This is a genomic window from Sphingobacteriales bacterium, assembly GCA_016700115.1.
GTDB lineage: Bacteria > Bacteroidota > Bacteroidia > Chitinophagales > UBA2359 > UBA2359.
The window spans coordinates 2,076,168-2,306,853 of the sequence record CP064999.1 but is presented as its reverse complement, the minus strand read 5'-3'; the positions used below and the strand labels follow the sequence as shown (position 1 = coordinate 2,306,853).

The following is a 230,686-nucleotide window of genomic DNA, read 5'->3' as shown; positions in this document are numbered from 1 at the left end:
CACCGTTAGGCCCTTGTTCAAAATGAACACCTACTGTTTCACCCGTATCATAGTGCGTGCCGCCAAAATAGTTGCGAACGGTTTCTTCAGAGATATTCAAGGCTTCAGCAATTTCATGAGTGCTGCCATGAGGAAGGCTGTCTTTGATGTGACGCAAATCATTAAACGTGATTGTAGTGTGCATAGCGCAAAAATTTTAATTGGGTTATCTAATCTAAATCTGAACGTTAAGGTAGTGTAAATAATTCCAAAATTGAAACCCCTTCACTTACTTTTTTTTTAAAAAAATTTTTCAGAGGCAGATTTAAAGTTCTAACAACAGTTTTTACAGCCTCATTCATAGAATAAACCGTGTTTTCAAAAAATTGTTGCCTTCAACCATGTTAAACAATGTGAAAAAGCCTTTGTTTTTTTGTAAACAAAAGCTATGCCTGTTTTGGAGATAAACTGTAAAGGATTTCCGGACTAACGGTTATTCAGCAAATGCTGCTTTGGAAATGCAGTTTTTACAAAAAACAGACTTCCCGGTCTGTCGTTTTTCTTTCAACAAGTGTTCGTAAAGTTTTACTTTATCTACCTGTTTGGAAATTCCGGGCATTGTGTAAAAAGCAGTTCCTGACAAAGCTAAACTGACGATGAAGGAAAAAGCAACTACAACAACGGTTTGCAAAATAAAGGATTTGCGTTGAGGATGTAAAAGATACTGCACCCGTCTTTTGAGCTGTGATGTTTTTTTGTTGGCAAAAGCATGAGTCAAGGGTAATTCTTTCTTCGTTTTAAGTTTTAACAACAGCGAAGCATACTGTTGAACACTTTCTACGCGGGTAACTGCAAGCTCATCTGCGATAAATTCATTGATGCGTTCAAATTCCCGCATTATAAAATAATAGGCAGGGTTTAACAGCCATATTCCCTGAAGCAGTTGTAAAAACATCTTAACCCAGGTGTCTTTTTGTTCCAAATGCGAAACTTCGTGCCATAAAACCGCTTGTCGTTCTGAAGCAGGCAAAAAGTCAAGATAACGTTGCCAAACTATAAAAGACTTGTGTAACCTGAACGAGCAAACTATCTGGTTTTTACCTTTTGGATACAACAGTATGTAAGGTTTCCCCTTAACATATATCGTCTCCTTTGATGAGGTTCTAACGAGATTGAGTAAAAACAAAATGCGGACGAAGAGCATTACAAAAACGACAAATACCACAAAATATAAAACCGTTTTACCTGCAGATTTATATTTTAGTAAAAAATCGTAAGTCGGGTTGGCTTTATACAACAGAAGGTTTTCTCTCGAAACCTTCGGGCAACTGCAAAAATGTTCAGATTCCTGAGCAATTTCAATACACATCTGCATTTCAGTACCGGAATCAGGACAATACTGGGTAAATAAAACTTCCGGAATGGGATGGTCGTGATAACAGGCCTGATAAGTAGTGCCCTGAATATTGCCCGAAATTTTGTCAATCAAAAAAGGGAGGGACAGGCTCAAAGCAAGTATGCCCAACAAAAACCTTTTTTGAAGTTGTGCATTAAAATTCCCCCGGTTAAACAAGCGGTATAGTCCTGCTCCTATGAAGGAAAGCAGATAAGTAATCAATATGTATTGAAAAACGGCATCAAACATCATCCTGCTTTTCTGTTTTTTTTACTGCCTGCTTTTATTGATGAGGTCCTGAATTTCGGCAATTTCTTCGTCGCTCAAATGCTCGTTATCTACTATTGCAGATACCAAAGAAGATAGCGAACCGGAAAAAGCATTTTGGATAATATTAGTCATCAGGTTTTTTTGATAATCTGATTGGCTGATTAAAGGCGAATAGCGATGTGTTCGTCCAAATGCTTTGTGATGAATAAAACCCTTTTCCTCCAAAATACGGATGGTTGTTGAAATGGTATTGTAAGCAGGCTTCGGGTCTTCGTTCCACTCATCCAAAATATGATTTACAAAAGCTTTTTCGAGCTTCCATAAAATATTCATGACTTTTAGCTCTAACGGGGTTAATAACTTACTCATTTGTCTGATAGTTGAATAAAACAGAAATGATTATCTCAGGCAATTGCTCAGTTTACTTAAGTTTGATTTTTGGAGTTTCGGCAAAGGTAAAACTATTTCCTTAGTTTCACAACTATTGATTTAGTTAAAAAATCGGCATCTAATGTTAAATTCTAACGTTCTCTCTTTCAAAATATCTGAGTTCCTCCTGTTTGATTGCCATAATTGTGAAATAATCAACCCAAGTCTGTTTTGTTACGGCACAGGTTAGTTACATTCTAATTTGTTGGGAGATTTTGACATTAAAAAAGGGGAGGTAACTGTATTAAACCGGCTAAATTCTTAAAAACAAACTCAGAAAGTATCTTTAAACAGGCAAATAAAACTTTAAATTTTTATCCGGCTATATTATATGCTGCTACAAAGTCTTTTTCCACCAGAAAATTCGATAATATTCAAATTTTCAACTTGATAAAGGCTGTTTTAATCCATATAAAACCCACAAAAATCACAATTTTCAGAAAAAAAGAAACAGGAAATGAGCCATTTCTTACTTCAAAACTTAATAATGAAACAAGAAACGGGCGGTTTCTTATTTCAATGATAAACAACAAAACAGGAAATGAGCCATTTCTTACTTCAAAACTTAATAATGAAACAGGAAACGGGCGATTTCTTATTTCAATGATAAACATCAAAACTGGAAATGAGCTGTTTCTTACTTCAAAACTTAATAATGAAACAGGAAATGAGCCGTTTCTTACTTCTTTGTTTCTAAATAATTCAATTAAAATTTGGGCTTTATAAATGTCGAACTGCTTTTTGCAGGTTTAGATGCCTCGACTTTTTAATTGAAAAGGTAAAATAAAGTTCCGGAATTTTTTTATCGGGTAAAAATCCGGCCTACTCTCGATTTTACCTTAATAATTACAAAAACCATAGAAAATCAGGGAGTTGAGTTTTGCAAAAAGGTAAGTTTAGTACCCTAAAACAAGCACTTTCCTGAAAAGGGATTTTTTTTGTTTGCCCGAAAATTCAATGTATTGAGGTAAATTTGTTTATAAACACAATTCAAAAAACCTTTGGTTTGCAAATGTTTACATAAATTTTTCCCTCTTCCGTTCTTCCACAGAGCAGATCTCAAATATTTGTAGATTTTTGAAAGTCCGGGTTTAATCCTCCCCCCCTTGTTTGCCATATACCATCATGGCTTTGATAAACATGTTGAGGTCTCCGTCTAAAACAGGCTGAACATTGCCGGTTTCTACATTTGTTCTCAAGTCTTTGATGAGTTTATAGGGGTGCAATACATAATTGCGCACCTGACTGCCCCATTCAATCTTGCGTTTCCCGCTTTCGACTTTTGCTTTTTCTTCGTTTTGCCTTTGCAATTCCTGTTCATACAAGCGGGATTTCAACATTTGAATGGCAGTTTCGCGGTTTTGAGGTTGAGAACGGTGAACCTGACATTCTACTACAATGCCGGAGGGTAAATGTCTGAGGCGGACGGCGGTTTCTACCTTATTTACATTTTGGCCGCCGGCTCCGCTTGACCTGAAGGTATCCCATTCCAAATCTGCCGGATTTACTTCAATATCTATGGTTTCATCGGCAAGCGGATAAACAAATACGGAAGCAAACGAGGTATGCCGGCGACTGTTGGAATCAAAGGGTGAAATCCTTACCAACCGATGGACCCCACTTTCGCCTTTTAAATAGCCATAGGCAAACTCTCCGTCAAATTCTAAAGAAACCGACTTAATACCGGCTGTATCGCCTTCCTGCAAATCCAACTCGAGCACCTTATAGCCTTGTTTTTCTCCCCACATCACATACATACGCATTAACATAGAAGCCCAATCGCAACTTTCAGTGCCCCCTGCACCGGAATTTATGGTTAAAATAGCCCCTAACTGGTCTTCAGGTTCGTTCAGGGTTGCCTGTAACTCCAAATCATCTACCAGTTCCAACACTTTTTGGTATTGAATATTGATTTCCTGCTCATCTGTTTCGCCCATCATTGAAAACTCCTGCAATACACCTAAGTCTTCGTACTCAGAATAGGCGGTTTCAAACAGTTCGACCCAATGTTTATTGGTTTTAATAGATTTCAGAATGGTCTGAGCGCGTTTGGAATTGTTCCAGAAATCAGGTTCAACGGTAAGTGCTTCTTCATGAATGATCAGTTCTTTGCGGTTTTCGACGTCAAAGATACCTCCTTAGCGAAGCGAGTCGCCCTTCAACTGTTTTTAGTTGTTCTGTGGTCATTAAATGTTATGTCTAAAGTTGTAAAAATATGGTTTAGGTCGCTTTTTTCAGGTTAAAAAAAGGGTTATCTTTTTCGTTCAATGGTAAACCAAATCAGTTGCTCTAACCCTTTGCGTCCTTCGTTTTGCGGAAAACCGGAGAGCAGGTTCAGCGCCTCCTTTTTAAACCGGTGCATCGCCTCCTGTGCATATTCAATACCTCCGCTCTTCCAAACAAAATCTATTACCTCAGCCACTTTCTTTTTGTTGGCATATTGATTTTTAATGGTATAAATCAAGCGGCGGCGGTCTGCATCACTGGCATTGTTAATGGCAAAAATAACCGGAAGGGTGAGTTTTTTTTCTTTAATATCAATGCCTTTTGGTTTTCCGGTATCTTCGGCTCCAAAATCGAACAAGTCGTCCCGGATCTGGAAGGCAATGCCGATTTTTTCACCGATATTCCAGACAAGATGATGAGCATGAATGTCATTGACCGCCGAGGCAAAACCAACCGCACAAGCTGACGCTATCAGCGAAGCGGTTTTTTTGGTGATGATCTCAAAATAGGTGGTTTCGTCAAGATTTAGTCTTCGGCTTCGTTCCATTTGCAGCAATTCTCCCTCACTCATATCTCTGACTGCCTTTGAAACAATCTGAAGCAGGTTAAAATCCTGATTGTCAATTGCAAGCAACAGTCCTTTGGAAAGCAGGTAATCACCGACAAGCACCGCTACTTTGTTTTTCCAGAGCGCATTGACCGAAAAAAAACCTCGCCGTTCATTAGCATCATCCACCACATCGTCATGGATTAGGGTTGCGGTGTGCAACAATTCAACCAAAGCAGCACCGCGATAAGTGGCTTCTGTGATCTGCCCCTGCAACATAGCCGAAAAAAAGACAAACATGGGTCTGATTTGTTTGCCTTTTCTTTGAACGATATAATACATAACCCTATCTAAAAGGGGTACTTTACTTCGTACAGAGTCTTTGAATTTACCCTCAAACAATTCGAGTTGAGGTGCGATTACTTTTTGAATATCGTAGAGCGATATGCTTTCGGTCATGGAAATGGGTTAACACGATGCTGCCTGCAGGCTCAAAGGTACAAATTCTTTAACAATATGAAGCGAACAAGGAGATATCAATCAATCAAGTTAACCGATTCATCATTGGCCTGATAATTGGAACATAAATATTTGTTTAAACAAAGGTTGACCGCAAAATATGACAAGCTTTTTTTAAAAAACATGCTATTTTTAACAATAGCTTAACATTGGCTTTCTATTTTTACCAAAATTTTGATTTTATATGCCGGAATACTATTTTTTGATAGTCCTGTTTCTGCTGATTTTTGCATTTAGTGATTTGATAGTAGGGGTAGGTAATGATGCGGTCAATTTCTTAAATTCTGCAATAGGTTCGAGAGTAGCCCCGCGATATGTGATTATGATTGTTGCGAGTTTAGGGGTTTTTATAGGCGCATCATTTTCCGGCGGTATGATGGAGGTCGCCCGAAAAGGTATTTTTAACCCTGATTTCTTTGTTTTTGCCGAGGTAATGGTCATTTTTCTAGCGGTGATGATTACCGATGTAGTATTGCTCGACTTCTTTAATACTTTAGGGTTACCTACCTCCACCACCGTATCTTTGATTTTTGAACTATTAGGCGCTTCTGTAGCAGTTGGGCTCTTGAAAACTATTGAAAATGGCGAGTCTATTGCCATGCTTGCCAATTATATCAATGCTTCTAATGTCATCACCATAGTTACAAGTATTTTATTGTCAGTGGTGCTTGCATTTACTTTTGGCACATTAATTCAATTCCTTTCCCGTCTGCTGTTTACTTACAACTTCAAAAACCGTATTAAATATATAGGTGGAATTTGGGCAGGTTTGGCATTGTCAGTCATGACGTTTTTTCTGCTGATAAAAGGGGTAAAAGGTGCTGTGTTTTTGCCTGCCGATTTTGTCAAACAAGTGCAGGCCAATACACTCTTGTTGTTAGGTGCTTCTTTTGTTTTTTGGTGGATTTTAATGCAAATACTGATTTCTGTTTTTAAGGTAAATGTTTTGCGAATTGTAGTTTTGTTTGGAACTTTTGGATTGGCAATGGCTTTTGCCGGAAACGATTTAGTCAATTTTATCGGCGTTCCGATGGCAGGTTATGAAGCCTATAAAGCATGGTCGGTTTCGGGTGTTGAAGCCAATCAATTTGGGATGCAGTCGCTAAGTCTTGCCGCAAAACCCAACGTCTTGTTTTTAGTGTTTTCGGGACTCATTATGGTCGCAACTTTGATGTTTTCGCGAAAAGCAAGAACAGTAACTGAAACAGAAGTAGGATTGGGACGGCAGGGGGAAGGACTTGAAAAATTTGAACCAACCACCCTTTCCAGAATGATGGTTCGGTTTAGCCGCTTTATCGGAGACCAAACACAACGGATAATTCCCAATTCGTGGTTATCAAAAGTAGATGAAAGTTTCTCCAATGAAACTTCACCTTCGATAACGAATCAAAACAAGCTGGAAGAACCTGAACCGGCTTTCGATTTGATCCGGGCATCGGTCAATTTAACCGTAGCAAGTGCATTGATTGCTTTGGGTACTTCCTACAAACTTCCGCTTTCAACAACTTATGTAACGTTTATTGTTGCAATGGGCTCTTCTTTTGCCGACAGGGCTTGGGGCAGAGATACTGCTGTCTATCGGGTTTCGGGTGTGCTTCATGTTATTGGCGGTTGGTTTGCTACAGCGATCATAGCTTTTTTGGTTTCAGGGTTAATTGCCACGCTGATCCATCAATTAGGAGGTTGGGCTGTAGGAGCACTCGTTTTGTTGGCTGCCGGGCTTATCATCAATAATTTCTTTTACCACCGCGAAAAGGAAATCGAAAAAGACCGGATTGATGAAATTTTAAGCAACACCAATCCAATAGAAGGAATGGTGATTGCCCGTGAAACTGCCCAAAGTGTGGCCAATACTCTGGTAACTGTTCAAAAAGCTTATTCTCTCGCCCTTCAGGGGTTGAAAAACGAATCGGAAGAACAACTAAAATCTACCAAAGCAATCATTAAAGCACTTAAACAACAGAACAAAGATTTCAAAATAAAACTGCTTCATTCGATTCAAAGAATTGACGAAGAACATACCGAAGCCAGTAGGGTGTTTTTATTGGTCTATGACCTGGAACAGGATATAGCTCAGGCAGCTCAGCTTGTCATTAAAGTTTGCCGCGAGCACGTTGAAAACCTCCACACTCCTTTAACTGATGAACAAACCGCTCAATTACAACAACTTCAAAAACAGTTGGATGATTATATGCTCGTGATTATAGAAGGATTTGAAAACTATAATTTCGATAAACTGCCTTATGTGTTGGAGCAAAAAAAATATCTATTTGAAAATATTGAAAATCAGTTGGCTCAACAAATCAAAGGTGTTCAGGAAAAACAGTATGGCACGAAAAACAGCCACTTGTTTTTTACCTTACTCCTCGAAACCAAAGATTTGATTGCAGTTGCCGCAAGATTTATGAAATTGTACAACCGGCTTCTCAGATCATATTCTACTCACAGCAAAGCCGTGCTTTTAACCGAAAAGGAATTGGATAGTAAAAACCAACTTGACAAAGATGAACCCGTTTAAAGTTTACCGTCTATATTCCGGAAAATAAAAACTAAAAACATTTTTTTTAGATTTCAATGTTGCCCGGTTCATTCTTTTATCATACTTCTTGATAGCGTTCTATATAAACAAAAAGCCCGCTCACCATTAGGTAGCGGGCTTTTTACAAATTATCATACCATTAAAAATACAAGCGCTATTTTTTCTGATTTATAGTGTTAAAAACAAGAAATTCGGTAAACATCCTGAAATTAAAGTCAGGTTATAGTCCGTATTTACAAAAAATGCGGTTTAGCTTTTCTTTTCATCCTGATCTTCAAAATAATCCTCGGGTTGCTCTCTGTTAAAATGGATGTTTTTGTAATACGCCATTCTCTGCTTTCTCTCTTTGTCAAACATGTTTCTCATATCCGCTTCGTTCGCCATAAAAGCCATTTTGCTGTTTATTGAAAGCGAATCAGCTACTGCATCCACGTCCTGATTTGCTCCGATATAGGTAAAAACCCAGCCTTTAGTTTTCAACTCATTGATAATTTCATTGATCTGCCGTCTGTTAAATTCTCTTGACGCATTCTCTTCACCGTCGGTCAAAATGGTAACTAATACATTGTAGTCGGTTTTATCCTGCAAATAATTTTTCAACCCGATTGCTCCAAAACCTATGGCATCCAATAAAGGGGTGCTGGCGTTGGGTTGATAGCGATTCTGGTCAATTTCAAAAAGCTGATTAACCCTCTGTTTGTCCAACAAAGTTTTAATGCCTCCTCCGTTAAAGGTGATTAAAGTAACATAATGTTCCTGTTCTGGAAACTGCTTCTCTACTTCTCTGATGGTTTGAACAACTTCATTAAACCCTCTGATAGTAGGAGTTTTAATAGACTCCATAGAACCGCTTTCATCTAAAATAATCAGGTTGTACGCTTTGTGATTGGTCATAATCGGGGTAATTTAAAAGTGATTAGTTTTTGAAATTTCATATCAGATGTATTTACAAACAATCTTATCAAAAATAAAGTTCCATTGTATAAAGGCTATTGATGAAAAACATATTTGGACATTAATCAAGACTTGGTTTTGGTTTTTATTAAAAAAAGGTAGCCGCCAACTAAAAAAACCCCTGAGCAAATTAAGCGCAGGGGTATTGTTAAACTTAATAACGACGGATTAACTTTTTTCTGACCAATAAGGGAGATTGTTAATGGCAGGAATTGAGGTGCTGTTTTCCGCCCAACAAAAAGCAAGCACGCCTGTTATCACCTTTCCGGAAAGGTCGGTAAATTCAACTGTGTAAAATTGTGTTAAATCAGGGTTAGTATATCCTTCGGGGGGAGTTAAAAGTGAGAAAGTTACCGGTATTTTTGCGTTGACAATCATTAATTCGACCAAGGTGAAACTTTCATTGACTGTAGCAGAAAATTTCAGTGACGAGCCCGGAAAGTTGAAATTGTTCTTACCGGTATGCCAGGTAACAGTACCAACTGCTTGATTATCTGCTTGAACCAACCCAAAAGCTGTTTTATCTTTTCGGTTAATACTCATCGGAAAAAGTTGGTCTTGAGCAAAGGTTTCAAGGAAAAGACCTGAACAAAGTGTAATTGTCAAAATCAAATGGAATAAAATCGTTTTCATGTTTTTTGTTTTTTTATTGTTTATTGTTATTTGTTAATTAAGGTTTGATGCGTTAAGCTCTTAGTACCGGGTTGCCCAGTTGCCATAAGTACCGTCTCCATATTTGTACAAAGCACCGCTTCCGTTAGGCCAGTTGTTCATAATTTTCATAGTCAGGTCGTGCCCAAAAGAATTGGTGATGGAATTGGTACTTGCCAAATTGCCAACGGTTTCGACAGCCATTTTTTGAGCAGCAACCTTGCTGATGCCATTTGCCAAAGCCTGTTGGTAAACAGCTTGTCCATGAGCAATGAGTTGTGCTTGTAGTACTTTTGCATTGGCATTTGCTTCCGCAATGATTTCTTCATACCTGCCCATCCAATAGGTATAGGTTTCTTCATAACTGCGGGTAACCATTTCCATCACTTCCTGATAGTAGCGGGCTTCGTCTTCTTTTTGTTTGTCCATAATTTTTTGAGCATCTGCCATGCTATTGTTATAAGTCGTGTTGTAAGTGTTTTCAACGTTTTGCATCAAATCGTTGTACATTTTTTGATACTCAGGGGTTTGTGTCCAATCGTAATCCTGCGCCTGTACATTCACATTAAAAGCAAACAGGCAAAAAGCAACAAAGGCTAAAAGAGATGCGGGAGAGAAAAAACTTGTTTTCATAATTCAATTTTTGTTTGAAAGGTGATTTTAAAAAAGGTTGATTTATTTTGTTTAAGTTGTTTTATCCGACTGATGATGCAAAGATAGCCTCGCCAAATAGCCATAAACTAACCAAAATTTATCCGATTTTCAAGATTTACCATGGCATATATCCTTCTCTGTCCCTTTGTTTTAAAGCGATTAGAAGAATTTTGCGGTTAAATTTCAACCCTGTTTCTGATGATTTATTTATCAGAATTTAACCCCCTTTTTTATTAAAACAGGACGGTTTAGGCTGCATTAGTTGGGAGTATTCAAAGGCAGTATTTAAGTTAACTTTAAAATATAGTAGAAACATGCCTTAAATATGGTTAAGGTCTTTAACTTTGTACAAGCAACATGGCTATTCAATTTTTTAAAGAAATTTTCTGACAATTGGCAAATAAACGCTCTTCAAAAAATAGTTCAGGTAAACGACCGCCATCGTTAGACCAGTTAATTCTGCGAATTTTTACCAATAACCCTTCTACGCTTTATGGCTATAAAGCAATTCACAGCAAAATCGGAAGACGCAGTTATGATGCCGATGAAATTGTAGCTGCCGTAAACCGCTTGTGTGATAAAAATCTGATTGCAAAAACCAAAGGCAACCGTTTTCATCTGATTGGAGCCGAAGCCTCCCCTAAAAAAACTGAACGAAAAAGCCGAAGCAATCAAAATACTTCGCGCAAACTGATAGTAGGCGTGGTTGACATGACGGCAAGCGGCTCCGCCTATATTGTTTCAGAACAATCAGACAGAGATATTTTTGTGCCTGCCGGAAGGCTAAAAGGTGCTTTTGACGGAGACCGTGTCAAGGTTAGGGCAGGTATAAAAAGTGGCGGCCGGCGTTTGGAAGGAGAAGTAGTGGAAATTGTTGAGCGAAGTAAAACGGTTTTTACCGGAATCATTAAAGTCGCACCCAAATTTGCTTTATTTATTCCGGATACAAATATTCCGCTCAACTTGTTTTTGCCTTTGTCAAAAATCAACGGTGCAAAAGATGGAGATAAAGTGTTGGTGCGGGTAATAGAGTGGAGTGAGGATGGCAAAAAACCGGTAGCCGAAGTGTCCAAAATACTCGGAAAACCAGGAGAAAACAATGCTGAAATGATATCTATTCTGGCTAACAAAGGTTTTCCTCTTAAATTCAGCGCAGAAGCATTGGCCGAATCTGAAAAACTTTCGGTTACCATAACCGAAAAAGATATAGTCCAAAGAAAAATATTTAAAGGAGTTACGACCTTTACCATTGACCCTGTAGATGCCAAAGACTTTGATGATGCGCTTTCTGTACAGAAATTGCCCAACGGTAACTGGGAAATCGGGGTACATATAGCCGATGTTTCTTATTATGTTTCTCCGGATTCTGCGCTTGAACGGGATGGGTTTAAACGAGCTACTTCCGTTTATCTTGTTGACCGGGTATTGCCTATGTTTCCCGAAAAACTGTCTAACCTGATTTGCTCTCTTCGCCCAAACGAAGACAAATTGTGTTTCTCGGCTGTTTTTGAAATGACCGATGAGGCTAAAGTAGTTCGTAAATGGTTCGGACGAACACTCATTCATTCAACACGCAGATTTCATTATGCCGAAGCTCAGGAAATTTTAGATTCCGGTCAAGGCGATATGGCAGACGAGTTGAAACTGTTAGACCGTTTGGCAAAAATACTGCGAGCCAAAAGAATGGAAGCCGGCTCTATAGATTTTGGAAGCGATGAAGTAAAATTTATCCTCGATGAATCAGGCAAACCTATACAAGTAATGGCTAAAGAAATGCTGGATACCAATCGCCTGATTGAAGACTTTATGTTGCTCGCCAACCGGTCTGTTGCCGAATTTATAAATACCCGTCCTGAACAAATCCCCTTTGTCAACCGTACCCACAGTGCTCCGGATATTGAAAAATTAGCAGAATTTAAAAGGCTTGCTGCCGACTTTGGTTACGAACTAAAGTTAGATACTCCTGAGCAAATATCGGCTTCGCTCAACAATTTGCTTACACAAATAAAAGGCAAACCCGAACAACATCTGTTGGAGTCTTTAGCCATCCGTTCTATGGCAAAAGCAGCTTATACTGTTCAGAACATTGGACATTATGGACTTGGATTTCAACATTATACCCACTTCACCTCCCCCATACGGCGCTATCCTGATGTGATGGTTCACCGGATTTTATGGCAATGCCTTCAAGACCCAACCCGTGTTAATCGGGATGTGGACACTCTTAAACACAAATGCGAACATAGTTCCCTCATGGAACGCAAAGCTATGGAGGCTGAACGCGAATCGGTGAAATATAAGCAGGTAGAATACCTGAGCGAAAGAATTGGGCAGGAATTTGAAGGAGTTATTTCGGGTGTTGCCCATTTCGGTTTTTGGGTCGAATTGGTCGAAAACAAATGCGAAGGATTGGTCAGAATCAGCACCGTTATTGACGATACCTATGTATTTCAGGAAACTCAACATGCTTTTATCGGTTTTAATAAGGGAAAACGCTATCAATTAGGCGGACGCGTACATGTTCGAGTAGTCAGTACTGACCTGTTAGCCCGCACCATTGATTTTGAACTTGCCTGAGCAGTTTCGTTAAAACCATCATTTTTATTCCTAAATTCAACATGATACTTACTAAATCTAAAGCTCTTTATGAGGAAGCGCTTCAATATTTTCCCGGTGGAGTCAATTCTCCGGTAAGGGCGTTTAAGTCAGTTGGGGGAACACCCGTGTTTATGAATCGCGGAGAGGGTTGCCATGTATGGGATGCTGACGGCAACGAATACATTGATTTCTGTTGTTCGTGGGGGCCGCTTATTTTAGGACATAATCACCCAAAGGTTCGTGAAAAAATTATCGAAGCTGCCGGTAAAGGAACTTCATTTGGAACCCCGGTTGCTTATGAGTTGGAATTAGCAAGAATCATTTTACAACATCACCGTTTTATCGAAAAACTGCGTTTTGTAAGTTCAGGAACTGAGGCGGTGATGTCGGCCTTGCGTTTAGCAAGAGGCTATACCGGACGAAGCAAAATTATCAAATTTGAGGGCTGTTATCATGGTCATGTAGATCAGTTGCTGGTTAAAGCCGGTTCCGGGTTGGTTACTTTTGGCGAATCTTCTTCGGCAGGTGTTCCCGAATCTATTGCCAAAGAAACCATTGTTGTTCCGTTAAACGACCGTGAATCTTTAAAACAAGCTTTTGAACTTTATTCCAATCAGATAGCAGCAGTCATCATTGAACCAATTCCGGCAAACAACGGACTCTTGATTCAGGATGATTCGTTTTTAAACTATCTACGGCAAATTTGTACACAAAATAACACCCTGCTCATTTTTGACGAAGTAATATCCGGTTTCAGAGTTGGATTTGAAGGCGCAGCAGGTCATTATCAAATACAACCCGATCTGATTACCTTTGGAAAAATCATTGGAGGCGGAATGCCCGTTGGTGCTTATGGGGCAAGCAAAGATATTATGAAGTTTGTTTCTCCTGACGGACCCGTTTACCAAGCCGGAACCTTGTCCGGCAATCCAATTGCTATGGCAGCAGGAGCAGCTCAACTGACTGAATGTCTTCTGCCCGGATTTTATGAAAATTTAGCACAAAACACCCAAAACTTCGTAGCTGCAATCAACCGGCACTGCCTCCAAAAAGCGTATGAGGTTAAATTTTTTTCCATCGCCTCCATTTTCTGGATTGCTTTTACCCGTAATTCTTCGGTCCATAGCGCTGCTGAAATTGATGCGTCAAAAATGCCTCTGTTCAGCCAATTGTTTCACCTGCTTTTAGCACATGGAATCTATTTAGGTCCTTCCGGCTATGAAGTCGGATTTATCTCGGCTGCACATACACAAGCCGATTTGAAAACAGCACAGGAAATTTTTTGTCGCTGTCTGGATATTGTGTTTGAACAGACATAATCTCCTAAAGTCAGAGAAAAGTCAACTTTAAAAAAAGTGCCGCTGTAAACATCAAACTTAAAATATGACATATTCATCTCTGAAAGCACCTATGTCTCTATCTAAAAAGATAACAACTATTGCAAATTAAAAAATTACTCCTACCTTTGATTATTCGTATTTAAGTTAAGCCGACCTCACCCCTTATATATATTCTGCAACATGCCTAACCTCAAGCAAATTTTCAGGCCGTTAGTGATTTTCTATATGCTTGTCATTTATGTGGTTGCCTGCTTTTCGTGGTGGACCTGGTTTCATGTTAACAACCTTGAAACAATTTTAAAGATCACTGTTGAAAAGGAAGAAATTATCTATAAGCAAGCCAATCTTAACCCGGACGAGGTCATCAATGCCCCAACCTACAAGGATGCTTACCGCGATTATCTGTCAAAAAAATACATGATCCTGATTGAGGGGTTAGTATTTCTGATTATCATTTTATTGGCAACCTACCAACTACATACAGGAATCCGTTCCGAAATTTTGCTCAACAGGCAACAAAGAAATTTTTTGCTGTCCATTACCCATGAATTGAAATCTCCGGTTGCGAGCATCCGGCTCGGATTGGAAACTTTGTTGAAAAGAGGGACTTTAGACCGCGATATTCAAAAAAAATTGCTGAACAATTCTCTGAAAGATGCCGACCGGCTTCAGGGGTTGGTCGAAAATATCCTGATGGCCGCCAAGATTGACAATCAGTCTATCAGTTTATCAAATGACGATGTGGACTTTTCACAACTGGTAGCCGAAACAGTCAATAAAATGAAAGATGCCATTGCTATTGGCAGAGTTATTGAAGCCTATATCAGTCCCGACATTTTTATTATGGGCGACCGGATGACTTTGTCTTCTATTGTAATCAACCTGATTGAAAATGCCCTGAAATATTCTCCTGCCAACCTTCCGATTGTTGTATCGCTTAAGGCCCAAAATAACAAAGCGGTTCTGAAAGTGGCAGATCAGGGTATTGGTATTGATGACAAGGAAAAAGGTAAAATTTTCCGCAAATTTTACCGGGTAGGCAATGAAGATACCCGAAAAACAAAAGGCACCGGCTTAGGTTTGTACCTGGTAAAACAACTGACGGAACTACACAAAGGCGCTATCAGGATTTCGGATAACCAACCTCAAGGTTCTGTTTTTACCGTAACCCTGCCTTGTGAGGTCGTACCCGAAGACGATGAATTGTTATTACTCACCGATAAAACGAAAGAGGACCCCCCTATTGTTAGCAAAAATTCAAATGTGCTGTTTAACAACAACATGAACTAACCGGCAAACACCGCATTTGACCTCTCTCTTTCCTTTACATTTTATTTCAAACCATGGCTAAGACAACTTGGAAAAACTGGAGTGGTATTGTTAAATACAAGCCATTAAAGGTTCGTATGCCCGCATCTGAACAAGAAATTATTCAAAGAGTACAACATTGCGCCATCAAAAAACGCAAAATGAGGATGATAGGCTCCGGACATTCATGGACCCCTCTTTGTGAAACCGAACAGGAGTTGCTCTCTCTCGATAATTATCAGGGAATAGAAAGCATAGATCATGCTAAAATGCAGGCCACTGTTTATGCGGGCACTAAAATACACCAACTGACTCAATTGCTCTTTAACGAAGGCTTGGCCATGGAAAACCTTGGAGATATTGATCGCCAATCTATTGCCGGAGCAATCAGTACCGGAACTCATGGCACAGGAATTGATTTTGGCATTATTCCAACGCAGGTCATAGGGTTATCAATAGTCAGTGCTTCGGGAGAAGTGATCGAATGTTCGGAGCAAAAAAACCGCGATATTTTCAAAGCTGCACAGGTATCCTTAGGCGCTTTGGGAGTTATTTCAAAAATTACCCTGCAATGTGTGCCTGCCTATAAACTTAATTACTCAGCCGATAAAGAAGACCTTAATTCCTGTTTGGCCAATCTCGATAATTACAACCACCACAACCGGAACTTTGAATTTTATTGGTTTCCATACTCTTCGGTTTGTCAAACCAAATTCAGCAATATTACTGACGAGCCTGTTCGGGACAACCCTGTCAGCGATTTCCTGAATGGGGTGGTTCTCGAAAACGGCATTTTTGGTGCGGTTAGCAATGTTACCCGCATTGCCCCGAAAATATCATCGTCTGTGGCAAAATTTAGTTCAATGATGGTTTCGCCTTTCAGCAAAACAAACTGGAGCCATAAAGTTTACGCTACTCCAAGGCATGTTAAGTTTAATGAAATGGAATACAATGTTCCGCTTGAGGAGTTTAAAGATACCTTGCAGGAAGTAGTGGATGCTTTTGAACATTACCGGTTTCAGGTTCATTTCCCCTTAGAAAACAGGTTTCTTAAAGCCGATGATATTTACTTAAGCCCCGCCTTTGGCCGAAACTCGGCACATATTTCTTTTCATACTTTTAAAGGGATGCCCTATCAACATTATTTTGATGTCATGGAAAGCATTTGTCGAAACCATCAGGGGCGACCTCATTGGGGCAAACTCCATTCGCTCACCGCAAAGGACCTTCGACCCTTGTTTCCAAAATGGGACGATTTCTTAACAGTCCGTAGCCGCTTAGACCCAATGGGAATGTTCCTGAACGGTTATTTAAGGCAGTTATTCGGGTTGGAATCATTATAGGATTGAATGTTCTGAAACTTCGGTTTTTCGGTTACTCAGTACATCAACTCCCAGGCGCTTCGATATGCACCAATTTTATCTACATAATCTAACAGTTTTTGGTAAAAGGGATGGATTGCCAGGGTAGCACTATCGGCGCTAATGACGAGTTTTTTTCTTGCTCTTGTCATTGCCACATTGGTACGTCTGACATCGGCTAAAAAACCAATTTCTGCGCGGTCATTGCTTCGCACCAAACTCATGGCAATGATGTCGCGCTCTTGTCCCTGAAAACCATCAACCGTGTCAATCGAAATATTAGGCAAGTATTTTACCAGTGTTTCGTAATGCATAATTTCGGTTTCTATCAACCGAACCTGTTCCTTGTAAGGGGCTATGATGCCAATATTGACCTGACCTGCATAATCCGGTTGTTCAAACTCAATTGATTCCAAAATCTGTGAAAGGTATTTAAGTAACAGAGTTGCTTCCTGTGGATTGCTGAAACTCATGGTTTGAGGGTTTTGAACCTCTTCAAAACCGCAACCTGCTGTGTCTATAAACTCAAATGGCTTGCTCAGTTCGGGGTAAATGCTGTCTGAAAGTGAAGTCAATGTATGCTCTGAAACCGAAGGATGTGCCGACAGATTGGTTTGGTAAAACTCTTCGCTCGAAAAACGCATGATTTTTTCATTCATACGGTATTGGGTTTGGAGCATGGTATGCGCTTTGGTTCGTTTGATGCTTTTTTCAAACAAAGACAAATTCAGTCCTTTTTTTATGGCTTCAGCCGATTTGACTGTCGGCGGCAATTGGCAATGGTCGCCGGCAAAAATCACCCGTTTGGCTTTTAAGATGGGAATCCAGGTAGCGGGTTCCAAAGCTTGTGCGGCTTCGTCAATAAAAACAGTTGAGAACATCCGATCGCGCAAGACCGGTTGTGCTGCCCCTACTAAAGTAACCGTTATGGCTTCTGCCTGATCCAACACACTGTTTAATATGTAAATTTCCAATTGTCTTGCATAATCCAGCAACAAACGGGACTGACTTTCCAAATGCTTTCGCTCTTCTCGCTCATCTTTGCCAAAATTTCGTTTAAACTTCCGGGCTTCCAGTTTTAATTGCAACGCTTCTTTTCGGGTTTGAACCATACGCTTGTAATCGGGGTGCTTTGTTATCTGAGCATCCAGTGTGAGGTGTTGCAGTTCCTCCTCAACTCTTGCAGGATGACCAATGCGGGTAACTCTGACTCCTTTCTGAAACAGCTTCAGACTAAGCAAATCTACTGCGGTATTGCTTGGCGCTGCAACCAATACTTGCTTTTCCGTATGGATAACATGTTGAATAGCTCTTACTAACGTTGTTGTTTTTCCGGTTCCCGGCGGGCCGTGAACAATGGCTATATCATCTGCAATAGCAATTTGACGGAGGGCAAGGTTTTGAGAATCGTTTAAATCCGGATAACTGATATAAGGATACTTTTCGTAAAAAGAAGGTTCGCGATAGCCGAGCAACACTTCGCGAAGATGTCCTAATCGTTCGCTATCTCTGGCTTTCAGCAATTTTTGGAGGGTAAGCTCCATTTCACGGTAAGTCGTTTCGTTATACAACAGGTCAACGCCTAATTTACCATCGCCCAACCAATCGGGCAAGTCTGAATTGCGCACCACCAACCAAATGCTGTTATCCCTCACTTTTTTTATCACCCCCTGTAGCATCGGGTGCTCCCCTTCGTAGGCATTGCTGAATATCGCTGCAGTTTGACCGGATTGAAACTGATGGATTTCGTTTGACAAAGAAGTGCGTTGAATCTCCAGCACATATTGTTCTCCAAGGCCAATCTCCTCGCTTACAATCTGTACAGGATACCAGGTAATCCCCCTTTTTCTGCGTTCGCCAATTGAAGTTTCTTTAATTAGTTGTTCATACTGTTTGATTTCCTCATCCCGCTCGGCTTTAATGAGTTGTAACAAATGTTGTATTTCTTCGGTGCTGGTTTTCATCTAAGTCGGTTAAAAAATCAGGGTTAAAATTAATGTTTTATATAGCAGTATCTCTATGGTGACTAAAAAGCAAAAACCCGTTGTAAATCAACGACTTACAACGGGTTTTTTGCGGACCGGACGGGACTCGAACCCGCGACCTCCGCCGTGACAGGGCGGCATTCTAACCAACTGAACTACCGATCCAAACTTGTGCTTACCCTCTTTCTGCGTAAGCGAGCGCAAATTTACTGTTGTTTTCGGTATCTACAAATTTTTTTAAAAAAAAGTTTCTTATCTGTGATTTTAAATCCCTGCTTGTCAATCAAAAGAGATTTCGGCAAAACTATCGGAAACTTTTAAAGTAACGGGCATCCCCATCACCAAAGCCCGGTTATCAGAAATATGTCCGGCAGGAAACCCGAATGTTACCGGAAACGAATAGGCCCCGCTGTAACGGGCAATGATATCTTCGGCGGTTTCACCAAACGGAATGGCATTATCTCTCATTTCTGTGAACCCTCCAACTATCAACCCGGCGAGGTGTTGTAGTTTGCCGCTGCGTTTCAAGGCATTCATCATGCGGTCTATATGATACAGGTATTCGTCCAAGTCTTCCAGAAACAGAATTTTACTGTTTGTCAGTATGTCAGAAGGCGTTCCAATCAGCGCATAGAGCAGAGACAGGTTTCCCCCAATCAGATTACCCGATGCAACACCCGTCCGGTTTAACGGGTTGGCCGGTATCCGGTAATCAGGAAGATTTCCGAATAATGCCTGACGAAGGGTTTCGAGAGCCTCAGAGGTGTTTTGAGCAAAGTTTACCGGCATTGTTGCATGTATTGTCGCAATGTTCAACTGCGTATGGATATGGTTATGTAACACGGTAATATCGCTATAGCCTACTATCCATTTGGGAAACTGGCTAAACCTGCTAAAATCGAGCCGGTCAATAATCTGAGTAGTGCCATAGCCTCCCCTTGCACAAAAAATGGCTTTTATTGTTGTGTCATCCAACATTGATTGAAAATCTTCCAAACGTTCTGATTCTGTGCCGGCAAACTGATGATGCGATTTGCCAATAGTTTTTCCGATAACCACATCAAGCCCCCATCCTGATAACAAATCAATGGCAAAACCAAGTTCACCGGTTGTTATTTTTCTGGCAGTTGAAAGAAGGGCAACCTTATCTCCTTGTTTCAGACCCGGAGGCAACATGGTTTTCATAAGAGCTGTTGTATCGTTTTGTCGGACAAAGATGCTCAAAAACTGTCATAAATATCCGAAATTCGGGAATTGGGATTTTGCTCAAAAATATGCCGGTCTAAATGAAACAAAATAACCTGCATCGTATCCATTACCGGAAGATAGGACGTTAACATTTGTGCTGCTTTTTTGCACTGATTAACCCCTGCTTCTTCAATCCGTATCATATCCCCTTTGCCGACGCTGCTGCCGTTGATCATGGTTGACTTCAAGGCTAAATAATGATTGTTACCCCGTGCTTCCAGAATTTGCTTCATAGTGTCGGCTTCTGCACTGTTTAAATTGGCAATGAGATTAGAATACCGGCCGTTTCTGAACACTACCCCCCAGGAAAACAGCGGTAAAGCCACATCCACCGGAAGGGGGTATTCGCTCAGTTTTCCCAAATATTTTTGGGCAGTTTGCAGGTCGAGTATTGAATTTTCGGTATCAGGATGTTTAAAGTCCCCCATATTGTAAAACATCAGCGTTACCCGATCAACCGGAGGAATCCCGGTCTGATGGCTAAATTTTACCTGATGCAGGCGAAGGGTCGAAGAAAGAAGGGTCTGCTTTGGTGTCAGCTTTTGTTTTAGGGCGGTCAGGAGTTGGAAATATTTGTCTTTTGTGCTGCCGGTCCAATCACAATCTATCTGAATTTCAGGCGGAACTTTTGATTTAACGGGCATAAGTGCCAAAATTTTTTGAAAAATACTGTCGGCCAAAAACTGAATTTCATCCGCAGATATTTGTACAAGGGTGTTGTTGGTCAGGTAAACAACCGGTATCATTTTAATTTGCTCAGGCGGTAAAGTAGTAAATGTAACAGGAGCTACAGGTACCGGTCGCTGTAATTTTTCTTCCCAATCCACATCAAAAAATTTGACGTACAAGCGGGTAATACCGTTTTGGTTCAATGATTCAATTTGGTTGGGTGTAAGGGCGAAGTCCGATTTCCAGTAATAGAAACACCGGTTGTTAGGAATATGCCTGTCTGATTTTACCGAATGGCAATGACAGAACAGACAAATCTGTGCAATAAAATAAAGGCAGGAGAATGCCGACAAAACCGGTAATTTCATAACAAAGTTAAGGCCGGTGGGAAATAATGTGCGCCAAAAGCGGGGGTAGTTCGACTGTGCCTGAAGGTACATATCCAGACAAAATAATGCTGTAGCTTCCGCCGGCTTCAAATTGAAGGTCGTTGATTTGATAGATCTCATCACCACTTATGCTATTGGTAAAAAAAATCTCATACCCCCCTTCGGGCAAACCGGGTAAAAATGCGGACATTTCTGATGGAGCAGCGGGGTTAAATTCGAGATTTGTAAGGGTTGTATCGGTCGCTAACCCTATAATCCGGGCATTGATTTCGCCTGAGTTTGGCGAGGCATTGATTACTCTGAGGGTTACTTTTCCGGTATCGGCACGGGCTATGGTATCGGCAAAGATAACAGCTTCGATGGTAAAGTCTGGTTCGGGCACCATCAACATCGAATAGTATTTACCGGCGGTTAGCGTTTTTACCCTCAACACCAACAGATTTGAATCTGTGTCCGGCTCCTGAATACTAAAAAGTACTTCTTTGCCTCCCGGTACAGATACATAGTCGCTATGTGCAGGATATGAGAGATCTTGAGAGAGTTGGTCATTGTTGTAAACCACCGAAAAATTGTCTAATTCCGGTTCAGCATGTATCAACATGACCTGCGAAGAAGGAGATTCATCGTCAGATTTGCCGCAACCGGGTTGAAACATCAGGCAGGTTACCGCAAAAACCGCAATCAATACAATGCGGGAATACAAAGTCATATTTATTCGGTTTCTGTGCGAATAGCTGCAAATTGTTCATGCGGCATTTGGATAATGGGTTTGGAAAACATTGTTGGCATGTTTTCTCCAAACATCTGTTTTAGCTCATTTTCGATACTGGCATATAAAATTGACTTCGATTTAGCCCGCAGAATAATTTCAAGGGTTTCTTTGATTCCCTTGTCCGGATCTAAGGTTTGATTTTCTGCTTTAAAAAAACCTACGTCATAAATCAGTTTTTTGTTGAGTAATGTTTCTGCTATTTTTACTGCCTGTTCAAACCCTGTTGTTTCAATATGTACAACCATCATATTCTAAAGGAAATGTTTTAAATCTAATTATAACAAACCGAAGTAAAACCGGAAGAATCCGGTATGGAAATTTTAAACTAAATATTTATTGCAGTATTTCAGAAAACGACTTTTTCTGCCACACAGAATCTCAATCTACTGTAGTATAAATAACCGGCATAGGCTGACCGGCGCAAATATCGCGTAACCGCTTTTCGATAGAGGTGTAAAGTGTATGGTTTGTGGTAGCTATTAAAATCGTTTCATTGACCATAGCAATATTGCCTCCTACCAATCGCATGGAAGGCACATCTTTATAGAAATTATAACCGTCAATTAATTGCTCTTCCATTAATATTTTAGCAATGTTTTGCGCCTGATTCGGTTGATGCGTTTCGATATGTAATGCCGCCATACTTTACTGTTTTGATTTGGAGTGGTCAATAAATTTTATTATTGGATATTTTTAAAACGAAAAACTTGCACCATAAGTTGTAACTGCCGGAATTAAAACTGAAATAAAACCCGATATTTTGTTAACCATGCGGTAGAAACTGCAAACAGCAAGACTGAAACAGCTAAAATAACCCACATCACCGAAAGCATGTTAAACAACACCGCAAACAGGACAGGAAGGCTTGCCAGACGTATCATTTCAGCATACCAAACCCACCGTTTTTTTTCAAAAATGGCTCCCATATTGATGACAGAGACAATAATTAGCACTGCTATTGCAATTTGCACATAAACAGGCATGTTTTCGGCACTAAACAAAAACAGGGTGGTTCCGGTCAACACCAAAAAATATTGCATCAGCACATAGTAACTGAGACTTACAGGAATCTGGGTTTCGTATTTATGAAAGGTTTTTGGAGTTACTGTTTTGGGGTGTTGGGCTCCACCCAAATAGTCGGGCTGCCATCCCGGCTCTTTGGTCAACACCTTCCAGCGGTCTTTCCATGTTCTTGATTTAAGCATTGTTTTCCACATCCATGCCCAATATTCAACATTTAACCAAAGCGGATTCCAGCTATTGGGTTGCTGGGTTACCCCATAGACCACTTCTTCTTGTTCTTCCTGAAAAGTGCCAAACATCCGGTCGAAGATAATAAGTGTGCCGCCGTGATTGCGGTCAATGTAAATCGGATTTACCCCATGATGTACCCGATGGTGAGAAGGGGTATTGAAAATAAACTCAAACCATTTGGGCAGTTTCCCGATGGTTCGGGTATGTATCCAAAACTGATACAATGTCTGAAAGGCATTGATGGTCAAAAACAAAACCGGATTGAAGCCAATAAAAGCCAAAGGGAGGTAAAAAACAGTCGAAAATATGCTTTGCACCCAACCCTGACGCAAAGCAACGGTCAGGTTGTACTCTTCGCTTTGATGATGTACGACATGGCTTCCCCACATCACACTGATTTCGTGTGTCAACCTGTGGAACCAGTAATAAAAAAAGTCTATACCTATAAACAATAGTATCCAGGTCAGCACGCCGTTGGGCATAGTGGTAAGGCGAAAATGGTCGTAAATAAAAACATAAAACAACACCAGCACTGTTTTCAAAAATATGCCCAAAACTTGTTGGCCAATTCCGCAGCTAAGGTTGGTTATGGCATCATTAAACCGGTAGAGTTTGGTGTGTTTCAGTTTACTGACCAATAACTCCATCCCTATCAACAGAAAAAAAACCGGAATAGATAAGGCGATATAATCTACAGCTTCCCCCATAAAATATTCTAATAATTCAGTTAGAAATGTTCGGTCTAAATCCTGTTGTTAATCAAACCAGGTAATATCAGGATGTGTTTCTTTGCCTGTATGGTTGCAAATCAAAATGGACAATGAACGACTATGAAACCATGAAATTCTCTTTTAAAACCCCAAACTATATCTGTTTATTTTTTTGACAGCAGGTGATTTCAAAACTTTGTTCAAAATTAACCATGCCTGTGCAAAGACCAAAGCCATTCGGAACAATTTTATACCTTTATGAAAAAATACTCCTCCTTCCATGAAAAATAGTTTTATTTTTCTTCTGCTGTTCGTTTTGGTGATATCAGTATCTGCACAGCCATCTATTGTCAGGCAATCGGTTTTTGGTGAACCTGCTTTGGATGATCAGGCAGAATCTATCATCGAAATGCCGGCAGGAGGATATGCCATTGCCGGTTATAGCGGAAATCCGTTAAACTACAATTATTTGATTACCCGTTTAACTGACGACTTTAGTATCGTGTGGCAAACCAACTTAGGTGGAATTGATGTGGATAAAGCATACGGCCTTGCAGCAACGGAGGATGGCGGAGTGGTAGTTACCGGCATTTCTCTTTCACCGGATGGCGATGTCGGACAAAACAATGGAGGTGTAGATACCTGGGTAGTCCGTTTGTCAAACGAAGGAGATACCGTCTGGACTAAGGTTTTGGGTGGAACAGGTGAAGATTTCTTCCGCTCCATCATAACGTTAGCAGATGGTTCATTTATAATGACCGGTCATTCTAATTCTGCCAATGGCGATTTTCCGGAAAATTACGGAAATTTAGACCTTTGGGTGGTCAAACTATCTTCAGATGGCGAGTTGGTCTGGAAATACAACTATGGCGGTTCCGGAAACGACAGCGGCTCTGACGTTGTCTATGACGAAGTACGTCAACAGTTATTAGTCATCGGCTCCAGTTCGTCTTCTGACGGAAATGTCAGTCTGAACAAAGGCGGCCGCGATGTTTGGCTATTGCATCTGGATATGGAGGGCAATTTGTTGTGGGAAAAAACTTATGGCGGAACATTAGGAGATTTTGGCATTGCCCTGACTTTGACTACCAACGGCGGAGTGGCTTTTATCAGCGATATTATCTCCAATGACGGCGATATCACTCAATCTTTCGGGCAAGGCGATATCTGGATGGCAAGAGTCGACTCTGCCGGCAATTTGTTATGGCAACGAACTATCGGACTTTCAGCACTTGATAATGGGAGAGACATTATTTATGATGCCGTTTCTGATTATGTATATGGCGTAGGTATTAACTACGATCCTACTGTTTCTCCTCCCAATTACATCTGGGATGTCAACTTCATCAAACTCAACGGCTTAAACGGAGGAGTAGTCTGGACTCAGAATTTCGGAGGTTCGCTCTATGATTTTGGAAATGGAATGACCCGAAACAGCCTTGGAAATTATGTGATCGCGGGTTATACCGATTCAACAGACGGCGACCTGGGCGGAGGTTATAAAAAGCAGGAAGTTCTTCACGGCAACCACGATATCTGGGTGTTTGAGTTAGATGAATATGTTGCAAACACCGACTTAGATTTGGAGATAGCTTCCGGTAACGATGCGCTTGCTTTTATCCCGGCTTTGCAATCTGTTCAGGTCAAAACGCTTTTGCTTCATCCTGCCAAACTTGTTTTTACTGACCTGACAGGACGAATTGTTTATGCTGAATACCTCCATCCGACAACCGACAAACTTTTGATTGGCCTTCCAAACCATCTGCCTTCGGGTATTTACTTTGCCACACTATCTGACGAAATCAGCCAAATCTCTACGGTTAAAATTGTTTTACCTTAACCCCGCCGGATGTTAAACATCCTACTTGTTTTGAGTTAACACCAGATAGTCCCAGGCTGCTAACTCAAACACATCTTCCCCTTTCAATTCATAAGTTTTGTTTGAAAAAAGCTCCGTATAATTGCCGGTATGATATTTTGCTTCCAGTTTAACAGTTACAGCCTTATCGCTGAAATTAATAATTGGCATAACTTTATCGCCGTTTTTTTCGCGTGAAAAAGATACCACTTTTTCAGGTTGGTCATTGTAAACCTTCACCATCTCCCCTCCCCAGTTGCCATTCCACAAGGCCTCGTTGCTGTGTTTTAAGTCAAACAGCGTTTTATACATTTTTTGAAACGGGTGTTCTTTCCAAACAATCAGGTCTTTTTCAAAAAAAGCTAACGATTTGTCTAACCCCGCTTCCTGACCGCCGTAAACCAAAGGCATCCCATTCACCGTACAGGCAAAAACCATGGCGGCTTTCAGACCATTTCCAAAATTGGAAAACTGATTGCCCTCCCACGAATTTTTATCGTGGTTGTCGGTAAAGGTCATCCGGTAACTTCCTTTGGGAAAAGAACTGACATCATTTGCCATATAATTAACCAGCCCTCCTAACCCTTTTTTTCCGGTTGTAACCTGATGAAGATGATCCCATAAACTCCAGGCATACGTCATGTCGAAGGCTTTTTTGTGCAAATCGCGGGATTCCCATTCAGCCAACATAAAAACCGGTTTTATGGCATCTAACTCTTCCCGCACATTATCCCAGAAGTCAACCGGAATAAATCCTGCCACATCGCAACGATAACCATCAATATTGGTTTCTTTAACCCAATATTTCAATGCTTCGGTCATATATTTCCTTAGTCCGGGCTGATCATAGTCAAAGTCAATGATATCATCCCAATCATACCAGGGGGTAGGTTGAAAATTGCCCTCGCGGGATTTGGTGTACCATTCGGGATGTTCTGCCGTAAGAGGATTATCCCAGGCAGAATGGTTGGCCACCCAATCAATGATTACATACATTCCAAGGCTGTGAATGGTATCTACCAACGACTTAAACTCATCGAGGCTTCCAAACTCGGGATTGACCCCGTAATAGTCTTTCACCGAATAATAACTGCCCATTTTCCCCTTGCGGTTTTTCTCGCCAATGGGATGAATGGGCATCAGCCAAATGATGTCAATGCCCATCTCTTTCAACCGCGCTAAGTGCGGCACAAATGCCTGAAATGTGCCTTCGGGTGTAAACTGACGAATATTTACCTCATATATGGTCGCATTCTTGCTCCACTCAGGGTGACTCAATTCGACATAAGGCTTGGGGATATAACGACTTTCCGAACCGGAATTTTTTGATTCAGGTTCTTCCTGCCTCGTATTAACCTGCCCCTTATCGGCACAACTTGCTGACACCAAAACCCATGCCGTTAAAACAACAAACCAATAATACCGCATATCTGTATGTTTAAAAGGTCTAAAAAACAGGACTGTACCGGCCAAACAATTTTGCCGGAAGCAAATGTAAAAATTAATTTGTTAGATTTCATTTTAACCCGAGAACCCTCTCTTACTATAATCTCAAAACATATATTTTAAAGATGCCTTCCATTTTTGGAGTACACTATAAAGTAACTACCCTGTGAAAGCCATTACCAGGCTTCCTACAACCCGAATTAACACCAAAACCAACAATTTAGCACCTGCGCAAAGACATAATTCACCCCTGCAAAGACTCAATGCATACCTGCATTGACTTATTGCATCCCTGCAAAAGGTCATTGCACCCCTGCAAAGGCTTATTGTGCCGCTGCAATAATTCAATTCACCTCTGCAAAGACTTAATGCACCCATGCAACAGATTCTTGCACCTTTGTTTTGGCTTAAAGTGCCCCTGCAACGGGTTAATGCACCCCTGCAATGACTCAAAGTGCCCCTGCAAAGACTTAAAGCACCCCTGAATTAAGTCAAAGCACCCCAGCAATAAGTCATTGCACCTTTAAAATTCTGCGAAAATCTGCGTTATCTGCGGGAAAAATATTGCTCCTTGACCCGCTCCTAAAAATTGAAGGATATTTTATTTTTTTTACTAACAACTCACACCACTATTTTGTATATTGCTCCGTCATTCATCTGCATCACCTATATTTAGCAATTGGGGAACACAAACTAACTAACAAAACATTCTTTAAACCGCATTAAAACTCCAATTTTATGCGTAATGAAAAAAATTCTTTCCCTGTTTCCGGCTTTAGGTCGTTGGTTGTCTTCGTATCGTTTTCCCTATTATATATGGGGGGGGGGGTAATGTGTTAATGGGGCAACCGCTTGATTTTTGCGGAGTAATTGAGAAGCCGCCGCTTCAACAAGGACAAACTCCTCATTTTTACGACCGGTTTGGTAATGCTTACACCGATGACGATTTCCCTTATCCGGGCGATGGTTCCGGTGCTTTTAAAGGTGCCTGCAACAGCGGCTTTTTTCAGTTGTTGTTTACCGGCTCTTGGACACCCCAAGAGGAAGAAACCATTTGCAGGGTTTTTTCCGATTTGTCCGAAATGATGGATTACTCCACAACTTTGCTGCCCGACATACATTTAATAATTAAAAAAGATACCCTTCCTGAAGACATTTTGGGTACCGGAAGCCCCTATTGGATGTCTGATTGCGGCATTGCCGACAGCCCTATCCTTGAAAAATTATATGGCACAAGTACCTCAACGGAATATATGGGAATACTGACTATTGATTTGGATGCCCTTTGGCATACCATAGCAGACGACGACTCGCTGCAAACAGGTTTCGGTATAGACACGCTACATTACGACCTCTATTCTGTTGCCCTGCACGAAGCATTGCATATTTTAGGTATTGGTTCGCGTATATCTCTGAACGGCACACCTGTTGATGGCTCTTTTTACAGCCGTTGGGATAAATTTTTGTTTTCGGTTCCCGATTCAGCCTTTTTAATCAGCTCCGGTCCGACCACAGAATGTTGCAGCAATTATGCCTTTAACACAGATGTTTTTAACGAAATGCCCGACGACTTTGCCTTTGGATGCTCGCTGCAATTAGGATTTAAAAACTATACCGGCTATATATTAGCACCGGTAAATGTAGCCGGCAATATAGATTTTACCGATACCGATGGACTCTCCGTTTTTCTTAACAAATTATCTCATTTAGATACAACCTGTACAGCCTTATTAGGGCTTAGTTCGGCAAATTATGTGATGCATCCCGGTATCAGTGCCGGCGAAATGAGACGCGTTTTAACGGGTGCCGAACTTGAAATTCTTTGCGCCCTTGGCTATCATATAACAGATATGACGGAAGAAGAAGTCTGTGAACAGCCCTGCGAAATATTTGCCACACCCGATACCTACCATATTTATCTGAATGGCTTATCTGCCAACAACCCCCTCACCATCCCTATTTATGGCGAAAACGGCATATTAAGCAATGACACCCTGTCCGAAGGTGTTACAATTAGTTTTGACTTGGATTGTTTTAATATTGGCGACCTTGATATAGATATTAACTCCGACACAATAACCATTACAGCAACCTCATTAGGAATTTTTCAGTTTTGTTATACCCTTGTAAGTTGTAACGACATTTGCAAAACAGAAAGAATAACCATAATAGTTAATCACGAACCCATAGAAATTCAATGTAGCGACCCAAACTGCAATTTGATATGTTACGGTGATTTTGAAGATTTTTTAACTTATGGAAGCAATAATTATTTTTTCCAGTTTGATCCTGAAGACCAGATTAACGATTATCGGTTTACAGAGAGACCAAACTCGCCGGATATAATACAATATAACGATAACAATGTGCTCCACCTGTTTCGTTGTGAAGCCGGTTGCGATTGGGAAACGGTCAGCCTGCCCTTGTCTAACCCTATCCCGCCCGGTTGTGAGGTTACGGTCGGCTTTAGTGCACTTTCTGTTGCAACTGACTCATCCTCCGTTTCAGGCTTAGTACCAACCTTGCTTTTTACGGCATTGGACGAGTACCCATGCTCTTCTTTCCCTTTTATGGGTTGCACAACGGGTACTTTTAATATATGCGGTTCTATATCTGCAACAAATATGACTCCGGACGATTGCGGGGTAGATTTGGACCCTGCCATCATATTGCCGTCAGGTGTTACCATGCAAGACACACTAAACAATATAGATTTTAATCTTGTACCTTACTACACTTTTTCATGGGTTAACACAACAGATGAAGAAATCAGTACACTTTTAATGAGTGCCTACACTAATTTAGGAGATTCTGTTTTTCAATATCATATCTATATAGACAGCGTCTCTGTTGTGTTGGAATGTGATTCAATTGCAATCATTAATGCCGATAACTTAACCATCTGCGCCGGACAAACGACTACACTAACTGCATTGGGCGGAAGTAGCTATTTATGGAGCAACGGTTCAAATGCCCCCGCCATCATCGTCAGCCCCGACACTACCACTACTTATACCGTAACGGTTACTTTAACCGGCTCCGGCAACTGTACCGCAACCGGTGAAGCTACCGTAACCGTGAACCCCTTGCCCGATATGCCTATTATAGAAAACCTAATGTCCCAGTATTGTATTGCCGATACTGTACAACTATCCCCAATGCCTTCCGGCGGTGTGCTTACTGTAATAGACCCCAACGGTAATGATACAGACATTAATGAACCACCCTACAACTTTATTGTTGGAATAGAAGGAGTTTATTTGATTTTTTATGAGGTTACCAATGAATGGGGTTGTACAACCATTTTAGCTGAAGTTACTGCGGTTGAATATTGTTGCCCGCCACCACCAGATGAAACACCTGAAGTTATAGATACTTATCACGAACTCCTATGTTGTTTGCAGGAAACCGAGTTTCTGATAGATCAAAACTCAAATGGGTTAACGATGGTTTATGACAATTTGGCTTACGTGGTACAAAGTTCAAGTACTTGGTCAACAGCTTCTAACGAACTGATAACAGTTTTCGGCACTCCGACAGGAGGCATAATAAACATCAATGCCGATATTATTATTCCAAGAGGAATAGTACTCGATCTTTCTGGATTTACCGCTTTTTTTGGACCTCTTGGTAGAATTATTGTAGAAGACGGAGCAGTTTTGCGGATTTTAAGCGGTGTAACTTTAGATGGGCTTCTTCCTTGTAATGTTGTTTGGCAAGGCATCAGAATAGTCGGACCTGGTTATGGGGTTTCTCGTGCAATAATGATAGATGCATTGCCTAATTACGGAGTATTAAACTTGAACAGTGCGGTAAATTCGCATATAAACAATGCTATTATTGGAGCTGCCGGTATGTTTACACCTATTATTGATGTAAATGATATGGCTACTCAAATCGAAGCTCATCAAAATGAGTTATGTAGCGATCCCGGCAGTACTCTATGCCAAACATTAACCCCTTTAGTATTACAACCTTCTACCAACAGTACGGAAGCAATCAATTCTGCGGGGGGGGTCATTATTACCCAAACCGGAGTATTTTATAATTGTTTTCAAGGGTTGAACCTGAGTTGGTACACCAATACTGCACCAATTGGAACAATAGCCTCAAGAATTGAAGGCACAATATTCAGATGCAGTAATGCCGGATTAATCTTCCCGTTCAATGTGCTTGCCGGTACCGCCACCTTTACCACCGAAGCCTGTATTTACGGCGAAAAATATTCCCGCTTGTTTATAGGAAACAGCAATGCTTTTGGAACAGGCAACACATTTGGAACACCTAAGTATGGCATTAGAGGAATGGACATAAACAGTTGGATTATTGATGAAAACATTTTTGAAGACTGTACAGTAGGAACGTCATTAACAGCAACTTCATTTTCAAGTTCATACGCCAACAATGTAAGATTCAATAAGTTCAATGATTGTGTTTTTGCAATCCAGGCATTAGGCGGCAAAATTAACACAATTTCTAATGAAATAACAGGTTTAGCGAATGTTCCAAATGTATCGTTTGGTATGGTTATATCTCGCGCACAACTCAATATCTACAACGACTATATCAATGAAACTTCAGCCGGCATTGTTTTGCTCAATAATTCTTGGGTAACTAATATTGTTCACGAATGTGTATTTTCTGAAAACAGTATAGGTGTTTGGCTGATTGGTGATAACGAAGGCACTCAATTGTATTGCAACCAATTTTTAGATCAGGAATATCCCATTTTACTGATAGACGATACCGTCAATAGTATTCTTGGGATGTTGGATGACCAAGGTAACTGCAACCCATCTTTCCCCCGTCCGGCAGATAATGTATTCATCAATTCTACATATTTTGATATTACTTCTGTTATTGCGGATGGGTTTACCTATTATCATCGCCCGGTAGTTGAACTTACTCCTACTATTGTTGATTATGGCGGAGCTACAACAATTAATTCACCGTGCTCTTTTGGCGGGAATACAGTTAGCTGCTCAACCTGGCGGGAAATACCGGATTATATGGTCAGAGAAATGGGTGAGGAAAGAGAGGTAGATTATGTAATGCTCAATAAATATTGGAACTACCTTTTAGAAGAACAAGATACAATTTCGGCTATGTCTTTGCTCAATTCAGTAGAAACCGATATGGCAACAAGGTTAAAAATTGCCGGCGCTTTAGAAGAAAGTGATTATACGCTAACATCGGCACTTACTGAAACCTTATCCGAAACGGAAGAAGAATCTTTCTGGTTTAAACAACTTGTTCAGATAGAAAAAGATTTGGGTCAGAGCAACCGCACCTATATGGAACTATCTTCTGAAGAAGAAACTTTAGTGCGCCAAATAGCTGCTACAAATACCCTTGCTTCGATGGATGCGAGAGTAATGCTATATACAGCATTCGGTGAAGAAATAATACTTGCCTTGCCTCAACTTCCTTCCATAATAGCCGAAAATATAGGAAACTGGAATGTACATTTTAAAAATAAAAATATTGTAAAAGACCCGAAGGTTATTGTATATCCCAATCCTACAACTGATATACTTTCTATTCAGTATTTTCCTGAAAAAAATACAAACTATAAGTTACAGATTTTTAACTCTCAGGGTAATCTACAAATGGAAAGTTCATTAGACAACAAAAAGTCTGTATTTACCTTAGATATTGGTAACTGGTCAAGCGGGCTATATTATTACCACATCAAAGACAATAGCAATATGCCTATTGTTGGTAAATTTACGGTTATCAGTAAATAGCGATTTTTTTAAAGACCTTGCATATATATAAAGCAAGGTCTTTTTTTAATTCCCTAAAGTTTAAATTTCATATCATGTGGAGACTTATAATTATATTGGCATGCACTTTTTTAATACAACCAATTTGGGCACAGAATAAGTACTATGAAAAAAACATAAAAACATTGTTTACCCAAGCTGTAGGTGAGATTGAGTATTACGATGGGAATAAAGTTTTGTTAGGTACAGGTCATTTTCAGGATATTAACAGTTTTGAAAAAGTAAAATTGATTTTTACCAATGATCAAATAGAAGACACAATATCGTTCAATTTTGGAGAAGATTTCGGCGATTTTGTTCTTAGAGACTTAATCCAAACTCCAACAGGTTTCGCAATAAGTGGTCGGATGAATAATGGTGTAGTTAATCCGATTACTAACGAAACTCATGACACTCAATACTTGATGGAGGTGGATTTCGACGGAAATTTGCTCAATTTTTACAATCTTCAACAGTTCCCATATCAAGGTGATGCAGCATGTATGCATTATTATCCTGAAACCAATACTTATTATGTTGGCGGAGAGACATTTTTAAGCACTGTTCCTACTCAAATGTGGTTGCTGAAAATGACCGATGGCGAGGTGGTTTGGCGGAATAATTATGGCACTTATAACCATCGTAATATAATTTATAAGTTATTACCTTCTTCTGAAGGGGGGGTTTATGCAATTGGCAGAGTAGAGGTTAATCCTGGCTTTTTTTTCGGAAATTTTTTTCTGTCGAAAATAAATGAATCCGGTATTATGGAATGGAGCGAAACTTATAGTATTGGTTATGAAGATCAACTTGTAGATGGCATACAGACAAATGATAATGGTTTTGCTTTGGCAGGAGGGAGTAATCTGCCCGGTACAGTTAGTAACAATAAACTGTATCCTTCTATGCTCCGTTTAGATTCCTTAAATGAAGTACTTTGGAGTCGGGTGTATTTTTCAGAGGGTGTTAGTGGAGGTTATATAGGAAGGGTTTATCAAGTAGGGAGTAATTTTGTATGTATAGGCGGAACGCGTAAAACAGGTATTTATACAGAAGCATTTATTATGAAAGTGCGTGGTAGCGATGGTGAGCCATTATGGACACGGATATTCGATTATGGGATATCGTACGATTACTTTTATAATTTCACTCCTGTTCCGCAACCTTTAGGAGGCTATATTTGTGTGGGTCGCGCAGATACTATTGAAACAATTAATTCTGAACTGTGGTCTCTTGGTGGGGCTTACATCGTCAAAACCAACTGCATGGGTTTGCTCACCCTGCCGCAGGCAGCATTTACCATATCGCAAGACCCCAACCTGCCCGCCCGCTTCCTGTTTACCAACCAAAGCCAGTACGCCTACCCCGACAGTATAGACGGTGGATACTACCACTTAGATTGGGGCGATGGCAGCCCGCCCTACCTCTGCGGGCAAGGCTACGCCGCTTGTAGTGCTAACACTATTCCACACACCTACCAAACCGAGGGTATTTATGGCGTTACCTTGCAAGCAATAGTTTGCAACGATACTTCCACCCTTACCCAATCTGTTTGCCTCGGCTTTGCTCCCAATCCGCAGGCAGGATTTAGCTATGAAGATACCGGAGGCACAATCATCTTTACCAACCTAAGCCAAAACGACTATTTAGAACAAGGCGGTCAGCTAAGTTGGGATTTTGGCGACGGCAGCCCGCCGGTTTCCGAAGAACACCCCACCCACAGCTACGAAGAAAACGGCACATATACCGTTACCCTCACGTTGGTAGTCTGTGCCGATACTTCGGTTTATTCGCAGGAGGTGGTTGTTCAGACGGTGGGCGTTTCTGAAATCCCCTCTTCGGAGGGGTTGGGTTCTTTAATAGTTTACCCCAACCCAGCCCAAAACACACTCCAGTTCATCATCACTAACCCGCCCCGCTCGTTGAGCGAAGTCGAAACGAGCCTTACCCTCTACAACCTAACCGGTCAAACCCTCCTGCAAACCTCCCTTGCCGCGGGCGAAACCGTCAAAACCGTTTCGGTGGCGCATTTGCCGGTGGGGTTGTATGTTTATGTAGCAGAGCAGGCTGGCGGTGTGGTGGCGCGGGGGAAGGTGGCGGTGGTGCGGTAGGTTGTTCCAAACCTTATAGGTTTGAGGCTGTCTAAAAAGCCCCTCAAAAAGCAGTTCTCATAAATCAAAAAAAGTGATTTAAATATTTTTTTATGAGGGAAAGAAACTGTAACTTTAGGAATAAAAACAAGCGAAATGAAACCACAATTTAAAGCCATACCCGCCAATAAGTTAAGCCTGTTTCCTGAAAACATTTTTGACAAGATACCGGCAAACCATCCCGTTATGTTAGTAAATGAATTGGTGGATGGTTTGGATATAGACCACATAATCAAGCAATATAAAGGCGGAGGTACGACGAGTTATCATCCCCGCATGATGTTAAAAGTATTGTTCTACGCCTATTTAAACAATATTTATTCGTGTCGTAAAATCGAAAAAGCGTTACATGAAAACATTCATTTTATGTGGCTTTCGGGGGAATAGCCTTCCCGATTACAGAACCATCAATTATTTTCGGGGCAAAAGGCTGAAGGGGAGTATTCAGCAGTTGTTCGGGGATGTGGTTCGCATGTTACAGAAGTTGAAATATGTCAGCCTTGAAGTCCAATACATAGACGGTACGAAGATAGAATCGGCATCCAATCGTTATCGTTTTGTGTGGAAAGGGAGTGTAGAGAAAAACAAAGCGAAATTGGAAAAGAAAATACAGGCAATCTTGTCGGTAATAGAATCACAGATTAAAGAAGACCAATCGGAACCGGATGGGGAGGATACCTCCAAAGCCATTGACAGCAAAGAGCTAAAAGAAATGCTGTCAAAGTTGAACAGCGAAATAAAAGACAAAGACAAAACCATCCAAAAGCAGTTAAAAAAGTTGGCAGAAGAACACCTGCCCAAATTGGAGCAATATGAGCAACAGTTGGAAACGCTTGGCGGGAGGAACAGCTACAGCAAGACAGATGAGGATGCTACCTTTATGCGCTTGAAAGATGACCACATGCAAAACGGTCAGCTGAAACCGGCTTACAATGCACAAATCAGTACCGAAGATCAGTTCATTACCCATTACAGCATCCACCAAACGCCTGGCGACACCACGACTTTAGAAAAGCACCTCGACGGTTTTGAACAACAATACGAAACCCAAAGCAAAGAAATATCAGCCGATGCAGGTTATGGAAGCGAAGAGAATTACGAAATGCTGGAAAACAAACAAATAGCCGCTTATGTCAACATGGCTGCCACACATTAAAAAAAAGAAGGGAGGCGATATCTTTGTAATTTTGCGAATTGCAAACCCAAAATCAAAGTATATGCCTCCCAACATTCTGCCTTTAGAGTTATATAAAGACATCCTGTCAGTAGCAAAGATATTACAATTAAGGGATTTTCTGTACTGTTTTATGTGTATTCGATATGGAGTAAGTGTACGGAGTTTATGCCGCTATAGTAACTACTCTGTTCGCACTTGGTTTCGTTTTATGTCAGAGGACTACCTGTGGGAGCGCATTCGTATGAAGTTGTTTTTGAAGTGGGTGTATCAACCGGAGGAGAATTATATTATAGCCATAGACGAAGTGGTAGAAGGGAAAAGTCGGGACAAGACCTATGGTTTGTCGAAGTTTTGGAGCAGCATTCAGAAATGCCCCATATTCGGGATTTGTTTTTTTGTGCTTCTCTGATAGCTGTGGGGAAACGGAAATCATATCCGATGGTGGTAGAGCAAGTCGTACAGACAGAGGGGGACAGGAAGCGGATAGCGGAACAGAAAAAGAAGGCATTAGCTGGCAAGCGCGCAGTGCCGAAGGCAGATGTTTGGTTCGTGGCAGGAAGCAAGGCAGCAAAAACCGACCCAAGCAGCCCAATCCTACGGCATCCTTTCGGGCATTCACCGCCTTGTTAAACAAGTTGCTTTCGTGCTTACCGGGCATCAACCTGACCTATATGGTAGCAGACTGTGCTTATGCCTCGGCAGATTATTTCTCTGCGGTAACAAAGACCGGACTTCACCTGATTACCCGTTTGCCTGTAAATGCCGCCCTCGTCTATGCCTACTCAGACCCAGTAGCCCCAAAACATCGGGGAAGACCCAAAAAATACGGAGAAAAAGTAGATTTGAACAACCTTGATAACCAAGAACTGAAAGACACCAAAACCGAAAATGGTCTCCTTACTCAGATATGGCAACTGCCCTGTTACAACAAATCCTTAAGCAAAAACCTGTTAAATGTGGGGATAGTAAAAATAACCAATTTGAAAACCCAAAAAGTAGCCTTCTCTAAATTTTGCACCACCGACCCTAACCTCGACTGGCAAACTATGATAGATTATTATAGTTTGCGTTTTCAGATTGAGTTTGACTTTCGGGATGCCAAACAATTTTTCGGACTATCCGATTTCAAAAACTACACCTCGAAAAATCTGACCAATTTTGTTAATCTATGCTTTACCGCTACCTTGACGGCTAAAATTTTGCAGGCACAATATCAGGTTAAATACAATAACCCTAACTTTAGCATTTTAGACCTCAAAATACTCTGTAATACGCGTTTTACGGTCAAAACAGTTATTAAATTGGTACGAAAATCGCCCGATTCAATTTTTAATACTCAATTCGCAGACGGGTTTATGCCAACAGATTTGGTCAATGTCGCTTAAATATCTATAATATAGAAGAAAAAACACGACCGTCTTATCTTATATTTGTGGCAGCCTTGTTGTTATGTGAAATACAATTATTTCCACCATGAGCAAAAAAAGGCTCAAAAGAATAATCCATTTCTGGTTCAGAACTTATACTACAACAAACAGGAAGATTATTATGTATGTCCGATGGATAAAAGGATGGAGTTCGCCGGAAAAGGCAAACGGATAAGTTCCAATGGTTATGAATCAGAATTGCATTATTATGAAGCCAAACATTGTGAAGGGTGTCCGATGCGGGAAATGTGCCACAACTCACCCGGAAACAGAAGGATGGAAGTCAGCCATAATCTGAACCGGCACAGAGACAGAGCAAGAGAACTGCTTACTTCCCCAAAAGGGTTATACTACCGGAGCAAACGACCGGTAGAAGTAGAAGCGGCATTCGGACAAATGAAAAGCAACAACAAGTTCACAAGGTTCACATTAAGGGGGCTTGATAAGGTTGCTATTGAATTTGGGTTAATGGCAATAGGGCATAACTTGAGAAAATTGGCAAAGAAGAAGGGAAATGCACAAAAAAACGGTCAAAATCCCTCATATACCGACCAAAATCAAGCAATAGTACTCCACTTTATCATTTTTGATAGTGCATGGGACATAGCCGCTTAATTATCAGCTTAAATTAACCCACAATGTGGATGCTTTTTAGACAGCCTCATATACCGGCAATTATCAAAACAACTATATTTGTTCAAACTAAATTGCAGAAAATTATGGATTCTCAAAGCAACCGCACCAATTTCGACATCACTACCACCGAAGAAGACCAACTATTAGATATAGCCGAAAGCGGAACGAAAACAAGCTACAAGGCGCAGGCATTGCTATATTTAGCAAAGACGATAGAATTTCCTGTCGAATTGCCTGTTTTGGCAAATGGTGGCGATACATGGTACACTTCGTTTAAAAACTTGCAGGATAAAGTATCTGCAATCTATCCTAATCCTTCCAATCATACTGCAACCCTCAGTTATGATTTGGATAGTAGGGAGACTGCACTTTTTATTCTGTACAGCCCAATTGGGCAAGTATTAAACACAGCAACATTTATTGATAGTGGCGAATATTTAATTGATGTCCATAATTATACTGCCAGTTTGTACTTTTATTCGGTCAGCATTAATGGCAGCCCAGTTACCGTCAATAAATTTTTAATTGTTAAATAATTTTAAAACTTTAATGGCGCGCAACAAAAGTTGCGTGCCATTTTTTAGTTGATAAAACTATGAAGAACATAATATTATTTGTAGCATTATCTGCTTTACCCTTTTTAACGGCAAAGCCACAGCCCTATTTTATGCAAAATTATTCGTGGGCAAATGTGCAACAGGCAGATAAAATTTTGCAAAGAGACTCTCTATATATAGTGGCGGGCACATATAAAAACCTTTCTACTCAGCAATGGAATTCTTATACAGCCTCTGTTAGTGTTGAAGGCCTTAATTGGAATAAAACTGACCTGACAGGAAGCTATTTTGCAACTATTGCGGAAGACCTTATTGAATACAACAACAGTAATTATTATTTGATTAACAGTGCATTGAATTTAAATACAGAGAGACTATTCAGCTATTATACTGTTTTAAATGAATATTTAGAAATGACAGATGGCATATCTAATGAAGATTGGCAGCTACAGCAAAACCAAACATTCTGCGCAGCATTAACGAGCGATAACCTGTTATTTACCGGAGGTTGGATACTAAAGCCCGATTTAGATGGAAGGAATTTATATTTAACAAAACTACATCCCAATGCGGGTGAGTTATTATTAGACACCATATACAACTATTACTTCAATACCCCGTTCAAATACAACTGGATACAAGACATAGCCGCCACGCCCGACGGCGGGGCATACCTGCTGGCTACAGTTAACCAAGATGGGGTTACAGGTGATATAGCCCTGATCAAAATAGACTCCCTTGGTAACTGGCTTTGGCATCAGGTATTCGACCTTAATCCTTCCACTTGGATATCGTTGGATGTAGCAACAAGTTTATTTGTTGGCAATAGTGGAAATATCTTTTTTTCCGGAAGGCGATACCATCCCAATGTAAATACTTATGCTTATGTTTACAAGATTAACCCGGATCATAGTGTTGCATGGATAAACAACGAACATTTTTTGGAAAGTCCCGCATCCAGCATAAAAGAATTAACAACGGGAGAAGTTGTCGTTGCCGGTACGACCTACCCATATTCCATGGCTCCATTGGTACTAAAAGATGCCGAAATTGTAAAACTTGACAGTTCGGGGAACACGCTTTGGAAACGGAGATACGGAGGCAACAGACCGGACTATTTCTACGACCTCATCGTTCAAAACCATGACTTTAGCGGCAAAAGCGGGTATGTGCTGTGCGGCAGAACGGAGAGCAACACCGCTTCAGGTGAGGGGGCAGACGCCTGGTTGGTCCGGCTGAACTGCATGGGTTTGCTTACCGAACCTAAGGCTGATTTTTTGGTGCTGCCATACCCATCCATGCCCCAAACCATAGCCTTTGCCAACCAAACCCAGTATGTTTACCCCGACAGCATAGACGGCGGGCATTATATCTTAGACTGGGGCGATGGCAGCCCGCTTTTGCTTTGTGGTCAGGGCTACGAGCCTTGTAGCGGCAGCCTGCCCACCCACACCTACCAATCATCAGGGCTGTTTCCCGTTACCCTGCAAGCCATTGTTTGCAACGATACTTCCACCCTTACCCGTGCGGTTTGCATCGGCTTCGACCCCGAACCAGAAGCCGCTTTCAATCACGAAATATTAGATTACACCGTATTGTTTACCAACCTCAGCCAAAACGCCTACTTAGAACAAGGCGGTCTGCTAAGTTGGGATTTCGGCGACGGCAGCCCGCCCGTTTCTCAAGAACACCCCGTACACATATATCCCGACAACGGCAGCTTTACCGTTACCCTGACGCTCATAGTTTGTCAGGATACTTCGGTTTATACCGAAACCATAGCCATAGCAAAACCGGTGGGCATCCCTGAAAATTCCCCTCCTTCGGAGGGGCAAGGGGTGGGTTCTTCAATCCATGACTCGTCCTAAAAAAAGTTTACAGGTTAATGATTAAATCCTGATACAAATTTACAATTAAAAATTAGTCCTGCAATTGGTTTACAGGAGTTACCTTTTTTTGATAATAATTCTTCCATAATCTTTGTGTTTTTATTGGGTTTGATGAATGATGTACCTGACTGGGAGTAAGTTTACTGATGCTTAGGTGTGGTCTGTCGTCATTGTAAAGCTGTATAACGCTGTTCAATAACTCCGTTGCTTCCTTGATATTACTGACTTGGTAAGCCTCTAAATACTCTTCTTTGATGATACCGTTTACTCTTTCGGCAACAGCATTTTCAAGAGGGTCTCCGTTCTCGGTCATTGAGATTTGTATATTGTAATCCTGTAATAACTTTACATACTCCTTGCTGCAATATTGTATGCCTCTGTCGCTGTGGTGTGTGAGCGGCAAAAGGCTCTCTGCCCCTTCAAAGGCAGAGAGAGCCTTTTGCAGGGCGGCAATACTTTCGATAGCTTCCAATGTTTCTGCTACGTGCCAGCCTACTATTTTGTGTGAGTAAGCATCGGTGATAAAACTGATGTACAGATGTTTATTGTCAGCTATTTTCCAATAGGTAATATCACTTACCCATAATTGATTCGGGGCGGTTGGTACAAAATCCCTTATCAAATTAGGGTATTTTCTGAGCCAGTGATAAGAGTTGGTGGTTTGTATTCTCCGCTTTCTTTTTCTTATCAGTAAATGATTAGATGAAAGTAAGTTAAACAAAGCATCTCTACCCATTTTAATGCTGTTTTCAAGCAGAAAGGGTTGCAATTTTTCATAGAGTTTTCGAGTGCCTAATCTCGGATGATTTTGCCGGATTTGCTTTACCTGTTGCAGCACTAATTCTTCTTCGATAGTGGTATCAATGGCTTTCCACGAGTTTTGATAATATCCCTGTCTGGTGATACCAAGCCAAGAACATAGCTTGGCAAGTCCTATGTTCTGAAAAGTGTTTTTCATTTCTTCGATGGCTTGGTATTGTACTTTTTTCTTATCGGAATATTAAACTCCCGTTCGGCAATGTCCACCATCGTAGAAAAGGCAATGGCTTTCATCTCGGCTTCTTTGAGTTGAGCTTCCAGTTCTGCTATCCTTTTTTTCAATTGAAGCGTTTCAAAGTCTTCGATTATCTTTTCTGATGTTGTTGTCTTTTGTGCCATAACTGTATCATTATTGGCTGTAAAATTAGGTCTTCTGGTTTTAACAGAAGTATCGTAGCCTAATTGTCGCATCCACCGAAGCAGTTGTCCGTGTTCTTCCTGTTGCCCGGTGTATTTTTCCCAAATCTCCTGTTTAGTACTACCCGAACTCAACAGTTCCTGAAGAATGTGATGTTTTTCCGAATCTGTAAAATACTTATTCGGCTTCTGAATGATGATTTTTCCGGATTTTAATCCTGTAATTAATTTACTTTTTTTGTCCATTTTTACACTTTTTAGTGTAAACCTATTTCAGGACGAGACAATATCGGTGGCACATCTGCCGGAGGGGATGTATTTGTATTCCGTCGAGCAATTGGGCATGGTGTTGGCGAGGGGGAAGGTGGCGGTGGTTAGGTAAGTGAAAAACCTGAAAGGTGGCGTGTTTAAATCCTTATAGGTTTGACAAACCTATAAGGTTTGACATATACCGGCAATTATCAAAACAACTATATTTGTTCAAACTAAATTGCAGAAAACTATGAGCTTTCAAAGCAACCGCACCATTTTTGAGATCACAAATACCGAAGAAGCATAACTCTGCGATATTGCCCATCAGAACATTATATCAATCTCCGAAGCAGATACCCAAATCTTTTGCTGTTAAAATGGTATCGCTGCTCACATCTACTTTTTTCATTCTGTCGGCAACAAGTTCGAGTTTTACATACTCAATTTTTGGAGGGTCAATAGATACCATCACCTGATTGCGTCCTTCGGCAAGCCCACGGGTGGCGGCAGCACCAAAGCGCAATGAAATAAGCCGGTCAAAAGCGGTAGGGCTGCCTCCTCGCAGGAGGTGTCCGAGAACTACATCTCGCACCTCAATTTTGGTTAACCCGGAAAGATCTTTTGCCACATTTTCCCCGACTCCACCCAATCGTTTGGTTTTTCCGCCGTCTTTTTCCTGGTAAATCTGTTGCCCGCCAATTGGCAATGCACCTTCTGCCACTACGATAATGGCATATTGTTTTGAAGGGTAAACCTTGTTCAAAAGGTAGTCTGCCACTTTGTTAATATCGTAAGGTATTTCGGGAATAAGGATGGCATCTGCGGATGCAGATATGCCTGAATGAAGGGCAATCCATCCTGCATAACGTCCCATAACCTCTACTACCATCATTCGCCCATGCGAGCGGGCAGTGGTATGCAGCCGGTCAATACATTCAGTAGCAAAAGCTACCGCAGTATCAAATCCAAAGGTTACGACCGTATGGTCCAAATCGTTGTCAATCGTTTTTGGAACCCCTATAATCCGTACCCCGCGTTTGCCCAATTCATTGGCAATTTTCAATGACCCGTCTCCTCCTACTGCAATCATCGCATCAATTTTATGGTCTTTTAAAGACTGAATCAATTGGTCGGTCATATCAATTGTAATGTCATTTCCGTCTGCATCTTTTCCGGGGTATTTAAACGGATTTCCCCGGTTGGTTGACCCTAAGATTGTGCCTCCAAGCGGGGTTATATATTGCACATCAGCAGGTGTCAGCAACTGAATTCCACCTCTCTTGTACTTTCCGGGAAACAACAACCCGTCGTATCCATCCCGAATACCTATACATTCCCATCCGCGATTGGCTGCTGAAAGCACTACCGATTTAATCACGGCATTCAAACCGGGCGCATCTCCACCTCCGGTAGATATGGCAATCTTTTTAATCAGGGGTATGTTACTCTTCACAAACTTTAAGTTTTATTGTTTAAAAAAATTATCAGCATATAGCCGATTATAAAGCAGCAAAAACTCGCTAAAAGAAGAAGGCTAAAATAAAATTAAAAAGTACTTCCTTGTTCATCATACATTCATAAAACCAACGTGATTATGAAGCAAAACAGAAATCACAACTCTAACAACTTAAATCCATGCTTACTCAACCTAAATACCAAAATGTCGGGAAGTTTGAATTTTAATAAAAATCAACGCAATATTTAACTATTCAAACAACCTTAAAGGCCGTCGTTGTCGTCTGATTTTCGACATTGTTTTCGGGTTCAAACCCAAAAATTTTTGCAAGTTACGAAATGTTCATAAATTGCGTGAACTTGTTATTGAACGAAAAATCTCAACCATCTTTAGCCTCTTATCTATGAAAAAAATTATTTTAACCGGTCTGATGATAGCCATCTATTTGTGGGGGTTGGTTAGTTTGCAGACCATCTCAGCCTTTGGTTGTCTGTACATCTGTTTTGAACAAAGCCAAACAGAAACAATTTGGTGTGGCAATGATTTGCCGGAAGAACAATGTGAATTGATATCAATTCCCCCTGAACAAAACAGTTCCATTCAGTACATATCAGGGCAGGTTTACGTAAAATTCAGAACCCCTGCACATCCTTTGGTAGATTTTAAATCAGGACAAAATCCACAAACTACCCGATGGGCAGCCTTGCTCGAACCATTTGGAATAACCGCTATTCAAAAGGCCTTTCCCCGATTGCCTGAAATGGAATTGTATTATCGCATAAAATTTGATAAATCTGAATTGACTGCGGAATTGATTTCCAGGTTAGAGCGCTTTCCTTATGTTGAGTTTGCCGAAAAGGTGCCCCAGCATAAAACCTTTCTCACCCCCAACGATATTCATCCAAACCAATACAATGTTTTGATAACGCAGGCAGAACAAGCCTGGGACATCACAACCGGAAACAGCAATATTGTAATCGGAATGGTGGACGACGCAGTTCGGCTCGACCACGAAGATTTAGCTGCCAATATATGGACCAATCCGGGAGAAATTGCCGGAAACGGGATTGACGACGACGGCAACGGATATATTGACGACATCAATGGTTGGGATGCTGCCGACAACGACAACAACCCCAACCCTCCCGCTTCTGCCGATAATTTTAATTTTTCTCATGGCACACATTGTGCCGGAATAGCCGCCGCAGTAACCGACAATGGCACGGGCATCGCCTCGGTTAGCTTTAACGTCAGTTTGATGGCGGTAAAAATCGCAGATGATGCAACCGATCAGTTGACCGGCGCAATTGAAGGAGTAGAATATGCCATTGCATCGGGGGCAGATGTGATTAGTATGTCCTGGGGTGGTGGTGCTCCATCCGCCACCGAGCAGGCCGTATTTACAACTGCCCACAATCAAGGCATTGTTTTAATTGCTGCTGCAGGAAACGACAACACATCCGAATTAATGTATCCTGCTTCCTATCAATATGTGATTAGCGTTGGCGCATCTGATGACAATGATCTCCGGGCCGATTTTTCAAATTTTGGAGATAGTATTGATGTGATGGCTCCCGGAGTTCAGATTTGGAGTACCGTAGCTACAAGCACTTCTGCTTACGAATTTTATGATGGCACTTCAATGGCCTGCCCTTATGTAGCAGGCTTGGCGGCCTTGATGCTGTCGTTCGACCCCACCGCAACACCTGACAGGATAGAACAGTGTCTTGAAGAAACCGCCGATAATATTGACGGTCTGAACCCGGGATTTGAAGGCCAGTTAGGAGCCGGAAGGGTCAATGCTTTTCTTGCTGTTCAATGTACCCCTTCCGAACCAATTGCCAACTTTACCTGGTCGGCACAACCTCCCTGTGCGGGTGAAGTCTTTACATTTCTTGATCTAAGTGCCGGAACAGAATTAGATAGCTGGCAATGGTCATTTCCGGGAGGAACTCCTTTCAGCAGTACTGCTCAGTTCCCCACGGTTTCCTACCCAACTTCAGGCAGCTATGAGGTAACTCTTACCGTGTCAAACTATTTGGGCACCAGTACAATTACCAAAACTGTGATTATAGCCCCTCCGAGTGCTTATATTACCGGAGCTGCGGTCATCCTGTTGGGGTATGTCGTTCCGGTAGAAGTGAGCTTTACCGGCTCACCGCCCTGGACATTTACTTACTCAAACGGTGCTTCGACCCAAACCGTGTCGGGTGTTACCGAAAACCCGTATATTCTAAATCTCGCTCCCCAGTTTACCACTACCTATACCCTGACCTCCATGAGCAACCCGTCTTGCACCGGTACTGTTGGCGGAACGGCAACAATTGTGGTCATAGTGCCAAGCGAGATTAACGATATTTGCGACAATGCTCTCCCATTTCCGGCACTCAGCATTGGCACTCAAAGTTGTATTATCGGCAATAACGAAAACGCATTTGCCGAATTGCCCTATATCAACCAAAACAACTGCGCCGGAATACCGATGCCCGGCCCTGCAGCCGACTTATGGTATAGTTTTGTGGCCGTTTCAAATATATTGGATGTTTCCCTGACTTTCGATATGGATACCGCAGTGGTTGCCCTCTACGAGGGTGCTTGCAATGCCCTTATCGGACGAGATTGTGCGGTGTCAACCACCGGAAATATCAATGCTACATTCGCTCCTGTTACGCCCGGATTGACCTACCATATACAAATTAGCGGCGGATCTGCCGGCGATACCGGCGATTTTCAGCTTTGTCTGGAAAACTATGGTGAAACAATAGATGAAATCTGTATGTTGGGACAAAGTTTAGTCGCCACTCCTCCACCGGTTTTAGGCACTTATCTGCCCGGCCAAAATGTGTTGTTTTGCTTTACAGTCGAAGGGTATAATCAAAATGCAGCCGACTGGTTTCATGGCTTAGTGCCTGTTTTGGGCAATGGTTGGGATGCTTCCACATTAACCCCGACTTCTATTCCTCCTCCATGTTCGGGAGGTGGTGCATGGGATTGGTACACTACCCCTGTTGTTAGTGATGGCGGTGGTTCCGGAGCAATTACCGGACCCCAAGGTCCCGGATTTTTCTTTGAGTCAGATGCAGGTTGTCCGGGAGTTTGTGACCCTTTAGATCCGGGAGACAATTTTGGCGATCCTACCGATACCGGTTGCGGGTGGGAGTTTTGTTTCACAGTAAGCACCCTTGCCGCATGTCCTCCTGCTTTTGACGGACAAAACCTAAGCATCACTTTCCGCAATTTTTCAGATTCAGAAACAGGTAGTTGGGGGGTAGTTAGTATTTGTCCTGATGATCCTGAATATACGTTTAAAGCTGTGCTTTCGTGTTGTGCTATTCCCGAAATGACCGGAACATTTCCTACCTGTGCTGAACCAAATATCGGGGTAATCACCGCCACGGCAACTGCGGGCATCCCACCTTTTGAGTTTGCTTGGAGTACCGGTTTTGTTGAATCCAATAACAATTCTTCCACCATCAGCAACCTTCCCGCAGGGTTTTATATAGTAACTGTTACAGACAGCGAGGGTTGCGCAAAAGAAGCCTCTTTCACCCTGATTGCACAAAACAATTTTACTATAGAAGTTTCAGAAGATCCTACAATATGCGGTGGTGATGGTGCTCAGTTAAATGTCATCGGCGGAGTATCTTATGTTTGGGCACCAAGTACAGGGCTATCTGCTAACAATATTGCCAATCCTGTTGCCAGCCCGGAAAGTACCACTCAGTATGTGGTAGTAGCTACTGATGCCAGCGGTTGTACAGCTTATGGAATCATAACGGTAAATGTCAATCCTGATCCGGATGTAGATGCCGGACAAGGAGGGGTAATTTGTCCGGGAGAAAGTATTAACCTGTCTGCTTCAGGTGGATTTGCTTATAGTTGGTCGCCTCCGGACGGATTATCCGTTACCAATTTCTCAAATCCTGTTGCTACACCTGCTCAAACCACTACCTATACGGTTACGGTAACCGGTAATTACGGATGTTCGGCAACAGACAATGTTACCGTCATAGTCGCTCCTCCCCCATTTTTTCCGGTAAATAATATTGATACAGTAGCCTGTAGTACAGATGTGTTGGAATTACAACTGACCGATATTAACTTTATCTCCAACTACAATTACGAATGGTCGCCTACAACCGGTTTGAGCAATCCCAATATCCCAAATCCAGTTGCAACTGTAACAAGCGATATTACCTATACCATCACAGTTACCAATCCACAAGGCTGCCAAACTGTAAGAACCGTTGACATAATATTGAACAATGCTGACTTTTCTGTCAATTTGGGTGCCGATACAGTTCTTTGCAATGGTGGAACGCTTAACCTCAATGCAGGAGCAGGCTTTGAATCTTACTTATGGAGCAATGGCAGCACTACCGAAAGCATCACCGCATCTGAAAGCGGTGTTTATTCCGTAACGATTACCAATGATATCGGGTGTTCGGCAACCGATGAAATTGACATCAGTATAGATAGCGTACAGCCTGAAATAACCGGCAACCTGACTATTACAGAAGAAGAATCAACCACCTTGAGTACACAACAGGGATTTTCTCAGTATTTATGGTCAAACAGCGCAGTGACTCCCTCTATTACCGTATCAGATGGAGGAGAATATGCGGTTTCAGTGACTAATTCCAACGGATGTACCGGAATGGATGCGGTTACCGTTCAGGTATTAAACCGCAATGAATTATTGATTCCTTCTGCATTTTCGCCCAATGGCGATGGGATGAATGATTTGTTCAGAGTGGTGAACAGCAATCCAGTTGAATCTTTTAATCTGATAGTCTATAACCGTTGGGGAAACCAACTTTATGAAACTGATAATATATTGTCCGGTTGGAACGGGGCATTTAAAAACACCGATTCTGAATTAGGGGTGTATGTTTATTTCATTGAGGTAACTTTTGTAGGTGATGTAACTAAAACCTATCATGGAAATGTAACCCTAATACGGTAGGGTACTGGAATAAAATTTTGATGCTTAACCAAGGATGTTAAGTCCGTAATAAACGTAATGCCATAAATTAGTGGTAATTTGCAGCGTTTATATCCAAGACTAAATATCCGGTACATGGGCGAAGTTACCCTGAACAATCGTTATCAGTTTGACCCTATTCATGATGAAATAGGCAGAGGCGGACTTGCAACGGTTTATAAGGCTTATGATTTGCAGTTAAAACGTAATGTAGCCCTGAAAAGGTTTAAAATTGAAGATGCTGACGATAAATACTCGTTAGAAAATGAAATTCAACGTGCTATAGATTTTCAGCATCCCAATTTGCTGCGGTACTACGATTTTTTTAACCATACCTATCATGACGAGCATCAGCATCCCTATCAAGTGCAATATGGGGTCATGGAGTTAATTGATGAAGGAGACCTCAGTCATTGGCTGAAGCAAAATCCGGACGAATCTCAACTTTTGCAAGTTTTTACAGGCATTCTAAAGGGTTTGGACTACCTGCACCGCCCGGATGTGTCAACCGGTAAACCAGCAATAGTTCACCGCGATATAAAACCTTCCAATATCCTGCTTAAAAGGGCAAGCAATGGTGATTTGATTCCTAAAATTTGCGATTTCAATATCAGTAAGGCCACAAATGCCGAACAAACCGATGCCTCTAAAAGCTTTGTCGGAACATTTGAATACATGTCTCCCGAACAAATCAACCCGGCCAAGTTCGGTATAAATGGTAAAACCTCTGCTAATACCGATTTGTGGGCATTGGGTGTCATGTTATTCGACCATCTGAACCCAAACAACGAATCGTTACTTGGAAAAAGAAGTGAAGGCACTACTCAAGGACAAATTTTAGATAATATTCTGAATAAAAATATCCCGGTTGAACAGATTGACAAACTACCGGCTCCTTTTAATGAAATTGTAAAACTTTGTCTTGTCAGAGATGCTCATAAAAGAGTGCAAACGGCCGAAGAACTGCTTAAGATTATAGAAAAAGTGCCGTTACAGGCAAAAAAAGAAAAAAGAAATACTCATCGAGAAAATACAACCACCGGAAAGAAGAATGTTACCGATTTGCCTCCGACCATTCAAAATGCAAAAACTGCTACCCCTAAAACTAGTTCTTCTCCGTTTTCATGGAAAATTTGGTTTTCAGTTGCGCTTTTTGTGTTAATTGGTTTAAGCGCATTAATTGGGTATTTTATCGAAGAAGAAAATAAAACAGAATACCCGGATACTTTGATAAATAGTCCTGATACCACCCGACCAAAAATAGGTATCAGGATAAACGAGACTAAAAGTGAAGAAAATACAACATCAAATCCAAAATTGCTTCCGCTAAACCGGACAAAAGTAGGACTTAAAAGTATCAGTCAACTACAAAAAGACAATGACCTAATCAAGCAATACATTGCCGACAACAGACTGATTGCCCAACCTACCGGTTCAGGGCTTTATTTTGCCATGTCAAGATTGGGACTGGGCAAAAAACCTACTCTGGAAAATACAGTTGTGGTTAACCAAAAAGGATATTTGTTAAACGGCACAGTTTTCGATTCTTCGTATGATCGGGGCAAACCTGATGAACTACCTTTAAATGCGCTCATACCGGGATGGCAAGAGGGTTTGCAAATCTTTAGAGAAGGTAGTAAGGGAATACTCCTTATTCCTTCGGCATTGGCTTATGGAGAAGCAGGAGCTACCAATATACCTCCAAACTCTGTTCTTATTTTTGATATTGAGTTGTTAGAGGTGAAATAACAATTCAACTACTGATTGAGAGCTAACACAACTTGTGATTTATTTCATCAGATCAAAATGTTGCTAAATCAGATTTATCAAACAGAGTAATTAACTATAACTCAATAGTCCAAATATGGCTATTTGGCTTTTTTGTAGTGCCATACTTCTAAAGTATCAGGGCATTGTTCCAACAATTGAGAGATAGTCAATTGAAAGGCGGGGTGAATATAACCTGGAGCCAATTGCACAAGTGGGGCAAGTGCAAATCTTCGCAAGTGGAGATATGGATGTGGAATTTGTAAATCAGTAGTATTGATAACCTCATTGCTAAAAAGCAAGATATCTATATCCATACGTCGCTCACCCCATTTTTCTGTTCTTAAACGACCTAACTTTTTTTCAATTATAATAATTTGATGTAGTACTTCTAAAGGAAATAAAGAAGTCTGAATTTCCAATGCCTGGTTCAAAAATAAAGGCTGATCAGTTTTACCCCATGCCTCTGTTTCAAAAATATCAGATTTTCGAACGACTTTACCGATACTGCTTTCACATAAGCGGGAAGCTTTGTCTATTTGATAAACCCGCTTCCCTAAATTACATCCCGTGAGCAGGTAAATTGTTTTCATTGCTTAATTACTAAGGTGTAATATTAAGTGTTGACAAACTACTAACAAAGAAATATCCAAAAAAATTAACCAATTTAAATAGCAATTAATATGCGTCAGTTTTTTAAGTTCACCTTGGCAAGTTTGTTGGGGTTGTTTCTGTTTTTCTTTTTATTTTTTATAATTTTTGCCGGAATAGTAGGAGTAGCTTCAAGGAGCAAAACTGAAAAAATTAAACCTAATTCAGTGTTGGAATTAACGTTGAACTATGAAATACCGGATAGAACCAAGTCTGAAAATTTCTTCTTCACACCCGGTTCGTTTGAAGTGAATTCAAATTTAGGACTAAATGATATATTGGACGCATTAGAAAATGCCAAGACTGATGACAACATCAAAGGTATATTTCTAAATCTAAGCGCAACCCAAACCGGTTTTGGTATTTTAGAAGAAATCAGGAACAAATTAACTGAATTTAAAGAAACTGATAAATTTATCATCGCTTATGGCGAAACAATGACCCAAAAGGCATACTATCTGGCATCAGTAGCGGATGTAATTTATCTAAATCCCCAAGGCATTGTAGCACTACAAGGTTTCAGCATTGAACTGACTTTTTTCAAAAACGCTTTGGATCGCCTTGGAATTGAGCCTGAAGTTTTTTATGCCGGTAATTTTAAAAGTGCTACTGAGCCTTTCCGTTACAATAAAATGAGTGAATACAACCGAACCCAGTTAAGAGAAGTAATAAACGGTTTTTATTCATCCTATTTAAAACAAGTTGCTCCGTCAAGAAAAATGAGTGAATCTCAGTTACACGATATTATCAATAATTTGAAAGTTCAGAATGCTGAAGACGCAAAACTTAATGGCATAGTGGATGAACTGAGTTATATAGATCAAGTTCAAAACCAACTTCGAGATAAATTGGGGCTTAAAACTGATGAAAAAATCAGTTTTGTAGGATTAGACAAATACACTAAAACCGTCGAAGCTTCAAAAAAGGATTATAAAAAAAATAAAGTCGCAATCATTTATGCTGAAGGAGGAATTCAGGATGGCAAAGGTGATGAAAACAATATAGCCTCTGAAGATTACGTAAAAATCATTCAGAAAGTACGGACGGACGAAAACGTAAAAGCCATAGTTTTGCGAGTCAATTCAGGAGGTGGAAGTGCTTTAGCTTCAGATATTATCTGGCGCGAACTCAAGTTGGCAAAAGAAAAAGGCATACCGATTGTAGCCTCTATGGCAGATGTTGCAGCATCAGGTGGTTACTATATTTCCTGTATGGCAGATACAATCATGGCAGGTCAAAACACTATCACAGGCAGCATTGGAGTTTTTGGCCTGCTTGCCGAAGGCGATAAGTTTTATGACAGCAAATTGGGAATTACATTTGACACCGTAAAAACTACTAAATTCTCTAATTTCCCAAACTCTGCAATTTTGAGCAGATCAATTACTGACGAAGAAAAATCAATTATTCAAAAGGGAGTAGATAGAATATACGATGATTTTTTAACCCGTGTTTCTGATGGGCGAGGTATGAACAAAGAAGCGGTTCATGAAGTAGCACAAGGTCGGATCTGGACCGGAACACAGGCAAAAGAAAAAGGCCTTGTAGATGTAATAGGTGGCATCGAAGATGCAGTTGAATTGGCAGCCAATATGGCAAATTTAAACGAAGATGATTACCGTACAACTGCCTATCCTGCAAAAGAGAATGCTTTTGATAAAATCATGAAAAGCTTTACAAATCAGTCAAGCCAAAATATACTTAAAAAAGAACTTGGCGAGAATTATCGCTATATTCAAATGCTGAAAGAAGTGCAAAACATGCAAGGAGTACAATGCCGTATTCCCTTTGATATAGAAATATATTAACCTGTTAACTTCAGACAAAAAAAAGGCTGTCCCAAAGACAGCTTTTTTTTTGTATTTCAAACTTGAATCCTGTAACTCTAAAGCAGCTTTTTAACTTTTTCCCATGCCGCAGTTAATTGTTTCAACATTCCGATTTGTCTCATCATAGTACGGGATTCAATTGCCGGAGAACCAAAATAGGTTTTTCCGCCTTCCAGTGAGTGAGCCACTCCCGATTGTGCCAATACTGAAGCACCTGCTCCGATAGTTAACGTTTTTGATACCCCAACCTGCCCCCAAAGGGATACATTATTTTCAATATGAGTTTTCCCTCCAATACCAACTTGAGCTGCAAATAAACAGTTCTCACCGATAACAGCTCCATGTCCGACATGAATATGATTGTCAAATTTGGTGCCTTTACCGATTATAGTATCCCCGGAAACTCCTATATCAATAGTACAACATGCCCCAATTTCCACATTGTCTTCAATTATTACACGACCACATGAATACATTTTATCGTATCCATTTGCCCGCCGTTTGAAGTAAAAAGCATCAGAACCTATAACCGTATTGGCATGTATAATGACATTATTGCCAATATGTGAATTTGGATAAATGACAACATTAGGGTAAATCAGACAGTTGCTACCAATTGTTACATTGTTTCCAACAATTGCCCCGTGCATTATAATAGTATTTTCTCCAATAAGCGCATTCCCATTTAATTTTAACATCGGCTCAAAGGGGCTGAAATACCTGACAAGGGTATTGTAAGCATTAAAAGGGTCGTCGGTATATAATATAGTTTTTTTATTGGGGTTTGGTGCGTCAGTTTGATTAATCAATACTACCCATGCATCTGATTCTAACGCCTTCGAATAGTATTTTGGATGATCAACAAAGGTGATATCTCCGGGTGTAACTTTGTGAATTTCATTAATTCCATCAATATGAGTATGATTGGTTTCAATCAACCGGGCAGAAGTCAAGTCTATTAGTGATTCAACTGATACTAATTCTTTGAATTTCATCTATTACTTGTTTAAAACACAAAGATAGTAATAATTTCATAGCTATTAGCCGTACTACCCGACAGACATAAAAAACCCCGAAACAACAAATAGTTTGTTTCGGGGGAAAAAGTGTTCTAAACTATATTGAATGTATGAAAAAGCTTTTTACTCTAAAAATCATTTAATTATTTGTACCCTGCAAAGGATAAGTTCCTATCATGTCCGGAGTTGCCATGCTTATCAAGCATATAGGCAGTTGGGAATATTCGTTTCATCCTCGAATCAATATCTTTTACAGTTACAATTCCGTCTTCATTTTCGTCTAATCCTGAGTTTTGTTTGTATGCCGTTGATGGAGTAGCATATAAAGCATAGCAAAAATCTCCTTCCAAAGCCCGCGGATAAAGAATGGCTAAATACAAATCCGTAAGCGTTTCAAAATCGCGATATTTAGTCCTGACTCTGTTTAAATACTTGTAAACATAATTGAGTTGCTGAACATGGTTCATTTTTCTGATTTCTGCTGTGGTTGTACCAAAATCTTTAGCTGTAGCCGGCATCCATTGAATCAAACCTACAGCACCACTGCCTCGATGATTGGCAATGCCGGCATCAAATTTTGATTCAGAATACATGACCGACATTAGCCATTCAGGTGGGACATCTAATTTTCCGGAAACTTTTTTTACGGCACTTTCAAATGCAACTACATCTTGCAGATAAGGAGTTGCTAACTCTAATAAATACAAGCCGTTTACCGGAAGCCCTTTATCTACATATTCAAACTCTACATTGTTGGGTTTTCCAGTTAAAGCGTAATTCACCAGATTAGTTAGCAAAACGGCCAAAGCAATCAAAATAATTGTGTGTAAATTTAGGGTGATTGTTCTTTCGCCAAAAGATGATGGATTGTTTGCTGATTTCATGTCAATGATTTTTTATAATGAGTTAAACAATAGAAGCTATATTTTTTGAAAAAAAATTAATAATATTAGTTAAAAAGTTGCCGAATAACATTTTATTAGTAATTTTACATCCGAAAATCTTTGATGAACTAATATTTTTGGCAAATATACTACTCAAATTTGTTTCTGCAAATTTTTTTATCTTTTTTTGCAAAAATAATTAGCGATTTTGATTTTCAACTGTTTATGTTTATAACTGCCCCTGCTTCAAAAACCTAAAACTTTTTATTTGAGTACTTTAAAAAACCTGTACCATGAAAAAAACAAGAGGATTAAAAAAATCTAAAGAACGCGACATCATTCATCTTAACATCAAGTTTTTAAGAGTTCAGCGAAAACTCACCCAAGAAGAGTTTGCAGAACTGCTCGGGATTAAACGTTCCTCAGTTGGAGCTTATGAAGAAGGCAGAGCTAAACCCACGAATAAGACCCTGCTAAAAATTTCAGAGCATTTTAATATTTCTACCGACCGTTTATTGCGCGAGAATTTGTCTGACACTGCTGATAACTCAATTTTCGGAACGGATATCCAAGCCCCCAAAACTGTTACTTTGCCACCATCATCGGGCATAGATAAAATTAAAATATTAGCTTTAACCGTTGGGATGGATGGGGATGAAAATATTGAACTGGTACCGGAGAAGGCTTCTGCCGGATATCTTCAGGGTTATACAGATCCGAAATATATGGAAACTCTTCCCAAATTCAGATTGCCTTTTTTACCAAGCGGGACTTACAGGGCTTTTGAAATTAAAGGCGATTCTATGTTGCCTTTGACCCCTGGAACTATTGTAATTGGAGAATATGTAGAAAATATTCAGGAAATTAAAAACGGACAACCTTATATTATTCTATCCGCTTCTGAAGGCATTATTTTCAAAAGAGTATTTAACCACATTTCTACCAACGGAAGTTTGCTGATGAGTTCTGACAACAAGGCATATAAATCTTATTTTTTGAATGCCTCTGATATCAAAGAAGTCTGGCACGCTAAATCCTATATTAGTAAAGAAATGCCGGATGTTGAGACCAATTTTCACAATCTTGCAACGTTGGTAAATGATTTGCAGAATCAAATCAATGATCTTAAAAACAAAATTGGCGAGTCTTAAAAAGACTCGCCAATTTCAAATAAGAATGACTAAAAAAATCTGTTAGTATCTGATTTGCTGTATTCCTATTATACTGGCATTCGGCTGATATAAATTAAAGTCTGCTACTGTAATTTGTTTGTCTAAATTGGCATCCCCGTCATTATAAACATTTGTGCCACTTTGTGCGACTAAAAAATTAAAATCAGCTACAGATATAACCCCATCTGAATTGAACTCACCACCGTATAATCCAAAAACTCCTCCTTGCAAGGGTTTTTGTTGATTGGGTCCAAATGCCTGATTCGAAGCAATCGTAAAATCATACTCACTAAAATTGGGTAAACTTATCTGCGAAGCACTCATTACAGCCAAATGATTTCGATGCCGGACTATGAGATAATAATTTCCCGGAACAGTTCCGATAAAGGTGGCTCCTGGTGTTCCATCTGAATCCCTTAAACTACCATCAGAAAGCAGCAAGACCGCTCTTTTGCCTCCAGAAACAGGATTAAACAAGTTATCGCGCAACTCAATATACAACCAATCAACTGCATTTGCAGGAATAGTTGCTATATTCTCCAGTCCATTATAATTCCATGGACTACCACTATATGGTTGATTAAGCGGAAATACTGATGGAGGGGTTTGTAAAGTTGTATTCATATTGCTTCCGTTGTAAGCACCTTGTAAATACACTTTTGCAAGTAATTTTACAATTGTTTGCAAATCCGGTTGATGAAAACCCTGAGTTAAGATATTGCTGCCACCGCTTAGTGTAGCAATAACCGGCTCTCCAACGGTATATGATAAAGTATAACCCCCTCCTGTTCCATATCCCCCTCCGGATGCCACCACTTGTGGTGAAAGGGATTGTGCAAAAGTACTGTTAATAGATATGCTTAAACAAGCAATGACCAGAAGTTTAACTACTGATTTCATAGGTATGTTTTTATACTTAAGATTTAATTTGAAATCTTTCACGGGTGATTTTTCGAAGCAATAAATTCAATTTAAGAGTCCAAGATACAGGATATTATTTTACAAAGCTAAGAATAAATCATGCTTTGTATCCTAATCAAATGATTTTTCACCAAAATAAAAATAATAGCATCCTATTCCTCCATCTCGTAACCGGTATATCGGTTTTCAGCTTCATCCGGATCCATATCCATAGCTTCCAGGTCTTCTTCAGTATATGACATTAGAATTTCCAGGTATTCCGGATCTATTTCATTGGTATTTGTGTCTTCTTCTTTGTTTTGAGAATCCGGATTCTTTTCTTCAGCTTTTGGCGTTTCCAGCTCAGGGGCTGTTTTTTTTGTTTTTTTGCGTTTCATAAGTTACGATTTAATGGGTCATTAAACATAATTTTTAGTCTGCATTTTTCCAAATCTGGAAATTTTGCTTTGCAATTTCAGCAATGAATCTGCTTGGCATCGTATAGTATTGATCCCAACTGTTGAAAAAACCGGGCATAGTGAGATAAAGTTGTTCTTTAGCACGGCTTGCTGCCACATAAAACAACCGGCGTTCTTCTTCCAATTGATCAATATTTTTAAGTGCTCTAACTGATGGGAATAATCCATCAAGCAAATTAGGAATGAAAACACTATGCCATTCCAATCCTTTAGCAGAATGTACAGTCGTTAATGTAAGGGGTTTGTCTTCTGATTCGTCAATTAATGGCCTGTTTTGGTCTTGAAATTTTGTTGAAGGGGGGTCAAGAGCAAAATCAGACAAAAATCGTTCAATGGTTTCATATCGGCAGGCAAGTGTGTAAAGTACATCAATATCCTGAAGCCGGATATCAAAATCATCTTCAATAGATTTTAGAATAGGCGCGTAATAGTTTTTCAGAACCTCAATTTTTGTAGCAACTGTAATTTCAGGGCTTTGTGCCTGATTGAGAGCATGTTGCAAGTGTAACAGGTCGTTTCCAAATTTTCTATTCTCCATAGACTCAAAGTCTATTTTTCCATTTTGTTGCTGAATGTGTTGTAAAATTTTGGAGGCTGTAACTAAACCAATTCCAGGTACTAATTTTAGTATGCGGTTCCATGCAACAGCATCAAAAGGATTGAGTACAATTCGAAGATATGCTATCATGTCTTTAATATGTCGTCGCTCAGTAAACTTAATACCACCGACAACTACATAAGCAATGCTTCGTTTCAGGAGTTCAGTTTGAACAAAGTTTCCATGAAATGAGGCGCGATAAATAACTGCTATATCATTTAAGGGAATTCCTTTTTCCCGAATTTCCAGTATTTTATCTACTATAAATTCAGCTTCAGCCTGCTGGTCATAAAATTTGGCAACTATTGGTTTTAAAGGGGTTTCGTTGTTTGAATACAATGATTTTTTATACCCAAGTTTCGCATTATTTGCAATTGCATTGGTAAAATTGAGCAGTTCCTGTGTGCTTCGATAGTTTTGTTCAATTTTTACCACTTTACAATCGGGATAAGTTGCAGGAAATGTTAGAATGTTTTCAAAATTGGCACCTCTAAAAGCATAGATACTTTGCGCATCATCACCTACTACCATGATGTTGCGGCTGCCCTGTGCTATAAAATCGAGGATTTCTTTTTGAACTACATTTGTGTCCTGAAATTCATCCACCATCAGATAACGGTAATTTTTCTGCATAATTCGTCTAAAAGGAATATTGTCTCTCAAGGAATCCCGCAACACATCCATCAGATCGTCATAATCAAACAGTTTATTTGCCAGTTTATACTGCTGGTAGGCCAAATTAAGCAGGTTAAGTTCTGAATTAAACTCAAGCAATGCAGTATATTCCTGCCTGAGTATGTCTTCAATAGGCAGATTGCAATTCCTGGCTTTGGAAATGATGGTTTGTATCCGGCTTTTCTTAGGAAACGCCTGATGTTTTTTTACAAAATTCATTTCCTGACGAATAAGGTCAATTACATCTTCCGAATCTGCGGTATCAATGATGGTAAAGTTTGGAGGCAAACTCAACATTTTGGAATAATACCTTAGTGTATGGTTGGCAAATGCGTGATAAGTGCCTCTTGTGATTTTATCGGCACTGTTGTTTTTTAACAATTGGGCTGTCCGTGCCACGATTTCATTTGCAGCTTTTCGGGTAAAGGTTAGCAACAGGATTTGTTCAGGGGGGATTCCACTTTCAAGAAGGAAGGCAGTTCTGTAAACAACCGTCCGGGTTTTACCACTACCGGCTCCAGCTATGACCAACAAAGGTCCTTTAATTGTTGTTGCCGCCAGATATTGGTTGGAATTAAGGCTGTTGCGGTAGTCAATTTTGTAGGTTATACCTACTTTTTCTGTTTGTTCATCAGGTTTAGGATGAATGACTCTGCTTTCTATGCTTTCGGCTATTTTTTGAAGCCTTTCCATTCTAAGATTTACGTCATTGTCAAAAGGAACAACAGAATAATCGTCAATTTTTAGATTATCCAAATCAGCTTTATGACCAACACCATAAGGGTTGTCTGTACTAAATTCAGTCAGTATTGTTGAGTCTGCAGTCGAATCGGATTGGTAATTAAAATTGATTGACTGCAAAAACTGAAGTATCTTTTCTTTATCTGACGGGTTTTCGTTCATGAAATCAGGCTTTAACAATACTGTTACCTCAAATTTACAGGAGATAGTACATAAAGGTACAAATATTGGAAAGAATGTAGCATTTTATTGCTGTTTTTACCCCCCAATTTTGAAAACTTTATTAAATAAAAAAGCCGTTGCACGAGCAACGGCTTAAGTTTATATTCAAATAATTTTTAAAAATTCAAATCAAATGTAATGCGGAGGTAATGTTATCCGGATTTTTTTAAGGTTTTGCAAAAAGATTGATGCTGATGTTGACTTCCGGTCGAATAAATCGGTCGCCAAGAGATTGGTCGTTTCGATAAGTGATTCCCCAATTACTTCTGTCAATATTAAAATTTGCTTTTGCCATCAAGCCGGCTTCGCTTAGCGAAACAGTAGCAGGAAAACTGATACTTTTTGTAATGCCTTTAAGAGTTAGATTTCCGGTAATATTGTGAGTCGGGGCCGGTTCATTGTTTTGAGTAGTGGCCTGACCTTCAGCGATGGGTTGAACAGTAGTGATATCAAATTGAGATGTAGGAAACTGGCTGATTTCAAAAAAGTCAGCATCTTTGAGGTGATTTGTCAGTTTCGCCCGGCTATCTTCATTCATACCTTCGTCTAAAACAGTAATTGTGCTGAGGTCAATGATAAAATTCCCACCGGTTAACTGTCCGTTTGCCACAATTGCTTTTCCTTCTTTGATGTTAAAACTTCCGTTATGACGACCAGTAGGTTTGGTTCCTACCCATAACACATTGCTTTGCTGTACATCTACCGACCATACGGCCTGTCCACTTGTAGTCTGAGAATTGGTTTGCTGAGGCTCCGTGGCTGTAGCTTTGGGTGCATCAGGTGCTTGGGCACAGGATATTGTTATCAAAACAATGCTTAGAAGAACTAAGTGAGCTAATGGATATTTCATTTGTGTATTTATTTGGTTTATAAAAAATTAGATGTTAGAACAATAAAACCGAGTTTAAGTTTAACCTGTGTTGCTCTGCCACTACATTAAAGATAAAAATTGTTGCAACTTTCTCAGAGGTAAGAAACGAGGAAGCCTTTTTCAGTTTTACCTAAAAGATTATATAAAATTAAGAAGAGATGGGTTAACCCTGTTAAATTTATAAGCAAATTCAAATCTGTCCAATTCTACTCCGGCATAATTGATTCAGGCAAAAATTCAGAAAATTCTCAGATGCCAAGGACAAACACTGCAGGAATTTTATGTAGGTCCGGTAATGGAGCTTTTTTCCAGTTGCCGATGGTTTGTGTTTTTATACACTGATCAGGTAAAGTCAGGTTGGCAGCAATACATAAACGAAGATGGGATTTACAAGTGTTGATTAAATCGGTAAAAAGACTTTGGTTCCGATAAGGGGTTTCAATAAACACCTGTGTTTGATTTTCTGATAAAATACGATGTTCCAAACTTCTAATTTTTTGAATACGCTGAGCTTGCTGAATTGGCAAGTAACCTGTAAAGGCGAAATTCTGTCCGTTCATACCGGATGCCATTAAAGCCAACAACATGGAAGAAGGCCCTACTAAAGGAATTACTTCAATACCTTTTTCGTGCGCCCACTGAACAATGATGCCGCCCGGATCGGCAACGGCAGGGCATCCGGCATCCGAAATTAGCCCAATATTGATTCCCTTTTCTGTGGCTTTCAGATAACTTGAAAATTCTTTTTCTCCGGCATGTTTATTCAACTCTAAAAAAGTAAGATCTTCTATCTGCCTGCCGGTTTCTTTGATACCCAGATAAACCAAAAATCTTTTTGCTTCCTTGGTATTTTCAACAATAAACACGTTTAATTGTAAGGCAATCTTCTGAACATAATCCGGTATAGTCTCCATATTCCTGCTGCCCAATGTGTTGGGTATCAGATAAAGCTTTCCTTTTTCAAAAAGTTGTTCTGTCAGCTTGGGCATCTTTGGATTTGATTTTTTTGATAAAATTGGCAAATCAATAAAATAATTGATAGTTCAGACACATCCTCCAAAGAAAATCGCATCATAGAAGATATATCACATAGATACAGGCAAATATCGGATAAAACATTCCTTTATTTCTTAGTGCTGAAAAATTTAAGGACCTCTATTTCTATATATCACTATTTAAAACCAATACCATGCAATCAAAACCAATTTTTGCAGTACTGCTTATTATTTTTACTTTGCTGTTTACAGCCGGATGTACCAACAAACGCACACAACAGGAAAATTACCGCTCTGATTATCTGATAAATCAACAACAGACAAATTATAAACCACAGCCTGTTGAATTGTACGATAAAAACAATGCCAAGTTAACTGTACCGGCTCAATCTGAAAGAAAGCTGTATAAAGGAATAAGTATAAACGAACATGATAACTCTGTATTGAGAGATGCTGTTCCATCTTCAGGAAAAGAAAATGAAGACGAAGAATTTAATACAGAGGATTACAATTATTTGCCCGAAAATGATTTTAATAATGTTGTTGAATCACCCCTCTCAACTTTTAGTATAGATGTGGACAGGGCATCCTACAGCAATATCCGGAGGTATCTCAATGAGGGAATAATGCCTCCTGCGGATGCTGTGCGGATTGAGGAAATGATTAACTATTTCACTTACAGCTATCCTCAACCAAATGGGAACGACCCTTTTTCGATGAAAATTGAGATTGGTGAATGTCCCTGGAATAGCGGCAACTATTTAGCACTTGTCGGAATACAAGGAAAAAAGATTGATATGACCGATTTACCCCCAAACCGGCTGACATTTTTAATAGATGTTTCCGGTTCAATGGAACAAGTCAATAAAATAGTGCTGCTCAAACAGGCTTTCAGTTTATTGGTCGAACAATTGCGTCCTCAGGATATGGTGGCGATGGTTGTTTATGCAGGGGCAGCCGGCGTGGTGCTCGAACCAACACCGGGCAATCAAAAAGAAGTAATATTATCAGCACTTGACCAACTAAAGGCAGGCGGATCCACAGCCGGTGGTGAGGGTATTCAGTTAGCTTATAAGATTGCTAAGCAACAATTTAAAACCGGATCAAACAACCGCGTTATTTTGGCTACAGACGGCGACTTTAATGTTGGTGCCTCCTCTGACGGTGAACTGACCCGAATAATAGAGGAAAATCGCAAATCGGGTGTTTACCTGACGACCTTAGGATTTGGAATGGGCAACTACAAAGACTCTAAACTTGAGTTGCTTGCCGACAAGGGAAATGGCAATTACGCTTATATTGACAATATTGCCGAAGCTCGCAAGGTTTTGGTAACCGAACTTGGCGCTACTTTGCTGACTATTGCCAAAGATGTTAAAATTCAGGTAGAATTTAACCCCGCACGTATTGCAAAATACCGCCTGATAGGATATGAAAACCGGATTTTAGCAGCCCGGGATTTTAACGATGACACGAAAGATGCCGGAGAATTAGGAGCGGGACATACTGTAACCGCTTTGTACGAACTTACCCCGACCAAAAGCAATGAACCTGTAACTGCAGAAGTTGATCCACTTAAATATCAGCAAGCTGAAATTAAACCTTCAGCACTGAACAGTAATGAACTGATGACTGTAAAACTAAGGTATAAACCACCACAGCAAGACCAAAGCCTGTTGATTGAAAGATCCGTTAACACGACCGGAGTGGGGCAATATTCAGACAATTTTACCTTTGCTGCTTCAGTAGCCTCATTTGGAATGCTCCTTCGGCAGTCTAAATACGCCGGTACTGCTTCTTATGATTCTGTTTTAGAAATGGCCAAACAAGGCCAAGGCTCAGACTCAGAAGGGTATCGCAAAGAGTTTATCGAACTTGTGTTAAAAGCAAAAGCACTCCAAAAATAGGGTGGTATTCCTACCTGTTAAATTGAATAAAAAAGCGCAACATGAGAGCATACAAAGCCTGAACGTTGCGCTTTTTTAGTATAACTATTAAAAAGTAGCTAAATTGTCCTCGAAAAGTGAGAAAACCGGTTACATCTGCCCTTTTCATTACACTAACCAACGAACAGACAATTATGATACTTTCAACCAAAAAAACGTATTCAGATGAAGAGCTCATCAGAGGAATTTTAGAAGGCGGAAAAGCCGAAGACAGTTGTTTAAAATACCTGTACAAACTGCATTTCCCGTCCATTGTCAAGTATGTAACTACAAACAATGGCAGCCGCGAAGAAGCCAAAGACGTATTTCACGATGCGTTGACCGCTTTTTACGAGCAGATAAAATCAGGGAAATTCAAGGGAGAAAGCAATACAGGTACTTATTTGAATGCCATTGCCCGGAATATGTGGCTCAACAGGTTAAAGCGAGATTCGTATCGCATGGCTTATGAAAAGAGCATAGCAGATGAAGGGGAACAAGTTGAAGAACATGCACACGAAGCAATGGTTACACACGAAAAATCAAACATAATACTCAGTGTTTTGTCCCTGATTGGTGAAGAGTGTAAGAGAATTCTGCTGCTGTCTATCTATGAAAGCCTGCCAATGGAGGAAATTGCTGAACTAATGGGTTTTAAAAATGCGCAAAACGCAAGAAACAAAAAACTAAAATGCAGCAATCATTTGAAAGAGTTGTTGACAGAGCGGCCGCAAATACGGCAATTGTTGTCTGAATTCAGATTTGCTTAACCCAGAAAAATTAAAAGTCATGCGTTTAAATGAACAACTACAAGAACAAATCCAACTTTACCTGAAAGGGTTATTGCCGCCCGAAGAGGCTGCAAAATTTGAAGTGGAAATTGAACAGAACGAAGAACTAAAAGATGAAGTGCAGTTACAACGAGAGGTAAACGCTCTGATTCAGATTTATGCTCATCGCGAAACTCTGAAAAAGAAACTCGATCGGATTGCAGAAGAACTGGAAGTTGAAAGTAATGAAACAGTGGAAGAGAACACTGCACCTCCCAAAACTATTTCATTTACTCAACGAATGCGGCCGTTTTTGGCTGTAGCTGCCATCTTGTTGCTTGTTGTCGGTGCTTATTTTGTGTTGTTTAACCAACCAACCCCTGAGCAACTGTTTGCTAAACATTTTACCCCTTATGACAATACCCTAACCGTCAGAGGTGTGGATGACACCACCGCCATTGCCCATGCCGAAACGGATGCCATGAAGTATTATGAAAATCAGGATTTTGGCCGCGCGGCTGCTACATTCGACCAACTGATTCAACTGAACCCAGCAGATCAATCTACCTACCGTTTTTATGCCGGTATTGCCCGTTTGGCCAATCAACAGCCCAAAGAGTCGATTCAGTATTTACAACCTGTCGCAGATTCAGACAACCCCTATCAGGAACAGGCACAATGGTATATTGCCTTAGCTTATTTGAAAGATAACGACCACCAAAGTGCCAAAAAACTTTTAGGAAAAATTGCCAATCAGTCGGTACATGACCGCAAAAAAGAAGCGCAGCAAATTTTGAAATCCCTGTGATTTAAAATATTTACGTTCTAAACACTCCAATCAAGTGTAGGGCAGCCTCATCTATTTTATTCGGGTGCAGGCTGCTTTTTTATGCCACTTCACTATCTAATAAAACCCACCCCTAACTCCTCCGAGGAGGAAAGTTTAAAGATGCATGTCAGTAATTGATGGTTCAAAATTAAATCATAGTTGGTATTATTCAGGACTTATCTTGCCCGGCTTTTTAAATACCGGAATGGCCAAGGGAGGGTATTCCGGTAGATTTGAGGATATGTAACAGGCTTTGCACCAAAACTGCGGTAAAACTGAGAAACACTTTTGCTTGTCGAGCCTTCAAAATCTAATGTTAACCCGGTTTGAGCGTTTTGTTCAATCAGGTAATTGATCAGGTAAAACATCGCTCCTTTTTCTCTTCCTTGTGGATGTGTGGCGGGAAACAGGTTGATGATTCGGTTGGGTGTCCGGAGAAAAAACCCGGCAGCGTGGAGTTGGTTTGCATTATTGAAAACTCCTATCAGCTCCCCGGCACGGTGATGGATGCTTTGAAACATCAAACGCTCCATTTGCCGGTAATGGGAATCCCTAATTTCGGTGAGGCGTAAACCTGCAGTTGACTGATAGAGGTCAATAATTGACCGGGGTGCAATATTAGATTGTATAAAATAGCCCTGAGAAAGGGCAGTTTTCAGGTTACGCCGCACATTTTGGTTAAATGACCGGTAAAGTAGCTCGTAGGGTGAGTTGAGGGGTAACAGATGATTGGTTCTTGAACTTACCGAAATACCGGAAATCAACTGATCTGCTTGATTGGCTTCGTTCAATGTATAAATAACGTATTTGAACTTTGCGGGGATGGACTGTATAAATTGTTTAACCAGATCCAAACCGGGAATTTCTGCACTAAACACTCCCAATTGCTGCGCCCAGATTGGTTTGTACAAATAAGAAATGCCATATTTTCGTTTTTGGGTCAAGGGCATAACTGCTTCGTAATTTCTCAGAACCAAAGCTCCCCAACCGGGTGAGATGATGTCAAGATACCACGAATAAGCATAGGGTAAACTGTTGCCGGCATTGGCAATACATTGATCCCAACGAACATAATCAATTTGATGGCTGGTGAGGTATTGAACAGGCTGCATACTTTTGTTTAAAATTAGCGGGATTACCTTGTTCTCAACAGGTGCCAAAAAATGATGGCATCGAAAACTGCATGTGCAATCATGGCAGAAATAATGCCCAACCAGTTGGTAAAATATCCAAACCCTGCGGTCATAAAGACCATAAGCAATCCGTACAGAAAAATGCCCATGTCTTTCAGGGAAAGATACCCATGTATGGCAACAAATATGATGGCAGTCAACCATATCCCTAAAAAAGGTTGCAAGGCTCCCCTGAAAAACATCTCCTCACCTATTCCTGCACAAACTGAAGCAAAAAAGGCATCCAGATATTTGATGTCAGAGTTTTGAATAAACCCTTTGAAAAAACGTGTGCTTTCTTCCAAAGCCTTTGACTCTGCCACGGAGATGGCAATGAGTGCCAGCGAAACCCCATAGCCTGTGCCGTATATCAATTGCCATTTAAGTGCTGTTTTAAACAACAAGTCGTTCAGAGAGGGCAATGAAAATATCCAGATCACCGCCATTCCTAAAGCAGAAAACCCGACCAAAGTGGCGAGTGATAAAAAGAAAAAAGTCCGCCTGTTTAGTGTCATGACTTGTTGGGATAGGGGCAGTTTGTTTGTGGTAACAAAATCCGGTTTAATATTGATGAATGGATAGCAGGACTAAAGTACAGGCTTCTTCCGTTTCTATTCCGTTTTTTTGTGCAAGTTGAACCAATTCCGGATTTTCTGCACCCGGATTGAAAATAATGCGTTTCGGTTTCAGGGAAATCAGGTATTGGTAATATTCTTTTTGTTTGACAGGGTTCAGGTAAATGGTTACCGTGTCCACTTTTTCTAACGGAGGTTGCCCAATGATGATTTCAAGCCCCTCTATACTTCCATGTTCAATGCCAATCGGTATCACTTCGTGCCCATGTTGTAAAAGACGGCGAATGGCGATATTGGCATACCGGTATTCATGCGTAGAGGCCCCAAGTACCAAGGTTCTTTTCATAAGCAATAGCGTTTTACAAGAATACAAAGCGCAATTTGAAGTGATTCCATTCGCATGGTTTATATCTGTTCTTTATGATATTAATCCCGAAAATGTCAAACTGAATACTAAGTTCATACGGATTAAAGAATACCCGCCACAATTACCTTGAACTTTCGGTACATCCCGGTCATATTCAGCAAATGATATACAGCCATATAAACAGTTGGAAATCGTTGAGGTTCTACCTTGTCTGAATGGGTGATGCAGCTTTGTATGATTTGTCAGGAATTGGTTAAAGCCCGTTAATGCGTAGTTGAATACTTACCAACCTCAAAGCAGGTAAACCGTTCATTGTACAAATACAATACGCCAAAACAAGGTATTTTAAAATTCTGAACTAACTTTGTCCGAACTCAATGCAACCAACGACATTTTCTTTTTCATTTCAAAACCACCAAAAAAAGCCATGATTCTTAAACTTGCTTGTGAACAATGCGGCGCTCCGGTTGCAGCAGTCAATATCAATATTGAAAAAGCGATAGCCAAATGTACTCAATGTGGCTGTGTGTTTAGTTTTGAAAAACATTTACCATCGGCAGAACCGGTCAAAGAGCGGACAGAAATTGACATGCCTGACGGCATTGATGTCTTGCATCTTGCCAGCGAACTGACTCTTTATATTAAATGGAGCAGTGCATTTAACAAATTCCTGCTGTTGTTTACCGCTATCTGGAACAGCGTAGTGATGTTGTTTGTAGTGGTTGCCATCTTAACTGGACAATGGATTATCCTGTTGTTTATCAGCATCCATCTGAGCGTTGCAATTGGCCTTACCTACTACTTAATCGCTTTGCGATTTAACACCACCGAAATCAGTGTAACCAAACAGCGCGTGACCATCCGCCATAAGCCAATCTGGGTGCCTTTTTTCAAAAACAGAGAGGTAAATGCCCTTGACATCAAACAACTCTACACGGCACAGTATGTTGCAGGCAGAGTAAACCAGCAGCCTCAATATGCTTATGAGGTCAAACTGATTACTAAGTCGGATCAGTCTATACGCATTTTGCACGGATTAAAAAGACCGGTGCAGGCACAATATATTGAGCAGGAAATTGAAAAATACCTTCAGATTAAAAACGTCCGGGTAGAAGGTGAATTGAGCTAATCCACAAATTCCGGTGCCAATGGTATCGCCGGATTCGCAACTTTTTGAGGGGTTTACTTCCGGTTAAATACAAAATATTGCCATCAATCTTTATTATCTTTACTGCCATAAACTATCGGTCAGATGGTTGTTGGCTGCAACCCTACAAAGACTGTACAAAGCAATTTTAAACAGACCTAAAAATGACCCGAAAAGTCAACCAAACAAAACGGCACATTTGGTTTTACCCCTCATATCATCCGACCCATGACCCAAGTTTGCAAATGAGCCGCTTTTTTACCAACGAACTGATCTAGTTCCAATTGAAAAACATATCTTAACCGACTGAAAAGGAAATTAAATTTTAAATGGATTTAAAAGAATTGAAGCCAAGAAAGGCGCTGAACAAAGCCTTTTTAAAAGTAAAACCGAACAGGACTGAAATTGAAGGGTTCAAGACCAATCTCATTACTTTACTCGACAGGACAAATGACACGGAGAGCGAAGAGTTTCATAAAAACTTGGTTTCTGACTTTTTAAAGAAGACCTATTACGACCCAAACCTTTTTATAAATACCAAAGGACGAAACGACCTTGTTATTCATAATGGACAAAATGCAAACTCGACAGTTGGCGTAATTCTCGAAGCTAAAAAGCCGACCAACAAAGCCGAGATGATTTCCACTAAAAAACTGAATGTAAAAGCATTTCAGGAATTGGTGTTGTATTACTTACGTGAAAGAATTACCCACAAAAATCTTGAAGTAAAACATTTGGTGGCGACCAATATCAATGAGTGGTTTATTTTTAATGCCACCCTGTTTGACCGGCTTTTTGCCCAAAACAAAGACTTTGTAAAGCAATTCAACGATTTTGAAGGTGGGCGTTTGGCAGACACCAAAACGGATTTTTTTTACAAACAAATTGCCGAGCCGTTTATTGAAAACATTACTTCTGAAATTGAATTTACCTATTTCAATATTCAGGACTTTCAAAAACCATTGCGCAATGCCGACAAAGCAGATGATAATTCACTGATTGCTTTATTCAAAGTGCTTTCGCCGGAACATCTCTTAAAACTTCCGTTTACCAACGACAGCAACAGCCTTGACAAACGATTTTACAGCGAGTTGTTGCACATAATCGGACTGACCGAAACCAAAGAAGGAAGCAAAAAACTGATTGAACGAAACAAAGCAGGTGAACGGCACACAGGAACTATCCTTGAAGATACCATTATTCAATTGGACAGCTTAGATAAATTGAGCCGATTGGAGAAACCCAACCAATTTGGCAACTCACAACAGGAACGGCTTTTTAATGTTGCCCTTGAACTGAGTATTACCTGGATGAACCGAATTTTGTTTTTGAAATTGTTGGAAGCCCAACTCATTACCTACCACAAATCCCACCTACTGAGAGGGGCTGTGGGAGTGTCTGAATACAAATTTCTTCATATTGACAAAATTAAAGAATACGACGACCTGAACACCTTGTTTTTTCAGGTACTGGCACGCAAACATGAAGAGCGAAACGAAGATGTAAAAAAGACTTTTGAGAATGTACCTTATCTCAATTCATCACTTTTCGAGCCGACCGAGCTTGAGCAGGTTACTTTGTTTATCAGCAACCTCAAAGACGATAAAACCATTCCGATTTTTTCGCAAACCGTGCTCAAAGACCGGCAAGGCAAAAAACGGTCAGGCCATATTTCTACGCTTCAATACCTGTTTGAGTTTTTAGATGCTTACGACTTTGGAGCCGAAGGGGGCGAAGATATTCAGGAAGACAACAAAACACTCATCAACGCTTCGGTTCTCGGTTTGATTTTCGAGAAAATCAACGGCTACAAAGACGGCTCGTTTTTCACTCCCGGTTTCATCACAATGTATATGTGCCGTGAAACCATCCGAAAAGCCGTTGTGCAGAAATTCAATGAAGCCGCTTCTCCCCTCTTGAAAGGGTCCAAGGATGAGCCTCCCCTCTTGAGAGGGGCCGGGGGTGTGTCAAAAAGACAAATCATCCCTTACAATCCCGCATTAAAAGAACTTGCCCGCGAAATTAGAAACAATAGCACTAAATCAGAAATCATTCTATGGAAAGAACTCAAAGGAAAATTTGAGGGTAAATATGATTTTCAGAGGCAAAAACCTTTAGACAATTACATTGCAGACTTTTTTTGCCATGAACTGAAATTAGTCATTGAAATTGATGGAGCAACACACAATTGGGAAGAAACACAACAAAAAGACTTTGTAAAAGAATGCAGGCTGAATGAATTAGGATTAAATGTGTTGAGATTTTCAGATACTGACATCTATAAACATTTAGAGCAAACACTAAACACAATAAAAAGCTACATTGAAGGATTTGAAAAAAACGATTTGTCCTCATTTAAATATGATGATACGCCACTAAATCCTTTATCGGGGAACAAACACATATATAACACACCCCTAAATCCCCTCTCGAGAGGGGACTTGCCGGAGGTGTTCAAAACACTCGATGATGTATATGAGCAAATTGGAGAAGGGCGACTTTTTACCCGTCAACAAGCAAATGATATAATAAACAGCATCAAAATTTGCGATCCTGCCGTGGGTTCGGGACACTTTTTGGTTTCGGCACTCAATGAAATGATTGCCGTTAAAAATGACTTGAAAATTCTTCAAGACCGCGACGGCAAACGCCTGAAAGAATATCAGGTGGAAGTGGTCAATGATGAACTGATTGTAACAGACGAAGAAGGCGAACTTTTTGAATACAACCCAAGCAACAAAGAAAGCCAACGCATACAGGAAACGCTTTTCCACGAAAAGCAAACCATTATTGAAAACTGCCTTTTCGGTGTGGACATCAATTCCAACTCCGTAAAAATTTGCCGTTTGCGTTTATGGATTGAACTTTTGAAAAACGCCTATTACAAGAACGCAACAGAATTAGAAACACTTCCAAACATTGACATCAACATCAAATGCGGAAACTCTTTGGTGAGCCGTTTTGCCATTGATGCCGACCTGAAGCAAGCCCTGAAAAAAAGCAAATGGACAATTGAAAGCTACCGGTTAGCCGTTGACACGTACCGAAACGCCGAAAACAAAGAACAGAAAAGAGAAATGGAACGGTTGATTGCCGACATAAAATCGGATTTCAGAAGTGAAATATCACAGAACGACCCAAAGGTAAAGAAGCTACGCAAACTACAAGGCGAGTTGTTTCAACTAACCCATCAGGGGCAATTGTTTGAAATGAGCAAAAACGAAAAAGCCGATTGGAACAAAAAAGTAACACAACTAACAGAAGAAACTAAAAAACTTGAAACCGAAATTTCAGCAATAAAAGCCAACAAGATTTTTGAAAATGCTTTTGAATGGCGTTTTGAATTTCCCGAAGTGCTGAATGATGATGGCGATTTTGTGGGCTTTGATGTAGTAATTGGAAATCCGCCTTATGTTGATTTAAAGGAATTAGATAATAACCTTGTTAAGTTCATTTTTGCACATTATCCAACATCGTCAAACCGTGTAAACTTATACTCAACATTTGTAGAAAAGGCATTTTCGCTCCTAAAATCAGAAGGTTATTTCTCATTCATCATTCCAAATTCTATATTGATGGGTTCATCATATCAAAATCTAAGAAACCTAATAAAGAATGAGATTTACGGAATAGTAAAACTTCCAGAGAAAGTTTTTGAAGATGCAGCAGTTGAAACAGTAATTATTGAATTTAAGAAAAAGGGCGAATTTGAAATTTGCCAAACTTTGGCTTACAAGAAAGACGATAAAGTAACCGAACTTGATGAAACATTAAAATACTTAGTTCCTAAAAAATCTTGGGAAATCTATGATGAGCCAAAATTCAATATTTACATTTCTGATGAAATACTAAAACCATTAACGAAAATTCACGGCAAGGGGAAGCGATTAGAAGAAATAGCTGATTTTACGCTTGGAATTACACCATACGACAAATACAAAGGACATTCAAAAGAACTAATTGAAAACAAAGAGTTTCATTCAGATGTGAAATTATCTGATGAATACAAACCGCTTATCAAGGGTGAAAATATTGTTCCCTATTACGTTGACGAAAAGGAAAACGGTTACATCAAATACGGCACTTGGCTTGGTGCACCAAGAGAAGAAAGGTTTTTTACCGAACCAAGGGTAATTGTTCGCCAAATCGTTTCAGGTAAACCACCGAAAATTTATGCAGGTTATACAGATAAGCCACTTTATTTTACTCAAATTGGTTTTTCTATAATTCCCAAATCTGATATTACTGTTTTTGAACTAACAGCTTTGCTAAATAGCAAGTTGATGAATTTCTATCACAAGTATTTATTCTTGGATATTGAAAAAGAACTGTTTCAAAAAATCCTAATTGAAAACTGTAAACTTTTTCCTTGCAGAGCATTTAAGGACGGTAATTCAGTAAAAGAAATAATCGAGAAAATCATAAAAACAAAATCAAGTGATGCCGAAGCAGACACAACTGAATTTGAAACCAATTTGGACAAAATGATTTATGAGCTTTATGAATTGACGGAAGAAGAAATTAAAATCATTGAAGGAAATTAGGTTATGGCACTATCAAACACAGAAAACTTACGAGATGAAATAGATAAACAATTTAGACTGTATGTTGATGGAATAAAGATTAGAACCAAATGTAATCTTAATGATTGTGCTGTAAATGGAGAAGGTTTCTTTCGCAATTTTTTTAATTTACTTTTTGGGTTTAATCTTTCAAAAGATAAAATTGAAAGTGCATACAATGAAACAATTGACCTACACGATGTAGAAGGGAAAAGATGTGTTCAAGTAACAGCAAGAAATGATAAGCCGAAAGTAGAAACCACTATAAATCACTTTGTTAACAAAAAAAGATATGAACACTATAAAGAACTGCATTTTATCATCATTGACAGAGAAATTTCGTTTAAATATGATGCAAATGCTTTATTAAAATATGGCGTTACAATTGTATTTCACGACTACACCACAATTTTTCAATCTTTAAAAGACAAATTTGATTCTTACGATAAAATTAAACCAATCTATGATTTTATTATTTCCGAGCTAGACCAAAACAAATTAAAATTCGACACAAGTGATAATTCTGCAAACTCAAAAACAATTAACAATTCTTTTAAGCCAAACAAAGAACTTCACCTTGTTGACCAAATTTTAGAATATTTTAAGCTATTTGAAGGGTTCAATTTTATCCACCCAAGAACAATTTCAAGACTTCCGATTTTCAACAGTAAAGAAAGTTATCACGATTCGTATTCGCACTTCTGCCTTAAAACAAGCAATAAATCAATTCACGAACTTTTGCAAAAAGTAAAAGTTGAAAACACGGTTATAACAATTAGCGATGAATCGTTAAAACCGTATGAAGAAAAATTAAAAGAAATTTTCCTTGTTCTCAACAACTGTTTAATTCAATGTATATGTTACAGAGAAAAATACACGGAAATAGAGCATCATAAAATAAAAGTCAAACATTACGATAGTAATTGTAATTGCTTGTCTTGTCAATTCCGCAATTTTAAAATACAAACGCTTTTCACAGACCTAAAAAGCAAAGCCATTGAACATTCGGAAAATCTTGACGAAGCATTAGCTGAAGGCTATTATTTATGTAAACTTGGCGAACACATAAAGGGTTGGCAAATTTTAAAAAGTGTTGCTGAAAAAAGTAAAAATCAAAATAATTCTGCCATTCATTTTTTGTCGCTTTACAACATAAAACAAATTCGCAATTACATTGATTCTCCTTGGTGGAAAAGCGAAAACAAACAAATACTTCCGAAAATAGATGAAATTGACTTGCATATTACAATCAATGATTTTTCAATTCCTGTTGAATTAAGAGACGAATTAATAAAGGTAAAAGAAAAACATTATTTGCATTGGAGTCGTGAAATTATTGATGAACAATTTGAAAGTATTTTAAGCACAAATAAACTCTATGCAAATGGTGGGACAAGTTTGGGGACAAATGCAATTAACTTGTTGTTGGAAGAACTTAGTATTCTATATGCTTTTTACTCCGCTAATCATATTATTACTGATGATTTTTACACGTTTAGACAAGCAATAACTAAAGGGATTGAAGGTGTTTTAATAAGTTTTACCACTGATAAAAGTTATGAATACAGATTTAAAGAATTTAATAGCTCACTTTTATCATTTATGTTTTTCTTTCTAGAAGAAAAGAAGTTGGAAGAACTTTTCAATGAGTATAAAATTCAAAGTATCCCCATTATTGAAAGTGAAAAGCAAAGTTTCATTAGCACAATTACAAATTTCTTTACATTTCAATATGCCACAGGTATTTGGAACAGCATTAAATTTAATGATGATATTTCAAAACAAGATTACTTTTCATCTTATCGTCAGTCGCTTCGTTTTATTTTCAATAATATAATGTTGTTGCTTTCAAAAGCGGAATTAACAGATGAAGAATTAAAACCGATAGCAAAGCCATTTGTAAATTATTTACGAGTTGCAGAAGACTTTGATCACAACAATTGGGCTTATGCTATTAAATTTTTTAAAGCAAAAATTCAGATATTTTCATCGAAGCAAATCAAAACAATTATTGAACTGAAATTTGACGATAAACACCACAATTCGGGTGATGATATCCTTGAATCAATTTGTGATTTAGCATTTGAAAAGGCAAATTTTATTTTGACTGAAAATGACAAAGCATTTTTTGAAAAATTGTTCAACAGAGTTACAACAGCTTGTAAAAAGTGTAACAGGGTTCACAACACGAAGCAAATATTTGCTTCGTGGAATATTGCTAATAAAACAGGAAAACAAGTAATCAAACAAAAAGCCGTTGAATATTTAGAAGGCAAATTTGATGCAAACTTTTATATGAACGCAGCATTTAAAGGCGTTTTCACTAAAGACGAAAACCCAAACCTTTTAAAAAGGTTCATTGAAAGTGTGGTTGAAAGTTGTTCACCTTACGACATTAAACAAGATAACGGAAAATGGAAGTTTCAGAATTTTACAGGTTTCAATTTTATTAATTGCCTTGCTTACTTAAATGTGGACTTTAATCAAGAAAACATTCAAGAAATTTCAAAAATATCTGACTACTATAATTGGTTAATCAATTACGAGACTTACGACTACACAAACTTTGACTTAAAATGGCTAAATGAATTGTTTGTTCCGTATTACATCAAAGAGAAGCTACAACAAATTGAGCCCTTAAAAGAAAAAATAATTAAAGAACTCAAAGACAACTATGATTATAAACTTGCAGAATTTTACACTAAAAACTTAATCAAGTAATGCAAACGCTTAACAGTCACACATTGCAAAGTCGCTCCGACCGACCCTCAAGAAAAAAATTAGGCAGCAGCATGTGGCTGTCACACCGCAGTTCCGACAGACAATCAACACGAAAGACACAGGGGCAGTCCATAACATTGGTAACCAATGCACAAGTACACAAATACCACTAAAATCCTAAATGTAGTACCACAACTTTTTGCTATTAACCCTTTTAACCCAATAGGGAAATCCACTTGCAAAATGTAGGGAAGTGAAACAAAAAGTGGCAGACGGGCTATGTCTAAAAAATAGCCTAAGCGGGTAAAAGTTGGTTAGTGAACCATGGATTGATAGGGTAATTTATTGGAACTTATGTTTATTAGGTTGCATGTTTGGTTTCAATGCTTACCGAAAAAAAATCATGATATTAGTGGTAACGGTACAGCACCGGTTGGATACAAAAATATTTTTAGTGTTATTGGTAAACATAAGCAATTAAAAAGTAACTTTACATTCGTTACGCCTACTTATATCACCTTTAAGCATGAACCCGCAACCGACCTATACATTAAACCAAAACTTTTAGAACACAACGATAGCAGAACAACCATACGATACACACACGTAAGTAAACGAGTTATTCAAAGGGTGCAAAGCTCATTAGTTACATTAGTAAAATTAAAAAATGCGCAAGATTTTGCGGGTAGGTAAATGTTGTGTGTAAGTTTAGAAAGACACTGTTTACTTTCAAAATGACCGATATAAGTGTATTTTTCGTAAAATTGCAACTATAAAAACAGACTAATAAAGAATGGCATTTGAGAGTTTAACAGACGACAAAATTGCAGATCTTCTAAACTGCCCTAAACGCCTGACAAATCCACAAGCGAGATGCAAAAATAAGGAAGGTCACGAGCAAGTTAATTTTAAAGCCGTTGCGTCAGACAACTCAGGACACGAATTTTTGATATACAAACGACAGAATCTTCGGGACGGTATGGAAGACGACTTTTCTTGCGGGATAAGTTGGCTTGCCCCAAATGGAGAAACACTAACACTAAAAAGATATAACGGACCAAATCACGACCACACAAACCATTTAGAAAATGTTAGATTAGGTTATACTTGCCACATTCATATAGCTACAGAAAAGTATATAAAGGCTAATAGAAAAGCTGAAGGCTTTGCAATAGCAACTGATAGATATAATACTGTTTAAGGAGCTTTACATTGCCTTGTAACTGATTGTAAAATTTCAGGAATTAGCACTACACCTGACAACACTAGTCAAACTAAATTATTCGACTAATGAACCTTGATTTAAATAAACTACAAGAGACTCTTTGCTCACTAATGTGTGCAGAAGTAAAGATAAAGCCGAAGAATGGAAAATTGCTTTCCATTGAAACGCCTTTTTACTTTGCTGATGGTGACCCTTATCAAATTTATATTAAGGAAATGCCCGGTGGCATTATCAGATTAACTGATATGGGACATACAATGATGCATTTAAGTTATGACAATGACATTGATAAATTTAGAGAAGGAACAAGAGGTAAAATTTTTGACCAGATTAAGGCTGAAACATTCATTGACGAAGACAATGGAGAGTTTTTCATAGACACACCTATGGAAAATTTAGGATTTAATATTTTTAGACTTGGACAGGCTTTGACGAAAATAAATGACCTTACTTTTCTAAATAGAGCAAGAGCAGAATCAACTTTTTATGAAGACTTGCAAGAACAATTACTCAAAATTGTAGGGGAAGAAAAAGTAAATAAAGACTACTACTTTGATGAAATGGAAAATGCGAGAGATTATCCTATTGATTATCGAATTGAAGGAAAATATGCACCTCTTTTTCTTTTTGGTATTCCAAATAGAGACAAAGCACGTTTGACTACCATAATTTTGGAAAGACTTCTAAGAACTAAGGCAGACTTTGACAGCATATTAATTTTTTCAGACCAAGTTTCTATTCCCAAACAAGACTTGGCGAGACTTTCAAACGCAGGAGGAGAAATGATAGCTTCATTAGACGCTGAAGCTGACTTTTCAAGAAAACTTTTAAGAAAAATAAACCCCAACTGATAGACAGAAAAAAACATAAGCACAATAGAGGTTTGCCGCAATAGGGGCTGACGTGGTTAAAACAAATGCAGTGCTTCTGTCAAAGTTTTTGCTTGATTGACATCGAAGTACTTAGAAATACCTGCCTTCGGGTAGCTGCAAAACGTTTTTCTCATCCTTATTCTTCGTCATTTTCAGAACAATACAGGTCTTGTTTCTGTATGAACAACCACATGTACAACGACAGGAATCCCCTTACTTGCCTCTGAATTTACAAGAACAAAACGTCCTTGCTGTAGCCAATTTTTGACCGCTAACAATCCGGGGTTATGACGAAACCCTCATTTTTGCACTTCTGCAAAACTACAAATCACCACTGCAATGACTCAATGCACCCCTGCAATGACTTATTGCGCCTTTGCATTGACTCAATGTGCCCCTGCAATGAACCATTGTACCCCTGCAAAACTTTATTTCACCTTCGCAAAAAGGTAATGCAGCCCTGTAATAACTCCATGCGCCTTTGCATTGCCTCAAAGTCCCCCTGCAACAGGTTCGTGCACCTATGCATTGGCTCAATGTGCCCCTGCAATGACTTATTGCACCTCTGCATTGACTTTATGCACCCCTGCATTGACTTCATGTACCCCCTGTTTTGACCCTTCCCAAACAAACCTTACACTTTTGGGGCTATGCTTCCATGCTTGTTAAATTTTCGGAAATCCGATTTTAATTTTTACCTTGCGTGCCATTTCTAAATCAAAAAACTATATTGAATGAGTCAGAAAATCACCATTGCTTACGGCGATGGCATAGGAGCTGAAATCATGAACGCCACGCTTCAGATTATGGAGGCTGCGGGAGCAAAACTCGAATACGAGGTTATCGAAGTTGGAGAAAAAGTTTATAACAGCGGCATTAAAACCGGAATAGCACCCGGTGCCTGGGATAGTTTGCGCCGCAACAAAGTGTTTTTAAAAGCCCCAATCACTACTCCACAGGGAGGAGGGTATGTGAGTCTCAACGTAACCATTCGCAAAACGCTTGGGCTGTTTGCCAATATCCGCCCTTGTCAGGCTTTTTCGCCGTATATAAAAACTCATTTCCCCAAAATGGATTTGGTAGTAGTTCGCGAAAATGAGGAAGATCTGTATGCCGGAATAGAGCATCAGCAAACGGCAGAAGTCATACAATGCCTAAAACTCGTTTCCCGTCCGGGTTCGGAAAAAGTGATCCGCTACGCTTTTGAATATGCCCGGGCTTATGGTCGAAAGCGCGTTACCTGTATGACCAAAGACAATATCATGAAGCTCACAGACGGGTTGTTTCATAATATTTTCGACGAAGTTGGCAAAGAATATCCCGATATAGAAAAGAACCACTACATTATTGACATAGGGGCTGCCATGCTTGCCGATAAGCCCGAAAGGTTTGATGTGGTCGTTACGCTAAACCTTTATGGCGATATCATTTCAGACATCACCGCCGAAGTGGCCGGCTCGGTGGGCATGGGCGGCTCGGCAAATGTGGGAGACGATTTTGCCATGTTTGAAGCCATTCACGGCTCGGCTCCCGACATTGCCGGAAAAGGAATTGCCAACCCGTCGGGTTTGCTCAACGGTGCCTGTATGATGCTGGTACATATCGGTCAATCGGATGTAGCCGAAAAAATACAGAATGCCCTGATGAAAACATTGGAAGACGGTATTCATACCGGAGATATTTTTACCGAAGGAGTGAGCGCTGAACGCGTAGGCACCGAAAAGTTTGCCCATGCAATCATAGAGCGGTTGGGCAAAAAACCCGAACATCTGAAAGAGGTCGTTTACAACAAAGAACATCCCCCCATTCACATAAAAATAGCCCCTACTGCCCCTGTCAAAAAAGTACTGGTAGGTGTTGATGTATTCGTGGATTATACCGCCGACAACCGAAATGCCAATAAATTAGGCGATGAATTAGCCAAGCTGGCCGGCGATTATATGAACCTGAAAATGATAACCAACCGTGGAGTAAAAGTTTATCCCGAAGGGCTTCCGGAAACCTTCTGCTCCGACCATTGGCGATGCCGGTTTACCTCGCTCGATTCCGAACTCTCTCCCGTTTACCGGGGCACCGGAAATGTTCCTCCAATTGGGGCAGGTGATGTTCTGGATTTGTTGAAACGAATTTCAGATGCCGGTTTTGATTTCATTAAAGTCGAACATCTCTATGAAATCAACGGTAAAATTGCCTATTCAATGGGGCAGGGGGAATAAACACCCCTACTTACTCCTAAAAAGTGAAAAACTAAAAGTGAAAAACTAAAAGTGATGACCTTGATAGAGGGGGTGTTTAAAACCTCATAGTTTTAGCAAAGATTTTATCTACGGTGGCGGATATGGTGTCTTTGCCTATGTTGAAATCTAAGATTGTTTTGGACATGGTGTTTGATTATTAGAGACGCACGGCCGTGCGTCTGTACTTTTGAAAAAAAAAGTTTTGGTGGTTTGAGGCAAGTGGTTTATCTTTGCGTTAGAAAGACCGACATTTTAATGTATCCGTTTGCAGCGCAATTCTCTTAGTGTCGTTCGTTCTAAATAATAGCGGACTGTAATTCAATTGCAATCCGCTTTATTTTTTTATCAAAATCCCTTTTCTGTGTTTGGAAACATTGTCGCTTTTGTTTGGCTCAGATTCAAAATATGTAATTACTACCAAAATGCCATTTTGCATTTCTGCTTTTACTACAACAATGGTGTTTTGGTAGTATGCTAAAAAAGCTGTTTGAAGTTTTCTGCTCTGTTTTCTTTGGGGTTTGTAGAATTGCTGCCACGCCTCATTTGGGTTAGCAATGGTTTCAATTACTTGTTTCATAATTTCGTACCTTTTTTCTGCTATTTGTTTAGCTTGCCCCATGTGTGATAATAGGGTTTTATTGAGTGCCACCTTTAAGCCTACTGAAGATTGAATTTCAATTGAACCGCTTTCATTTTCGTTATTAGTCCACCAGCTTACCAATTCATCATAAGAAGTTATATTGCTTTTTGGCAGAGCGGGCAGGTTCTGTTTGCTTTGATAAATCTGCTCTATGGTTTTCATGCCATAGTTTTTGGTGGCAGACAGCTCGGCGGGGTTTTTGCGTATGGTTTGAAAGTATGGGTGGTTATCGGTAAAGACTACTTTAGACTTGCCCACATTGACTTCAAACAGTTTTTGGGTAGTGGCGGATTTGGCGGCATTAGATGCGGTTTTTTCATTGGATATTCCCTTTTTTTCGGCTTGGTCTTTGGTGAGTTGGAGGGTGTCGCACCGGCAGTTCCATCCGTTTGGGGGGTAGTTGATATTCCAGAAGGGGCTGTTTACGGGCAGGACGATATTGTTAAGGGCATCGTGTTCTGCCCTTACGCGGTCGCCGCCGGCGGTGGTGTTTTGGAGGTAAATTATATTCTCTATACGTTACTGACAAATGCTTTCGGTAATGGCCAAGTGTCTTCGACTTTTAATACTTTTAGTTTTTCACTTTTCACTTTTAGTTTTTCACTTTTAGTTTTTCACTTTTCACTTTTCTTTTATCAGTTTACTCAAAGTCATGCTTTCCCCGTTATTGAGTGAAAGTAAATACACTCCTGCGGGCTGTTGGTTCAGGTCAAAATGTAGGGTGGTATCACCTGTAAACGAGAAGGGGTCGAGGCAAAGCACGACACGACCGGTTAAATCATAAATACAAAAGGTAACGGGTTGAAGACTGTCGGAAGTAATGATTATCTGTACCGAGTTTTGAGCAGGGTTTGGATAAATCTGTTTTATCTTCAAATTGGTTGAAGCGCTTAGACGCAGCAGGGATATTACACTTCCAACTTGTTGGAAAATGCCGTCAAAATCGGTTTGCAGCAGGCGGTAATAGGTCAGGGTATTGGGTTGGTGGTGGGTGTATTGGTAATGTCGCGCTGTGCTGCTGTTTCCTGAAGCCGGAATTTGGGCGAGATTGAAAAAATCCTGCCCGTTGGAAGAGGATTGCAGGGTAAAAAATGCGGCATTGGTTTCTGATGCTGTTGTCCATTCAAGCAAATTAGATTCGGGCAAAACTTTACCATTAAATTCTGTAAGTGAAACCGGCAGGGGCGGAAAACAATCGGTCAGGAAATTTAACTGCAAGGTGCCGGTGTTTTCAGCACAATTACCGGCATTGATCATCTCTACCCAATAATCACCAACCGCCTGCGGCATATATTCGTTACCGGTTGCACCAAAAATAGGATTACCGTTGTAATACCACTGATAAGACTGCGCAACGCCGGCCGGAACACCGATAATTTCTCCATGACAAATAGCATAGCATCCGGCAGGAAATTCACTGAAATCCGGATACTGGCTGACACTTAGCGAAACAATATCAGAAGTATCGGAAGTACATCCGAATTGGTCAACAGCTACTGCCCCATAATTTCCGGGTGCTGCCAAGGTAATTTCTGTTCCGGTCATGCCATTTGTCCATACATACTGATGGTTTGGGTTGGTAAATGAGGCGATGAACGCCAAAGTTGTTTCACCTTCGCAAATGGTTGCCTCCTGAAACACGACTACCGGACTGGCAATCTGATTTTGCAATTGTGTTTCTGCAAGACCCGCAGTAAAGCAGCCGGTTAGGGTATCAGTAACAGTAACTTCCCAAACGCCCGAAGTGGTAACTTCGAGTTGATGGGTATTGCTAAATCCGGGCATCCATTGGTAAGTATAAGTCGGTTGCTCTGTTACCTGTAAGGTCATTGTATCACCGCTACAAATCGGAATGATGGATATTTCAGGGCTTAGGTTGAGTTCCGGGGATGGTATAACTTGTATCTCAACCGGCGGGGTTGAATAATGACATCCATTTGGAAGCGTTACATTCACCCAATAACTGCCCGAATTGCCGATGTTTATTTGTTGCGTGTTTTGTCCTGACGACCATTGATAAGCTATTCCTCCTTCGGGAGCGTTGAGGATGGCGGTATTTCCACTGCAAAACAATGTACCGGAGGCCACAATACTTTCAGGTTCAGGCGGATTTTGAATCACTACATCCTGACTGACAACGGGCGAGATGCAACCCTGTTCGTCCGTAACTTGTAATTCTACGGTATATATGCCGGCTTCCGGAAAAGAAAAAACCGGTGATTTTACCTCTGTTGTTGTTTCTCCAAAGTTCCAAAAATAGCCATAATAGTTTGTATTGTCGGGAACAAACTGCGTGAAGCTGCCGGCACAGGTACCGCCTGCTACGGTAAATCCTGCATTGGGCGAATCGCTGATGGTAAAAGTTTGTTGAGCAGAAACGGCGCAGTTTCCGTTGGAAACGGTGAGGGAAGGGCTATAGGTTCCGGCTTGCGTATAGACATGAGTTTCGGTTTGGCTTCCCGAAAAAGGGGTAGTTCCATCGCCGAAATCCCAAATCCACGAACTGATAAAAGTAGTAGGCAGGTAGTAGGAATGGTCCTGAAATCCCCACTCCTGGCCGAGACAGGCTGCTGTAAAGTCAAACCTCGCTACCAATGGAACATTGTGGGTGGTAAAAGACGAGGTTAAACAAGTGTTTCCTGTTTCGGGATGGATAAAATATCCTACCAAAGTGATGTTGTAAACATTGGTGATATAAGTTGAATAAGTATGGGAGGCAGTTGTTCCCGCAAGCGTATCTATTGTACCATCGCCCCAATAGATGGTAAAATAGATAAAATCTCCTTCGGAAAGTTGGTCGAGATAGACTGTATTGCAATTGTTGCCATCAATGTTCAGGTCAAAATCAACGGTATAGCCCTCGACCGGTGGGCAGAGGAAAGGAGGTGGCGGAAGCGGGGGGTCGGTCGGATCGGTAGGACCGGGAGGCCCTGAGGGGCAGGAAATCTGCAAAATGTTTAACTGTCCCGATAAAATTTCACAAGTATTGGTAGTATCCGTTACCAATACCTGATAGTTAAATTCCTGCAAAGTGGTATCCGAAACATGAGTCAAAAAAGGAGTATCAGCCCCTTCAATCAAGGCATCATTCACCATCCATTCAAAAATATAGTTGGTGCCATCAACCGCAAACATTGGAATATCGAGCGGATTTTCGATGCAAACCGTTGCTCCGGGTGTTAAAATTTCGGCAACAGGAGCAGTATGCCCGTTTACTCTGATTTCGGTTTGTGCCATACAGCCCGCAGTATTGCTTACCTGAACATGGTACACTCCTTCGCTAAATACTTCTAAAATGGGCAACTCGCTCAAAGGTTCATTGTTTTCATTTTGCCAAAACCATGACAGGTAGTCAACTCCGGCATTGGCATCTGCCACCATCAACTGGGCAGCACTTCCCAAACAAAGCGTATCTGCTTGTGAGATAAAAGGCTGCGGGATAATATCTATTGTTACCGGAAACGAGGCAGTTTCGCCACAAAAAAAAGCATGAATTACTGCGGCAGATGCCGGAGTTTGCCATAGCACCTGAGTTTCGGAAGACCCCTGCCCCTGAACAATTTGTCCGGCTTCGTTGGGCACAATGCTCCAAACATAATCGGCATTGGTTGTAGGCGTGGTGATGTTATAGGTGTATGCGCTTTCTGGACAAACGACAGCGTTTCCGTTGATAGAAAACGGCGCGCTTGATAATGGTTGCGGGTTAAACTCAGCAGATCCGGAAACGCAAAATGGAGATGTTGTACTTTGAGCATAAACCGATAGTTCATATACTCCCGAATTATCCCATTGAACGGTAACTACGGGACTTGTTTGCCCCTCGACGATGCTGCCGCCGGTAATGTTCCAAAAATACTGGGTATTGTTCTGAGCAGATGGCACTGAATAGAGGTATGTCTCAAGTGGGCAAACTACGTCATTGCCAAAAATGGTGGGGATGGGTAAAGCCGGCATTACTTCGGTAAAGGTATAGGCAACTTCATTGCAAAAAATGTCTGCCTCCAACGGAACAGCCGTAATCATTGCAGTTCCGGGGACATTCCAGCTCACAAGGATAGATTCGGTATTTTGCCCCGAAATGATACTTCCTCCTGTTACAGCCCAGTTCATTTGAAACGGAACATTGACACTAAAAATAGTTTGTCCCTCCATACAAGCAGTATTTACCGGAACAACTTCAAACGCAGGCTTTGGACTGACAGATAAAGCGGCCTCTCCGTTGCAGTCGAGCAGATAATGTTGATAGGATACCTGCAATATTGCCGCATCCGTATTCCATTGTATCACCACCGAAGCACTACCTTGTCCACTCAATATTATTCCGGCAGTGGGTGGGGTGATGCTCCATTGGTAATTAGTGCCGCCAAAAACAGGGGCAGAATAGGCCAAAGTTTCATAGATGCAAAACAAAGGTTGACCGGAAATTGCAGCTTCCGTGTCTATTATTGGAACTGAAGCCACAGAAGGAAGTTGGCAAAAGCTGTCTCCGCAGTCGGTCGTCAATGAAATAGTACCCAAAGGAGGGTTGTTCCAGATAACTGAGATTGTTGGTGTTCCTTGTCCGCCGGTAATTGTTCCGCCGGAAATTTCCCAAAGGTACGCAGCGCAACCGGCCTCGGTCGTATATTCCGTATTTGTTCCAAAACATACCGTTGAAGGGCACGAGATGCCGGGTATCGGAGAGTTTTCAACCACAATCACAAGGTTTGCAGTATCGTTCAGAGAAGCAACAGGATGAATTGCTGTTAAAAATACAGAGTAAATACCGGGTTGAGGATATGTGTAAACGGGGTTGGCAGTGTTTGAAAAATGACCATTGCCAAAATCCCATAAAAAAGTACTGGTATTTTGAGATTGGTTGAAGAATTGAATGTTTTGACCGGAACAGAGATACAATGTATCGGGATGATTAGCAGGGGGTAGGGTGGTGAAGGCGGCAACAGGCGGAACAGGATTAGTTTCGGTAAATGGAATGTTTTCGTACCAAACGATTTTGTTATCAAAAGTGGAGGTGGATAAAACATCCAAATCGCCATCAGCATCGAGGTCGGCGACAAAGATGCTGTTAGGTCCGATAGCTTGGTTGCCAATAATTTGCTGAGGTCCGAAGTTGGCCGCTCCTTCGTTTTCATACCAGGCAATTTTGTTTTCAATATGCGATGCGGTGAGCACATCCATATCTCCGTCGTTATCCAGGTCGGCGGCAAAAACTGCGCGTCCGAGTTCAGCTTCGGTAGTGAAGATTTGCAGAGGTCCGAAGATTCCATTTCCGAAGTTTTCGAACCATGCTATTAAATTACCCCCTCCGGATGCACCCAAAACCTCAGGGTCTCCATCTCCGTCCAAATCTGCCGCATAAACTGACCATGCTCCGTTAATGTCAGTTGAAAGAATTAACTGACCGCCGAAATTTCCGGAACCATCATTTTCATACCAGGCAATTTTATTGTCGTAAAACGATGCCGACAACACATCTGCATCTCCGTCATTGTCCAAATCCAACGAATATATGGCATGGGTCCCGAATGCACTGTTGGTAATTACCTGCTGCGGGCCGAAGTTGCCTGCTCCATCGTTTTCATACCACGCAACTTTATTGTCATTATGTGAAGCCGACAACACATCTTTATCGCCATCTCCGTCCAAATCTTCGGCAATCACTGCCCGCGCTCCATTGGCATTGACAGAAATGGTTTGTATCGTTCCAAAATTTCCGGTTCCGTCGTTTTCAAACCAGGCGATGGTGTTGTCGGTATAGGATGCGGACAGCACATCTGCATCCCCGTCTCCATCCAAATCGGCGGCATATACCGCATTAGTTCCTATCGTAAGGGTCGAAATCACCTGTTGTTCACCAAAATTTCCAAACCCATCATTGCGATACCATGAAATTTCATTGTCTGCCGAAGAGGCAACGAGCACATCCGTAAACCCATCTCCGTCCAAATCGGCGGCAAAAACTTTCATGGGGTTTAAGGCTTCGGCAACAGAAATCGTTTGACCCGGAGCAAAAAATATTTGTGCAAAAACTGTCGGGCTGCCGAAGCTGAAAAAGATACAAAAAATATAGAAATGCCTGATCATGCAACACATTTTTTAAGATTGGCGGACAGACTTAAAGAATGTGTAAATAAAGGCAATTTAGTTTTGTGCTTAAGAAGAACCACATCAAAGCATCAACTACCCGACAATAAATTTGGCTTACCTCAATTTTTATGTTTTGACGAAAAAGGGGGGTTGAAATTCAGCATTGGAATAACGACTGCGAATTATCTGGCTTTTTGCAGTTAACTTATATGCTTATAATGGTTGATGATTTGGTTTTCCCCGATGTTTTTAGTTCAATAAAACCAAGCATTGGATTCAATACTTATTCAGGGTTAATCATGGCATTAGCCAAATCAATAAACCCGTTAAGGCTGATTTGCTCTGCCCGTTTTTGAGGAAGCTCGGGCGGGAGCCGGTCAAAATGAAATTGAAAAGGAAGTAACGCATTGCGCAGCATTTTGCGCCTTTGGTTGAAGGCCTGCTTAACCGTTTGTTTAAACTGCTTGTGGTTGTTGATAAGATGGGAATATTCTTCGGTCGGAGTCAAACGGACAACAGCAGACTGAACTTTGGGAGGAGGGTCAAAACTGCCCGGACTTACCTCAAACAAATACTCGGTTTTAAAATATGCCTGCAACAGTACGCTGAGAATACCGTAGTGCTTGTTGCCTTCTTTTGCCACGATGCGTTGAGCTACTTCCTTTTGAAACATGCCGACCACCTGTTTCAACCGGTGACGGTAGTCGAGGGCTTTGAACAAAATCTGAGAAGAAATATTGTATGGAAAGTTTCCAATCATCCAAAAAGGCTCCTGTCCGATATAGTCCTCAAAATGTACTTTTAACACATCCTGTTCTATGATATGCCCCTCCAATAAAGGGTATTTTTGAATCAATATTTCGGGTAAACGATTGTCAATTTCGACTACAAACAACTTAACACCGGAGCGATTGTAAAGGAACCGGGTGAGGATGCCTTGTCCGGGGCCGATTTCTACCACTATATCCGATCCCGTTCCTTCCAGTTGAAGGCTATCTGCTATGCGTTCGGCAATTTGAGGATGTTTTAAAAAATGTTGCCCAAATTGTTTTAGCTTTCTCATCTAATGTCGGTTTTGTTATTTTTTTGAATAGCAGGGTATTAATAGTCGGGAATTGAATATTGGCTTATCGTCCGTAAAAGTAAACCAATGTCCGGTAGCAGCTTTTTGAATGTCGGTTCAAATGAAATCCTGATTTTTGATTTATCACTTTTATCAGATAAAATATAAATATTAACCTTTTTGAAGTAAGGGGGTAAATTGCCTAATTAGGGTTAAATAGTAAGAGAGATATATTTTTTTGCTTAATTTTGTGCCTTCAGTGATAGGTTTACCTATCCTTTTAAGATTTTATTGTTTTTTATGCTTAATCAAAAAAAGAAAAGTAGCGATGTTATGGAGTTAAAATCAGTTGCAAAGATACAAGACAATGTTTCGGTAGTATATATAGCCGATGATCATACGCTTTGGGAGCAGTTAGGATTTAACGAAGAGCAGTTGGGATTTATCAAAAAACAAGTAGCCGCCGAAGCCTTTCCGATAGTTGTGAATGATTATCACAAATTGCGCATCATCAGTTATTTTAAAAAAGAAAACGATGTTCATATTGCACATGAAAACTGCCGGATTGCTGCTGCCGATGCCACTCAGTTGTTGAACAAATACAAAACTACGGAAGCAGTTATCAGCAACGAAAGCAGCATACCAAACGCAGCATGGCATTTTGCAGAAGGGATGGTATTAGCCAACTATCAATTTTTGAAATACCGGAAAGATGCGGAGAAGATTAAAAATTCACTCAAAAGGATTTATTTGCCCGAAGACAGCGCTACCAAACAGGAAGTAGAAGAGCTGCAAAACTTGTTGGATGCAGTTTGCTCTGCACGCGATCTGATAAACGAACCCCCTGTTTACCAAACGGCAGAACAACTTGCCGAAAGTTTTAAAGAAATGGGTAAGAAATCGGGATTTAAAACCACCATTTTTGATAAAAAGAAAATTGAAAGTTTGAAAATGGGCGGTTTGCTTGCGGTAAACCGCGGCAGTCAGGAACCTCCTACGTTTACTATTATGGAATGGAAGCCAAAACGTGCGGTCAACAAACAACCTGTCATATTAGTTGGCAAAGGAGTGGTATTTGATACTGGAGGGCTTAGTCTGAAACCCACAACCAATTCAATGGATTATATGAAATGCGACATGGCAGGCGCTGTGGCTGTAGGCTGTACGATGTATGCCATTGCCGCCAACAAGCTTCCGCTATATGTGATTGGTTTGGTTCCTGCAACCGACAACCGCCCCGGCGAAAACGCTTATGTTCCGGGTGATGTAGTTACGATGTATGACGGCACTACTGTTGAGGTGCTAAACACTGATGCCGAAGGACGAATGATTTTAGGAGATGCGTTGAGTTATGCCAAAAAATATAAACCGGAATTGGTGATAGATGTCGCAACTTTGACAGGTGCTGCCGCTATTGCTGTTGGCTCACAGGCCTCCCTTTTAATGAGTAATGCATCCAGAAAAGATACCAAAGCTTTAAAAAATAGTGGCTTAGAGGTTTATGAACGATTGGTGGAAATGCCCCTTTGGCGAGAATATTTAGACCTCATGAAATCGGATATTGCCGATTTAAAAAACATCGGCGGCTCGGAAGGTGGGGCTATCACCGCAGCCAAATTTCTCGAACATTTTACCGACTATCCCTGGATGCATATTGATATGCCTGATGCATGGTATATGCAAGGCAGAAACTACCGCATGAAGAACGGTTCGGGTAAAGGTGTGCGATTGTTTTATCAATTCCTCAAAAAACGCTGTAATCTGTCATAAACAAAAACGGAAACAAATTCTCAGGACATTGTTACCCTATCTTATTCAATTTTAACAAGTAACTGCGGAGGCAATCTTCGACAAATAACCCCAAATAAGCCTCTCCCAATCACAAACTTACATCCTAATCATGCAAGACGAAGAAAATAAAAAACAACATAAGCAGGTTCCAAAAATAATCAAGACCAAAGATAAATCCGATAATCCTAAACAAGAAAACCGGAATAAAGACGGACGGGAAAAAGAACAACCTGCCGATAAGGAAAACGAAAACAGTTTTTTACCCGATTATAATATTACTTCCGCCACGCTGGAACAGGCCATTCATGCCGGCAAACAAGAAGATGACAAATCAACTAATGACGATGCCGGCGAAGAAAAAAGTGACAAAATTAAAATCGGCATAACCATCGGAGATATCAATGGCATTGGCGTTGAGGTGATACTAAAAACGCTGAGCGATAACCGTATTCTTGATTATTGTACACCAATCATCTACGGCTCTTCCAGAGTGCTATCCTATCACCGAAAAGTTTTGAAAATTGATGATTTTACCTATAATATAGCCGGTGCAGCAGACCGTATCAAGCCTCATGTCTGCAATGTCATCAATTGTTGGTTCGAGGAAATTCCGATTACTATTGGCCGCCCCAATCCTGATGTAGGTATCTATGCCTTTAAAGCACTCGAAATGGCGGTAAAAGATTTACAGGCCGGGCATTTGGAAGCCATTGTTACAGCGCCTGTCAATAAGCATATATTGAGTACTGCCAACAATAAGTTTATTGGGCATACCGAATTTATCACCCAAAAATTTGATGTTCAGGAAAGCCTGATGTTTTTGGTGAGTGAAGAAATAAAAGTAGGTTTAGTTACCAATCATTTGCCCGTAAAGGATATTGCCCGAAACATTAGCCCCGGACTTATCTGGAAAAAGTTGCAAATTATGCATACTTCGTTGATAGAGGATTTTGGAATACAACGGCCTAAAATTGCAATTTTGGGACTAAATCCCCATGCGGGCGATGGCGGACTAATTGGCAACGAAGAAGAAAAAGACATTATGCCGGTTATCAATAACGCCAAACAAAACAACATGCTTGTTTTTGGCCCGTTTGCCGCAGACGGCTTCTTTGGCTCACAAATTTACCGTCAGTTTGATGCCATTCTCGCCATGTATCACGATCAAGGATTGATTCCCTTTAAAACGCTGAGCTTTGGTCATGGAGTCAATTTTACGGCAGGGCTTCCCATAGTCCGAACCTCTCCCGATCACGGAACTGCTTATGATATTGCCGGTAAAAACATTGCTTCGGAAGATTCGTTCCGAAAAGCCATGTTTTTAGCACTCGATATTGTGCAAAGCCGCCGAACCCATGCAGATATGTATGCCAACCCTCTGAGAGGGGCAGACCTGAAACGAATGGCAGGGATAGACTTCACCAAAGATGAGGTGATACAGGAAGAGAACTAATCTGTTGCACTTTGTATTGATTTTCAGCAGGGAATAGTATATTTGTTCATTCAAATCAATTTTGACTCTGTATGAAAGTCCTGAAATCTTTTGTCGTTTGCCAGTTATTAATTTGCAGCATCATTGCCAATGCAGCTACCGACAAATATCGTTTGGTCTGGAGTACAGACAATACAGCAACCACGATGACGGTAGGCTGGTGTCAACCTTCCGGAAACAGTCCGGTGGTTTGTTACGGAACTTCAGACTTAGGCACCAACTGGTCGTTATATCCCAATCAACATGCTCCCGACAGAAGCGTTGACAGTTATTTGGGCATGAATCACCGCTTTGCCCGGCTCGCCAATTTGCTGCCAAATACCAACTATTATTTTGTCATTAAAGACAGCGATGGCGTTAGTAACCGTTATTGGTTTCGTACTCTGCCGGCTGACCCTACCATGCCACTCTCTGTCATTGCCGGCGGAGACAGCCGGAACAATCAGGTGCCTCGTCAAAATGCCAATCTGTTAGTCAGCAAAATTCGCCCCCATTTCGTTGCTTTTGGCGGGGATATGGTGGAATTAGGCACTTCGGGAGAATGGCAGGGATGGATGGATGACTGGCAACTGACCATCAGCCCTGACGGAAGGATGTATCCGGTTGTGGTAGCAAGGGGCAATCACGAGTTAGACAATGGCATCCTTCACTCAATGTTCGACACTCCGAGCTCTGATATGTATTTTGCCCTGACATTTGGCGGAAACCTATTGAGGTTATATACTCTCAATACCGAAATTGTCGTGAGCGGCACTCAGGGATTGTGGTTGGTCAATGACCTTGAAACTCATCCTGATTTACAATGGAAAATAGCGCAGTATCACCGCAGTACACGCCCGCATACCACTTCCAAATCAAATATTGAAGCGCAATATGAAGCATGGTCGGTTCCTTTTTACCAACATGGTGTTCAGTTAGTGGTTGAGTGTGATGCGCATGTTGTGAAAAACACCTACCCAATTCGCCCCACCTATACAGACGGGCATGAAGAGGGGTTTATCAGAGACGATTGTCGTGGAACTGTATATATTGGGGAAGGTTGTTGGGGCGCTCCCTTGCGAAGCAACAATTATATACGCAACTGGACACGGGCACACGGTAGTTTTAATGAATTTAAGTGGCTGCATGTCTATCCAAACCGTATCGAGGTGAGAACTGTAATGGTGGACAATGCTACAACTGTGGGCAGTGTGAGCGATGCGCAGCCTTTCACCCCTCCTGCTAATCTTCAGCTTTGGACCATGCCCGATGGAGAACAGGTGTTAGTGGTAGATAAATATGAAAACCAACGCCCTCAGCTTCAAATCATCAGCCCTCAACCAGAGGTTTGCTATACCAATTCCGGCACCATTTTTTTTAATGTCAATGCCACCGACCCCAACGGAAATGGCATCCAACACGTTGCTTTTTACGGAAACGGGCAGTTATTACATACCGACTATTCGCCTCCCTTTACCTATTCATGGTCTCCTGCCCAAGTCGGGACTCATACTGTCAGTATTGAGGCGGTCAACAATGATAATATCTGTTCTGACATGCCGCCGTTTAAAGTTTATACATATTCCAAGACTGTTTCGACCAGAATAAAAACAGCAGAAGATGATGCTGAACAAAATGGCAGCACGATGGACCTTTACGATTCAGATCTCGATTTAGGAGAAAGCGGTTATATCGGGCTTCGTTTCACCAATCTCGCCATTCCTCGCGGAGCAAGGATCACCAATGCTACTTTAAGTTTTATGATTCAAGAGCTGAGTATCGCTTTTGGAGCTTTGACCATCAATGCCCAAAATGCCGATAATGCTCTGCCCTTTACGACTGCCTCCAACAACATTTCTTCAAGGAGCGTTACCGAGCATCCTGTTTCCTGGACACCGCCAACGTGGTTGACAGTTGGCAGTTTTCAAACTACAACCAATCTTAATAGTATGGTTCAACAAATCGTCAACCGCCCGGGATGGTCGGAGAATAATGCCCTTGTATTTATTGTTTCCGGAACTACCTTTGGCGGGCGCGATGCGATGTCTTTTGATGCCGGAGGAACTACTCTGTTGAACATAGAATTTGATTTTAACAACGAAAATTATACTCCCCCTAATTTAGGACCTGATTATACGTTTTGCCATGATTATGTTTATACGCTACAGGCAGGCACAGGCTATGCCTCTTATTTGTGGAACTATAATCCTGCATGGAACACGCCATCCCTACAAGCTACTGCATCTGGTATATATACCGTTCAGGTAACTTATCCTCAAAGCCAGCTTGCTGTGGCAGTTGATCAGGTGAGTCTTGATTTTTTACCTCCGCTTCCTTTAAACCTCGGCAACCCAATGATTGAAGCCTGTTTTAACAACGGATATATGATGTTGGATGCCGGTCCTTATTTTATTGACTATTTCTGGAGCACGGGCTCGATTGAACAATCAATATTGGTTACTCAACCCGGGACCTATTCGGTAGAAGTTGTTGATGCTAATGGTTGTACTGCGTCAGATGTTATTACCGTTGAACCTATTATTCATACGACTCTGCAACCGCTGATTACTTCGGGATCTTTTTTTAATCTGTACCAGATACATACCACCGGCGGCACTGCGCCTTATACTTACCAATGGAACAACTCCGGTTATGTGTCTTCACAACTTTTGCCCAACGGCAACCTGCAATTGCTGGCTTCTGCCAATACGGCAATTAATGTTACCATCACCGATGCCGTGGGTTGCAGCAATCAACTGACTTACCTGCCCCCAACAACCGCAAATCAACCGGTTATTTCGCTGTTTTCAGTAACACCTACTGCTACGGAAACTGCCACTACAGGCAGTATCAATATTACGGTTACAGGGGGAACACCTCCTTATACCTATCTATGGAGCAATGGTGCAACTACCCAAAATATTTCTGCATTAGCCAAAGGCTGGTATATTGTTACAGTTACAGACAATGCAGGACAATCAGTTACGGGCTATTATTGGGTGCCTAATGTTCAGACGCGGGGAAGTAAAACCACCGAACCCGATGCCTACCTGACTATCTTTCCCAATCCGGTTTTGGAAACTGCCATTATTGAGTATGCCACTTTTCTTCATCAGTCAACCGCAAACCTTACTTTATATAATACTTATGGGCAGCCGGTCAGAAACTATCGCCAACTGCCTGCCACCGGCAGAGTGCCTTTAGAAACGTCTGACCTTCCGGCCGGTTTATATTACCTCCACCTTAGCGATGATTTTACTTCCGGAATTGAACAGTTTAAAATTGTCGTTCTGCGCTAACTCTATCCTGCTTAGTTAACATGGCAGACCTAAGTGCCATCTGCCTGAATTATTGAACTTCCTAAGTTTAACAGTGCCTTAAACCACTTTTGTAGCTCCCTCGTAATTGAAGAAGAATCCAGTTTATGAATGCCTTTTGCAAATTTATTACCTCTATTTACCGAATATCAGGCAGATTGCCGGTTTTGTTGTTGGTTCCATGCTCGATTTTAGCACAAATGCCCGAATTTCACCGCAATACTTCGGTACAGGTAATCCATGCCGATACTGAAATGGACTACCCCTGGGCAGGCGGATTTCACAATCCACAGTTTTCATCCATTGATTTGAACGGAGATGAGGTGGAAGACCTTTTTGTTTTCGACAAAATCAACAATCAGATATTGACCTTTATCAACAACGGCACCCCCAACTCAATAGATTATACTTTTGCACCGGAATATGTTGCCGCTTTTCCTGACCTTCACGATTGGGCTTTGTTGCTTGATTATACCCAGGACGGTCTGCCCGATATTTTTACTTATGGACTGGCAGGCATTCGTGTTTTTAAGACTACCCGTTTACCGGACAATAACCTGACTTTTGAACTGACAAGCGAGCAGTTGCGGTTTGACAGTTTTTCCGGTTCTCTCAATATATTATCTAACGGCTCAGAACTTCCTGCATTTATTGATGTCAACAACGATGGTGATATTGATGTGCTGACTTTTGATTTTATCGGGCGATATATTGAGTATTACGAAAACCAGTCGCAGGAACTGACCGGCACCGCAGACGACACCCTTTGGTTTGAAAGGGTAACTGCCTGTTGGGGGAAGTTTTCGGAATCTGCCAATGACAACAGCGTCAATCTGATGGACGATTGCGGCGACTGGTTAGCACCTTTCCCCACTGAAATTGCGAAACAGCAACTGCACAGCGGCTCGACCATTCTGGCATTAGACTTCAACAATGATGGGGTTAAAGAACTGATTTTGGGCGATGTTTCTCACGGAAATCTGGTGAAGCTGACCAACGGCGGCACCCCCGAAGAAGCGGAAATGATTGCCGTTGACAACAGTTTTCCGGTTGACGATATACCGGTAAATCTACCCATTTTCCCTGCATCATTTTACCTCGATGTGGACAATGACGGGAAAAAAGACCTGATTGCTGCCATTAACGAGCGCAACAATGGCATCAGCGAAAACCATGTATGGCTCTATAAAAATACAGGCACCGAGGAATTCCCCGTTTTTACCCGACAAACCGAAAGTTTTTTATTCGATAATATGATTGATGCCGGACTGCGAAGCTATCCGGTTTGGGCAGATGTCAATCAGGACGGGCTGGCCGATATTGTGGTTGGCAACCTTGGCAATTACGATTTAGAAGACGCTACTTACTATGCTTCCCTAACCTTGCTGCTCAACACCGGAACACAAGTGAACCCCCGGTTTGAACTTATCAGCAACGACTTTGGCAATCTTCTTCAATACAATTTCAGAGGGTTGTTTCCTGCTTTGGGGGATTTGGACGGCGATTTCGACTTAGATTTGTTAGTTGCCGATGAGACAGGGATGTTGCACTATTTTGAAAATACCGCTTTGACGGGTGAACTTGCCCAACTCACCTTAACCCATCCCGATTTTTTGGAAGTGCCGGAAGCAGATGCGGTTACCCCCTATTTGTTTGACGTTGACAACGACGGGGCATTAGACCTGATTTGCGGTGAGCGGGCAGGAAAACTCAATTACTTCCGCAATACAACTGCCGAAACAGGTGCATTGTCGTTTACCCTTGTTTCAGATTTCTGGGGTCAGGTTGATGTGCGTCAGTCAGGAACGCCTTTCGGATATAGCGCTCCTTCCATCGCAGTTGCAGACAGCAGCGGGCTGCCCTACTTGTTTGTCAATTCCGAAAGCGGTCATATTCATGTATATTCCGGTCTGACGGAACCCGTTTTTACCCATCTCAGCGACAATTTATCGGCTATCCGGGAAGGGGGAAGAGGAGGCATTGCTCTGACCGACCTGCAAAACAATGCCGGATTTGATATGTTAGTGGGAAATGCACGAGGAGGTTTGGGTTTATTTTCTCAAACAGGCAACCCTGTTGATACTACCACCATATCCGTGCCTCCATCTTTTTCGCCCAAACAAGCGTTTTCCATATTCCCCTCCCCTGCTAAAAACGGAGCTTTTAACCTGCTCTTGCCCAATGCCGGTTTTTCTCAAAATCTAAACATCCGGTTTTTTAACCTTCAGGGCTTGGAAATCAAAGGCGTAGCCTGCCATATCCTGCCAAACCGGCAAAGCATTGAAGTTCAAATGCCGGCCGGTTTACCTTCCGGCCTTTACCTTATCGGGCTTACAACCCCAAATGATAGGGCTACATTGAAAATAATGATTGAATAACAAGCGCTCTTTTCTTCTGTTATTTTGCTTTTTTTTACCACTGATTTTCTCTGATTTTTTTACGCTTGCTTTTTTCTTCCACTGATTTTCGCTGATTTTTCTTGCGCTTGCTGTTATTTCCCGCAGATTTTTGCTGATTTTTCTTGTGCTTGCTTTTTTCTTCCGCAGATTTTCGCTGATTTTTTTTGCGCTTGCTGTTATTTCCCGCAGATTTTCGCTGATTTTTCTTGTGCTTGTTTTTTTCTTCCGCAGATTTTCGCTGATTTTTTTTGCGCTTGCTGTTATTTCCCGCAGATTTTCGCTGATTTTTCTTGCGCTTGCTTTTTTCTGCCGCAGATTTTCTCTGATTTTTCTTGCGCTTGCTGTTATTTCCCGCTGATTTTCGCAGAGCTTTTGGGAATTTGCTTTTTTTTGCCGCTGATAATGAAGAGTTAACCGCAGATTTTCGCTGATTTTTGTTGCGCTTGCTATTATTTCCCGCAGATTTTCGCAGAGCTTTTGGGAATTTGCTTTTTTTTGCCGCTGATAATGAAGAGTTAACCGCAGATTTTCGCAGAGCTTTTTTGCGCTTGCTGTTATTTCCCGCAGATTTTCGCAGAGCTTTTGTGAGTTTGCTTTTTTTTCCCGCAGATAATGAAGAGTTAACCGCAGATTTTCGCTGATTTTTCTTGTGCTTGTTTTTTTCTTCCGCAGATTTTCGCTGATTTTTTTTGTGGTTGCTTCTTGATTTTAGCTAATTTTTTTTCTGCCTCTTTTTTTGTTTTTATTGTTCAAAACATTTACTAAGTCGTCGAAATGACTTGCTAAGTCGTCGAAATTACTTGCTAAGTCGTCGAAATTACTTGCTAAGTCGTCGAAATCATTTGCTATGTCGTCGAAATCATTTGCTATGTCGTCGAAATCATTTGCTATGTCGTCGAAATCATTTGCTATGTCGTCGAAATCATTTGCTATGTCGTCGAAATCATTTACTATGTCGTCGAAATCATTTACTATGTCGTCGAAATCATTTACTATGTCGTCGAAATCATTTACTATGTCGTCGAAATCATTTACTATGTCGTCGAAATCATTTGCTATGTCGTCGAAATCATTTGCTATGTCGTCGAAATCATTTGCTAAGTCGTCGAAAAGACTTGCTAAGTCGTCGAAAAGACTTGCTAAGTCGTCGAAAAGACTTGCTAAGTCGTCGAAAAGACTTGCTAAGTCGTCGAAAAGACTTGCTAAGTCGTCGAAAAGACTTGCTAAGTCGTCGAAAAGACTTGCTAAGTCGTCGAAATCTTTAACTACGTCGTTTTGACAAAAAAATAAGCTATAGGCGGGGGTTATTTTATGCCAAAATGACAGTTTTCAATTTTCAAACCTCATGGTCAGGGGAATACTACAAGGACTTGTCCCGGAAATAGCCTGTTAGAATGAAATTATTTGCAAATTTGTGTTTCATACGGGTACAAAAAGTTTATATGGAATTGAGTATAAGAGAAACGGGTTATAAAATAATGAGATGGGTTTTAAAGCTTATTGCCGGCTTTATGATTCTTTCATTTGTATGGGCTTTGTTATATAAATGGATGAACCCGCCGGTAACAGCAACGATGATATCGCGAAAGATTTCGGTTGGCAGAGCAGGGAAGGACAATACCCTGACGCGAAAATGGGTAAAATACGAAAACATTTCACCCTATATGGTTTTGGCGGTGATAGCTACCGAAGATCAGAATTTTCTGGAACATCATGGTTTTGATTTTGAGGCCATCGGAAAGGCGATGGAACATAATCAGCGACAAGCTAAAATTAAAAGAAAAAAAATCAAAGGGGCAAGCACGATCAGTCAGCAGGTTGCGAAAAATGTTTTTTTGTGGGAGCGGCGCAGTTGGTTGCGCAAAGGGCTGGAAGCCTATTTCACGGTGCTGATAGAGTTGTTATGGAGCAAAAAACGCATCATGGAAGTCTATCTGAATATTGCCGAAACGGGGAACCTTTGCTTTGGAGTTGAAGGGGCGGCGAACAAGTTTTTTGGCAAAAAGGCTTCGGCGCTTACGAAAGAGCAGGCTGCTCTGATTGCTTCGGTATTGCCCGCACCGTCAAGAAACAACCTTGCAAAACCCAACAGGAGCATGTTGGAGCGAAAGGAATGGGCGATGCGGCAAATGAATTATCTGGGAGATATTGAATTAGTAAAACAGTTGGATTAAACGTGTCAGATTATTGGGTTGCAGCTTTTTCGAATTGCAGTTTAAGGAGGTACTGGTAAAGCCCGTTGTTTTTGGCTGCCAACTCTTCGTGCGTTCCTTTTTCGGCAATTTCGCCATTTTCCAACACGTAAATGGTGTTTACTTTTCTAATGGTAGATAAGCGGTGGGCAATGATGATGGTGGTGCGGTTTTCCATGAGGCGGTCTAAGGCTTCCTGCACCAATCTTTCTGATTCGGCATCGAGGGAGCTTGTGGCTTCATCCAAAATCAGCACAGAGGGGTCTTTTAAAATGGCGCGGGCAATGGCGATTCGCTGTCTTTGTCCGCCCGAAAGTTTAACGCCGCGCTCGCCCACCAAGGTTTCCAACCCTTCGGGAAAGCTGCTGATAAATTCCCAGGCATTGGCTTTTTTTGCGGCATTGGCAACTTCTGTTTCTGTTGCATCAGGTTTTCCGTATAAGATGTTTTCGCGGATAGTTCCTCCGAACAAAATGACTTCCTGGGGCACGATGCCGATATGTTGCCTGAGATGGGTCAGGTCGAGGGTGTTGATGTTGATATTTTGAAGATAAATTGCTCCGCTGTCTAAGGGATACAGGCGCATCAGCAATTGAACAATGGTTGATTTTCCGGCACCGCTTGCGCCCACAAAGGCTACTTTTTCGCCCTGATGAATGTATAAGGAGAGGTCTTTGAGGACGGTAATGTCTTTACGGGTCGGATACGCAAAACTAACCTGACGGAATTCGATATCTCCGGTGAGTGTGGGTAAATCAGTTTTCCCCCCGCGCCCGTTTGTTTGTATGGTCAGGTCAACTTCGGGATGTTCGTTTAGAATTTCAACCACTCTTTCAGAAGCGCCGAGGGCTTTTTGCAAATTGCCGTACAAATCGCCCATTCCTCCGATGGCTCCGCCGATAAAAACGGTGTAGAGAATAAACCGGATGAGTTCGCCGATGGTCAGGCTGCCCGAATGTACTAAAGTTGCGCCATACCAAAGCACAATAACGATGCCGCCAAACACTGCCGAAATGAGAAAGGTAACAAATGCGCCGCGGTATTTGGCTGTTTTCATCGCAATAGTGACCACATTTGCGATGGCTTTGTTGTATCTGAGGGTTTCATACTTTTCGTTGGTAAAAGCTTTTACGGCCTGCACAGACTGGAGCGTTTCCTCCACCACGACTCCGGCATTGGCCAGCGCATCCTGCGCTTTTTTGGACATGGTGCGAATAAATTTACCAAAGTAAATTGCGGTAACGATTGCCACCGGAAAAGTGGAGACCATGAGTAGAGTCAGTTTCCAGGAAGTCAGTCCGATGATGGTCAATCCGACAACAAGGGTGGCAAACTGTCTGAGCAGTTCCGCAAGATTGATGGAAATGGCATCCTGCAACTGAGCGACATCGGCACTAAGGCGGCTTGTCAGTTCTCCCACGCGGCGTTGTTCAAAAAAAGCTACCGGAAGGGTGATTAACCGGGCATACAGGTCTTTCCGGATATCGGCCATGGTGTATTCGCTGACGTAGGCAAACATGACGATACGGAGGTAAGAAAAAATACTTTGTACAATTAAAATAGCCAAAAGCACCCAGCCCAACTGTTTGATGTTCCAACTGACCGTTCCCTGAGCGGCATCGGCCAATAAGCTGGCCATGTAGGGAAATGCGAGTGAGGTTATGGTTGAAAGCCCCAGAAAGAACAAACCGGTAAAAAAATAGCCTTTGTAACGCATGACATACCTGAAGATTTCCAAAAACTTTCGGAATTGGATTTTATTCAACGTTCGGCTTTCTTTTTGGCGAATGTTCTCTGTGTTGTTATTTTGTAAAGTTTCAGATTCCATTTGTTTAAATCGGGGCTATATCTGCAAAAATGCTCATGGTAACAAGCAAAACGAAGCAAAGGTTTATGGGAAAAGGTAGCGTCAAGGAGAACATCAGCTTGTCCAGCTATTGTGAATAACCGCCACGAGGAGCCATTCCGATTGATATTTTTCAAAGACTAAGGCAAGACTGCCCCAATCCATTCCTCCGTAGTCGGGATGTTTTCCGGCTTGGTAAAATTCGACAATCAAGGCGTTTGGGTAAATTTCGGTGCGGTTGTTGAGCGAGTTACCGGTGCCAATGATGCGGTTAAAACCGATGCTGTCGGATTGGGAGAGGTAATCTTTGCCGGTAACAAATTTTTTGCGATAGTCATTATAGGTCAGTTCTATCGGGTCGCCCGATCCGTCATAGCTTCCCCAGTGATACATGGTTTTGTCCTGGGCAAGTTGTGCAATTTGCCGGGGGTTAAACTTCAGGTCGGTATCGGGCTGAACATAGGAATAGGGTGAAAAACGCAGTCCTTTATCGGGATGAACAAACCTGACCAAACCTGCCATATTGTTTTGACTGAGCAAGGCTAAGGTTTCGATAGCACGAAGTTCGATGAGTTGTTTAGCCTGTTTTTCGCTTAAAATGCCGCCTTTGGTAATGGTATCGGCCGGGTTGACAGGCTGTGAAGTATTGCCGGTGTTAGTTGCATCATCGTTTTGAGCAGGATTGGAATTACAGCCCGACAAAATCAAAAGTACAATGTTGAACAGAAAACAGGTTATTTTGGAAGCAGAGGGCATAAGATTATGGATTTTTTCAGGTAAAGGCAGGTAAAAATCAAAGCGCGCAGTTTAAATCAAATGCTTCAAAATCTGGTAAAGTTTGGCATAGAGCTTTGGGTTTGAGGCAATTATCTGATTGCCAAAAAGGAAATTGTTATTTCCGCTAAAATCGGTTACTATTCCGCCGGCTTCCTGCACAATCAAACTTCCGGCAGCAACATCCCAGGCATGGAGACTATGTTCAAAAAAAGCATCGAAGCGTCCGCAGGCCGTATAACACAAATCAACGGCAGCAGCACCAAATCGCCGGATACCTTTGGTTTGGAGCATCAGGGTTTTGAGGGCTTGGATGTAGTTGTCCAAGATAGAAAAGTCATAATAGGGAAAGCCGGTACTCATCAGGGCATCTGACAGTTCGGAAGTTTTGCTGACCTGTATCTGCGAATTGTTCAGGAAAGCCCCTCCGCCTTTTACGGCCCAAAAACACTCTTTGCGGTTGGCCTCAAAAACAACGCCCAGGATGGGTTGATTGTCGGAACAAAGGGCAATACTCACGGCATAAGAAGGAAGCCGGTAAAGGAAATTTGTAGTGCCATCCAAAGGGTCAATGACCCATTGCAGGGATTTGGAAGAAGGGGCGACTGTGTTTTCTTCGGTAAGAAAACCGGCTTCGGGAAGCAGCCGGCTAAGGGCATCCACGATCATTTTTTCGGAGGTAGTGTCCACATAGCTCACCAGATTGTTGTGGTGTTTCAGGTGAATATCAGAAGGATTTACCTTACCTGCTTCATTTAGAATAAATGCCCCTGCCGTAGCTGCTATTTGTTGCACCTCGCGGCATAGGTTGACAAGTTCTGCAGTGGTCATTGTTTAAATTTAACAGAGACAGATGAAACCTCTATATCTTGCTGCTGATCTTCTCTAATTGTTCAGAGATTTCAGTTTGTTCGCAAAATGAGGGGTAAAACGCGTTACAAAGGTAAGCAAAATAAAAAGTCCGGCCAGCAGGGAGGCAGTTCGCCCGATGTAATCGCCATATTGTACATAGAACGTGGTTTGGGAATTGGCTTCCAGGCGGCTAACAATAGCTCCTTTAACCTGCCATTCCAACCGCTCTTCAATTAAACCCTTTTGGTTGATAAAACAAGATATGCCTGTATTGGCCGCACGGGCTATGCTGCGGCGGGTTTCTATAGCCCTAAGTCTGGCGTATTCCAAATGTTGCCGGAAGCCTGCAGTATTCCCCCACCAACCATCATTGGTCATAATAAAAATAAGCTGCGCCCCTTTTTGGATATATTCAGTCAGGTATTGTCCAAAAATAGATTCATAGCAAATCACCGGAGCAATGCCCAAAGAGTCGGCACCCCAATAAACAACCCGCTCATCCTGCCAACCAAACCCTCCGGTTCCACCTCCAAGCGATTCGATGACCGGTGACATAAAACTAAAGAAGCTGCGATAAGGAATTTTCTCAACGCCGGGCACTAATTTCGATTTATGATACCATTGCTCATTGAGGGAAGAGTCGAGTTGTACTGACGAATTGAAAATATCATAACTGCCGCTTTTTTGAAGATATGGCTGAGCACTTGGAGTGGCATCAGGTTGGGGGTAATGTTCAAAAGCAGTCATTCCACTGACTAATTTAAGGTCAGGATACTGTTTGAGCCACTCGCGAAGCCGCAGAATTTGAGGTTGTTCGTCAAAATCATTCAGCCAAACAGCATCTGGCAAAGCCGATTCGGGCAGCAACAAATACCTTGTATCAGGAGTAATTGCAGTTTCGGCAAGGCGGAGCATATCGCTTACCTGTTGATTGGCGGTTTCCGCATCGGGAATCAAATAGGGGTCTTCATTAGGTTGAACGATGACAATTTCAATATTTGTCCCTTTGTCGGAATAACCGTTAAAAATCAGCACGGATACCAATAAAGGAGTAAACAACAAGGCGAAAGGAAGCAGGCTTTTTTTCAGCCAAAAAAGACTAATACCTTTGTTTTTATTGGCAGCAATCTCAGGCTGCACATTCTTCACTGTTAAAAAAACGGCGAGATTCACTCCGAGTATCCAAAGTGTTCCGCCTCCTGTTCCTGTATATTCATACCATTGAATAAAATGGGGATATTGAGAAAGAGCATTGCCTAAGTTAAGCCAGGTCCATGCCAATTCCCAGCGTTGGTGCAGATGTTCAAAAGTCAGCCAATAGGCGATAAAGGAAATATACCCAATCCGGGAGCCTAATTTTTGTTTTGTCCAATGAAACAACATAAAAGGCAGGCACATCAACAAAGCATTGGCGAGACAGGCAAACAGCATCCCGATAATTGTAGCCTTGTAAATCCATCCGGTAGTGAGCAGGTTAAACAGCAAAAAAAAGACAAAAGCAGCCCATAAAAGCTGAAGGCGCATTTGTGGATGCCGGCTCTCGCTTACCTGTTGCTCCAAATAAAGCATCGGAACAAAAGCGACGAACAACAAAGGGGTAAAAGGTTGGGGTATCCAAGCCAGCCAACAAAGCAACGCCGCACAAACAGGCAACAACCAAAGTGAAACCGGAGGCATAAAGTACAGGGTTATGCAAATGGGATAAAGAAATCAGATAAGGGGCGTTTGGGCTGCATTTTTCCAGTTAAAAGCTTCTTTTCCGCCAAAAAACTTTTCGGCAAAAACAATTGCCACCATCAGCAGCAAAGTCAAAATAGCTGAACCTTCAAAACCAAACTGCCCGCCCGTTAACCATTCACTGCCACTTACTTCTTGCGAAATAATGCCCGACAAATTCACCCCGCTTACCTCAAATCCGAACACCGGACCCTGAAAAAAATTCCAGGCAAAATGCAATGCGACAGGAAACCAAAGGTTTTGAATATGGATATAATAAACTCCCAATAAAAGTCCGGCTAAAACGATATTGATAAAACTCAATAAACTCACATTCGGATTGAGCAGATGCAGCACCGCAAATACAAAAGAAGACAAAGCCAACGCAATATATTTATTAAACGATTGCATCAGATTGTTGAGCATATAGCCTCTGACAGAAATTTCTTCGTTCAGGGCAACCATAATCAATAAAACAATATAAAGCAGGATGCTCAGGGGCTTGAACCCGATACTGGTGATGTGCAACATACCGGACATCCATAAAACGACAAAGCCGGCAGCAATGAGTAGAAAACCGGCAGCTAATCCAAACAAAGAGTCTTTCATGCGTCCGGTAAAATCAAATCCAAGGGTTAGCATGGGTTGTTTGTCAATATATCGTCTGAATAAGTAGGTAATCAACAAAGTTCCTGCAAGCGAAAATGCCTGAATATAGGTAAAAAAATGCGCTCCCTCCGAAGTATCCATTGCTTCAGTCAGGGCAGTTACACCTTCACCTGTCAAAGCCGAAAGCAAAAGCAACGACAACCCCTGAAAGAGCATCGCAACCAAAACAAAGGAAATAAAATACGCCAAGGCTCGCAACCATCCCTTTTGAATCAGCGGACGGGGCAAATCGGGCAGAATGTTGGAAGCAGCGTTTTCTTCTGCAAGCATAGTTTGTAAGTAGTTAAAGGTGAAAAAAGGAAATTTAGCGGCCTGTTTTTATTAAAAAGGCAAATATAACTGAAATACCCAAATCCGGTTTACCACATCCCTCCTACTTTGTAGCTTTGAAAATTTGACTGCTGTTGAAAAACTGTTCTTCTTTTACCCTATTTAGTTGCTACTCAGGCAGTGTTCTTTGTTCACATAGCCCGTAAAAAGACAGGTTGGCTTTTTATTGTTTACATTTGCAAACTCAAAATTGTACCAATATTCTGTTATCTCAAAAACCTGGTTTTGGACGTAAAAGATGCCTTGTTATTGCCTGTTTCAGTCCTGGTAATATTGACCACCGGTTTTATTGCCCGGCATCTGATTTACCGCAACAATGAACCTTATGCACGTTATTTTATGGGGGGTTTGTTGCTGAAGGTAACCGGTACAATTTTGTTTTGTGCCATTTACCGGTTTTACTACGAAGGAGGTGATACCACGACATACTTTGAACAGTCATCCTTTTTATACCATCAATTTTTTGAAAAACCCGGTTTGATTTGGGAAATCTGGAAGGCAAAAACCGGAACTGTTACCTTGCAGACTGCCGACATCATCGAAAGAATGCCATACTATAGAAATGAATCGACCTATATGGTCATCCGTATTGCTACTTTAATCGGACTGTTGACCGGAAACAGTTTTTGGGTTACCTCCGTTTTTTTTGCAGCTATTTCATTTACCGGTGCCTGGGCCATGTACCGCGTTTTTGTAGATTGGTATCCTTCATTATACCGCCCTTTTGCAATTGCTGTCTTAGCATTGCCTTCGGTGATATTCTGGGGTTCCGGACTGATGAAAGATACCATCGCTTTGGGCAGTTTAGGATGGTTACTCTATGCCTTACATCAGATATTTATCCGCAAAAGCAATTTTGTGATGTCTGCCCTGCTGATAATTGTGAGTATGTATTTAATAGTTACTCTAAAGGCCTATATACTTTTTGGCTTTGCGCCTGCTGTCATAATTTGGGTAATAAGCAAGAACTATGGCTTAGTCAAAGAAGCCAAATTAAGGGGGTTTATCGTGATTATGACATTGGTTTTTATAGGCAATTATATTTACTGGAAAGGCGACAGCCTTCAATCAATATTCAATGTGCTTTTTGCAAAATTTGTAAAAATGTCAATGGGGTTTCAATCCTGGCATGGCTTTTTGACCGAACAACGCGGGCAGTCGGGCTACAGTTTAGGAGAAATGGAGTTTACGCCCTGGGGAATTCTGAAAAAATTTCCTGCCTCAATCAATGTTACCTTGTTTCGCCCCTATTTGTCTGAGGCTAAAAATCCGGTAGCTATGATAACCGCATTAGAAAGCACTATACTGATGCTGTTTACCCTCTTTGTTTTTATAAAAACGGGCTTTCTCCGAACCTTTCGCATTATTTTCAGCAACCCCGAAATTGCGATGTGTTTTGTATTTGTGATGTTGTTCGGGTTTGCGGTCGGATTTAGCAGTTACAATTTCGGTGCTTTGGCGCGATATAAAATTCCTTGTTTACCGTTTTATGTGGCAATGCTCTTTATGATATTATATCAGGGAAAAGAGAAAAGCCTTTCTAAACTCCGTTTGAGTTGAAGTTAGAAAGGCCGGGCAAAAAAAACGGGGGTATTATTTTTTCAAACCAATTTCCCGCAGGCGTTCATCCAAATATTCTCCTGCAGTAATCGGCTCATAGTGAAGGGGATTATCTTCTGTAACGCAGGACGATAGACATGTTAAATCCATTTCAGTGCGTGGGTGGAGGAAAAAAGGTATGGAATATCGGGGAGTATGCCATTTTTCACGGGGAGGGTTCACAACGCGGTGCGTGGTGGATCGAAGGCGGTTGTTGGTCAACCGTTGCAACATATCCCCAACGTTGACGACTATTTCACCCGGTCCTGCGTTGATGGCTCTCCATTCATTTTGTTTGTTTAATAATTCCAACCCTTCGGCAGAAGCACCCACTAACAAAGTGATGAGGTTAATGTCTTCATGTTGTTCAGCCCGGATTGCGTTTTTAGGCTCTTGCGTGATCGGGGGATAATGAATAGCCCGCAAAATGCTGTTGCCGTTGTGGATTTTGCTGTCAAAATAATTTTCAGGCAGGTTGAGGTAAATAGCAATGGCACGAAGCAGATACCCTCCGGCACGTTCGAAAGCACGATAGGCATCGGTAATAGTTGAATTAAAAACCGGAAGTTCCCGCACCGCAACATTGTCGGGATATTGGCTTTTGATCGAGTCGTTGTCTGTAACAGTTTGGCCCCATTGGTAAAACTCTTTTAAATCGGGTGCATCGCTTCCTTTGGCATGTTCGCGCCCAAAACTTGTATAACCCCGCTGACCTGCAAGTCCGGTAATTTCATAAGAACGTTTGATTTCGGAAGGTAAATCAAAAAACGCTTTTACCTGTTGATAAAGTTGGTCAATATCGGCATCAGAAATGCCATGGTTTATCACCGAAACGAATCCGACTTCTTCATAAGCTTTTCCTAATTTTTCGACAAACGCAGCTTTTTGCTGTTCGTTGCCATCAATAAAGTGGGAAAGATCTACTTGCGGAATACTTTGGTTCGACATGGGTAAGTATATTTAGAAGTTATGTTTTACTGTTGAAATAATGATGCAAATATAAAAAACGATGCCTCAAATTTAAGTAAAAATCTCTATTCTGTTTACTCGTTGTTTTTCCCGAAAATGAAAAATTCAGGGTAAACGGTAAAAACACGAGTTATTAAGTCTGTTGTATTATCCTGTTGTCCGTCAATTCAAAATCAAAAATCAGAAATCCACTTTGCCTGAAGCACAAATCAAAGTGGGTGCCTCTGAACCTGCCGGCAACTCAATAGAAACGGCAAAACCATCCGGTTTTTCGACATTTGCAACTCTGTATAAGGTTTCTTTGTCAGGCTGACGGTTAAATACCCCCAAACTTTTGTAAACCCCTTTTGAAAAAGCCCAAAGTTGATACTGTTTATCGCCCGGCTGTTGAGGAAGTTGAGCGGCATCCACATAAACCGCTTTGGTTAGGCTGTTCCAGAAAACAACAGCAGCGGCATTTGAAAATTCGGGCGAGTTACCGGACAGTTGAATCGCTTTGTTTTGAGGATGTTTCAAGGCTTTGACATTGGCGATGGAACGATCTAAATCTCTTTTCAACAGCTCACACTCTTCTTTCACCATCTCTTTATCCGCTTCGAGATTGTTTTTATGGAGTTCAATACTATGCTGTTGCCTGTAAAAATACAAGTTTGCCGTCAAACTCAAAGTAAGCATGATGAGCAGGAGGGGATACAGAATTTTGCGAAAATTCATTGACTAAAAATTACAAAAGGAAAATAGCCGGATTGGACTTGACAATATATTTTCAGGCTCAATAGGTAATGACTTGTTGTTCAAATTCCTGTGGCTCTTCTCTGAATTCGTATTGCTGATTGCGAAGCCGAGGTTCAAATCCTGCCTCTATAATAGCTTGTTTAATGCCTTTAGAGGTAAACCGGTGAGGTGCGCCGGCAGCAGAAACTACATTCTCTTCAATCATAATAGAGCCAAAGTCGTTTGCTCCGGCATGAAGGCAAATTTGCGCAATTTCTTTGCCAATAGTCAGCCACGATGCCTGAATATTGGGAATATTGTTGAGCATAATACGGCTAATGGCAATCATTCGCACATATTCTTCCCCTGTAACTTCGTTGCGGATGTTTTTGATTCGGCGAAGGGTAGTGCCTTCATCCTGATAAGGCCAGGGTATAAATGCGGAAAATCCTTTGGCATTTTTTGGCTTTTCGGTTTGCACTTCCCGCAGCCAGACTAAATGCTGCATCCGCTCCTCGATGGTTTCGACATGACCGAACATCATTGTACAGGAAGTTGTCAAACCTAACTGATGTGCCACACGCATCACATTCAACCATTCCTGTCCGCCACACTTGCCCTGTGCAATCAACCTGCGAACACGGTCAACTAATATTTCTGCACCGGCACCCGGCAAAGAGTCCAACCCTGCATCTATCAATGTGCGGAGTGTTTGTTCGTAAGTAGTGCCACTGACTTCTGAAATATGCACAATTTCAGGAGGTCCGAGCGCATGAAGTTTGATGTTGGGATAATTCGCTTTGAGCTCTTTGAAAAGAGTGGCATAAAAATCAAGGCCTAAATCGGGATGATGCCCTCCTTGTAACAACAACTGATCGCCCCCAAAACGAAGCGTTTCTTCAATTTTGAGTTTATAGGTTTCTAAGTCGGTGATATAGGCCTTGTCTGTATGTTTGCTGCCGGGGGGCACAAAGAAATTGCAAAACTTGCAGTTGGCAACACAAACATTGGTCGTGTTTACGTTCCGGTCTATTTGCCAGGTAACGATGCCTAAAGTATCCTTTTTGTGTATTTTGCGAAGCTCATTCCCCACATACATCAATTGAGCAGTCGGTGCATGGGTAAACAAATAAGCACCTTCCTCAATGCTTAGTGCATCTAAGGCTAAGGCTCTTTCTAACAGGGTGGTGGTTTGCATAGTGATGTTAAACAACTTTAAATAAGTCAGCAATAATATCTTCCCATTCGGTTTTATAGAAGTTACTTATCTCAGCTTTAAGATTATTCACATCAACGTTTTTATAGGTCTTATATGCCAACTTCTTATACCCTGAAACAGTTTTAGATGTTGAGAAAGTAATTTTTCTATCTTTATACTTTTCTTTCAAGTTGTCAAACACTTTTCCAGCAATTCTTTTAGTCCAAACTTGAATTCCTCCCTCCCGTTCTTCTACATAAAGTTTGAACTCAACTTCTGAATTAGCAATTATTTTAGGTATTACACCTAAATTGAAGTATACATTTCTCTTTGACTTGTGTACCGATAGTACAATGTTGCTATTTATTGCTTGTGTCTTAGCAAGATCAGGTGTTCCCCAAGGCTTCCATCCAAATTCTTCAGATACACTATTTAAGATGCTTGCAACTGTTGATTCGTTCATGTTGATTGATTTTAATTTATATGAATTAGTCAGCATTGTTACTTTTTTAGGTAACTTATTTCACTACAATCTAATTGACATCACAATTCTCTTATCTCTTTCACCCTCTCCACCTCCACATTCAAAGCCTGAGCGATTTGCTCATCGGTCAAAATACCTTGAGAAATAAGTGCTTTGATGGCGATAGAAATACCTGCTTCCACACCTTTCAAAATTCCTTTTTCCAAGCCTTTTTCCATCCCTTTTTCCAAGCCTTCTTCCAAGCCTTCTTCATAAGTAATTTGTAAAACCTTGGCTCTGCCGGTGGCTATTTTCAGCTCTGCAAGTTCTTCGGGACTGATATTGTCGTATTGTACCAAGCCGGCTGCGCGTTGTACCGCTTGGTTGTTTGGATTGAGTTTGGGATTTTTAGGATGGTGCATACTCTCGTAAATGAGGTCTAACCAATCGCGGTAATTTTCCGGGGTTTCCGGTCCCTTATAATTCGGATTTAGAAATATCAGCTTATGGCCATACAGGTTTCTTTCTTCTTTTTGAAGGTTACAGGGGTTAAGGTTGGTAATAAGAACTTCATCTCTGATGATTTCTCCCGTTTCTTTGTTTACCTTATATGGTGCAGTAATGACAACAATGGTATAAACTTTCCGCTGAATATTATAATCGGAAGAATTTATTTGTTGTTCGGTAATACCTTGGATATGGTAGTGTAAAAAGCGATTGAAATTGTAGTCGTAATCTACTTTTTGAATTTCGACAATAATCCGCCGCTTCGAGTCTTCAGCAAATATATCGTATTTGAAGGCTATACTACCCGGACGGGGTTCAAAAGATTTTTCAGTTTCGATTTTATCGGGTTCGATTTCAATTCCTACAATATCTCGTACAAAAGCCTTAAATACAATCAGGTCTGTAAATGCTTTCTTAAAAACAACTTCATTATCTAAACCTGCAAGAACCATTTACTATCGTATTTGTGAGATTCTAATTGTTAAATGACATTACTTATAACCCTTTTTTTTTCTCAAAGTTTTACAAAAAAGCACAAATGACATATTTTATGCGATCTGGCTTTAAAAAAATGTTGGAAGCAAATCGCTTGTTTGTCCTTTTTCCCCAATTTAACGACTTATTAATTATTGGGAAGGTTTCGCACTAAAAAGGTATATTCAATTTAGAACTTCATGATTTGTCGTCATTGATAAAAGCGTTAACCCAACAAAAACCAAAACAGATTAAAATCAATATGCTATTCCGTAAACTTTGAAAGATTTAACCCTTACTATTAGCGACTCATTATGAATACCATAAGCAGGTTTTAAAAAATTTTACCAAAAAGACGAATACCTGCAACATGTTTTGTTTATATTTGGCTGTGAATGTAGCGGTAAATAAAGGGGTTCATTTACCCTGCTCGAAAAAACAGTTTTGCCAAATAAGTTTTGTAATTTTTTTAAAAAAAACAACATGAAATACACCGTAGAAATAGAAATCAACAAACCGATAGACAAAGTCATTGAATTGTTCGACAATGTTGACAATATGGGCAAATGGATGGAAGGTTTACAAAGTTTTGAACCACTCAGCGGAACACCGGGGCAAGTTGGCGCTAAGTCGAAACTAAGGTTTAAAATGGGTAAACGGGAAATCGAAATGATTGAAACTATTACAGTGCGCAATTTGCCGGAAGAATTTTCAGGAACTTATGAGGTGGATAATGTTTTCAACATTGTAAAAAATAAGTTTGTGAAAATTTCGGAGGAACGAACAAAATATATTACTGAAAACGAATTTCAATTTAAGGGTATTTTTATGAAAATTATCGCCTTTCTTATGCCCGGAGCATTTAAAAAGCAATCTTTACAATACTTAAATGCCTTCAAGAAATTCGCCGAAAACGCTTAATATGCTTTGTCTTTATGATACTTCACAATGAAGGCGTTTTATCGGTTACCCTTCTATTTATCCCAAAAAAAATCAGACTACAAACGGTAAATTGATTTGGATTTTCCCAATATGCCCGACAAGGTTGCCCCTTAACAATAGCATCCGCAATAGCCCAAAAGTTTTTGTCCAAAAGAGTGATTCCACACTTTAAACTATAACCTGCCTGTATTTACAGGTAATTTTAAATGGCAACATGGTAATGAGAACAGACACAGAAATTAAACATCTGATTCTTGAAATTGCCAACCAAGACATAAGAATAAGAGCAGTTTTACTAAACGGCTCAAAAGCAAACCCCAGTGTTAAATCAGACAGACTACAGGATTATGATTTGGTTTTTTTAGTTGATGAGCTCGAAAGCTTTACCGCTGACCATTCCTGGATTCATATTTTCGGAGAAAAGATTATTGTTCAATTACCTGACAATATGAACTTTGTCTGTGAAAATTGTAAAAAAGAAAGAATTGGGTTCTCTTATTTGATGTTGTTTGAAGATAAAAACCGCATTGACTTAACTTTATTTCCAGTACAAAAATTTAAATCAGATTTTAAACCTGACAGTCTGACCATCATTTGGCTTGACAAAGACCTCCTTTTTCCTGAAACTATCACTCCAAGTGATGCCGACTACCATATAAGGAAACCTGCTTATAGCGAGTTTTTAGAGATTTGCAATGAGTTTTGGTGGGTAAGCACTTACGTTGCTAAAGGGCTTTTGCGAAAAGAGATTTTCTATGCAAAAGAAATGTTGGAAACGATAGTAAGACCTATGTTTATGAGAATGATACATTGGAAAGTTGGGGTAGAAAACAATTTTGGCATCTCAACAGGCACCGCCTCTAAGCATTTAAAAAAGTATCTGACGTATGAACTTTATAACAAAATATTATTAACCTATTCCAACCATGAAATTGAAGAAAACTGGAAAGCATTTTTTTTAATGACCGAACTCTTTATAGAAACCACAGAATTTGTTGCCGGTAATCTTGGTTTTGAGGTTAACAAAGAAGAAGAACAAAACACAAGCGGATATTTAAAAGAGCTGTTTTTAGAGCAGCATAACTATTGATAAGAAAGGCAAAAAAACTGTTTTTCTTGTAAAAAAAATTGATTTTTTATGAAAGAATATTGCCTCTTTTACTGAAGAAAATTGTCTTTAAAAAGATTAAGGAAACAAGATTAGGTTCATTTCTTATTTCAAAAATTTAGAAAAAAGCAATGTGAAAGTTTTTAATTGAAATTTTAAGAAAGGAAATTGCTTTTATTGCCTTAATAAAAGATTTAGAAACTAAGAAAATTTTAATTTAATTGAAGAAGCAAATAAGAAATGAACCATTTCTTACTTCGTTTTTGATTTTATTTGATTTAATTTTAGCTTAGGATTGTAAGAATTAGTTCATTTTATTTTTAGAGGCTCATAATATATCAAATAAAACTTAGTCACTTATGAGTTTCAAAATTCTAAAAACAACAGCCACCTCCCTTTTAAATTGATGATAGAATTGTTGTTGCTTCTTACACAACCCGTTAAGAATGTATGGGGTTAAAAAGCATCAAATAGTTTGTTGTCATAAGTTTTAAATTTTTTGGAATTTAATTCCCCTGCCTTATGGCGTAATTGTTTTCCCTTTGGATACCTGCGTAATGTTTCAGAAAACTAATCGGTAATTTTGATTTTGCTCCAAAATAATAGCCGCTTAAACAAAATTTCAAAGAATCTTGTTTTAACACTTTTTATAGAAACTGGTTCGTAAATCAATTCGCCTACAAACAGCGCTGCTTTGAAAGTTACCGAGCACTTAGCAAATCGCCAAAAAACGCTCTTGTCGTTTGAGATATTACCACCTTTAAAGGGTAAAAGTATTCAGTCCATATACCGCATTTTGGATGAATTGCTGGAGTTTCACCCTCCTTTTATCAATGTTACTTACCATCGGGCAGAATATAAATTCAAACAACTTGAAAACGGGCTTTTTGAAAAAATTGATGTGCGCAAGCGTCCAGGAACAGTCGGAATTTGTGCGGCATTGGCTTATAAGTATGGAATAGATGCCGTTCCGCACTTAGTTTGTGGTGGATTTGCCCGGTCCGAAACAGAAGATGCCCTCGTGGATTTAAATTACCTTGGCATTAACAATGTGCTTTTGCTGAGAGGAGATGCGGTTAAACCTGAAACCCATTTTGTGCCTGAACCCAAGGGCAATAAAAATGCATTGGAACTTGTTCAGCAAGTGGTCAACCTGAACAAAGGGGTTTACCTTGAAGAAGAACTATCGAACGGATTCAGAACCGATTTTTGTATTGGAGTGGCCGGTTATCCTGAAAAACATATTGAAGCCCCTAATCTAAAAGCAGACTTGTTGTATCTGAAACAAAAAGTTGATGCCGGAGCGCATTATATTGTTACCCAAATGTTTTACGACAACAAAAAGTTTACAGATTTTGTCATTGCTTGCCGCAACATAGGAATAGAAGTTCCCATCATTCCGGGGCTGAAACCGATAACCCGTAAAAAGCAGGTTCATTCACTACCAAGCACTTTCAATATCTCAATTCCGGAAGACTTAACCGATGCACTTCATTCCTGTAAAACAGACGAAGCTGCAGAACAATTAGGAATTGAATGGGCATCGCAGCAATGCCGAGAACTGATTGAATTCGGGGTGCCTTGTCTTCACTTCTATACGATGAGCAACACAGCTTCAGTTAAACAAATTATGAAGCAGATTTTTTAAAGCTGCCAATCCATTTTCAGTATTGCTCTCAAACTTCAACACCTAAATCTTATGGTATCAACTCCCTTGAGCTTTGAAAATTTTTTAATGGTAGATATGCGGGTTGGGAAAATAACCGATGCCCGGGTTTTTGAAAAAGCCCGGAAACCGGCTTTTAAATTGCTGATTGATTTCGGCACTGAATTGGGTATCAAAAAAAGTTCAGCACAAATCACCCGTTACTATACACCGGAACAACTCATCGGACGATTGGTTATTGCAGTAGTCAATTTTTCACCCCGGCAAATTGCAGACTTTATGTCGGAAGTTCTTGTGCTTGGTTTGCCCGATTCGGAAGGACATATCGTGCTATTGCAACCCGATTTGGAGGTTCCATTAGGCGGACGTGTGCATTAATCATATATGTCTTTAAACAAGAATTACCATTGATGGTGAAAAACTTCTGTCTATAACCCGTTCAATAGCATGAGCAGAAATCAAATAAAGCGAGTTTCGAACAATCCTATCGGTTGATGACCAATCTTTGAACAGCATGGTGTTCACCGGCTTTCAGCACCACAATATAAACCCCGTTAGGTATTGAATCGGTTCGAAGCAAGTAAGTGGTTGAACTTGACGCTTGAGCAAATGCCTGGGTCAGCACTGTTTTACCCGAAATGTCAATTATCTTCAACTCAATTTTTTCTGAAAAAGGTTGAAAAGGCAAGACAATAGATGTACTGTTTGCCGCCGGATTGGGTTGAATTGCAAAGTTCAATTTTGTGTTTTTTATTCCATCGTCAATGCCTGTTGTCAGACTGACTGCTGTAACGGCAGTGGTACAATGCCTTACCTCTGCCAAATGTGCGGCGGTTGCAACCGTAGCTTTCACGTTATTAGCCATAAAATCAAAATCAAGTGTGCTGACTACATCGTTTGGGGTGTGGTAATTCAGGTTTCTGAAATTTGCCCCATCCGTCAACATTAAGGCGCGATGTCCTCCATCCCAAAATTTGGCATGATCACTCCGGCGAAGGTCGGGAGCAATACTTCCTGTTCCGGGAACAGCTAAAGAAATGACTTTCAACTCAGGTACATAAAGGGCTGCGCAGCTATCAAAAGCAATGCGGAGAGGATTTGACAGGGTATTGGCTACGTTGATTAAAAAATCACCTTTAAACTCGTTAGCTGCCAACTGGGCATAGGCATCGGCAAACAAAATATTGAAACCCGTAGGTACAGATTGTGAGTTTGGTACTTCTGAGTAATAACCAATCATTTCATAATTAAGAACCCCTTTAATATACTCAAATGGCTCAACACCCCCATTGTTCACATAATAACTGCTTCCTATAAGCCCGCCCTCTTCCTGATCAAAGCCAATAAATTTTATATTATTCCGAAACTCATAAAAGCTAAGCACACGCATAGCCTCTAAAACACCAACAACTCCTGAACCATTATCGTCAGCACCCGGTGAATTTGAAACTGTGTCAAAATGAGCGTCAATAATAACCGTTTTCGTTTCATCTCCCTGTCCCTGCTTCCGTCCAATGATATTTTGTCCCGAAATAGCACCTATAGTAAAATCTTGCCTTGAAGTTTGAAGTCCGGCATCCGTAAATCGGGTTTCCATCAGTGTTTTTACCGCTTCAATATTTGCTAACCCTGCGGTATAATGTCTTACTCCTTCTATATCGGTTAAATCGGTCAAAAGGTTAAAAATATTTACCTGATTTACTATGTTTTGAATATCCACCGGCTGACGGTCATCTGCAATCAGCTTAATCAAATAAATGCCTGAATTTAATTCTGCTGGGTTGTATTGCCAGGTAATAGACTTGCCTGTGCCCGGTGAAATTGGGTAACCTACATCTCCAAAAACCCCGGCAATATCGTTGACTAAATAAGTCGCTCCTGAATTGTCCGACACCCGTAACTCCAATTCAAGCGCATCACCTTCAGCATCTGCTACGTCAAAGGTAATGGTAACATTGTTATTCACTTCGTCCGGAAATGCTTGCACATTGCTGATTACAGGTGCCTGATTTTGCGCAAAAACTGATATTGTCATGCTAATTAGCACGGATAAAATAATTAATCGTTCCTTCATAATTGAGCAATGTTTATTTGTGGATAAAGTACGCAAGATACAAAAGTTTGCGAGAAATCACCTGTTCGGTTATGTTGTTTGTAAGATTCTGAAAAGTTTGTTTCATCAGTATTATAGTTATTATTCAATAATCCGAAAATTGATTTGAGCTATAATTATTATTTCAGAACTCTGCCTGAAAAGGGAAAAAAATATCATTTTATGCGCTTACCATTCATGTTGTTAAAAGACATTCGGTGTTTATGTATAGAAACAAAACTGTTCATTTGACTTTAAACCACTTAACTTTACTTACCTTTACCTCCGGTTTGCTGAATGTTCTGATTGTTCAGATTTCAATTCCAAAATTATGCGTAAGATATTTATCAATGGTACACCGGTCATTTTATCTGCCCAAACACACCATTTACTTCCACAGCAAAGAAAAGATATTTTGCAGTTGACCTATAAAAATGCGAATGAACTCTCTGACATTATCAACTACATAGAAAAGAATGGCAATTCGCTGTCTGAAGTCTATATTACCCATGAAAATATGAGGCAGTTGGACTCTGATTTCAACGCCAATTATCAGCAGGTTACAGCAGCAGGCGGAGTTGTGTTTAATGCAGCCGGACAACTGTTACTCATGTGCCGGAGAGAAAAATGGGATTTGCCAAAAGGTAAGGTAGAGCTTAACGAGCAATTGACAGATGCCGCTCTAAGGGAAATAGCCGAAGAAACAGGGATTAGCGATGCCGAAATTACAGGTGAGTTATTGATTGAAATCAACCATAAAAACACGACTTACCATACTTATTTAGACAATAACCGGCGAAACAGGATTTTAAAAACTACTTATTGGTATAAGATGTTTTGTCAGGCTTGTGAAAATTTACAACCTCAAACGGAAGAAGGCATTACAGCTTTAAAATGGGTTTTACCCGATGAATTAAACGGAAATTATTTGAACAATACCTATGGTTCGATAAGAGATGTCTTATCTGCAGCAATTGGTGAGGTTTTATGACGTATTGTTTTTTGTTGAGGCAGTTTTTTTATTGTTTATTTTTGATTTGTTTCTGAGTTCAGCAATTATTTATTAACTTTCTGAAATAACCTTTCAACATGAGTTATCAGCGAATTTCAGCAATGCTTGCGCTATGTTTGGTAGTTGCAGCATTTAGTTATATTTTTATCCAGCGTTTTGCTCTGTCGGAAAATAAGAATATTGTTAGCAGGGATATATTGCGTCCCGATGAGGCACATTTCCTTGCCCGGACCTATCCTGATTTCACGCTTGACCTCGAAGCTTATGTAAAAACGGTCAACAAAGCAAAACAACACGAAACCCTGAACCTTAAAAACAGTGCCACTGATACTCCCTGGAATCTTGAAGGTCCGACAAATATTGGGGGTCGAATTAATACGATTGCTGTTCATCCTACCAACAGCGACATTATTTATGTGGGTTGTGCAAAAGGAGGAGTGTTTAAAACGACTGATGGCGGAGATAACTGGATTCCGATTTTTGACGATCAGCCTTTTTTAGCCATCGGACATATAGCATTGGATCCTGTAAATCCCGAAATTGTTTACGTGGGGACCGGTGATGTCAATATTTCTATCACTTTTGCCGTTGGAAACGGATTGTATAAAAGCACAGATGGGGGGAACACCTGGACAAATATCGGATTGGCAGAAGGTCGGATTATTTCAAAAATAAGAATTAACCCGCAAAATCCAAGTGAAATCTATGTCGGAACTATGGGAAACCCTTATGAGCGGGACGAAAATCGCGGGCTATACAAAACCACAAATGGAGGCAACTCCTGGAATAAAGTATTGTTTGTAGATGATGATGCCGGCGTAGTGGATGTGGTGATGAACCCCGAAAACCCAAGTATTGTCTATGCAACTTCGTGGAACAGGATACGCAATAACCAGGAAACAATTGTTGCCGGAGAGGACTGCAAAATCTGGAAAACCGTGAACGGTGGTGCCAACTGGACGAACCTGACAAACGGGCTTCCCGAAGGAGATTTAAACCGGATTGGTCTCGACATGTTTGCTACTAATCCCGATATCCTCGTAGCGGTCATTGTGGATGTAAGCAGTCAGTTAAACGGAGTTTACCGAACCGATGACGGCGGAGACAGTTGGTACCAAATTGCATCTTCCGATTCCTTTGGGGGAGATGATCCGCTGGGCAACTTTGGTTGGTATTTCGGAAAAATAAACATCAACCCTTTGAATGATCAGGAAATCTATCTGCTTGGTGTGGACTTACACAAAACTACGAATAATGGAACAGATTGGCAACTGGCCACTCCTGAATGGTGGATTTATGATGTTCATGCAGATAAACATGCCCTGGTGTTTACACAGGAAAATTCAATTTTATTAGCTACAGACGGGGGGTTATATCGCTCAGATGATAGCGCAGCTTCCTGGGTGGATGTGGAAGACATTCCAAACACTCAGTTTTACCGGATTGCCTACAACCCCCATCAACCGGGCATTTATACCGGAGGAGCACAAGACAACGGTACAACTTCCGGCAGCATTGCTGCGATTGATGATTGGATCAGAATTTACGGAGCCGATGGATTTCAGCCTGTATATCACCCTACAGACCCCAACATTTTTTATTGTGAAATGCAGAATGGCAGCATAGTGGTTACTTCCAACGGTGGTGATAGTTTTTCGGGTTGTAACTCAGGTATTGATAATGAAGACCGCACCAATTGGGATACCCCTTATATCATGAGCGCTCACAATCCGGATGTGTTGTACAGAGGCACCTATCGCATATATATCAACACAACTGGACCCGATGAAAGCTGGGAAGCCATTAGTCCTGACCTCACAGATGGCGTTATATTTGGTAATAATTTTCACAATATTACCTCGATTGCCGAATCTCCCCTAAGCCCCGATATCTTATATGCCGGAACTTCGGATGGAAATGTCTGGCGCAGCCTGAATATGGGTGGAGACTGGGAAAATATCAATGGTACTTTGCCTGACCGTTATGTTACCTCTGTTCATTGTTCTCCGGGATCAGCCGATGTAGTCTATACTACTATATCCGGCTATAAAGGCAATGGATTTTTACCCCATGTTTTTAAATCCTATAACTATGGGAGTACCTGGGAAGACATTAGCTCCGATTTGCCACCTATGGGAGTAAATGATATCTGGATTATGCCCGATATACCGCAAGATACTGTCTTAGCAGTAGCGACCGATATAGGGGTCTATGGCTCAGTGAATGGTGGTTTTTCCTGGATGCGCCTTGGCAGCAATATGCCTTATGTCAGTGTGTTCGACATAACCTATGACCCTGTAAACCGCCGGTTGGTTGCCGGAACCTTTGCCCGTTCCATGATGAGTTTTCCTATTGATTCATTGCTTCAGGTAAATGACGAAGACCCAGTGGGAATCTTTACCCAGATTTCAGCATCTGCCCCACTTGTTATTTTCCCCAATCCGGCAAGTCAGAAAATTACTTTACAACTTTTGGAACCTGTTACAGACGAGTGGGTAAAAATGAATATGTTTAATATTCAAGGTCAATTGAAGCTTACCCGGTTTTTACCGGTAAATGGACTACAAAGTTCTGTTGAAGTTGATGACCTGGTTTCGGGAATCTATGTCGTTGAATTAGTTTCCGGTTCAAAAACTTACAGAGGGAAAGTCATTGTGGAATAAACAATTGTCCGTTGTCTGTTTTGCAAAGTTTACGACTTCTAAAAATTATCTGCATTCTACAACGAGAACGGTCAAATTGATACTGCTTTAAAATGAGTAATCATCTGTTTTAGTTTGTCTAAAAAAAACAAAATATGCTATTACGTTTTTGGTTGTTATGTATTGCAATACTATCGGTTTATTCATGTGGAAGTCAGTCTGATTCATCATCTGGTTCAGAAACCCCTCAGAACATAAATTCGACAGGCTCAAAAAAACAATTGACCATCATTGAAGAGGGAGAAGAAACCTTTTATGTAACCTCAAACGGTACCAAAATACCCAAAGCCGAAAAGGGCATTACCATAGTATCTGAAACAGGTTGGTCGCAACAGGAAATGAAATTTCAACTCAGCTATTGCGGGCAGATGATGCAGAGCCAAACAGATATTTACGGAGATGTTTTTTGTCAATGCTTTTTGGAAAAAATTCAATACTACTACGAACCGATTTATGTACGTGAAGCCTATACCGACCAAACTAAATGGAACAGTCAATGTATTGAAAAAGCTACTCGTTAGCTGATTCTTTGTTTGAAAAGAAAGGAAAGCGGTAGAATCAACCTTTTAACTTTCCAACCATTTCAATCAAAGCTGCCGTATTAAAAGAAACAAAAGGGTCAGGAAACTTAGGCTAATTATTTCCAAAACTGCCACCATTTTTTAGGGACGATTTTTTCCATTTTGGTAATTTTCAAAGGATGTCCTTTCATTTTCACATTAGGAGGGGGGCTGCCTGACATGCCGTTAAAAATTACTTTTTGCTTTTCGACTTTAAACTCCGGGGACAAGTTCATGGGGTAATAGCGCATCCCTTTGTCGGTTTCAATCAAAAAGGTGCTGCCAATCAGGATAATCGTGCCTTTTATATTGGATAGTTTGGTGGTATAACCGACCTCGACGTAGTCTGTCCTGTTAGTAACTGAAACATCAGCAGGCTGGTTTTCATTGTTGAAATTTGGTTTGTCGCCGCCTTCTTTATTATTTACAAGAGGGACTGTTTCGTTTTGGGTGTTTTGCAATGTGATTTTAGTGATTTCAAAAGGCGTTCCTATCATTCTTACGTTTGGTGGAATGGCAAACACTTTTCCGCTAATGATCACCTTCAATCCGTCTTCTTTAAACTGTTCCTCCAGATTACGGGGCATATAACGCTGACTGTTATCATCATCCGGCACAATCGTATATTGATTCGCAATAAATGTAACTGTAGCATTCACATCTGATATAATAGCAACGGGGGCTTCTTGTTGTGCAAAAACAGAATTGGGCAAGAACATGAAATGCATCCAAACGATGAAGATAATACAAGATTTATGTTTCATTTTACAGTTGTGGGAGTTTGGTAAACTGAGAAAGTGTTTAGATATAAATTTTGGGATAAAGTTACAAATAAACACGACTAACCTACCGGATTAAGAAAAAGCCAGAAGACTCAAATACAAATTTCACCAAAAAACATTTCAAACTTAATCATCTAAATCAATTCCCATATTTATTGGGTTTATCTTGCTATAACTACTTTTTGAATGTATAAACTCCCTCTCGAATCGCTGATTTTACAAAGATAAATGCCTTCGGGCAGATGTGAAATTTTTATTCCTGAATTATTATTAACCTGATTTTGAAACAAAATTCGTCCGGTCAATTCATAAAGCGTGGCTGTATAAATTTGTTCATTCGAAAGGTTTCCAAAGTATAGTGTTTCAGATACCGGCATAGGATAAAATAAAACGGGATTCATTAAATCCGGAGAGTCTGTACCTGTCGTAAAACTATAAATGTCAGAAAACGCATTACATCCATAAGAATCAATAGTTGCTACATAAAAGTCGCCAAATTGCAAACTATCAAATAAGTATGATGAATTTGTTGCGTTTATAATCGGCATACCATTGTAATACCATTGGAAAGAGACGAAGTCCTCGGCATTATTCACCAAAATCCCTATTTCTTCGGTTAAGGATAAGGGTTCTAATTGCGGTTTTGGAGGTGCAATTACTCCTATTTCAAGCCCAAGGCTCACCGGATTCAGCGTACAGATAGGATCATTGCCTGTTACTGTGTAATTCCCGGTATAAGTAACCGGCAGCGGGTTTTGGTTAATAGCCCCCAAAGATTCCCCGTTGATATACCATTGCAAATTGGCAATATTATAAGCTGTCAGCCACAATGTATCACCCGGGCAAACAATGGTATTGCCATTAGTGTCTATGGTAAAATCTCCCTCGCTCACCACATAGGGCGGCAAACTAATCAATTGGTCAATCAGCACTTCATTTGAAGTTACAGAACAAGTATCTGAGGTTACGGCAACACTAAAGTAACTGAGCACATCGTAAATATTCACAGTATAAGTCTGACCCGTAGCGCCCGGAATAGGAACAGCATTTGAATCAAAATAACCTCTTCTATACCATTGATAGGTGTCGAAGGTTTGAGTACTTAGTACACTAGTTTCATATTCACAGTTCACAAACAGATCGCCCGTTATTACCGGATTCACCTGTAAACAGTCTGAGGAAACAGCTCTGGTAAAATAATGGGCATAAGGGCCATCTACTACCATTGAGCCGTCTAAAAACAAAAGCTCGTTATCATTTAACACGATGATTTCCCATGGAAACGAACCGCTTATATTGACTTCAAATTGTACCGACCAACCGTTAGCTGTTGCAGTAATCTCTGTAATTCCGCTTGCAACCCCTACCGTAACACCGGTGAACATATAGTAAATGGAATTGGGGGGCAATGGTCCGATATTGCTGAAACTAAGTTCAATTGGACTCGCTTCTTCAACTGTAACTGTATCCGGAAAAAAACTCATTACTGTATATTTCCAATCCCAATTGCCGTTTAAGGCTGTAATTACTTCTTCAATTGTTGGAGGCACATCTTGTGCAAATGTGTTTGCATTTAAAAAAATAGCAATAAACCATGTTGACAGTAATCTTTTCATCGTATCAGAATTTTGAATTGTTTACTAATAGGAACGGATACACCTCCTCATCCGTTGGCTAATCTCACAACTGCCATGCTAATTTGGTAATATGGAAGACAAATCCCGAACTTACTTCCTTTTTTTAAAATAGTCTGGTTTCGACTTATTCAAATTCCCCTCAGTAACTTAAAAAAACTCCCCGGTATTGTCGCAAAACTCAACAGTATTGGTCATAATAACTGTGTTTTATTTCATAACTTCCCTGTTTTTCACTGTTTTGTCTATTAAATTAAAATTTGAACTCTTTATGAGAGTCGATTTATGGAAATCCTCCTTATATATAATATACGGTAAGTGGTTGTTTCTTCAGAAAAGGATTTTATTTATGAAACGGGTTAAACTAAGCGGGTTTTATTACTGCGCATTGCAATCCGTGTGTAGGATATTGAAATTAAGCAAAAAGGTAGGAATGAGCTGTCCCCTTCCTTTTCACAGTAAAATTTCATTCTTATAAAAGTTCATACAAATGAGAACATTGCAATTAACTGTACTCACTTTGATGTAAAAACAAATCATCGCCTACATCATGTAAATAGCAGGTTACGCTAAGTTGTTTTATTTCAAAGCAAACTGAAATGGAACAGAATGTTTCAACCTTGTAACAGTTACTTAAAGTAAATCATTTAACCCTTGCCTCCTTGAAAAGTACGGTCCGTCAACAGTTGCTTACCACAAGTTTGTCAGGGTTTTTCGACATTAGACCGGCATTTATTGCAAAGACCAAGATACAGATAGCAATCATTTGTTTTATAACCCAATCAACTTTCATTCTGAATAAAGATGTTATAATTCAGTTTGTTTTTGAATAATTTCAAGGAGATTTTGTCCCGATATTTTATGTTTAACCCATAGTTTGTGCAAACCTTCTCTTTGTATATAATTTCGCTCAATTTCGTTGTTGTCTTCCAATTCTTCAATCGCTTCAAGCAATTGTGAGTACAATTCCTTTCTTTGCGAATAGGGAGTGTTTAGATATTTTCTCATAAACCGGATAAATAGGTTTTCATACTCAAAGTAGTATTCCTGATTAATGGCATATCTTTGAACCGATCTCAAAGCATGTTCCAATAGTATATCATTTTCCAATTCAAGATGAATTATCAAGTACCATAGACGAAAATATACCATTAAGTCCTTCCTTATATTTTTATGCTTGTTGTTGAGAAGGTACTCAAGTATGTCAAGTGCTTTTTGGAATTGAAAACTACAGATAAAAATCAACGCACAATTGCCCAATAATGCAATTTCTGAAGACGGTTTGATGATTCCGGAATACTGTAATCGAATTTGATCATGTATGTTTTCGGCTAACTTAACACACTTTTCAACCTGATGATGTTTGATGTGTATTGCCATATTCCAATTGCTTGTATGCGAAAACCATACTGCCTGAACGGAAGTGGAGTTTCCTGCAATAGTTTGATTGTTCAAATATTGTTCAAATTCTTCCAAAAAGTTGTGGGAATAGCAATAAATGAAGTAGTTATTGAGCGTGCTTAAAAAAAGAATGAGTTGTTCTGACTTAAGGTGCTGATGTTCATCCCAAAGAGCAACTACTGTCCTGATGTTATTACCCTGTTCATCAAACTGTTGCATGATGGCATGATAGGCGAAGTGGGTTAAATAGAAATACAGTCGTGTATGGAAAGAGGCATTTTCGGGCAATGATTGTAAAAGTGGATTTTGGATAAACTGTTCCCATTCTTTCTTTTGTTCTTCTGTTCTAACATTGTTTTGGGTGTTTAAAAAGGAAAAAATCTGAAGATACAATTCCGAATAATTGAGGCTCAGCCTGTACGTATCAATCAATTCTATCGTTTTATGCAAATTGTCAAACACATTGAGTTTGCCTATTTGAAAGGTTGAAATATAACTTCGTTGAATTTTGTAGAGTTTAATCAGCGCTAATTTATCATCGTGTTTCAGATTAACTTCTTCCTGTTTTTCGATGAGTTTATCTGCTATATCGTACAATCCTTTTTCAATCAATACTTCGATGCCCTGTGAGACACTTTCGTTTTTAAACGACCAAATTGTTTGCTCGTAATATGCCCTTAAACTTCTGATAATAAGTTGAAACAAATAGGTTTTGGTCGCCGAAAGATGTTTTAAAATGGGCTTATTTTTAAATTTCTTAAGTACCAAGTCTTCATCATATTCATCCGTTTGTTTATCAATTTCATCAAATAGTCTTAGATAATCGGAGTTTTTCCCGCTTCCATGCAGTTGTGCAAATTTTTTGAAATATCCTTTTTCACTTCGGGTTAATGTCTTTATCAGTCTAAAAAGGTCGTTAGACGGTTTCATTGTATTAAGATGATTTCGAGGCAAAGTAAATCCATTACGGCAAAAAACGCAAACAGATTGAATCGCTGTAAAGCCTTTATATTAACGGCTTACAGCAATGTTTAATCCGTTCGACTTTGCAATTTACTCCAATTTTTGGTTTGAACGGTATTTGATTGACAGGCAATTTTGCATCATCAATCAATTAATTACCCAACAAATTTACACTCCATGAAAAAGCTTAGTTCTTTTTGGGTTGGAAGTATTGCGGCTGTTCATTTGGAATTTTCTCCACCGGTCTTAACCATTCCATTAGCGCTGCAACCTCTTATCACCGTTCTATTACCTGTTTCACCGATTTTTTTCCGGTTTCGGATGAACGGAATCCACCCTGATTTACAAATGATCTGCTTCAACCAAGGCATTTCAAACCACAAATTTTCATTTTATAAATGCAGCCTTAAAAAGCCGCTTGGGAATAATTGATTGATTTCATTCCCATGAGCGTGTACAGCCTCGGTTGGTTAATATCCATTGTGGCTGTACCTTTTTAGGCGCAAGTTATATCATGGAATAAATACCTACAAATTTTACTCAGCAGGTTTTCCATTGAATTTAACTACAGTATGCCATTTAATATTGGCAATTCATAGCTTTTTTAAAATCCAATTTTACAAAACTTAACCTGATATAACATGAGACACTTTTATGCAACTTTATCAATTCTATTTTTCACAGTTTGCTTCACCTCGTTAGTTGTTGCACAAGCACCACAACTAATTAACTATCAGGCAATTGCCCGGAATGCTTCAGGACAGGCTTTGACTAATCAGGACATCACCATACGTTTTTATGTCAGACAGAATAATCCGGCAGGATTAGTCCTATTTTCTGAGCTTCATAACACGACTACAAATCAATATGGTTTGTTTAGTTTGCAAATTGGCGGAGGAGTACAAATAAACGGGCAATTTGTAAATATTCCCTGGACAGATGGCATGAACAAATTCCTGCAGGTTGAGTTAGACCCTGACGGACCGTTTGGGCCTGAGCCAACATTTGATATGGGAACTCAGCAACTCGTCAGTGTCCCTTTTTCATTATATGCGCAAAATACAAAGTGGGTTAGGTTAGATAACAATAATTTAAGCGTTGGCAACAGTTTATACAACATGAGCGGCTCTGCAAATGTAACTCTTGGCAACCAAAACCTTCAGTCAAACACTTCGGGAGGTCATAACACGGCTGTCGGAAACAATGCTTTAGCAGGTAACACGGACGGTTTTTTTAACACCGCTTTAGGTGGAGGGTCATTAAATGCCAATACTTCCGGGTTCTTCAATACTTCGGCAGGTCATAGTTCGCTCTCCGAAAATACTATCGGACGAGGTAATTCAGCTTTTGGGTTTGAATCACTACTCAGCAATACTTCCGGTTTTTCAAATGTGGCAATAGGTGTTAAATCGCTTGCAATCAACAGCACTCGAAGCAATCTTGTGGCAGTCGGCGACAGTACTTTGTATAACAATGGATTAGGTGCTACATTATTTGAACATGGAACTGCAAATACGGCTTTGGGTTCAAAAGCATTGTTTGCCAATACCATCGGATTTCGAAACACCGCTGTTGGTTCACAGTCTTTATACTTTAATACAATTGGCGCTAACAATGTTGCTTTAGGAGCAAACTCCCTGAGAAATAACAACATAGGTTCTGCAAACTCGGCAATAGGCACTTTTTCTTTAGCGTCCAATACGACGGGCAGCAACAATACCGCAACAGGATACGCAACCCTGCAAGACAATACCACCGGTAGTTCAAATGCTGCGTTCGGCTATTTTTCTTTAGGAAAAAATACTTCCGGTAGCTTCAATGTGGCAACAGGAATGCAATCGCTTTACAATAATACAACGGGCAACAACAATACTGCAGTAGGTCGAAACTCACTTTATGCCAATACTACAGGAAACAACAATACAGCCACCGGATTCATGGCTTTGTCATCAAATACTACCGGTACTTTCAATACAGCAAACGGGAGTAATGCACTTTTGGGAAATACTACCGGCAGTGACAATACCGCTACCGGGCATGAAGCATTGTATTTCAATACGGCAGGGATAGACAATGTTGCAAACGGTCGAAGATCGCTTTATTCCAACACAACCGGTTCGGGAAATACCGCAACAGGTCGTGAAGCCCTGAGTTCAAATTCAACCGGAAACAGTAATGTTGCCATTGGCGGATATGCCATGAGCAGTAATACAACTGCATCTTTTAATACATCCACAGGTGCTTTTTCGCTATATTCCAATACAACAGGATCTGAAAACACTGCCAACGGATTTTATGCCATGCAGTCAAATACTACCGGAGAAATGAATACTTCTATTGGAAGCAGAACATTACAGACAAATACTACCGGTTCAAGAAATCAGGCTATGGGTTTCGAAGCTTTGTTTAACAATACTACTACTGATGACAATATAGCTTTGGGCTTTAAAGCATTGAGAGAAAATAACGCAAATGGAAACATCGCAATAGGATCATTAGCATTAACCAATAATACTTCCGGAACAGAAAATACAGCCATAGGTGTAGAGGCTATGAGTGGGAATACTACCGGACTTAGCAATACGGCTATTGGCTTTAGAGCCTTAAAAAACAATGGATCAAATGGCTTTGACAATACCGCTTTAGGAGTACAAACTTTGTTTTGGAATACCAGCGGTACCGGCAATACAGCCATAGGTTATTATGCTTTAAGAGAAAATTTAGCCGGGTCATTCAATATTGCTTTAGGCCATAAGACTTTGAATAATACCAGACTTGGAAACAATAATATAGGAATTGGACGTGATGCGCTGTTTAGTAATGATGGAGGTAGTGCTAACATTGCTGTAGGTGTAAGGGCATTATATAATGCTGTTTCTCGAAATAACTTAATAGCAGTTGGAGACAGTGCTATGTTTTACAACACCACCGGAACAGGAAATACAGCAATTGGCTCAAAAGGACTTTTTAATATTACAACCGGAAGCAGGAATACTGCAGTTGGATCAAAAGGATTGTTTTATACTCAAACCGGTTCAGATAATACGGTTGTGGGTTTTGAAGCAGGAGCCGTTTCCGGTGGGGGACTTTTTAGTCAATGTACCTTTGTTGGTTCTTCGATTGGAATTTTTAATAACCGGACGAATGTAACGGCTTTAGGCTACTCAATTCAAAACGCACAATGTACCGACAACAATCAGGTACTTTTAGGAAATACAGCCATCAGCCAAATCAGGGCGCAAGTTTCGGGAATTACATCTTACTCTGATGCCCGGTTTAAATCGAACGTTTCAAACAATATGCCCGGTATCAGCTTTATCAGCAAGCTCAACCCGGTTACTTACAACCAAAACCCAGAAATGCTTCACCGAATTTGGGGTACATCCGAAGAGTCCTTGGCAAATATTGACCACTCCGATATCAAAGCAAAACGCTTTATCGGCTTCATCGCCCAGGAAGTAGAGCAAGCAGCCAAAGAAAGCGGATTCGATTTTCCAGGTATAGAAAAACCATTGAATGCAAACGAAGCATATTCTTTGAGATATACCGATTTTATCATGCCTATGGTCAAAGCCATGCAAGAACAACAGGCGATGATCGAAGAATTGAAGAAACAAGTTGCCGAACTGCAAAACAAAATGAAAGAAAGCAAATAAGTCTGTTTGACTTCTGAAATGACTACTCTATCCTATTCATTTAAATTATCTCTGACAACATACTTTGGAAACTTAAATAACCGGATTAAAAAAAATTCAAAAATAGCTTGGTTATTCTCTAATAATAGCTTTAACTTTATCAACTCACTCCTTTATTTTACTTTTTAAATTCAATGCTTTATGAAAAACATTTTCATTATTAGCCTGCTAATGTTTGCCTTTGCTTATACTGCATATTCGCAAACCCAACCCGAAATGGAAATTGAAATTCCACCGCTCGAAGATTTGGAAATGATACCCGACCAATTTATTGTTATGATTAAGGAAAGTGTTGCAAAACCTGTAATCCTTCAGGATATGGGAACGGTTCAAGACCGCAACCGAAAAGAAACAAGCGGTCAGCTTGCAAGAGAGGCAAACGAAGCAGTTATTAATGCAGTTGCAGAAAGAAGCGGAGTCAAAAGAGACAATATTCTTCATGTATATGCCGATGTAGTGGTAGGTTTTGCCGCAAAACTCACTCCTGACCAAGTCATCCGGCTTCAGTCTGACCCCGATGTTGAAGAAGTTTATCAAGATTTTGAATTTGGTCTGACTCAAACTGAAGTTGAATACGACCCCATAATTGAAGAAACTGCTTTTGCAGCACAAACCACTCCCTGCTCTATTACAAAGGCAGGAGGTTCTGTTAACGGAGCCAATAAAAGCACCTGGATTTGGATAGCAGATACAGGGATTGACCTCGACCATCCGGATTTGAATGTTGAAACATCTGGCACATTTGCCAAATCATTTGTCTGGAACGAAAGTGTAAACGATGGGCACGGACATGGAACCCATGTTGCGGGTATAGCTGCTGCCAAAAACAACACTATTGGTGTTGTAGGAATGTCAGCCGGCGCAAAAGTGGTTCCTGTAAAGGTGATGAAAAACAACGGAAAAGGCAGCAACAGCGACATTAAAGCCGGATTAAACCATGTCGCCAAACATTATATAAAGGGAGATGTGGTCAACATGAGTTTAGGGCAGAAAGGTAAAAATAACTGCGAAAATACCAGTCTGGGGATAAGAAACGCAATTCGTAATCTGGCAGATGCCGGTGTGCATGTTGTTATTGCTTCAGGCAACGAAAGCAGTTGTGCCAACGATTATTTTCCGGGTTGCATTGACAGAACCAGAGTTTACACAGTTGGATCTATTTCCTGTAATAACGTGTGTGCCGCAAGTTCCAACTTTAGTATCGGACCGGTTGATTGGGTTGCCGTTGGTGTGAGCGTACTTTCTACCTGGAAAGGAGGTGGTTACACTACAAGTTCAGGTACTTCAATGGCAGCACCTATAGTTGCAGGGATTATTCACTCCAAAAACGGAGCACCTGTAAGCGCAGGAAATATCAGTTGCGGTAACGGCTGTGCAGCTGCTAAAAACTATAAAATTGCTAAGAGATAATAATTTTAAACAGGGTGGTTTGTAATTTAATAAGTTCTTAATAGAGTTCAACTTTTGCAAATTCATTCCACTCTGTTTTTTTTAAAAATCATTCTTCAAAAATGTCAATGATCAAATCAAAATGAAAGTCAGGACTTTGCTGTTTATCTTATTATCAACTTCATTTTCTTTTATACTTCAGGCGCAAAGTCTATCACATCAAGTAATGGCTTCCGGCGGAACCTCTACTTCTAATGGTGGTTATTCAATAGCTTACACCATTGGCGAATCTGTTACTACTACCATATCGGCAGGCAACAACATCCTGACGCAAGGGTTTCACCAACCCGACTTGGAAATGATTGTTAAACTTTTGGCAAAAGTATATTTAGAAGGTCCATATAATGGTGCCGGAATGAACACCATTTTGCAAAGTATGCCTCCTGTTTTTCCTAATGTTCAACCATATAATGGTGCTCCTTGGAATTACAATGGTGGTGAAAACTTAGTATCTGTTCCCGCAAATGCTGTAGATTGGTTGTTGATAGAACTACGCGACAATGCCTTTAACCCAGTACCCGGAGGTAAACGTGCGGCTGTTTTATTGGCTGACGGATCTTTGCGAGACATTGACGGCACACCCGGCGCATCGTTTATCGGCACAGTACCCGGCAACTATTATATCATTGTTCGGCACCGGAATCATTTGGCAGTTATGAGTGCATCTCAAATAGCAATCCCAAACGGTGCAGCTTATGATTTTACAATATCAGCTACACAGGCAACCGGAAGCGGACAATTGAAAGAATTAAATCCAGGTATTTTCGGCCTATTTGCAGGTGATATGAATGCAGATGGAGTGCTTTCAGTTGCAGATTTCAATTTCTACCTGTTAAGTTCAGGGGTAAACGTATATAACGATGCAGACTTAAATCTCGATAAACAAATTACAGTTGGTGACTTCAACCTCTATCAACCAAATGCAAGTGTAATAGGTATTCAGCAGATAAGATATTAGAATTTCAAACGCTACTCTTCAACTATACTTATCGCACAACCTCCTCCTGCCACTAATGGGATATTTAATAAAGTAGTGGCGGTTACTTTTTTGGTTTCGATGCTGTATGCCATCGGGTTGTTTTGCCAGTGCGCGTTGTTGGCATCTTTGTAAATCGTGGCTTTATATTGTTTTCCCTTTTCCAGAAAAGATAACTTGGCGTTAAACATTCGGGCATTTTCATCAGTGATTGCGCCAACATACCAGTTCCCTTTTCCCTTCTGTTTTCGGACTGTATAGATAAAATCTCCCGGCTCGGCATCTAATATTTCGGTTCTGTCCCAGTCTGTCGGCACAGCTTTAATAAACTGAAAGGCATCGGGGTGTTTTTGATAATTTTCAGGAAGGTCGGCAGCCATTTGAAGCGGACTAAAAAGGGTAACATATAAAGCTAATTGCTTTGCCAGTGTGGTGTGAATTTGTTCCGTTTTCCCTTCCCTGTAAGCGTCAAGTTTGATTTGAAATATCCCCGGAGTATAATCCATAGGTCCGCCCAGCAATCGGGTAAAGGGCAGAATAGTTTCGTGTTCAGGTGGATTACCAATGCTCCAGGCGTTAAATTCGTTACCTCTTGCTGCTTCTGAGGTAAGCCAGTTTGGATAAGTTCGATGCAACCCTGTTGGACGCACCGGTTCATGGGCATCTATCATAAAACGGTATTCGGCACATTTCTGAACAACCCGATTGTAATGATTAACCATCCATTGACCATCGTGATGTTCTCCGCGAGGAATAATCTTTCCTACATAACCGGTCTTAATGGAACCGTAACCAAATTTTTGCATAAAACGGTAAGCAGTGTCCATCTGCCTTTCGTAATTGGTTGCTGATGCCGAAGTTTCATGGTGCATTATAAGTTGTACCCCTCTATCCTTTGCATATTTACTCAGTACTGCCACATCAAAATCAGGATATGGAGTTACAAAGTCAAATACATCTTCTTTCCACTTGCCAAACCAATCTTCCCATCCGATATTCCAACCCTCAACCAATACATAATCAAACCTATGTTGAGCAGCAAAATCAATATACCGTTTCACATTTTTAGTAGTTGCACCATGACCAACAAAAGAAGAACGCTGTTCTTCAGGTATTTTGTTAATATCTTTGTTTCCTAACTCCCAAGTGCTTTTACCAATATGCATTTCCCACCAAACTCCAACAAATTTGCCGGGTTTGATAAATGAGGTATTCTCTAATTTTGAAGGTTCATTGAGATTTAAAATCAATCGCGACATCAAAATATCACCGGCAGTTCTTCCGATGATAATTGTTCTCCATGGTGATTGGGAAGGCGTTTGAAGATAGGCTTTATTACCTAAAGCATCAGGTACAAGGTGAGAAGTGAAAACCCATTTCGATCGGTATGCTTGTAGGTGCATGGCAGGGTAGTTCACCAACGCTGCCTCGTGAATTGCTATATATAGCCCTTCGTTAGTTTTCATCAACAACGGCGTTTGTACCAAACTATCGTTTACCAGCTTTTTAAATGCAATGCCATTTTCCTTTTTCCCGTCAAAGGCATGGATTTCACTGATAGGTGTAGTATAATAAGAATATTCGTTGCTGTCATAGTCGCCCGGTATCCAAAAAGTTTTATGATTGGCTGTCATAGGAAAAGTGGTAAGCTCCTCACTGACGATGAAATGAGACAAATCTTTTTGTTCCGGAAAAATGTACCGAAACCCAAGCCCATCGTTAAATAATCGGAATTGAATCTTAAATAAACGATGATTAACAGAAGGTTGTGAAAGTGTCAGCAACAATTCCCGGTAATGATTGCGAATATGGCTTTCTTCTCCCCAAACAGGTTCCCAGTTTTCATCAACTAATAGTGTGTCAATACTTTTGATTGTAAATCCTTTGTCAAAGGATGGGGTGTGGTGCAGCATAATGCCCAATGAGCCATTGACTATAACCGGTTTGTTGTCTGAAAAAAGGCTGTATTGAAAACTGCCGTCTATGCCGGACAATATTTGTAAGCGCAATCGCCCATCGGGAGAATCTATTTTTTGTGCTGACAATTGTAAACAAAAGAGACTTGAAAATAAAAACAACATCCAATTCCTAAAACCTCGCAGGTTCATATCGAAACAGTTTGAATAAAAAAACTATTACCAAGCATAATAGCGTAAAGATAATTTAAACCTTACAGATTGATATAAATAACCCCTGTCAAGAAGCCTTTTTCCGGTTAGAAAACTTCCTTTTCCGGTTGGAAATCCTCCTTTTCCAGGTGGAAATCCTCCTTTTCCAGGTGGAAATCTTCCTTTTCCAGGTGGAAATCTTCCTTTTCCAGGTGGAAATCTTCCTTTTCCAGGTGGAAATCCTCCTTTTCCAGGTGGAAATCCTCCTTTTCCAGGTGGAAATCTTCCTTTTCCAGGTGGAAATCCTCCTTTTCCAGGTGGAAATCTTCCTTTTCCAGGTGGAAATCCTCCTTTTCCAGGTGGAAATCCTCCTTTTCCAGGTGGAAATCTTCCTTTTCCAGGTGGAAATCTTCCTTTTCCAGATGGAAATCTTCCTTTTCCAGGAGAAAATTCTCCTTTTCCAGGTGGAAATCTTCCTTTTCCAGATGGAAATCTTCCTTTTCCAGGAGAAAATTCTCCTTTTCCAGGTGGAAATCTTCCTTTTCCAGGAGAAAATCCTCCTTTTCCAGGTGGAAATCTTCCTTTTCCAGGTGGAAATCTTCCTTTTCCAGGTGGAAATCCTCCTTTTCCAGGTGGAAATCCTCCTTTTCCAGGTGGAAAATTTGGTAAAAGATAGACATTTATGGGTTTTTCAAATCAATCCGATTCAAGTACCGGAATTACCTATAGCTAATTGCCGTAAGCTCAACCAATTTCCAGCCACTACCTTGCATTTGCGATACACTGCCGTTAGCCGAATGAAATTTTGGCCTAATTTGATGGTGAAATCTGTATTAGAGACAATCCCGAACTCCTTTATTCTTTTTCAGCGAGTTTTTCTTTCAGCCAATTGGCATCTGCCACGTTTCCGGTTTTCCGTATTTGATTTTTGATTCGCTCTACGGCATCATTACCCGGATTAGACGTTAAGGCCAAAAGTTTTTCGGTGAACCGGACTAAATTGAGATAGTTGGTTCTATGGTGTTCCGAAATTCCTTTTTTTCTCCTTAAAAAAATACGGAAGCTAAACAACAAAGAGAGCAAGGCATCTATTTCATTGGTTTCATAATAAGTTTTCAGGAGCATTGCTTTAGAATCCAACTCATAAAACACATCCTGATAGGCTACTTCTCTGAGCAGTTCTATCACTTTTCCATATTCGCCTTTATGAAAATGGAGTTTTGCTTTGTTGTATGTATAGGCGTTGCCGGCAAATTTTTCGGGTAATAAATTCTTATATTGTTCTATAAATCCCTCTACCCATTGATAAGATTTTAACCTCAATCCTACCACTACAATATTTTTGTAATGCCAGGGAGAAAGTTGACCGTCTGTAAAAATCAGTTCCTTCTCCAATGCGTTTTGGTAGAGTTCAAACAGTTCGGTCAGATAGCTGTTGTTTCCGGTATTGATTTGACGGATACAATAATTTTGCGCATATCCATACATAGTCCAGGCTTCATTGTGCGGAAAAAGAGAAGCATGTTGTTGAAGCAGCGATTTAAGGTGTTGATAGTGTTCCTGCGAATCGGATTGAGTCAGGGTTGCAATGATACTGAGGTAAACTGCAATCAACGGAGGAAGTTGGGTGTCGGGGAGTTCATTCAGATACCCTATCAGTTGGGGTAAAAACCTGAATTCGCGTTCCTGTGCCGACTGCAACACTTTTTGGTAGTTCAACCAGTTACAATAGTATTTGAGTTTTTCGGCAATATAGTATTCGTCCAGACGCTCTAAAGCTGTGGTCAGCAATTCCCAGTTACCCTCCCTGCCAATGCCCTGTTTGAGGTCATGCCGCATAAGCGCTAATTTGTATTGAGCATAAAAATACTCGGCATTTTGATGAGGCATCTGATTTTGTCCTGCCTGAGTATAGGATAAAACTGAGTTGTATAAAGGTTTAAGTTTCTTTTGAGATAAGCCTTCCAGGAGATAAATCGGTTGATTGTAAATATCGGCTTTATAGGTTTGATAGGCAATGAATGCCTCCGCTTGTATTACCAAATCAGAACATAGCCGTCTGAACTTTATATCGTTGTAAACCTCCTTATAGCCTAATTTCTTCCACAATAGTTCTTTGCCCGCTCTTACCTGTCCATATTTCTTTAAATCGGTTGAAAGTAAACCAAACAATACGGGCAATATGGGTTGTTCGTTGTGAAACGGTGATAAAAGCCATTTTTTAAAGCGTTTTAGCTCTTGTACAGTAAAAGTTCCTAAAATTGACGTAAGTTTGTTGGAAAGTGCGGACTTCTGCATTTTTAGTTCAGATAATGATGAATAGATAGACCAAACAAGGCTTGCTTACCTGATTTTACTCTTGTTATGATACGACTTAGAATAGGGCTCTATTAAATCTTCACAAGAAATTCTTCGGTAACTTTTTTCGTAGATTTCAGTTTCTGTTATTCGATATAGATAGCAAATGTAGTTTTTTTTGTGCTGAAAACTCGTACTCAGAGTAAATTTATTTTTCACAGTTAATTTCATACAACCCTTTTAAATAAAAGGTTTTCAACAGTATTTATACAATTTGTTTTGTACAATTTACCGAAAATGTATTTTTATCAACGAAGAAGTTGATGGACTTTTGTATCATCAATTTACTCACGCTAAAAATTTGAAGCATGAAACGTTTAAATGCAATAGTAAACAAGGCAATTCTCGCGCTGGTATTATTTGGCTTCACCTTATTGGGAGGTATTATCTTCCAATCTGCAAACGCTCAAACAGATACTACTTTGGTTGCAGTAGATGATTATGTCAATGTTAATGCTGCAAGTGTTACAATTGCAGTAATGAGCAATGATATCTTACCCGCTTTAGGTGCGTCTTTAGTCAGTATCGGATGTGGACCTTCTTATGGGACAGCCTTTATGAATCCTGCCGGAGTAATCACCTATTCATTCAGTGCCGGTGCAATTATGAATGATGAGTTTTGCTATGTAATTTGCGACTTCAATTCAGTTTGTGATACGGCTATGGTCTATATTATCGTTTCCACAGGTCCGGGCGCTCCGGTGGCAAACGATGATTATGTTCAAACAGAAACTGATAGTGCAGTTACGATCTTCCCGATGTTGAATGATGAATTTGACAGCAGTGTCAGCATTTCCATCAGCTCCCCCCCTATCAATGGCACAATAAGTGCTACCGGAAGCGGGGCATTTGCCTATATTCCAAATCCCGGTTTTGAAGGGGATGATTTCTTTACCTACACGATATGTAACACTATGGGCGACTGTTCGACAGCCACGGTATATATCTATGTGGGTACATCAATAGGAGGTGAAGCACCAATAGCTGTTGACGACACTTTTTATACTTATACCGATATGCCAATTGTTATCCATGTTTTGGGCAATGATATCTGGTCTCCGGCAATGGTTATTGATATTGTCAGTATTTCAGACCCTGAAAACGGCACTATAGTAGAAGGTGCAATCGCATTGTATTATACGCCCAATCCGGGCTTTACCGGAATTGATCAGTTTACTTATGTAATTTGCACAGGAAACACTCCGGAATACTGCGATACCGCATTGGTTACCATTATTGTTGAGTCCGATACCACTACCACAGGCTGTAATACCTTCTCTTGTGTATGGCCTGGAGATGCCAACAACAATGGCATAGCCAACAACTATGATATCCTAACCATTGGTTTGGGCTATGGATTTACAGGCCCGGCAAGAACTGACGCTTCCCTCGACTGGATAGGCCAATATGCAGACAATTGGGACGACTTTCTGGGAACTGCCGGTACTGTTGGTTTCTTAAATGCCAAATTTGCTGACTGTGACGGAAACGGCATCATAGAAGCTGCCGACACCTTAGCGGTTTCACTAAACTACGGCATGACCCATGGAAAAAACGAAGGAGATGCTGACGAAGATTCCCCGGTTCTTACTTTTGAATTGCCATTAGATGTTGAAGAAAACACCTGGGTTTCTGCAGATGTAATTTTGGGTAATGCTACTAACGGCATCTCCGATATTCACGGGCTTGCATTTTCATTTGCCTTTGATGCCGGTCTTGTACAAGCCTCTTCTGTCAGTTTTACCTTCGATTCAGATTCATGGTTGGGCAGCCCGGAAAACCTGAGTTTTTCTAAAAGACTCACTGATGGCAATGCAGATGTTGCCTATACCCGTACTGACAGAAACAATGTTTCGGGATATGGTAAAATAGGAACCGTTAATTTCTTTGTGATTGATAATATTGACGGCAAAAATGAAACTGCACCTTTGCTCGAAATCTCTGCAAGCAATGCTTATATGGTCAATGCAGAGGGTATTTTAACACAATTGAATACGTTGTCTGCTTCTACTGAAATTAGTACCAGCATTATTCCAAATCAGCCTACTCTGATTGACGGCATTAAAGTTTACCCAAATCCTGCCAATGTCAACAGTGAGATATTTATTTCTGCCGGCAACGCTCAGGTGAACTACATTACTGTTATAAATGCCGCGGGACAAACAGTATTTGCTTCTAAAGTTGATGACAGTACGAGCATAAAACTAATGACAAACGGTTATGCTCCCGGTTTGTATCTGATGCAATTGCAAACAAATGAAGGAATAATCAGTCGTAAAATTATTCTAAACGACTAATATTGCAGGAAATGGCACTTTGATAGAGTTGCTATTGATTGAATCAAAAAAGGCACTTCGAGTATTCGAAGTGCCTTTTTTTAATTGTTTTTTTGAAGAGCCAGCGGAGGGACTCGAACCCCCGACCAGCTGATTACAAATCAGCTGCTCTACCAACTGAGCTACGCTGGCGGCGTTTGCCCGTAAAGCGGGGCAAAGGTAGAATCAAAAATTTTATTTAGCAACAATTGGTTCCTTAATTTGTAAAAAAATCCTGCAGGCTTTTAAAATGAGCTAAAACTTACTTTGCAGAATTGATGCGGCAGCAGTTGTCCTATTGTCTATGCCGCATAATCGGCATAATGAGCATCAGCAAATGTTCATCCGTTTCCTGAGTTGCCGGAAGCACAAGTCCTGCCTTAAAAGGAACAGAAAGTTCAATTCGAACTTCGTCTGTTTCAATCGCTGACAACATTTCAATCAGAAACCGGGCGTTGAAAGCAATTTCAAGTTCTTCACCCTGATAGTCGCAGGCTATGTTTTCATGTGATTCTGTTGCAAAATCGAGGTCTTGCGTATTTAGCTTCAGTGTGTTTTCTGAAAGTGTAAAAACGACTTCAAAAGTTGATTTGTTGGAAAAAATGACGGCCCGCTTGGTAGCGTTAAGCAATTCATTTCGGTCAACTGTAATGATATTGTGATTTTTTGTTGGAATAACAACGGAATAGTCCGGAAACCGCCCTTCGACTAACAGACAATTCAACTTAATCGATTCAAAGGTAAAAAGGGCATTAGAGGCGTTATAGGTAAGATGGACAATGGTATTGGCGGGCAATGCATTTTTAAGAAGGGTCAGGGCTTTTCGGGGCAAAATAAAGGATACATTTTCAGTATAGGTTTGTGCAGTATGTTCGAGTTTTACTAATTTGTGGGCATCGGTCGCGACAAAAACTGCACCGTTTTCATCAAATTTGCAAAAAATTCCGGTCATTGCCGGTCTTAGTTGATCTGTGCCTGTAGCAAACAGCGTTTTTGTTGCAGCAGCCAATAAAAGGTCTGAATTTAGCGTAATGGTCTGTGCACCGGATAAAGTTGTCATTTCGGGAAATTCGGCTGCATTTTCTCCGGCAATTTTATACTCTCCGTTTTGCGAACGAATGATAATAGCACCGGTTTCTTCATCTACCACAAAGGTCAAAGGCTGTTCGGGAAGGTTCTTAATTACTTCGGTCAGCATTTTTGCAGGAATAGCAATTGCACCATCTTCAGTCCCCATCACTTCGACATCGGTATGCATGGTTAATTCCATATCACTGGCGATAATACTAAGAGTAGATCCGTCAAGTTCAAACAAAAAATCGCTCAAAATGGGCATAACCGCCCCTGCCCCTACAGCTCCATTGACTAATTGCAATTGTTTTTGCAGGGTATTGGTAGAGATTGTAAACAGCATAAAATTAAGTTATGATGGAGTTAAAAATAAAAATTGGGAATTAGGTTTTGTCTCAACAGCAATTTTTAGAAAACCCTGTAAAAGTAAAATAATAGAATGAGGTAAACAAATAAACAAGGTAATTAAGAAATGAAAAAGCCGGCAACCAATCCTTGACGAATTCAGTTAACCGGCGTTAAAATTCAGATATATTGGCTTAAAAGATTTAATACACTAAAGGCAAATGACCAACTTTATGCACTGCAGCTTTCACAATCGGGATTATCAATACTACAAACCTTGGCGACCATTGCAACTACTTCTTCATCGGTAATAGTAGAAGGTGCTTCGTTGTTATCTTCTGTTTGTGGACGACGCAATCGCGTTACATCTACTGTAAATTTAATCGGGTCGGCAGCGGGCCGGGTACGCAGATAATACATTCCTGTTTTAAGCCCTCTTTGCCAGGCATAAAAATGCAAACTGGAAAGTTTCTTATAGTTAACATCCTCCATAAACACATTCAGACTTTGGCTTTGGCAGATAAAAGGCCCCCTGTCGGCAGCATAGTCAATCAGGGTTTTCTGTTTAATTTCCCAGGTTGTTTTATACAATTCCTTAATCTCGTCCGGAATACCTTCAATGTTTTGAATAGAACCGTTGTTGGCAATTAACGAGTTTTTCAGGTCATCATCCCAAAGACCTAATTCAATGAGATCTTTCAATAAGTGTTTATTTAGAAGAATAAACTCACCACTCAATACGCGGCGGGTGAAAATATTGGACATATAAGGTTCAAAACACTCGTTATTGCCTAATATCTGAGAAGTGGATGCGGTTGGCATAGGTGCTAAAAGCAGGCTATTGCGCAATCCATACTTCATTATGTTTGCCTTTAGGGTGTACCAATCCCACCGGTCTCCCGGTTCAACTCCCCACATATCATATTGCAATACGCCACCACTTGCCGGCGAGCCTTTAAAGGTTTCATAATGACCATATTGTTGCGCAAGCTCACAGGAAGCAGTTAGTGCTGCGTGGTAAATGGTTTCAAAAATTTCCTTGTTGAGCTTTCGGGCTTGTTCGCTTTCAAACGGCAACCGCAACAACAAAAAGGCATCTGCAAGCCCTTGCACTCCGATTCCGATAGGGCGATGCCTCATATTTGAACGTTTTGCTTCCGGTACAGGGTAGTAGTTTATATCAATCACCTTGTTCAGGTTGCGCGTAACTGTTTTGGTGATTTCGTGCAGTTTTTGATGGTTAAACGCTCCGTTTTCCACCATTTTCGATAAATTGATGGAAGCGAGATTGCAAACAGCGACCTCGTCTTTGGAAGTAAACTCCATGATTTCCGTACATAAATTGCTCGACCTGATAGCGCCTAAGTTTTTTTGATTGGATTTCCGGTTCGCTGCATCTTTGTAAAGCATATAGGGGGTTCCGGTTTCGACCTGAGAATCGAGAATAGCAAACCAAAGGTCCTGAGCTTTGATGGTTTTACGCGCCCTGCCCTCCCGTTCATACTGTTCATATAACCGTTCAAATTCTTCACCGTAGCTGTCATAAAGTCCCGGCGCTTCGTTGGGACAAAACAATGACCACATTTCGTCTTTCATCACCCGCCGCATAAACAAATCGGGAGTCCATAGGGCATAAAACAAATCTCGGGCGCGCATTTCCTCTTTACCGTGATTTTTTTTCAGTTCGAGAAAATCGAAAATATCTGCGTGCCAGGGTTCGAGATAAACGGCAAATGCACCTTTGCGTTTTCCGCCGCCTTGGTCAACATAACGGGCAGTTGTATTGAAAACCTGCAACATAGGCACCAATCCATTAGATTCGCCATTGGTTCCTTTGATATAGCTCCCTTTTGCCCGGATATTGTGGATGCTTAGTCCGATACCTCCTGCAGATTGAGAAATTTCTGCACATTGTTTCAAGGTGTTGTAAATTCCCTGTATGCTATCGTCCTGCATGGTCAGCAAAAAACAACTCGACAACTGGGGTCGTGGTGTGCCTGCATTGAATAAAGTAGGGGTTGCGTGTATGAACCACTTTTGTGACATCAGGTGATAGGTTTCAATTGCGGCATCAATATCTTCATAATGAATACCAACAGCTACCCGCATAAACATGTGCTGCGGCCGTTCAACAATAAATCCATGCATTTTGAGCAAGTATGAGCGCTCGAGGGTTCTGAAACCAAAATAATCAAAATCAAAATCACGAGCGTAATCAATAGCATTGTCTAACCGTTCTTTGTTGGCCTGAACAATATCGTAAAGGCGTTTTGAAACCAAAGCAGCTTTCCCAACTTTGGAGTCAACATACCTGAACATGTCTTTAATATTTCTGGAGAATGATTCCCGGGTGTTTTTATGCAGGTTTGAAACGGCAATGCGGGCAGCCAATATGCCATAATCGGGATGAATAGTAATCATGGCTGCTGAGGTTTGTGCAGCTAAATTGTCCAGTTCGGTGGTGGTAATCCCATCCCTCAGACCTTGTACCACTTTTTGGGAAATACCAACCGGTTCAACCAGGTTGTTTAACCCGGTGCAAAGGTTTTGAATACGCTTCAAAATCTTGTCAAATGAAACTGATTCCCTTTTTCCGCTGCGTTTGATTACAAACATATCTGTTTTTGTTTTTTGTTTGGGTGAATGTTTGTGTTTATAATTATGTCCCTTGCTAAATATTTTTATATTTTGGTCTATATGCGCAAAAAACCATGCCACGCTTGTAAAAAGCAGTGACATGGGTTAGAAAACATGCGCCAACCCTGTTAAACAGGGCATTATTAAAAAACGGAAATTCTCAACTATAAAAAATACTCTATTTAAAAATCTTCATCCAACGCAAAAACCTGAGATGATTTTTCGGCCATCACTCCTGATTTTTGATATTCTGAAACTCTGTTTTCGAAAAAGTTGGTTTTCCCCTGCAAACTGATCATCTCCATAAAAGGGAAAGGATTTGAGGCTTGATATACCTTTTCATACCCCAAAGCTACAAGCAACCTGTCCGCGACAAACTCAATATATTGCTGCATCAGTTCGGCATTCATACCTATCAGCGAAACAGGAAGCGCATCTGTAACAAACTCTTTTTCGTAATCTACTGCTTCGCAAATGATGACTTTGACCTCTTCATAACTGAGTTTGTTTTGCAACATTCCGTAAAGCAGACAGGCAAAATCGCAATGAAGCCCTTCATCCCTGCTTATAAGTTGATTGCTAAAAGCTAAACCGGGCATCAGGCCACGGTTTTTAAGCCAAAAAATGGAACAAAAACTGCCACTGAAAAAAATGCCTTCGACAGAAGCGAATGCTATCAACCGATGCGCAAACGTTGGGGCATCCTGAATCCAACGAAGTGCCCAATCTGCTTTCTTTTTTACACAGGGTACCGTTTCAATGGCATTAAACAAATAGGTTCGTTCAGAAGGATCTTTGATATAAGTATCTATCAGCAAGCTATAGGTTTCGGAATGAATATTTTCGATGGCAATCTGAAAACCGTAAAAACAACGCGCTTCCGGTATTTGAACATCGTTCATAAAATTGATGGCAAGGTTTTCATTCACAATGCCGTCACTTGCTGCAAAAAAAGCTAAAATGTGTTTTATAAAATGTTTCTCATCTTCATTCAACTTTGCCCAATCGGTCAAATCCTGTGAAAGGTCAATTTCTTCGGCCGTCCAAAAACTCGCTTCGGCCTGTTTATACATTTTCCATACATCGGCATACTTAATCGGAAAAAGAACAAACCGGTCTTTGTTCTCCATCAAAATTGGTTCTGTTGAGTTCATTTTTTAAACTGAAATCTTATTTTGAAACAAATTGGTTATCAAATTAGCCCCTTTTCAGGGCAGGGATGTTCGACTATGGCAGAAGTGCTACGCTAAGGTACGGGGTTGAATTTTTTGTCCTAAAAAAAAGTTATCCCATCTGTTGTGGATAACTTGAAAAATCTATGACAAAAGTCAGGCTTTGATCCGTTTTTTTCCAACATTTAAACGCTTTGAAGCAAAACCTTATGATGTTGGAAACTGTTACAATCCGTCATACAACAAATCAAAAAAATTGCGTTCGTTTTTTATTGATATTCAAGCTTTAAGCAAGCGCTAAAACCTGATAAATATATCCGTCTATGATTGATACCCTTGAATATGTAGTGCTGGTCAATAAAAAAGGTAAAGTTCTGGGAACAGAAGAGAAAATGGCAGCCCATCAAAAAGGGTTGTTACACAAGGCTTTCAGTGTGTTTATTTTTAACAGTAAGGGGCAAATGCTTTTGCAGCAAAGGGCATTAGATAAATATCATTTTGGTGGTTTGTGGAGTAATAGCTGTTGCAGTCATCAAAGATTGAAGGAAGCCGACGAAGCTGCCGCACATAGAAGAGTGAAAGAAGAACTGGGATTTGAAACCCCGCTAAAGGAGGTGTTTACCTTTATATACCGTGCAGAAGACGAGGCAACCCAACTGATAGAACATGAATTAGATACTGTATTTGTAGGTATTTATGACGGCGACACTTCGATGTATAACCGCTCCGAAGTTCAGGCTATTCGTTGGATAAGTATGCCTGAACTATTCAAAGACCTTAACGAGTTTCCGGAAAATTATACCTTTTGGTTTAAAACCGCCTTACTCGAACTAACCTCCAAAAACCTGTTGTCGGTATTCGCAATCAGAAAGCTGTTTGCTTAACTTACCCTTTCAAATTTATAGACAGGACAAAACAGGCTGGATTGTTTTAAGCTACAAAAAAGGCTTCTCCTGTCTAAGATATTCTCCTTTTTACTAAAAAAATCCCTTATCCTGCCTAGATTTAAAAGAGCAGCTTTAGTAAAAATGTGTTCTTAGGGAAAATATTAAAATTTTGAACAACAAATTTAAAAAATATGAGAGCGGTGTAGTTTATTTGCGGTGGAATATACCCTGATTAGATGGTTTTGGTATTTAGGTATCTACTAGTGCACGGGTACAAAGACCTTAGTATTCTCTTTTAATAAAGAAATTGCGAATTAAATTGAAGATCAATGAATGTTCCGGGCAATTTTGGGAAACTCAAGCAAGGCATAACACCGATGTATTGTAGCGACTATTACAAACAATACATGACCTGATAACTTTGAAGCAACAGAAAATCAGACAAATTATTTTAAATATTCAAAAAGCAAATGCAATGAACAATCAGAAAATTACCCCTTGTCTTTGGGTTGAAAAAGATGCTAAAGCAGTGGCAGAATATTACCTCTCTATATTTAAGGAGGGTACGCTGAAAGACTATCAGTTGTTTGAAAATATGCCATCAGCAGATGGTACAGGCAATGATGGAAGTTTTGAAACCGCTGTCATGGAGCTGTCAGGAGTGGAATTTTCAATTCTTGCCGCAGGTCCGATGTTTAAATTCAATGAAGCTATTTCACTCGTGATAAATTGTAAAGACCAGGAAGAGGTGGATTACTATTGGGAAGCACTTACTTCTAACGGCGGCGAAGAAGGGGTATGTGGATGGTGCAAAGATAAGTATGGTTTGTCGTGGCAGGTTGTTCCCGTTGAATACTTTGACCTGATTCATAGCGATGATACCGCGGTGAGGCAGAAAGCGATAATAAACACATTTAAGCAAAAAAAATTAATACTTTCAGAGCTTAAATAAATGAATAATGGGGTCAAAGAAATCGTAAAAGCAGAGCTTTGATCAAGGTACCCAGTACTGGGTTCTAAGGCAACACTCCTGTGTTTGAGTTATAGCTTAATAGAATCAAATCATGCAAACTGACCTGATTATGGGCTTTTAATAGGTTTTGAATAAATTAACCTGACTTATGCCTATTGTTGCTTTTGGTTTTCTTTGAGTTGTTCAATAACTAAAAGGCATTGCTAAAATAAGAACTTATAGATTTTTTATGAAACAATTGTGTTTATTTCGGAATATAGTGTTTTTGAGTTATCGTGTTCTTTCACCTGAAACAATATAATTGAAGCAAATAGCAATGCTCTAATCTATATACCTTTACAGATAGAATTATGACCAACATACATTTTCATTCCGTTTAAAGATACCGGTCTCGATTGGATTTTAAAGTTATTTACAGATATCGTGGGGCTCTCTTCCTTAGCAGATAATATATCTCCCGACAAACGCGTGCATTTGACAAACCATATATTCTATAAAATAGATGACAAAGCGGATGCCTTGCATATTGAAAATATTAAAACTATCGGCGATTCATAAATGGCTGTTGATGGGCTGAATTCTGAAAGTTCCGGAGCAGAAAGCTTTGCAAAATTGCGCTTGAAATCTGTCTTTTTTGATAATGACCTAACGTCTATCAAAATAAAAAAAGATGGCTTACCCTAAGACTGTGCTGATTACTTTCAATAGCATCAGTGATTTTTTACTTTACTGAGTATCCCCCCGTTTGCTTCTTTGACTTGTTGAATGTAGATAAATGCCAAAGGGTCTAATTTAATGACCGCCTCTTTTATTCTTAACAGTTCAAGTCTTGTAACAATAGTGACAACTACATCACATTCAGTACGGACTTCAAAACTGTCCGGTAAATATCCTTTTTCACCTTTTAAAACGGTGATGCCTTTGCCAAACCCCTTGACGATAAGTTCTTTTATCTCATCACTTTTAGATGATATGATATGAAGCGAAGTGTAATGTTCAAAGCCATCTGTTACATAGTCCAAAGCTTTGATTGCTGCGAAGTAGGTAACAATAGAATACAATGCTGTTGTAATGCCGAACGAATAAGCGGCTAATAAAAATAAAGTACTATTCATGGCAAAAATTACCTCCGAAGTGTCTAACCCAATTTTTCGGATAGTCAATGCTGCAAGTACTTCTGCTCCATCTACCGTTGAGCCTCCCCGCATACAAAATCCAATTCCTAATCCTATCAACCCTCCTCCAAATAATGCAATTAACAGCCTGTCGGTTGTAACAGCATCAATATGAATTACTGACATACAGACAGCCAGCATGACGATGCTGATACAGGATTGTACGGTAAAAGTTATGTCGAATATGCGATTAGCCAGAAATAGAAAAGGAATATTAAAAATAATGATTAACATTGCAAAGGAAAGATGTGTTATTTCATGCACCAATATAGAAATACCGGTAACTCCTCCATCCAGAAATTGATTCGGAATCATAAATCCTTTTAGTGCAAAGGTAACTAACCCCACTCCTAACACATTGAATAAAATATGCTTGACTTTGAAAATCTCATTCCAGTTAATTTTATCTTTTTTTATTTGCATTAGATTCAATGTTACTTGTGTTTGATTTGAATTTTGTTTTAGGAATTCCTGTATTTGTTTTACCCGATTTGCACTTTACTAAAGTTTGAATTTTTAGTGATTTTACCGGAACAAGAACATCGGCAAATTTACTAAATAATCAACACAGCCAAAATTTTTGTTCATGTTCTGACCGTTATTCCTTTTTAAAGCACTTAATTCCTGACATCTACATGGCTCTTTTTTGTTTTTTTTAAGCCTTTTCAATTTGCACTCTTTTAAAAACCAGTATAGGTTAAATTTGCTTTTCAAAAAGATCAGTATTCTATGTGTTTCCAATGCTCAGTAAGAAACTTATCATATTTTTGAAGGGCAAAATAAATAGCATCATTTACGTTCAAAACTTAAATCTGGCACATGACCCCTGAACATCTGACCACTTTGGTAGCAGATTTAGAGGCATTCGTTAATAATGGGAAGATGGCACAAGCAGAAGCAACTGCTTCAGAGCTTTTGGACAACCCAAAACTTATAAAGGAACCAGAACTGAATGCAAGAACTCTAGTATGCCTGTCTCTAATATATTTAAAACGGCATGAACTAAAAAAGGCTCTTGCCAATGCTTTGCAAGCGCAAAAATTGGCAAAGCAATGCTCCAACAAAATTATCTTTCTCAAATCACTCTTGCAAAGCGGAGTAGTATATCACCAACTTTCTGATTTTCAAAAAGCCTTGGATACTCAACACCATGCCTTAGAACTTGCAAAAAAACTGGAAAGCAAACAAGACATTGTTAAAGCTCTAAATTCTATAGGTGTCATTTATAGTGATATGGCAGATTATGTCAAAGCTTTGGAATTTCTTCATCAATCTTTGATATTGACTAATGAGCTGGAAGATACCGAAAGTATTTTAGTCAGTACCGGAAACTTAGGAGTTGTTTACAGAAAAATTTCCGATTTCCCAAAGGCTATTGAGTATTATCACCGCGCTTTGGCTTTGTCTGAAAAAATTGGAGACAAGCGTGGAATTGCTAAAAGTATGGGGAACCTGGGGGTTGTCTATAATGAACTTTCCGATTATTCCAAATCGTTAGAATTTACATACCACGCATTGGCATTGTTTGAAGAATTAGGTGATAAAGCAGGTATTGCAAGAAATAAATGTTACCTCGCTCATGCGTATCATAATCTACAAGACTACCCGAAAGCTTTACAACAACTTCAGGAAGCATTGTTGTTGTTTGAAGAAATGGGACATAAAAACAGTGTTGCAACTCAAACAAGTAATATTGGTGCCGTTTATAGCCTAATTCCCGACTTTCAAATGGCATTGGATTATTTTCACCGCGCCATGGTTCTGAATGAATCGCTTGGTAACAAACGCGACGTGGCGATTAACGGAGGGAATATCGGTAAAATTTATGCAACCAAAGAATTTGAGGGCTATAACCCCGGTAAAGCAGAGGATTACCTGCTAAAGGCAATCGCAATGAACAAAGAATTAGGTATCAAAAAAGTTCAGAGCACTTATGAAAGGTCCCTTTCTGATTTATACAAAATTGAAAAACGCTGGGAAGAATGTCATCGGCATTTTGAAAATTTTTATGAGTTGGAAAAAGAACTACATTTAGAGGATGCAAAGAAAAAAGCAGAACAACTGAGTTATGAACGACAAGAAGCTGAACGCGAAAAACAACAGGCAATAGCTAAAGCAAAGCATGAAGCAACCGAACAGTTGTTGTTTAACGTACTCCCCCCTGTCATCGCCCAACGAATGTTGGACGGAGCCACTATTATAGCTGAAAAGTTGCCCTCTGTTTCGGTTTTATTTGCCGATATAGTAGGATTTACCCGACTGTCGCAACGTATAACCCCTGAACAAATAATTCAAGGGTTAGATCGTATTTTCAGCGAATTTGATACCCTTGCCGAAAAATATAATCTGGAAAAAATCAAAACAATCGGCGATTGTTATATGGTTGTCGCAGGTGCGCCAAAAGCACGTTCTGACCATGCTGAGGTAATCGCGCTCTTTGCACTTGATATGCAAAAAGTTATAAAGAAATACAAAGCCATAAGTACAGGAGAGGAGATTATGATGAGAATAGGTATTCATACCGGCGAAGCCATAGCCGGAGTTATCGGAAAGAAAAAATTTGCCTATGACCTTTGGGGAGATACCGTAAATACGGCAAGCAGGATGGAATCTCATGGCGTAGAAGGTAAAATTCATGTCAGTGCAGAATTTGCAGATGCTTTAAAAGAAACCTCATTCCAGTTTATCTTAAGAGGTGAAATGGATGTTAAGGGCAAGGGAATTATGAAAACTTATTTCCTCTCTGAATCTTTAACGGAAGCAAACAATTAAACTAACGTGAGCAATTTTTTAAGTGACTATAGGAAAGGATTTTTGATTTTTATTGTGAAAAGGGAGTGATGAAGCCTTAGTTTCCTGTTTTCAGCTTCAAACTGGATAAAAAAACTCTTCAACTTCTAAAGAAACTCGGCAAATAATATCTACCTTCATATTTGAAGAATTAAGAAATTTATTGTTTGATGTTCACCTGCTTTCGCATTACTTTATTCTCCATTTTTTTGGTTTTTAAACACTTTCTCTAATCCGTTATTCATGGCAAAATAAAGAAAACCTGAAAATCAATAAGTATTATGACTGCCTTAGAAATTGAACACCGACTAATTGAAGCTGTTTCGGACATAAAAAAAGGTCAATTTGAATCTGCAGACAAACTTGTGTATGATTTGGATCATCTTTTTACTTCATCTGCAAATCTTGAAAAGTCTGCAATTGAGATTAAACGCATTGAAACAATCTTTGAACTTATTAAAGCAGCTAACGAAGTTAATAATTTAAGTCATGCACTTCAATATCTACTGCCCTTACAAGACCAAATAGAGGATATTAAACAGTTTAAATTGAAGGGATTTGTTCAGGAGATTGCAGGAAGTGTGTATAGTTCATTAGGCGACTATCCAAAGGCGTTTGATTATTACGAAGCAGCTCTAAATTCTTTCGTCGAAGCAAACCATTCTGAACGAATTGGATCTACAAAAAACCAAATCGCAATGCTTTATTATAACCTTGGTGAATATTCACTGGCGTTACAATACATGGAACAAGCACTACAAACCATCGAAAAACAAGAAAATCATGGATTGACAATTTCCATTCTTGGGAATATGGCAAACTCAAATCTTCAATTAAGGAATTTTGAAAAAGCCGAAACTTTGTATTCGGAAGCATTAAAACGTTCTGATTTATACGATTTAAAAAAGCAAACTGCTCATTTGACCGGAAATATGGGAGCACTTTTTCTTTATAAGAAGGAGTATGAGCGCGCAATGGAGTATTACCAACGTGCATTCGAATCATACACAACTTTAAGGGACGAATTGGGCCGCTCAAATGTCATGGGCAACATGGGAAGGCTTTATGCCGGAGAGGTCTTCTCGGGTTATGATGTGGTTAAAGGGGAAAAGTATCTGATGGAAGCCTATACCATTTGCGAACAAATAGGCAACAAAAGACATGCTTATGAATTAGCGATGGAATTGTCAGATATTTACGAAAGTCAACAGCGTTGGCAAGAAAGCTTGAATTATCACAAAAAATATCATCATTTGAAGAGTGAACTTGCTTCTGAAGAGTCTATCAGGAAAGCACAATTACTCGAAAATAACCGAAAAGTAGCAGAAGCTGAGCGTGACAGACAGGTAAAACTTGCCCGTTTTCAAGAGCAGGAGAAAATTTTACACAATATTCTTCCGGCTCAAATTGCTGAACGTATATTAAAAGGCGAAAAACAAATTGCAGATACTTGTGAAAAAGTTTCCGTTTTTTTCTGTGATATCGTTGGATTTACTAAGCTTTCTGAACACATTTCAGCACATGATTTAGTGAGTATTTTAAACGAAATTTTTTCAGAGTTTGACCAGATTGCTAAAGAATATAATTTGGAAAAAATCAAAACTATAGGCGATGCCTATATGGCAGTTGCAGGTGTACCAAAACCGGACACTAATCATGCCGAACATGCAGCCCTATTTGCTCTCAAGGTGATGAATTTCTTGAACAATTACGCAAGTAAAACAGGGCGTGTTCTTGAAATTCGTGTGGGATTACATTGCGGACATGCGGTAGCCGGTATAATAGGAGAAAGCAAATTTGCTTATGATTTATGGGGCGATGCTGTAAACACAGCTTCGCGTATGGAGAGTCACGGATTGCCCGGACGTATTCAGGTGAGCGAAGATTTTAAAAATGCCTTAACTAACTCCAACTTCTTCTTTGAAGAACGCGGAGAGTTGGAAATAAAAAGGCAAAGGAATAATGAAAACGTATTTTTTAAACGGAATTTAAACCCAGTACTTATAACGTTTACAGTTCATAATTAGCCCTGCCATATTTGACAAAACAGCTATTATGAAGGTCTTATAGCTAAACAGGTCGAACTAATTTGTAAATGTATCTGGTATTTCCGTCCTCATAGTTGGATTTATTCATCAAACCCAATCATTAATCGGTATTATATCTTGAAGTTATACGAAATCGAAGGAATGATGGGAAACAAAGAAGCTTGTCTTGGTTTGAAGGTAAGTGTTTGGTTCTCTTTATCCCTTATGTTGTCGTAATAGATAAAGAAGGCATTCCTGCGGTTGTAAACATTGTAAAAGCTGATGGACAACTCTGACTGAAATCTTTTTTTAGAAGCAAACCGTTTGATAAATCCGAGATCAAGCCGATGATAGTCGGGCATTCTGAAGCTGTTTTGACTGAGATAGTCCGGCACAATTTCGGGGTCGCTGAAATTGATGCCGTAGAGAAAAAACCGTCCGACTGCTAAATCAATTGCTTCACCGGTCCGGTAAATAAAATTGGCACTGATTAACCAGTTTCGGGGCAACTGATATTGGATTACGGCAGTTAATACATGGCGGCGGTCGAAATTAAAAGGGAATTCTTTACCGTTGTTTAAATCGGGAAACCTGCGATGTGCCCATGATAGGGTATAAGATAACCATCCGGTCAGGTTGCCTTTGGTTTTTTCTAACTGCCATTCTGCGCCATAACTCCTGCCGGATCCTACAGTGAGCCGCTCGTGATAGTTTGCATCAATAAACAAAAAATCCGCACCATTGCGGTAGTCTAATTGATTATGCAGCCATTTGTAATAATATTCGTTGGTAAAACTCACCCTGCCTTGGAACAAGGAAGCGGTCAGCCCGGCAGATACCTGATCGGCGGTTTGTGGCCGTACATTCTTGTTGGAAGGGAACCACGGGTCTAAAAAACTAAGATTGATAAACTTTACCTGATGCAGATATTGAGCCATGCGCGAATATCCTGCCTTTATAGAAAGGTTGTCATTTATCAGGTAATTAGCCGAAACACGAGGCTCGGCATTGAAATATTGTTGAGAGCCAACTGTTAAGAATCCGGACAATCGTATGCCGCTTTTAATTGCAAGACGGCTGTTTAGTTTCCAGATATGCGACAAATAGACGGCGGCTTCTTCTCCTTCATATCGCTGTTTTTCTCTGACCTGTGAAGCTTGATATAAGGTGTCTGTACTGGTTACGCCGGCAGAAAAATCAACTGGACGGATGGAGTGATGCGTAAAATGAATGCCAAACTTCAATTTATGCGCATCGGAAGCATACAGGTCATAATCTTGTTTGAGGCTAAAAGTATAAGTTTCGGTGCTGCTGGTAAATTCATAAAAATCATTGAAATTAAACCGGTCCCGATAGTTAAATCTGCTTGCTACAAATGTAGTATTTGAAAAAAGTGAAGGGTTATATACATGATTCCAACGCACGGTTCCGGTCAGGTTGCCCCAATTCAGTCCGTAATTCGTGTTTTCGGTCGGGTCGTTGTTAAACCTGAAAAAAAGTTTGTCGCGTCCAAGATAGCCGCTTACAAACAAGCGGTCTTTGTCGCTCAAAATATAGTTTAGTTTGACGTTGAGGTCATAAAAATAGTAATCGGGCATCGGATTCTCTTCCGGCAACAGGCGGTTAATCATAGGGGTAAACAAATCAACGTATGTACGCCGTCCACTCACAACAAATGAGCCCTTGTCTTTTACCATTGGCCCTTCAACTGTCAGTCTTGATGCAATCAACCCAATTCCGCCCTGAACCCCAAACTTTCTCATGTTTCCATCCCGGGTTTGTATATCAAGGACAGACGAAAGCCGCCCGCCGTATTGAGCCGGAAAATCACTTTTATAAATCTCAAGGTTTTTGACAATGTCTGAATTAAATGTGCTGAAAAACCCAAATAAATGTTCCGGATTATAGACTGTCGCTTCGTCCAGTAAAATTAGGTTTTGATCATACCCTCCTCCTCGAACATAAATGCCACTGGATCCCTCTGAGCCGGTCTGCACACCGGCAGTAAGCTGAACCACTTTCATCACATCTGCCTCTCCAAACAGAACGGGAATAGTTTTAATGTTCTGAGAGGTAATTTTTTGCATCCCCATTTGGGTTGACTCTATGCGTTGCTTCACCACATCGTCAGTAATAACAACTTCCTGTAAAATTTGCTGTTGCATCCGGAGGTTAATCCCGATTACTTTATCAGCGATAGGTACTATATTGATCTCTGTCGTTTCATAACCTAAATAGCTGACCACAAAGGTCAGTATTTGATCACTTTGAGGAACTTTTAAAGAATAATACCCATAGACATTAGAGGTAGTGCCGGTTTCAGTGCCTTTTACATATACGCTTGCTCCAACCAGCGTTTCTAAACTTTCGGCATCTTTTACGTATCCGCTAATGACCACATTTGTAAGGGTTTGTGCTGATAACTGAAATGCAAAATTCAGTAATACAATTAAAGCGAATAAGTATTGTCTCAGCAAAGCTTTAAGTTTTAGGGCGCAAAAATACAATTACGGCAGGCAAGATAGCGCAATTTCGTTTAAAAAGTAAAGATGAACCGATGGTTAATGTTAAGATTCAAACTTGTGCTTCAGGCCTGAAGCATCTGATATCTCCTTATGATGTGCAGAAGTTTTAATGATTAATTTCCTGATGTTGTCCTCGTGCTTTCACAAACTGATGGCTATGTCTTACTTCGTCAATCACCATTTTACTGATGATTTCGTGCATCACCTCTGTTGTGCCGGCTCCTACTGTCATTAACCTGACATCGCGCAAGGCACGGGCGATGCCATAATCTTCCATATAACCCCATCCACCATGAATTTGAAGGGCTTCATTTACCACAAAAAACGTTTCTTCACAAATAAAAGCCTTAGCCATGCTGATAGTTTTTATAGCAGCCGGACCATGTTCAATAAACTCCTGAACAGCACGATAGGCAAACGTGCGGCTTGCTTCAAACGAAATGGCCATCTTTGCCATTTTATGCCGAATGACCTGAAAATTGCCGATAGGTCGTCCGAATGCTTCCCGTTCTTTGGCATATAAAATGGCTTTGTTTAATGCCCATTCTGATGTGGCTGCCCCCATGACACAAGCTATGAGCCGCTCTTCCTGAAGATTATTCATGATATAATAAAAACCATTGCCCTGTTGACCAATCAGGGCTGATTTTGGCACTTTACAATCTTCAAAAAACAGTTGGCCGGTATCTGAACTATGCATCCCAAGTTTGTTTTTAACCGGTAATGCCTTAAATCCCGGCAGGTTGGTATCAACAATCAACACACTCATATTATATCCCTCACCATGTCGAACGACTGTTACTACAAAATCAGCAAGAGTTCCGTTGGTGATAAACATCTTCGAACCATTTACCAAATAATAATCGCCCATATCTTTGGCAGTAGTTTTTATTCCTCCAACATCAGAACCCGCTCCCGGCTCAGTAATTGCAAGGGCTGCAATTTTTTCTCCTTTAAGAGCAGGCATTAGATACTGCTGTTTTTGCTCTTCTGTTCCAATGGCATTGATGAGTGGAAGCGGTAAATAGGTATGCGCATATAAAGACATGGCAAGCCCTCCTGCGTTAGAATGTGCCAGTTCTTCAGCTATCACCACAGCACCCCATAAATCCATCCCACTGCCCCCCATATTTTTCGGAAAATGTGACTCCTAAAAAGCCCTGCTCTCCCATCCTTTTAAAAATATGCGAAGGACATTCTTTTTCCAATTCCCACTCATCTATAAAAGGCACGATTTCCTGACCTATAAACCCTCGTATAGCTTGACGAAGTAACTCATGTTCTTCTTTAAATACATCGAAACTGTTCATTTTAAAAATTTTAGCTGATTTAACTCTGATTTTAATTACAGCGACAAATTTACAATGCACGCATTGATATAGTATCACTTTGGATAAATTTTTCTGTTTGAATTAACCGGTTTAACACATCAATGTGCTTGTCGTCTTTAAGTTGAGCAGAAAACTCAGGTCTCAAAGTATAATTTGGCTCATCTAATCACTTAGGCAACCTGATTTCAAACATATCTGTATCTTAAAAAATGAGGCTCTGTCTTTTCGGGGATAATGGATTGCTGTTTTCTAAAAACTGGAATGGTTATCTGGTTTCCCTACCCTAACAACGGTTGCAACCATTTTGCCATTTCTGTAACAGATAAGCCTTTTCGTAAAGCCAGATCTTCAACCTGCTCCATAGTAATTTGGCCTATTCCGAAATATTTAGATTCGGCATGGCTGAAGTACCAGCCGCTAACCGAAGCAGCCGGATACATGGCATAACTTTCAGTCAGGGATATGCCGGTATTTTTTTCGACCTGAAGCAAATTCCACAAGGTCTTCTTTTCGGTATGATCGGGGCAGGCAGGATAGCCCGGAGCCGGCCGGATGCCCTGATATTTTTCTGAAATCAACTCCTGATTGGTCAATTGCTCACTTTTGGCATATCCCCAAAGTTCGGTTCTGACAAGCTGGTGCATTTTTTCGGCAAAGGCTTCAGCTAACCTGTCGGCGAGTGCTTTGAGCAAGATGGCTTGGTAATCGTCATGTTGATGTTCAAAATGGGCAATCCATTTTTCAATTCCGAAACCTGTGGTAACAGCAAATGCCCCGATATAGTCCATCAATCCACTATTTTCTGGGGCGATAAAGTCGGCAAGGCAAAGATTGGACAGACCGGGAGCTTTTGCTGTTTGTTGCCGAAGATGGTGCAGGGTAACGGTACTTGTTTCGCTTGTATTAACCAATATGTCATTCCCAACCGTATTTGCCGGAAACAAGCCGACCACTGCTTTTGCAACCAGCCATTTTTCAGAGACTATTTGTTGCAGCAGGTTTTGTGCATCGCCAAAAAGCTGGGTTGCTTGTGTTCCTACAACTTCATCGGTCAGGATATCGGGAAATTTACCGGCTAATTGCCATGATTGGAAAAACGGGGTCCAGTCAATATAGGGAACTAACAGGTTAAGATCATAATTGTCAAAAACGGTAATGCCCAGTTTAGCGGGCACCGCCGGGATAAAATCTATCCAGTTCAGGGTAAGTTTATTGGCATAAGCCTGTTCGGGGGATAATAAATTTTTGGTTTTCTGTTTGTTCAAAAATCGCTCCCGAATGACATCATATTGCTGCCTGATTTGAAGAGTGTACTCCTTTTTCTGCTCTTTGCTCAACAAACTGCTCACTACCGGCACACTACGGCTGGCATCAAGCACATGTATCACCGGTGCACTGTATTGAGGTACAATTTTTACGGCTGTATGAGTTTGACTGGTAGTAGCACCTCCGATAAGGAGCGGTATAGTAAACCCCTGACGTTCCATTTCGGCAGCAACATTTACCATTTCATCCAACGAAGGGGTAATTAGTCCGCTAAGCCCGATGATATCTACATTTTCATTTTTAGCAACTTCCAGAATTTTTTGAACAGGGGTCATCACCCCAAGGTCAATGACCTGATAGTTGTTGCAGGCCAATACCACACCTACTATGTTTTTTCCAATATCGTGAACATCCCCCTTTACAGTCGCCAGCAACACTTTACCCTGCATTCTTCCGCTACCGGCTTTTTCGGCTTCGAGGTAGGGCTGAAGCCAGGAGACCGATTTTTTCATGACTCGTGCGCTTTTGACCACCTGCGGCAAAAACATCTTACCTGCTCCAAACAAGTCGCCAACCACATTCATTCCTGCCATGAGAGGCCCTTCAATCACCAACAACGGCTTGCCATACACTTTAAGCGCTTCTTCCGTATCTTGTTCAATGTAGTCTGTAATTCCTTTTACCAGGGCATATTTCAATCGTTCTTCTACCGTTGTTTCCCGCCAGGCCTCTTGTTCTTTAGCGGTATCTTTTGACTTACCTTTAATAGTTTGTGCATATTGCAATAACCGTTCTGCTGCTTCAGGATGACGGTTCAAAACAGCATCTTCGCAAAGCAGTCTCAAATGTGGTTCTATTTGTTCATAAACTTCAATCATTCCGGCGTTGACAATGCCCATATCCATTCCGGCCTGTATAGCATGGTTTAAAAAAACAGAGTGCATTGCTTCCCTTACCCGGTCATTGCCTCGAAAAGCAAATGAAAGGTTGCTAACCCCTCCACTGACCTTTACCAAATGCATGAGTTTTTTGATTTGCCGCGTAGCTTCAATAAATTCAACTCCATAATTGTTATGCTCTTCCATGCCGGTAGCAATCGCAAAGATATTGGGATCGAATATTATGTCTTGTGGAGGAAAATGAACCTGCTATGTCAGTATATGATATGCCCTGCTGCAAATAGCCACTTTCCGTTCGGCAGTATCTGCCTGTCCAATTTCGTCAAAAGCCATTACCACGACTGCTGCTCCGTACCTCCTTATAGTTTTTGCCTGTCTGACAAACACTTCTTCCCCTTCTTTGAGAGAAATAGAATTAACAACCCCTTTGCCCTGAAGGCATTTTAAGCCTGCTTCTATGACCGACCATTTTGAGCTGTCAATCATGATGGGAATACTTGAAATGTCGGGTTCAGCAGCTATCAGGTTTAGAAAATGCGACATTGCTTCTTCGCTGTTCAGCAGTGCCTCGTCCATATTGATGTCTAAAATCTGTGCGCCGTTTTCGACTTGCTGACGCGCAACAGCAAGGGCTTCCTCAAAACGGTTTTCTAATATCAACCGCATAAACTGACGACTACCCGTAACATTGGTTTTTTCGCCAATAGTAATAAAATTGGAACCCGGAAAAACAGTGAGTGCTTCTAATCCGCTCAGGCGGAGATAAGGTAAAATAACTGGATTTTGCATCTTATTAGTTTATTTGTTTACCGGCAGGCTAAACAATAAGCAAATCGGCCTGCTTTGCGGATTGCAAAGGTAATCAGAAAAAAACTATTCATCCCTGTTTTCATAATCAGGTACATCCGGAAGATAGATATAGGACTGATGCTCGTAATCAATTTTGCAACAAAAATGACGTATTCCATTGGTTACCAACAGAAAAGGTACCTGTAACGACATATTGTAACGCGCAATCTGATCAAAAGTATGTTGAGTAACGGGCACTTCCGGCGCTTTACATTCCGCAATCAAAAAAGGTTTCCGGTTTGAGTAATAGACTACCACATCAAACCTGCGCAACAGCCCGTTGAATTTTAACCCCCTTTCTACCGCAATCAACCCTTTGGGGCAATGACGCTGATTGACTAAAAAATGAATTAAATGTTGCCTGACCCATTCTTCGGGCGTGAGGATTATATATTTTTTCCGGATAACATCAAAAATGTAATGTTTGCCGTTTAGAACCCTCCGCTGTGCATCAAAATGTGGAAAATTAAGTTGGTTCATGCCATTTATCCTAAAAACGTTACAGGAATTTGCTGCAAATACATAGATACCATTAAAATAAAAAAAATTATTAAAAAACAGCCGTAAGAATGGAACATAATCCGTACTTTTTCCCTCAATATCGTTGTATGAATAAATTCGGTTGCATAAGCTGTATTTTTTTCAACATCAAATCACCTCTCCCATTTTGTACTTCTAAAAGGGGGTATTTTTAAAGGTTTTGACATTTCCTAACACACTTTTTAAGTCTTAATACATGAAAAAATTAAGTATTTGCTTGCTTTTGCTGAGTCTCATCAGTATCGCCTTCGTTGCCTGCAATCGTTCAGCGGGTGGCGCTATGGTAGAAATTCAATCCAAAAATTTTGAAAACGAAATTTTGCGGAATGAAAACCTCTCATTTACTTTCAACACAACTCTGGTTCCTGATTCGCTGCTGATGAAATGGGACAGTACTGCTTACATTCAATTCAACCCGGCCATACCCGGCCGTTTCAGATGGACATCCGGCAATACTTTGGTATTTTCTCCTTTCGAGGAGTTTGCTCCCAATTCCCAATTTACAGGCAAACTTACCAAAGATTTGTTAAAGCTATGCCGCTAAAGGCAATCAACTTTCACCCAATAACAGTTTTTCCTTTAACACACCATCCATCGGTATCAAGTCTTTTAATGCCTATTGGAAAAAGTCTTCCAACAGTGACAAACCCATTTTAGCCGCGACGGTAAAATTGATGTATGAAGTTGATCCAAAAGCAATAGCCGGAAAACTTAAAGCTCAAGTCAATGGCAGCAACCGCACTTATACGGTGCTGAACAATGCTCCGACCAATGAAATCAATATCGAGTTTACCGAATATACTGTAGGTGACGAAGATGTAGCTGTCGCATTGTCAATAGAACCCGGCTTACAGGTTTTAGGAGCCAATCAGACCACAAAAAAAGAACTGAATGCACAGTCCTCCCTGCAATCCATCACCATGTTGAGCATCAACAGCGTTGAAGCCACACACGATGGAGCTACAGGAAGAATAGACATCAGCAGTTCTCAACAAATAGCTACCGATAAACTTCGCCCCCAAATAACACTAAATCCTGCTGTGCCTTTTGAGTTAGAGTCTTATGGGAGTGGTTTTAGCATAGTGTCGTCTGCTTTCGATATGGGTCAAACCTATCAACTCACCATTTCAGACAAAATCACCGGCATATTCGGTGGGAAAATGAAAAATAAATATACCGCACAAATCGCCTTTGGTGAAGTAGAGCCGAATATCACATTTGTCAACAGCGGGGCAATGTATCTGTCCAACAAACTCAACAAAAACATTGCCGTTCGAATAGTCAGTGTAAAAGAAGTAAAAGTTACCATTGCCAAAGTTTTTGAGAACAACCTGCTGTCTTTTATGCGGTATGGCGAAGATTACGGCTATCATTATGAGTATGACGAATCGGGAGGTGAAGATTATTACGGCAATTCCTACTACTATGACATTTATAAAACCGAAGAATTTGGTCAGAATATTTGGGAAAAAACCTATAAGACTTCTGAATTGGAAGCTTTGGGCAAAGTCAATCTTCTGAACCTGAATTTTGAAGACAAATTACCCCAGTTTAATGGGATGTATGTCATTAAAATAGAGGATGCTGATCGCAAATTTATTACAGACTCCAAAATTGTTTGTTATGCAGATATCGGCATGATCGCCAAATATGATGGCGACAAAATTCATGTATTTGCCAATACCATCAGCGATGCCAAACCTCTTTCGGGTGCTGAAATTTCCTTTATCAGCAGCAACAATCAGGTCTTACACAAAGCAACAACCAACGAACAAGGGGTGGCAGTCATGCCAAGTTTGAAAAGCAAATATCCCGATTTTTCAATAGCCATGATTACCGCCCGTCATGGCAACGATTTCAGTTTCATGCACCTTGACCGAACCAATGTCAGTACAGACCGTTTTGAGGTAGGTGGCCGAAGGGACAATCCCACCAACTACGAAGCCTTTATTTATGCAGAAAGGGATTTATACCGTCCGGGAGAAACCATTCACGCTGCTGTTATTGTCAGAACTATTGACGGATGGAATACGCCTAAAAACATTCCGGTCAAATTAAAAATGTTGCTGCCTAACGGCAAAGAATACAAAACCATCGGGAAAACGCTGAACAACGAAGGCGGATGTCAGGCTGATTTCGACATCTCTGCCAATATGGTTACCGGAACCTATACCCTTGAGTTATATACCGGAAACGATATATTGCTCAATTCTAAAAACATCAGCATTGAAGAATTTATGCCCGACCGGATTAAAGTGGCATTGAGTACAGATAAAAAAGAGTTAAAACCCGGACAAACAATTACCCTGCAAGGAACAGCAACCAATTTGTTCGGACCTCCTGCTGCCAACAGAAACTATGAGGCGACTATGTCTTTGAGTTTCAAACCTTTTACTGCCAAAGATTTTCCAAACTTTATCTTTAACAACAACAAAACGACCTATCTAGAACAAATCGTAACTGAAGGAAAAACAGATATCAACGGTCAGTTTAACGAACCTTTTGAAATATCAAACGAGTATGTGGATATGGGCGTTTTGAACGGGAAAATCTTTGCCACCGTGTTTGATGAATCAGGAAGGCCGGTTTATGGAATGGCTCCGTTTGAAGCCTTTACCCAGGATGTGTTTTATGGCATAGGCGATTTTGGCGACTATGTTTCGACCAAACTACCTATAGATATTCCATTAGTAGCCGTAGATAAGGCAGGTAAAGCCGTTAGTACCAAAGCGAGGTTTGAAATAATCAGACACGAATGGCGCACAGTGATGGAAAGTGTTGGCGGAAGTGGCCGATATCGCTATCGCTCGCAAAAAGAAGAAATCAAGGAAGTCAGTCAGGACATTAATGTTACAGGCAACAAGTTTTCTTATAAATTTAAACCCACCGTTTCGGGCGAATACGAAGTGCGTATCAGTCGTCCTGAATCCACCAATCCAAATGGATATATCGTGAAATCATTTTACGCCTACCGGTACGGCGATACTCAAACCACTTCCTTTGAAGTCAATCAGGATGGTGCGATTGATATAGAATTTGACAAAGACAGTTACGAGGCCGGTGAAACGGCATCCGTATTGCTTAAAGCACCATTCGAGGGAAGTATGTTGGTAACGGTAGAACGCAACGAGGTTTTGCGATACCTGTTTATCAATACCGATAAAAAAGTAGCTAAAGTAGATTTGCAGATACCTGCTGATTATGTCCCCAATGTTTATGTTACTGCTACCCTGATTCGTCCGGCAAAAGAACTGACCGTCCCCCTGACGGTTGCTCATGGATTTGCCAATATTGGGGTAACCAATAAGAAGAACCAAATACCGGTAAAAATCACTGCAAGCGAGAAAGTCAGGTCTAAAACGAAACAAAAAATTGTAGTAGAAGCTGCTCCTAACAGTGAAGTAGCAATCGCTGTGGTGGACGAGGGTATCTTGCAGATTAAAGACTATAAAACGCCCGACCCGTATAATTTCTTTTATCAACGCAGAGCTTTAGAAGTAAAAAGTTTTGACATCTACCCCTATCTGTTTCCCGAAATTATGACCGGAGCCATCCTGACAGGCGGGGACGGATATAACCTGAACAAACGCGTCAATCCTGTTACTGCCCGCCGTGCCAACTTAGTGAGCTTCTGGAGCGGGTTGGTCAAAACCAACAGTGCCGGAAAAGCAGAATATGAAATTGATATTCCTCAGTTTTCGGGCGACCTGCGCGCCATGGCAGTTGCTTACAAAGATAAGGCATTTGGTTCGTCAGACCTTCATATCAAAGTGGCCGACCCGGTGGTCATCAGTACCGGACTTCCTCGGTTCCTAAGTCCGGGAGATACCATTACCATCCCCGTAACCTTGACCAATACCACCGAAAAAGATGCCTCAGCAAAAGTTACCATCAATACCAACAATTACATGAGTATTGTCGGCACTAACAACGCCACTGTCAATCTGAAAGCTAATGCCGAAAACAGGGCAGAATTTAAAGCTGTTGCTCAAAAAGATGTGGGAGTTGGTAAAATAACAGTCAGCGCAGAAGCGATGGGAGAAAAGTTTTCGGAAGATAATGAACTGGCAGTCAGACCGGCAGCCTCGCTTCAAAAAATCAGCAATTCCGGATCTATTGCCGCCGGACAGTCGCAGACCATCAGCATGGATCACGACTACCTGCCAAACAGCATAGATGCCCAGTTAATTCTCAGTCGCTCACCCCTGATGGAACTTGCAGGCGGACTGGATTATTTAATCGGTTATCCTCATGGATGCCTTGAGCAAACCATTGCCAAAGCATTTCCACAAATTTACTATTACGACATCACCCAAAGTATAGGACGTACTCCGAGAACCGCTATTGGCAAAACATCTTCCAATCCCAACTATAACGTTCAGGAAGCCGTCAAAAAAATAGAAGCCATGCAGTTGTGGAATGGCGCTCTAAGTTATTGGCCGGTGGAATATAACTATGACGACAACAGTTTCAATGAAAACTGGTGGAGCAATGTATTTGCTGCCCATTTCCTGTTAGAGGCTCAAAAAGCAGGTTTTGAGGTCAAGCAGCCGGTTTTGGATAAATTGGTGGGATATCTGCAAAAACGCCTTGCAAAAAAAGAAACCTTCAAGTACAAATATTTTGATGCCAATAACAAAGTAAAAGAAAAGGAAATTGCCCGGAAAGAAATTCCATATACGCTCTTTGTGCTTGCCGGAGCAGGTAAGCCGGTGGTTCCAATGATGAACTACTATAAAGCAAAATCCGAACTACTGAGCCTTGACGGAAAGTATATGTTAGCAGCCGCATTTGCACTTTCGGGCGATAAAACCAAGTTTTCACAAATGCTGCCTCCTTCTTATGACGGCGAACGCAGTCAGTCAGAATTTGACGGGAGTTTTTCTTCTGCCTTGCGCGATAAAGCAATCGCCTTGAATGTGTTGTTGGAAGCAGAACCCACCAATGCACAAATTGGCATTTTATCCAAACAATTGGTCAGTGATTTCAAAAAACAACGCTGGCATAATACCCAGGAATGTGTGTTTACCTTCCTTGCTTTGGGAAAAGTAGCCAAACAAAGTGCTGACAGTGATATTACTGCGAGCATAACTGCCAATGGGAAAAATATCGGCAATTTTACCGGAAAAGACCTCAAACTGACTTATGACGATATTCAAACCAATCAGGTTCAGATTACAGCATCCGGTAAAAAAGGAAACCTCTATTACTTCTGGAATATGGAAGGGCTTAGCAAAGAAGGCAATTTTGTACAGGAGGACAGTTTCCTGAAAGTGAGAAAGCGATTTTTTGACCGCAATGGTAAAGAAATAACCAAACTCAATTTTGGCCAAAACGATTTAATAGTCGTTCAGCTTTCTTTACAATCTATCGGGTCTGCCTCAGTGCCCAATATTGTTGTTACTGATATGCTGCCGGCCGGTCTGGAAATTGAAAATCCGAGAATAGGGGAACTGCCTGAAATGATTTGGATTAAAGATGCTGCACTGCCCCAACATCAGGACATCAGAGATGACCGGATTAACCTCTATACCACAGCACAAAACAAAGTGCAAAACTTCTATTATACTGTCCGGGCCGTTTCTCCCGGACGTTTCAGAATGGGACCCGTTTCGGCCGATGCCATGTATAACGGAGAATACCACTCTTATAACGGGGCCGGTGTTGTTTTGGTAGCTGCTCGCTAACCCGCTTTTGAGGTGATTAAGAAGGTCAACCGGTTTAGTTATGTAAACGCTGAAGACCTTTAACCCGATAAAAATGAAAAGCCGATAGTTGGAATTATGTTTTCCGGCTATCGGCTTTTTGATTCGAGCTTACAAACAGAATTTCACGGTTTGAATATTCATGCGCTTTAAAGCATAATTATCATGCGTGTTATAAAACTTTTTGTGCTCATCTATATTAGCGTTTCCAAGAACGCGAACCTTTAGGCAACCACGATATTTGTATTGCTTTATCAATAAAATCCATAACAAGTTTAGGAACTTCCTGTTACTGACTGTGGTTAGCCGGACTAATTTCCAACCACAACTTTGCTAATTGCGCTTTTCCAGTTAATAATGAGCCGTATTCGGTTGATAATGAGCCATTTTCGGTTGATAATGAGCCGTTTTCGGTTGATAATGATCCGTTTTCGGTTGATAATGCTCCGTTTTCAGTTGATAATGCTCCGTTTTCAGTTGATAATGCTCCGTTTTCGATTGATAATGCTCCGTTTTCGGTTGATAATGAACCATTTTCGGTTGATAATGCTCCGTTTTCGGTTGATAATGCTCCGTTTTCAGTTGATAATGCTCCGTTTTCAGTTGATAATGCTCCGTTTTCAGTTGATAATGAACCATTTCCGGTTGAAAACTGACTAATTCAGTTTGGAAAATTGTCTTTTTTAAGAGAGAATGACCGGAGAGTGTTTTTAAATGAGTGTTTTGACCCAAAATCAGTATTTGGTAAAAGGATATAACCTACAAAACTATAAGGTTATTTAATGCGATTTACTATATTTTTTAGCTTTTTATCAAATTTACTGTCTTTTTTTGAAACTATTTAGCAACTGTTTTTGTTTTAATGACGTTATTATACTTAAAACCACAAAAATTGACTTCATTCACCCACTAAAAACAAAATTCCATGACAGTCTTTAAAATTAAACTCAGTTTTGTAAAGAAAAGCGACAATAACCTGTTGGCGTTTGCTATTTTGGTGATATCCAAACTGACCGGAAATGCAGATTTTCCGACTACCTCGCCAACCTTGGTTGCTATTACCACATTGAAAGATGATTTTGAAACGGCAATAAACGCCGCCGCTAATCGGGATAAAACTGCGACTATCGCAAAAAGAGAAGCCCGCACAGCCTTAATTACCGGCTTGAAACTGCTTGCCTTAAATGTTGAACACACCTCGGCAGGAGACGAAGGAAAATTATCAACGACCGGATTTGACTATTACAGAGGTTTAAAAAGCGAAAATCCAACTCCCGGAATTCCCGTTATTTTAGATTTAGATTATGGCGTTATTTCAGGAACTGCTATTTGCCGTTGGGATAGTGCCGAGTTTGCTTCTGTTTATGAGATTCGCTATACCGAAGACCCCTTCGGCCTCACTGCAAGATGGATCATGGCGTTGCCGGTTCAAAAAAGAAGTTTGGTGTTAGAGAATCTTACTTTAGGCAGCAATATCTGGGTTCAGGTAAGGGCTGTAAACGCCGCCGGAGCAAGCAACTGGAGCGACCCTGCGCAGTTGATTTATATCCACTAAGCATTTATCCGGCAATTTATCGCCAAGATTTCTGCGCAACAAAAGAGGCTGTCTGTCAAAAACAGGCAGCTTTTTTTTGTGGTAAATTTTTTCTTTTACCCGTTACGGTAAAGCCGCAACAATCAAGACATTATATATTATCATTGGTTGTTTGTGGAGACAAAAAAAGGCTCACAGAAAATATTGGATTATTTTGATTGTTCAAACCGCATTTGCTAATTTCATTCACTTTGAAACTGTACTATTTAAACTTGGTGTTTGAAGTTTAATTGCAGGGCAGTTCTTCGCTTTGTACTGTGAATTTTGTCACTTCGGGTGAATATCGGGCAACACTTACAAACAAAAACGGAAATTCTATGGCGGAAGTCGTCATACAACCGGCTCCGGGTTTGCCATGCTTGACTATAACCATAGTTGAGTCAGAGTCAGGTTCGATGGAACTGATATTTAAAGTATGTCCGCCCGTTCTTACCATTCCCAAAAAAATCGCCAATACATAGTTTTTTGAAAAATCCACCTCCGGGATTTCCGGAGCAGGGTCTATTCCATTAAAAGCATCTGTCCATGTTTTTTTCCAGACTTCTTCATTGGTGATTTGTATTTGACCTGCTTCTTCCATGGCACATTGTCCTCCTTCAGCAATTACTGTCCATGAATTATTTATGCTTTTTGTATCGGCCATTAATTTGCCTCCTTCCAAACTTGTAGTTTTATTTTCGTCACTATGCGGGTCATTTAATTTCGGATTTTGTGAATTACAACCAAAAGCCACTAAAGTAACAATACAACCTGCGAGCAATGTAATTAACCTCTTTTTCATAATGATTTGATGATTGTTGGTAAAAAAGGTATTCCGTTCAACTTGTTATATTAAACAGGATTTAAAAACACAGAAAATTGCAAGGGCAACAATTTAAAAATATTGCCCTTGCAGTAGTCAGGAAAAAACCGATCGCCAATTATCGTCTGGCTCTGGAGTAAGTTTTTCCACCACAATTAACTGTTCCTGCGCTCAAGGGCGCTCCGTTTCTTGCGTGCACAATACCGGCAACAACAGGAGCTGCCATAGAAGTACCCGACATTGTTCCATAGGAACCGTTTTTATAAGTAGAATACACGCTTGAGCCAACAGCAACCCAATCAATCGGAGGTTTACCAAAATTAGAAAAGCTTGAACATCCGTGAGCACAAGTCAAAGATCCAACTGTGAGAACTTTAGTGCCGTTGACACAACCCGGCAAATCTCGGTTAGCATCGCCTGATGAGTTGCCGGCAGCCATAACCACCCAAGTGCCTGCATTTCCTAAATTTCGAATCGCATCGCGCAGCGTGGGGTTAGCATTTTCGCAGTTTGACCATCCATAAGACTGAATACTCATGTTGACAACATCACCCGGTATGTCATACATTGCTACATGGTTTAACCCTGCAATAATACCACTGAACGAACCCGGGCCACTATTTGGAAGTACTTTAACAGGTACTACTCTTGCGCCGGCAGATACGCCAACGACACCAATGCTGTTGTTTTTTGCGGCGGCAATTCCTGCAACATGGGTTCCATGTCCATGTCCGTCTTCAACTGTCTGACCGGCAATGAACGATTTTGCAAAAGTCGGACTGGTTTGAACATTTAAATCCGGATGATCCAAATCAATACCGGTATCTAAAATCCATATCCATGTGCCTTTACCGGAGCCATCCACAAAACCTCCGGCGTTCGTAATCGCACAAGTCGTTGTTTGGGCAAGCATAGCTTCTTCTAAAGCACATTCGTCTGCAATATCTTCAATACAAAAGTCCTCTATTGCCAACTCAACTTCATAATCCTGATATACACCGGCTATCTCAGAGTTTGCACGCAATGATTTAACCTCATTGTCGTTGAGCTTTGCAGCAAATCCAACCAAAACATCACCAAACTCCGCAACAATGTTTGACTCTTTTATATTGTTTTTAGATGCAACATTGCGCAATTTGTTCAGGTTATTTGTCCTTGCCGTGCGTGTGTTTTGTTCTTTTTGTTCGCGGTCTGCAATTTTTGCTTTTTTTTGCATAACAACCGGTTTTGCGGTGTTTTCTTTTAACACCACTATGTATTGCCCGGCTATCGGCTTTAGCTCATTTCCTTTTGATGCTTCAATTTCTACCTCTTTAACAGTTAGCTGATCATCCTGAGCAAAAAGACTGCCCACAGAAAGAATTAGCACTCCGAAAATTGTTAAAATGTTTTTCATAATACTTCTTTTTAAATAAAAAAATTAAACAAATTTTTTATCAACTAATGTGATAGTTATGTTTAGAATGATATTATTTCATGTTAATTAAATTACCAACATTATATCTTACACTTTTCAGTTTGCAGATTTGCTACCATTTCATGAAAAAAATTGTAAAATAAATTCGGGAGATCAAAACTTGTGAAGAATCATACAGCGATAGATCAGTTATCTGGTTGTCCCTTTAGAACACCTTAACGCCTTAAAAATTAGGTAAGAAGTGGCAAAGAAGTTATGAAATAATTGCATGATTGTGTAAATTAAGAGATAAAAACACGCAATTTATGATGTCCAAAAAAGTTAATTCTGGTCAGGGTAGCCTGCACTTTCATTGAAAGACATGCTCAATGAACGACACCCTTTGTATTTTCTATCCTCTGTTATAGATTGGGTGGTGTTTAAGCGGGAGTTTACTCCTCTATATTCAAAAGATACCGGCCGACCTGCCAAACCAATCCGGCTGATAGTTGGGATATTCATACTTAAATACACCCGCAACTTGTCAGACGAATCCATAGTGGAGCAATGGGCTGAAAACCTTTACTATCAATATTTTTGTGTGATGAAGGATTTTGTACATAGTCCTCCTTGAGAGACATCAGAATCAGTTCCTTTTAGTCACAGGATTGGAGAGGCAAGGATAGAATTGATTTTCAAAGAAAGCATATTCTGGAAGAGCCGCCACAGAACCGGTAATCGGACCTCTTAAATCAGATCACAGATTGGGTCGTAATTGCTATAAAGGGGTATCAGGAGATAATATCAATTTATTGCTAAGTGAGCAGCTTTTAACTTAAAAGGATGACGAACAAATGGAAATCACCTCTATTGTCCTTTTTTCAAAATCTTGTTCCCATTATTATCTCAATTCTCTCTTTCTTGTTTACTACTCAAAATAAAATGAACTTGGTTTTTAAGGGTTAACGAAATAAGCAAACATAGAATGTTATCTCCTCTCTCATCTCACTATATAACATTCAATCTAAAGGTTCGGAAATCAGATTATAAACTAAGAAAACAGTAGCAAAGGTTCGTTAAAACAAAGTACGTTCAATACTTATTTGTACATCTTGGAATAATATTCATCCGCCATTCGGTTAGAATCGAAAAACGGGGCAATCTGTTCCATGCTGGTTTCGATTAAATTCCACCAATCGTTGGGGGAGTCGTAGAAAAGGGGTAAAATTTCGCCTTCCAGCATATTGTATAGATTCTCGAGGTCCATTTCATCCTGAACGTAATTGGGCAGGGAGGGGTCAACAATCGGCAAGATGAATGAGTTTTGTTCTTCGTGCATGTCTTTAAATTCTCTTACCCACCCGTCATTGGTTGAAAAATTGATTGCGCCGTTCATAGCAGCTGTCATGCCACTTGTGCCTGAAGCTTCGCGGGTAACACGGGGATTGTTTAACCAAACATCAGCCCCTTCTTTAAGTTGCCGGGATAGCTTCAGTTCGTAGCCGGTTAAAACAGCCATGTTTTTGATTTTTTTGCTGATATGCACTAAGTTGTCAAATGTGTGGATGGCACCGTAATCTGCGGGGTAAGGTTTCCCTGCAAAAATTATTTGAACAGGGCGTTCCGCATTATTCAGAATTTGCAGGAAACGATCCATATTCCGGGTTATTAAATCCGGTCGTTTGTATCCGGCAAATCGCCTTGCCCATACAATTGTACATATATCGGGGTTAAACAACTTGCCGGTTTGGTCGGCCACTACATCAAACAGCTTCGATTTCAAGCGTCTTTTTCGCCTCATCATAGTCGGACGGTCGCCATTCCTACGAGCTTCTTCTAACCATGGATCTGCCCAAAATGATTTGTTCTGAGCATTGGTAATATGTCCTATCGGGCAAATGCCTTCGGCATCTTTCCACATTTGCCGGGCGACTTCACCATGAAGTGCAGATACTCCGTTTGCAGCATGGCTCAATCTCAAAGCCACTAAACTATGGTTAAACACATCTCCTTCAACTCCGGTGATTTGCCTTACTTCGTCCAGCGATAACCCGTTGAAAAAACTTAGTTGATGCAACATCTTGATATTGTGCTTTTCGTTACCGGCCTCTTCCGGGGTGTGGGTCGTAAAAACGACCTTTTTTCTCACTGCCTCAACACTTCCATACTTTTTGTATAGCTGAAAAATTCCGGAAAGCGCATGAGCTTCATTCAGATGGTATATATCGGGATTGTAATTCAGTTCTTCCAACAATTTAGCACCTCCAATTCCCAATACCATAGTCTGAGCAATTTTAGCACTTGGGTCTGAATCGTATAATTTGAAAGTAGTGGAGCAGGCTAAATAGTCATTTTCTGGTAAATCTGTAGAAAGAAAAAACATTGGAACCGTTCCAAAGGTCTCCGGATTAAGGAAATAAGCCTTTACCCAAACATCGTGATGATCAATTTGAATTTTGAATTTGATCTGGGTGTCTTCGAGAAAATAATACGTTTTTTCGCGAAAATGCACCCCCATGGATTGGTCTTCTTTTCGGTATTGGTCGTAATATCCTTTTTTCCACAATATGCCGATACCAATAAGGTTTTGTCTTAGCTGATATGCACTCCGCATGTGGGAACCGGCTAAAAATCCTAACCCCCCCGAATAGATTTTAAAGCATTGGTCAATTGCAAATTCCATACTGAAATAGACGACCGCCTTTTTATACTTTTCATTAAACTCGTAGGGGTGTTGAAATTGAGGGGGTAATGTTTTGTTCATCAAGTTGTTTTTAAGATGGAGCGCAAAGGTACATTTTTTACCCGCTTATCAGTTCTCATTTAATAACAATCAACCTGAATTGATCAGCGCAACAACTCAATAATCAGAATTACCACCATAACATCAACTTTGCAAGACTGGGAAGAATGTCCGTTTTCTCTGATCTAAAAAAATCCCCCCAACAGATACAAACAATATCTGTTGGGGGGACCATTTTTTACTTTGGTAAATTTTTATTTATTTACAAAAACAGGGGTTTGTTCTCTGCTGCCATTGGCACCGTTTAGAACAACATAATAAAGCCCGGCGGGCAAATTAGTGGCATCAAACTCAAACTGATAAGTAGTGTTTGCCTCGGTTTGGTTATTAAACAAGACCGATACCTCTTTGCCGTCTATTGCATACACCGACAATCGTGTAAACTCGTTTGACAATGCGGTAAAACTTATTGTGCTGATGCTATTGGTGGGATTTGGAAAGGCTTTAAGGCTTTGTTCGGCTATAATCCCTTCATTTTTCTCATTACCACCACCGCCACATGCAGTAACTGTAATGCTTGCCGAAGCCGTGCAACCGCCACTTCCTGTTACGGTTACCGTATAGGTACCATACATGGCTGCTGTGGCAGGATTGCGAAGTACCGTTGAACCGCTACCGGTGTAACCGGGGCCACTCCAACTATAAGAGTTGCCTCCCGATGCAATCAACCAAATACGGGTGCAGTTGCTGTTGTTGGTAATCGCTACGTTAGGAACAGCAGAGATGGTGATGGTTTTTGAGGCCGTGCTGATACATCCTGAGGCATTGGTAACGGTTACTTTATATGCCCCTGCCATAGCGCTTGTAGCAGGTCCGCGACTCAGAACTGCTCCGCTTTGTGTGTAACCGCCCGGACCGCTCCATTGATAATCTACTCCGGCAGTAGTTGCCGTAAGTGTAATCATGCTTCCTACACAAAAACTTGAAGCGCCGGTAATTGTTGCATTTGTAGGCGCAGTAACAGTGACAGTGCGGCTTGCAGTAGCCGTACAACCGCCAGTGTTGGTCACGGTAACTTTATAAACACCCGACATCGTAGTGTTTGCAGGAGTGCGGACAAGGGTATTAACATCACCGGTGTTGGAGGTAAAACCATTTGGACCGCTCCACTGATAGGATGCCGCTCCACCAGGGGCGGTGAGCGTGATGGTTCCGCCTGAGCAAACCGAAGTAGCGCCCGTTAGGGTAGCCGAAGGTTTGGGATGAACGGTAACTTCTATGCTCAACACCACAGAGCAAATATTATTGGTAATGGTTACTGTATAGGTGCCGCTCATAGAAATACTTGCGCCGGTGCGGGTTATGCTGCCTCCAACATTGGTATAGCCGTTGGGGCCGCTCCATTGATAAGTGTTGCCGCCGGTTGCAACCAAACCAATCACTCCGCCGATACAAACATCGGTCGTGCCGTTAAGACTCACTTCAGTTCCCGGAATAATCGTCAAATCCAAATACTCGGTATGACAGTCGGTTTCAACTGAATAAATTCCAGTTTCGTAATAAGTCTGATCATTTTCAGCCCAGTAATATTCACTGCAAGCAGAAACTGTGGTCGTATTGCTCGTAGGAACGCAACCGCCTGATTGGCAACTTGCACAATTTGAATCAGTTGATGCTTCACTTGCGCAAAGACTGTCCCAGAAATTTAAACAACAATAGTTGTCATAAGAACAGACAGAACATTGACAGTTTTCGTCATTAGGAAATCCTGTACCGTTTCCTGTTTCATTACAATACGGATGTGTATTGTTATATAAACTTACATTTGTACAACCAATACAATTGAAGTCACAAGCAGCTTCCACTGCGCAGATTCCATCCCATTCTGTATTACAGCAATACGGGTCATAAGAACATACAGAATTTTGACAGCCTAAGTCAAAAGGGAAACCCGTGCCGCCCCATTCTGTATTGCAATACGGTTGAGCATGTATTGATAGGGCAGACATCAATACCAAAAGCAAAGTTAAAAGTTGTTTTTTTAGCATTTTGATTTAGTTTTAAAGGTTGAAGAAATATCAACAGAAGTGTTCAAGGTTATGAGGGTAAAAGTAAACAGTTTATTTCAATATTGTATCCAATTCAATAGATTTTTTTTTATTAATCATGCATTTTTAATTTTGAATGAAGCCCTGCTTTTATTGAGAATATAAAACCATTCCAGCCAAACAGACAATGAAGCTAAACAATGAAACAAAAAACCAAACAAACGTTTGGTAAAAATACTTTTTTTGCACTAACTTTGTCCCGTTCTGTTAAACTACATTTATGCCCAAGCAAAAAGTAAGCGACAAATTTATTGTCAAGCAATCACTGCTGGTTTTTCGAAAAAAAGGATTTTATAATACTTCGATGGCTGATATTGCCGAGGCATGCGGTCTTTTGAAAGGCAGCCTTTACCATTATTTTAAAAGTAAAGAAGAACTGATGAAGGCAGTCATCGAATACCTACACAACTACTACAAAAACGAAATCTTTGTTCTGGCTTATGATGAACAATTAGGCATGAAGCAAAAATTGAAAATGTTGGCAGATGCGTCGGAAAATCAATTTTTTGCCTCCGAAAGTGGCTGTTTGTTTGGAAATCTTGCGCTCGAAACATCAGGCAATATCCCTGAATTTTCAGAATTGGTAAAAACCTTTTTTGTTGAGTGGATGAAAGCCATGCAACACATCTACGCCCATCAATATCCCCCCGAAAAAGCTACTCAACTTGCACAGGACAGTATTGCAAGAGTTGAGGGTGCCGTGATGATGATGCGCCTGTTCAACGACAAAGAGTTTTTGCGCCGGGCACACCGGGACATTATGAATCAGTTGGAATAAAAGAAGAACATTCGGTTAGGCAGTATTTAGCATTTGCCAAAAACAAACTACTGACCAAAATAGTATCTTATTTAGCTTTTTTTTATCGCAATCAATTCGCAGATTACAAATAAGGAAACAAACGTTTGGTAAACAATTCCTCACTTTTCATATAAAATTCAAGATGGAAGCAATAATTACTGCGCCGGGTCAGGCAAAAACTGCCCTTAATTTGGGTGGTCGCCATATTAAAAAGGTGGCTGTTTTAGGTTCAGGGGTAATGGGTTCGAGAATTGCCTGTCACTTTGCCAATATTGGATTACAGGTTGTGCTGTTAGACATTGTTCCACGAGAGTTGACCTCCGCCGAACAAGCAAAAGGACTGAGTATGCAGCACCAGCAGGTTCGAAACCGCATTGTCAACGATGCCTTGCAGTTTGCACTGAAATCTAACCCTTCACCCATTTACCTGAAAGATTTCGCCTCCCGAATCACAACCGGCAATTTTGACGATCACCTACACCTGATCAAAGATTGCGATTGGGTTATCGAAGCTGTTGTTGAAAGACTCGATATCAAGCAATCTCTGTTTGAGAAAGTGGAGCAATTTCGCAAACCCGGTACCTTAATCACTTCCAACACTTCGGGAATTCCCATCGGTTTGTTGGCAGAAGGTCGCTCTGATGATTTTAAACGCAATTTTTGCGGTACTCACTTCTTCAACCCCCCCCGGTATCTCAAACTCCTCGAAGTGATTCCGTCAGAGCATACCGACCCCGATGTGGTTGACTTTTTTATGCACTACGGCGATTTATTTTTGGGTAAAACGACTGTACTCTGTAAAGATACACCTGCTTTTATAGCCAATCGTATCGGAGTATTTTCCATCATGGCTATTTTTCATGTGATGCAAGAAATGGGAATGACCGTTGAGGAAGTAGATGCCCTCACCGGCCCGCTTACCGGTCGCCCTTCATCAGCCACTTTCCGCACTTGTGATGTAGTGGGGATTGATACTTTGGTTAAAGTGGCGCAGGGGGTTTACGACAACTGCCCCGATGACGAGAGCCGAAACCTGTTTAACATACCCGGTTATGTTCAGAAAATGACCGCTAACGGATGGTTTGGCGACAAAACCGGACAGGGTTTTTACAAAAAGGTAAAAGGAGCAGGAGGTAAAAGTGAAATTTTGGCACTCGATCTAAATACCTTTGAGTATCAACCGGCTTCTAAACCTAAGTTCGCAAGTATAGGTGCTGCCAAACCCATTGACGACCTGAAAAAACGCCTCCAAACGCTTCATGCCCACGGAGATAAAGGCTCAGAGTTTTTAAACAAAATCGGGCATTTGCTATTCCGGTATGTCAGCCATCGTATTCCTGAAATCACCGAATACGTAAGCACGCTCGACGATGCTGTACGCGCCGGTTTTGGCTGGGAACTTGGCCCGTTTGAATATTGGGATGTTTTGGGAGTGGAAAAAACGCTGAACGCTATGCAGGCTGCCGGCATTGCTCCTGCCCAATGGGTAGTGGATATGTTGCAAAACGGTTGCACCACTTTCTACCGTTCGGAAGCGGGTAAACGGCTTGCCTATAACCCCGCCACTCAACAATACGAACCCATAGCGGGTGCAGATGCCTATATCAAATTAGACAACTACCGCAACCAAAAACCGGTTTGGAAAAACAGCGATGTCACCCTTCACGACATTGGAGATGGAGTGCTTTGTCTGGAGTTCCATACAAAAATGAACGCCATTGGCAGCGGCATTTTACAAGGCATCAACACTGCTATTGATATTGCCGAACGGGACGGATGGAAAGGATTGGTAATAGGCAACGACAGCACTCAAGCATTTTCGGCAGGAGCTAACCTTGCCATGATACTTATGTTAGCCATCGAGCAGGAATATGACGAGTTGGACTTTGCTATTCGTGCCTTTCAAAATGCAACCCATCGTATTCGTTACTCTTCCATTCCCGTTGTTGCAGCCCCCAAAGGGTTGGCACTTGGCGGAGGTTGCGAAGTATGCCTTCATGCCGATAAAGTGGTCTGCGCTGCCGAAACCTATATCGGATTGGTTGAGGTGGGTGCAGGTGTTGTGCCTGCCGGCGGAGGTTTAAAAGAGTTCGCCCTTCGCGCCTCCGATTCCTATTTTGAAGGCGATGTGCAGATACCTACCCTTCAAAAATACCTGATGAATATTGCTACCGCCAAAGTAGCCACCTCTGCACATGATGCTTTTGAAGCCGGTATTTTCCGAAAAAACAAAGACATGATAGTGGTCAATGCCGACCGTGTAATTGCCGAAGCTAAAAAAGCAGTACTCGAACTACATGCCGAAGGCTATACACCACCACTACCCCGTACCGATATTTGGGCACTCGGCCGTACCGCATTAGGTTCGTTTTATTCAGGCATCAGTGCCATGCGTTTTGGTGGATATGTCTCGGAACACGATGAACTCATTGCCAAAAAGGTGGCTTACGCCATTTGCGGAGGGGATTTATCCTCCCCTACTCAAGTGTCGGAACAATATCTGTTAGACCTGGAACGACAAGCATTTCTTGAACTGATGACCGAGCGAAAATCTCTGGAACGGGTACAAAGTATCTTGAATACAGGAAAACCACTGAGGAACTAAACAGCAGAATAAACTCAGCATCTCATTCAAAGCAATAACCCATGTACACACAGTTGTTACATTATATTTGCAGTTGGTTTAACCAAAATCAAATACCGTACATGGTTACGGGAAGTGTAGCACTAAACATTTATTTACTGCCTCGCTCCACTTTTGATATTGACATAGTTGTGGAAATACCTTATCAAAAGGTCGGTGAGTTTTTAAAACTGTTTGAAACAGATTTTTATATAAACCTTGATACTGCCCAGAAAGAATTGTCGCATAGAGGTATCGGTATGTTTAATGTGATTGACCATCAAAGCGGGTATAAAGTTGATTTTATCATTCTGCAAAACAAACCTTATGAAACAGAAAAATTTAACAACCGCAAAACCATTATCTTTGAAAACATTCCGATTAGCGTAATTAGTCCGGAGGATTTGGTTATTTCCAAACTGCAATGGATACAAGAGCTTCAAAGCGAAAGACAAATGGGCGATATTCACAACTTGTTACATTATCCCAATATAGACACCAAATATATTGAACATTGGATTGGCAAATTAAGGCTTCAAACTTTTGGATTATTGTAAAAACTTAAATTTTAACGGATATGCAAGATACTCCCCAACACGTTGCCGATTTGCAATATCAGATTTTTTTATCAAAAACGCCGGCTGAACGTTTTGCATTAGGCATAGCCTATATTGAACATCACTGGAATATTATGAGGGCAGGAATTAAAACATTGAACCCCGATTTCAGTGAAGAGCAAATAACGACCGAAATTATCAAACGAATGAAACAGCAAGATCAGTCGCTTAATTGGCTTGACTTGCAATAAATCTCTCATTACGCTGTCTTTTTTACCACAAAAAAAAACAAAATAACCCATGCAAGAAGCATATATAGTTGCCGGATTCCGCACGGCTGTAACAAAAGCAAAACGCGGAGGCTTTAGATTTGTCCGCCCCGACGATTTAGCAGTAGATGTAATTGGACAATTGTTGAAATCAGTTCCACAATTAGACCCCGTAAGGGTCGAAGACCTGATTGTGGGTAATGCAGTACCCGAAGCGGAACAGGGGTTGCAGGTAGGACGCATGATTGCCGTGCGTGCCCTGCCCAAAACAACTGCCGGCGTAACCGTAAACCGGTATTGCGGCAGCGGAGTAGAAACAATAGCTATCGCTACCGCTAAAATACGGGCAGGCATGGCAGATTGTATCATTGCCGGCGGAACCGAATCGATGTCGTTAGTGCCTACCGTAGGCTGGAGAACCACCCTCAACTACGAGGTAGCCAAAGATCACCCAGATTACTATATTGGGATGGGATTGACCGCCGAAGCAGTAGCAAAAGAATATGGAATTAGCAGAGAAGCACAAGACGAATTTGCCTTCCATTCTCACCGCAAAGCGGCTGCCGCTATTGACAACGGCTATTTTAAAAGCGGTATCTGCCCTATAACTGTTAATGAGGTATATGTAAATGAAAAAGGTAAACGCGCCGAGCGGCAATATGTGGTTGATACCGATGAAGGTGTACGCAAAGATACTACTCCCGAAGGGCTGGCCTCTCTAAAACCTGTATTTGCTGCAGGTGGAACGGTTACGGCAGGCAATTCCTCTCAAACTTCTGATGGTGCTGCCTTTGTAGTGGTCATGTCGGAAAGAATGGTCAAAGAACTGGGACTAACCCCAATTGCCCGAATGGTTACCTGCACTTCGGTAGGAGTTGAACCCCGAATTATGGGAATAGGGCCGGTAGCTGCCATACCCAAAGCCCTGAAAATGGCAGGGATGAACCTACAGGATATCAGCCTGATAGAACTCAACGAAGCTTTTGCCGCTCAATCGGTTGCCGTAATACGAAAAGTTGGACTAAACCCCGATATTGTCAATATCAACGGAGGTGCCATCGCTTTGGGACATCCGCTTGGTTGCAGCGGTGCTAAACTATCCATTCAACTCATGCACGACCTCAAACGCACTAACGGTAAATTCGGCATGGTTACAGCTTGTATTGGCGGTGGTCAGGGCATTGCTGCCATCTATGAAAGGCTGGGTTAACTTACCGGATACTAACAGTATATATTTTAACACCCCTTCGGTATTCGTGCCAATTGATGCGTTTACCGGAGGGGTGATTTTTTTGAAAAAAATGATCAAAACAAAAACCTATAAAACATTAAGCATAATCAAATATCTATTAAAGGATCAGGATACTATTTGATTGTAGCACCTGCGTTTGCAAACAAAATGAAAGCCGGAATATAAATTGATAAAAAAAAAGATTTCAATAAAGTGAAAACTTTTTCTCATATTCTATAGATAATTCATCTTTATAAGGTAACTTTGTTTTAATTCCAATAAGCTTCAATGAAGTTAATATCGGATTTACTACCAAAGAAGTTGCTGTTTAATATAAGCAGGCAACAGCTCTCTAAGAAAATAATTATCATTTTATTTAACGAATAGCTATGAATCCTCAGGATATCGTTGAAAACATATTCAATGACAGACAGCAACCCAATGGCCCACATACAGTTACTACTGCTAATGCTATTCAGTATTTTATAGATAATGCTTTCAAAAACAAGTTGCTATTTATTTATGAACTCCTGCAAAATGCCGATGATTCTGCACAAGAAGGACAAAACGGTTATCATATTGAGGTTGAAATTCACTTTTTTAAGGATTATGTACTGTTTCAACATAACGGTGCTCCCTTTTTGGCCGGAGATGTATGGGCATTATCAAGAATAGGGCATCAGATAGACGAAATTAATCCTCATCCCAAAAGCCATGACATAAACAAGATTGGATATAAAGGTGTGGGGTTTAAGTCTGTATTTGCGCTTACCGACTGTTGTTACATAAAATCCGGTGGGTTTTGTTTTCGGTTTGATAAAAATTTCGAAGAGTGGAAAAGTAAAAAATACCCATGGCAAATCACACCTGTTTGGACAGAAACGAAAGAACTGCCTGAAGAAGTACTTCCTTATCTTGCAGGTAATAAAACGAGTATTATATTAAAAACCAACTTGGTAGGGAGTCTACAAAAAATCAATAACGAGGTATTGCGGGAGAGATCTTTGTTGTTTTTACGGCATATTAAATCATTTTCAGTATTCAATCGAGTAGATGGAAGAAACGAGCGAGTTGTTGAACGCAACCTAAATGGCAAAATCGTTAAGATGTCCATTAAAACTAAAATTGTCAATTGGAATGAACGAAACGAGTATTTTTTACTGGAGAACTTTACTGTTAAAGTACCTATAGAGGTTTCAAATAGCATCCAAAAAATTGAAGATTCAATCTGCCCCCCTAAGCTCAAGAAAGCGAAAGAAATTACCATTTCCTTAGCTGCTGAAATGGAAAACGAAGACAATCTGAAAGAGCATGAAATTTACGTTACTAGATTACTTTATGCATATTTGCCAACAAAAGCAAAACTGCCATTTCCCTTTACCGTAAATGCCGAGTTTTTATTAAATACAGGTCGGGATGCCCTTTTGACAAATCTGGTTTGGAATGCTTTTATTTTTGCACAACTTGCCTCTTGTAAACTTCATTGGTTAAAATCAATTGCAGGTTCTGATTTCGCGTTTAAGCATCAATTTCTTAAAATATACAGAAAGGCATTTGAAATTGAAACAGACCACTATGGCTATAGAGCTCCATACAACAATTCATTATCAAATGTATTGAAAAGTGTACAATTTATCCCACAAGAAGAAAATGAAACCTTGCTTTTAGTTGAGGACACCCTTGTAGATTATACCGGATTTAACAAGGAGTTTAAAACAACTAAACATGCAGCAAAGGATAAAGAAATGAAAGTAGAAAATGCCGGAATTGCAGTTTCTCAAATATGGAACATTAAACTTTTGGAAGAGATAGGGGCAAAAGGATTCAAAGACAGTGATATAATTGCACTCTTACGAGAACACAAACACATTGCTAATACGCTTGAGAACAATATCAGATTGATAGATTTTTTGTTTAAAACGAAACACGAGGATCATGATTTTGCCGGTTACCTCAGACAAACCCCTTTTTTGCTTGACACTAACCTTATCTTACGACAGCCCAATGATGTTTTTTTTCCTGCAAATCAAGATTTATTGCCGAACGGCATAACGTTTAACCTCCATTTTTTGCATCCGGATATTAACGTGCATTTGGAAAATACCCCTCAATTAAAAGAATGGGTTTCATTATCGTTAGGTGTTCAATATCCCTCAAAGAGAGGGATGGCAAAAAAAATAATAGATGACGAACTGGAATATCCTGAAAATATTGACCGAGATAAAGCAATCACTTTTGGACGTTACTTTTTTTCGGTCAGGTCAGGTTTAGATGATCGCGATAAACTCCAACTTCGTCAATTACCTGTTGTAACAACGAGCAACGATTTAGCACCTGCCATTAAATGCTATCTTTCTGACAAATATCAACCAGTGTTAAGCCTTCAGAATCTCTTAGGGAATGATAACCGGGATTTCAATTTTGTTAGTGCTGAATATATAAAAGAGGGCGATCGGGTGGAAGATTGGAAACGCTTTTGGCTGCAGATAGGAGTAGAACAAGAAATGAAATTAGAGAATATCCCTTCACAAGTAAATACAGCAGAAAAATGTGAACGGCAACAACTTATCTCTAATTTTCCCGAATTAGAAGCATACTTTCAATATTTAGATAACAGGCCCTTTTATAACAGAGAAGCTGTACAAACTGCAAATCAACAGGGTCAACATCAAATCCGAAATCTGTTTACCGTTACTTTGCTTAACTATACCGCCAATAATTATGTCTTTACAAAATTGTTTTGGCAATTGTTTTTTGATAGATTGTGGAAAGAAGTATTGAGGAGAGGCAGGACTCTATACTTTCACAATTTAAACAAAAGCAGAAATGTGGGAGATGAAGTGCCCGGCTATATCCAATATTTTGCAAGGACTCAGAAGTGTTTGCCCGGAGTTAACAATACCTGTCTAACATCTAAAGAATTGTTTTCGCCGAAATTAGCAAAGGTATTGAGCAATGCTTCAGATTTTAATGTGATTGATTTAGAAAATATCAGCACAGAACAGTCTCAGTTTTTAGGAATTCGAACAATGTTGACTTTTGAAGAGTGTTTAACTTTGTTAGATCATTGCTCAAAGCAGGATAAGGTTGATGCAGCACTTATCATTCAAATTGAACAAATTTATGAGTATGTAAATGATCATTTTGCCAATAGTGAAGAGGCTAAACTTGCTGCAAACCAATGGAACGGGCTGTTATTGGCTGATAATAACACTTTTCAAGAAAAAGATAGTCTTTATTATCTCAACCTTCCGAATTCCCCTTTACCAAACAACAGACAGTTGTTTTTGAAAGAAAGCAGGTTGTCGTCAGACCATTTAAGTCGGGTATTTAATTTACTTGGAATAACCGAGATTTCAACTGCATCTTTGAGCTTTCATTCAACAAACGAAACCCTAAACAATGAATTAAAATCACTTATCAGAAGTCGCCTTTACCTACTAAAGAAGTATATCCAATTTAAGAGAGGCGGTGAGTTGAAAGACATTGAAGTCCACTTGTTAAAAAAGTTAAATGGTACGGAGTTTTTTACCGCTGATACATTGCAAATAACTTACCCAAACCATCCTGAGATTTATCAGAATACGTTGAATTGTTTTTTTGAAGCAAAGAACAACCGATTTTATTACTTGGAACATTGGCGGCAAATCGAAAATATATATACTATAACCAGACAACTATGCCTATTACTTGAAACAGAAGACATTGAAACAGAATTTCAAATTTTTTTAACTTCCGATGAAGGGAGCATTGTTCGTTGGCTTCGCAATATGGGTATTGATGTAAGAAATGAAGTCGGATATCTGGGAGAACAACAAGCATTTAAATATCTTGCCGAAAATCTAAAACTACAGTTCCCTAACGCCTCCATAGTTGAAAATGATGCCGAATTTCAACTCAGAGACAATGAAAGCAGACCATTAGCGCTCTTAATTTGGAACAATAGTGTGAATGAAAGCACTTTCCCATACGATTTAAAACTAACACTCTTTGATTACACTTCGCCAATCACTGAGGCAATACAATTCATCGAAATTAAAACCACTTCTGATGAGAATAAAGACATTATTTACATCACTTTATCGGAGTGGGAATTTATGGTGAAAAACAAAGAACAGTACATACTATACCGCATATACTTAGATTACTCTGATAATTACCGCTTATTGAGTATTGTTGAAATAGTAGAACCATTGCAATATATTATTCAAGGAAAATTATTGCCAATAGAAACAGTTCCATTAGAACTGATTTCGGATAAATCGGACAGAAAATCCCCTCGAGTTGACTAATCGCCCTATTTTCTCTCAACCCCAAAAAATCATTCAATAAAAACAGAACCCAATTCGTTTTAAAGTTGTCCATTTCAAATAGCGATATTACACCCACCCCTAAAAAACATAACTACCATGCACTATCCCGAAGGTGCCGAGGCACTATTGATTGCGCTGCAAACCCCTTCCCCCAAAGGGTATCTGGGCATTCCCGTTTTAATTTGGGGGCCTCCCGGAGTGGGTAAATCCAGTTTTCTTGATGGGTTGGCAAAACCGGGTTTCCCCGTTCTTACCTTGATTGCATCTATTCACGACCCTACCGATTTTTCCGGTTTGCCGGTGTTCAAAGATGGGAAGGTGCATTATGCCGTTCCTGAATGGGTTAGGGAGTTTGGTGAGTTGGGCGAGGGTATTTTGTTTTTAGATGAGTTGACCACTGCCCCTCCTGCCGTACAAGCTGCACTGCTCAGAGTAGTTTTAGAGCGAAGGGTAGGGTTTCATGAGCTTCCCCCCAACGTGCGGATAGTGGCTGCCGCCAATCCGCCGGATTTAATGACCGGTGGTTGGGATTTATCGCCCCCTTTGCGCAACCGCTTTATCCACCTATATTGGGATTTGCCATTGGCTGCATTTTTAGATGCCCTCGAAAGCGATTATGCACAGGCTGTTTTGCCTGTCATAGACCTTGAAAAACATGCTGCCGTTCTGCCTTATTGGAAACTGCGTACTTTGGCTTTTCTGAAAACAGCACCCGACATGCTGCGCACCAGTCCTGAAACAGATAAACATGCTTTTGCCAGTCCGCGAACATGGGACTATGCCATTTCATTGATGGCTTCCTGCGATTTGTTGGATGTTGCCCCAAAAAAAGGAAGCCAAGGCAAGCGCGTTTTTTACGAACTGATGAGCGGCTGCTTAGGTGCTTCTGTCGCACTCCCTTTGATGGAGTTTTTGGAAAAAATGCGCCTTCCCAATCCCGACGAGGTGTTGGATAAAAAAGAGGAGGTGGACGTAAAAATCCTTGACGACAGCGAATTGTTTGTATTATTTGGTTCGCTCAATGCCGCCATCACCCGTCGCTATCATTCGCCTGTCCTGCTTCCGTCTGTCAAAGTTTATCTTTCACTTACTCTGGATGTATTCAAAAATAATCGCCGGGATGTGATATATCCAGCGCTTTTTAAAGCATTTAGAGGAGGTTTATTGCTAAAAGCAATTGAAACTGCCCAAAAACTGGGGGCTACCGAGTTAGAAAGTTTAATGACAGAAATAGATGCCGCGTTAAAATTCGATAAAGAATTTGAAGAATATACAAACTTGCTGCAAAAGTAATCACCAACTGATGCAATAAGGTTTTTTTTTGGCACTAAGCAATTTCGTCACCCGTCATATCTTAGCCCATGCCCACACTTCTCACAACTGTCATCCCCTCGACCTATATTGGGACTGATAGAGTAGATCTGCCCATCGGTAAAAACCATATTGCTATTCAACTCCGTTTCACCGTGTTTGGTGAGTTGCTGGAATACGTTTGTCCTGCCATAGAATTACCGGAGGCAGCGTTGAAACTAACGTTTACCGCCGAAGATTTAAAATTGATACAAGCTGAAATAGCGTATCTGCCATACCGGTTAATGCTGATGGCGTTTATGAAAGGAAATGCTGATGAAATACCCGGATATAGCATATGGCATCCCCTTATGGTCGAGTTAAAACAATTGCGGAATGGGTATCACATGAGATATCTAAAGTTGCCTGTTACCCATGAATTTGCGAGGGAGCTTAAGGAATGGGTTATTCAAAAAAGGAGAAACTTGAATTTTAACATGATATTCGATGGTAACGCCATCGGTCAAGGCAGGTACATGAAGTCTGCTAACTTAACATTGCCCACACTTTGCTATCATTTAATAGTCGGCAAAACGAGAAAAGTAAGGCAGAAAGCAGTTGAGATGCTCGGTAAACTGGAGGATAAACGCGCCGTAGAACCTTTAATTTCGGTTTTAAATGATGTATTTATTGATGTGCGATATAATGCTGTCAAATACTTGGGCAAGTTGGGCGATGTACGGGCAGTAGTGCCGCTCCTTACTTTACTGCAAGATAAAGTTACGGAGGTTAGAATACAGGCAATTATAGCATTGGGCAATTTGGGTGATTCCCGTGCAACTGCTCCGCTAATTCCGTTTTTAGGGAATAGTATGATTGATATAAGAAATTACACCGCTATTGCCTTAGGTAATTTGGCAGATACACATGCAGTAGGGCCTTTAATCAGGACATTATCAGATAAAGCTCAAAAGGTACGCATGAGTGTAGCCGAATCGTTGGGCAAATTGGGGGATGTGCGTGCCGTCATGCCTTTGATAACTACTTTGCGTAGTAAAGCCATTAGTACGGGTTGTGCCGGTGCCAAAGCTTTAGGCAATTTGAATGACAAACGTGCAGTTTTACCACTCATATCGGCATTATCTGATAAAAATTTAGAAGTACGAATCAATGCAGCTACTGCTTTGGGAAAGTTGGGAGACGTTCGAGCCATAGAGCCGCTGACGAAGGTCTCAAAAATTAGAAGAGTAGCTTTACGTAAAGCTGCTAAATTTGCCTTGGACAGATTACGTCTTCAACATACTTTAGTGACGGCAAGCGCAACATTAGCCGAAAAGTTGCCGGAAAAGGTTAGCACTACTTCTATTAACCAAATTAATGACCAACAAATCGGGACATTAATAACAGCAGCGAAAAGTAAAAATTTCAACACACGTAGTACTGCTGTAATGGCGTTGGGAAAGTCGGGAGATGCCAGAGCGTTTGAAATACTTATTGCAGCAATCAATGATAAATATAGCCGGGTGCGATGTAGTGCTGTTACCGCATTAGGCAATTTGGGAGATGCTCGTGCAGTACAGGCGCTTTTAGCTGCTTTAAAAGATAAAAATATGAATGTGCGTTATAGAAGTGCTTCTGCTCTTGCCACTTTGGGAGATTCGCGTGCCGTTGTTCCTGTTCTGTCAGCAGCGATGAAAGATAATAAAGGAAATTATTACGAAGCAGCATGCAGGTTGTCGGTAAAATGTAAAGACATAGCCATTCCACAATTGCTCATCGCGCTATCAAACCGTAAATATAAAATCAGATTAACGATAGCCGAACTTTTAGGAGCGATAGGCGATATTCGGGCACTTGGCCCATTGCAGGCTTCTTTACAGAAAGAAACCAGTATTAAATGCAAAAGGGCAAAGGCAAATGCCATTTCAAGAATCAACCGGTTAAACGCTGTTATCAAACCGGTTTAAAAGCCTAAAACCACTTATCCGTGCCAACCCTCCTCACTACATCCATCCCTTCAGAATACATTGGCAATACCAACGTTGCTTTGCAAGCCGGCATACACTGGTATGAGATACAGCTTCGATTCACGGTGTTTGGCGAGTTGTTGGAGTACCACTGTTTATTATTGGATTTACCGGAATCTGCCCTGAAACTCACATTTTCTACCGATGAATTGACAAGGATACATGCCGAATTTAATTACCTGCCTTACCGGTTGATATTGATGGCATTTTGTTTGAAAAATAGATTTAAAAAATCAGATCCTTGGAAATCGGTCAATGATAAACTGACTGAGTTGAGGAAAGGCAAAAGACCATTTAATTTAAAACTACCGGTAACTCACGAAATCGTGAAGGATATATACGAATTTCAACTCCCGGGATTGGCGATTGATAAAATACTGGAAGTGTATAACACCATCTACCTTGTTGATACAACCGATGATGAAGAAATCCGCAAGGGCATAATTATAAGATTGGGTCGCTTAGGCGATCCGCGTGCTATTGAAACCCTCACTAAAGCTTTTAAATATAAAAGCTTTCATACAAAAATAGATGCAGTAAGTGCTTTGGGTGACATTGGCGATACCCGGGTAGCAACAACATTATTGGAAGCAATAGTAAGCCCCGACTTTGAAATGAGTTTAACAGCAGTCGAAAGTATTGGTAAAATAAGAGACCATAAAGTTATTCCCCATCTTAAGTTGTTATTAAACCACCCTTCTTTGCAGGTAAAAAATAATGTAGCATTAGCTCTTTACATATTGGGCGAAAAATGTGCTTTTCAGATACTGTTAGATGCTTTGGCCATGAAACATACCGGCATTTTTTATGCCATTGTACATGAAATGGGAAATTTTCAGGAAACACTTGCCGTAGAACCCTTAATTGCGATGTTAAACCAGGAAGATACTCATTCTTATACACGTAAAGAGATATTGGAAGCTTTGGGTAAGATTGGTGATGATCGTGCGGTAGAATCGCTTTTGACTGCCCTAAAAAACAAGGATATTTCGGTGCGCAACAAAGCAGCCGAAGCAATAGGAAAAATTAAAGGTACCGACTTATCGTTCGACATCATCGAAGCGCTATATGATTCTCTCAGGCGCGGATGCCTTCAAGCTGCCTTAGTTTTGGCTTCTATTGGGGATACCCGCGCTACCCCACACCTAATCAAATCTTTAAAAGTTAGTGATGATGATGATGGTTTTAAGATTGTCGAAGCATTGGGTAAACTTGGCGATGCAAGTGTGGTAATGCCGATGATTAAAACATTGAAACGCAAGAATTATATGACGCGGATGTTTGCTTTTAAAACATTAGGTGAGTTAAAGGATGATCGTGCCATAGAACCCTTTATGGAAATACTCAAAAACGATAAATTGAAACACATACATTACCTTTCAATTTATGCACTTCGCGACATCGGAAAACAAGCGGTAAAACCACTGCTCGAGGGTTTAAAAACCAATGGTACTAAAGAACGCGTACTGTTTGCCGATGCTTTGAGCCACTTAGGAAATGAATGTACTTTAGAGCAGCTATTAGAAGTGCTTGACGATCGGGATAGCAGGGTTTGCAAACATTTAACCTCTGCTTTGGCTAAATTGGGAGAAAAAGCCGTTGAGCCTCTTATCGCTGTCTTGAACAATCGAAATCATCCTGCTCGGGAATATGCTGCCCAGGAATTGGGAATGCTTCAAGATTCAAGAGCCGTTCAACCTCTGATAGAAGCCTTAAAAGATGAAAACCAAAAAGTTCGAGGCAATGCAGCATTAGCGCTATATAATTACAAGGATATAAGCGCACTAAACCCCCTAATAAAATTGTTGAAAGATAATCAAAGTACGGTCAGACGTAATGCAGCAATAACCCTTGGCAAGTTGGGCGATACCCGTGCCCTGTTACCCCTGACGTATGTATTAACAGATAAGGAAAATATTGTTCGCAGTGCAGCCGCATATTCTTTAATGCTCTTAGGCGATGAACGTGCCATTAAACCGCTTCTTTCTGCATTGAATAATAATAGAGATCCGCAAGTTCTGGTTTCGGTTGCTTCGGCCTTAGCTAAATTGGGAAATTCAAGTGTTGTCGGTACACTTTTATCAACGATAAGACTCCAAAGAATGTATTATTCTGATGCCCACGAAGGACTTGTCGCATTAGGGGAAGCAGCCGTACTGCCACTCATTATGGAACTTAACCACAAGGATTTCAGGTATAGGAAAGATGTGGTGGTACTTCTTGGCGAAATTGGCGACAAACGCGCTACTGAGCCGCTAAAGGAGCAACTAAGTATAGAAACAAACATTAAGTGCATTAAAGCTATACAGGTAGCTTTAGAAGAAATCACCCAACGATAACTCAACTTTTCATCATTCACTTTTCTTTTCACTTAAAGCGTATGCCCACCTTACTCACGACCACTATCCCGGACGAATACATTGGCGAATCCGCAGTTGTCTTGTTCATCGGTCTTCACCGGTTCGACATTCAACTCCGTTTCACAGTATTTGGCGAGTTGCTGCAATACGACTGTCCGGCTTTAGAACTGCCGGTGGCGGCGCTGAAACTAAGTTATGATGCCAAAATTTATACCATTATAATTGCCGAAATTGATTACCTGCCCTTCAGATTGTTGCAGATGGCCTTTGGAAAACAAAAAAAATATGCCGCATCAAACCCTTGGAAACCGGTAATGGAAAAATTGAGGGAAATGAAAAAAGGAAAAAATTTGTTAACCCTGAATCTCAAACCTGAACATCCAATTGTAAAAGAATTTATAGAAAACGGTTTATTATCTGAACAAAGGGAAAATATCCTATCCATCTATTACAGGATATATGCTTATACAATAGGTAACGAGCAATATCGAATAGAGCATATCAACGGCTTAGGGAATAAGAATAATCCAATAGCTTTTGAGTTAATTTTAAGGGCTGTAGCCGACAGTAATGAAAAAATAAGCAACCGCGCAATACAAATTTTAGGATATTGGGGCGATATACGAGCCACTCAGGTGCTGTTGGAAGTTCTACAAAGCAGTCATCAGGAAAAATGTATAGAAGCGGCAAAATCTTTGGGCATTTTAAATAATCCGGAATCGGTCGAACCCTTGTTATCTTTACTCCATCATCCATCACCGGAAGTAAAAGGATATGCTGCATTAGCTTTATTCAATTTAGGAGATGACCGGGCGGTTCAACCCATGATTAGCTTGTTATCACACCCTTCCTCTCCCATATTTTCGGTGGCCTTTAATTTAATTGACTATAAATCTGATATGCGATTTGTTGAGCCGATGATTGCTGTATTGGAAAACAATGAATTCAGAGGAAGACATCATTATCTTGCTGGTTACTTGGGCAGACTTGGCGATTCAAGAGCAGTTCCTGCACTAATAGCCTGTATAAATCAACCTTCATTGCAACTTCGCTTAAATGCGATATATTCCTTGGGTATCATTGGAGATTCCCGTTCCATCAACCCTTTGGTAATAGCACTAAACGATCCTGAGAAACAAGTGGCTTTAAGAGCTGCCAATGCCTTAGCTAAGTTGGGAGACGACCGTGTCATCGAGCCTCTTATAGCTGCATTAAACGAAAACAGGGAAATTGATTGCTCAAAAGCAGCAGAAAGTCTTGGCAATTTAGGCGATATTCGGGCTGTCGAGCCGCTCATTGCCGCCTTGAAACATCCTTTTGTCTCTACAAGATTGAAAGCTATCGAAGCTTTGGGGAGCATAAAAGATGTTCGTGCAATACCCCATCTTATTCGTCTTATAGAAGAAAGACAAGATACAAGCATGGTTTTTTCTGCAAAAAAATCCATGATTAACATTGGAAAACCTGCCATTGAACCCCTTTTAAAAGCATTAAAGCATGAGAATGGCGAGGTTCGAAGAGCTTATGCAGATATATTATACTCGCTTGGAGATATTTGTACGGTTGAACAACTGTTGAATGTAATGAATGACAGCCATTTTATGGTTTGCTATCATTTGGTCAATGCTGTATCAAAACATGGAGAACATGCAATACTGCCACTTATATCTGTTATGATGAACCCAAAACACAAGGCAAAAGCCTATGCCGCGGCTGCATTGGGATATCTGAAAGATGACCGTGCCGTTGAACCCCTGATTGAAATGCTGAAAGATAAAGACAAAGATGTCAGGCAATTTGCTGCTCAATCATTAGGAATTATTGCCGATAACAAAGCCTTTGAACCATTATTAGGTTTACTGAAAGATGATAATTTCGAAGTTCGCAGACGAACCGTATCTGCCCTTGGCCATTTGGGCGATAAACGGGCAATACCTTATTTATTAAAAGCCTTAAAAAGCAAAGATAAAATCTTGTGCAGAAGAGCTATTCAAGCCTTTGAAAGTATTGGGGATACCAATGTTGCAGATTTTCTTGTGCCTTATCTAAAAGATAAAAACAACCTTGTTTTTCAACAAGCGGCCTTAACCTTAGGAAGATTTAAAGATGCTCGTGCCCTCAAAAACCTTATAATTATGGTAAAGTACAATTATTTATTTGAGGAAAATGCGGTAACCGTATTGTCCGAAATGGGAGAAGTGGCAGTGCCTACGCTAATCGAAGAACTCAACAGCAGTTACTATCAAATGAGAATACATGCCGCACAAATACTTGGTAAAACCGGAGATAAACGAGCCATTCCACACTTAGAAAAGCGTTTAGAAATAGAAACCATCACCTCTTGCAAAAAAGCCATGTTAGAAGCATTAGAAAAACTAACTGCCAATAAAGGGAAAGTCCAAAGTCGCTCATAACTAATCACTCAAAACCAATAATATACAACGTATGCCTACCCTCCTTACCACCAACATCTCGGAGGAATACATTGGCGAAGCTACTGTTAGTCTGACAATCAGGAAAAAACTGTTTGTCGTGTACCTGCGCTTTACCGTTTACGGAGAGTTATTGGAATACTGTTGTCCTGTAATCGAATTACCCAATGCAGCCCTTCAGCTTACCTATGATTCTCATACTTATTCCTCTATAAAAGCTGAATTAGATTACCTTCCATGCCGCCTTTTATTAATGGTATTTGGCAGAAAAAGAAAGATTGAAGACAACGATGTTTGGCGGCCGGTGATGGATAAGTTGCTGGATTTGAGGAAAGGGGTAAATATTCGGGATTTAAACCTTCCGACATCCCACGAAATGGTACAAACTATTTTTGAACAACAATTATCGGTTTCCGCCCGAACAAAAATGCTGAACGTTTATGACCACATCTATCTGCTTTCAACCGCAACCCGGTCTTCAAATCGAAAAAAAATAATTCAGAAAATACAGTCTAATAATAATCCTCTTGCCATAGAGTCGCTAACTAAAGTTGTAAATGATGAAGATGAATGGGTAGGCAGGGGTGCGGTACGTGCTTTAGGCAGAATGGACGATACCCGTGCGTCAAAACCTCTTTTAGAAATATTAAAACATCCAAACGAGCTAATCAGTAGCGCTGCGGCTGAGAGTTTGGGAGTTTTAGGAGACACCGAAGTCATCCCATACCTATTGACATTATTAGAACACCCGACTTTGCAAGTAAAGACAATCGCCGCTTTAGCTTTAGGGCATTTAGGAGATACTCGCAGTGTACCAACCCTAATCAGTGTATTGCTACAGGAGCGCATTTCAATAGCTTCTATACAGGTTTTCAAGGTGCTGAGTAAACTAAAAGATGACCGTGTATTGGAACAGTTGATATTTGTGTTGAATAACTCGGCGCAACATAAACGCCAACATGCTGCAGAGGCCTTGGGCGACTTTGGCGATCTTCGTGCGGTTGAGCCGTTAATTTATGCATTAAATGATCAGGACAATTGGTTATGCATGCACGCAGCCAAAGCTTTGGGAAAGATAGGAGATGCCCGTGCAATCAACCCTCTTGCCGAGGCATTAAACAATACTGACGAGAATTTGCGATTTGAAATCGCACTTGAATTGGCAAAATTTGGAGATACGAGAGCCACTCCGCATCTAATTACTGGGTTAGGTTATAAGGAAGAATACGATAGAAAAAGAGCTATTGACGCTTTGGGCAAATTAGGTGATCTGCGCGCAATAGAAGCCCTTATAGAAGCAATCAAACACCCCCTCAATTGGATGCACTACCATATATTCGAAGCTTTAGGACATTTAAAAGATCCCCGTGCGATTGCTCCCCTTATCTCAACGTTGAAAGAAAATCCTTCAAGTTCTTATACCTTTAGTATTGTATATGCTTTGGGTAAATTAGGAAAACCCGCCGTAAAACCACTATTAGAAGCGTTTAATGATCAAAATAATGAGTTCCGCATACGAGTGGCTAATGCCCTTTCCTGGCTGGGGAATGAATGTGATTTAGAATCACTATTGGAAACATTAAACCATTTGGGTGAAGATAAAAACGGGATGATTGCCCACCATTTATGTAAAGCCATAGCAAAGTCAGGAGAAACTGCAGTTGTGCCTTTAATAGAAATTTTGAGCAATCGCCATCATATTGCAAGAGATCAAGCAGCAGAAGCCATGGCTGATATTAAAGATGATCGTGTCTTACAGCCGCTTGTTGAAGCCCTGAAAGACAATGATAACAATGTCCGAAACAAAGCAGCCTTTTCTCTTGGGCAGTTGGGAAATAAAATTGCCGTTCTGCCATTAATTGAAGCCTTGAGAGATGTGGATAGCAGAGTGCGATGGAGTGCTGCTGCTGCACTTGGTCATTTAAAAGATAAACGGGCTGTTCTTCCACTGACAGCCGCTTTGAAAGACAGGGAAATAAAAGTACGGTGGATGGCTGCAAGTTCTTTAAAAGAATTAGCCGATCCACGAGCGATAGAACCACTTGCTGAAGCCTTGAAAAATAAACATGAATGGGTTTATGTGAGGGTTGCTTTGGCCTTGGGCTCTCTTGGAGATACTCGTGCAATAGAACCACTTATTAAAGTGTTAAAACGAAATCTTTTGTTTAACGATGAAGTTCCTCAAGTTCTTGTTAATATAGGTTCGGCGGCAGTCTTACTCCTCATCACAGAACTTTATAGCAAAGATATAAACATGAGGCTGCATGCAATTAGTATATTAGGTGAAATTGGCGACAAACGTGCTATTGAGCCGCTAAAAGAAGTTTTGAAATCAGAAACCAATATCAAGTGCATTAAAGCCCTTAAAGAATCGTTATTAAAATTAACCTAAGTTATACACGACATGACTGTTTCAGAAGTCTATGCCTTAATCCGTTTTGCTCGCGCCTATACCGCCGACAACCTTCCGTGGTTTTCGCCCGCTTTGTTCAGGTGTCGTATTTGCATTACTGAAGCGATACCCATAGCTGCCATTTCGAGCAATATGGATATTTACTTTAACCCCGTAGCTGTGGCAATAATTGCCCAATCGGGCACTAAAAAAGAGGCTTTGGAACAGTTGTCTTTTTTATGGGTACACGAAATATCGCATGTTCTTCGCGAACATGCCGAACGCGCTAAAGATGCCAATGCCGAGCCTAAACTCTGGAACATTGCTGCCGACTTGGAAATAAACGACAGCAATTGGCAAGGAACTGCTCAACCAAAGGCATTTAAAGGCGTTTTCCCTAATACCTTCCAACTACCCGAAGGAAAAATCGCCGAGTGGTATTACCGAATGTTGTTAAACCACCCAAATCTCAATGAAATCATGAACACTTACTTTCCCGAAGGTTTAAACGATGAAGGCAGCGGCGTTCACGGTCAGGTTCGTGATTGGGAAGAAACCGACTTTGAAAGTGAAACAGGCAGTAAATCGCAAGAGCTTTCCGATCTTCAAAAAGAACTCATTCGCAGGGGAGTAGCACATGAGATAAATAAGGAAAAAACAAAGGGCAATATGCCTGCCGGCTGGGAGAGATGGGCAGATGAAAAATTAACCCCTAAAATAAACTGGCGACAAATTCTTAAAAAACGAATGAGTGTTGCCATTGCACAGGGTTTAGGGATGCGGATAGATTATTCATATTCCCGGCCCAGCAGACGACAAACTCAGTACAATCCCATTCTGCCGCCATCCCTCAGTGGCAATATAGAAACCCGCGTTGCCTGTGTTGTTGACACTTCTGGTTCTATGTCTTCAGAATACATTTCTCAAGCATTGGCGGAAGTGTTTGCAGTGTTGGAAACATTTCAAATTCCGGTAACGGTTATTCCTTGCGATGCTATGGCATACGAACCCATCAAAATAGCCAATCCTGCCGAGCGCTTTAAAGTCAGCCATTTAAAAGGAGGTGGTGGTACTGATATGGTTGCCGGTATCACCGCAGCCCTTGCACTTGTTCCTCCCCCCGATGCCGTATTGGTTTTGACCGATGGTTATACAGCTTATCCGACTCAGCTCTATAAAACTCCAATCATTTTCGGCATCATTAAAGATAATAAAAGCCAGTCCCCCCCATTGCCTAACATGCCGCCCTGGGGTAAAGATTCTGTATTGGACATTGTTTTATAACACAAGGCAGATGTTAAATCGGGATACTGTTACAAGTTTTATTTTGCAAGGCTTCAGGAAATTGACAGTTAAATTTCCAGGCTATTTGGAAGGGAAACGAAACAAGTGCAGTTAAATGATTAATGGCCCTGAAAGGGTCGCACATTTAAAGAAGAACTATTGATCGGAATATGCGACACTTTCTGCGTCGAACGGGATTTTGAATGGTTAAGTTCTATAAAACTTCAACTCCCTAATGCCTCCATCATTGATTGATGCCGAATTACAAATCAGAGACAATGAAAACAGACCATTAGCGCTCTTAATTTGGAACAATAGTGTGAATGAAAGCACTTTCCCTTGCGATTTAAGACTAACGCTCTTTGATTACACCTCGCCAACTACTGAGGCAATTCAATACATCGAAGTTAAAACCACTTCTGATGAGAATAAAGACATTATTTACATCACACTACCGGAGTGGGAGTTTATGAGGCAAAACAGATCTTGTTTCAATATGTATCGTGTTTATTTGGATTATACCGACAACTACAGTTTATCAGACATCGTAAAAATAAAAGACCCATTGCAATATATTACAAATGGACGATTATCTCCCATTGAAACAATGGTATTAGAGTTTTTAAAGCGAGGCTAACAATCTTCATTTGCATAGTTTGGAATAAAACCTTATAATAGCTGTATAACTATAACGTTTAACATTTTCGATTTCGATAATGATTGAACTTTAAAAAATCAACCGGTCAACTCCTATAGAGATTAATAGGCCTAATTCACCTTAATACCTGAGCAGTTAAGATTTTACGGAATATACATAAGTAAAAAAGTTTTGGGGTTAAGGTCTCGAAACAATCAACCTCAACTCGAAACAAATTTTCATATTCCATGCACATAGAAATGGAGTACCGATACTATAAAGTAAGGCCTTAGAATACAATGCTTTGGGCTAAAAATTTTTGTAGTCCGGGGTTGAATAATTACTTGGAATGTAAAACCCCTGCTGCAAAGGCGATTGAAGCCATTATTTTAAAATGTTTAGCTTGCAATTCCAACAGTTTGTTTTGAGCTTCGATGAGTTTCGTTTCCCGTATATTTACCAAAAACAAGGAACTTTCCCCGTATTTGAAACGGGTATCTTCTCCTTCTGCCAAAATCCGGTAGTTGTTGACGGTTTGAGTATATAAGTCTATTTGGCGGCGGTTGTTAAGCAGTTCGTTATAACTGGAGTTGAGCTTATTGTACAGTTCTAATTGCTTTTGTTGCAATTGGTAGTTTGTTTCTTTAATTTTTAGCTTTGTCAACTGCAGATTGCCGCGCTCAGATCTCAAAAAAAGCGGCATACTCAACTCAAGCCCCCATTTATAATTTTGCCAGAACATGGAATTGCTTCCATATTTTTCCGGATTAAAAAAGTTAACCCCATTTGCCAGTAAATTATAGTTGAGATTTAATTTTGGCTTTAGTTTTTCAGATTTCAATCTCCGTTCAACTGAAAGTTCTGATAACTTATACTGGTATTTCAATAGTTCGGGATGTGATTGCCGCAATAAACTTGTAGTATGACTTAAGGAGTCTGCATCGAATATTTGCAAGGGAAGGGTATTAAGGAGAGGTGGTAATAATTGAGGAGTAATTTCAAGTGGTACATCATTCTCATACCACAAAAAATTAGATACCATTAAGGCAGAGTTTTGATAAGTCAGCTCAGCTTCGTTTTGCTCAAACTGCCGGTTTTGCAGTTGAATCATAGCTTCGAGGGTATCTAAAGCAGGTCTTGAGCCTTGCAAAAAAGTGTTTGTAACCCATTCTAACCGTAATTCTGCCAATTGCACTGCTTGCTGTTGCAACAAAAGATTGTTGTATGCCAAAGCCCATGTCCAATATGTATTTGCTGCCTCATACAACAAGTTATTGAGCATATTAAGCCTTTCAGCCTCATTGTACTGTGCAAAAATATGCGCCTGTTTTAAAGTGGCACGTCTTTGATCTATAATGAGTCCTTGCAATAAAGAAACAGATACCCCTGCAAAAGCTTGTCCTTCAACAGGAGATTTGTTTTCAGGATTAAGAAAATCTCCGTTACTCAGTTGATAGCCTGCTGCCACTTCAACTCCGTACCAGGTTGGCACTTTTAGTCCGTTTTTCGAAAGTGTAAAATAATTTTTATTGTCAAATGATTTTTGATCTAAGTAAGCATACACCTGAGGGTCAAAACCACCTTTAGCAATGAGTAGTTGCGCTATTGCTTGTTCTGTAAGCAGTTTGCTTTGCCGGGCAACGGGATGATATTGTTTTATGAATTCAAAAAATATTTCCTGAGTAAAGGTTTGTGTACTATCGGATACGCTTTTCTGAGCACTGATTTGTTGCCCTGTAATCAATAATATCAATAGAAGTTGAGTGATTATAGAAATCAAATTGGTCATTTTGCAATCGCTCTTTTAGGAATTTTTAGTTTAGGTAACTGCGTAGCATTGCTATCCTCATAATATTCAGGCGGGAATCCGTTAATTTGCCGCCAAAATTCATACCATAGCGGAACATCATTCAGCAAAACCAATCCCTCTGCCCCTGTACCTACTCTTAAAGGCTTCGGCCAGGGCTGTTCTCCTGAGTCGGGAGCCACAAGAATTCTGTATAAATTATTTTCACTCGTGATATTGTCAACAGCTACAATTTTACCGCCAAATGTGCCGAAAGAAACGCCGGGCCATCCGGAAAACACAAATGCGGGCCAACCGTCAAACAAAAACCGCACTTTTTCTCCTTGTTTAAGCAACGGTAAATCCATTGGTTTTACATACATCTCCACTGCTAAATCAAAATCTGCCGGCATAATGCTGACGATATCATCGCCTTCTTTTACCGTTTCACCTAATCCGGTTTTCACAACCTTAGTAATATAACATTTCTGAGGTGCCAGAATATAATAAAATTGAGACCGAAGACGGTAATTGGCATACTGGTTTTGCAATTTTGCTACCCCCCCCTCTGCATCATACATCGAAGACAAGGTGCTAAATCTTTCAGATTGGGTTTTGGCTATTTTATCTGCATATTCACTTCTGATGGCATTAAGCTCTATTCGGGCATTCAGTAACTCATTGCGGCTGGTAAGAAGCTTGTTTTCGGCTGATATTTTTTTAGAAAGCGCTTCCTGTAATTTGATTTGCCGTTGTTCTAAATCAGTCAATGAAGCCAAACCTTTATTATAGAGTTCCTGTTGCCGGTTATATTGCTGTTCAGCCACTGTAAAATTGGTTTTTGCAACTTCAAATTCAATGCTGTCGGTCTGTATTTTAAGATCGGTTTGACTTATTTTGTTGTTGGTTTGCGAAAGCTTGTAATCCCTGTTTTCATTTAGTGCTTTGATTTGGTTTTCCAGGGCGAGTGATTTATCGGCATAGGATTCTATTGCCATTTCTTTAGCCCCCACTTGCAGCGCTGTTCTATCAAGTAGCTGAGGGTCGAAATAATCGTCTTTTATTTCCGACATGAATACTATGGTATCTCCCTTTTCAACCAGTTGTCCTTCCTGTACATACCATTTTTCAATACGTCCGGCAATAGTACTTTGAATAGTTTGAGGACGGTGTTCCGGTTTTAGAGTAGTAATTTTACCTTTTGCCCGTATATTTTGTGTCCACGGCAAAAACATAATTACCAAATACAGGATTAAAAAAACAATGAGCCATAAAGCAAGGATACGGTTTCCTCCCCACAGTTTTGTTCGTGAAAAAGATTTGTACAGAGAAATGTCTATTTCCTTATCAATTCTATTGTCAGATATATTAAGCATATATTGCTGAGGTTATTTTTTCCAATCGGAACACGTTCATAAAGTAACCCGATTGCAGTGATATATACCGATAGTTACTTTGGTGTTTCTTTTTGTGCTTTATAGTTTTATTTGAAAAATCAAGCATTAAAGATATCGTTGTAATAAGGTTTTTGTGTTATGTCGCTAAATACACAACTATCAATAATTTTTCCTTGTTTCATGACCAGGATTCTGTTGCATAAAGCAGCAACCTGCTGATTATTTGAAACTATGATCAGAGTCCATTGACGGTCAGGGTGAGTGAGATATCGTATGATACGTTCCTGTTCGGTGGTTTGTAGCCCGAAAGTCGGGTCTTCTATAATAAATAAACGAGGTTGTGATATGATGCTGCGGGCAAGAATTATCTTTTTTGCAACGCTTTCGGGCAAAGTTTTGCCTTCAGGTACAATCTGTGTGTTAAATCCTTCTTTGAGTTGCTGAACAAAGGTAGTAAGCCCGACTATATTAGCGACTTCCATGATTTGTTTAATATTGAAGGAAGGATTACCCATTGTTATATTTTCTTCAAGGGTTCCAAGGAAAATATCTTCCTGTGAAGAAAAATCACCAATATGTGCGCGGAGGGAGGTAAGATTAATGTTTTTGACCGGAATACCGTTATAAATAATATTGCCCTCAAAATTGGTGAAAAGACTTGCCAGGATTTGAGATAAAGTAGTTTTTCCGGAGCCGTTATAGCCGGATATACAAATGCGGTCTTGTGCTTTAATCTCAAAATTAAGCCGGTTAATAATTGGTTCTTCCTCCGGAGCAAACCGGTAGCTCAAATTACTAACCTGCAAACTCATGCCTCGGCCTGTATCTATTTGCTCGAAAGGCAAACCTACTGATTTTTCTAAAGGCAGGTCGGTAATGTAGCCAAGTTTTTCTACTGCGGTAAGCACATCATAAATGGTTTCCAAACTTACAATCAGCTTTTCAACGGAGTTGATAACTAATAGAACTACTATTTCAGCAGCTACAAATTGCCCGATGTTTATCTGATTGTTCATCACCAAATAACTTCCAAGTATCAGCAAACCGGCAATGGTTATAGTTTTAAAACCAATTGAAGCCACAAATTGCATAAGCAATATCCCGAAATGCTTTTTACGGGCAGTCAAGTATTTTCCTGTAATCACATCAGTTTTAATTAGCGGCATAGTGCTATCGCTGTGCAATTTAAAAGTGTTCAAAGTGCGTGCTATTTCTTCCAGCCAATGAGCCACTTCATACTTATACTTCGATTCCATAAGGCTCGTTGCTATGCCTTGAGAACCTGTAAAAAAGAATATTGCTACAATAACCACGATGACTAATACGCCAAACATTATAAAAAACGGATGGTAAAATGAAATCAGCAACAGCCCGAAAAGAATTTGCAGCACTGAAGCAGAAATATCTATGAGTATTTTGGTTAACCCTTTTTGCAGGGATAGTGTATCAAAAAACCGGTTAATCAATTCAGGCACGTATTGCTTGTTTAGTGCTTCTGCTTTTAACCGCGGAATCCGGAATGCAAATTCAAAAGATGCACGGGTAAATATGCGCTGTTGAAGGTTTTCTGTTATTACCATTTGCATAATTTGCAGACCTCCTGAAATAATTACTCCTATTGTAACAATACCAACCAAAACAATCCATGAAGTAATCATCTGCCCTCCGGCTATAATGCCTACAATTGCCTGTATGCCTAATGGCAATGAAAGATTGATCAGACCATTAAAAATGGAATAAATGTATAAATAGCCGATGTCTTTTTTATCTACGGACAACAACCTTATAAATCGCTTGAGCGGCGTAAGAGAATTTTTATAATGATTATTCTGCAAATGATCGAACATATCCAGCGTTAACTTTTACAATTGTATTGCCATATCTATATACAATTTGCCATTTTTATTGTTTATTTTCAAGAGGTGTATTTTATACCATTACATAGTCAAAAATAATCCACCCAATTTAAAGACTTTAACTAATCATGTGTGGTGCAAAATCAAATCATAATTGGTATTAAATGTCTTTGGATGGCTTAAATAGTTGACTTAGCCTGTTCAGAATAATGGAAAAAGGCTGCACTCCTTTAGGTGACAAACCGAGTAGTTTGTTTTCATCACCACCTTATTACCTTAGTAACCAACTAAATACACACCCAAAAAAATCTTATTACCTTATAGTCCGAAGTGCATACATTCCTTTTTTATACTTTCATTTAAATTAGGTAATAAGGTTTGTGAGTTTACTTGTTGTTGTTTTACTAAAGTAATAAGGTTATACCATTACATTGTCAAAAATAATCCAACCAATTTAAAGACTTTAACTAATCATGTGTGGTGCAAAATCAAATCATAATTGGTATTAAATGTCTGTGGATGACTTAAATAGTTGATTTAGCCTGTTCAGAATAATGGAAAAAGGCTGCACTCCTTTAGGCGACAAACCGAGTAGTTTGTTTTCATCACCACCTTATTACCTTAGTAACCAACTAAATACACACCCAAAAAAATCTTATTACCTTATAGTCCGAAGTGCATACATTCCTTTTTTATACTTTCATTTAAATTAGGTAATAAGGTTTGTGAGTTTACTTGTTACATATTTTACTAAGGTAATAAGGTTATACCATTACCTTGTCAAAAAAAACCCACCCAATTTAAAGACTTTAGCTAATCATGTGTGGTGCAAAATCAAATCATAATTGGTATTAAATGTCTGTGGATGACTTAAATAGTTGACTTAGCCTGTCCAGAATAATGGAAAAAGGTTGCCCTCCTTTAGGTGACAAACCGAGTAGTTTGTTTTCATCACCACCTTATTACCTTAGTAACCAACTAATTACACACCTAAAAAAACCTTATTACCTTATAGCCGAAGTGCTTACATTCCTTTTTTATACTTTCATTTAAATTAGGTCATAAGGTTTGTGAGTTTACTTGTTACCTATTTTACTAAGGTAATAAGGTTATACCATTACATTGTCAAAAATAACCCACCCAATTTAAAGACATAAACCAATCAAGTGTGGTTCAAAATTAAATCAAAGTTGGTATAATTTAAGATTGACAATCTGCCTTGGTTTGATAGTTCCCGGTATCTAAAGGAAAATGGATTGCAAGGTGCCAGCATTTAGCAACGGACACTACATCAAAATATCATCTTTTGCTTTTATAGCCGGCGGCAGATTACTTTCACCCAACATCTGGCGCAAATCAATTTCAATGGTTCTGCAAATGGAGAGCATGGGTATGTCGTTTGCCATCCCCTGAAAGGGATTTTCTGTATAGTCACCGACTACCTCCATCATTACATACATCCAACCAATCAGCACAGAAACGAGAATTGAAATCCATAAACCCCATTCGCCAATTTTCATTAGTTCGGGTATCATGCTAAAAGGAAACAGTAAAATGAAAATTCCGACAAAATACATGCTCATGTTGGCGTATTGCCGGGGCAGAGGAAACTTTTTTATTCGTTCATTCTTGCCTTGAAATTCATAAAAACTTCGCAGCACTCTTATCATTTCCATGTGTCGGAAATTTTCAATGACCTCTTTTTCTCTCAAAGATGTCAGCTCCCTTGATTGTTCATTGATAATTTGTGTGGCAGTATTCACCGCATTTACAAGCCGGTCGTGTTCATCTGATGGTAAAAAGTTTTTTAACTCAAGCCTCGTTACTTCGTCATCAACCAACCCGATTCCAAACTGTTTTTGGAAATACTCGGCTGTTTTGCCTAAATGACCGCCCTGGCTGATATGCTCCCAGGAAGTTGGCACTAATAACTGACTTCGGTGTGCATAAAGCCAGGCTATGTGGCGGTAAATCAATCGCCTCTTTATTGATTTAAGTTCATCATCGGTCAATTTGTTTTGGGTGAATTGATTGGTAATAAACCCATCTACCATCATGCCCCATGCTCGACTGTCGTTCACTATGCCTCCCCAGATTTTTCTGGCTTCCCACATACGATCATAGGCTTGACTGTTTTTGAAACCGACATAAAAAGCCACTGCTGTACCTATAACAGAAACCGGAAGCCAGGGAATACTTACCGATATGATTTTAAAATGGTATAATGCTGCAACACTTCCGGCAAATGCTGTTAGCCACACCAAGTGATGGCCACTCCACTTCATCAATTTGATAAAGCCAATATTTCTCGATACTATCATACCTGTTTTGTTAATCCAAACTTAAAACTACGCCTTTTGAATAGATACTGTTTGATTATGCCTTTATACTCTATTAGAACAAGTTCTGTTTGTTTTGTAGTGCAGCATGGCAGATCACGGGAAATATTTATTCATTAACATATAGTCTATATTGTCTGCCTGAGAATGACAGCTTATGCACCCACTGCCTTTACTGGAAGCAGGTTCTGCAACAGTTCCGTCTGAGTTGATGTATCCCCATACCCATCCTTTAGAATCGGCATCCGAACTTCCCGAATTTTTATAAAGGATTGCATATCGTTCAAGGGTTGTTGAATTGGCATGTAATTCTTTCACTATCAAAGACCCTTCCGGAAAAACCGCACCGGTCATTATCTTACCGGTCGAATCTAACATTGCAGCAGCTATCGGGTTATACCGAGTCCTCAGAAATGGTTGCGGGTGTCCGCTGCCGGAGCTTTTGTTTAATAAAGTATTTGAATTTTTGAACCAGGTAAAACCACCTGAGGCTATCGCCATATCAAATAATTCCTTGTCTGTCCCTGTAGCCTGCTCCTCTTTTTCACATGAATTAGTGGCCCAGATGCCTGTTAAAAAAACAGCCAGAAGGGTTGTTGTTTTTAAATTGCTGCTCATGAGTATATACTTTGATTTTGGTGAAAATTTATTTCCCGTTTGTTTCCAAAGATTGTACATATCATCCAGCCTCTGAAAATGCCGGTTTCAAAAATACAATAATCTTTAAGGCAGTGGTAAAAAACCTTTGTTTTATGATAAGCCATACAAACAAGTAATACACCCCGCCGGCAGATGCAAATAGCCTGTTTGAAGATTAGCATCATTTCCAATAACGCAAGTTGCGGATAATTGTTGATTTTGGGGAAGATTTGGATCTGTCGAAAACTCAGGGTAGGTTGCGAATCAGCTAAAGCTTTATTGAAATTGAAAAAAAGCTTAATTGGGGTTACTCTTTGTTATTTTAATGGTTGTACAACTGTTACCCGTGTTGGGCGATGACATTCTTTATTTTGGTATTACAACTTTATATCTTGTTATGTCCTTCTTGTCTTTTTTAGTTTTATATGCAAGATTTCTTGCTTCGATATTTGTTCTAAAACTATCTAATATTCCAAGTTTTCTTAAAACAGATACTTCTTGTGTGAATTTCTCAGTTTCTGTATTAGGAATGTTTAGAGCTTTGAAAATATCATTTGGTGAAATTTCTTTATTACCATAACCAAGAAGGACAATATTCTTTTGTGATTTTGTCAAGTTAAAGTGTTCAAAGTTTTTTAGCCAATCTATTTCCTTATGATTAAAAACTGTCTTGTTTAATAGCGTGACTCTAAACCATAATCCATTGGAATACAATTCAGGTTTAGCAAGTTCCTGTTCTTGCATTAAACTAAAAATTCGTTTCATGCCTTCACCTAACTCACGCATAAGTTGATTCTCTCTTAGAACTCTTGCGATTAAAGAATTTCTGGATTCGTGAGAGCCTTCAAGTTCGTAAAGGTTTTTAATTGTCAAGGTAGAAAGCAATGCTCCTGGACTTTTGATTTCCATTCTGTCGTTAAAAATATATATTTCAATTGCGTTTGAAATACTATAGTCTCTATGAGCTACTGCATTTAAAATAGCTTCTCTAACAGCATCTTCAGGGTAGATATATTTTTGTTCAAATTTAGAATTTGAGCCAAACTCTGTCTTATATGCGAGAAAAGACCTTAGATGTTCCCACGCTTTAAATATAAGTTCAAAGATGTTTCCTTTTACTGTGTCATCAGTAATTACATTATATTTTTCACCTGCTTCCAGCGAGTTTCCATTTACTTTTAAAAATCTTACTTGACTTCTCGGGTGCCAACGGTCAATGTCGTTTGCGAAAAGTAATACAGCGGCTCTTCTAAGTCTAAGACCATTTAAACCATATTCTGCAAGTCCTATTTGTTGTAAATATCTTTCAATACTAAGTCCCTTGATGTATTGGTCGGCAATTCCTTGAAGTAGCTTTAGGTCTAAGTCTGTTACTGAAGCCCCATCAACAAATTGACTGTCAAATTCTCTTGATTTTATTTCCTGTCTCTCAAACTGTATTTGGTCAACAGATGCAGGCAAAGTTGATTTATCTTTCCTTCTTACACATCTTCCATCTGGAAGTTGGTAAATCATTGTTGTCCCTTTGTTTACTGAAAAGTATAAAATGATTTTGTTGTCAATTGTCAACTTATTGGCAATAGTAATTGGTAAATTTTGATTTTGGTAAACGTGTGTTGTTACTGCATTAAGCATCGTTTGAATGTCTGCATCATTGTGAGGAACACCTGTAATAGTAGCATCATCTTCAACACCAATAAGTATCTCACCACCATCAGCATTAGCAAAAGATACAAGTGCTTCACCAATGTCGGCACATATAGATTTTACAAGTCTGGGTTTTTTATTGTCAGGTCTCCCTTCATAAGCCGTTTTGAACTCTCTAAAGTGACTCTCTCCGAGTATTAGAGTGTTTTTTACCTTGTCAGCTATTAATAATATATCGTCCATAATATTAGGGCAAATTTACAATTTTATATGTCGGTTTGTGTTCTCAGCTCTGTTTTTTATGCTTTCAACCAACGCCAGTCTGTGAAATGCCGGAAACAAAAATACAATAATCTTTAAGGCAGAGGTAAAAACCCTTTGTTTTATGTTAACCCATACAAACAAGGAATACACCCCGCCGGCAGATGCAAATAGCCTGTTTGGAGATTAGCGTCAGTGCCAATAACGCAAGTTGCGGATTATTGTTGATTTTGGGGAAGATTTGGATCTGTCGAAATTGGGATTGAATTGCAATCTTGAACGAGTATATTAGTAATTTATGCGCATAACGCCCAATATCCTTATACAAGCCTTATTACACCGATGAATATACCTGCTAATGCTCATGCAATTCACATAATTGCCAGTTTATTCCTACCCAAAGTTGCTTAATCAAAATTGCATAGACCCAAAAACAGCATAAGCCTTTAATTTGAAAGCAACGTTTTTATAAAATCGGGTATTTAGTGGTTTTTGAGTAGTTGTGTAACAGTTACGCTTGTTATCGGCTGGGCTTCTTTTGTAGTCATACAATTACAGTCGCTTTTTCGTAAAGTTCCGGCAAGCAATTTTGTCTCATCCTAAATTTGGTTCCGTGATTATGTCCGGTTCTTGCATCAAAGTCTAACAAAATATTTCCTTTTTCAATTTGATTTAAGAAACCGTCAAAGTTGAACTTCTGCAACATCATTACTTTGCTGTATCTGTATAATTCCCTGTCGTCTTCTTTTTTTACTTCTGCTTGAACATAAAAACAGTTTAGCAATTTTGTTCCTGCTTTGTTTGAAAGGTCGTCAAAACCCCAATAAGGTTGTGGGTCAAGTTGTCCTAAGCCAACTCTATTTTTTACTTGTTTAAGCCATTCACTATGCTTGTCTGCAACTATATTACTGTCAAACGAGATTAAAACTTTGCTGTTTTTACGGTCAATGACAACTTGAAATCCCCTGTCACTTGGTGAAAGTCCGTGAATTGTTTGCCTAAAACTCATTTCGTTTTCGGGATATTTTTTACCGGCTTCTTGGTGTGCCCAACCATATTTAAGCAACAAAACTTGCGGGACAAATTTTACTGCTCTTGGTGAAGGCTCAATGTGAAACAAAGTCGTTAGTGAAGAAGTATTTAACCTTTGTGTTTTTAACTCCCATTCTGCTGCATTTGGAATTGGTAAATTGTTTTCATCAATCCCTAACAAGTCTTCAAGTGTATTTCCAATTCCACCGTGATTTCCGTGTCTTGCGTTGTCTATCCAACCTTGTTCGGCAATTTTTTTAAGCTCTGTAATTAAGCTGTCTTTCGTGTAAATTTTCATTGTTCTGTATCTTGAAATAAGGTTAAGGGTCTTAACCCTATTAACTCACTTTGTTTTTTATTACGTTCAATTCTCCGTTCCGCCATTTCGCAATAGTCGGGAGATAACTCAATTCCGATATAATTTCTTTTGTGTCCCATAGCAACAACAGCAGTTGTTCCACTACCCATAAATGGGTCTAAAATTGTCTGTGCAGTCGTAGAAGAAATTATCCTGTCTATTAGTGCAACCGGAAATGGTGCAGGGTGTTCATTTTTCATTTCTTGTTTAAACTCCCAAACATCACCAAATGCGTTAGCCTTTGGTGCAAGTTTGAAATTGTTTTTTGGTATGAGATATATAACCTCATAAGTCGGTAAAAAATAACCCGGATTAAAGTTTATTCCGCCTTTGCGTTTCCAAATTATGATTTGTCTAACGGGTAAATCTCTGAGTATATCTTGTCTATCTTGGAGTAAACCGTCTTGAACTCTCCATTTGTGGTTGTAAAAAATTGCTCCGTCATCTTTTATTAGTCGGAACATTTCTTTTAAACAGTTATGTTGCCACTCTGCATATTCCTCGTGTGGCATATTGTCGTCATAATGACTGTAACCATTAACCAATGCTGCACCTGCCCATTTTCCACCACGCCCGTCTTTCATACCGTTTCCGGTTGAATTTTTCAAGTTGTAAGGGGGTGAAGTAACCACCAAGTCCAAGCAATTGTCCGGCATTTCTCGCATAACAGTCAAACTGTCACCGTTAATGATTTTATTTAAGTATTTTTCTTCAAAAGTCATTTGTCTTTGAGTATTGTTTGTCACCGTTTAAATTTACTATTTTAATTCACGTCTGTCCGTTTGCAGTCTGTTTTTAGCCTGACCGCTAACGGAAAAATGTTTGCGAAGGGCGGGTTTAAATAGCACTTTCCTTGCCCTACGCACAAAGTTTTTAGAAAGCACAAAAGCCTAAATTACGCACATTTGCCCGCCTTTTCGCAAACATAATGTTCTATGCTGTTTTTATTGTCATTGAATCAAATACGGAATTATCTGGATAATAAATCTCTTATTTTTCCCTTCCTCTATTCCGCTGTACCTACATAGCCCATCAAACCCTGAACTTGAAATAAAGACTTCTGAACTTGAATTATGTATATCATTCAACTTTATTCCATTACTTTCCCATAGTTGAAATAAAGATAATGAACGACTATAACCTAAATCTTTTACATTATTGGCAAATTGTAAGTTTTTTCTTGCGTTTTCGTGCTTAGCTGCTCTTCCTTCAATAACTATAATAAATTTTACTTTTTTGTTGTTTTTCAGCTTTTGCAAAAGGTCTTGAACTTGCTTACCCGCCTGTATTAATCCTCCAATCGCTTGTTTGGGAATAACTGCACTATTCTGCTCAAATAGAATATCTTGCTTTAACTCGAACCTTTTGCATACAGTATTGTATTCATATAAACCGCCTTTCTGTAGCTCTAATATAGCTGCATCAATTGCTTTTATACGTTCCAATTCTTCGGCTTTTGCTTTCAAATCATCAAAATACTTTTTCCGTTCTTTTTCTGCTTCTGCAATCTTCTCGTTTAAAGATTTAAGTTCTTCATTCTGTTTATTTACATGTTGAATGACTTGGTTTTGAACTGAATAAACCAAGACAAATAACACAAGCATGACGAAAAACAAACTCGTCATCAAGTCTGAGTAGCTCAACCAAAAAAAGTCGTTTTTCTTTTCTTTATTTTTTGCCATCGTCAGTTTCTGGGGTTGTTATGATTTCGAGTCTAGAAATTTTTAGCGTTAAATTTTTTACTGCTTCAACTAATTCCTTGTTCAGTTCGTAATTAGATTGCTGCGACTGCCTTAAGTCTTGTCGCATTTCGAGCATACCTGTATTCAGAGCCATAAATTGCTCAGTTTGGAATTTAGCACTATCTACAAAAATTTTAATTACTTTTTGTATGTCATTTAGCCCTGTAAAGTAACTTTCATTATTTTGAACGAACGTCTGAATAATGCTTGTGCTTTCTTGGAAATATTTGTTCAACTCAACATAAATGCCTTTTATATCGGTATTTAGTTCATCAACCTGCCCACGCCAAACTTCCCGATGGTCTTTGATGGTTGGAAAATGCAACTCCAACATATCCTTAAACTGTCGTTGCAACTCAATAGATGAGTTTACATTTTTGGCGATTGCTTCAAGGTTGGAATTGAAGGACTTGAATGAATTGAGTGTATCGTTCAAACCTCCGACTACTTTATTCGTTTCCGTAACATTTTGATTTAGCGATACTTGATAGTTCAAAAACATCTTCAATTGCTCAGATGAGTTTTTAAGATTGAAAAAGCTTTCAACAATTGCATTTGATGTCTTCGGTATATCCAATTTATTAATCTCTTCTAAAACGAACTGTTGCTTCGATAAGTTTTCATTCAATAATTGCGCAGTCCTAACTGTGTCGCCTCCAAATTTAACAACAAAATCACTCAAAATCTCTCTAAATGAGGACAAGCTTCCTGCCATTCCAATATTCAAGACTGGCAAAAGTTCCCGTTGAATAAAATCGTAGTAATGGTTTTTGTCAGTATCGTTTTGATAAACGGCAGGTTGGTAAGTTTTTGCGGTGTTCCACGTAGTTAGAATAAGACCGGCCAAACTTGCTATCATTGCCATTATTACGCTAGTAATTAACTCAGTTATGCTTTTTGTGTCAACTCCTTTGAAAGCAAGAAAACCTAAGCCTATGATTATTCCCAAAAAAGTTCCTCCAAGTCCAATGTAAAGTGGAACATTTATTCGGTTGCTGATGCTGTTGTCAAGACGTTGGATATGCCTATCGCAAATATCCTGCAAAATATTGAAGTCAGCTGACGCACCTTTATTCTTGCACAAGTAGGCATTTGTAGATAAAATTACCTCGTTAAATTCCCAATGCTTTTGCCTTGTGATTTTGTCAATAACCAAAACCTCAACTTCTTCTTTTTCAGTTGCATCGTCTCCGATTGTTGTTGGGTTGCCTTTGCTAATCCCGCTGATAAATGAAGCAAACTCAACATTGTTTTTTAGTAATCCTTTGGGGACATGGTATTTTATTACCTCAAGGTCGTTAAAGTTCTTGGGGAAAAACGAACGCAAGTCCTGTATCTTACTTCTTACATCCGAAAATGCCCATGATTGAAGAACAACTATCAACACAATAAAGCTTATTTCAAAATATATCATCATATCCGTTATGGTTTTTTGAATGGTGGTTTAAAATAGTTTGGATTGATTATCTGTTGTTTTTTTATGCTTTGGCATTCTTTCTTTTGGCTGCTTGGGTTTGGTGGCAACTCTCTCTTTTTTGGGCTGTTCTGCTCGTGGCTTTTGATTTGCCAAGGTCTCTGCCGTCGGGTAATCGCCTTCAATATAGGCTTTTACTAAAAAAGCATGAGAAAGAGGTTTTTTTGCATTTAATACGTCGCCATTAGTTTCGTAATCAAGCAAAACAATGTCTTGTTCTTTACTTGCCTTCCTCAACCGTTCAATAATATATTGGACTTTATTTTCTAAAACCCATAAATACGCTGGCAGATAAATCAGTATTCTTGCTTGAATATAGTCTAACAGTTCCGTTCCTTTTGTGCCTTTTCGATGTCCTAATGGCTTCCCGAATTTCCGAACAGTCCTTTTTATATTTTTCATAGTATCATTCTTGAACATTTTAGGGTCAACATCCTCTCTTTCAAAAACTTTCAATCCTTGCCAAATTCCTTCAACGCTCATGGCTGTTTGCCCTTCCGAAAATGGAATAGGGATTTCACCATGCGGGTAAAAAGGGCTTAATTTTACTAACCCTGTCGTTGCTTTTGAAGTCACATCAACAATTTTTGCGTTGGGGTACTTCTCTTTCAACTTTGTTTCTGATTTTTTCTTATTCTCTATGTATATCATTTCAAAATTGATTGATGTTAGTGATGAACTGAATTGGTATCCAAGTTTTTACTAAAACTTCGGCTTGATAATATTTTTTTTCATCTCCTTGTAAAGCAGAATAATGCCTATTAAACAAATCAAACCTGCACTGTCGCAAATCTGCAATTGTACTTCCTTTTCTGCTCCTGTTATCAGCTGCGTTCATTGTTGAAAAATTGGTATGAATAAAATAACAAACTTCTGTTGAAATTTTCAGCGTTACAGGATTTGAAATCCTGCCTTCCTTTAAGGCTACATGCTTCATGGGGGGGTCTGAAACAAAACTTAAACTGATAAAATCAGATAACCCAAATTGCCTTGCCGCCCACCTTGCTTCTGCACCGCTTCCGGGGCGAGCAACATCGATATTTTCTCTGTCTAAATAATTCCATGAATAAAGTCCGCCTGTTTCTTTAATCGAGCTAATATTCACCCTATCAGTAAAATGATACAATGTAGTTATTCCATTATTTTTCAAAACTTTAGCGAAGTCTTGCCAATCAGATTTTTTGTCAAGAAGTCTTTGTAATGCTTGTTTTTTATCTTCTTCTTTTTTCTTTTTGTCTCCTTCTTGTTGTTTACGTGTAATATCCACTTGCTCCCTCCGTTTCCTTTCTTCTTCACGTTTGTCTTCTTCTGCCGACCTCTTACGCTCGGCTTCCTTCTGTTGCTTTTTAAGTTCTTTCGCTTGGCGTTTCGCCTCTTCCCGAATTTGCCTATCTCTGAACTCTGCTTTTAGTACTTCTAACTTTTCTCGAAAACTCTTTTTTTGGTCGGGGTTTCGTAAACCTGTTATGCTTATCGCTGCTTTTGAAATTTGGTCTTGCGCTTCCTGTAAATTGCCATGATTGATTAGGTTTTCAATACGCCCAATCAATTCTTTAACCTGCTGTTTTTTAGTTTCTTCTTCCTTCCTCCTCTTTTCTTCTCTTATTCGATATATTTTAGTGAGTATTCTATCCTGTAAAAATTTATCAAACTGCCCAAACCTGCTTTTGAGTTTGTCAATCGCCGAAATTGAAAGCGTAAGATTTTGCTTGTTGTCATACTTCTGCAAAATACGCTCTAACTCCTCAATATCTTTTTCAGTCTTGTAGGTTTGTGGAAAACGGACAGGCTCAATCTGATTTTGTTTTATTTGAACTTTAATCAATTTTTTATTCAAGGCTGTAACCTCTTGCTCAATTTCAACGAGGTCAAAAATCCTTTTGCGAATTTTTATTGGTGGCGCAATCAGCCTTTGCAACTCTGTTGCTGTTTGGATTTCGGCAAGTTTTGAAATTTCGACTTCGGTAAGTGGTTCTTCTTGCTTTACTATTTCTTCGTTAATAGATGGGATTTCTTCTTGGCTTGTTCTTCCCGTTTCTATTATTGGGTCACGAACAGCCTGTTCCTGTTTATTCTTACGAAAATAGGAACGAACTTTATTGAAATATCCTATAATCCAATCAAATATCTTCATTTCGGTATTACGGTTTTGCCATTTATAAATTTATACTTCATTTTACTTTTTTTGTTCGTTCAGTTTGTTAATTGTCTTTTTTGTTGGCGAAAACAGAAAAGCCTTAGTGCAAGGCGGGTTGAATAGTACAATATTTCTCACGCGAATAAAAACATATAGAAAGCAAAAAGCTTCATTTTATCAAGTCTGCCGCCATGCCACAAATGCAATATTGGGGGTAGTTATTTTTCACCATAACCATTTTTTTCAAGCCATAATTTCCATTCTTAACTTTCTTTTTTTCTTAGTTTTTCATAATGTTTATTTAGTTTTTGATTTTTTTGTTCTGATATTATTTCATTCTGATTATTGTGAATTTTGTTTGACTTTGTTGAGGTGACAATTCTATTTTGTTTTTTGACTATATACACGATTTCAATATATTGGCGAAGTTCATTAAGTTTTTCTTTTTCAACACCTTTAACTGGATTACCTAAGCATTTTATTTCTTCTTTTATCGAGTTAATTTTTTCAGAAAAAAACGTCTTCATTTGGTCAGCATCCATTTCTTTGATTTGATTTTCCAATTCCGTTATCATTTGACTTCGCTTCAATTTATAATTTATTTCAATCTTTGTGGTTTCTTTTTTTTTCTTTCAAGTAATCATCAAGCAATTTCTCGTTTTTTGACATACCAATTTTTTCTTTTATACTGGTTATATGCCAACCCCCACAAAATTGAAAAAATAGCTTCGTTTTGGGGCTTTACCTGTTTCTATTTCTATATCCTCTTGATTGAATGCAATGAAATTGTCAGCTTTTTTTTCTGTCTCAAAAAGCATTTTTGCTCTTCCACAATCTCTGCAAAACACTCTGTTTCTTGTAGGCTTCATTATTTTTTAAATTTTGTATTTATTATGGATACACTCTTATTTTTCCTGTTATAATTACTAATATGATTAATTATACGCAAAAGCCTACGCATTATTAAGTTTTTATTTTAACAAAATATCCAAGGAGCTTAGCATCCTTTGGTTAGTTCTATTGCTTTCATGGGTATATCGTAAAATATAGGCAAATATACAAAAACATACAATAAAAAAATCCCTTGCCGTTAAGGGGCAAGGGATAAAAAAGTTCTGTTAACCTTGTGGTCAGTTATCGGGGCATGAAGATAAATGGGTCAGACCATTCACTGGGGCCTTTGGTGCTGATGGTTCGCGCCTGAAACCAGTAGTTTTTACCGGGGGTAAGACCGGATACTACAAACTTGGTTTTGGTTTGAACGACTAAATAGTTCCAACGGGCAGTTGGTCCGTATTCATCTTCGGTGTATCTCAATTCGTAAACAACAGCATATTTAACCGAATTGGTTTGCAAAATCAAACTTCCGCTGAGGGCAGCGTCAGTTACTTTTTCAATAAACGGCGAAACCGATGCAGGAGCAGGCGATTTAACGCTGCTGTAAACTTCAAAACCGGAACTTAACATGATTAAATCAGAATTTAATCCGTTAAATTCAACATAGTTTGCTTCTCTTTGCAAAGCGGTAATTAATACTGTTCTTTTTTGGTATTTAACAGTAGTCAGGGTAGTCCCTCCGTTAGCAGCGGCTACCATTGCGTTGTTAAAGTCATTGCGAAATCCGGTAAGTGCTGCAACTGTGGGGTCGGGTGTCGGGTAATCGGGGTTGCCGGTCAAACCGGAAATTACCTCATCTGTTCGGAAAATTAATTCCAGGTCTGTTTTATCACTGAAATCTTTCTTTACTTTAAATTTAATCACGTTAAATAAAAATTTAGGGGGGTTAATAAATAAGATTTAAAGAACTTTTTTTGTCAGATATAAAATTTTGTTGCCGAAAACTCATGCTTACTGTGCGTTCCATTCCGTTTGAATGTGCCTTTTGAAATACGTTTCATTTGAGTAGCGGTTCATCCTCCTATATCTGAATGTAAAGTTAATACAAGGTTTTCAAAAAGCCAAATAATTTAGCAATTTTTTTGAAAAAATTAACAAATTTTAACACTATGCTTAACTATTCCTTATTTTTAAAGGGATAACCCATTAAATTATGTGTGGATGTTTAAAAATATTTGATAAAATAATTAGTTTTTTAGCTGAAAAAAAGTAAAATAAGGTGGAAAAGCTCAACCCTAAGAAGGGAAAGATCAAACCTAAGGAGGAAAGGCTCAACCCTAAGGAGAGAAAGCTCTAACCTAAGGAGGAATAGCTCAACCCTAAAGAGGGAAAGCTCTAACCTAAGGAGGGAAGGCTTATCCCTAAGGAGCGAAAGCTTAACCCTAAAAAGGGAAAGCTCTAACCTAAGAAGGGAAAGCCCATCCCTAAGGAGAGAAAGTCTAACCCTAATGAGGAAAGACATAAACCTAAGGAGGGAAACCTCAATCTTAAGGAGGGAAAGCCCAACCCTAAGGAGGAAAACTTTTTTACTGAGGAAGCCGGCTATTTTCTAAAGCAGTTTGCCTGTTTATATTAGTCCAAACAAAATGGGTTGATTAATTGGACAAAGGTTCTGCGAAATATATCATAAAAATCGTCCGTTGTACATAAAGGTTAGTGGCATTTTTTTTATTACGGTATCAGCTTAGTTATCTGTATCGAGGTAGCTGCAAGACGGAACCCGACTGCATCATTCCGTAAACATGTAGCATGAGTAGTTCTGTCTATATTTCATACAAAGGCATTGCGCATTTTGTAATACCAACTATGATTTAATTTTGAACCATCAAATACTGAAAAACGTCTTTAAATTCCCCTCCTCGGAGGGTTAGGGGTGGGTTCTTTTAGATATGAAGTGGTAAAGTACCCATGATATTTAGGTTGAGCCGTGCATTTAGATTGGGGTAAAATGAACCTGCAATCCTTATAAAATCCTTATTTTATGGGAGTTATTCGTGTTGTTTAGCGGCTAACCGGAAGGCGTAAGAGTTTGCAACCATAGTAACAATACTGCGGCAGGTAGTTGGTAAAACCTTATTTCCTTGTTTTTTATTCCGGTTTTAATATCACCCTTTCATAGTCCTGTCTGACTTTGCGGATGTCTGCTGCAATCATTGCACTTCTTCGAGAAAATTCAGTTTGCAACATTCACTGACCATTAAACCGGTTGATTTATCCTGTTCACCCACTCTGTTTTCAACATGCTAAATACTTTTAAATCTACAAACCTCCCGTTCAGCCATTCACTTTGCCGTTCTATGCCTTCTAAGGTAAAACCCAATCTTTCGGGAATTGCACAACTCTTGGTGTTTCCGGTAGCACAACGGATGGTTATCCGGTTTAGGTTGTAAAAATCAAAAGCAATATTGATTAAACCGGAACAGGCGAGGGTCATGATGCCCTGACGCGTAAATTCCTTGCCAAGCCAATAACCTATATAAGACTTGCTGTTGATGGTGTCAATGCTTTGCAGGTCAATCATTCCGGCTAAACGGTTATTGTACCAAATGGTATAAACCGCCATTTCTAATTTATTTCGCTTGCTCAAAGCGTTTTTGATAAACTTTTCAGTATGCGATTGTGAAGTGTTGTATTGAATCCAGGGCAACCAATTACCTAAAAATGCTCTGTTTTTATCCACTAATTCAAAAATTGATTTGGCATAAACTAATTCAACCGGGCGCAGTTTGATTTCCGGATTTACTGTAATGGTAAAATATTGATTCATGCCTGTAAAAATGTTTTGAAAAAGTTGGGTAGATTTGCAATCAGGGGCTATGGTTTTTTATTTCTTTCAAAGATACATAAAAAAGTTCAGCTATGAAAAGTTCATTTTACAGAATCAAATGGCTATTCAGCCGGATTTCCTTCCTTAATTCAAAAGGACTATGCCTTTTCATGCTTACAGGAATGTTGATGACTTCATGTTTGGCCACAAAATCCGTCAGCAATAAAAACCAAACTGCCCTGCCCGAAAACAACCAATCAGCTACCGGAAAAATGAAGGTGCTCACAGATATTGACAGAAACACGATGGAATTGCTCTACGATCCTGCCGATAGTTTATTGAATTTGGCGGTAAATAAATCGGATTGGTTGCCTATCTGTATCGGGGTTTTGGGCATCAATTTTAATTTGCGTCCTACCTCAAGTGTTCTGGAGATGAATGGCATCGAAATACCGTTGACCGATATTCAGCAAATCACCGCACGCAGCCCTTCACCCATTGTCATTTTACCGGAACAGACCGGCAGACTAGCCTTGGTTCAAGGTGATTTTACCGGTTCGACTATTTATCAGGCAAAAATTATTGCTGTTTTTTCGGATACTCCAACCCAGTTGTTGTTTCATTTTCTACAAAAAAACTGCTCAAATATCAGCCCCCTTTTGGATCCAAAATAAGCTGCCGGATTTCAAAAACCGACACCAATCCGGCTGATGACAAGTATTTCCGAAGGGGTTTTTTAACAAAAATCGGGTTAAAATCCGTATTTTTGCGCTTCATTTTTTTTATTTTCAACCAATAATATATCTCCTGTATGCTCAAAGGTTTTTTCTCTGTTCCTGTTCCTCAAAACGAACCTGTTTTATCGTATGCCCCCGGAACCCCTCACAGAGCTGCCCTTAAAAAAGCGCTTAAAGAAGCAAAATCAAAAGAAGCAGATATTCCGATGTATATCAACGGAAAAGAGGTTCGCACCGGTCATCGCATTGCCATCCATCCGCCTCATGAAATTTCACATACCCTCGGTTTCTATCATAAAGGCAATGCAGATCATGTCGGACAAGCCATTCAAGCTGCCTTGAACGCTAAAGAATCGTGGGAAAACCTTCCATGGGAAGACCGTGCCGCTGTTTTTCTGAAAGCAGCCGATTTGCTTGCCGGCCCTTACCGCTACAAAATCAATGCAGCCACCATGTTGGGGCAGTCGAAAAATGCGTTTCAGGCTGAAATTGATTCATCCTGCGAACTGATAGACTTCCTTCGTTTTAATGTCTATTATATGTCGCAGATTTATTCCAATCAACCGGCCTCCTCGCCCGGAGTTTGGAACCGTATGGAATACCGGGCTTTGGAAGGATTTGTGTTGGCAATTACCCCTTTTAACTTTACGGCAATTGCAGGCAACTTGCCTTCATCTGCTGCCCTGATGGGAAATACGGTAGTTTGGAAACCTGCTGAAACTCAAATTTTTTCCGCTCAGGTCATTATGGAAGTTTTCAAAATGGCCGGTTTACCCGATGGTGTCATCAATCTGATATATACCGATGGCCCGACAGTCGGCAATGTAGTTTTTGCACATCCCGATTTTACAGGCATTCACTTTACAGGTTCCACCGGTACGTTTCAGTTTATGTGGAAAACCATAGGACAAAATATTGCAACTTATAAAACCTATCCGCGCATAGTGGGCGAAACCGGCGGAAAAGACTTTGTCATGGCGCATCCTTCAGCAAATGCAGAACAAGTGGCAACGGCTTTGGTGCGAGGTGCTTTTGAATATCAGGGTCAAAAATGCTCGGCAGCATCAAGGGCCTATATTCCTCAAAGCCTTTGGTTGGAAGTCAGGGAAACCATGTCTGAAAATCTGATGGAAATGAAAATGGGAACGGTGGAAGATTTTGGCAACTTTATCAACGCCGTGATTGATGAAAAATCTTTTGACAAAATTGCCGCTTATATTGAAGATGCCAAATCACATCCCGATGTCGAAATCATTGCCGGAGGCCAATATGATAAAAGCAAGGGGTATTTTATTGAGCCAACCGTGATTTTGGTGAAAAACCCGCACTACATCACCATGTGCGAAGAAATATTCGGGCCTGTTTTGACAATTTATGTTTATAAAGATCAGGAATTTGAGGAGACCCTCACCCTGTTAGACCAAACCTCTCCCTATGCCCTTACCGGTGCTTTTTTTGCTCAGGATCGTCAGGTTATTGCCCATGCTACAAACAAACTGCGACATGCCGCCGGAAATTTTTACATCAATGACAAACCAACCGGAGCAGTTGTCAATCAGCAGCCTTTTGGTGGCGGCAGAGCCTCCGGAACCAACGACAAAGCCGGATCTTATCTCAACCTGATTCGATGGACATCCGCCCGAACCATTAAAGAGAACTTTGTCCCGCCATCCGACTATCGCTATCCTTTTTTGAGTAGTGAGGAATAGTCCGGTGCAATTTACGATTGTTTTACTTTTTTAAAAATGGCTTCTGCGCAGCGGATTCCGTCAATAGCCGCCGAAACGATTCCACCTGCATATCCTGCCCCCTCACCACAGGGAAACAGTCCGTTAATTTGCGGATGTTGTAAACTGATTGAATCGCGTGGAATACGTACCGGAGAAGAAGTGCGGGACTCAACGCCAACTAAAACTGCTTCGTTAGTCAGGTAAAGCGGTGCACGTTTTCCAAAATTACGCAAGGCAGCCCTGAGCCTTTGTTCTACAAAGGGCGGCAATACTTCAACTAAAGGTGCCGACACAATACCGGGTTGATAAGAACATACCGGAAGGGTAGTGCTGAGTTTTCGGTTAATAAAATCAATCATTCTTTGAGCCGGTGCCCGTTGAGTTTGTCCTCCGGCTAACCATGCACGATGTTCGGCATCTCCCTGAAAGTTCATAAGTCCTAAAACCCCGCTGAATTGTTCAGTTTTGTTTGCCGATTTACCGTATTTCAAAACATCTTCGAACCTTATTTCCGTAACAATTCCCGAATTGGCATAAGGATTATTGCGGCGGGAGGGCGACCATCCATTTGTAACAATCTGACCATTTTCTGTTGCACAGGGGGCTATGATTCCTCCCGGACACATGCAAAATGAATATACCCCAACTCCTTCTACCTGTTCAACCCACGAATAGGCTGCCGGCGGAAGATAAATACCTCTGCCGGTTTGTGGCGAACACTTATACTGCATTTGGTCAATCAGCGCCTGCGGGTGTTCGATACGCACCCCAAGCGCAAAAGGTTTGGCCTCTATCAATATATTTCGCCGGTGCAACAATTTAAAAATATCACGAGCCGAATGTCCGGTTGCCAGTAAAACGGCATCAGATTCAAACCGGGTGTTGTTTTGGTCAATGACTCCTTTTATGGTATTTCCCGAAAGTATGAAGTCCGTTACTTTGACATTAAAGTGTACTTCGCCCCCTGCGTTGCAGATGCTTTCACGGATGGCAGTAATGATTTGAGGAAGTTTGTTAGTGCCAATATGAGGATGAGCATCCACCAAAATATCGGGATTGGCACCATGAGCTACAAAAGTTTCCAGAATTTGTCGAATATTACCTCGTTTGTCAGATCGGGTATAGAGTTTCCCGTCCGAATAAGTGCCTGCCCCACCTTCGCCAAAACAGTAGTTTGAATCGGGGTTTACAATATGCTCCCGGTTAAGGGCTGAAAGGTCACGTCTGCGAGCGCGGACATCTTTCCCCCGTTCCAATACGATGGGGCGAATACCTAATTCGAGCAACCGCAAAGCAGCAAACAATCCGGCCGGTCCTGCTCCGATAATAATAGCCCGGTAACGATTGGTAACTTTTGGATAACTGGCAATAAAAACCTCCGGAGGCGTAAGGGGTTCGTCTGTCAGATAAACTTCCGTTTTTAAAATCACCTTGGTTTGCCTGCTTCTGGCATCTACAGACCTTTTCAATAACCTCACTTCAGCGATTTTAAGCAACGGCAACCCAAGCATTTTTGCAGCGGCAGCTTTTTGGGCTGTTTCATCCGCAGCTTGTTCCGGGCTCAGGGATAGGGTAATTTGTTGAGGCATGTGTTATCAATCGGAATTGCTTAGTTTTCTTTGAAAAGAAAATCTTGATGTCTGGAGAAAATCGGACTTAAATTCTACCCTTCCTGAATTTTTTACACAAAAAACGTGGAATTTAAGGGAAAGAACGAATTGTTTAAACAAGTAAAAGAGATTAGACCATCATGGTTGTTTCGATTGCTATTTCAGGGGCATTGCTTTCAGGGAGGGGTCTAACTGAACCGCCTTTTTGAACAGTTCCTGTGCTTTGGCATTATTGCCTTTGCTCATATAGCAATGCGCCATATTGACGTAAGGGTTGGCGTAATCAGGTTTTGCTTTGATGGCATTTTCATAGCTGCCAATTGCCTTATCGTATAGTTTTTGCTGTAGGTAAGTGTTGCCCATATTGAACCATGCGATATAATAGTTCGGGTCTGCTGCAACAGCTTTTTGATATGCCTGAATGGCTTCGTCAAATTTGTTTTGAGCATCGTAAATTACCCCAACCCTGAGCAAGGCTCGCTTTTCGGCAGGGTTAATTTGCAGGAGTCGGTTAAAGGTTTCCAACGCTTTTGTTCGGTTGTTGTTTTCTTCATAGGTAATAGCAAGGCTGTATAAGGCTGTTTCAAACTTTGGGTCAATTTCTATGGCTTTGGTAAACTCCCGGATAGCGCTGGGGTAATCCCCCTTTTTGGAATAAGCTATGCCTAAATTATGGTACGCCGCCGCATCATTTTCCTTGGTTTTCACCAACTCGGTAAATGTGGCGATTGCTTCGTCAAATTTCCCGGCCTCTAAAAGCTGAGAGCCTTTCTGATTCAAGGCTTGTCTTTGGTTGGATGCCTGTGTGGCTTCGGGATTTGGGTCGTGAATAATCGGCTCTTTTTGCTGTTGGATTCCTGTTGAATTGCTTTCCTTACCGGTTTGGAAAAGGTTTTGACGATTTGCAAATAAAAACAACAGTGCCAAAACAGACATTAAGGCAAGAAAAATTTTTACCGTTCCGGATTTGGATGATGGAGGAGAAGTGGATGGGTTTTGTCCGGGCATGATTTGGCAGGTTGGTTAAAGTAAATTTTCTTGGTATTGGTAATATAAAACAAAGTCGCACGGTTTGTTTATCTCTTCCTGAATTTTTGGAAATTCCCGGCGGGTATGGTTGAATAAATCAAATTATTGACGGTTCGATTTTTAAAACATCGCTAACCCTTAAAATAAAACCCGTTTCATCTTCAAATTCCTGATAGAAGGTTTTGTTGCCGGCTTTAAAATTTGGTCTTTGCCTGTTGGCGATATGTCCGTATAAACGGTTATAGCGTGAAATACCGGACTCTTTTTTAAAAATGTTTATTGTGTTTATCAACTGGTTTCTTGACTTACCTGCCCAACGACCGGCATTCCTGTCTTTCAGTTCTATGAAAGTTAAAACACCGGCATAAACCATCATGCCTTCACATCTTTCCCCTTCATTATCCGGAATATCCAAACATTGATCAATTGCGGTAAAAGTAACTTCGATTTCTTCAGAATTATCCACCCAAAGAATCCAGATGTCTGCATCCCTAAAATCAAGAACAGCGGGGGGAGCATCAAAAATTCCGAAAACGGGTTCGCTTGTAGTGCTTTGGCAACGTGCATCGAAAAAATTTACCGCCATCCTTTTTCAATTTCCTGTAGTTGTGCAAATAATTCGTTTGAATGTTCCATATCCAGATTAAGATAATTCTCATCAGAAGGCAATCCTTTGTAATCCGGCAATATATGGATGCTGCCGTCTTCTTCATTCATTTGATAAATCGCCAGGTCATCAGGTTTTACGGTGGATTGTAAAGGCACAATCTCATTCAGTTTTCTGGCAGCTTCCTCAGATTTTACTGAAGTTTTCACCATTTCAGCTTTTACGGCAAGGGTCAGATAGTTTATGATATATGCGCTGTGTGTTGTGAGAATTAGTTTGTTCCCTTCATGTTTATTATTGTACTCCATCAAACTGTGGAGCAATTTCTGTTGTGAACCCGGAAACAGATTTTGTTCCGGTTCTTCAACTATATTCACAAAGCAGGAGGGTTTGTATCTTGCGGATAATTGTCTCAATGTTTCCCGCTTTATTTCCTCGCTCAAAGCAGTATCGTTGATGATTTTTTCAATTTCTTTTGCTAATCTGCGCTGTTCTTCAATCGACTCGGTCGTTATGGAATTGTCGTTTTCCCGATGAAGAGATTCGGTTAAAAATTTTGTTACCAAAAACAACGGTACAGTAGATTGAAATCCACTGGAAGCCTCAGATAACCGCAGTTTGTAATTTCCTCCGGTAATATGGGCCATTTTGTTGAGGACATCATACTCAAATCTGGTATTGCCTATCGGAAGTGCAATTCCTTTTGAATAAAAGATTCTTGCTTGATCATATTCATCCAAAAAAGTAAACAACGGGCTTGGTAAATTTTTCAGTTTGTCGGGACGCTCAACTACGCTGAGGAAATTTCGCTCTGCCGGCACATACATTATTTTAGGATGCAAATACCCGTTTCCGCTTGCTTTTTCTGCAAAGAAAAAACTGTCATGAAAATGAAAGTGATAGAATTTGCCTTCATATTCAAGCAGCGTGTTACTTTTGATATAGTTATCAATTCGCTGATATTTTAATTGTTTTAAAAAACGGTTATATAGACTTAGTTCATCAGGCTTAATCTGGCCCCGAACCATCGCTTTTTCTATCCAGCATAGTGTTGAATAAAGTTTGGCCACCGTGCTTTTACCGCTGCCCTGATCGCCGATGAATACGGTTACTTTTTTAAAGTCTATCCATCCGTCCTTATCGGCTAAGCCATCTTTGACAGGGCCAAAGTTTTGTATTTTTATTCTGCCCATAGCGTTGTTTGTAAATCTGTATCAAAGATAGAAGTTCTCCTTTCGCTATAACGCTTTTTTATATAAAAACTTGGGAATAGCCGCTCATTCCTGATACACGTCAGGATATGATTGTCCTTGAACAAACTATCGAACAGTTTGTGTTAAACTATAAAAATGGAATTGCAAGTCATCCGGCAGACACATGAACAACGGGCTGAACAACAAACTTCACAACCCGTAAATAAAACTATACTTACGCCGTGCATAGTCCATGAAATACTTGAAATTGAGTTTTTCTCCGGTGATGCGTTTACAGAGTTCTTCTGCCGGGAAAATCTGCCCATGTTGGTGAATGTTGGTTCGCAACCATTGCAACAAAGGTTGAAGATTGCCCTGTTCAATTTGCTGGTGGAGGTCAGGAAGGTCTTTGGCGGCATAATGAAAAAACTGTGCTGCATAAAAACTGCCAAGGGAATAGGTTGGAAAATAGCCAAAGCTGCCATGAGACCAGTGAATGTCCTGCAAAACACCTTTACGGTCATTTGGCACCTCAATTTCCAGATATTCTTTGTATTTGGCATTCCATAATTCGCGCAGGTCTTTTACCTCAACAGTGCCTTCTATGAGTGCTTTTTCAATTTCGAAGCGCACTAAAATATGGGTATGGTAGGTAAGCTCATCTGCGTTGGTACGAATGAGCGAAGGGCTGACTTTGTTCATGGATTTGTAAAATGCAAGCAGAGGCACATTGCCCAATTGTTTGGGGAAAAATTCCTGCAATCTCGGGTAGTTGGCTTTCCAGTAGTGTAAAGACCGGCCGACATTATTTTCCCATAAACGGGACTGAGATTCGTGAATACCCAACGAAACATAAGAGCCTGAAGGAAGCCCGTAGTTTTGGGGCAATAGTCCCTGTTCATAAAGCGCGTGGCCGCCTTCGTGAATACAGCCCCAAATCATTTCGTGCAGGTCGTTTTCGTTGATGCGTGTGGTAACTCTTACATCATTCATCCCAAAACTCGTGGTAAATGGATGAGCCGAAATATCCTGTCTTCCGGCCTTAAAATCATACCCCATTTTTTCCAGAATCTCCAAACCGAAATGCCATTGTTTGTCTTTATCGTAATGCAAAAACATCCATTGGTCTGCTACCTGTTCCTGATGATGAATTTCCTTGACAAAATCCACCAATTGCCTGCGCACATCTGCAAACAGAATGGTTACATCGGCTGTTTTTTCCCCGGGTTCAAATTCATCGAGTAACGCATCGTATGGGTGGTCTGAATAACCGATGTATTCGGCTTCTTCCCGCTTTAAAGCAACCAAATGTTCCAAAGCAGGAGCAAATTCGGTAAAATCACCCTCTCCGTCTTTTGCATGTCTGGCTTTGTTCCAAGCCTGATAGGCGCGTGAAACCGCACCTGTCAATTTCATTACAAATGAAGTAGGTAATTTCTGCTTGCGTTCAAATTGCTTTTTTGTTTCGGCAATATTTCTGCTTTCTTCGAATGAAAGGCTTTCATCTTCTGACAAGCGGTTCACTAAATTGCCCAATTCGTCCGAAACAGACAGGTCATGAGCGATGCCCGCCAAAGTAGCTATTTGTCTGGCTCGCATTCCGGCTGCTTTTTCGGGAAGGTGAACTTCCTGATCCCATCCCATTAATGCCAATGTATGATTAACATCGGCTATTTTGTGCATCTGTGCAATATAGGCTTGATACAAATCCATATTCAGGGAGATAAATAAATGTTGTAAAAAAAAGAGGTGATTGTTTGATTTTTCAGATAGGGATTTATGATTTCCAGATTCCTGCAGCCAGCATCAGCCAGCCTGCAATGAATGATAGCCCGCCAATTGGAGTAACCGGACCAAGCCAACGCCAGGTGGCAATGCCCAGCCAGTCTTTATTGGCAAGCAGAAACAAAGACCCCGAAAACAAAACAATGCCCGCTAAAAATGCATAAGCAGAAAATAAAAACAAGGTGGTGGAAGGGAATTTGTCGAAAAGTAACCCGGCAAACAAGATGGCGAGGGTATGGTAAAACATATACTTGACTCCGGTTTCAAAAACCTGAAGCTGTTCGGGGGTTATTTTAGACTTCAGACCATGAGCACCAAAGGCACCTAATATAACGGTCAAGGCACCAAGCAAGGCAGCAATCAGCAAAATGTTTTTGGGCATATTTAAATCATTGAACAGAAAGGAATGGACTACCTGTCAACTTGTATGTGAAAAACCAAATAAATTACAGGATTTTAAAGATTACAAGGAATTAAGGAAAAGATCTTAACCCGCATTAAACGAAAATTGTAAAAAAATTTATTTAAAAAAACATCTTTTTGATAGCGTTGAGTTTATTTTGCACAAATATTGAAGGAAGATCTTTTATCTTTTGGTGAATTTCGATACCACCAACAATTTTTGAAGGAAAATCCTGTACTTCGTTTTTTTATAATGCCTTGCAAAATTAGCAAATAACCTCATAATGAGCAAAAACACTATTCTGATAATTGTTGTCTTGCTGACTGTTGCGGGGATCTACTTTTTTTATCTTTCTGATGAAAGGCGACAATTGTTTAAGGCTATTCCCGATAGCGGTATTTTTGCATTAGAAACAACTGATGCAAGATTGCTGCATAGTAGTCTGGTTGAAAACAGCTCCTTTACAGATTGGCAACATTTAGCATGGGCTGATAAATCTGTTAACGGGTTTATCCTTCTCGACTCTCTGTTTTTGAACCGCAACACCCAACATCTTCCTTCTTTGCTCCTATCATTGCACCTTACTAAAGCAGACGAATATGATTTTTTGTTTCTGACAAAACGGGAAGCACTGAAATTTCCTTTACCTGAAATCATTGACAGCCTCGAAAAAAAAGGGGTTCCGGTTGTCCGTCGCAATTTCAAACGAAAAATCATTTATGAACTGTCTCTAAAAAAAGAAAAACAGATATTCACCATAGTTCAGGATGGTAAAATTGTGTTGGCATCAATGACCCCCTTGCTTGTTGATGAAGCACTTACTCAGTATCACCGTTTGTTTACCGGAAAATTCTTGCAATTTCATCAACAATTGCCTACCACAGATGCCGGTTTTATGCTTCATGTCTTTTTTGAAAATCTCCCTTTGCTGAAAACCGTTTTTCTAAAGCCCGATATCCAAGGAACAATATTCGATTGGCCGGCAAAACTGCTTAGCGGAGCAAGTTATGAAGTTTCTGTCCACGAAAACCGGATAGCGTTAAAAGGTGAAACCCTAACACAAACCAATCTTCTGTTGAATCAAATAACAGAACAAAACTGTCCGGACAAAATTACCATCGCCAATATATTGCCTTTTAATACTGCCATGCTTTGGTACAACCGTGCCGATAATCTTCAAAAAATTGTACGGCAACAAAAAAAAGAGTTTTTAGCAAACAGTCGTGAATTAGATTGGGCGGGTCAGGAATGGGCAATGGGTTTTACCGAACCCGCATCGGCAAACCTTTTTGAAGTGGTTTATGCGGCCGTTGAGGTTGCCGACTCGACCGAAGCAGTCCGCAGCTTAAAAAAACACGTCCTAAAAGGTGCAAAACCATTTATTTATAAAGGGTTTACCATCGGCAATGCCAATTGCTCAGAAATGCTAAGTTTGATTTTTGGACAGGACTATGCTCCCGCATTTTCAGATAGCTATTATACAAGGTTGGGCAACTTTATGCTTTTTACCGCTAATAAAGACCATTTACAGGTTATCATTGAAAACTATTTAGCGAATCAAACCTTGCTCAAAAACGAAAACTATGCGGAATTTGAAAAAGAATTAGATCCCAAAAGCAATAGTTTTTTCTATCTGCAACCCGAAAGGTTAACGCCTTTGATAAAAGCTACATCCTCCGATTCGTTTTTAAAAGACTTTGGTAAAAAAAGCAAATACTATAATGGGTTTACCCCGACTGCAGTTCAAATGGATAAAATGCCCGACAACGGAATTAAAACAACCATTCACATCAACTATAAAAAATCTGAACAAAAAAAAGACATCCACCACTCCACAACTACTTTAGCCTGGAACGTTGACCTTGAAGACGAACCTGCTGCTCCTCCGCAAATAGTCCAAAACCATATCAGCGGCGACAAAGAAATTATAGTTTATGACAAAAGCCATAACTTGTATTTAATCAGCAGAAATGGAAAAATAATCTGGAAGCGCAGTTTCGACAAACCCATAATGGGAAAGGTGCAGCAGTTGGATCTTTACAACAACGGCAATCTATTTTTCTTGTTCAACACCTCCAACAAAGTCTATCTGATAGACCGGAATGGAAAAGACGTGCAGGACTACCCCATCAAACTAAGCGCAGAAGCAGTTACCGGAATGACCCTGGCAGATTTTGACAACAATAAAAACTACAGTTTTTTTATTCCCTGCGGCAATAACAATATCTATGGCTACCACCCAAACGGAAGGCCTTTGGCGGGTTGGAGTCCCCGACCCTATCTGGCTTTAATGGCTTATGAATTAATTTACTTTCGTGATGATAAACATCAACTCATGGTGGCCGCTAACAACAACGGAAATATCTATTTATTATCTCCTAATGGTGCATTAAAACAAAAACTGGTAACCGGCAGCCCGCTAATAAGCCCACCACAGATTGATATCAGGAGTGGAGAACCCAAAATTGTTGCCACCGCGAAAAACAGCCATACTTATGTATTTACTTTAGACGGCCAAAAATGGTCGAAAAAAATGGTAAGCATCAGCCCAACTTCCGGATTTTTAACCGAAAACATTCAACCCGATTACTCGAACGAGGAATATATTTTTATGAGCAACAACAAAGTTTATGCGTTTAACGAAAATAAAAAATTATTTACTTTTGAATTTAAAGACAAAGCAAAACCCGGCAAGATTTTTCCTATCCGGCTAAAAGGAGAAAAAAATGTCCGAATCGGGGTATATTGCCCGAACACAAAGCAAGTTTTTCTTTTAGACGAAAATGGAGAAAACCACCCCAATTTTCCCATTGAGGCAGGCACTCAGTTTGTTTGTACCGACCTTTTGGATAACGGTGGTAATGTGTTGATTGCCGGAGGAAGTGCCAAAAACCTGTTTGCCTATACTATTCAATAAACAACTGCTTGCTTGGTGAACATTTAAACATAAATTGATGCGAACAATGGTTAAGCGATTAGAAATAAAGGCTGAAGCTTTGAGTCGTTCATGTAAACAATCTTGGAAGTAAGCTTTTTAGTTAAAAATAAATATGTAAAAGAAATGTTGCAGAGTAGTTAATACAAATCATAACTACTCTTTAGACTATACTTTGTACGAAAAATTTGATAAGCAAATCCGGGTAATTAAATAGTCCAACACCTCGACAGTTACCTTTATGAATGAATTGTCCGAAATGCCTTTATCTTTACGCCCCGCAGTCGAAAAAAATTTAGGCTTTAGTTTATTTTACAGCCTTCATTTTATATAAAATGAGCAATCCCAAATGTCAACTCCACCCCAACAGTTTTCTACCCTTCAAAAAGCCCTCGCCTGGTCTGTTCATTTATTTACCGCTACCGGTATAGTAGCCGGTTTTTTGGCAATTTTGGCAATAGCGGCACATCAGTGGCAGATGGCCATGTTTTGGTTGTTGGTGAGCCAAATCATTGATGGTTTGGATGGAAGTTTTGCCCGATGGTGCAAGGTCAAACAAGTATTGCCCTTTTTTGATGGTAAAATGTTGGATTCTGTCATTGATTTTGCGACTTATGCAATAATTCCTGCTTTTTTTCTCTACGAATCCGGGATGATAGCACCCGAATTAAGATTGTTGGCAGCATCGGCTGTATTGCTCACCTCAGCTATTTACTATGGCAAATCAGGCATGGTTAGTGCCGATTATCATTTTGTTGGTTTTCCGGTAATGTGGAACTTGGTGGTGTTTTATTTCTTTTTCGTGTTCAATTTTGGAAACTTTATCAATCTGGTAGCAATTGCCCTTTTTTGTCTGCTGCATTTTATCCCTCTTAAATATCCTTATCCAAGCCGGACCGAAAAGTTTATGTTTCTTACAATCGGTGTTACTATAATGGGTTTATTATCCTTTGTGTTGCTGGTGTTGTTTTATCCTGAAACATCCGGTTTTACAATTTTCCTTAAAGCAGTAGCTGTTTTGGTGTTAATCTACTTTGCAACAATGACTTTATATAAGTCTTATTTTAACTCCAATTAAGCACAGCTCGATGGAACTATTCATATATATATAGCGTTTGTAGATAGTACCGCCAAAAAACGGTTCACAATATTGCATTTTTTTTAAAAAACTATTGTGTAGGTTAAGAGTTGGGTGTATCTTTGCCCCGCTAAAAAACGGTGGCCCGTTGTGTAATGGTAGCACTACAGATTTTGGTTCTGTCTGTCTAGGTTCGAATCCTGGCGGGCCAACAAAAAAACCCCTCGAAGCAAGTTGCTCGAGGGGTTTTTTATTGCTTTGTTTTGAAAATTTATACCAACTATGATTTAATTTTGAACCATCAATTACCTGCAAAAGTCTTTTAATTCCCCTCCTCGGAGGGGTTAGGGTGGGTTCTATTAGATAGTGAAGTGGTATTATTTCAACAAATCGTTTAATTGTCCGACCAATTCCGCCTTGCTTTCTGCCTCAAACGGTGATTGAATGTATTGATTGTTATCGTCTAACGCGACAAAAAAACGGGCATTTGTGCTTTCAATTCGAGTTGAAAAATCACCTTCTGTTAAAAAGAACATTTTACTTAACCGGGCAGCATCAGAAGATGTTTCTAATGCCGGTGAGAAAAAAATCTCAAATCCGGTAGCTGTGCTGCGAAGTGATTGTATTTCTTCCATTTCCAAATGAATGCGCATAGGTTCAGAAGTTTCCAGCAAATTGCGGACAAAGCCGATAATGCTCTCAGTATGCTCTTTAGAAACAGTTACTCCCTTTGGTTTGCCGGATTCATATCGAATGGCACGGATAACGGTGTTTTCAAGATTGTTTTCCATCAACGAATCATCCTGATTTGATCCGGAACTTGCCGGAGTAGTTGAATGAAGACAAAAACTGCAAAGTCCAACAAACAAAGCACTTAAAAAAAGGCGAATTAACATAGTTGTTCTCTTTGAGAGTGTTTAAGTATTAGCGAAAAATCCGCAGGGTAGTATATCTGACTACCCTGCGGACTATCTACATATTTTTATTAAATAACCGGGTTATTTAATTGAAATTTCGTCAAGCAAAACAGCGGTATCATAAATACTGTCACCAACATCGCTGCAACGTAAGACCAAAGTTACACATTTGCCTTTATAACTGCTGATGTCAAAAGTAAAAGTTTCCCAACCGGTCATGTAAACGCCACCGACATCAAATACGATATCAGGAGAAACACTAATTAAGTTTCCGGGAATATCAGGATAAGCAGCTCCATATTCAGCAGCAACTCCATCCACAGATTTGCTGAGTAATACATGTTCGCCAAATTCCGGGGTTACGACAATTACCTCAAACCAATCCTGGTATTGTGAGCCGATATATTCCAAAAATTCTTCTGAAAAGAAATTCCATTTCAACGAAAGCTCAGTTGCATTGTTAGGAACCGTAAATGACTGTGAAATTCTGCCTGAATTGACCGTATATCCCAAACCGGTAGAAATAATCCCCATATAGTTGCCTTCGGGTGAGTCCATATATCCCAACTGACTAATTGCTCTGCCGTCTCCTGATTTGGTCCAACCCAACATGCCTTTTTCAAAATTGCCGTTTACCAGTTCTGTTGCAAAACGCATGGTACCCGAACCTT

Annotated in this window: 156 protein-coding genes, 3 tRNA genes and 4 pseudogenes (2 of these 163 only partly in view); 74 read left to right on the top strand and 89 right to left on the bottom strand. The window is 40.1% G+C overall.

What is annotated here, in order from left to right; all coding sequences use genetic code 11:
* The 5 genes from IPM47_08185 to IPM47_08165 all read right to left on the bottom strand — a co-directional run.
* A protein-coding gene (locus IPM47_08185) for a DNA-binding protein (protein QQS30888.1) crosses the window boundary here: on the bottom strand, window positions 1-184 show its 5' portion. 86 nt of this gene lie to the left of the window's left edge; only the first 184 of its 270 coding nucleotides appear in the window; it begins with the start codon at window positions 182-184; its stop codon lies off the left edge, out of view.
* A 288-nt stretch (window positions 185-472) separates the two neighbouring features.
* Window positions 473-1,627 (bottom strand): hypothetical protein, encoded by a 1,155-nt coding sequence (locus IPM47_08180; protein QQS30887.1) that lies wholly within the window; start codon window positions 1,625-1,627, stop codon window positions 473-475.
* A gap of 18 nt (window positions 1,628-1,645) precedes the next feature.
* Window positions 1,646-2,014 (bottom strand): BlaI/MecI/CopY family transcriptional regulator, encoded by a 369-nt coding sequence (locus IPM47_08175; protein QQS30886.1) that lies wholly within the window; start codon window positions 2,012-2,014, stop codon window positions 1,646-1,648.
* A 1,151-nt stretch (window positions 2,015-3,165) separates the two neighbouring features.
* Window positions 3,166-4,261, bottom strand: a protein-coding gene (gene prfB, locus IPM47_08170) for a peptide chain release factor 2 (protein QQS30885.1) whose coding sequence is annotated in 2 segments (ribosomal slippage) — window positions 3,166-4,212 and window positions 4,214-4,261 — 1,095 coding nt in all. Because the reading frame shifts where the segments join, the coding sequence is not laid out codon by codon here.
* 64 nt (window positions 4,262-4,325) lie between these two features.
* Window positions 4,326-5,306, bottom strand: coding sequence for a polyprenyl synthetase family protein (locus IPM47_08165; protein ID QQS30884.1), 981 nt, complete (start codon window positions 5,304-5,306; stop codon window positions 4,326-4,328).
* 244 nt (window positions 5,307-5,550) lie between these two features.
* Between IPM47_08165 and IPM47_08160 the strand changes: the two genes are divergently transcribed.
* Window positions 5,551-7,884: an inorganic phosphate transporter gene (locus tag IPM47_08160; protein ID QQS30883.1), complete on the top strand. Its 2,334-nt coding sequence runs from the start codon at window positions 5,551-5,553 to the stop codon at window positions 7,882-7,884.
* A gap of 270 nt (window positions 7,885-8,154) precedes the next feature.
* Here IPM47_08160 and IPM47_08155 read toward each other — a convergent pair whose 3' ends face one another.
* The 3 genes from IPM47_08155 to IPM47_08145 all read right to left on the bottom strand — a co-directional run bounded on the left by IPM47_08155 (window position 8,155) and on the right by IPM47_08145 (window position 10,143).
* Window positions 8,155-8,799: a VWA domain-containing protein gene (locus IPM47_08155; GenBank protein QQS30882.1), complete on the bottom strand. Its 645-nt coding sequence runs from the start codon at window positions 8,797-8,799 to the stop codon at window positions 8,155-8,157.
* Between the two features lie 228 nt (window positions 8,800-9,027).
* Window positions 9,028-9,492 (bottom strand): hypothetical protein, encoded by a 465-nt coding sequence (locus IPM47_08150; GenBank protein QQS30881.1) that lies wholly within the window; start codon window positions 9,490-9,492, stop codon window positions 9,028-9,030.
* A 60-nt stretch (window positions 9,493-9,552) separates the two neighbouring features.
* On the bottom strand, window positions 9,553-10,143 hold the full coding sequence (locus tag IPM47_08145) for a hypothetical protein (GenBank protein QQS30880.1): 591 nt from the start codon (window positions 10,141-10,143) through the stop codon (window positions 9,553-9,555).
* A 477-nt stretch (window positions 10,144-10,620) separates the two neighbouring features.
* Here IPM47_08145 and rnr point away from each other — a divergent pair, with 477 nt between their 5' ends.
* The 4 genes from rnr to IPM47_08125 all read left to right on the top strand — a co-directional run bounded on the left by rnr (window position 10,621) and on the right by IPM47_08125 (window position 16,753).
* A complete protein-coding gene (rnr, locus tag IPM47_08140; protein ID QQS31421.1) occupies window positions 10,621-12,741 on the top strand; it encodes a ribonuclease R in 2,121 nt (706 codons plus the stop codon).
* Between the two features lie 41 nt (window positions 12,742-12,782).
* On the top strand, window positions 12,783-14,081 hold the full coding sequence (gene hemL / locus IPM47_08135; protein ID QQS30879.1) for a glutamate-1-semialdehyde 2,1-aminomutase: 1,299 nt from the start codon (window positions 12,783-12,785) through the stop codon (window positions 14,079-14,081).
* A 201-nt stretch (window positions 14,082-14,282) separates the two neighbouring features.
* Window positions 14,283-15,392, top strand: coding sequence for a two-component sensor histidine kinase (locus IPM47_08130; protein ID QQS30878.1), 1,110 nt, complete (start codon window positions 14,283-14,285; stop codon window positions 15,390-15,392).
* Window positions 15,393-15,445: 53 nt separating this feature from the next.
* Window positions 15,446-16,753, top strand: coding sequence for an FAD-binding protein (locus tag IPM47_08125; GenBank protein QQS30877.1), 1,308 nt, complete (start codon window positions 15,446-15,448; stop codon window positions 16,751-16,753).
* Between the two features lie 35 nt (window positions 16,754-16,788).
* On the opposite strand, the gene IPM47_08120 is transcribed toward IPM47_08125, so the two are convergent.
* From IPM47_08120 to IPM47_08085, 8 genes are all read right to left on the bottom strand, one after another.
* Entirely contained in the window at window positions 16,789-18,735 is a 1,947-nt protein-coding gene (locus tag IPM47_08120) for an AAA family ATPase (GenBank protein ID QQS30876.1), read from the bottom strand.
* 112 nt (window positions 18,736-18,847) lie between these two features.
* Window positions 18,848-18,921, bottom strand: a tRNA-Asp gene (locus IPM47_08115).
* Window positions 18,922-19,035: 114 nt separating this feature from the next.
* Window positions 19,036-19,932, bottom strand: coding sequence for an LD-carboxypeptidase (locus IPM47_08110; protein ID QQS31420.1), 897 nt, complete (start codon window positions 19,930-19,932; stop codon window positions 19,036-19,038).
* Between the two features lie 44 nt (window positions 19,933-19,976).
* Entirely contained in the window at window positions 19,977-21,041 is a 1,065-nt protein-coding gene (locus tag IPM47_08105) for a hypothetical protein (GenBank protein QQS30875.1), read from the bottom strand.
* 7 nt (window positions 21,042-21,048) lie between these two features.
* Complete coding sequence (locus tag IPM47_08100; protein QQS30874.1) at window positions 21,049-21,771, bottom strand: DUF4397 domain-containing protein; 723 nt, start codon at window positions 21,769-21,771, stop codon at window positions 21,049-21,051.
* A 2-nt stretch (window positions 21,772-21,773) separates the two neighbouring features.
* The gene (locus IPM47_08095) at window positions 21,774-22,082 is read right to left on the bottom strand and encodes a hypothetical protein (protein ID QQS30873.1); all 309 of its coding nucleotides are present in this window, start codon (window positions 22,080-22,082) and stop codon (window positions 21,774-21,776) included.
* 130 nt (window positions 22,083-22,212) lie between these two features.
* Window positions 22,213-22,476, bottom strand: coding sequence for a divalent cation tolerance protein CutA (gene cutA / locus IPM47_08090; protein QQS30872.1), 264 nt, complete (start codon window positions 22,474-22,476; stop codon window positions 22,213-22,215).
* A 92-nt stretch (window positions 22,477-22,568) separates the two neighbouring features.
* Window positions 22,569-23,795, bottom strand: a complete 1,227-nt coding sequence (locus tag IPM47_08085) for a sterol desaturase family protein (protein QQS30871.1) — start codon at window positions 23,793-23,795, stop codon at window positions 22,569-22,571.
* A 283-nt stretch (window positions 23,796-24,078) separates the two neighbouring features.
* Between IPM47_08085 and IPM47_08080 the strand changes: the two genes are divergently transcribed.
* Entirely contained in the window at window positions 24,079-25,638 is a 1,560-nt protein-coding gene (locus IPM47_08080; GenBank protein QQS30870.1) for a hypothetical protein, read from the top strand.
* Between the two features lie 21 nt (window positions 25,639-25,659).
* Here the strand turns inward: IPM47_08080 and IPM47_08075 are convergent, their stop codons facing one another.
* The gene (locus IPM47_08075) at window positions 25,660-27,084 is read right to left on the bottom strand and encodes an alpha-glucosidase C-terminal domain-containing protein (protein ID QQS30869.1); all 1,425 of its coding nucleotides are present in this window, start codon (window positions 27,082-27,084) and stop codon (window positions 25,660-25,662) included.
* Window positions 27,085-27,941: 857 nt separating this feature from the next.
* Here IPM47_08075 and IPM47_08070 point away from each other — a divergent pair.
* The 9 genes from IPM47_08070 to IPM47_08030 all read left to right on the top strand — a co-directional run bounded on the left by IPM47_08070 (window position 27,942) and on the right by IPM47_08030 (window position 40,682).
* Complete coding sequence (locus tag IPM47_08070; GenBank protein ID QQS30868.1) at window positions 27,942-32,849, top strand: T9SS type A sorting domain-containing protein; 4,908 nt, start codon at window positions 27,942-27,944, stop codon at window positions 32,847-32,849.
* A 164-nt stretch (window positions 32,850-33,013) separates the two neighbouring features.
* Window positions 33,014-34,978 (top strand): T9SS type A sorting domain-containing protein, encoded by a 1,965-nt coding sequence (locus IPM47_08065; protein QQS30867.1) that lies wholly within the window; start codon window positions 33,014-33,016, stop codon window positions 34,976-34,978.
* Window positions 34,979-35,113: 135 nt separating this feature from the next.
* Window positions 35,114-35,404 carry a transposase gene (locus IPM47_08060; protein QQS30866.1) on the top strand — a complete coding sequence of 97 codons (291 nt, stop codon included), beginning with the start codon at window positions 35,114-35,116 and terminating at the stop codon, window positions 35,402-35,404.
* A complete protein-coding gene (locus IPM47_08055; GenBank protein QQS30865.1) occupies window positions 35,367-36,173 on the top strand; it encodes a transposase in 807 nt (268 codons plus the stop codon). Before IPM47_08060 ends, IPM47_08055 begins: the two co-directional genes overlap by 38 nt.
* Window positions 36,174-36,234: 61 nt before the next feature.
* Window positions 36,235-36,603, top strand: coding sequence for a hypothetical protein (locus IPM47_08050; protein QQS30864.1), 369 nt, complete (start codon window positions 36,235-36,237; stop codon window positions 36,601-36,603).
* Window positions 36,530-37,579, top strand: a complete 1,050-nt coding sequence (locus tag IPM47_08045; protein QQS30863.1) for a transposase — start codon at window positions 36,530-36,532, stop codon at window positions 37,577-37,579. Before IPM47_08050 ends, IPM47_08045 begins: the two co-directional genes overlap by 74 nt.
* Window positions 37,580-37,645: 66 nt before the next feature.
* The gene (locus tag IPM47_08040; protein QQS30862.1) at window positions 37,646-38,236 is read left to right on the top strand and encodes a transposase; all 591 of its coding nucleotides are present in this window, start codon (window positions 37,646-37,648) and stop codon (window positions 38,234-38,236) included.
* Window positions 38,237-38,340: 104 nt separating this feature from the next.
* Complete coding sequence (locus tag IPM47_08035; protein QQS30861.1) at window positions 38,341-38,793, top strand: T9SS type A sorting domain-containing protein; 453 nt, start codon at window positions 38,341-38,343, stop codon at window positions 38,791-38,793.
* A gap of 59 nt (window positions 38,794-38,852) precedes the next feature.
* Window positions 38,853-40,682 (top strand): hypothetical protein, encoded by a 1,830-nt coding sequence (locus IPM47_08030; protein QQS30860.1) that lies wholly within the window; start codon window positions 38,853-38,855, stop codon window positions 40,680-40,682.
* Window positions 40,683-40,734: 52 nt separating this feature from the next.
* Here IPM47_08030 and IPM47_08025 read toward each other — a convergent pair whose 3' ends face one another.
* The gene (locus IPM47_08025) at window positions 40,735-41,661 is read right to left on the bottom strand and encodes an IS3 family transposase (protein QQS30859.1); all 927 of its coding nucleotides are present in this window, start codon (window positions 41,659-41,661) and stop codon (window positions 40,735-40,737) included.
* Complete coding sequence (locus IPM47_08020; GenBank protein QQS30858.1) at window positions 41,658-42,125, bottom strand: hypothetical protein; 468 nt, start codon at window positions 42,123-42,125, stop codon at window positions 41,658-41,660. Before IPM47_08020 ends, IPM47_08025 begins: the two co-directional genes overlap by 4 nt.
* Here IPM47_08020 and IPM47_08015 point away from each other — a divergent pair.
* Complete coding sequence (locus IPM47_08015) at window positions 42,118-42,261, top strand: hypothetical protein (GenBank protein QQS30857.1); 144 nt, start codon at window positions 42,118-42,120, stop codon at window positions 42,259-42,261. The two genes, IPM47_08020 and IPM47_08015, sit on opposite strands and share 8 nt — an antisense overlap.
* A 207-nt stretch (window positions 42,262-42,468) precedes the next feature.
* Here the strand turns inward: IPM47_08015 and IPM47_08010 are convergent, their stop codons facing one another.
* Window positions 42,469-43,566: an ATP-dependent 6-phosphofructokinase gene (locus IPM47_08010; protein QQS31419.1), complete on the bottom strand. Its 1,098-nt coding sequence runs from the start codon at window positions 43,564-43,566 to the stop codon at window positions 42,469-42,471.
* A 424-nt stretch (window positions 43,567-43,990) separates the two neighbouring features.
* Here IPM47_08010 and IPM47_08005 point away from each other — a divergent pair, with 424 nt between their 5' ends.
* Window positions 43,991-48,553: a S8 family serine peptidase gene (locus tag IPM47_08005; GenBank protein QQS30856.1), complete on the top strand. Its 4,563-nt coding sequence runs from the start codon at window positions 43,991-43,993 to the stop codon at window positions 48,551-48,553.
* 114 nt (window positions 48,554-48,667) lie between these two features.
* A complete protein-coding gene (locus tag IPM47_08000) occupies window positions 48,668-50,320 on the top strand; it encodes a protein kinase (GenBank protein ID QQS30855.1) in 1,653 nt (550 codons plus the stop codon).
* A gap of 119 nt (window positions 50,321-50,439) precedes the next feature.
* Here the strand turns inward: IPM47_08000 and folK are convergent, their stop codons facing one another.
* Window positions 50,440-50,931, bottom strand: a complete 492-nt coding sequence (gene folK / locus IPM47_07995; protein QQS30854.1) for a 2-amino-4-hydroxy-6-hydroxymethyldihydropteridine diphosphokinase — start codon at window positions 50,929-50,931, stop codon at window positions 50,440-50,442.
* Window positions 50,932-51,021: 90 nt separating this feature from the next.
* Here folK and sppA point away from each other — a divergent pair, with 90 nt between their 5' ends.
* Entirely contained in the window at window positions 51,022-52,797 is a 1,776-nt protein-coding gene (gene sppA / locus IPM47_07990) for a signal peptide peptidase SppA (protein QQS30853.1), read from the top strand.
* A 77-nt stretch (window positions 52,798-52,874) separates the two neighbouring features.
* Here the strand turns inward: sppA and IPM47_07985 are convergent, their stop codons facing one another.
* Together IPM47_07985 and IPM47_07980 are read right to left on the bottom strand one after the other, a co-directional pair.
* Complete coding sequence (locus IPM47_07985; GenBank protein ID QQS30852.1) at window positions 52,875-53,813, bottom strand: UDP-3-O-(3-hydroxymyristoyl)glucosamine N-acyltransferase; 939 nt, start codon at window positions 53,811-53,813, stop codon at window positions 52,875-52,877.
* Window positions 53,814-53,980: 167 nt separating this feature from the next.
* Window positions 53,981-54,721 (bottom strand): transglycosylase SLT domain-containing protein, encoded by a 741-nt coding sequence (locus IPM47_07980; protein QQS30851.1) that lies wholly within the window; start codon window positions 54,719-54,721, stop codon window positions 53,981-53,983.
* Between the two features lie 293 nt (window positions 54,722-55,014).
* Here IPM47_07980 and IPM47_07975 point away from each other — a divergent pair, with 293 nt between their 5' ends.
* A complete protein-coding gene (locus IPM47_07975) occupies window positions 55,015-55,872 on the top strand; it encodes a helix-turn-helix domain-containing protein (protein ID QQS30850.1) in 858 nt (285 codons plus the stop codon).
* A gap of 42 nt (window positions 55,873-55,914) precedes the next feature.
* On the opposite strand, the gene IPM47_07970 is transcribed toward IPM47_07975, so the two are convergent.
* From IPM47_07970 to IPM47_07950, 5 genes are all read right to left on the bottom strand, one after another.
* Window positions 55,915-56,793 (bottom strand): hypothetical protein, encoded by an 879-nt coding sequence (locus tag IPM47_07970; GenBank protein QQS30849.1) that lies wholly within the window; start codon window positions 56,791-56,793, stop codon window positions 55,915-55,917.
* A 173-nt stretch (window positions 56,794-56,966) separates the two neighbouring features.
* Window positions 56,967-57,191: a hypothetical protein gene (locus tag IPM47_07965; GenBank protein QQS30848.1), complete on the bottom strand. Its 225-nt coding sequence runs from the start codon at window positions 57,189-57,191 to the stop codon at window positions 56,967-56,969.
* A gap of 34 nt (window positions 57,192-57,225) precedes the next feature.
* Entirely contained in the window at window positions 57,226-59,448 is a 2,223-nt protein-coding gene (locus IPM47_07960) for an ATP-dependent helicase (GenBank protein QQS30847.1), read from the bottom strand.
* A 226-nt stretch (window positions 59,449-59,674) separates the two neighbouring features.
* Entirely contained in the window at window positions 59,675-60,358 is a 684-nt protein-coding gene (locus tag IPM47_07955) for a YceI family protein (protein QQS30846.1), read from the bottom strand.
* Between the two features lie 269 nt (window positions 60,359-60,627).
* Window positions 60,628-61,368 (bottom strand): SAM-dependent methyltransferase, encoded by a 741-nt coding sequence (locus IPM47_07950; GenBank protein QQS30845.1) that lies wholly within the window; start codon window positions 61,366-61,368, stop codon window positions 60,628-60,630.
* A gap of 200 nt (window positions 61,369-61,568) precedes the next feature.
* Between IPM47_07950 and IPM47_07945 the strand changes: the two genes are divergently transcribed.
* The 3 genes from IPM47_07945 (at window position 61,569) to IPM47_07935 (ending at window position 64,877) form a co-directional block, all read left to right on the top strand.
* On the top strand, window positions 61,569-63,281 hold the full coding sequence (locus IPM47_07945) for a VWA domain-containing protein (GenBank protein QQS30844.1): 1,713 nt from the start codon (window positions 61,569-61,571) through the stop codon (window positions 63,279-63,281).
* A 116-nt stretch (window positions 63,282-63,397) separates the two neighbouring features.
* Complete coding sequence (locus tag IPM47_07940; GenBank protein QQS30843.1) at window positions 63,398-64,069, top strand: sigma-70 family RNA polymerase sigma factor; 672 nt, start codon at window positions 63,398-63,400, stop codon at window positions 64,067-64,069.
* 19 nt (window positions 64,070-64,088) lie between these two features.
* A complete protein-coding gene (locus IPM47_07935) occupies window positions 64,089-64,877 on the top strand; it encodes a hypothetical protein (protein ID QQS30842.1) in 789 nt (262 codons plus the stop codon).
* A 197-nt stretch (window positions 64,878-65,074) separates the two neighbouring features.
* Here the strand turns inward: IPM47_07935 and IPM47_07930 are convergent, their stop codons facing one another.
* From IPM47_07930 to IPM47_07920, 3 genes are read right to left on the bottom strand one after another with little or no spacing between them, the layout of a single operon-like run.
* Window positions 65,075-66,010 carry a hypothetical protein gene (locus tag IPM47_07930; GenBank protein QQS30841.1) on the bottom strand — a complete coding sequence of 312 codons (936 nt, stop codon included), beginning with the start codon at window positions 66,008-66,010 and terminating at the stop codon, window positions 65,075-65,077.
* 23 nt (window positions 66,011-66,033) lie between these two features.
* Window positions 66,034-66,585, bottom strand: coding sequence for a CPBP family intramembrane metalloprotease (locus IPM47_07925; GenBank protein QQS30840.1), 552 nt, complete (start codon window positions 66,583-66,585; stop codon window positions 66,034-66,036).
* 46 nt (window positions 66,586-66,631) lie between these two features.
* Window positions 66,632-66,991: a CoA-binding protein gene (locus IPM47_07920; protein ID QQS30839.1), complete on the bottom strand. Its 360-nt coding sequence runs from the start codon at window positions 66,989-66,991 to the stop codon at window positions 66,632-66,634.
* Window positions 66,992-67,439: 448 nt separating this feature from the next.
* On the opposite strand from IPM47_07920, the gene IPM47_07915 reads away from it, so the two are divergent.
* The 7 genes and pseudogenes from IPM47_07915 to IPM47_07885 all read left to right on the top strand — a co-directional run bounded on the left by IPM47_07915 (window position 67,440) and on the right by IPM47_07885 (window position 79,755).
* Window positions 67,440-68,141, top strand: a complete 702-nt coding sequence (locus IPM47_07915) for a hypothetical protein (GenBank protein QQS30838.1) — start codon at window positions 67,440-67,442, stop codon at window positions 68,139-68,141.
* Window positions 68,142-68,488: 347 nt separating this feature from the next.
* Window positions 68,489-70,063: pseudogene (locus IPM47_07910) on the top strand (type II restriction endonuclease).
* A gap of 327 nt (window positions 70,064-70,390) precedes the next feature.
* On the top strand, window positions 70,391-72,703 hold the full coding sequence (locus tag IPM47_07905; protein QQS31418.1) for an N-6 DNA methylase: 2,313 nt from the start codon (window positions 70,391-70,393) through the stop codon (window positions 72,701-72,703).
* Between the two features lie 3 nt (window positions 72,704-72,706).
* A complete protein-coding gene (locus tag IPM47_07900) occupies window positions 72,707-75,442 on the top strand; it encodes an SMEK domain-containing protein (GenBank protein QQS30837.1) in 2,736 nt (911 codons plus the stop codon).
* A 793-nt stretch (window positions 75,443-76,235) separates the two neighbouring features.
* Window positions 76,236-76,643, top strand: coding sequence for a hypothetical protein (locus IPM47_07895; GenBank protein ID QQS30836.1), 408 nt, complete (start codon window positions 76,236-76,238; stop codon window positions 76,641-76,643).
* Between the two features lie 89 nt (window positions 76,644-76,732).
* A complete protein-coding gene (locus IPM47_07890) occupies window positions 76,733-77,518 on the top strand; it encodes a DUF1828 domain-containing protein (GenBank protein QQS30835.1) in 786 nt (261 codons plus the stop codon).
* A 755-nt stretch (window positions 77,519-78,273) separates the two neighbouring features.
* A complete protein-coding gene (locus IPM47_07885; protein ID QQS30834.1) occupies window positions 78,274-79,755 on the top strand; it encodes an NADP-dependent isocitrate dehydrogenase in 1,482 nt (493 codons plus the stop codon).
* A 355-nt stretch (window positions 79,756-80,110) separates the two neighbouring features.
* Here the strand turns inward: IPM47_07885 and IPM47_07880 are convergent, their stop codons facing one another.
* From IPM47_07880 to rsmA, 4 genes and pseudogenes are all read right to left on the bottom strand, one after another.
* Window positions 80,111-80,578 carry a hypothetical protein gene (locus tag IPM47_07880; protein ID QQS30833.1) on the bottom strand — a complete coding sequence of 156 codons (468 nt, stop codon included), beginning with the start codon at window positions 80,576-80,578 and terminating at the stop codon, window positions 80,111-80,113.
* Window positions 80,579-80,782: 204 nt separating this feature from the next.
* Window positions 80,783-80,932 (bottom strand): annotated as a pseudogene (locus tag IPM47_07875) (hypothetical protein).
* Between the two features lie 105 nt (window positions 80,933-81,037).
* Window positions 81,038-86,500: a VCBS repeat-containing protein gene (locus IPM47_07870; GenBank protein ID QQS30832.1), complete on the bottom strand. Its 5,463-nt coding sequence runs from the start codon at window positions 86,498-86,500 to the stop codon at window positions 81,038-81,040.
* Window positions 86,501-86,786: 286 nt separating this feature from the next.
* Window positions 86,787-87,566: a ribosomal RNA small subunit methyltransferase A gene (gene rsmA / locus IPM47_07865; GenBank protein QQS30831.1), complete on the bottom strand. Its 780-nt coding sequence runs from the start codon at window positions 87,564-87,566 to the stop codon at window positions 86,787-86,789.
* A 333-nt stretch (window positions 87,567-87,899) separates the two neighbouring features.
* Between rsmA and IPM47_07860 the strand changes: the two genes are divergently transcribed.
* From IPM47_07860 to mtgA, 5 genes are all read left to right on the top strand, one after another.
* Window positions 87,900-89,336: a leucyl aminopeptidase gene (locus IPM47_07860; GenBank protein QQS30830.1), complete on the top strand. Its 1,437-nt coding sequence runs from the start codon at window positions 87,900-87,902 to the stop codon at window positions 89,334-89,336.
* 130 nt (window positions 89,337-89,466) lie between these two features.
* Complete coding sequence (gene pdxA, locus IPM47_07855; GenBank protein QQS30829.1) at window positions 89,467-90,810, top strand: 4-hydroxythreonine-4-phosphate dehydrogenase PdxA; 1,344 nt, start codon at window positions 89,467-89,469, stop codon at window positions 90,808-90,810.
* A 71-nt stretch (window positions 90,811-90,881) separates the two neighbouring features.
* The gene (locus IPM47_07850; GenBank protein ID QQS30828.1) at window positions 90,882-94,127 is read left to right on the top strand and encodes a T9SS type A sorting domain-containing protein; all 3,246 of its coding nucleotides are present in this window, start codon (window positions 90,882-90,884) and stop codon (window positions 94,125-94,127) included.
* Window positions 94,128-94,252: 125 nt separating this feature from the next.
* Window positions 94,253-96,523: a T9SS type A sorting domain-containing protein gene (locus tag IPM47_07845; protein ID QQS30827.1), complete on the top strand. Its 2,271-nt coding sequence runs from the start codon at window positions 94,253-94,255 to the stop codon at window positions 96,521-96,523.
* Window positions 96,524-98,022: 1,499 nt separating this feature from the next.
* The gene (gene mtgA, locus IPM47_07840; protein ID QQS31417.1) at window positions 98,023-98,718 is read left to right on the top strand and encodes a monofunctional biosynthetic peptidoglycan transglycosylase; all 696 of its coding nucleotides are present in this window, start codon (window positions 98,023-98,025) and stop codon (window positions 98,716-98,718) included.
* A 10-nt stretch (window positions 98,719-98,728) separates the two neighbouring features.
* Here mtgA and IPM47_07835 read toward each other — a convergent pair whose 3' ends face one another.
* The 5 genes from IPM47_07835 to IPM47_07815 form a co-directional block, all read right to left on the bottom strand.
* Window positions 98,729-100,564 carry an ATP-binding cassette domain-containing protein gene (locus IPM47_07835; GenBank protein ID QQS30826.1) on the bottom strand — a complete coding sequence of 612 codons (1,836 nt, stop codon included), beginning with the start codon at window positions 100,562-100,564 and terminating at the stop codon, window positions 98,729-98,731.
* 93 nt (window positions 100,565-100,657) lie between these two features.
* Entirely contained in the window at window positions 100,658-101,338 is a 681-nt protein-coding gene (locus IPM47_07830; GenBank protein ID QQS30825.1) for a hypothetical protein, read from the bottom strand.
* 51 nt (window positions 101,339-101,389) lie between these two features.
* Window positions 101,390-102,187: an inositol monophosphatase gene (locus tag IPM47_07825; GenBank protein ID QQS30824.1), complete on the bottom strand. Its 798-nt coding sequence runs from the start codon at window positions 102,185-102,187 to the stop codon at window positions 101,390-101,392.
* A 54-nt stretch (window positions 102,188-102,241) separates the two neighbouring features.
* Window positions 102,242-103,885 carry an apolipoprotein N-acyltransferase gene (gene lnt, locus IPM47_07820; GenBank protein QQS30823.1) on the bottom strand — a complete coding sequence of 548 codons (1,644 nt, stop codon included), beginning with the start codon at window positions 103,883-103,885 and terminating at the stop codon, window positions 102,242-102,244.
* Between the two features lie 33 nt (window positions 103,886-103,918).
* Window positions 103,919-104,863, bottom strand: a complete 945-nt coding sequence (locus IPM47_07815; protein ID QQS30822.1) for a CPBP family intramembrane metalloprotease — start codon at window positions 104,861-104,863, stop codon at window positions 103,919-103,921.
* 285 nt (window positions 104,864-105,148) lie between these two features.
* Between IPM47_07815 and IPM47_07810 the strand changes: the two genes are divergently transcribed.
* Complete coding sequence (locus IPM47_07810) at window positions 105,149-106,483, top strand: hypothetical protein (protein QQS30821.1); 1,335 nt, start codon at window positions 105,149-105,151, stop codon at window positions 106,481-106,483.
* Between the two features lie 33 nt (window positions 106,484-106,516).
* Here the strand turns inward: IPM47_07810 and IPM47_07805 are convergent, their stop codons facing one another.
* The 5 genes from IPM47_07805 to IPM47_07785 all read right to left on the bottom strand — a co-directional run bounded on the left by IPM47_07805 (window position 106,517) and on the right by IPM47_07785 (window position 110,825).
* Window positions 106,517-107,470, bottom strand: coding sequence for an isopenicillin N synthase family oxygenase (locus tag IPM47_07805; protein ID QQS30820.1), 954 nt, complete (start codon window positions 107,468-107,470; stop codon window positions 106,517-106,519).
* Between the two features lie 201 nt (window positions 107,471-107,671).
* Window positions 107,672-108,205: an anti-sigma factor gene (locus tag IPM47_07800; GenBank protein QQS30819.1), complete on the bottom strand. Its 534-nt coding sequence runs from the start codon at window positions 108,203-108,205 to the stop codon at window positions 107,672-107,674.
* 58 nt (window positions 108,206-108,263) lie between these two features.
* A complete protein-coding gene (locus IPM47_07795; GenBank protein ID QQS30818.1) occupies window positions 108,264-109,403 on the bottom strand; it encodes a CofH family radical SAM protein in 1,140 nt (379 codons plus the stop codon).
* A 7-nt stretch (window positions 109,404-109,410) separates the two neighbouring features.
* A complete protein-coding gene (locus IPM47_07790) occupies window positions 109,411-109,866 on the bottom strand; it encodes a hypothetical protein (protein ID QQS30817.1) in 456 nt (151 codons plus the stop codon).
* Window positions 109,867-109,946: 80 nt separating this feature from the next.
* Complete coding sequence (locus IPM47_07785; protein QQS30816.1) at window positions 109,947-110,825, bottom strand: PD-(D/E)XK nuclease family transposase; 879 nt, start codon at window positions 110,823-110,825, stop codon at window positions 109,947-109,949.
* A gap of 505 nt (window positions 110,826-111,330) precedes the next feature.
* Here IPM47_07785 and IPM47_07780 point away from each other — a divergent pair.
* From IPM47_07780 to IPM47_07765, 4 genes are all read left to right on the top strand, one after another.
* The gene (locus IPM47_07780; protein QQS30815.1) at window positions 111,331-111,768 is read left to right on the top strand and encodes an SRPBCC family protein; all 438 of its coding nucleotides are present in this window, start codon (window positions 111,331-111,333) and stop codon (window positions 111,766-111,768) included.
* A gap of 241 nt (window positions 111,769-112,009) precedes the next feature.
* Window positions 112,010-112,879 carry an aminoglycoside 6-adenylyltransferase gene (locus IPM47_07775; protein ID QQS30814.1) on the top strand — a complete coding sequence of 290 codons (870 nt, stop codon included), beginning with the start codon at window positions 112,010-112,012 and terminating at the stop codon, window positions 112,877-112,879.
* A 712-nt stretch (window positions 112,880-113,591) separates the two neighbouring features.
* Window positions 113,592-114,545 carry a methylenetetrahydrofolate reductase [NAD(P)H] gene (gene metF / locus IPM47_07770; GenBank protein ID QQS30813.1) on the top strand — a complete coding sequence of 318 codons (954 nt, stop codon included), beginning with the start codon at window positions 113,592-113,594 and terminating at the stop codon, window positions 114,543-114,545.
* Between the two features lie 51 nt (window positions 114,546-114,596).
* Entirely contained in the window at window positions 114,597-114,941 is a 345-nt protein-coding gene (locus tag IPM47_07765; GenBank protein QQS30812.1) for a tRNA-binding protein, read from the top strand.
* A gap of 106 nt (window positions 114,942-115,047) precedes the next feature.
* Here the strand turns inward: IPM47_07765 and IPM47_07760 are convergent, their stop codons facing one another.
* Window positions 115,048-116,637: a M28 family peptidase gene (locus IPM47_07760; GenBank protein QQS30811.1), complete on the bottom strand. Its 1,590-nt coding sequence runs from the start codon at window positions 116,635-116,637 to the stop codon at window positions 115,048-115,050.
* 349 nt (window positions 116,638-116,986) lie between these two features.
* Here IPM47_07760 and IPM47_07755 point away from each other — a divergent pair, with 349 nt between their 5' ends.
* The 3 genes from IPM47_07755 to IPM47_07745 all read left to right on the top strand — a co-directional run bounded on the left by IPM47_07755 (window position 116,987) and on the right by IPM47_07745 (window position 120,890).
* Window positions 116,987-117,646: an NUDIX domain-containing protein gene (locus IPM47_07755; protein ID QQS30810.1), complete on the top strand. Its 660-nt coding sequence runs from the start codon at window positions 116,987-116,989 to the stop codon at window positions 117,644-117,646.
* Between the two features lie 98 nt (window positions 117,647-117,744).
* Entirely contained in the window at window positions 117,745-120,330 is a 2,586-nt protein-coding gene (locus IPM47_07750) for a T9SS type A sorting domain-containing protein (GenBank protein QQS30809.1), read from the top strand.
* A gap of 134 nt (window positions 120,331-120,464) precedes the next feature.
* Window positions 120,465-120,890, top strand: coding sequence for a hypothetical protein (locus tag IPM47_07745; protein ID QQS30808.1), 426 nt, complete (start codon window positions 120,465-120,467; stop codon window positions 120,888-120,890).
* Window positions 120,891-121,006: 116 nt separating this feature from the next.
* Here the strand turns inward: IPM47_07745 and IPM47_07740 are convergent, their stop codons facing one another.
* From IPM47_07740 to IPM47_07730, 3 genes are all read right to left on the bottom strand, one after another.
* The gene (locus tag IPM47_07740) at window positions 121,007-121,693 is read right to left on the bottom strand and encodes a hypothetical protein (protein ID QQS30807.1); all 687 of its coding nucleotides are present in this window, start codon (window positions 121,691-121,693) and stop codon (window positions 121,007-121,009) included.
* 179 nt (window positions 121,694-121,872) lie between these two features.
* Window positions 121,873-123,327 (bottom strand): T9SS type A sorting domain-containing protein, encoded by a 1,455-nt coding sequence (locus IPM47_07735; protein QQS30806.1) that lies wholly within the window; start codon window positions 123,325-123,327, stop codon window positions 121,873-121,875.
* A gap of 825 nt (window positions 123,328-124,152) precedes the next feature.
* Window positions 124,153-125,676, bottom strand: a complete 1,524-nt coding sequence (locus IPM47_07730; protein QQS30805.1) for a hypothetical protein — start codon at window positions 125,674-125,676, stop codon at window positions 124,153-124,155.
* Between the two features lie 674 nt (window positions 125,677-126,350).
* Here IPM47_07730 and IPM47_07725 point away from each other — a divergent pair.
* From IPM47_07725 to IPM47_07715, 3 genes are all read left to right on the top strand, one after another.
* The gene (locus IPM47_07725) at window positions 126,351-129,365 is read left to right on the top strand and encodes a tail fiber domain-containing protein (protein QQS30804.1); all 3,015 of its coding nucleotides are present in this window, start codon (window positions 126,351-126,353) and stop codon (window positions 129,363-129,365) included.
* 180 nt (window positions 129,366-129,545) lie between these two features.
* Window positions 129,546-130,814 (top strand): S8 family serine peptidase, encoded by a 1,269-nt coding sequence (locus IPM47_07720; GenBank protein QQS30803.1) that lies wholly within the window; start codon window positions 129,546-129,548, stop codon window positions 130,812-130,814.
* Window positions 130,815-130,935: 121 nt separating this feature from the next.
* Window positions 130,936-131,811 carry a hypothetical protein gene (locus tag IPM47_07715; GenBank protein ID QQS30802.1) on the top strand — a complete coding sequence of 292 codons (876 nt, stop codon included), beginning with the start codon at window positions 130,936-130,938 and terminating at the stop codon, window positions 131,809-131,811.
* A gap of 11 nt (window positions 131,812-131,822) precedes the next feature.
* Here IPM47_07715 and IPM47_07710 read toward each other — a convergent pair whose 3' ends face one another.
* From IPM47_07710 to IPM47_07700, 3 genes are all read right to left on the bottom strand, one after another.
* Window positions 131,823-133,910 (bottom strand): glycoside hydrolase family 97 protein, encoded by a 2,088-nt coding sequence (locus tag IPM47_07710; GenBank protein QQS31416.1) that lies wholly within the window; start codon window positions 133,908-133,910, stop codon window positions 131,823-131,825.
* 134 nt (window positions 133,911-134,044) lie between these two features.
* Entirely contained in the window at window positions 134,045-134,617 is a 573-nt protein-coding gene (locus IPM47_07705) for a hypothetical protein (protein ID QQS30801.1), read from the bottom strand.
* Between the two features lie 175 nt (window positions 134,618-134,792).
* Entirely contained in the window at window positions 134,793-136,235 is a 1,443-nt protein-coding gene (locus IPM47_07700) for a hypothetical protein (protein ID QQS30800.1), read from the bottom strand.
* A gap of 368 nt (window positions 136,236-136,603) precedes the next feature.
* Between IPM47_07700 and IPM47_07695 the strand changes: the two genes are divergently transcribed.
* Entirely contained in the window at window positions 136,604-138,592 is a 1,989-nt protein-coding gene (locus tag IPM47_07695; GenBank protein QQS30799.1) for a T9SS type A sorting domain-containing protein, read from the top strand.
* 98 nt (window positions 138,593-138,690) lie between these two features.
* Here the strand turns inward: IPM47_07695 and IPM47_07690 are convergent.
* The 4 genes from IPM47_07690 to IPM47_07675 form a co-directional block, all read right to left on the bottom strand.
* Window positions 138,691-138,763, bottom strand: a tRNA-Thr gene (locus IPM47_07690).
* 142 nt (window positions 138,764-138,905) lie between these two features.
* The gene (dnaN, locus tag IPM47_07685; protein ID QQS30798.1) at window positions 138,906-140,024 is read right to left on the bottom strand and encodes a DNA polymerase III subunit beta; all 1,119 of its coding nucleotides are present in this window, start codon (window positions 140,022-140,024) and stop codon (window positions 138,906-138,908) included.
* Window positions 140,025-140,257: 233 nt separating this feature from the next.
* Window positions 140,258-142,642 (bottom strand): ribonucleoside-diphosphate reductase subunit alpha, encoded by a 2,385-nt coding sequence (locus tag IPM47_07680; protein QQS30797.1) that lies wholly within the window; start codon window positions 142,640-142,642, stop codon window positions 140,258-140,260.
* Window positions 142,643-142,845: 203 nt separating this feature from the next.
* Window positions 142,846-143,817 carry a ribonucleotide-diphosphate reductase subunit beta gene (locus IPM47_07675; protein ID QQS30796.1) on the bottom strand — a complete coding sequence of 324 codons (972 nt, stop codon included), beginning with the start codon at window positions 143,815-143,817 and terminating at the stop codon, window positions 142,846-142,848.
* Between the two features lie 341 nt (window positions 143,818-144,158).
* Here IPM47_07675 and idi point away from each other — a divergent pair, with 341 nt between their 5' ends.
* The 3 genes from idi (at window position 144,159) to IPM47_07660 (ending at window position 146,253) form a co-directional block, all read left to right on the top strand.
* The gene (gene idi / locus IPM47_07670; GenBank protein ID QQS30795.1) at window positions 144,159-144,719 is read left to right on the top strand and encodes an isopentenyl-diphosphate Delta-isomerase; all 561 of its coding nucleotides are present in this window, start codon (window positions 144,159-144,161) and stop codon (window positions 144,717-144,719) included.
* Window positions 144,720-145,197: 478 nt separating this feature from the next.
* Window positions 145,198-145,674 (top strand): VOC family protein, encoded by a 477-nt coding sequence (locus tag IPM47_07665; protein QQS30794.1) that lies wholly within the window; start codon window positions 145,198-145,200, stop codon window positions 145,672-145,674.
* Between the two features lie 444 nt (window positions 145,675-146,118).
* Window positions 146,119-146,253 carry a hypothetical protein gene (locus tag IPM47_07660; GenBank protein QQS30793.1) on the top strand — a complete coding sequence of 45 codons (135 nt, stop codon included), beginning with the start codon at window positions 146,119-146,121 and terminating at the stop codon, window positions 146,251-146,253.
* 152 nt (window positions 146,254-146,405) lie between these two features.
* Here IPM47_07660 and IPM47_07655 read toward each other — a convergent pair whose 3' ends face one another.
* Window positions 146,406-147,293: a YitT family protein gene (locus tag IPM47_07655; protein QQS30792.1), complete on the bottom strand. Its 888-nt coding sequence runs from the start codon at window positions 147,291-147,293 to the stop codon at window positions 146,406-146,408.
* A gap of 396 nt (window positions 147,294-147,689) precedes the next feature.
* Between IPM47_07655 and IPM47_07650 the strand changes: the two genes are divergently transcribed.
* The gene (locus IPM47_07650; GenBank protein ID QQS30791.1) at window positions 147,690-149,642 is read left to right on the top strand and encodes a tetratricopeptide repeat protein; all 1,953 of its coding nucleotides are present in this window, start codon (window positions 147,690-147,692) and stop codon (window positions 149,640-149,642) included.
* Window positions 149,643-149,941: 299 nt separating this feature from the next.
* The gene (locus tag IPM47_07645; protein QQS30790.1) at window positions 149,942-151,687 is read left to right on the top strand and encodes a tetratricopeptide repeat protein; all 1,746 of its coding nucleotides are present in this window, start codon (window positions 149,942-149,944) and stop codon (window positions 151,685-151,687) included.
* A gap of 131 nt (window positions 151,688-151,818) precedes the next feature.
* On the opposite strand, the gene IPM47_07640 is transcribed toward IPM47_07645, so the two are convergent.
* From IPM47_07640 to IPM47_07625, 4 genes and pseudogenes are all read right to left on the bottom strand, one after another.
* The gene (locus tag IPM47_07640; protein ID QQS30789.1) at window positions 151,819-154,164 is read right to left on the bottom strand and encodes a TonB-dependent receptor; all 2,346 of its coding nucleotides are present in this window, start codon (window positions 154,162-154,164) and stop codon (window positions 151,819-151,821) included.
* Window positions 154,165-154,318: 154 nt separating this feature from the next.
* A pseudogene (locus IPM47_07635) lies at window positions 154,319-155,522 on the bottom strand (acyl-CoA dehydrogenase family protein).
* 299 nt (window positions 155,523-155,821) lie between these two features.
* Window positions 155,822-158,497, bottom strand: a pseudogene (metH, locus tag IPM47_07630) (methionine synthase).
* A gap of 84 nt (window positions 158,498-158,581) precedes the next feature.
* The gene (locus IPM47_07625) at window positions 158,582-159,037 is read right to left on the bottom strand and encodes a type I restriction enzyme HsdR N-terminal domain-containing protein (GenBank protein QQS30788.1); all 456 of its coding nucleotides are present in this window, start codon (window positions 159,035-159,037) and stop codon (window positions 158,582-158,584) included.
* Between the two features lie 256 nt (window positions 159,038-159,293).
* Here IPM47_07625 and IPM47_07620 point away from each other — a divergent pair, with 256 nt between their 5' ends.
* Complete coding sequence (locus tag IPM47_07620; GenBank protein ID QQS30787.1) at window positions 159,294-159,641, top strand: hypothetical protein; 348 nt, start codon at window positions 159,294-159,296, stop codon at window positions 159,639-159,641.
* Window positions 159,642-159,771: 130 nt separating this feature from the next.
* Window positions 159,772-164,784 carry an alpha-2-macroglobulin family protein gene (locus IPM47_07615; protein QQS30786.1) on the top strand — a complete coding sequence of 1,671 codons (5,013 nt, stop codon included), beginning with the start codon at window positions 159,772-159,774 and terminating at the stop codon, window positions 164,782-164,784.
* A gap of 369 nt (window positions 164,785-165,153) precedes the next feature.
* Here IPM47_07615 and IPM47_07610 read toward each other — a convergent pair whose 3' ends face one another.
* A complete protein-coding gene (locus IPM47_07610) occupies window positions 165,154-165,534 on the bottom strand; it encodes a hypothetical protein (protein ID QQS30785.1) in 381 nt (126 codons plus the stop codon).
* A 193-nt stretch (window positions 165,535-165,727) separates the two neighbouring features.
* On the opposite strand from IPM47_07610, the gene IPM47_07605 reads away from it, so the two are divergent.
* Window positions 165,728-166,357 (top strand): hypothetical protein, encoded by a 630-nt coding sequence (locus tag IPM47_07605; protein QQS30784.1) that lies wholly within the window; start codon window positions 165,728-165,730, stop codon window positions 166,355-166,357.
* A gap of 265 nt (window positions 166,358-166,622) precedes the next feature.
* Here IPM47_07605 and IPM47_07600 read toward each other — a convergent pair whose 3' ends face one another.
* The gene (locus tag IPM47_07600; GenBank protein QQS30783.1) at window positions 166,623-167,177 is read right to left on the bottom strand and encodes a protease complex subunit PrcB family protein; all 555 of its coding nucleotides are present in this window, start codon (window positions 167,175-167,177) and stop codon (window positions 166,623-166,625) included.
* A gap of 139 nt (window positions 167,178-167,316) precedes the next feature.
* Window positions 167,317-168,594 carry a S8 family serine peptidase gene (locus IPM47_07595; protein QQS30782.1) on the bottom strand — a complete coding sequence of 426 codons (1,278 nt, stop codon included), beginning with the start codon at window positions 168,592-168,594 and terminating at the stop codon, window positions 167,317-167,319.
* A 382-nt stretch (window positions 168,595-168,976) separates the two neighbouring features.
* On the opposite strand from IPM47_07595, the gene IPM47_07590 reads away from it, so the two are divergent.
* Window positions 168,977-169,228, top strand: a complete 252-nt coding sequence (locus IPM47_07590; protein QQS30781.1) for a transposase — start codon at window positions 168,977-168,979, stop codon at window positions 169,226-169,228.
* A gap of 465 nt (window positions 169,229-169,693) precedes the next feature.
* Here the strand turns inward: IPM47_07590 and glgP are convergent, their stop codons facing one another.
* Entirely contained in the window at window positions 169,694-171,358 is a 1,665-nt protein-coding gene (gene glgP / locus IPM47_07585; GenBank protein ID QQS30780.1) for an alpha-glucan family phosphorylase, read from the bottom strand.
* 233 nt (window positions 171,359-171,591) lie between these two features.
* The gene (locus IPM47_07580) at window positions 171,592-173,385 is read right to left on the bottom strand and encodes a T9SS type A sorting domain-containing protein (protein ID QQS30779.1); all 1,794 of its coding nucleotides are present in this window, start codon (window positions 173,383-173,385) and stop codon (window positions 171,592-171,594) included.
* 280 nt (window positions 173,386-173,665) lie between these two features.
* Between IPM47_07580 and IPM47_07575 the strand changes: the two genes are divergently transcribed.
* The 13 genes from IPM47_07575 to IPM47_07515 all read left to right on the top strand — a co-directional run bounded on the left by IPM47_07575 (window position 173,666) and on the right by IPM47_07515 (window position 195,659).
* On the top strand, window positions 173,666-174,223 hold the full coding sequence (locus IPM47_07575; GenBank protein ID QQS30778.1) for a TetR/AcrR family transcriptional regulator: 558 nt from the start codon (window positions 173,666-173,668) through the stop codon (window positions 174,221-174,223).
* A gap of 163 nt (window positions 174,224-174,386) precedes the next feature.
* The gene (locus tag IPM47_07570; protein QQS30777.1) at window positions 174,387-176,849 is read left to right on the top strand and encodes a 3-hydroxyacyl-CoA dehydrogenase/enoyl-CoA hydratase family protein; all 2,463 of its coding nucleotides are present in this window, start codon (window positions 174,387-174,389) and stop codon (window positions 176,847-176,849) included.
* A 41-nt stretch (window positions 176,850-176,890) separates the two neighbouring features.
* Window positions 176,891-177,424, top strand: a complete 534-nt coding sequence (locus tag IPM47_07565) for a nucleotidyl transferase AbiEii/AbiGii toxin family protein (protein QQS30776.1) — start codon at window positions 176,891-176,893, stop codon at window positions 177,422-177,424.
* A gap of 20 nt (window positions 177,425-177,444) precedes the next feature.
* Window positions 177,445-177,675: a hypothetical protein gene (locus tag IPM47_07560; GenBank protein ID QQS30775.1), complete on the top strand. Its 231-nt coding sequence runs from the start codon at window positions 177,445-177,447 to the stop codon at window positions 177,673-177,675.
* Window positions 177,676-177,724: 49 nt separating this feature from the next.
* The gene (locus IPM47_07555; GenBank protein QQS30774.1) at window positions 177,725-178,903 is read left to right on the top strand and encodes an acetyl-CoA C-acyltransferase; all 1,179 of its coding nucleotides are present in this window, start codon (window positions 177,725-177,727) and stop codon (window positions 178,901-178,903) included.
* Window positions 178,904-179,313: 410 nt separating this feature from the next.
* Window positions 179,314-183,216, top strand: coding sequence for a DUF3883 domain-containing protein (locus IPM47_07550; GenBank protein QQS30773.1), 3,903 nt, complete (start codon window positions 179,314-179,316; stop codon window positions 183,214-183,216).
* Between the two features lie 117 nt (window positions 183,217-183,333).
* A complete protein-coding gene (locus IPM47_07545) occupies window positions 183,334-184,530 on the top strand; it encodes an AAA family ATPase (protein QQS30772.1) in 1,197 nt (398 codons plus the stop codon).
* 68 nt (window positions 184,531-184,598) lie between these two features.
* Complete coding sequence (locus tag IPM47_07540; GenBank protein QQS30771.1) at window positions 184,599-186,494, top strand: HEAT repeat domain-containing protein; 1,896 nt, start codon at window positions 184,599-184,601, stop codon at window positions 186,492-186,494.
* Between the two features lie 20 nt (window positions 186,495-186,514).
* Entirely contained in the window at window positions 186,515-188,893 is a 2,379-nt protein-coding gene (locus tag IPM47_07535) for a HEAT repeat domain-containing protein (GenBank protein ID QQS30770.1), read from the top strand.
* Window positions 188,894-188,934: 41 nt separating this feature from the next.
* Window positions 188,935-191,328: a HEAT repeat domain-containing protein gene (locus tag IPM47_07530; GenBank protein QQS30769.1), complete on the top strand. Its 2,394-nt coding sequence runs from the start codon at window positions 188,935-188,937 to the stop codon at window positions 191,326-191,328.
* A gap of 31 nt (window positions 191,329-191,359) precedes the next feature.
* Window positions 191,360-193,738 carry a HEAT repeat domain-containing protein gene (locus tag IPM47_07525; GenBank protein QQS30768.1) on the top strand — a complete coding sequence of 793 codons (2,379 nt, stop codon included), beginning with the start codon at window positions 191,360-191,362 and terminating at the stop codon, window positions 193,736-193,738.
* A gap of 12 nt (window positions 193,739-193,750) precedes the next feature.
* Window positions 193,751-195,022, top strand: a complete 1,272-nt coding sequence (locus IPM47_07520) for a hypothetical protein (GenBank protein QQS30767.1) — start codon at window positions 193,751-193,753, stop codon at window positions 195,020-195,022.
* 235 nt (window positions 195,023-195,257) lie between these two features.
* On the top strand, window positions 195,258-195,659 hold the full coding sequence (locus tag IPM47_07515; GenBank protein ID QQS30766.1) for a DUF3883 domain-containing protein: 402 nt from the start codon (window positions 195,258-195,260) through the stop codon (window positions 195,657-195,659).
* 340 nt (window positions 195,660-195,999) lie between these two features.
* On the opposite strand, the gene IPM47_07510 is transcribed toward IPM47_07515, so the two are convergent.
* The 15 genes from IPM47_07510 to IPM47_07440 form a co-directional block, all read right to left on the bottom strand.
* A complete protein-coding gene (locus tag IPM47_07510) occupies window positions 196,000-197,439 on the bottom strand; it encodes a TolC family protein (protein ID QQS30765.1) in 1,440 nt (479 codons plus the stop codon).
* A gap of 5 nt (window positions 197,440-197,444) precedes the next feature.
* On the bottom strand, window positions 197,445-198,821 hold the full coding sequence (locus tag IPM47_07505; GenBank protein ID QQS30764.1) for an HlyD family efflux transporter periplasmic adaptor subunit: 1,377 nt from the start codon (window positions 198,819-198,821) through the stop codon (window positions 197,445-197,447).
* A 119-nt stretch (window positions 198,822-198,940) separates the two neighbouring features.
* Window positions 198,941-200,689, bottom strand: coding sequence for an ATP-binding cassette domain-containing protein (locus IPM47_07500; GenBank protein ID QQS30763.1), 1,749 nt, complete (start codon window positions 200,687-200,689; stop codon window positions 198,941-198,943).
* 1,295 nt (window positions 200,690-201,984) lie between these two features.
* A complete protein-coding gene (locus IPM47_07495; GenBank protein ID QQS30762.1) occupies window positions 201,985-203,019 on the bottom strand; it encodes a hypothetical protein in 1,035 nt (344 codons plus the stop codon).
* 114 nt (window positions 203,020-203,133) lie between these two features.
* On the bottom strand, window positions 203,134-203,655 hold the full coding sequence (locus IPM47_07490) for a cytochrome P460 family protein (protein QQS30761.1): 522 nt from the start codon (window positions 203,653-203,655) through the stop codon (window positions 203,134-203,136).
* A gap of 387 nt (window positions 203,656-204,042) precedes the next feature.
* Window positions 204,043-205,566, bottom strand: a complete 1,524-nt coding sequence (locus IPM47_07485) for a putative DNA binding domain-containing protein (protein QQS30760.1) — start codon at window positions 205,564-205,566, stop codon at window positions 204,043-204,045.
* A 562-nt stretch (window positions 205,567-206,128) separates the two neighbouring features.
* On the bottom strand, window positions 206,129-206,914 hold the full coding sequence (locus tag IPM47_07480; protein QQS30759.1) for an MvaI/BcnI restriction endonuclease family protein: 786 nt from the start codon (window positions 206,912-206,914) through the stop codon (window positions 206,129-206,131).
* On the bottom strand, window positions 206,911-207,696 hold the full coding sequence (locus tag IPM47_07475; GenBank protein QQS30758.1) for a site-specific DNA-methyltransferase: 786 nt from the start codon (window positions 207,694-207,696) through the stop codon (window positions 206,911-206,913). Before IPM47_07475 ends, IPM47_07480 begins: the two co-directional genes overlap by 4 nt.
* Before the next feature lie 228 nt (window positions 207,697-207,924).
* Entirely contained in the window at window positions 207,925-208,656 is a 732-nt protein-coding gene (locus tag IPM47_07470; GenBank protein ID QQS30757.1) for a hypothetical protein, read from the bottom strand.
* Window positions 208,643-210,133 (bottom strand): hypothetical protein, encoded by a 1,491-nt coding sequence (locus IPM47_07465; GenBank protein ID QQS30756.1) that lies wholly within the window; start codon window positions 210,131-210,133, stop codon window positions 208,643-208,645. The genes IPM47_07470 and IPM47_07465 overlap by 14 nt, the downstream gene beginning before the upstream one ends.
* Before the next feature lie 27 nt (window positions 210,134-210,160).
* Entirely contained in the window at window positions 210,161-210,841 is a 681-nt protein-coding gene (locus tag IPM47_07460; protein ID QQS30755.1) for a hypothetical protein, read from the bottom strand.
* Window position 210,842: 1 nt separating this feature from the next.
* A complete protein-coding gene (locus IPM47_07455; protein QQS30754.1) occupies window positions 210,843-212,324 on the bottom strand; it encodes a DUF4433 domain-containing protein in 1,482 nt (493 codons plus the stop codon).
* Between the two features lie 266 nt (window positions 212,325-212,590).
* A complete protein-coding gene (locus tag IPM47_07450; protein ID QQS30753.1) occupies window positions 212,591-212,890 on the bottom strand; it encodes a hypothetical protein in 300 nt (99 codons plus the stop codon).
* Between the two features lie 571 nt (window positions 212,891-213,461).
* Window positions 213,462-214,088, bottom strand: a complete 627-nt coding sequence (locus IPM47_07445) for a fibronectin type III domain-containing protein (protein QQS30752.1) — start codon at window positions 214,086-214,088, stop codon at window positions 213,462-213,464.
* A 1,333-nt stretch (window positions 214,089-215,421) separates the two neighbouring features.
* Entirely contained in the window at window positions 215,422-215,991 is a 570-nt protein-coding gene (locus tag IPM47_07440) for a GNAT family N-acetyltransferase (GenBank protein ID QQS30751.1), read from the bottom strand.
* Window positions 215,992-216,083: 92 nt separating this feature from the next.
* Here IPM47_07440 and IPM47_07435 point away from each other — a divergent pair, with 92 nt between their 5' ends.
* On the top strand, window positions 216,084-216,665 hold the full coding sequence (locus IPM47_07435) for a hypothetical protein (protein ID QQS30750.1): 582 nt from the start codon (window positions 216,084-216,086) through the stop codon (window positions 216,663-216,665).
* Window positions 216,666-216,802: 137 nt separating this feature from the next.
* Complete coding sequence (gene pruA, locus IPM47_07430) at window positions 216,803-218,437, top strand: L-glutamate gamma-semialdehyde dehydrogenase (GenBank protein QQS30749.1); 1,635 nt, start codon at window positions 216,803-216,805, stop codon at window positions 218,435-218,437.
* Window positions 218,438-218,448: 11 nt separating this feature from the next.
* Here pruA and IPM47_07425 read toward each other — a convergent pair whose 3' ends face one another.
* From IPM47_07425 to IPM47_07400, 6 genes are all read right to left on the bottom strand, one after another.
* The gene (locus IPM47_07425; GenBank protein ID QQS30748.1) at window positions 218,449-220,047 is read right to left on the bottom strand and encodes an FAD-dependent monooxygenase; all 1,599 of its coding nucleotides are present in this window, start codon (window positions 220,045-220,047) and stop codon (window positions 218,449-218,451) included.
* 177 nt (window positions 220,048-220,224) lie between these two features.
* A complete protein-coding gene (locus tag IPM47_07420) occupies window positions 220,225-221,076 on the bottom strand; it encodes a tetratricopeptide repeat protein (GenBank protein ID QQS30747.1) in 852 nt (283 codons plus the stop codon).
* Window positions 221,077-221,194: 118 nt separating this feature from the next.
* Window positions 221,195-221,683, bottom strand: coding sequence for a hypothetical protein (locus tag IPM47_07415; protein QQS30746.1), 489 nt, complete (start codon window positions 221,681-221,683; stop codon window positions 221,195-221,197).
* On the bottom strand, window positions 221,674-222,897 hold the full coding sequence (locus IPM47_07410) for an ATP-binding protein (protein QQS30745.1): 1,224 nt from the start codon (window positions 222,895-222,897) through the stop codon (window positions 221,674-221,676). The genes IPM47_07415 and IPM47_07410 overlap by 10 nt, the downstream gene beginning before the upstream one ends.
* 210 nt (window positions 222,898-223,107) lie before the next feature.
* Window positions 223,108-224,610, bottom strand: coding sequence for a carboxypeptidase M32 (locus tag IPM47_07405; GenBank protein QQS30744.1), 1,503 nt, complete (start codon window positions 224,608-224,610; stop codon window positions 223,108-223,110).
* A 64-nt stretch (window positions 224,611-224,674) separates the two neighbouring features.
* Window positions 224,675-225,064: a DUF423 domain-containing protein gene (locus IPM47_07400; GenBank protein ID QQS30743.1), complete on the bottom strand. Its 390-nt coding sequence runs from the start codon at window positions 225,062-225,064 to the stop codon at window positions 224,675-224,677.
* Between the two features lie 304 nt (window positions 225,065-225,368).
* Between IPM47_07400 and IPM47_07395 the strand changes: the two genes are divergently transcribed.
* The 3 genes from IPM47_07395 (at window position 225,369) to IPM47_07385 (ending at window position 229,310) form a co-directional block, all read left to right on the top strand.
* Complete coding sequence (locus IPM47_07395) at window positions 225,369-228,002, top strand: hypothetical protein (protein ID QQS30742.1); 2,634 nt, start codon at window positions 225,369-225,371, stop codon at window positions 228,000-228,002.
* 367 nt (window positions 228,003-228,369) lie between these two features.
* Window positions 228,370-229,098, top strand: coding sequence for a CDP-alcohol phosphatidyltransferase family protein (locus tag IPM47_07390; protein QQS30741.1), 729 nt, complete (start codon window positions 228,370-228,372; stop codon window positions 229,096-229,098).
* Between the two features lie 141 nt (window positions 229,099-229,239).
* Window positions 229,240-229,310 (top strand) — tRNA-Gln (locus IPM47_07385).
* A gap of 165 nt (window positions 229,311-229,475) precedes the next feature.
* Here the strand turns inward: IPM47_07385 and IPM47_07380 are convergent.
* Window positions 229,476-229,994 carry a hypothetical protein gene (locus tag IPM47_07380; protein QQS30740.1) on the bottom strand — a complete coding sequence of 173 codons (519 nt, stop codon included), beginning with the start codon at window positions 229,992-229,994 and terminating at the stop codon, window positions 229,476-229,478.
* A 102-nt stretch (window positions 229,995-230,096) separates the two neighbouring features.
* Window positions 230,097-230,686: the 3' portion of a choice-of-anchor L domain-containing protein gene (locus tag IPM47_07375; GenBank protein ID QQS30739.1), read on the bottom strand. Its footprint extends 1,507 nt past the window's final position; 590 of the gene's 2,097 nt are visible here — the last part of the coding sequence; its start codon lies off the right edge, out of view; the stop codon is at window positions 230,097-230,099.

Bases quoted from the DNA above. Each gene is read 5' to 3' on its own strand.
- IPM47_08180 (QQS30887.1), bottom strand. From the start codon at position 1,627: ATGATGTTTGATGCCGTTTTTCAATACATATTGATTACTTATCTGCTT.
- IPM47_08175 (QQS30886.1), bottom strand. From the start codon at position 2,014: ATGAGTAAGTTATTAACCCCGTTAGAGCTAAAAGTCATGAATATTTTA.
- IPM47_08165 (QQS30884.1), bottom strand. From the start codon at position 5,306: ATGACCGAAAGCATATCGCTCTACGATATTCAAAAAGTAATCGCACCT.
- IPM47_08160 (QQS30883.1), top strand. From the start codon at position 5,551: ATGCCGGAATACTATTTTTTGATAGTCCTGTTTCTGCTGATTTTTGCA.
- IPM47_08155 (QQS30882.1), bottom strand. From the start codon at position 8,799: ATGACCAATCACAAAGCGTACAACCTGATTATTTTAGATGAAAGCGGT.
- IPM47_08150 (QQS30881.1), bottom strand. From the start codon at position 9,492: ATGAAAACGATTTTATTCCATTTGATTTTGACAATTACACTTTGTTCA.
- IPM47_08145 (QQS30880.1), bottom strand. From the start codon at position 10,143: ATGAAAACAAGTTTTTTCTCTCCCGCATCTCTTTTAGCCTTTGTTGCT.
- hemL (QQS30879.1), top strand. From the start codon at position 12,783: ATGATACTTACTAAATCTAAAGCTCTTTATGAGGAAGCGCTTCAATAT.
- IPM47_08130 (QQS30878.1), top strand. From the start codon at position 14,283: ATGCCTAACCTCAAGCAAATTTTCAGGCCGTTAGTGATTTTCTATATG.
- IPM47_08125 (QQS30877.1), top strand. From the start codon at position 15,446: ATGGCTAAGACAACTTGGAAAAACTGGAGTGGTATTGTTAAATACAAG.
- IPM47_08120 (QQS30876.1), bottom strand. From the start codon at position 18,735: ATGAAAACCAGCACCGAAGAAATACAACATTTGTTACAACTCATTAAA.
- IPM47_08110 (QQS31420.1), bottom strand. From the start codon at position 19,932: ATGTTGCCTCCGGGTCTGAAACAAGGAGATAAGGTTGCCCTTCTTTCA.
- IPM47_08105 (QQS30875.1), bottom strand. From the start codon at position 21,041: ATGAAATTACCGGTTTTGTCGGCATTCTCCTGCCTTTATTTTATTGCA.
- IPM47_08100 (QQS30874.1), bottom strand. From the start codon at position 21,771: ATGACTTTGTATTCCCGCATTGTATTGATTGCGGTTTTTGCGGTAACC.
- IPM47_08095 (QQS30873.1), bottom strand. From the start codon at position 22,082: ATGATGGTTGTACATATTGAAACAACAGGGTTTGAACAGGCAGTAAAA.
- cutA (QQS30872.1), bottom strand. From the start codon at position 22,476: ATGGCGGCATTACATATCGAAACGCATCAACCGAATCAGGCGCAAAAC.
- IPM47_08085 (QQS30871.1), bottom strand. From the start codon at position 23,795: ATGGGGGAAGCTGTAGATTATATCGCCTTATCTATTCCGGTTTTTTTT.
- IPM47_08080 (QQS30870.1), top strand. From the start codon at position 24,079: ATGAAAAATAGTTTTATTTTTCTTCTGCTGTTCGTTTTGGTGATATCA.
- IPM47_08075 (QQS30869.1), bottom strand. From the start codon at position 27,084: ATGCGGTATTATTGGTTTGTTGTTTTAACGGCATGGGTTTTGGTGTCA.
- IPM47_08070 (QQS30868.1), top strand. From the start codon at position 27,942: ATGGGGCAACCGCTTGATTTTTGCGGAGTAATTGAGAAGCCGCCGCTT.
- IPM47_08060 (QQS30866.1), top strand. From the start codon at position 35,114: ATGAAACCACAATTTAAAGCCATACCCGCCAATAAGTTAAGCCTGTTT.
- IPM47_08055 (QQS30865.1), top strand. From the start codon at position 35,367: ATGAAAACATTCATTTTATGTGGCTTTCGGGGGAATAGCCTTCCCGAT.
- IPM47_08050 (QQS30864.1), top strand. From the start codon at position 36,235: ATGCCTCCCAACATTCTGCCTTTAGAGTTATATAAAGACATCCTGTCA.
- IPM47_08045 (QQS30863.1), top strand. From the start codon at position 36,530: ATGGTTTGTCGAAGTTTTGGAGCAGCATTCAGAAATGCCCCATATTCG.
- IPM47_08035 (QQS30861.1), top strand. From the start codon at position 38,341: ATGGATTCTCAAAGCAACCGCACCAATTTCGACATCACTACCACCGAA.
- IPM47_08030 (QQS30860.1), top strand. From the start codon at position 38,853: ATGAAGAACATAATATTATTTGTAGCATTATCTGCTTTACCCTTTTTA.
- IPM47_08025 (QQS30859.1), bottom strand. From the start codon at position 41,661: ATGAAAAACACTTTTCAGAACATAGGACTTGCCAAGCTATGTTCTTGG.
- IPM47_08020 (QQS30858.1), bottom strand. From the start codon at position 42,125: ATGGACAAAAAAAGTAAATTAATTACAGGATTAAAATCCGGAAAAATC.
- IPM47_08005 (QQS30856.1), top strand. From the start codon at position 43,991: ATGAAAAAAATTATTTTAACCGGTCTGATGATAGCCATCTATTTGTGG.
- IPM47_08000 (QQS30855.1), top strand. From the start codon at position 48,668: ATGGGCGAAGTTACCCTGAACAATCGTTATCAGTTTGACCCTATTCAT.
- folK (QQS30854.1), bottom strand. From the start codon at position 50,931: ATGAAAACAATTTACCTGCTCACGGGATGTAATTTAGGGAAGCGGGTT.
- sppA (QQS30853.1), top strand. From the start codon at position 51,022: ATGCGTCAGTTTTTTAAGTTCACCTTGGCAAGTTTGTTGGGGTTGTTT.
- IPM47_07985 (QQS30852.1), bottom strand. From the start codon at position 53,813: ATGAAATTCAAAGAATTAGTATCAGTTGAATCACTAATAGACTTGACT.
- IPM47_07980 (QQS30851.1), bottom strand. From the start codon at position 54,721: ATGAAATCAGCAAACAATCCATCATCTTTTGGCGAAAGAACAATCACC.
- IPM47_07975 (QQS30850.1), top strand. From the start codon at position 55,015: ATGAAAAAAACAAGAGGATTAAAAAAATCTAAAGAACGCGACATCATT.
- IPM47_07970 (QQS30849.1), bottom strand. From the start codon at position 56,793: ATGAAATCAGTAGTTAAACTTCTGGTCATTGCTTGTTTAAGCATATCT.
- IPM47_07965 (QQS30848.1), bottom strand. From the start codon at position 57,191: ATGAAACGCAAAAAAACAAAAAAAACAGCCCCTGAGCTGGAAACGCCA.
- IPM47_07960 (QQS30847.1), bottom strand. From the start codon at position 59,448: ATGAACGAAAACCCGTCAGATAAAGAAAAGATACTTCAGTTTTTGCAG.
- IPM47_07955 (QQS30846.1), bottom strand. From the start codon at position 60,358: ATGAAATATCCATTAGCTCACTTAGTTCTTCTAAGCATTGTTTTGATA.
- IPM47_07950 (QQS30845.1), bottom strand. From the start codon at position 61,368: ATGCCCAAGCTGACAGAACAACTTTTTGAAAAAGGAAAGCTTTATCTG.
- IPM47_07945 (QQS30844.1), top strand. From the start codon at position 61,569: ATGCAATCAAAACCAATTTTTGCAGTACTGCTTATTATTTTTACTTTG.
- IPM47_07935 (QQS30842.1), top strand. From the start codon at position 64,089: ATGCGTTTAAATGAACAACTACAAGAACAAATCCAACTTTACCTGAAA.
- IPM47_07930 (QQS30841.1), bottom strand. From the start codon at position 66,010: ATGCAGCCTGTTCAATACCTCACCAGCCATCAAATTGATTATGTTCGT.
- IPM47_07925 (QQS30840.1), bottom strand. From the start codon at position 66,585: ATGACACTAAACAGGCGGACTTTTTTCTTTTTATCACTCGCCACTTTG.
- IPM47_07920 (QQS30839.1), bottom strand. From the start codon at position 66,991: ATGAAAAGAACCTTGGTACTTGGGGCCTCTACGCATGAATACCGGTAT.
- IPM47_07915 (QQS30838.1), top strand. From the start codon at position 67,440: ATGATTCTTAAACTTGCTTGTGAACAATGCGGCGCTCCGGTTGCAGCA.
- IPM47_07900 (QQS30837.1), top strand. From the start codon at position 72,707: ATGGCACTATCAAACACAGAAAACTTACGAGATGAAATAGATAAACAA.
- IPM47_07895 (QQS30836.1), top strand. From the start codon at position 76,236: ATGGCATTTGAGAGTTTAACAGACGACAAAATTGCAGATCTTCTAAAC.
- IPM47_07890 (QQS30835.1), top strand. From the start codon at position 76,733: ATGAACCTTGATTTAAATAAACTACAAGAGACTCTTTGCTCACTAATG.
- IPM47_07885 (QQS30834.1), top strand. From the start codon at position 78,274: ATGAGTCAGAAAATCACCATTGCTTACGGCGATGGCATAGGAGCTGAA.
- IPM47_07880 (QQS30833.1), bottom strand. From the start codon at position 80,578: ATGAAAACCATAGAGCAGATTTATCAAAGCAAACAGAACCTGCCCGCT.
- IPM47_07870 (QQS30832.1), bottom strand. From the start codon at position 86,500: ATGATCAGGCATTTCTATATTTTTTGTATCTTTTTCAGCTTCGGCAGC.
- rsmA (QQS30831.1), bottom strand. From the start codon at position 87,566: ATGAGAAAGCTAAAACAATTTGGGCAACATTTTTTAAAACATCCTCAA.
- IPM47_07860 (QQS30830.1), top strand. From the start codon at position 87,900: ATGGAGTTAAAATCAGTTGCAAAGATACAAGACAATGTTTCGGTAGTA.
- pdxA (QQS30829.1), top strand. From the start codon at position 89,467: ATGCAAGACGAAGAAAATAAAAAACAACATAAGCAGGTTCCAAAAATA.
- IPM47_07850 (QQS30828.1), top strand. From the start codon at position 90,882: ATGAAAGTCCTGAAATCTTTTGTCGTTTGCCAGTTATTAATTTGCAGC.
- IPM47_07845 (QQS30827.1), top strand. From the start codon at position 94,253: ATGAATGCCTTTTGCAAATTTATTACCTCTATTTACCGAATATCAGGC.
- mtgA (QQS31417.1), top strand. From the start codon at position 98,023: ATGAGATGGGTTTTAAAGCTTATTGCCGGCTTTATGATTCTTTCATTT.
- IPM47_07835 (QQS30826.1), bottom strand. From the start codon at position 100,564: ATGGAATCTGAAACTTTACAAAATAACAACACAGAGAACATTCGCCAA.
- IPM47_07830 (QQS30825.1), bottom strand. From the start codon at position 101,338: ATGCCCTCTGCTTCCAAAATAACCTGTTTTCTGTTCAACATTGTACTT.
- IPM47_07825 (QQS30824.1), bottom strand. From the start codon at position 102,187: ATGACCACTGCAGAACTTGTCAACCTATGCCGCGAGGTGCAACAAATA.
- lnt (QQS30823.1), bottom strand. From the start codon at position 103,885: ATGCCTCCGGTTTCACTTTGGTTGTTGCCTGTTTGTGCGGCGTTGCTT.
- IPM47_07815 (QQS30822.1), bottom strand. From the start codon at position 104,863: ATGCTTGCAGAAGAAAACGCTGCTTCCAACATTCTGCCCGATTTGCCC.
- IPM47_07805 (QQS30820.1), bottom strand. From the start codon at position 107,470: ATGTCGAACCAAAGTATTCCGCAAGTAGATCTTTCCCACTTTATTGAT.
- IPM47_07800 (QQS30819.1), bottom strand. From the start codon at position 108,205: ATGAATTTTCGCAAAATTCTGTATCCCCTCCTGCTCATCATGCTTACT.
- IPM47_07795 (QQS30818.1), bottom strand. From the start codon at position 109,403: ATGCAAACCACCACCCTGTTAGAAAGAGCCTTAGCCTTAGATGCACTA.
- IPM47_07790 (QQS30817.1), bottom strand. From the start codon at position 109,866: ATGAACGAATCAACAGTTGCAAGCATCTTAAATAGTGTATCTGAAGAA.
- IPM47_07785 (QQS30816.1), bottom strand. From the start codon at position 110,825: ATGGTTCTTGCAGGTTTAGATAATGAAGTTGTTTTTAAGAAAGCATTT.
- IPM47_07780 (QQS30815.1), top strand. From the start codon at position 111,331: ATGAAATACACCGTAGAAATAGAAATCAACAAACCGATAGACAAAGTC.
- IPM47_07775 (QQS30814.1), top strand. From the start codon at position 112,010: ATGAGAACAGACACAGAAATTAAACATCTGATTCTTGAAATTGCCAAC.
- IPM47_07765 (QQS30812.1), top strand. From the start codon at position 114,597: ATGGTATCAACTCCCTTGAGCTTTGAAAATTTTTTAATGGTAGATATG.
- IPM47_07760 (QQS30811.1), bottom strand. From the start codon at position 116,637: ATGAAGGAACGATTAATTATTTTATCCGTGCTAATTAGCATGACAATA.
- IPM47_07755 (QQS30810.1), top strand. From the start codon at position 116,987: ATGCGTAAGATATTTATCAATGGTACACCGGTCATTTTATCTGCCCAA.
- IPM47_07750 (QQS30809.1), top strand. From the start codon at position 117,745: ATGAGTTATCAGCGAATTTCAGCAATGCTTGCGCTATGTTTGGTAGTT.
- IPM47_07745 (QQS30808.1), top strand. From the start codon at position 120,465: ATGCTATTACGTTTTTGGTTGTTATGTATTGCAATACTATCGGTTTAT.
- IPM47_07740 (QQS30807.1), bottom strand. From the start codon at position 121,693: ATGAAACATAAATCTTGTATTATCTTCATCGTTTGGATGCATTTCATG.
- IPM47_07735 (QQS30806.1), bottom strand. From the start codon at position 123,327: ATGAAAAGATTACTGTCAACATGGTTTATTGCTATTTTTTTAAATGCA.
- IPM47_07730 (QQS30805.1), bottom strand. From the start codon at position 125,676: ATGAAACCGTCTAACGACCTTTTTAGACTGATAAAGACATTAACCCGA.
- IPM47_07725 (QQS30804.1), top strand. From the start codon at position 126,351: ATGAGACACTTTTATGCAACTTTATCAATTCTATTTTTCACAGTTTGC.
- IPM47_07720 (QQS30803.1), top strand. From the start codon at position 129,546: ATGAAAAACATTTTCATTATTAGCCTGCTAATGTTTGCCTTTGCTTAT.
- IPM47_07715 (QQS30802.1), top strand. From the start codon at position 130,936: ATGAAAGTCAGGACTTTGCTGTTTATCTTATTATCAACTTCATTTTCT.
- IPM47_07710 (QQS31416.1), bottom strand. From the start codon at position 133,910: ATGTTGTTTTTATTTTCAAGTCTCTTTTGTTTACAATTGTCAGCACAA.
- IPM47_07705 (QQS30801.1), bottom strand. From the start codon at position 134,617: ATGTCTATCTTTTACCAAATTTTCCACCTGGAAAAGGAGGATTTCCAC.
- IPM47_07700 (QQS30800.1), bottom strand. From the start codon at position 136,235: ATGCAGAAGTCCGCACTTTCCAACAAACTTACGTCAATTTTAGGAACT.
- IPM47_07695 (QQS30799.1), top strand. From the start codon at position 136,604: ATGAAACGTTTAAATGCAATAGTAAACAAGGCAATTCTCGCGCTGGTA.
- dnaN (QQS30798.1), bottom strand. From the start codon at position 140,024: ATGCTGTTTACAATCTCTACCAATACCCTGCAAAAACAATTGCAATTA.
- IPM47_07680 (QQS30797.1), bottom strand. From the start codon at position 142,642: ATGTTTGTAATCAAACGCAGCGGAAAAAGGGAATCAGTTTCATTTGAC.
- IPM47_07675 (QQS30796.1), bottom strand. From the start codon at position 143,817: ATGAACTCAACAGAACCAATTTTGATGGAGAACAAAGACCGGTTTGTT.
- idi (QQS30795.1), top strand. From the start codon at position 144,159: ATGATTGATACCCTTGAATATGTAGTGCTGGTCAATAAAAAAGGTAAA.
- IPM47_07665 (QQS30794.1), top strand. From the start codon at position 145,198: ATGAACAATCAGAAAATTACCCCTTGTCTTTGGGTTGAAAAAGATGCT.
- IPM47_07655 (QQS30792.1), bottom strand. From the start codon at position 147,293: ATGCAAATAAAAAAAGATAAAATTAACTGGAATGAGATTTTCAAAGTC.
- IPM47_07650 (QQS30791.1), top strand. From the start codon at position 147,690: ATGACCCCTGAACATCTGACCACTTTGGTAGCAGATTTAGAGGCATTC.
- IPM47_07645 (QQS30790.1), top strand. From the start codon at position 149,942: ATGACTGCCTTAGAAATTGAACACCGACTAATTGAAGCTGTTTCGGAC.
- IPM47_07625 (QQS30788.1), bottom strand. From the start codon at position 159,037: ATGAACCAACTTAATTTTCCACATTTTGATGCACAGCGGAGGGTTCTA.
- IPM47_07620 (QQS30787.1), top strand. From the start codon at position 159,294: ATGAAAAAATTAAGTATTTGCTTGCTTTTGCTGAGTCTCATCAGTATC.
- IPM47_07615 (QQS30786.1), top strand. From the start codon at position 159,772: ATGTATGAAGTTGATCCAAAAGCAATAGCCGGAAAACTTAAAGCTCAA.
- IPM47_07605 (QQS30784.1), top strand. From the start codon at position 165,728: ATGACAGTCTTTAAAATTAAACTCAGTTTTGTAAAGAAAAGCGACAAT.
- IPM47_07600 (QQS30783.1), bottom strand. From the start codon at position 167,177: ATGAAAAAGAGGTTAATTACATTGCTCGCAGGTTGTATTGTTACTTTA.
- IPM47_07595 (QQS30782.1), bottom strand. From the start codon at position 168,594: ATGAAAAACATTTTAACAATTTTCGGAGTGCTAATTCTTTCTGTGGGC.
- IPM47_07590 (QQS30781.1), top strand. From the start codon at position 168,977: ATGCTCAATGAACGACACCCTTTGTATTTTCTATCCTCTGTTATAGAT.
- glgP (QQS30780.1), bottom strand. From the start codon at position 171,358: ATGAACAAAACATTACCCCCTCAATTTCAACACCCCTACGAGTTTAAT.
- IPM47_07580 (QQS30779.1), bottom strand. From the start codon at position 173,385: ATGCTAAAAAAACAACTTTTAACTTTGCTTTTGGTATTGATGTCTGCC.
- IPM47_07575 (QQS30778.1), top strand. From the start codon at position 173,666: ATGCCCAAGCAAAAAGTAAGCGACAAATTTATTGTCAAGCAATCACTG.
- IPM47_07570 (QQS30777.1), top strand. From the start codon at position 174,387: ATGGAAGCAATAATTACTGCGCCGGGTCAGGCAAAAACTGCCCTTAAT.
- IPM47_07565 (QQS30776.1), top strand. From the start codon at position 176,891: ATGTACACACAGTTGTTACATTATATTTGCAGTTGGTTTAACCAAAAT.
- IPM47_07560 (QQS30775.1), top strand. From the start codon at position 177,445: ATGCAAGATACTCCCCAACACGTTGCCGATTTGCAATATCAGATTTTT.
- IPM47_07555 (QQS30774.1), top strand. From the start codon at position 177,725: ATGCAAGAAGCATATATAGTTGCCGGATTCCGCACGGCTGTAACAAAA.
- IPM47_07550 (QQS30773.1), top strand. From the start codon at position 179,314: ATGAATCCTCAGGATATCGTTGAAAACATATTCAATGACAGACAGCAA.
- IPM47_07545 (QQS30772.1), top strand. From the start codon at position 183,334: ATGCACTATCCCGAAGGTGCCGAGGCACTATTGATTGCGCTGCAAACC.
- IPM47_07540 (QQS30771.1), top strand. From the start codon at position 184,599: ATGCCCACACTTCTCACAACTGTCATCCCCTCGACCTATATTGGGACT.
- IPM47_07530 (QQS30769.1), top strand. From the start codon at position 188,935: ATGCCCACCTTACTCACGACCACTATCCCGGACGAATACATTGGCGAA.
- IPM47_07525 (QQS30768.1), top strand. From the start codon at position 191,360: ATGCCTACCCTCCTTACCACCAACATCTCGGAGGAATACATTGGCGAA.
- IPM47_07520 (QQS30767.1), top strand. From the start codon at position 193,751: ATGACTGTTTCAGAAGTCTATGCCTTAATCCGTTTTGCTCGCGCCTAT.
- IPM47_07515 (QQS30766.1), top strand. From the start codon at position 195,258: ATGCCTCCATCATTGATTGATGCCGAATTACAAATCAGAGACAATGAA.
- IPM47_07505 (QQS30764.1), bottom strand. From the start codon at position 198,821: ATGCTTAATATATCTGACAATAGAATTGATAAGGAAATAGACATTTCT.
- IPM47_07500 (QQS30763.1), bottom strand. From the start codon at position 200,689: ATGTTCGATCATTTGCAGAATAATCATTATAAAAATTCTCTTACGCCG.
- IPM47_07495 (QQS30762.1), bottom strand. From the start codon at position 203,019: ATGATAGTATCGAGAAATATTGGCTTTATCAAATTGATGAAGTGGAGT.
- IPM47_07490 (QQS30761.1), bottom strand. From the start codon at position 203,655: ATGAGCAGCAATTTAAAAACAACAACCCTTCTGGCTGTTTTTTTAACA.
- IPM47_07485 (QQS30760.1), bottom strand. From the start codon at position 205,566: ATGGACGATATATTATTAATAGCTGACAAGGTAAAAAACACTCTAATA.
- IPM47_07480 (QQS30759.1), bottom strand. From the start codon at position 206,914: ATGAAAATTTACACGAAAGACAGCTTAATTACAGAGCTTAAAAAAATT.
- IPM47_07475 (QQS30758.1), bottom strand. From the start codon at position 207,696: ATGACTTTTGAAGAAAAATACTTAAATAAAATCATTAACGGTGACAGT.
- IPM47_07470 (QQS30757.1), bottom strand. From the start codon at position 208,656: ATGGCAAAAAATAAAGAAAAGAAAAACGACTTTTTTTGGTTGAGCTAC.
- IPM47_07465 (QQS30756.1), bottom strand. From the start codon at position 210,133: ATGATGATATATTTTGAAATAAGCTTTATTGTGTTGATAGTTGTTCTT.
- IPM47_07460 (QQS30755.1), bottom strand. From the start codon at position 210,841: ATGATATACATAGAGAATAAGAAAAAATCAGAAACAAAGTTGAAAGAG.
- IPM47_07455 (QQS30754.1), bottom strand. From the start codon at position 212,324: ATGAAGATATTTGATTGGATTATAGGATATTTCAATAAAGTTCGTTCC.
- IPM47_07440 (QQS30751.1), bottom strand. From the start codon at position 215,991: ATGAATCAATATTTTACCATTACAGTAAATCCGGAAATCAAACTGCGC.
- IPM47_07435 (QQS30750.1), top strand. From the start codon at position 216,084: ATGAAAAGTTCATTTTACAGAATCAAATGGCTATTCAGCCGGATTTCC.
- pruA (QQS30749.1), top strand. From the start codon at position 216,803: ATGCTCAAAGGTTTTTTCTCTGTTCCTGTTCCTCAAAACGAACCTGTT.
- IPM47_07425 (QQS30748.1), bottom strand. From the start codon at position 220,047: ATGCCTCAACAAATTACCCTATCCCTGAGCCCGGAACAAGCTGCGGAT.
- IPM47_07420 (QQS30747.1), bottom strand. From the start codon at position 221,076: ATGCCCGGACAAAACCCATCCACTTCTCCTCCATCATCCAAATCCGGA.
- IPM47_07415 (QQS30746.1), bottom strand. From the start codon at position 221,683: ATGGCGGTAAATTTTTTCGATGCACGTTGCCAAAGCACTACAAGCGAA.
- IPM47_07410 (QQS30745.1), bottom strand. From the start codon at position 222,897: ATGGGCAGAATAAAAATACAAAACTTTGGCCCTGTCAAAGATGGCTTA.
- IPM47_07405 (QQS30744.1), bottom strand. From the start codon at position 224,610: ATGGATTTGTATCAAGCCTATATTGCACAGATGCACAAAATAGCCGAT.
- IPM47_07400 (QQS30743.1), bottom strand. From the start codon at position 225,064: ATGCCCAAAAACATTTTGCTGATTGCTGCCTTGCTTGGTGCCTTGACC.
- IPM47_07395 (QQS30742.1), top strand. From the start codon at position 225,369: ATGAGCAAAAACACTATTCTGATAATTGTTGTCTTGCTGACTGTTGCG.
- IPM47_07390 (QQS30741.1), top strand. From the start codon at position 228,370: ATGTCAACTCCACCCCAACAGTTTTCTACCCTTCAAAAAGCCCTCGCC.
- IPM47_07380 (QQS30740.1), bottom strand. From the start codon at position 229,994: ATGTTAATTCGCCTTTTTTTAAGTGCTTTGTTTGTTGGACTTTGCAGT.